This is a genomic window from Pseudomonas silensiensis (assembly GCF_050434865.1).
GTDB lineage: Bacteria > Pseudomonadota > Gammaproteobacteria > Pseudomonadales > Pseudomonadaceae > Aquipseudomonas > Aquipseudomonas fluorescens_W.
The window spans coordinates 115,343-280,881 of record NZ_JBNDJH010000008.1; the positions used below are offsets into that span (position 1 = coordinate 115,343).

The 165,539-nt window shown below is 60.0% G+C and carries 133 protein-coding genes and 6 pseudogenes (1 of these 139 cut by a window edge); 74 read left to right on the top strand and 65 right to left on the bottom strand.

The window, feature by feature from the left end; translation table 11 throughout:
- The 5 genes and pseudogenes from arnT (QF010_RS13940) to QF010_RS13960 all read left to right on the top strand — a co-directional run.
- Nucleotides 1–1,637, top strand: the 3' portion of a protein-coding gene (gene arnT, locus QF010_RS13940; RefSeq protein WP_429533325.1) for a lipid IV(A) 4-amino-4-deoxy-L-arabinosyltransferase. It extends 85 nt beyond the left edge of the window; the window shows 1,637 of its 1,722 coding nt (coding positions 86–1,722); its start codon lies off the left edge, out of view; the stop codon is at nt 1,635–1,637.
- A 64-nt stretch (nt 1,638–1,701) separates the two neighbouring features.
- Nucleotides 1,702–2,057 (top strand): annotated as a pseudogene (locus QF010_RS13945) (ABC transporter ATP-binding protein); the annotation flags it as partial.
- A gap of 196 nt (nt 2,058–2,253) precedes the next feature.
- Nucleotides 2,254–3,267 (top strand): iron ABC transporter substrate-binding protein, encoded by a 1,014-nt coding sequence (locus QF010_RS13950; RefSeq protein WP_429533326.1) that lies wholly within the window; start codon nt 2,254–2,256, stop codon nt 3,265–3,267.
- Nucleotides 3,268–3,270: 3 nt separating this feature from the next.
- The gene (locus QF010_RS13955) at nt 3,271–4,869 is read left to right on the top strand and encodes an ABC transporter permease (RefSeq protein WP_033054801.1); all 1,599 of its coding nucleotides are present in this window, start codon (nt 3,271–3,273) and stop codon (nt 4,867–4,869) included.
- On the top strand, nt 4,866–5,936 hold the full coding sequence (locus tag QF010_RS13960) for an ABC transporter ATP-binding protein (RefSeq protein WP_429510020.1): 1,071 nt from the start codon (nt 4,866–4,868) through the stop codon (nt 5,934–5,936). Before QF010_RS13955 ends, QF010_RS13960 begins: the two co-directional genes overlap by 4 nt.
- Nucleotides 5,937–5,946: 10 nt before the next feature.
- Here the strand turns inward: QF010_RS13960 and QF010_RS13965 are convergent, their stop codons facing one another.
- Nucleotides 5,947–6,885 (bottom strand): site-specific integrase, encoded by a 939-nt coding sequence (locus QF010_RS13965; RefSeq protein ID WP_429510022.1) that lies wholly within the window; start codon nt 6,883–6,885, stop codon nt 5,947–5,949.
- Between the two features lie 389 nt (nt 6,886–7,274).
- On the opposite strand from QF010_RS13965, the gene arnB reads away from it, so the two are divergent.
- From arnB to QF010_RS14010, 9 genes are read left to right on the top strand one after another with little or no spacing between them, the layout of a single operon-like run.
- Nucleotides 7,275–8,423: a UDP-4-amino-4-deoxy-L-arabinose aminotransferase gene (gene arnB, locus QF010_RS13970; RefSeq protein ID WP_429510023.1), complete on the top strand. Its 1,149-nt coding sequence runs from the start codon at nt 7,275–7,277 to the stop codon at nt 8,421–8,423.
- Nucleotides 8,420–9,439: an undecaprenyl-phosphate 4-deoxy-4-formamido-L-arabinose transferase gene (gene arnC / locus QF010_RS13975; RefSeq protein WP_033054797.1), complete on the top strand. Its 1,020-nt coding sequence runs from the start codon at nt 8,420–8,422 to the stop codon at nt 9,437–9,439. The genes arnB and arnC overlap by 4 nt, the downstream gene beginning before the upstream one ends.
- Nucleotides 9,436–11,427 (top strand): bifunctional UDP-4-amino-4-deoxy-L-arabinose formyltransferase/UDP-glucuronic acid oxidase ArnA, encoded by a 1,992-nt coding sequence (gene arnA / locus QF010_RS13980; RefSeq protein ID WP_033054796.1) that lies wholly within the window; start codon nt 9,436–9,438, stop codon nt 11,425–11,427. The genes arnC and arnA overlap by 4 nt, the downstream gene beginning before the upstream one ends.
- Nucleotides 11,427–12,311, top strand: coding sequence for a 4-deoxy-4-formamido-L-arabinose-phosphoundecaprenol deformylase (arnD, locus tag QF010_RS13985; protein WP_033054794.1), 885 nt, complete (start codon nt 11,427–11,429; stop codon nt 12,309–12,311). The genes arnA and arnD overlap by 1 nt, the downstream gene beginning before the upstream one ends.
- Nucleotides 12,308–13,957: a lipid IV(A) 4-amino-4-deoxy-L-arabinosyltransferase gene (gene arnT / locus QF010_RS13990; protein WP_033054792.1), complete on the top strand. Its 1,650-nt coding sequence runs from the start codon at nt 12,308–12,310 to the stop codon at nt 13,955–13,957. The genes arnD and arnT (QF010_RS13990) overlap by 4 nt, the downstream gene beginning before the upstream one ends.
- A complete protein-coding gene (arnE, locus tag QF010_RS13995) occupies nt 13,954–14,298 on the top strand; it encodes a 4-amino-4-deoxy-L-arabinose-phosphoundecaprenol flippase subunit ArnE (protein WP_033054791.1) in 345 nt (114 codons plus the stop codon). Before arnT (QF010_RS13990) ends, arnE begins: the two co-directional genes overlap by 4 nt.
- Nucleotides 14,295–14,696: a 4-amino-4-deoxy-L-arabinose-phosphoundecaprenol flippase subunit ArnF gene (gene arnF, locus QF010_RS14000; RefSeq protein WP_033054790.1), complete on the top strand. Its 402-nt coding sequence runs from the start codon at nt 14,295–14,297 to the stop codon at nt 14,694–14,696. Before arnE ends, arnF begins: the two co-directional genes overlap by 4 nt.
- Nucleotides 14,693–16,072, top strand: coding sequence for a UDP-glucose dehydrogenase family protein (locus QF010_RS14005; RefSeq protein WP_429510030.1), 1,380 nt, complete (start codon nt 14,693–14,695; stop codon nt 16,070–16,072). Before arnF ends, QF010_RS14005 begins: the two co-directional genes overlap by 4 nt.
- The gene (locus QF010_RS14010; RefSeq protein ID WP_429533327.1) at nt 16,069–17,667 is read left to right on the top strand and encodes an ArnT family glycosyltransferase; all 1,599 of its coding nucleotides are present in this window, start codon (nt 16,069–16,071) and stop codon (nt 17,665–17,667) included. Before QF010_RS14005 ends, QF010_RS14010 begins: the two co-directional genes overlap by 4 nt.
- Nucleotides 17,668–17,710: 43 nt before the next feature.
- Here the strand turns inward: QF010_RS14010 and QF010_RS14015 are convergent, their stop codons facing one another.
- A complete protein-coding gene (locus tag QF010_RS14015; RefSeq protein WP_429533328.1) occupies nt 17,711–18,676 on the bottom strand; it encodes a LysR family transcriptional regulator in 966 nt (321 codons plus the stop codon).
- A gap of 307 nt (nt 18,677–18,983) precedes the next feature.
- Between QF010_RS14015 and argH the strand changes: the two genes are divergently transcribed.
- The 9 genes from argH (at nt 18,984) to QF010_RS14060 (ending at nt 28,646) form a co-directional block, all read left to right on the top strand.
- A complete protein-coding gene (gene argH / locus QF010_RS14020) occupies nt 18,984–20,411 on the top strand; it encodes an argininosuccinate lyase (protein WP_046053547.1) in 1,428 nt (475 codons plus the stop codon).
- Between the two features lie 149 nt (nt 20,412–20,560).
- Nucleotides 20,561–21,439, top strand: a complete 879-nt coding sequence (locus tag QF010_RS14025) for an amino acid ABC transporter permease (protein ID WP_429533329.1) — start codon at nt 20,561–20,563, stop codon at nt 21,437–21,439.
- Between the two features lie 10 nt (nt 21,440–21,449).
- The gene (locus tag QF010_RS14030) at nt 21,450–22,214 is read left to right on the top strand and encodes an amino acid ABC transporter ATP-binding protein (RefSeq protein ID WP_033054778.1); all 765 of its coding nucleotides are present in this window, start codon (nt 21,450–21,452) and stop codon (nt 22,212–22,214) included.
- A 38-nt stretch (nt 22,215–22,252) separates the two neighbouring features.
- The gene (locus QF010_RS14035; protein WP_429533330.1) at nt 22,253–23,077 is read left to right on the top strand and encodes an ABC transporter substrate-binding protein; all 825 of its coding nucleotides are present in this window, start codon (nt 22,253–22,255) and stop codon (nt 23,075–23,077) included.
- Nucleotides 23,078–23,300: 223 nt separating this feature from the next.
- The gene (locus tag QF010_RS14040; protein WP_033054774.1) at nt 23,301–24,149 is read left to right on the top strand and encodes a polysaccharide deacetylase family protein; all 849 of its coding nucleotides are present in this window, start codon (nt 23,301–23,303) and stop codon (nt 24,147–24,149) included.
- Nucleotides 24,142–25,029: a polysaccharide deacetylase family protein gene (locus QF010_RS14045; RefSeq protein ID WP_429533331.1), complete on the top strand. Its 888-nt coding sequence runs from the start codon at nt 24,142–24,144 to the stop codon at nt 25,027–25,029. The genes QF010_RS14040 and QF010_RS14045 overlap by 8 nt, the downstream gene beginning before the upstream one ends.
- A complete protein-coding gene (locus tag QF010_RS14050) occupies nt 25,026–26,390 on the top strand; it encodes an MmgE/PrpD family protein (protein ID WP_429533332.1) in 1,365 nt (454 codons plus the stop codon). Before QF010_RS14045 ends, QF010_RS14050 begins: the two co-directional genes overlap by 4 nt.
- Before the next feature lie 210 nt (nt 26,391–26,600).
- Nucleotides 26,601–27,779 carry an MFS transporter gene (locus QF010_RS14055; protein WP_429533333.1) on the top strand — a complete coding sequence of 393 codons (1,179 nt, stop codon included), beginning with the start codon at nt 26,601–26,603 and terminating at the stop codon, nt 27,777–27,779.
- 159 nt (nt 27,780–27,938) lie between these two features.
- Nucleotides 27,939–28,646, top strand: coding sequence for an HPP family protein (locus QF010_RS14060; RefSeq protein WP_429533334.1), 708 nt, complete (start codon nt 27,939–27,941; stop codon nt 28,644–28,646).
- Between the two features lie 82 nt (nt 28,647–28,728).
- Here QF010_RS14060 and astA read toward each other — a convergent pair whose 3' ends face one another.
- The 7 genes from astA to QF010_RS14095 form a co-directional block, all read right to left on the bottom strand.
- On the bottom strand, nt 28,729–29,763 hold the full coding sequence (astA, locus tag QF010_RS14065) for an arginine N-succinyltransferase (protein WP_429533335.1): 1,035 nt from the start codon (nt 29,761–29,763) through the stop codon (nt 28,729–28,731).
- A complete protein-coding gene (gene ctlX / locus QF010_RS14070) occupies nt 29,760–30,698 on the bottom strand; it encodes a citrulline utilization hydrolase CtlX (RefSeq protein WP_429533336.1) in 939 nt (312 codons plus the stop codon). The genes astA and ctlX overlap by 4 nt, the downstream gene beginning before the upstream one ends.
- A 183-nt stretch (nt 30,699–30,881) precedes the next feature.
- Nucleotides 30,882–31,361, bottom strand: coding sequence for an Lrp/AsnC family transcriptional regulator (locus QF010_RS14075; protein WP_007974731.1), 480 nt, complete (start codon nt 31,359–31,361; stop codon nt 30,882–30,884).
- Nucleotides 31,362–31,373: 12 nt separating this feature from the next.
- Nucleotides 31,374–32,135 (bottom strand): ABC transporter ATP-binding protein, encoded by a 762-nt coding sequence (locus QF010_RS14080; protein WP_008155281.1) that lies wholly within the window; start codon nt 32,133–32,135, stop codon nt 31,374–31,376.
- 56 nt (nt 32,136–32,191) lie between these two features.
- Nucleotides 32,192–32,902 (bottom strand): ABC transporter permease, encoded by a 711-nt coding sequence (locus tag QF010_RS14085; RefSeq protein WP_008155279.1) that lies wholly within the window; start codon nt 32,900–32,902, stop codon nt 32,192–32,194.
- Complete coding sequence (locus QF010_RS14090; RefSeq protein ID WP_033054762.1) at nt 32,899–33,624, bottom strand: ABC transporter permease; 726 nt, start codon at nt 33,622–33,624, stop codon at nt 32,899–32,901. Before QF010_RS14090 ends, QF010_RS14085 begins: the two co-directional genes overlap by 4 nt.
- A 76-nt stretch (nt 33,625–33,700) precedes the next feature.
- The gene (locus QF010_RS14095; RefSeq protein WP_429533337.1) at nt 33,701–34,480 is read right to left on the bottom strand and encodes a transporter substrate-binding domain-containing protein; all 780 of its coding nucleotides are present in this window, start codon (nt 34,478–34,480) and stop codon (nt 33,701–33,703) included.
- Between the two features lie 448 nt (nt 34,481–34,928).
- Between QF010_RS14095 and QF010_RS14100 the strand changes: the two genes are divergently transcribed.
- Nucleotides 34,929–36,035, top strand: coding sequence for an enoyl-CoA hydratase/isomerase family protein (locus QF010_RS14100; protein ID WP_429533338.1), 1,107 nt, complete (start codon nt 34,929–34,931; stop codon nt 36,033–36,035).
- 3 nt (nt 36,036–36,038) lie between these two features.
- A complete protein-coding gene (locus QF010_RS14105) occupies nt 36,039–37,190 on the top strand; it encodes an acyl-CoA dehydrogenase family protein (protein WP_429510056.1) in 1,152 nt (383 codons plus the stop codon).
- A gap of 232 nt (nt 37,191–37,422) precedes the next feature.
- Here QF010_RS14105 and QF010_RS14110 read toward each other — a convergent pair whose 3' ends face one another.
- The 7 genes from QF010_RS14110 to pssA all read right to left on the bottom strand — a co-directional run bounded on the left by QF010_RS14110 (nt 37,423) and on the right by pssA (nt 45,859).
- Nucleotides 37,423–38,196 (bottom strand): enoyl-CoA hydratase, encoded by a 774-nt coding sequence (locus QF010_RS14110; protein WP_033054754.1) that lies wholly within the window; start codon nt 38,194–38,196, stop codon nt 37,423–37,425.
- A 13-nt stretch (nt 38,197–38,209) separates the two neighbouring features.
- Nucleotides 38,210–39,337: an acyl-CoA dehydrogenase gene (locus QF010_RS14115; protein ID WP_429533339.1), complete on the bottom strand. Its 1,128-nt coding sequence runs from the start codon at nt 39,335–39,337 to the stop codon at nt 38,210–38,212.
- A gap of 144 nt (nt 39,338–39,481) precedes the next feature.
- Nucleotides 39,482–40,675 carry an acetyl-CoA C-acyltransferase gene (locus QF010_RS14120; RefSeq protein ID WP_033054750.1) on the bottom strand — a complete coding sequence of 398 codons (1,194 nt, stop codon included), beginning with the start codon at nt 40,673–40,675 and terminating at the stop codon, nt 39,482–39,484.
- Between the two features lie 12 nt (nt 40,676–40,687).
- On the bottom strand, nt 40,688–41,449 hold the full coding sequence (locus QF010_RS14125; protein WP_033054749.1) for an SDR family NAD(P)-dependent oxidoreductase: 762 nt from the start codon (nt 41,447–41,449) through the stop codon (nt 40,688–40,690).
- Between the two features lie 16 nt (nt 41,450–41,465).
- Nucleotides 41,466–43,130 (bottom strand): AMP-binding protein, encoded by a 1,665-nt coding sequence (locus QF010_RS14130; RefSeq protein WP_429533340.1) that lies wholly within the window; start codon nt 43,128–43,130, stop codon nt 41,466–41,468.
- A gap of 265 nt (nt 43,131–43,395) precedes the next feature.
- Nucleotides 43,396–44,412, bottom strand: coding sequence for an AraC family transcriptional regulator (locus tag QF010_RS14135; protein WP_429533341.1), 1,017 nt, complete (start codon nt 44,410–44,412; stop codon nt 43,396–43,398).
- A gap of 103 nt (nt 44,413–44,515) precedes the next feature.
- On the bottom strand, nt 44,516–45,859 hold the full coding sequence (gene pssA, locus QF010_RS14140; RefSeq protein ID WP_429533342.1) for a CDP-diacylglycerol--serine O-phosphatidyltransferase: 1,344 nt from the start codon (nt 45,857–45,859) through the stop codon (nt 44,516–44,518).
- A gap of 172 nt (nt 45,860–46,031) precedes the next feature.
- Here pssA and QF010_RS14145 point away from each other — a divergent pair, with 172 nt between their 5' ends.
- Together QF010_RS14145 and QF010_RS14150 are read left to right on the top strand one after the other, a co-directional pair.
- Nucleotides 46,032–46,595 (top strand): TetR/AcrR family transcriptional regulator, encoded by a 564-nt coding sequence (locus QF010_RS14145; protein ID WP_008152706.1) that lies wholly within the window; start codon nt 46,032–46,034, stop codon nt 46,593–46,595.
- A gap of 56 nt (nt 46,596–46,651) precedes the next feature.
- Entirely contained in the window at nt 46,652–47,128 is a 477-nt protein-coding gene (locus QF010_RS14150) for a nuclear transport factor 2 family protein (RefSeq protein WP_008152708.1), read from the top strand.
- Between the two features lie 119 nt (nt 47,129–47,247).
- Here QF010_RS14150 and sfnG read toward each other — a convergent pair whose 3' ends face one another.
- On the bottom strand, nt 47,248–48,348 hold the full coding sequence (sfnG, locus tag QF010_RS14155) for a dimethylsulfone monooxygenase SfnG (RefSeq protein ID WP_429533343.1): 1,101 nt from the start codon (nt 48,346–48,348) through the stop codon (nt 47,248–47,250).
- A 341-nt stretch (nt 48,349–48,689) separates the two neighbouring features.
- On the opposite strand from sfnG, the gene QF010_RS14160 reads away from it, so the two are divergent.
- The gene (locus QF010_RS14160) at nt 48,690–49,928 is read left to right on the top strand and encodes an acyl-CoA dehydrogenase family protein (protein ID WP_429533344.1); all 1,239 of its coding nucleotides are present in this window, start codon (nt 48,690–48,692) and stop codon (nt 49,926–49,928) included.
- Nucleotides 49,929–50,109: 181 nt separating this feature from the next.
- Nucleotides 50,110–50,889 carry a TSUP family transporter gene (locus tag QF010_RS14165; RefSeq protein ID WP_033054740.1) on the top strand — a complete coding sequence of 260 codons (780 nt, stop codon included), beginning with the start codon at nt 50,110–50,112 and terminating at the stop codon, nt 50,887–50,889.
- Here the strand turns inward: QF010_RS14165 and nudC are convergent.
- Together nudC and QF010_RS14175 are read right to left on the bottom strand one after the other, a co-directional pair.
- Nucleotides 50,857–51,687, bottom strand: a complete 831-nt coding sequence (gene nudC, locus QF010_RS14170; protein ID WP_429510071.1) for an NAD(+) diphosphatase — start codon at nt 51,685–51,687, stop codon at nt 50,857–50,859. The genes QF010_RS14165 and nudC overlap by 33 nt on opposite strands.
- A gap of 6 nt (nt 51,688–51,693) precedes the next feature.
- Nucleotides 51,694–52,506 carry a crotonase/enoyl-CoA hydratase family protein gene (locus tag QF010_RS14175; RefSeq protein ID WP_033054737.1) on the bottom strand — a complete coding sequence of 271 codons (813 nt, stop codon included), beginning with the start codon at nt 52,504–52,506 and terminating at the stop codon, nt 51,694–51,696.
- A 562-nt stretch (nt 52,507–53,068) separates the two neighbouring features.
- Here QF010_RS14175 and glgA point away from each other — a divergent pair.
- The 9 genes from glgA to QF010_RS14220 all read left to right on the top strand — a co-directional run bounded on the left by glgA (nt 53,069) and on the right by QF010_RS14220 (nt 67,404).
- Nucleotides 53,069–54,655: a glycogen synthase GlgA gene (glgA, locus tag QF010_RS14180; protein WP_429533345.1), complete on the top strand. Its 1,587-nt coding sequence runs from the start codon at nt 53,069–53,071 to the stop codon at nt 54,653–54,655.
- Between the two features lie 13 nt (nt 54,656–54,668).
- Nucleotides 54,669–56,468 carry a malto-oligosyltrehalose trehalohydrolase gene (gene treZ, locus QF010_RS14185; protein ID WP_429533346.1) on the top strand — a complete coding sequence of 600 codons (1,800 nt, stop codon included), beginning with the start codon at nt 54,669–54,671 and terminating at the stop codon, nt 56,466–56,468.
- Nucleotides 56,465–58,543 (top strand): 4-alpha-glucanotransferase, encoded by a 2,079-nt coding sequence (gene malQ / locus QF010_RS14190; RefSeq protein ID WP_429533347.1) that lies wholly within the window; start codon nt 56,465–56,467, stop codon nt 58,541–58,543. The genes treZ and malQ overlap by 4 nt, the downstream gene beginning before the upstream one ends.
- Entirely contained in the window at nt 58,540–61,326 is a 2,787-nt protein-coding gene (locus tag QF010_RS14195; RefSeq protein WP_429533348.1) for a malto-oligosyltrehalose synthase, read from the top strand. The genes malQ and QF010_RS14195 overlap by 4 nt, the downstream gene beginning before the upstream one ends.
- 21 nt (nt 61,327–61,347) lie before the next feature.
- Nucleotides 61,348–61,665, top strand: coding sequence for a DUF2934 domain-containing protein (locus tag QF010_RS14200; RefSeq protein WP_429533349.1), 318 nt, complete (start codon nt 61,348–61,350; stop codon nt 61,663–61,665).
- A gap of 115 nt (nt 61,666–61,780) precedes the next feature.
- Nucleotides 61,781–63,940, top strand: a complete 2,160-nt coding sequence (gene glgX / locus QF010_RS14205; RefSeq protein ID WP_033054728.1) for a glycogen debranching protein GlgX — start codon at nt 61,781–61,783, stop codon at nt 63,938–63,940.
- Between the two features lie 149 nt (nt 63,941–64,089).
- Nucleotides 64,090–64,848 (top strand): PIG-L deacetylase family protein, encoded by a 759-nt coding sequence (locus QF010_RS14210; RefSeq protein ID WP_033054725.1) that lies wholly within the window; start codon nt 64,090–64,092, stop codon nt 64,846–64,848.
- Nucleotides 64,849–65,098: 250 nt separating this feature from the next.
- Nucleotides 65,099–65,899 carry an endonuclease/exonuclease/phosphatase family protein gene (locus QF010_RS14215; RefSeq protein WP_033054724.1) on the top strand — a complete coding sequence of 267 codons (801 nt, stop codon included), beginning with the start codon at nt 65,099–65,101 and terminating at the stop codon, nt 65,897–65,899.
- A 431-nt stretch (nt 65,900–66,330) separates the two neighbouring features.
- The gene (locus QF010_RS14220; RefSeq protein WP_033054722.1) at nt 66,331–67,404 is read left to right on the top strand and encodes an autotransporter domain-containing protein; all 1,074 of its coding nucleotides are present in this window, start codon (nt 66,331–66,333) and stop codon (nt 67,402–67,404) included.
- A gap of 64 nt (nt 67,405–67,468) precedes the next feature.
- Here QF010_RS14220 and glgB read toward each other — a convergent pair whose 3' ends face one another.
- The 3 genes from glgB to QF010_RS14235 all read right to left on the bottom strand — a co-directional run bounded on the left by glgB (nt 67,469) and on the right by QF010_RS14235 (nt 75,275).
- Nucleotides 67,469–69,700, bottom strand: a complete 2,232-nt coding sequence (gene glgB, locus QF010_RS14225) for a 1,4-alpha-glucan branching protein GlgB (RefSeq protein WP_429533350.1) — start codon at nt 69,698–69,700, stop codon at nt 67,469–67,471.
- A 2-nt stretch (nt 69,701–69,702) separates the two neighbouring features.
- Nucleotides 69,703–73,044, bottom strand: a complete 3,342-nt coding sequence (gene treS, locus QF010_RS14230; RefSeq protein ID WP_033054720.1) for a maltose alpha-D-glucosyltransferase — start codon at nt 73,042–73,044, stop codon at nt 69,703–69,705.
- Nucleotides 73,045–73,277: 233 nt separating this feature from the next.
- Nucleotides 73,278–75,275 carry an alpha-1,4-glucan--maltose-1-phosphate maltosyltransferase gene (locus QF010_RS14235; RefSeq protein ID WP_429533351.1) on the bottom strand — a complete coding sequence of 666 codons (1,998 nt, stop codon included), beginning with the start codon at nt 75,273–75,275 and terminating at the stop codon, nt 73,278–73,280.
- A gap of 230 nt (nt 75,276–75,505) precedes the next feature.
- Here QF010_RS14235 and QF010_RS14240 point away from each other — a divergent pair, with 230 nt between their 5' ends.
- Nucleotides 75,506–75,715, top strand: coding sequence for a hypothetical protein (locus QF010_RS14240; RefSeq protein WP_429533352.1), 210 nt, complete (start codon nt 75,506–75,508; stop codon nt 75,713–75,715).
- On the opposite strand, the pseudogene QF010_RS14245 reads toward QF010_RS14240, so the two are convergent.
- Nucleotides 75,666–75,782 (bottom strand): annotated as a pseudogene (locus QF010_RS14245) (MgtC/SapB family protein); the annotation flags it as partial. The gene QF010_RS14240 and the pseudogene QF010_RS14245 sit on opposite strands and share 50 nt — an antisense overlap.
- 77 nt (nt 75,783–75,859) lie before the next feature.
- Between QF010_RS14245 and QF010_RS14250 the strand changes: the two are divergent.
- The 3 genes from QF010_RS14250 to mapR all read left to right on the top strand — a co-directional run bounded on the left by QF010_RS14250 (nt 75,860) and on the right by mapR (nt 79,298).
- Nucleotides 75,860–76,093, top strand: coding sequence for a DUF3203 family protein (locus QF010_RS14250; protein ID WP_429533353.1), 234 nt, complete (start codon nt 75,860–75,862; stop codon nt 76,091–76,093).
- A 195-nt stretch (nt 76,094–76,288) separates the two neighbouring features.
- Entirely contained in the window at nt 76,289–77,719 is a 1,431-nt protein-coding gene (gene ccoG, locus QF010_RS14255) for a cytochrome c oxidase accessory protein CcoG (protein WP_429533354.1), read from the top strand.
- Nucleotides 77,720–77,888: 169 nt separating this feature from the next.
- The gene (gene mapR / locus QF010_RS14260) at nt 77,889–79,298 is read left to right on the top strand and encodes a GntR family transcriptional regulator MpaR (RefSeq protein ID WP_429510083.1); all 1,410 of its coding nucleotides are present in this window, start codon (nt 77,889–77,891) and stop codon (nt 79,296–79,298) included.
- Between the two features lie 20 nt (nt 79,299–79,318).
- On the opposite strand, the gene QF010_RS14265 is transcribed toward mapR, so the two are convergent.
- The 8 genes and pseudogenes from QF010_RS14265 to QF010_RS14300 all read right to left on the bottom strand — a co-directional run.
- Nucleotides 79,319–80,065, bottom strand: a complete 747-nt coding sequence (locus tag QF010_RS14265) for an SDR family oxidoreductase (RefSeq protein ID WP_033054710.1) — start codon at nt 80,063–80,065, stop codon at nt 79,319–79,321.
- A 93-nt stretch (nt 80,066–80,158) separates the two neighbouring features.
- Complete coding sequence (locus QF010_RS14270) at nt 80,159–82,240, bottom strand: putative bifunctional diguanylate cyclase/phosphodiesterase (RefSeq protein ID WP_033054708.1); 2,082 nt, start codon at nt 82,238–82,240, stop codon at nt 80,159–80,161.
- A 194-nt stretch (nt 82,241–82,434) separates the two neighbouring features.
- On the bottom strand, nt 82,435–83,916 hold the full coding sequence (locus tag QF010_RS14275; RefSeq protein ID WP_033054707.1) for an efflux transporter outer membrane subunit: 1,482 nt from the start codon (nt 83,914–83,916) through the stop codon (nt 82,435–82,437).
- Nucleotides 83,913–87,020 (bottom strand): efflux RND transporter permease subunit, encoded by a 3,108-nt coding sequence (locus QF010_RS14280; RefSeq protein ID WP_429533355.1) that lies wholly within the window; start codon nt 87,018–87,020, stop codon nt 83,913–83,915. Before QF010_RS14280 ends, QF010_RS14275 begins: the two co-directional genes overlap by 4 nt.
- A complete protein-coding gene (locus tag QF010_RS14285) occupies nt 87,017–90,121 on the bottom strand; it encodes an MdtB/MuxB family multidrug efflux RND transporter permease subunit (protein ID WP_429533356.1) in 3,105 nt (1,034 codons plus the stop codon). Before QF010_RS14285 ends, QF010_RS14280 begins: the two co-directional genes overlap by 4 nt.
- Nucleotides 90,118–91,434, bottom strand: coding sequence for an MdtA/MuxA family multidrug efflux RND transporter periplasmic adaptor subunit (locus tag QF010_RS14290; protein ID WP_429533357.1), 1,317 nt, complete (start codon nt 91,432–91,434; stop codon nt 90,118–90,120). Before QF010_RS14290 ends, QF010_RS14285 begins: the two co-directional genes overlap by 4 nt.
- Nucleotides 91,435–91,612: 178 nt before the next feature.
- Nucleotides 91,613–92,113 carry a thiol peroxidase gene (gene tpx, locus QF010_RS14295; RefSeq protein WP_008150862.1) on the bottom strand — a complete coding sequence of 167 codons (501 nt, stop codon included), beginning with the start codon at nt 92,111–92,113 and terminating at the stop codon, nt 91,613–91,615.
- A gap of 141 nt (nt 92,114–92,254) precedes the next feature.
- Nucleotides 92,255–92,326 (bottom strand): annotated as a pseudogene (locus QF010_RS14300) (polyketide cyclase); the annotation flags it as partial.
- 68 nt (nt 92,327–92,394) lie between these two features.
- Between QF010_RS14300 and QF010_RS14305 the strand changes: the two are divergent.
- From QF010_RS14305 to QF010_RS14325, 5 genes and pseudogenes are all read left to right on the top strand, one after another.
- Entirely contained in the window at nt 92,395–92,820 is a 426-nt protein-coding gene (locus QF010_RS14305; protein ID WP_033054702.1) for a YciI family protein, read from the top strand.
- Nucleotides 92,821–93,061: 241 nt separating this feature from the next.
- Nucleotides 93,062–93,403, top strand: a pseudogene (locus QF010_RS14310) (hypothetical protein); the annotation flags it as partial.
- Between the two features lie 10 nt (nt 93,404–93,413).
- A pseudogene (locus tag QF010_RS14315) lies at nt 93,414–93,770 on the top strand (DUF1254 domain-containing protein); the annotation flags it as partial.
- A 13-nt stretch (nt 93,771–93,783) separates the two neighbouring features.
- Nucleotides 93,784–93,996, top strand: a pseudogene (locus tag QF010_RS14320) (hypothetical protein); the annotation flags it as partial.
- 117 nt (nt 93,997–94,113) lie between these two features.
- A complete protein-coding gene (locus QF010_RS14325) occupies nt 94,114–96,465 on the top strand; it encodes a tetratricopeptide repeat protein (protein WP_429533358.1) in 2,352 nt (783 codons plus the stop codon).
- A gap of 229 nt (nt 96,466–96,694) precedes the next feature.
- Here the strand turns inward: QF010_RS14325 and QF010_RS14330 are convergent, their stop codons facing one another.
- A complete protein-coding gene (locus QF010_RS14330) occupies nt 96,695–97,663 on the bottom strand; it encodes a hypothetical protein (protein WP_429533359.1) in 969 nt (322 codons plus the stop codon).
- A gap of 263 nt (nt 97,664–97,926) precedes the next feature.
- Here QF010_RS14330 and QF010_RS14335 point away from each other — a divergent pair, with 263 nt between their 5' ends.
- A complete protein-coding gene (locus tag QF010_RS14335) occupies nt 97,927–98,427 on the top strand; it encodes a hypothetical protein (protein ID WP_033054696.1) in 501 nt (166 codons plus the stop codon).
- A 48-nt stretch (nt 98,428–98,475) separates the two neighbouring features.
- Here the strand turns inward: QF010_RS14335 and QF010_RS14340 are convergent, their stop codons facing one another.
- A complete protein-coding gene (locus QF010_RS14340) occupies nt 98,476–98,958 on the bottom strand; it encodes a DUF934 domain-containing protein (protein ID WP_429533360.1) in 483 nt (160 codons plus the stop codon).
- Nucleotides 98,955–100,628, bottom strand: a complete 1,674-nt coding sequence (locus QF010_RS14345; RefSeq protein ID WP_429533361.1) for a nitrite/sulfite reductase — start codon at nt 100,626–100,628, stop codon at nt 98,955–98,957. The genes QF010_RS14340 and QF010_RS14345 overlap by 4 nt, the downstream gene beginning before the upstream one ends.
- Before the next feature lie 420 nt (nt 100,629–101,048).
- Here QF010_RS14345 and ccoN point away from each other — a divergent pair, with 420 nt between their 5' ends.
- Both ccoN and QF010_RS14355 read left to right on the top strand, forming a co-directional pair.
- The gene (ccoN, locus tag QF010_RS14350; protein WP_033055198.1) at nt 101,049–102,476 is read left to right on the top strand and encodes a cytochrome-c oxidase, cbb3-type subunit I; all 1,428 of its coding nucleotides are present in this window, start codon (nt 101,049–101,051) and stop codon (nt 102,474–102,476) included.
- 15 nt (nt 102,477–102,491) lie between these two features.
- Nucleotides 102,492–102,713, top strand: a complete 222-nt coding sequence (locus QF010_RS14355; RefSeq protein WP_429533362.1) for a cbb3-type cytochrome c oxidase subunit 3 — start codon at nt 102,492–102,494, stop codon at nt 102,711–102,713.
- A 130-nt stretch (nt 102,714–102,843) separates the two neighbouring features.
- On the opposite strand, the gene QF010_RS14360 is transcribed toward QF010_RS14355, so the two are convergent.
- Together QF010_RS14360 and QF010_RS14365 are read right to left on the bottom strand one after the other, a co-directional pair.
- On the bottom strand, nt 102,844–103,338 hold the full coding sequence (locus QF010_RS14360; protein ID WP_033054692.1) for a hypothetical protein: 495 nt from the start codon (nt 103,336–103,338) through the stop codon (nt 102,844–102,846).
- Between the two features lie 69 nt (nt 103,339–103,407).
- Nucleotides 103,408–104,184 carry a helix-turn-helix domain-containing protein gene (locus QF010_RS14365; protein ID WP_429533363.1) on the bottom strand — a complete coding sequence of 259 codons (777 nt, stop codon included), beginning with the start codon at nt 104,182–104,184 and terminating at the stop codon, nt 103,408–103,410.
- Between the two features lie 95 nt (nt 104,185–104,279).
- Between QF010_RS14365 and QF010_RS14370 the strand changes: the two genes are divergently transcribed.
- Nucleotides 104,280–104,972: an aspartate/glutamate racemase family protein gene (locus tag QF010_RS14370; protein WP_429533364.1), complete on the top strand. Its 693-nt coding sequence runs from the start codon at nt 104,280–104,282 to the stop codon at nt 104,970–104,972.
- 1 nt (nt 104,973) lies between these two features.
- Here the strand turns inward: QF010_RS14370 and QF010_RS14375 are convergent, their stop codons facing one another.
- From QF010_RS14375 to QF010_RS14385, 3 genes are all read right to left on the bottom strand, one after another.
- On the bottom strand, nt 104,974–105,495 hold the full coding sequence (locus QF010_RS14375) for a GNAT family N-acetyltransferase (protein ID WP_033054686.1): 522 nt from the start codon (nt 105,493–105,495) through the stop codon (nt 104,974–104,976).
- 37 nt (nt 105,496–105,532) lie between these two features.
- Entirely contained in the window at nt 105,533–106,525 is a 993-nt protein-coding gene (locus QF010_RS14380) for a LysR family transcriptional regulator (protein ID WP_429533365.1), read from the bottom strand.
- Nucleotides 106,526–106,612: 87 nt separating this feature from the next.
- Nucleotides 106,613–107,053: a carboxymuconolactone decarboxylase family protein gene (locus QF010_RS14385; protein WP_429510106.1), complete on the bottom strand. Its 441-nt coding sequence runs from the start codon at nt 107,051–107,053 to the stop codon at nt 106,613–106,615.
- A gap of 207 nt (nt 107,054–107,260) precedes the next feature.
- Between QF010_RS14385 and pdxR the strand changes: the two genes are divergently transcribed.
- The 5 genes from pdxR (at nt 107,261) to QF010_RS14410 (ending at nt 111,407) form a co-directional block, all read left to right on the top strand.
- Entirely contained in the window at nt 107,261–108,694 is a 1,434-nt protein-coding gene (gene pdxR / locus QF010_RS14390) for a MocR-like pyridoxine biosynthesis transcription factor PdxR (RefSeq protein ID WP_429510108.1), read from the top strand.
- Nucleotides 108,695–108,817: 123 nt separating this feature from the next.
- Nucleotides 108,818–109,111 (top strand): putative quinol monooxygenase, encoded by a 294-nt coding sequence (locus QF010_RS14395; RefSeq protein WP_008150809.1) that lies wholly within the window; start codon nt 108,818–108,820, stop codon nt 109,109–109,111.
- 190 nt (nt 109,112–109,301) lie between these two features.
- A complete protein-coding gene (locus QF010_RS14400; RefSeq protein ID WP_429510110.1) occupies nt 109,302–109,712 on the top strand; it encodes a cupin domain-containing protein in 411 nt (136 codons plus the stop codon).
- Between the two features lie 228 nt (nt 109,713–109,940).
- The gene (locus QF010_RS14405; RefSeq protein WP_429533366.1) at nt 109,941–110,651 is read left to right on the top strand and encodes an ATPase; all 711 of its coding nucleotides are present in this window, start codon (nt 109,941–109,943) and stop codon (nt 110,649–110,651) included.
- Nucleotides 110,652–110,957: 306 nt separating this feature from the next.
- Nucleotides 110,958–111,407, top strand: coding sequence for a hypothetical protein (locus QF010_RS14410; protein ID WP_429533367.1), 450 nt, complete (start codon nt 110,958–110,960; stop codon nt 111,405–111,407).
- Between the two features lie 69 nt (nt 111,408–111,476).
- Here the strand turns inward: QF010_RS14410 and QF010_RS14415 are convergent, their stop codons facing one another.
- A complete protein-coding gene (locus QF010_RS14415) occupies nt 111,477–116,384 on the bottom strand; it encodes an NAD-glutamate dehydrogenase (RefSeq protein ID WP_033054676.1) in 4,908 nt (1,635 codons plus the stop codon).
- A gap of 503 nt (nt 116,385–116,887) precedes the next feature.
- On the opposite strand from QF010_RS14415, the gene QF010_RS14420 reads away from it, so the two are divergent.
- The 10 genes from QF010_RS14420 to QF010_RS14465 all read left to right on the top strand — a co-directional run bounded on the left by QF010_RS14420 (nt 116,888) and on the right by QF010_RS14465 (nt 130,102).
- Nucleotides 116,888–117,241, top strand: a complete 354-nt coding sequence (locus tag QF010_RS14420; protein WP_033054675.1) for a hypothetical protein — start codon at nt 116,888–116,890, stop codon at nt 117,239–117,241.
- Between the two features lie 292 nt (nt 117,242–117,533).
- Nucleotides 117,534–118,493 (top strand): AAA family ATPase, encoded by a 960-nt coding sequence (locus QF010_RS14425; protein WP_008150800.1) that lies wholly within the window; start codon nt 117,534–117,536, stop codon nt 118,491–118,493.
- A 5-nt stretch (nt 118,494–118,498) separates the two neighbouring features.
- Nucleotides 118,499–119,443, top strand: a complete 945-nt coding sequence (locus QF010_RS14430) for a DUF58 domain-containing protein (protein WP_033054674.1) — start codon at nt 118,499–118,501, stop codon at nt 119,441–119,443.
- Nucleotides 119,440–119,934: a DUF4381 domain-containing protein gene (locus tag QF010_RS14435; RefSeq protein ID WP_033054673.1), complete on the top strand. Its 495-nt coding sequence runs from the start codon at nt 119,440–119,442 to the stop codon at nt 119,932–119,934. The genes QF010_RS14430 and QF010_RS14435 overlap by 4 nt, the downstream gene beginning before the upstream one ends.
- The gene (locus tag QF010_RS14440; protein WP_033054670.1) at nt 119,927–121,003 is read left to right on the top strand and encodes a vWA domain-containing protein; all 1,077 of its coding nucleotides are present in this window, start codon (nt 119,927–119,929) and stop codon (nt 121,001–121,003) included. The genes QF010_RS14435 and QF010_RS14440 overlap by 8 nt, the downstream gene beginning before the upstream one ends.
- Nucleotides 121,000–122,739 carry a tetratricopeptide repeat protein gene (locus QF010_RS14445; protein ID WP_429533368.1) on the top strand — a complete coding sequence of 580 codons (1,740 nt, stop codon included), beginning with the start codon at nt 121,000–121,002 and terminating at the stop codon, nt 122,737–122,739. Before QF010_RS14440 ends, QF010_RS14445 begins: the two co-directional genes overlap by 4 nt.
- The gene (locus QF010_RS14450; RefSeq protein ID WP_429533369.1) at nt 122,736–124,376 is read left to right on the top strand and encodes a BatD family protein; all 1,641 of its coding nucleotides are present in this window, start codon (nt 122,736–122,738) and stop codon (nt 124,374–124,376) included. The genes QF010_RS14445 and QF010_RS14450 overlap by 4 nt, the downstream gene beginning before the upstream one ends.
- A gap of 238 nt (nt 124,377–124,614) precedes the next feature.
- Nucleotides 124,615–125,859, top strand: coding sequence for an exonuclease SbcCD subunit D C-terminal domain-containing protein (locus tag QF010_RS14455; protein ID WP_429533370.1), 1,245 nt, complete (start codon nt 124,615–124,617; stop codon nt 125,857–125,859).
- Nucleotides 125,856–129,497, top strand: a complete 3,642-nt coding sequence (locus QF010_RS14460; protein WP_429533371.1) for an AAA family ATPase — start codon at nt 125,856–125,858, stop codon at nt 129,495–129,497. The genes QF010_RS14455 and QF010_RS14460 overlap by 4 nt, the downstream gene beginning before the upstream one ends.
- Nucleotides 129,494–130,102 (top strand): glutathione S-transferase, encoded by a 609-nt coding sequence (locus QF010_RS14465; RefSeq protein WP_429533372.1) that lies wholly within the window; start codon nt 129,494–129,496, stop codon nt 130,100–130,102. Before QF010_RS14460 ends, QF010_RS14465 begins: the two co-directional genes overlap by 4 nt.
- A 161-nt stretch (nt 130,103–130,263) precedes the next feature.
- Here QF010_RS14465 and QF010_RS14470 read toward each other — a convergent pair whose 3' ends face one another.
- The 9 genes from QF010_RS14470 to QF010_RS14510 form a co-directional block, all read right to left on the bottom strand.
- Nucleotides 130,264–130,521 (bottom strand): hypothetical protein, encoded by a 258-nt coding sequence (locus tag QF010_RS14470; RefSeq protein ID WP_429533373.1) that lies wholly within the window; start codon nt 130,519–130,521, stop codon nt 130,264–130,266.
- A complete protein-coding gene (locus tag QF010_RS14475; RefSeq protein WP_429533374.1) occupies nt 130,518–130,730 on the bottom strand; it encodes a hypothetical protein in 213 nt (70 codons plus the stop codon). Before QF010_RS14475 ends, QF010_RS14470 begins: the two co-directional genes overlap by 4 nt.
- A gap of 115 nt (nt 130,731–130,845) precedes the next feature.
- Nucleotides 130,846–130,971, bottom strand: a complete 126-nt coding sequence (locus QF010_RS14480) for a hypothetical protein (protein WP_429533375.1) — start codon at nt 130,969–130,971, stop codon at nt 130,846–130,848.
- A 208-nt stretch (nt 130,972–131,179) separates the two neighbouring features.
- Nucleotides 131,180–131,359 (bottom strand): hypothetical protein, encoded by a 180-nt coding sequence (locus QF010_RS14485; protein WP_033054657.1) that lies wholly within the window; start codon nt 131,357–131,359, stop codon nt 131,180–131,182.
- Between the two features lie 155 nt (nt 131,360–131,514).
- Nucleotides 131,515–132,684, bottom strand: a complete 1,170-nt coding sequence (locus QF010_RS14490) for a lactonase family protein (protein ID WP_429533387.1) — start codon at nt 132,682–132,684, stop codon at nt 131,515–131,517.
- Nucleotides 132,677–132,973, bottom strand: coding sequence for a DUF5629 family protein (locus QF010_RS14495; RefSeq protein ID WP_033054654.1), 297 nt, complete (start codon nt 132,971–132,973; stop codon nt 132,677–132,679). The genes QF010_RS14490 and QF010_RS14495 overlap by 8 nt, the downstream gene beginning before the upstream one ends.
- A gap of 86 nt (nt 132,974–133,059) precedes the next feature.
- Entirely contained in the window at nt 133,060–134,640 is a 1,581-nt protein-coding gene (locus QF010_RS14500; protein ID WP_429533376.1) for an aldehyde dehydrogenase (NADP(+)), read from the bottom strand.
- A 10-nt stretch (nt 134,641–134,650) separates the two neighbouring features.
- Nucleotides 134,651–135,643: an AraD1 family protein gene (araD1, locus tag QF010_RS14505; RefSeq protein ID WP_429510125.1), complete on the bottom strand. Its 993-nt coding sequence runs from the start codon at nt 135,641–135,643 to the stop codon at nt 134,651–134,653.
- Nucleotides 135,644–135,788: 145 nt separating this feature from the next.
- Entirely contained in the window at nt 135,789–137,111 is a 1,323-nt protein-coding gene (locus QF010_RS14510; protein ID WP_033054649.1) for an MFS transporter, read from the bottom strand.
- Nucleotides 137,112–137,304: 193 nt separating this feature from the next.
- On the opposite strand from QF010_RS14510, the gene QF010_RS14515 reads away from it, so the two are divergent.
- Entirely contained in the window at nt 137,305–139,041 is a 1,737-nt protein-coding gene (locus tag QF010_RS14515; protein ID WP_033054648.1) for an IlvD/Edd family dehydratase, read from the top strand.
- Nucleotides 139,042–139,165: 124 nt separating this feature from the next.
- A complete protein-coding gene (locus QF010_RS14520) occupies nt 139,166–139,885 on the top strand; it encodes a FadR/GntR family transcriptional regulator (RefSeq protein ID WP_033054647.1) in 720 nt (239 codons plus the stop codon).
- A 194-nt stretch (nt 139,886–140,079) separates the two neighbouring features.
- On the opposite strand, the gene QF010_RS14525 is transcribed toward QF010_RS14520, so the two are convergent.
- The 8 genes from QF010_RS14525 to QF010_RS14560 form a co-directional block, all read right to left on the bottom strand.
- Nucleotides 140,080–142,464 carry an efflux RND transporter permease subunit gene (locus tag QF010_RS14525; RefSeq protein ID WP_033054645.1) on the bottom strand — a complete coding sequence of 795 codons (2,385 nt, stop codon included), beginning with the start codon at nt 142,462–142,464 and terminating at the stop codon, nt 140,080–140,082.
- Nucleotides 142,465–142,492: 28 nt separating this feature from the next.
- Nucleotides 142,493–143,566 carry a WD40/YVTN/BNR-like repeat-containing protein gene (locus QF010_RS14530; RefSeq protein WP_429533377.1) on the bottom strand — a complete coding sequence of 358 codons (1,074 nt, stop codon included), beginning with the start codon at nt 143,564–143,566 and terminating at the stop codon, nt 142,493–142,495.
- A 1,156-nt stretch (nt 143,567–144,722) separates the two neighbouring features.
- Nucleotides 144,723–147,380, bottom strand: coding sequence for an aminopeptidase N (pepN, locus tag QF010_RS14535; RefSeq protein ID WP_429533378.1), 2,658 nt, complete (start codon nt 147,378–147,380; stop codon nt 144,723–144,725).
- Between the two features lie 10 nt (nt 147,381–147,390).
- Nucleotides 147,391–148,221, bottom strand: a complete 831-nt coding sequence (locus QF010_RS14540; RefSeq protein ID WP_429533379.1) for a DUF2797 domain-containing protein — start codon at nt 148,219–148,221, stop codon at nt 147,391–147,393.
- Nucleotides 148,218–148,478: a YeaC family protein gene (locus QF010_RS14545; protein ID WP_008152127.1), complete on the bottom strand. Its 261-nt coding sequence runs from the start codon at nt 148,476–148,478 to the stop codon at nt 148,218–148,220. Before QF010_RS14545 ends, QF010_RS14540 begins: the two co-directional genes overlap by 4 nt.
- A gap of 33 nt (nt 148,479–148,511) precedes the next feature.
- Entirely contained in the window at nt 148,512–149,381 is an 870-nt protein-coding gene (locus tag QF010_RS14550) for a rhomboid family intramembrane serine protease (protein WP_033054638.1), read from the bottom strand.
- Nucleotides 149,378–150,352 carry a metallophosphoesterase gene (locus tag QF010_RS14555; RefSeq protein WP_429513060.1) on the bottom strand — a complete coding sequence of 325 codons (975 nt, stop codon included), beginning with the start codon at nt 150,350–150,352 and terminating at the stop codon, nt 149,378–149,380. Before QF010_RS14555 ends, QF010_RS14550 begins: the two co-directional genes overlap by 4 nt.
- Complete coding sequence (locus QF010_RS14560; protein ID WP_007906781.1) at nt 150,349–151,239, bottom strand: NAD(+) kinase; 891 nt, start codon at nt 151,237–151,239, stop codon at nt 150,349–150,351. The genes QF010_RS14555 and QF010_RS14560 overlap by 4 nt, the downstream gene beginning before the upstream one ends.
- A 107-nt stretch (nt 151,240–151,346) precedes the next feature.
- Between QF010_RS14560 and QF010_RS14565 the strand changes: the two genes are divergently transcribed.
- Nucleotides 151,347–152,297 (top strand): DUF1853 family protein, encoded by a 951-nt coding sequence (locus tag QF010_RS14565; RefSeq protein ID WP_429533380.1) that lies wholly within the window; start codon nt 151,347–151,349, stop codon nt 152,295–152,297.
- A gap of 26 nt (nt 152,298–152,323) precedes the next feature.
- Here QF010_RS14565 and QF010_RS14570 read toward each other — a convergent pair whose 3' ends face one another.
- Entirely contained in the window at nt 152,324–153,607 is a 1,284-nt protein-coding gene (locus QF010_RS14570; RefSeq protein WP_429533381.1) for an arsenic transporter, read from the bottom strand.
- A 296-nt stretch (nt 153,608–153,903) separates the two neighbouring features.
- Nucleotides 153,904–155,007 (bottom strand): DUF2855 family protein, encoded by a 1,104-nt coding sequence (locus tag QF010_RS14575; RefSeq protein ID WP_429510133.1) that lies wholly within the window; start codon nt 155,005–155,007, stop codon nt 153,904–153,906.
- Between the two features lie 55 nt (nt 155,008–155,062).
- On the opposite strand from QF010_RS14575, the gene QF010_RS14580 reads away from it, so the two are divergent.
- Nucleotides 155,063–155,716, top strand: a complete 654-nt coding sequence (locus QF010_RS14580) for a TetR/AcrR family transcriptional regulator (RefSeq protein ID WP_033054633.1) — start codon at nt 155,063–155,065, stop codon at nt 155,714–155,716.
- A 7-nt stretch (nt 155,717–155,723) separates the two neighbouring features.
- Here the strand turns inward: QF010_RS14580 and QF010_RS14585 are convergent, their stop codons facing one another.
- Nucleotides 155,724–156,284: an NADPH-dependent FMN reductase gene (locus QF010_RS14585; protein WP_033054631.1), complete on the bottom strand. Its 561-nt coding sequence runs from the start codon at nt 156,282–156,284 to the stop codon at nt 155,724–155,726.
- 176 nt (nt 156,285–156,460) lie between these two features.
- Between QF010_RS14585 and QF010_RS14590 the strand changes: the two genes are divergently transcribed.
- A complete protein-coding gene (locus tag QF010_RS14590) occupies nt 156,461–156,721 on the top strand; it encodes a hypothetical protein (RefSeq protein ID WP_033054629.1) in 261 nt (86 codons plus the stop codon).
- Between the two features lie 88 nt (nt 156,722–156,809).
- Nucleotides 156,810–157,703: a LysR family transcriptional regulator gene (locus QF010_RS14595; RefSeq protein WP_033054627.1), complete on the top strand. Its 894-nt coding sequence runs from the start codon at nt 156,810–156,812 to the stop codon at nt 157,701–157,703.
- Here QF010_RS14595 and QF010_RS14600 read toward each other — a convergent pair.
- From QF010_RS14600 to QF010_RS14620, 5 genes are all read right to left on the bottom strand, one after another.
- Nucleotides 157,669–158,283, bottom strand: coding sequence for a GNAT family N-acetyltransferase (locus tag QF010_RS14600; protein ID WP_429510134.1), 615 nt, complete (start codon nt 158,281–158,283; stop codon nt 157,669–157,671). The two genes, QF010_RS14595 and QF010_RS14600, sit on opposite strands and share 35 nt — an antisense overlap.
- Nucleotides 158,284–158,297: 14 nt before the next feature.
- On the bottom strand, nt 158,298–160,553 hold the full coding sequence (locus tag QF010_RS14605; RefSeq protein ID WP_429510135.1) for an Orn/Lys/Arg family decarboxylase: 2,256 nt from the start codon (nt 160,551–160,553) through the stop codon (nt 158,298–158,300).
- A 296-nt stretch (nt 160,554–160,849) separates the two neighbouring features.
- Nucleotides 160,850–161,608: a DNA polymerase III subunit epsilon gene (dnaQ, locus tag QF010_RS14610; RefSeq protein WP_033054619.1), complete on the bottom strand. Its 759-nt coding sequence runs from the start codon at nt 161,606–161,608 to the stop codon at nt 160,850–160,852.
- Nucleotides 161,609–161,730: 122 nt separating this feature from the next.
- Nucleotides 161,731–162,183: a ribonuclease HI gene (gene rnhA, locus QF010_RS14615; RefSeq protein ID WP_008152099.1), complete on the bottom strand. Its 453-nt coding sequence runs from the start codon at nt 162,181–162,183 to the stop codon at nt 161,731–161,733.
- Nucleotides 162,184–162,275: 92 nt separating this feature from the next.
- Nucleotides 162,276–163,034: a methyltransferase domain-containing protein gene (locus tag QF010_RS14620; protein WP_008152097.1), complete on the bottom strand. Its 759-nt coding sequence runs from the start codon at nt 163,032–163,034 to the stop codon at nt 162,276–162,278.
- A gap of 65 nt (nt 163,035–163,099) precedes the next feature.
- Here QF010_RS14620 and gloB point away from each other — a divergent pair, with 65 nt between their 5' ends.
- Nucleotides 163,100–163,867, top strand: coding sequence for a hydroxyacylglutathione hydrolase (gene gloB / locus QF010_RS14625; protein ID WP_429533382.1), 768 nt, complete (start codon nt 163,100–163,102; stop codon nt 163,865–163,867).
- A gap of 99 nt (nt 163,868–163,966) precedes the next feature.
- Nucleotides 163,967–165,421, top strand: a complete 1,455-nt coding sequence (locus tag QF010_RS14630; protein ID WP_033054614.1) for a transglycosylase SLT domain-containing protein — start codon at nt 163,967–163,969, stop codon at nt 165,419–165,421.
- The last annotated feature ends 118 nt before the right edge of the window (nt 165,422–165,539 follow it).

The window sequence follows — 165,539 nt, forward strand, 5'->3', positions numbered from 1 at the left end:
CCCTACCTGCGTTGCTGCTGGCGTTTTTGGTGTTTTATCTCTTGCCCCTGATGTCCCATGGACTGTGGACGCCAGACGAAACCCGTTATGGCCAGATCAGCCAGGAAATGCTGCTGAGCGGGAACTGGACCTCCCCGCATTTCATGGGCATTCGCTACTTCGAGAAGCCGATCGCCGGGTACTGGATGATCGCCATCGCGCAGGCCATCTTTGGCGACAACCTGTTCGGGGTACGTATCGTCTCGGCACTGAGCACAGGACTGAGTGTCTGGCTGGCTTACCTGATGGCCAGCCGCTTATGGGGCGAGCGGCGCAAAAGCGTTGCCTGCGCAATGCTGTACATGAGTTTCGGGCTGATCGCCGGTCAGGCCGGATATGCCAACCTCGATCCGCAATTCACGTTGTGGGCCAACCTGAGCCTGGTCTCGCTGTGGTTCGCCATTGATAGCCGTTCTTTAAGTCGTCGCCTCGGCGCCTGGGCGCTGTTGGGCGTTGCCTGTGGAATGGGTTTCATGACCAAGGGTTTTCTGGCGTGGCTACTCCCTGTGTTGATCGCCCTGCCCTACATGCTCTGGCAACGACGCATGGGAGAGCTGTTGCGCTACGGGCCGTTGGCGGTGCTTGTCGCCGTGGTGGTTTGCCTGCCGTGGGCGCTCGCAATCCACCATCAGGAACCGGATTTCTGGCGGTTTTTCTTCTGGAACGAACACGTTCGCCGCTTCGCTGCCGAGAATGCTCAACACGCCCGTCCATGGTGGTTCTACCTGCCACTGCTGGTCGTGTCGAGCTTGCCATGGGCTGCGTTATTGCCCACGACATTCGTCCAGGCCTGGCAGCAAAAACGCCAGCCAGCGATCGCTTTCCTGTTGCTCTGGCTACTGTTGCCACTGGGGTTCTTCAGCCTGAGCAGCGGCAAGCTGCCGACCTATATCATGCCGTGCCTGTTACCCCTGGCGTTGCTGATGGGCCATGCTTTGACCGAGTTGCTGAACAACGCGCGCGGCCGAGCGATTCGTATCAACGGAATGATCAATGTCGTCATTGCTACCACAGCCCTGATCGTCCTGCTCTATCTGCAGACCACCAAAGAGATCTACGAAAACACTGAAATGTTCAGCCTGTCGCTGGTGTTTTTCGTGCTGATTGGCTGGATCATCGCTAACGCGTTGCAAGTCTTGCGTCCATTGATGTTCTGGGCCATGCCGGCCCTGGGCATCTGGCTGCTGGTCGCATTGCTGCCGGCGGCGATGCCCGGCCAGATCGTCGATAACAAGATGCCCGATCAGTTCATTGCCGAGCATCTGGATGCCTTGAGTCAGACCACCTCATTGCTGAGCAATGATTTGGGGGCGGCAGCGGCGTTGTCTTGGCGATTGAAGCAGCCGCAGATCGCTCTTTACAACACCATCGGCGAGCTGAAGTACGGTCTCGAAGATCCCTCCATGGCCTCAAGAATCGTCACGATGAAAAATATTGGGCCATGGATGACCGAGGCTCGCAAAAAAGGCGCGGTCGGTGTGGTGATGCGGGTCAACAGTGTCCAGGAAGTGCAAGAAGTCGAGTTGTTGCCCATCGATGGCAAGCGTTATCAGCGCGGAAATCTGGAGATTCTGATTTTCCCGCGAAGCCAGCCCTGACAAGACCGGAAAAAAAAGAGAGGCCCCTGGGGCCTCTCGATTCATTCGGGTTTAAGAAACTGTCAGTGCGTGCCTGACTGTTTACGAGTCAGAGTTGCTGGCACGCAAACAACTGACGCCAGGCTGGGTCGTCCATGACGATGAGTTGCAGCGGGTGGACCAGTTTCTCGGCGCCCTGGGGATCACTGAACTATTCTTTCGCAACCTTGGGGAACGGTGTTCATCGCAATCCATGACCTGAATCAGGCGCTGCGCTTTGCCGATCAGGTAATAGTGATCGCCAATGGCACCAGCCAGGGCAGCGGTCCGAGCGATCAAGTGATTACGGTGAAGATGCTGCGCGATGTCTACGAGGTTGAAGCAAGGATCGAGCAATGCAGCCGTGGACAGCGCCACATTCTGATCGAAGACATCGTTTGATACCCGATCCACCGCGCAATGGGCTGAGGTGCTGCTAATCTGAATGAAAATGACATGTATTAACGGTTTCTTTAACGTTTTTTTCTCATGTTGTTCTCTACATTCGCTGCAACTCAAAACATGCCAATGATTCGCATTGTTCTGCCAGCGAGTCTGCATGCATGACTTCTAAAAAAGACCAGGAGCTGCCCACAGAATGAATGCCCGTATCCCTTCTTTCCTGAAAAAAGCATTGCTGGCCACCGCGCTGCTGAGCGTCGGCCACGTGTATGCGGCGGATGCCGATGGCATCGTAGTCTACAACGCCCAGCACGAAAGCCTGACCAAATCCTGGATCGAGGGTTTTACCAAGGAAACCGGCATCAAAGTCACGGTGCGCAATGGTGACGACACCGAGATGGGCAATCAGATCGTACAGGAAGGCGCCGCCTCCCCGGCCGACGTGTTCCTGACCGAAAACTCCCCGGCCATGGTGCTGGTCGACAACGCGGGGCTGTTTGCGCCGGTTGCGCCGGCCACCCTGGAACAGGTCGGCAATGCTTACCGCCCGGCCCATGGCAAATGGGTGGGGATCGCCGCGCGCTCCACGGTGTTTGTCTATAACCCGAGCAAACTGCTCGAAGCCGAGCTGCCCAAGTCGCTGATGGACCTCGCTGGCCCGAACTGGAAAGGTCGCTGGGGCGCTTCACCGGCCGGTGCCGACTTCCAGGCCATCGTCGCCGCCGTGCTGGAACTCAAGGGTGAAGCCGCCACGCTGGAATGGCTCAAAGGATTGAAGGCCAATGCCACGATCTATCGCGGCAACAGTGCGGTACTGAAAGCGGTCAACGCCGGGCAGGTCGACAGCGGCGTGATCTACCACTATTACAGCTTCGGCGACCAGGCCAAGACTGGCGAAAACAGCAAGAACACCGCCCTGCACTACTTCAAGCACAAGGATCCGGGCGCGTTTGTCAGCGTCTCCGGCGGCGGCGTGCTAGCGTCCAGCAAACACAAGGAACAAGCCCAGGCGTTCCTCAAATGGGTTACCGGCAAAGATGGCCAGGCCATCCTCAAAACCGGCAAATCGTTTGAATACGCGGTGGGCAAGAACGCTGAATCCAACCCAAAACTGGTGCCTTTGCAGCAACTCGACGCGCCGACAGTCGATGCTTCAAAACTCGACAGTAAAAAAGCCGTTGAGCTGATGACTCAGGCAGGACTGCTCTAATTGATGCCTGAAACCTTGCCCGCGGGTGTCGCCGAGGCGATACCCGCGAATTTGCGACGACGAACCCGCGGCCTCTTCGCGGGGCGCGGTGGCGCGTGGGTGATCGGCTTGTCGGTGCTGGTTTCGCTGCTGTCGCTGCTGCCGATTGCCTTCGTCATCGGCGTATCGTTTCAGACAGGCTGGGCGACCCTTGTACCGCTGGTATTCCGGCCGCGGGTCGCTGAACTGTTGATCAACACTGTTTTACTGGTGGTGATCACGATTCCATTGTGCGTCACGTTAGGTCTGTCTCTGGCCTGGCTGACAGAGCGCACCAACCTGCCGGGGCGGCGCTGGTGGTCGTTATTGGCGACCGCGCCGCTGGCGGTGCCGGCGTTCGTGCACAGCTATGCGTGGGTCAGTCTGGTCCCGCCGATTCATGGGCTGTTTGCCGGGGTTCTGGTTTCGGTCATCGCCTACTTCCCGTTCCTGTACCTACCGATTGCAGCGACCCTGCGCAGGCTCGATCCGGCCATCGAAGACGTTGCCGAATCCCTGGGGCTGAAGCCTTGGGCGATATTTTTCCGCGTGGTGCTGCCGCAATTGCGCCTGGCCATCTGCGGCGGCGCTTTGCTGGTGGGCCTGCACTTGCTGGCCGAATATGGCCTGTACGCGATGATCCGTTTCGACACCTTCACCACGGCCATCTTCGATCAGTTCAAATCCACCTTTAACGGCCCCGCCGCGCACATGCTGGCCAGCGTGCTCGCCCTGTGTTGCCTGGTGATGCTGACCACAGAATCGGCCGCTCGCGGTACGGCGCGTTACGCCCGGGTCGGGTCGGGAAGTGCTCGCGAACAGCGAGTGGTGCGTCTGAAATCTGGAACCACCCTCCTCGCCCTGATCGTACAGATCGCGACCTGCGCGCTGACGCTGGGCGTGCCACTGGTGACTTTAGGCAGCTGGCTGATAGCCGGCGGTCTGCAGGTCTGGCAGATGGACGAACTTCTGCCGGCGCTGGAACAGACGCTGCTGCTCGGCGTCGCGGGTGCAGCCCTCACCACGTGCGCCGCCATCCCGATTGCCTGGCTGTCGATTCGTTCTCCGGGTCGGTTGCAACGTGTCCTGGAAAGCTGCAACTACATCACCAGTTCGTTGCCCGGGATCGTCGTGGCCCTGGCGTTGGTGACCGTCACCATCCATTTCGCCCGGCCGATTTACCAGACGACCATCACGGTGCTACTGGCATACCTGCTGATGTTTTTGCCCCGCGCCCTGGTGAGTTTGCGCGCCGGGATCGCCCAGGCGCCGGTGGAACTGGAAAACATGGCCCGCAGCCTCGGCCGCTCCCCCGCCCGGGCATTGTGGCTGATCACCCTGCGCCTGGCCGCGCCCGGCGCTGCCGCTGGCGCCGCGCTGGTGTTTCTGGCGATCACCAATGAGTTGACCGCTACCCTGCTGCTCGCCCCCAACGGCACGCGCACCCTGGCCACCGGGTTCTGGGCCATGACCAGCGAAATCGATTACGCTGCGGCTGCGCCCTATGCCCTGCTGATGATTTTGCTGTCGCTTCCCTTGACCGGACTTCTTTATCACCAATCCAAACGAACGGCTGGCCGATGAACGCTCTTGAACTCCATTCCATTTCCAAGTCCTACGGCTCCTATCAAGCGCTGGAGAGCATCAACCTGTCGGTGCCAACGGGCAGCCGAACGGTTATCGTCGGCCCGTCCGGCTCAGGAAAAACCACGTTGTTGCGGATGATCGCCGGCTTCGAATTCCCGGATACGGGCCGTCTCTCACTCAATGGCCAAACGCTCGTCGACGACACCCACGAAGTCCCGGCGCATCAGCGTTTGATTGGTTATGTTCCCCAGGACGGCGCCCTGTTCCCGCACATGACCGTGGCCGCAAACATCGGTTTCGGGCTTTCGATCAAGGGCGGTGCAAAACAGGAGCGCGTCGCAGAGTTGATGGACAGCGTGGCGCTGGATGCAAACATGGCCAACCGTTGGCCCCATGAACTCTCCGGCGGCCAGCAACAACGCGTGGCACTGGCGCGGGCATTGGCGCAGCAACCGCGCTTGATGTTGCTGGATGAGCCGTTTTCGGCCCTCGACACCGGACTTCGGGGCGCCATGCGCAAAATGGTCGCACGGCTACTGACAGACGCCGGCGTGACCACCATTCTGGTCACCCATGACCAGAGTGAAGCGTTGTCGTTTGCCGATCAGCTGGCGGTGATGCGCGACGGTCGGCTGGTGCAGTCGGGCCATCCGCTGGACCTTTACCGCTACCCCGAGGATGAACAAACCGCGCTGTTTCTGGGGGATGCCGTGGTCATGCCCGCCAGAATCGAGGCCGGCTGGGCCCATTGCGATCTCGGTCGGATACCGGTGAACAACCACCGGAACAACAAATCGGCGCAGATCATGCTGCGTCCCGAACAACTGCAACTCGTCAGCATCCAGCCCAACCCAACCGAGGCTGCTGGGTGTCGCGCCGTTGTGACCGAGCGGGATTTCAGCGGCAATACCTGCACGTTGACGGTGGAATTGGAGACGTTGGCTTCCGGGCAACAACCTGGACGATCATTGATGGTGCGCAGTTCGGGCCTGTATGCGCCACCCGCCGGCAGTGAGGTTCACGTCTCGACGATCGGCCATGCCCACGTACTGAGCGAATCCTGAACCCCGCCCATCAAAGATCGAACCGGTCCACGGCTCGACGCCGTTCGTTGTCATCGCGCACATCGTAGTTGGCCGTGGTCTGGATGTTGCTGTGATGGGCGAGTTTCTGGGCGATCGACAAGTCGTACTCCTCAATTACTCGGGTAATGAACGAACGTCGAAAATCATGCGGCATGATTTTCACCCCGACCTGCGCGCCGCGCTGTCGGGCGATGTAATAAATCGCATGTTTGGTGATGCGCTCGCGGGTGATGTGACTGCCGCGGCGGATGCGATTGAACAGGAACGAATCGTCCACTTCACCTTCCTTCAGTAGCGAGCGCCGCAGTTCCAGCCAGTCGTTGAGTTTGGCGAACGCCCAGGCCGGTGCGTACTTGATCAATTGCTTGTTGCCCTTGGCGGTCACACGCAGGCTGCGCTCGGCAAAATCGACCTGGCTCAGGTCCAGGTTTACCGATTCCGATTTGCGCATGCCCGAGCCATACAAAATCCCGATGATCGCCGCATCCCTCAACCCTTGTGGCCGTGGATCGGCAGCGCAGACCGCCATCAATTCCTGGATCAGCGTGCGCCTGAGGTTGCGCCCCTGGGACAACCGCGTGCCGGCAATCCCTTTCACCGAACGCATTTTCAGCAAGTGCTCCTGACTGATCAGGCTCATGCGCCATGCCTCGTTCATCACCCCGCGCACCGCGTTGACATACAGCGAAGAGGTGTTCGGCGCGTAGCCGTCGGTGCGCAAAGTGGCCACCAGCGCGATGACATCTTCCGGTTGCAGGTTGTGCCAGGGAATCTCCTCGACGTTCATGTCTTCGAAGCCCAACCGGTCAGCGGCATCCTGCAACACATAACGCATGGTCAGTTGGCTGGAGGGCGCCAGACGCGCCAGATACAGGGTCAGCGGATTGGTCTTTGAGGGAATTGGGTCGGTAGCGGGTAAGTCAATCAAACGAAACGGCCTTCAGTGGAAACAGTTCATTAAACAACTAAGGATTGAAACATCCTTCATGTAAAGCAGGACACTTCTGTAGGACCTTCTACTAGAAAACTCGATGAACGGCTGAAGGCTGAACAGTGGCTGTATGACCTCCAGATAAACGATTCGCCGACCGGTTTTTCATGTCCCTTTCACAAATTCAGGAATAACCTCATTGAGTCCGGCCTGTCTCTTTGCGAGGGACCAACCTGCCGACCATGGCAGAAAATGTCAACCTATCTAAATCGTCAGGTATTTCAAGTAACTTGTTGATGCAGCTTTTGTTTTAGCGTCTACACTTGCACTGGATCCAAAATTTTTTTAGCCTCACAGGCTATTCACTCTTTAGCCCCGAGGTGCCCATGAGTCAGGCTTTTCTCCCCTTCTCCCGCCCCAGTATCGGCGATGAAGAAATTGCCGCCGTAGAGCAAGTACTGCGCTCCGGCTGGATCACTACCGGGCCGAAAAATCAGGAGCTGGAAGAGCAATTCGCCAACTACGTGGGGTGTCGTCATGCCGTGGCACTGTCCTCGGCCACCGGCGGGATGCACATCACGTTACTGGCATTGGGCATTGGTCCGGGCGATGAAGTCATTACACCGTCGCAGACTTGGGTCTCCACCGCGAACATGATCTGCCTGTTGGGCGCGACCCCGGTGTTCGTCGACGTTGATCGCGACACGCTGATGAGTGACCTGGCCAGCATCGAAGCCGCGATCACGCCGCGCACCAAAGCCATTATCCCGGTGCACTACGCCGGTGCCGCGTTCGATCTCGATCCGCTTTATGCGTTGGCCGACAAACATGGCATCCCCGTCATCGAAGATGCCGCTCACGCCGCAGGCACCTTCTACAAAGGGCGGCATGTTGGCGCGAAAGGCACGGCGATCTTCTCGTTCCACGCGATCAAGAACATGACCTGCGCCGAAGGTGCCATGTTCGTCAGCGATGACGAAGCCCTGGCCAGTCGCGTGCGCATGCTCAAGTTTCACGGCCTTGGGGTCGACGCGTATGACCGCCTGACCCATGGCCGCAAACCCCAGGCTCAGGTCATGGAGCCCGGTTTCAAGTACAACCTTGCCGACATCAACGCCGCCATCGCTTTGGTGCAGCTGAAGCGACTGGACGAAATCAACGCCAAACGCACGGAGCTGGCCGGCGCTTATTTACAGAGACTGGAAGGTTTGCCGGTGCAACCCCTGGCCCTGCCAGCCTATGCGCAACAGCACGCCTGGCACCTGTTCATCCTGCGCATCGACACCGAGCGCTGCGGGCTGGACCGTGAAGCGTTCATGAAGGCTCTGCAGGAACAGAACATCGGCACCGGCATTCACTTCATCGCCACTCACCTGCACACCTACTACCGCCAGCGCTTCCCCAACATCTATCTGCCTAATACCGAATGGAACTCGGCACGGCTGTGCTCGATTCCGTTGTTCCCCGACATGACCCTCGATGACGTCGATCGTGTGGTCGGTGCCATTGAAAACAGTGTGGAAAGAAGCCTGTGAAACCTTACCCGATCCGCTGCGTGTCGATCGTCATCCCGGTCTACAACGAGCAAGACAGCCTGCCCGAGTTGCTCCGGCGTACCGAAGCGGCGTGTCAGCAATTGCACCATGACTACGAGATTGTGTTGGTCGATGACGGCAGCCGCGATGACTCGGCGCAAATATTGGAACAGGCCGCATCGCTCAAAGGCAGCCCGTTCGTAGCGGTTATTCTCAACCGCAACTACGGCCAGCATGCGGCAATCATGGCCGGTTTCGAGCAGTGCAAGGGCGATGTGGTCATCACCCTCGACGCCGACCTGCAAAACCCGCCCGAAGAGATCCCGCGGTTGGTGGCTCAGGCCGAGCTGGGTTATGACGTGGTCGCCACCGTGCGCAGCAATCGTCAGGACTCGGCGCTGCGCCGCTGGCCATCGAAGCTGATCAACCTGGCGGTGCAGCGCTCCACCGGTGTCGCCATGACCGACTACGGCTGCATGCTCCGCGCTTACCGGCGAACCATCGTCGACGCCATGCTCGCCTGCCGCGAACGCAGCACCTTCATCCCGATCCTCGCCAACAGCTTCGCCCGGCACACCACGGAAATCCTCGTGACCCACGCCGAGCGCGAACACGGCGAATCCAAGTACAGCCCCATGCGCCTGGTCAACCTGATGTTCGACCTGATCACCTGCATGACCACCACCCCCCTGCGTTTGTTGAGCATTGTCGGCTTCGGCATGGCAGCGCTCGGCGTGCTGTTTGCCACGACGTTGATCGTGTTGCGCCTGGCCTTCGGCGCCCATTGGGCCGGCGACGGGACGTTCGTGCTGTTCGCCGTGCTGTTCATCTTCACCGGCGGCCAATTCATCGGCATGGGCCTGTTGGGTGAGTACCTGGGTCGCATGTACGGCGACGTCCGCGCCCGCCCCCGGTTCTTTATCGAAAAAGTCCTGCGTAACCAACCCGCTGCCCCGGCTCCCGTTGTCACCGTTGACGGTCTCACCTCCATTTCTACAGATCAGGTTCACTCATGAGTGCAAAAGCTGTTGTCTTCGCCTATCACGATATTGGCTGTGCTGGCATCGAATCCCTGCTCAGCTCGGGCTTTGAAATTGCCGCCGTGTTCACCCACGCCGATGATCCGAAGGAAAACGCGTTTTACGGCTCCGTTGCACAACTGTGCGCACGCAAGGGCATCCCGGTGCACGCCCCGGAAGATGCCAACCACCCGCTATGGATCGAGCGCATCGCCAAGCTCAACCCGGATTACCTGTTCTCGTTCTACTACCGCAACCTGTTAAGCGAGCCGCTGCTGGCCACGGCCAGCAAAGGTGCCTTCAACCTGCACGGCTCGTTGTTGCCGCGCTACCGTGGTCGTGCGCCGGCCAACTGGGTACTGGTCAACGGTGAAACCGAAACCGGCGTGACCCTGCACCGCATGGTCAAACGGGCCGATGCCGGCGCCATCCTCGCCCAGAAAACGGTGGCGATTGAGCGAAACGACACGGCGCTGAGCCTGCACGGCAAATTGCGTCTGGCCGCTACTGACCTGCTACGCGACACCTTGCCAGCGTTGCTCGCCGGCAAAGTCAGTGAAACGGCGCAGGACGAATCCCAAGCCACAGTGTTTGGTCGTCGCACACCGGCCGATGGCAAACTGGTTTGGCAAAAACCGGCGGAAGAACTGTTCAACCTGGTTCGCGCCGTCACCCAGCCTTATCCGGGCGCCTTCTGCGCCGTGGGCGAGCACAAGCTGATTGTCTGGAGCGCAGAAGTCGCCAAGGGCAATGAAGGTCAAGCGCCTGGTCGCGTCATCAGCGTCGACCCGCTGCGCATCGCCTGCGGCGAAGACTCCCTGGTGATCACCGCCGGCCAGCGTAACGACAACGGCCTGTACCTCAGCGGCCCACAACTGGCCAACGAACTGGGTCTGGTGGACGGTTCCGTGCTGCGCGGTGCCGAATCCGGTCGTGCTCCGCGTCGCACCCGCGTGCTGATCCTCGGCGTCAATGGCTTCATCGGTAATCACCTGTCCGAGCGTCTGCTGCGCGACGACCGATACGAGGTCTATGGCCTGGACATCGGCTCGGACGCCATCGAGCGTCTGCGCAGCCATCCGAACTTCCACTTTGTCGAAGGTGATATCAGCATCCACTCCGAGTGGATCGAATACCACATCAAGAAGTGCGACGTGATCCTGCCATTGGTGGCGATCGCCACGCCGATCGAGTACACCCGCAACCCGCTGCGCGTGTTCGAACTGGACTTCGAAGAGAACCTGAAACTGGTTCGCTACTGCGTCAAATACAACAAACGCGTGATCTTCCCGTCGACCTCCGAAGTGTATGGCATGTGCCAGGACCAAAACTTCGACGAAGACACTTCCAACCTCATCGTCGGTCCGATCAACAAACAGCGCTGGATCTACTCGATCTCCAAGCAACTGCTCGACCGGGTGATCTGGGCCTATGGCCAGAAAGGCCTGAACTTCACGCTGTTCCGTCCTTTCAACTGGATGGGCCCACGCCTCGATCGCCTTGACTCGGCACGTATCGGCAGTTCCCGCGCGATCACTCAACTGATCCTGAACCTGGTGGAAGGCACGCCGATTCGCCTGTTCGATGGCGGTGAGCAAAAACGCTGCTTCACCGACATTGCCGACGGCGTGGAAGCGCTGGCGCGGATCATCGACAACGACAACGACGCCTGCAACGGCCAGATCATCAACATCGGCAACCCGGACAACGAGGCCAGCATTCGCCAGTTGGGCGAGGAGCTGTTGCGTCAGTTCGAAGCGCACCCTTTGCGCAACAACTTCCCGCCGTTCGCCGGGTTCCGCGACGTCGAAAGCAAAGCGTTCTACGGCACCGGCTATCAGGACGTGTCGCACCGCAAACCAAGCATCGCCAACGCCAAGCGCCTGCTGGACTGGACGCCGACCGTGGAGATGAGTGAAACCATCGGCAATACGCTGGACTTCTTCTTGCGCGAGGCCATGCTCGAAATCGCGGACAAGCGCTAATGCGGGCAGGTCTGCGGATTGATGTCGACACTTACCGCGGCACCCGTGAAGGGGTGCCGCGGCTGCTGGAAATCCTCGATGAAGCGCAGGTCAAGGCGACGTTTTTTTTCAGCGTCGGGCCGGACAACATGGGGCGCCACTTGTGGCGCCTGATCCGTCCGCAATTCCTCTGGAAAATGCTCCGCTCCAACGCCGCGGGCCTCTACGGCTGGGACATCTTGCTGGCCGGCACCGCGTGGCCCGGCAAACCGATCGGCCGTGATCTTGGGCATTTGATGCGTCAAACCGCGGCAGCCGGGCATGAAGTCGGCCTGCACGCCTGGGATCATCACGGCTGGCAGGCCAATGCCGGGCGCTGGAGCGACACGCAACTGGTGGAGCAGATACGTCAAGGCGTGGATGAACTCAGCGACATCCTCGGGCAACACATCTGGTGTTCGGCCTCCGCAGGTTGGCGGGCGGACGAGCGTGTGATCGAGGCCAAGCAAGGTTTCAACTTTCGCTACAACAGCGACTGTCGCGGCCAGAGCCTGTTCCAGCCGAGATTGGCCGATGGTGGTTTGGGTGCGCCGCAGATTCCGGTGGACCTGCCGACGTTCGATGAGGTGGTCGGCCCCACCGTGGCGGCCAAGGACTTCAACGCTTTCATTCTTGATCGCTTCACCCCCGAAAAACTCAACGTCTACACGATTCACGCCGAAGTAGAAGGGATTCTGATGGCCCACGATTTTCGTCAACTGCTGGCCGATGCGCGCCAGCGAGACATCCATTTTCAACCCTTGGGCGATCTGCTGCCCGAGGCTCCCGAAACCTTGCCGGTCGGCCGGGTACTGCGCGGCTCCCTCGAAGGACGCGAAGGCTGGTTGGGAGTGCAAGGCGTATGAGCAAGCGCTGGGCATTACCGTTGTTGCTGGCCATCTTCGCTCTGGCGTACCTGCTGCCGCTGGGCAGCCATGGCTTATGGATTCCCGACGAAACCCGCTACGCCCAGATCAGCCAGGACATGCTCCTGAGCGGCAATTGGGTGTCGCCGCATTTCATGAGCCTGCGCTATTTCGAAAAACCGGTGGCCGGTTACTGGATGATCGCCGCCAGCCAAGCGTTGTTTGGCGACAACCTGTTCGGCGTGCGGTTTGCCTCCGCATTGAGCACCGGGTTGAGTGTGTTGCTGTGTTACCTGATCGCTCGCCGGATGTGGAACGAACCGCGCAAAAGCTTTGCCTGCGCGCTGCTCTACATGAGTCTCACCGTCATCGCTGGCGCCGCGGGCTACGCCAACCTCGATCCGCAATTCACCTTCTGGGTCAATTTGAGTCTGGTGGCCTTGTGGTTTGCCCTCGACAGCGTCAGCCGAGGCCAGCGCCTGATCGGTTGGGCGGTGTTGGGCCTGGCCTGCGGCATGGGGTTCATGACCAAGGGTTTTCTTGCCTGGCTGCTGCCGGTGCTGATCGCCCTGCCCTGGATGATCTGGCAAAAACGCTGGCGTGAACTGCTGATCTACGGCCCGCTGGCAATTGTCGTGGCCGTCGCCGTCAGCCTGCCATGGGCCTTGGCCGTGCACGCACAGGAACCCGATTACTGGCGGTTCTTCTTTTGGCATGAACACATTCGCCGTTTCGCCGGCGACGACGCGCAGCATGACGCACCGTGGTGGTTTTATTTGCCGTTGCTGGTCGCCTTCAGTCTGCCGTGGGTGGCGTTGCTGCCGTCGGCACTGAAACAGGCGTGGGGCACACGACGCCAGGCCAACATCGCTTTCCTGCTGCTGTGGCTGCTGATGCCGCTGATTTTTTTCAGCCTGAGCAAAGGTAAGCTGCCGAGCTACATCCTGCCGTGCCTGTTGCCTTTGGCGTTGTTGCTGGGGCACGCACTGGTGGACCGCTTGAAACTTGAGCAAGGCCGGGTACTGGGCATCAATGGTCTGCTGAACCTGCTGCTGGGCCTGACAATCCTGGTGGCCCTGGTCTACCTGCAACTGAAAAAACCGCTCTACAACCATGAACTGCACAACCTGGTGCTGGTGTTCATCGGCCTGACCGGCTGGATCATGGCCAACCTGCTGCAAGCCTTCAGACCGTTGCAATGCTGGGCGGCCCCGGCCTTCGGCAGTCTGTTGCTGATCGCCCTGTTGCCGGCCGGGCTGCCCGAGTCGGTGGTCGCCAACAAGATGCCCGATCAATTCATCCTCGAGCATGCCCAGGAACTCGGCCAGACCGACCAGTTGCTGAGCAACGACCTCGGCGCCGCCGGGGCGTTGGCCTGGCGTCTGAAACGCCCGGACGTGGCGTTGTACAACACGATAGGCGAATTGAAATATGGCCTCGCCTATCCTGACGGCGCACAGCAGAAAGTCCATCCGAACCAGGTTCAGGCATGGATGCGTAACGCCCGCCAGAGTGGCTCGGTCGGCGTGGTCATGCGCGTCAAAGGTGACGAGGAATTGCGCGAAATCGAACGACTGCCCAAGGATGGCAAGCGCTATGAACAAGGCAACATTGTGATTCTGATTTTTCCTCAGGAGGCGTCATGAGCTTGTTACTGCTCTTGGCCGCCTGCCTGCTGACCTGCCTGGGCCAGATCGCCCAGAAATACGCCGTTGAAAGCTGGCGCGGCCAGTTGTCGGGCTGGAGCGAGAAACTGCGTTCGCCGTGGTTATGGCTGGCGCTTGCCTCTCTGGGATTGGGCTTGCTGGTGTGGCTGCTGGTGTTGCAACGCCTCGAAGTCGGCATTGCCTACCCGATGCTGAGCCTCAATTTCGTGCTGATCACCCTGGTCGCCCGCTTCGTTTTCCACGAAACCATCGACCGTCGCCACTGGTTGGGTGTCGCGCTGGTGATCGGTGGCGTGGTGCTGCTGGGGCAACACACATGAACCTGCGTCGCGGAATCACCTTCGCGTTGGGCAGCGTGTTGCTGGTCAGTGCCGCGCAACTGGGCATGCGCTGGAGCATGAGTCGCCTGCCATCGCCCGAGCACTGGTTCACCACCAGCATCGATCTGTCGGCGGTTGCCGTGGTGCTGGTCGCGATTCTGGCCTACGCCCTGTCGATGCTTTGCTGGCTCGCCGCCCTGCGGGATTTACCGCTGGGCCGGGCCTATTCGCTGCTGAGCATCAGCTACGCGCTGGTGTACCTGCTGGCCGCCAGCCTGCCGTTGTTCAACGAAGCATTCAGCCTTTCCAAAAGCCTCGGAGTGGCCCTGGTCATCCTTGGCGTCATTACCATCAACTCTCGGCCTGCTCGCTCGCGCGAACTCAGGAGTGCCCCATGAAAATCAGTGTATTTGGTAGCGGTTATGTTGGTCTGGTGCAAGCCGCCGTCCTGGCAGAAGTTGGCCACGACGTGGTCTGCATGGACATTGACGAGAAGAAAATCGAACTGTTGCGGCAAGGCCACGTGAGCATTTTCGAACCGGGGCTGGCCAGCCTGGTGCGCGAAGGCATCGACGCCAAACGTCTACAGTTCACCACCGACGAAAAACTCGCGGTTCAGCATGGTCAGGTGTTGTTTATCGCGGTCGGCACACCGTCCCGGGACGACGGTTCCGCGGATCTGAGTTACGTGCTGTCGGTGGGAGAAGCCGTGGCGCGTCATCGTGAACAACCGGTGATTCTGGTGGAGAAATCCACGGTGCCGGTGGGCACGGGTGACACCTTGCGCGCGCATATCGACAAGTGCCTGATCAAGGTCGGCCGCTTGCTGCAGTTCGATATCGTCTCCAACCCGGAATTTTTGAAAGAAGGCTCGGCCGTGGCCGATTGCCGGCGCCCGGACCGGATCATCATCGGCTGCGAACGCGATGAGGTACGTGACGTGATGCGTGACCTCTACGCGCCCTTCAACCGCAACCATGACCGAGTCATGTTCATGGACCTGCGTAGCGCCGAGCTGACCAAGTACGCCGCCAACTGCATGCTGGCGACCAAGATCAGCTTCATCAACCAGATCGCCGAACTGGCCGAACACCTCGGTGCCGACATCGAATCGGTGCGCCTGGGCATCGGCGCCGATTCGCGCATTGGTTACCACTTCATCTACCCCGGCTGTGGTTATGGCGGCTCGTGCTTTCCCAAGGACATGCGCGCGCTGATCCACAGCGCCGAAGAAGCGCATTGCTCCAGCGATCTGCTGCAAGCGGTGGAAGCGATCAATCAGCGTCAGAAGCACAAGCTGTTCGAACGCATCAACGCGTTCTACAAGGGCGATTTGCGCGGCAGGACCTTTGCCGTGTGGGGCCTGGCGTTCAAACCCAACACCGACGACATGCGCGATGCACCGAGCCGGGTGCTGCTGGAATCGCTGTGGGCCGCCGGGGCCAACGTCCGCGCGTTCGACCCGGAAGCCATGCAGGAAACCCAGCAACTGTATCCCGATGAACCCAAGTTGATGCTCATGGGCACACCGGAATCGGTATTGTCCGGCGCTGACGCGTTGATCATCTGCACCGAATGGCAGCAGTTCAAGGCCCCGGATTTCAGCCTGATCCAGCAGCGGCTCAACGCACCGGTGATCTTCGACGGACGCAACCTCTACGACGCCGATCGCCTGACTCGCTCCGGCTTCAAGTACTTCCCGATGGGCCGCGGTGAATCGCGCAATCTGCCGATTCCTTATCAGCAGTGGCCCGCTGCTTCGGTCACCGCTTGATTGCGACATCACCCGGTATCCGCCGACAGTCGCTGGGGTTAGGGCTGTTGGCGCTGCTGCTGTTCAGCGCCGGGGTATATCAGCAGGCAGTGATCGGCTTCGATTCGCGCTTTGTACTGTTCGCTGAGGAAATGCTGCGCCACGGGCCGAGCTTTTTTCCGACCACCTATGGCCAGCCGTATGCGGATTATTCTGCGCTGACGACACTGTTCATCTGGCTGCTGTCGCTGCCGTTCGGGCAGGTCAACAGTTTGGCTGCCTGGTTGCCGAGCGCCATTGCCGGGGCGGTAATCGTCACGTTGATGTACCGGCTGCTGGCGCGCTATTCCCAGCGCTGGGCGTTGCTGAGCATCGCCCTGATGATGCTGACCAACACCTTTGTTACTGAAACCCGTGCCGTGTCCCTGGATTTGATGCTCGCGGCGGTGGCTTTTTCGGTGTTCTACCTGGGTTATGCCGCCGATCATTTCGCCGCAAAGCGTCGGTGGTGGTTGATTTTTGTATTGTTACTGCTGGGTTTCGGGGTTCGCGGGCCGATCGGGTTGGTGATTCCAACGGGCATGCTGTGCAGCTATTTCTTGCTCAATCGACAATGGCAGCATTTTTTTGGTTTTGGCCTGATTGCGGCGGTGCTGCTGGCCGTGTGCGTTGGCGTGCTGCTGTGGCTGGCGGAAACCGTCGGCGGCCCGGACTTCATGCACGACGTGGTGCGCATGCAGTTCATGGGGCGCATGGACGGTAGCGAAGGTGTCAGCGGTTCGCTGTATTACTTCACCGGCTCAGTGGGCAACTATGCGCTCGCGTATCCGTTGGCATTGCTGGCACTGGCCGCCGTCTGGCTGACAACGCCTCGGCAGGCCGGTCCCGCGTTACACCTATTGCAGTACTGCACGGCGGCCGCCTTGATCGTGATGGTCGGGCTCTCGATCCCCCAGGCCAAAAAGGCCCGGTACCTGCTGCCGATGTTGCCCATGGCGGCGATCATTGCGGCGTATCCGTTTCAGGTGATGCAGGGTCGGGTATTCGAGTGGTTGCGAGGGTTGATGCAAGGGGTGTGGTTGTTGATCCCGGCTCTATTGGTCGTTGGATTGATGGTCGCTCACCGACGTTTTCCCGAGCAAATGCCGGCGCTGACTGCAATTTTGATCATGCTTGGCGTGCTGCAAGTCATCGCGCTGGCGGTGCTTTTTCGGCCCGACTGGCGGGCTCAGACACTGGCCTTTTGCGCAGTCCTGGCGCTGTGGTCGGTCTACATTCTGGTATTCGAACCGGTTGAACGCCGACTCTACGACACCCGGACTTTCAGCCGCGCGGCATTCGCACTGGTCCAGAAAGACCCGGCGCCTCTGGTGCTGCACGTCATGGGAAAAGACGCCAAGGCGATCAAGTTCATGGTCAACATCGAGCAGGACTTACAGCCGGTTTTCACCGAATCGACCCAAGAACTGGAAAGTCTCGCGGCGCCCACCTGGCTGATGATGGACCAGAACGATTACAAGGCGTTGCAAGGCACTCGCATGGGTAACTTGCAACCGGTGTTGAGCGGGCGTTTCGACAAGAACGATTTCGTGTTGCTGCATAACCAACAACCGTAGGTGTTGCCGGCAAAAAGTTACTGTTACCTGAGCACGCTTATCATCAAGCCGGCGCCTTCAAATCAACCCCCAACGCCTGGGCAAACGCTTTGACCAGCGGACTGCGCACAGTGTTGTGGCGCAGGATCAGATTGAACGGCGTGACGATGTTGATGAGGTCCGGACGCACCGCGCGGAACTGCCCCTGCGCCACCATCGAGGCGGCGTAATGCTGGGGAAGAAAACCCACGAAACGCCCGGTCTTGATCAACAATGCCACCGCTTCGACCTGGCTGGCCGAGGCGGAAAAGCTGTCGTAATGGGCAAAGTTCAGTTTGTCGCGATGGATCGCATAGCGGTGGTTGATGCACTCGTAATCCTTGAGCACATGACTACCGATTTCTGCGTCCGGCACCGAGAACAATGGATGGCCGACCGCGCAATAAACTTCGGAGCGTTCTTCATAAAGTGCGTAGTAATCAAACTCTTCGCGTTTTTGATAAACCGGCACAATCCCTGCTACTAACCGCCCCTCTACCACGCCTCTTTCCACCTCATCCAACTGAGAGGCTTGAAGTTGGAACCTTACTTTCGGCGATGCCTCATTAATTATTCTAAGCGCAGCAACTAACGGCGAATTAACGTCGGAAATCGTATTGTCAATAACCCCCACGCCAAGGTCACCGATCAGTTCGTTTTGCGCTGAACTAAGGCGATCACGAAAGTTGTCGACCGAGGCAAATAAATCAATGGACGCCTGATACACCAGGCGGCCCTCTTCGGTCAGGTGAAACCCCTCGCGACCTCGGGTGCACAGGCGCATGCCGATGCGGATCTCCAGGTCGGAGATCTGTTTGCTGATGGCTGCCAGTCCCACATTCAGCTCGTTCTGGGCGGCACTGAAGCCGCCGGCCTCGACCACAGCCTTGAACACTTTGAGCAGTTTGAAGTCCAGACCGCTGAGGGTCAGCGGTGCCCGATGGCCCGTTTTCAGCGGCGGGTTTCCTGAATTGGAAAGTGGGGTTTCCATAATGCCTATTTACCTCTGGCGCCCTATTCAACAACCTGTGTCCAACAACAAAAATAGTGCTGGTAAATAATAATGACCACAGAAAACCAGGCTTGGCAACCGCTAATAAATCCCGCACATCAGTGCCAACTCACTGATTTCGAACTATTAAAAGCTGACACTACGATCAGCTCTCGTAACGATGCAACTGCGCTTTTCCCCTGCCCTTGAATAATGTTTAGGCCTCACCACGCCCCATTGATTTGCGGCGAGTGTTTCAGGCCCGGCACACCGATTTCAGTTCGCTTTACCGACGAGGAAAACAACAATGTCTCAAACCACCGACCGTCTCTGGGGTGCTCGCTTCAAAAGCGGCCCATCCGAAGCCCTGGCGGCCTTGTCCCGTTGCCCCGAGCGCTACTTTCGCCTCACCCCGTACGACCTCGCCGGCTCCAAGGCGCATGCCCGTGAACTGCAACGCGCCGGGCTGCTGAGCGAACAAGAAACCCAGACCATGCTCGACGCCTTGGAGCGCATCGGTGATGACTTCCGCGCTGGCAGCATCGCACCGACCCTGGACGACGAAGACGTCCATACCTTCATCGAACGCCTGCTGACCGAACGCCTCGGCGCCCTCGGTGGCAAGCTGCGCGCCGGTCGTTCACGCAACGACCAGACCGCCAACGACCTGCGCCTGTTCCTGCGAGATCACGTCCGCACCCTGGCCGTTGAAGTCCTGGCCCTGCAACAAGCACTGGTGGATCAGGCTGAACAACACATCGAAAGCATCTGCCCGGGGTTCACTCACCTGCAGCAAGCCCAGCCGATCGTTTTCGCTCACCACTTGCTGGCCCACGCCCAATCCATGCTGCGTGACGTGCAACGCCTGGTGGATTGGGACGTACGCACTTCGCTGTCGCCACTCGGCGCGGCGGCCATGGCCGGTTCCGCCATCGCTCGCCTGCCTCAGCAATCAGCCAAGGAAATGGGTTACAGCGGCGTGTGTGAGAACTCCATCGACGCCGTGGCCAGCCGCGATCACGTTGCTGAGTTCCTGTTTATCGCCAGCATGCTCGGGATCAATATTTCCCGCCTCGCCGAAGAGTTCTGCCTGTGGTCGTCGCGCCAATTTCGCTGGGTCGCCCTGGACGATGCCTACGCCACCGGCAGCTCGATCATGCCGCAGAAGAAAAACCCGGACATCGCTGAACTGGCCCGCGGCAAGGCGGGTCGCCTGATCGGCAACCTGACCGGCCTGCTCTCCACCCTCAAATCCTTGCCGCTGTCGTACAACCGCGACTTGAGCGAAGACAAAAACGGCGTGCTCGACAGTGTCGACACCCTGTTGTTGGTGCTACCCGCCATGGCCGGGATGGTCGCAACCATGAAGGTCAACGTCGAAGAGCTGCGTCGCCAAGCGCCACTGGGTTTCACCCTCGCCACCGAAGTCGCCGACTGGCTGGCCATGCGCGGCGTGCCGTTCAAGGAAGCCCACGAAATCACCGGTGCGCTGGTCCAGGCCTGTGAGAAACACGACATCGAATTGTGGGAAGCCTCCCCGGCGTTGTTGGCCGAGATTGATCCACGGTTGACTGCTGAAGTGCGCGAGAGCCTGACCCTCGAAGCCGCCATCGCCGCCCGCAGTGGCTGGGGCGGCACCGCGCCGCAACAGGTGCGCGAGCAGATCGGCCGGTTGAAAACGGCGCTCGCCGCGCAGCAAGAGTGGACCGAGAACTATCACGGCTTCCGACTCTAAAGCAGCACACAAAACCTGTAGGAGCGAGCCTGCTCGCGATAGCGGTGGGTCAGTCAACATCGATGTTGATGTAATACCGCCATCGCGAGCAGGCTCACTCCTACAGGGATTGTGGTTGGCCTGAATTACCAAGTGTACGGAGAAGCAACATGAGCCAGACTCAGGCAGAACGACTCCAGGCGGAGCGCAAACTGGCGGAAAACCAGTTCGATATCACCCAGTACCACCATGTGCCACGGCGTTATTACGGGCGGATTTTCTTCGCCACCGTCATCGTCATTGCGATTCTCGGGCTGGTGCGGGCCTTCGCCGAAGGCAAGATCGAGTGGTCTTACATCGGCCAGTTCCTCACGTCCCAGGCGATCATGTGGGGTTTGCTCAACACCATCATCATGGCAGTGCTGGCCATGGCGCTGGGCATTGTCTTCGGGGTGATCACCGCGATCATGCGCATGTCGGCCAACCCGATCCTGCGCTACGTGGCAGTGACCTACACCTGGCTGTTTCGCGGTACGCCACTGATCCTGCAACTGCTGTTGTGGTTCAACCTGGCGCTGATCTTCCCCACCATCGGCATCCCCGGCCTGTTCGAAATGGACACCGTGAGCCTGATGACGCCGTTCGTGGCGGCCCTCCTCGGCTTGAGCATCAACCAGGGCGCCTACACCGCCGAAGTGGTGCGTGCCGGCCTGCTGTCGGTGGACACCGGTCAGTACGAAGCCGCCAAGTCGATCGGCATGCCGCGCCTGCAAGCGCTGCGCCGGATCATCCTGCCGCAAGCCATGCGGGTCATCATTCCGCCGGTCGGTAACGAGTTCATCGGCATGGTGAAGATGACCTCGCTGGCGAGCGTCATCCAGTACTCGGAACTGCTCTACAACGCCCAGAACATCTACTACGCCAACGCCCGGGTCATGGAGCTGCTGATCGTCGCCGGTATCTGGTACCTGGCCACCGTCACCGTCCTGTCCTTCGGTCAAAGCCGTCTGGAGCGTCGTTTCGCTCGCGGCGCCGGCAAGCGTTCTTGAGGAGTTCAACATGAGAAGCATCGTCAAGGCCGTGAGCCTGAACAAGTACTACGACCATTTCCACGCGCTCAAGGACATCAACATCGAAGTCGAGCAAGGCGAAGTGCTGTGCATCATCGGCCCGTCCGGCTCCGGCAAAAGCACCTTGCTGCGCTGCATCAACCAGCTGGAAAAAATCGACAAGGGCGGCCTGTGGGTCGACGGCGAACTGGTGGGTTACCGGATCGTCGGCAACAAACTGCACGAACTCAATGAGTCGCAGATCGCCCGTCAACGCTTGTCCACCGGCATGGTGTTCCAGCGTTTCAACCTGTTCCCGCACATGACCGTACTGCAAAACATCATCGAAGGGCCGTGCCAGGTGCTCAAGCGTTCGCCCAAAGAGGCGCACGAAGAAGCCGTGGAATTGCTCGCTCGCGTCGGCCTGGCCGACAAGCGCAACAGCTACCCGATCGAACTCTCTGGTGGTCAGCAACAACGCGTCGCCATTGCCCGTGCACTGGCCATGCGGCCCAAGCTGATGCTGTTCGATGAACCTACTTCGGCACTCGACCCGGAACTGGTCGGTGAGGTGCTGTCGGTGATGCGCGACCTCGCGCAAACCGGCATGACCATGATCGTCGTCACCCATGAACTGGGCTTCGCTCGCGAAGTCTCCAACCGCATGGTGTTCATGGACGGCGGGCAGATCGTGGAGGCTGGAAGCCCCGAAGAAATACTAATAAGTCCGCAAAACCCGCGCACCCAAAGCTTCATTTCTGCCGTTCGAACCTAAGCGCCGGCTGGCGTAACAACACTCATAAGAGAACGACCATGAAGAACATAGTTATCCCCGCAGTACTCGCAAGCGTTATGGCTTCCGGCTTCGCCTTCGCCGCCGAACTGCCGGCCAGCATCAAGGCAAAAGGTGAGGTCGTGGTAGCGATCATGCCGAACTACCCGCCGATGGATTTCAAGGACCCGGCCACCAACACCCTCACCGGCCTCGATTACGACCTGGGCAACGCCCTCGCCGAACGTCTGGGCGTGAAGATCAAATGGCAGGAAACCGGCTTCGAGCAAATGATCAATGCGCTGACCACCGACCGCGTGGACATGGTGATGTCGGGCATGACCGACACCGCCGAACGCCAGGCCAGCGTGACCTTCGTCGACTACTTCACCAGCGGTCCGCAGTTCTACACCTTGCAGAAGAACAAGGATTTCAACGAGATCAACGACCTGTGCGGCAAGAAAGTCGGCACCAGCCGTCGTACGACCTTCCCGGCGGAAATTGCTGAATACAGCAAAACCAACTGCGAAGCCGCCGGCAAACCGGCCATCGTGGTGATCGGCACCGAAGGTTCGGCCGATGCCCGTGCACAACTGCGCCAGAGCCGGATTGATGCCGCGATGCAAGGCAGCGAAACCCTGCCGTACCTCAAGACTCAGGAAAAGGACATGTACAAAACCGTGGGCCTGCCGATCTCCAAGCAGTTCACCGGCCTTGGCGTGAGCAAGAAAAAGCCTGAGTTGAGTGAAGCGGTGAAGGTGGCGATGCAGAGCATGGTGGATGACGGCACGTATCAGACCATCCTGAAAAAATGGGATCTGGAGCTGGGTGCGATCAAGACTGTGACCATTAACGCTGGGAAGTAATCTGGTTCGAAATCGACCCCTCACCCCAACCCTCTCCCCAAAGGGGCGAGGGAGCTGACCGAGGTGATCTTTCGAAATTCTGCGACCTGCATTACCGAGTCGAGCTCAGGTTCTGAAAACCCTGGAGATCGGCCCCCTTTCCCCCTCTCCCCTCTGGGGAGAGGGTTGGGGTGAGGGGTCGATTTTGACCGCACCAAAGATCAACAACCAGAGCGCCACACCCATGTCCTCCTCGCCCCAACCCACCTGGCCCGACCAGCACAAAGCCTGCCTCGCCCTGGCCTTCGACCTCGACGGCCCGACCGGCGATGCCATGCTCAACGGCTCGATCTGGCGCAAGCCCGAGTACTTCGGTTTCGGTGGTTACGGCCCTTACCGGGCGTTGCCACGCATCCTCGATGTGCTCGACGAGTACCACATCCCGACGACGTTCTTCGTCCCGGCCTGGGTCGTGGAGAACTGGCCGAAACAGTGCCAGGCGATTGTCGAGCGCGGGCATGAAGTGGCCTACCACGGCTACAAACACGAATCCTTTTACGCCCTGACGCTGGACCAGCAAAAGGACGTGATGAACAAATCCCGCGAGGTGTTCTGGAAGCACCTGAACATCCGCGCCGAAGGTTTCCGCACCCCGTCCGGCGACTGGCGCGCCGAAACCCCGGCGATGCTGGTGGAAGCCGGCGTGACTTACTCCAGCAGCATGCGCGGTGATGACCGGCCGTACCTGGTGAAAGTGCCGGGCCACGACACCCCGCTGGTGGAGATCCCCGGCCGCTGGGAAATGGACGACTACGCCTCCCTCGCCTACACCCGCGCGCCGGACTTTCCTTCCGGGCTGGACCGCACCGCCAGCTACGCGCTGACCCTCGATAACTGGTGCCGCGAGTACGACGGCGCCATGAACGAAGGGCTGTGCCTGACCACCCTGTTCCACCCCAAGATCACCGGCAAACCGGGACGCATCCTGCTGCTGGAAAAACTCTTCGAACACATGCGCCAGCGCGATGACGTGTGGTTCGCCACCTGCCGCGATGTCGCCCAGTGGTGGCTGAAGGAGCATCACCATGGCTGATTCCACTGTCTGGCCAAAAGGCTACCGCTGCGCCGTGGTACTGACCGTCGATTACAACGACATCCACGGCATTCTCACCCAGGCCCCAGAAGTCGCCGGGCGCGACAAGACGCTGTCGGTCTGGCGCTATGGCACTCAACGCGGCGTCGACCGGTTGCTCGGCTTGTTCGATGAACTGGGGGTTTCCAGCAGCTGGTTTATTCCCGGTATTGTCGCTGAGGAAAACCCCGAGCATATTCGGGCAATCCTGGCCGGTGGGCATGAGATCGCCTGCGCCGGGTATCGCCATCAGAACTACGACACCCTGAGTCTCAACGAGCAAAGCGCCGAGATTGCCAAAGGCTGTGAGGCATTGACCGCGCTGACGGGTCAGCGTCCAACAGGCTTTCGCATCCCGGCCGGCAACGGTGCGCCGGGCTTCATCGAGGCATTGAAGGATCACGGCATGCGCTGGTCCTCGTCATGGCGCGGCGATGATTTGCCATTCGCTCATCCGACGGCGCCCGACGTCATCGAGTTGCCGTTGCACTACGAACTGGAAGACGAACCCTACTTCGCCTTCAACCTGAGCCCGGCCGTGCCGCCGGCGCAATCGCGGATCGCCTCTTACAGCCACACCTTGGGCAACCTGCAAATGGACTTCGCCGGGTTTCACCGGTTTGGGTTGTGTTATGTGCTGCGGCTGCATCCGGAAATCATTGCGACACCTGGGCGAATTGGCGTACTGCGCGAGTTGCTTGAGGGGATTCAACAGCACGATGACGTGTGGATTGCCACGGGCGCCGACGTCGCTCAATGGTGGGCCGGATCGGCGCTGCCGGTGACCGAGGATCATCCGGCCTCGGTGTATGAGCGCCATTATCGGGATTACCTCCTATGACCGAGCGGATGCAGCGATTGGCGCAGTTCTGCGTCGACACCCGATTCGAAGACTTGCCGCCCGCACTGGTGGCCCAAGCCAAGCGGCACATACTCGACACCTTCGGCGCGACGCTGGCCGGGGCTGGTAGCGATGTCGCCAAGCAGGCACGTCAGGTGTTCGACGGTGAAACCGGGAACACGCTGATCTGGGGCACCGATCAGCGCACCGGCGCAGCTCAGGCTGCGATGCTCAACGGTGTCGCCGCCCATGCCCTGGAACTGGACGACACCGGTGGCTGCGACCATTCCGGCGCGGTGGTACTGCCGGCAGTCATGGCGGCGGTGTCGATGTCTGGCAAACCGGTGAATGGCCGGGAGTTGATCACGGCCGTGGTGATCGGCTACGAAATCGGCCGCCGGGTACTCGAAGCCTGCGGCAGCTATTCGGCCCACAACGGCGCCGGCTGGCATTCCACTGCCACCTGCGGCGTGTTCGGCGCGGCGGCGGCCAGTGCGCGAATTCTCGGACTGGATACCACACAAACCGTCTCGGCGCTGGGCATTGCCGGCAGTTTCAGTGGGGGGTTGTGGGCATTCATCCACGACGGTTCGCAAAGCAAGAAACTTCACAGCGGTCGTGCCGCCGAGGGTGGATTGCTGGCGGCACGATTTGCCCAACGAGGCATCACCGGGCCGACGAAGTTGTTCGACGATGTCTGGGGTGGGTTTCTGAAGACCCTGGCCGGAGAGAGCTCACAACCTGACGCGCTGGATGCCGATCTGGGCGTCGTATGGAAACTCGCTCGCTGCTCGATCAAACCTTATGCGGCGTGCCGAGGAACCCATTCGGCAATCGATGCGCTGGGCCTGTTGCTGGATCAACTGCAGGTCAGCGTGGATCAGGTCGAGGATGTCCGGGTGTCGTTGTGTGGGTTTCTTCAGGACATGTGCGGCGGACGCGACGTCAGCACGCTGGCGGCGGCGCAGATGAGCCTGCCGTATGCCCTTGCGGCCCGGCTGGTGCAGGGTCATTGCCGGTTGGAGGCGTATGACGATCAACAACGGGGCGATCCACGGATTGCTCACTGGATGTCGCGTATCCGTCTTGAAGTGGACCCGCAACTGTCAGAGGATGGCGAGCCCGTCGTCAGCGTGCGGACCGTGGACGGTCGGCAGGCGAGCCTGTGTGTTGAAGTGCCGTTGGGTGCGCCGGGCAATCCGTTGAGTGATGCGGCGCTGGAAGAGAAGTTTTTCAGTCTGGCGGTGCGGGTGATGCCGCGGGAGCAAGCGGTAGAACTGCTTGAGCAGTTGTGGCGGGTTGAAGAGTTGGAATCTGTCGAGGCTCTGGGTGCATGGCTTGGGGGTTTGGGTGGTCGTTAAAACCACCCCTCACCCCAACCCTCTCCCCACGGGGGAGAGGGGGAAAGGGAGCAGATTTTCATGCCTTTCAAAATCTGAGTTCGACTCGATGTTGCAGGTCGCAATATGTCGACCAAACACCTCGGTCAGTCCCCTCGCCCTTCTGGGGAGAGGGTTAGGGTGAGGGGTGGATCCCAAGCCAAACACCAAAATAAGGACATCCGCACCACCGTGGCCACTTACTCACTCGTTATCCGCCGGTTGATGATCGTTTCGCTGACCATCGTCGTCAGCCGCGCCATCACCAGCCCGCTGCTGACGTTGTTCCTGAGCAACAAACTCGGCCTCAACCAACAGGACGTTGGCTTGCTGCTGGGCATCGCGGTGTTCATCGCCACCCTGCTCGCGCTCTACGGCGGTTACATCATCGACCGCCTCGAGAAGCGCCGGCTGCTGATCCTGGCGATGCTCTCCAGCGCCATCGGCTTCGTGCTGCTGACCTTCGCCGACAACCTCTACCTGACCACCGCCACCTTGGTGATCACCGAAACCGCCTCGGCGCTGTTCCTGATCGGCTCGAAGGCGATCCTCAGTGAAAACCTGCCCATGGGCCAACGCGCCAAGGCGTTTTCCCTGCGCTACACCTTGACCAACATCGGCTACGCCACCGGCCCGATGTTGGGCGTGGTGATTGCCGGCGTGTATCCGATTGCACCGTTCCTGATCGCCGGCGGCATCGCGTTCTTCAGTATTTTCCTGATGATCGGGATACCCAAGGACGCGGCCCAGACACCCGCAATTGGCCAGCCCGCGAGTTTTCTCAAGACACTGGTCACCCTGAAAAACGACCGCACGCTGATCATGTTCACCTGCGGCTGCCTGCTCAGCACCGTGGTCCACGGCCGTTTCACCCTGTACCTGTCGCAATACCTGCTGGTGACCCACGACTCCAAACGGGCACTGGAAACCATGGCCGCCCTGCTCGCCTGCAACGCGATCAGCGTGATCCTGCTGCAATACCAGATCGGCCGCTTCCTCAAGCGCGAACAATTGCGTTACTGGATCGCGGGCGGTACCACCTTGTTCATCGTCGGGTTGATCGGCTTCAGCCTGGCTGACAGCCTTTTGAGCTGGTGCGTGGCAATGTTCATCTTCACCCTTGGTGAAATGATCATTTACCCCGCCGAATTCCTCTTCGTCGACACCCTGGCCCCGGAAGAATTGCGCGGCAGCTATTACGGTGCGCAAAACCTTGCGGCCCTCGGCGGAGCCCTGAGCCCGGTGATTTGCGGCTACCTGCTGATTCACACCCCGGCGCCAACGATGTTTTATGCCCTGAGCGCGCTGACCGCCATGGGCGGTTTTCTGTGTTTCATGAGCGGTCGCCGGGTGGCCTTACAGCAAAATTAATGCACTCAAACTGCATTAATATGAATTTGTCAGCATCAGGAATGAACGGCACACTGTGCTCGTTCCTCCCCCAATAGTTGGAACAACTTCAAGGGCTTTCTGGGTATCCCAGCTAAGCCTTTTTTTTGCCTCGGTTTTTTTCAACGGATCGTCTGCCTCATGTTCGCTCGCTGGTTTCCTGCCGCCATCAACACCCGCCCCTCCGAATGGAGCCGCGCTGCCATCGGCATGTCCCTGGGCACGATGTTCAGCGTCTGGCTGTGCAGCCAGGTCTTCGGCATGCAAGTGGCGCAGCACTTGATCGGTCCGTTGGGTGCATCGGCCGTGTTGCTGTTCGCGGTGTCTTCCGGCGCCCTCGCCCAGCCCTGGTCGATTCTTGGCGGCTACCTCAGCGCCGGGGTGGTTTCGCTGCTGGTCGCTCACGTGCTGGGACGAACCCTTGGCAGTGCCTGTCTGGCTGCCGGCATGGCGCTGATTCTGATGTGCTGGCTGCGTTGCCTGCACCCACCGGCCGGGGCCTTGGCGCTGCTGTTGGTGTTGGCGGACCCGGCGACCATTGCCCTGGACTGGAAAGCCCTCGGCCCGGTGATGCTCAGCGGATCGACCATGCTGCTCAGCGCCCTGGCCTACAACAACCTGACGCGCATTCGTTACCCAAAACGCGCCAGCGAACCGGTGTCCAGGGTCCCGGCCGACCGACCGCCCACCGACAGCCAGGCGATCACCGCCCAGGACCTGAAACTGGCCTTGGCGGAGATGGAAGCGTTCTTCGACGTCACCCCCGAAGACCTAGAACAATTGATCCATGCCAGTGAATTGCATGCCAGACGGCGCAGTATTGGTGAAGTCCTTCGAGGCAGAACCTGACAGCACCACGGTCCTTGTAGCCCCTGTGGCGAGGGGATAAATCCCCTCGCCACAGGGCAACTGTTACGGACCGCAGGATTGATCAGGCTGCTGACAATTGTCGTGCAGGCACCGCCAGACTCACCGCACGCACCGATGAACCGGCACTCAACCCCAAACTCTTTGCAGTCTGCGCATCAACAATCAACGTCCCGGCAGCCACCCGCGCCGGTGCTGCGGTAATCCGGCACTCGGCAAACTGGCGGTTGTGAATCAGGTAAGTCGCCGCCTGCTCACCCGGTGTGCCGATACTCAGTTGCAGCACCTGGCTGTCACGCACCGCACGAATATCCCCGGTGGCGCATTCGATCAGCGGGCCGCCGTCGAAGATGTCGATGTAGTCGCGGTGCTCGAATCCTTCAGCCTTGAGCATGCCCAGCGCCGGTTCGGTGTTGGGGTGGACGCGACCGATGACGGTTCTTGCTGCTTCCGGCAACAAGCAAGTCGGCAGCGGAAACTTGGGCATCAGCTCGGCGATGAAGGTCTTGTTACCCAGCCCGGTCAGGTAGTCGGCATCGGCAAAGTCCATCTTGAAAAAGTGCCGCCCCAGGCCTTCCCAGAACGGTGAAACGCCCTCTGCGTCCGAATAGCCGCGCATCTCGGCGATGACTTTCTCCCCAAAGTGCTGACGAAATTCCGCCAGAAACAGGAACCGCGCCTTGGACAGCAAGCGCCCGTTCAGACCGCTGCGGTGATCGGCATGCAGAAACAGTGAACACAGCTCTGAATGACCGGTCATGTCGTTACCGAGGAACAACGTCGGCAACTGCTGATTGATCCCGAGGTTTTTCGAGGCCGCGACAAACAGGCCCAGTCGATAGTTGTACCAGGGCTCTCGCAGGCCGACGGCACCGGCCAGCGCGCAAATGCCGATGGCTTCATGCTGGTCATTCTCGAGCACGAACAGGTAATCGGCATCGGCGCGCTCGGCCTCGCCGGCGAAGGTTTTCGCCGCCCATTCCAGACGCTGACGCAGACGTCCCGCGTCGGCCGGCAAGGTGGTCAAACCGGTTCCGGCGCTATGGGCCAGGGCTAACAGTGCCGGCAGATCTGCCGGTGTGGCTGGACGAACGATCATCGCACTTGCTCCTGGGTAACCTGATGTCTGGACAGAAAAACCTCGGCCAACATGCAGCGCGCGCTGCCGCCGCCGATGCGCTCGATGGTGTCGATATTGACGGGGAGTGGCGTGGTGTGGGCTTCGATCAACCGACGTTGCGCGGCATCCAGCGATTGCCAGGCCGTGCGCGACATCACCAGCAAAGGTTCGCCCGCGGCGTTGTGGACCTCCAGCATGTTGCCGGCGAAGGATTCCAGCTGCTCCCAGCTCAGGGCGATGACCTGCTTGCCGCTGTCTTCCAGTCGCGAACGCAGGGCCAGGCGTTCGGCCGGCTGCGTGACCGACGCCAGGCAAGCCACGGCCAGGCGCGTGCCGACACTCATCATCACGTTGGTGTGGTAAATCGCGACGCCCTGGCGGTCCACTGCATTGAAGGCGCACAGCTCGTAACCCAAATGATTGACCACTTGGTCCAGCGCACGAGCATGGGTGCGGGTGGAGTAGCCGGCGTAGCAAATCCGCTGCTGACGATCCAGCACCATGCTGCCGGTGCCTTCGAGGAACACTTCCTGCTGTTCGAGGCTGGAAAGGTCCAGCAACTGCTCGACCCGGTACTCGTCCCGCAGCCAGTCGAGCACGCCTTTGTCCCGCTCCAGACGCCGGTTGTGACCCTGCATCGGGTACAGCACCAATGTGCCGTCGGGATGGCTGCTCCACCAATTGTTGGGGAAGATCGAATCCGGGGTATGCGGCGCTTCGCGGTCGTTGTGCACGATGACTTCGACGCCATGGTGACGCAGTGCAGCAACATAGCCATCGAACTCTTGCAGGGCCTTTTGCTGAACGTCTTCGCTGACGTCGGCCGGCTGCTGGAAACGGTTGTTCGCCGCCGTGTCCTGATTGAAGGAGAAACGTGTCGGGCGAATCATCAAAACAGTATTGGTGGTTTGCATGGGCACAGATTCAATGACGGTTGAGAGGTACTCATTGTCTGTTTCGCAGGCTGGAAAACCCGGTTGATAAGTGGCTGCGGCGTGCTGGAAACGGCTGAAAAACGTGTGTAACCCAGCCGATTCGGCGGCGGCCAGACAAAAAAAATCGCAGCCCGAAGCTGCGATTTTTTTGATCTGCCAAACCTATTCCATCGTGGTCTTGACCATCGCCAGTTCCGGATGGCTGACCAACTTGTCGATGTGCAGATCCGGATCATCGAACCAGACTTCGGTCAGCACCCGATAGTGCTCCATGTCCCGGCAACGCATGCGCAAGCTGTAGTCGAACGCACCGCTGATCAACCGACATTCCAGCACCTGCGGGCAGGCGCGGACCTTGGCTTCGAACGCCTTTTGCGCCGCACGCCCACTCTGGTTGGACAACGCCACCAGCACCAGCAACGACAAGCCTGGCGTCAGTTTCTTTTCATCGAGAATCGCGCCATACCCACGAATGACCCCGAGCTGTTCGAGTTTGCGCACCCGTTCCAGGCACGGCCTGGGCGTGAGGTGCACGCGCTCGGAAAGCTTTTGATAAGTGATGCGCCCTTCGTGGCGCAGCACTTCGATGATTGCCTGATCGATACGATCAAGCACGATCGACAGATCGCGGATATCCGCCATGTACGTCTTGCCTCACTTCAAACGACCCGATAGAAATTGCTGCAAACGTTCACTTTTTGGCTGGTCGAGGATCGTAGCGTCACCCTGCTCCTCGACCTTTCCCTGATGCAAGAACAACACCTGGCTGGAAACCTGCCGGGCAAACCCCATCTCGTGGGTCACCATCAACATGGTACGGCCTTCTTCGGCCAACGCCTGAATTACCTTAAGCACCTCACCCACCAATTCCGGATCGAGTGCCGACGTCGGCTCGTCGAACAACAGAATCTCCGGTTCCACCGCCAGGGCACGCGCGATTGCCACCCGCTGTTGCTGCCCACCGGACAGAAACGCCGGGTATTGATCGGCCACTCGTTGCGGCAGACCGACCTTGTCCAGATAGGCCCGCGCACTTTCTTCCGCAGCCTTGCGGCTGATCCCCAGCACCCGACACGGCGCCAGTACGATGTTCTCCAGCACCGTCAGATGGCTCCACAAATTGAAATGCTGGAACACCATCGCCAGGCGCGTGCGCAAGCGCTGCAATTGCGCCGGATGAGCAACGCGCATGCCACCGGCACCCGGGCGCGTGATGACGCGCTCGCCGTCCAGTTCAATGGCACCTTCGTCCGCGCGTTCCAGAAAGTTGATGCAGCGCAGCATCGTGCTTTTGCCCGAACCGCTGGCGCCGATCATGCTCACCACATCGCCTGCCCGTGCGTTCAACGAGACGCCCTTGAGCACTTCGTTGTCACCAAAACGTTTATACAGATTTTCAACCGTGAGTTTGTACATGTCAGCACTCCTGGAGCGGCGCGCCAAGCGGCACCGCTCTGGATAGAAAATGGGATTCAGTGAGTCGGGCCGAGAAAGCTCAGCCAGCGCTTCTCTGCCAGGCGGAAGGCTCCGACCAGGCCGAACGACAGCGCGAGGTACAGCAGGCCGGCAATGCCGAAGGCCTGGAAGGTCATGAAGGTCGCGGCGTTGGCGTCCCGGGCGATTTTGAGAATGTCCGGAATGGTGGCGGTGAACGCCACTGAAGTCGCGTGCAACATCAGGATCACTTCGTTGCTGTAATACGGCAGTGCCCGGCGCAATGCCGAAGGCAGAATCAGCCGCAGGTACAGGCGCCAGCCACTCAAGCCATACGCATGGGCGGCCTCGATTTCACCGTAGGGAATGCTGCGAATCGCCCCGGCGAAGATTTCCACGGTATAGGCGCAGGTGTTGAGCGTGAACGCGAGCAAGGTGCAATTCATCGCATCGCGGAAAAATGCTTCGAGCAGCGGTTGCGAGCGCACCACCGCAATGCCGTAGATCCCGCTGTAGCAAATCAGCAACTGGATATACAGCGGCGTACCGCGAAACACATAGGTGAACAGCTGAACCGGCCAACGCAGCAGGCCCCAGCGTGAAGTGCGCATGATCGCCAATGGCAACGACAGGAAGAACCCCATCACAATGCTCGCCACCAGCAGCCACAACGTCATGGCCAACCCGGTGAGGCTGTAGCCGTCGCTGAACAGAAAGGGTTTCCAGTATTCGGCAATTAACTCGATCATCGTGCCATCCCCCGCACACCCTGGTTATAGCGCCGTTCCAGCACGCGCAAAACGTAGTTGGAAGCGCTGGTGATCAGCAAATACAGCGCCGCTGCCAGCAGCAGGAAATCGAGCATGTTGAACGTGCTTTTGCCGGCTTCCTGCGCGACTTTGACCAGGTCCGACAAACCGATGATCGACACCAGCGCCGTGGCCTTGAGCAGTACCAGCCAGTTATTGCCGAGGCTTGGCAAGGCGAAACGCATCATTTGCGGGAACACCACGAAGCGAAATCGCTGCCAGCGGTTCAGGCCAAAGCACGCGGCGGCTTCCTGCTGGCCGCGCGGCACACTCAGAATCGCCCCGCGAAAGGTCTCGGTGAAATACGCGCCGTAGATAAACCCAAGGGTGATGACGCCGGCCACGAACGGGTCGATTTCCATGTAGGGCCAGTCCATGGCCTCGGTCAGGCTACTCAGCCAGCCTTGCAGGCTGTAGAAAATCAGCAGCATCAGCACCAGGTCTGGCACGCCGCGAATCAGCGTCGTGTAGAAGGTCGCCGGCAGGTTCAACAGCTTCAGCGGCGACAGTTTCGCTGCCGCGCCGAGCAGGCCCAGCGCCATGCTCACCAGCAGCGAGAGCGCTGACAATTTCAGAGTGACCCAGGTGCCGTGCAGCAACAAAGGGCCATAGCCTTGCAGGGCCGAGAGATCGACCCCGATCAGATTCAGGAAGGAGTTCACGTCAGTCACCTGTCTTGAGGCGCCCGCGCTCAAGCGCTGCGCCTGCTACCAGGACGCAGCCTTCGGGGCGCGAGGATCAGTAGTTGTAAAGGTCCAGATCGCCGAAGTGTTTCTGCTGGATCTGCGCGTAGATACCCTTGTCGTGCAGGGCCTTGATGGCAGCATTGAGCATGCCTTTGAGTTCTTCGTTGTCCTTGCGCACGCCGATGGCGATGTCGGACGGCACTAACGGGTCGCTGATGCCTTCACTGTTCTTGAAGTCTGCGCCTTGAGGGGAAGTCAAAAAGCTCATTTGCGCCTGCATCTTGTCCTGGATCGAGGCGTCGAGACGGCCAAATACCAGGTCGGCGTAGACCTGATCCTGATTCTGATACGCACGCAGTTTCACGCCGCCGGGTGCCAGTTTGGCCTTGGCGTAGGTTTCCTGGATCGTGCCCTGCATGTAACCGATGGTCTTGCCCTGAAGCGACTCAGCGGTGGGCAACAGACCGGAATCCTTGCGAGTAACGATGGCGGTTGGCCCGGCATACAGGCGATCAGTGAAGTCGATCTGCTTTTTACGCGCATCAGTCACCGTCATCGACGATTCGATGGCATCGAACTTACCTGCCTTGAGCGCCGGAATCAGCCCGTCGAAGTCATTGCTGACCCACACGCATTTCAACTTCAATTCGGCGCAGATCGCGTTGCCCAAATCCACGCCAAAGCCCTGCACGCCGCCATCGGCGGTGGTGGACTCAAAAGGCGGGTAGCTCGGGTTGACGCCGAATCGCAGCTCTTTCCATTCCTTGGCGCTGGCGCCAGTGGAGCAGCACAGTAATGCGAGTACCGACAAGCTCAGCCATCTAGTCTTCATCTTCTTGAATCCCGATTTGTTTGGAGTTATCGCGGCCAGGCTAACCAGGCCACCTTTATGGGCAGGAACAGAGAGTCGATGCGGCTAACACCGCAACAGCGTTCTTATTGTTTTGCACGGTGGGCCGCACTCAGCGGCACCCGGCCTGAAACCCTCGGCACAGACGGCTTCAAACCCGAAGCAAGAATGCCAACAGATGAGCGGGTGCAGGTGTCGTACGGGCCGGTGTAGACACCCGGATTGCGCTGATAAGGCTGTTTTGACAGCCGAATCTGTCGTGAGCCCGGCCCACGGCCGTTTTCGCAAAGGAATTCTTCGTTGGCATTGCAAAAATGCAGACGAGACCTGCACATATCCCGGTTGTACATCACAAATTTGCACTGTTACGATCCAGCATCGCTCGCGCGCGAGCTTCTCTATAAAGAACAATAAAAGCAGGGAGTTAGTGATGACTGCTCAGGTTTCTTCTCCGCGGACCTCGTCCATGGATGCCATGCAAAACGAAGTGCTGGCCGAGGTTCGCAACCACATCGGTCACCTGACCCTCAACCGCCCCGCCGGCCTCAACGCCATTACCCTGGACATGGTGCGCAACCTGCAGCGCCAGCTCGACACCTGGTCACAGGACCCGCATGTACACGCAGTGGTATTGCGCGGTGCTGGCGAGAAGGCGTTCTGTGCCGGCGGCGATATTCGCTCGCTGTACGACAGCTTCAAAAACGGCGACACGCTGCACGAAGATTTCTTCGTCGAGGAATACGCCCTCGACCTCGCGATTCACCATTACCGCAAACCGGTGCTCGCCTTGATGGACGGTTTTGTCCTGGGCGGCGGCATGGGCCTGGTACAAGGCGCCGACTTGCGGGTGGTCACCGAGAAAAGCCGTCTGGCGATGCCGGAAGTGGCGATCGGTTATTTCCCGGATGTCGGTGGCAGCCATTTCCTGCCGCGCGTTCCCGGTGAACTGGGGATTTACCTAGGCGTCAGCGGTGTGCAGATCCGCGCGGCCGATGCGCTCTATTGCGGCCTGGCCGACTGGTACCTGGAAAGCGACAAGCTGGGCACCCTCGACGAGCAACTCGACCAGCTCGAATGGCACGAAACGCCGTTGAAGGACCTTCAAGGTCTGCTGGCGAAACTCGCCGTGCAACAACTGCCCGCGCCACCTTTGGCGGCGTTGCGCCCGGCCATCGATCACTTCTTCGCCCTGCCCGATGTGCCGAGTATTGTTGAGCAACTGCGTGAAGTAACGGTCGCCGACAGCCACGAGTGGGCCACGACCACCGCCGACCTGCTGGAAAGCCGTTCACCGCTGGCCATGGGCGTGACCCTGGAAATGCTCCGTCGCGGCCGGCACTTGAGTCTGGAAGACTGCTTCGCCCTTGAGCTGCACCTGGACCGCCAGTGGTTCGAGCGCGGCGACCTGATCGAAGGCGTGCGCGCCTTGCTGATCGACAAAGACAAGAAGCCGCGCTGGAACCCGCCGACCTTGCAGGCGCTGGACGCCGAACACGTCGCGAGTTTCTTCACCGGTTTTGACCAAAGCGGGAGCTGAGCCATGCACGATATCGAATTGAGCGAAGAGCAAGTCATGATCCGCGACATGGCCCGGGACTTTGCCCGCGGCGAAATCGCACCCCACGCCCAAGCCTGGGAAAAGGCCGGCTGGATTGATGACGGTCTGGTGGCGAAGATGGGCGAACTGGGTCTGCTGGGCATGGTGGTGCCCGAGGAATGGGGCGGCACCTATGTCGACTACGTGGCTTACGCCTTGGCCGTGGAGGAGATTTCCGCCGGCGACGGCGCCACTGGCGCACTGATGAGCATTCACAACTCCGTGGGCTGCGGTCCGGTCCTCAACTACGGCACTGAAGAACAGAAACAGACCTGGCTGCCGGATCTGGCCAGCGGTCAGGCCATCGGCTGCTTCTGCCTGACCGAACCCCAGGCCGGTTCCGAAGCCCACAACCTGCGTACCCGCGCCGAACTGCGCGACGGCCAGTGGGTGATCAACGGCGCCAAGCAATTCGTCAGCAACGGCAAACGGGCGAAACTGGCCATCGTGTTTGCGGTGACCGATCCGGACCTGGGCAAGCGCGGCCTCTCGGCGTTCCTGGTGCCGACCGATACCGCGGGTTTCATCGTTGATCGCACCGAACACAAGATGGGCATTCGCGCGTCCGATACCTGCGCGGTGACCCTGAGCAACTGCACGATCCCCGAAGCCAACCTGTTGGGTGAGCGCGGCAAAGGTTTGGCGATTGCCCTGTCGAACCTTGAAGGCGGCCGCATCGGCATCGCGGCGCAGGCGCTGGGCATTGCCCGCGCGGCGTTTGAAGCAGCGCTGGCCTATTCGCGGGATCGGGTGCAGTTCGACAAACCGATCATCGAGCACCAGAGCATCGCCAACATGCTGGCCGACATGCACACCCGGTTGAATGCTGCACGACTGTTGATCCTGCATGCTGCGCGGTTGCGCAGTGCCGGCAAGCCATGTCTGTCGGAGGCTTCACAGGCGAAATTGTTTGCATCCGAGATGGCCGAGAAAGTGTGTTCGTCGGCGATGCAGATTCATGGCGGGTATGGGTATCTAGAGGACTACCCGGTGGAGCGTTACTACCGGGATGCGCGGATTACGCAGATTTATGAAGGGTCGAGCGAGATACAGCGGATGGTGATTGCTCGGGAGCTTAAGAACTATTTGGTGTGATGGCTGGAATTGGGGGTGGCCTTGAAATCCACCCCTCACCCTAACCCTCCCGAAACGTCGGACCGCCCCAGAGGGTAGAGGGGACTGACCGAGGTGTTTTTCGAGTTACATCGACCTGAAAATTCCGAGTCGAACTCAGGTTTGAAGAGCATGAAGATCGGCTCCCTTTCCCCCTCTCCCCACTGGGGAGAGGGCTGGGGTGAGGGGTAGATTTCAAGGCCACCCCGCAATATCACTTACCCTTGAACTCCGCCTCACGCTTACCAATAAACGCCGCCATCCCTTCCTTCTGATCCTGCGTCGCAAACGCCGCATGGAACACCCGACGCTCAAAGCGCACACCTTCCGACAGGCTCACTTCAAACGCGCGGTTGACGCTTTCCTTGACCATCATCGCAATCGGCAGCGACTTCTTGGCAATCAGCGCCGCGACTTTCAACGCTTCTTCCAGCAACTCATCAGCCGGAACAATCCGCGCGACAATCCCGCAACGCTCTGCTTCCACCGCATCGATCAAGCGCCCGCTGAGGCACATTTCCATGGCCTTGGCCTTGCCCACCGCGCGGGTCAGGCGCTGGGTGCCGCCCATGCCCGGCAGTACGCCGAGGTTGATTTCCGGCTGACCGAACCTGGCGTTGTCGCCGGCCAGGATGAAGTCGCACATCAGCGCCAGTTCACAACCACCGCCCAAGGCGAAACCGTTGACGGCGGCAATGATCGGCTTGCGGCGGTTAGCCACGCGATCGCTGTCGCTGAACAGGTCGTCGAGGTAGATCTGCGGGTAGGTCAGCTCGGCCATTTCCTTGATGTCGGCGCCGGCGGCGAAGGCTTTTTTCGAGCCGGTCAGCACGATGCAGCCGATGTTCGAATCGGCTTCCAGGCCATCGAGGGCGTGGTTCAGTTCGCTGACAATTTGCGCGTTCAACGCATTCAGCGCTTGCGGACGGTTCAGGGTAATCAGGCCGACGCGACCATGGGTTTCCAACAAAATCGTTTCGTAGCTCACAGATAACTCCTTCTCAAAGATTGCGCGAAATAACCATGCGCTGAATATCGCTGGTGCCTTCGTAGATCTGGCAGACACGCACGTCGCGGTAGATCCGCTCCAGCGGGAAATCGTTCAAGTAACCGTAACCGCCAAGGGTTTGCAACGCCGAGGAACAGACTTTCTCGGCCATTTCCGAGGCGAACAGCTTGGCCATGGACGCTTCGACCAAGGCCGGTTTGCCGCTGTCACGCAGCGCCGCCGCGTAATGCACCATCTGCCGGGCGACGGCGATTTGGGTTGCCATGTCCGCCAGGCGGAACGCGACCGCTTGATGCTCGATGATCGGTTTGCCAAAGCTTTCACGCTCGCGAGCGTAATCGCGGGCCGCTTCGAACGCAGCGCGGGCCATGCCCACTGATTGCGAAGCGATGCCGACACGGCCGCCTTCGAGGTTGGCCAAGGCGATTCGATAACCTTCGCCCTCCTCGCCCAACCGGTTGGCCAACGGCACCTTCACGTCCTCAAACAGAATCTGGCAGGTGTCGGAGGCGTGCTGGCCGAGCTTGTCTTCGACCCGTGCGACTTTGTAGCCCGGCGAATCGGTCGGCACGATCAGCGCCGTGATGCCACGCTTGCCGGCACTCGGATCAGTCACGGCGAACACGATCACCACCCCGGCGTTCTGCCCGGAGGTGATGAACTGTTTGCAGCCGTTCAACACGTAGTGATCGCCTTCCAGACGGGCACGGGTTTTCAGGCCGCTAGCGTCAGAGCCGGCCTGCGGTTCGGTGAGGGCAAAAGCCCCCAGCATCGAGCCGCTGGCCAACGGTTTGAGGAAGCGTTCTTTCTGGTCGTCGTTGCCGTACTTGAGAATCGGCACGCAACCCACCGAGTTGTGCACGCTCATGATGGTCGAGCAGGCGCCGTCGCCGGCCGCGATTTCTTCCAGGGCCATGGCGTAGGCCAGGTATCCGGTGTCGCAACCGCCCCACTCTTCTGGCACCAACATGCCGAAGAAACCCAGTTCCGCCATCTCGCCGATGGCTTCCTTGGGGAAGCGATGCTCGCGGTCCCACTCGGCGGCGAACGGTTTCAGCCGTTCCTGGGCAAACTGCCGGGCCGCGTCGCTGATCTGAAGTTGTTCGTCATTGGGGATCATGGTGAATCCTTTGTTTGGTTCGAACGCAAAACCTGTAGGAGTGAGCCTGCTCGCGATGGCGGTGTATCAGCTCACATAAATGTTGAAAGTGAGTCCGCCATCGCCGGCAAGCCGGTCTCACTCCTACATGGGGCAGCGTCAGTCTTAGTACAGGCATTCCACGGCCATGGCCGTGGCTTCGCCGCCGCCGATGCAGATCGCTGCAACGCCGCGTTTCAGGCCTTTCTGGCGCAGGGCCGAGAGCAAGGTCACGAGGATCCGCGCGCCAGACGCACCGATCGGATGGCCGAGGGCGCAAGCGCCGCCGTGAACGTTGATCTTCTCGTGGGGGATTTCCAGTTTGCTCATGGTGACCAGGCTGACCACGGCGAAGGCTTCGTTGACTTCGACCAAGTCGACTTCGTCCAGCGACCAGCCGGTTTTCTTCATCAGCTTCTCGATCGCGCCCACCGGTGCCACCGGGAACAGGCCCGGAGTGTCGGCAAACGCCGCGTGACCGTGAATCACTGCCAGTGGTTTCAGGCCGCGCTTTTCAGCGTCGGAACGGCGCATCAACACCAGTGCAGCGGCGCCATCGGAGATCGAGCTGGAGTTCGCCGCCGTCACTGTGCCGCCGTCGCGGAACGCCGGTTTCAAGGAAGCGATCTTGTCCAGTTTGGCTTTCGGTGGCTGTTCGTCGTTGCTGATCAGCACCTGCTCTTTACCGACAGTCACGGTGAGCGGCACGATCTCGTCTTTGAAGCTGCCGTCCTTGATCGCCTGCTGCGCGCGGGTGGTCGAGGCAATGGCAAACGCGTCCTGGGCTTCACGGGTGAAACCGTTGGTTTCGGCGCAATCCTCGGCGAAGGTGCCCATCAGGCGGCCTTTGTCGTAAGCGTCTTCCAGACCGTCGAGGAACATGTGGTCGAGTACGCGACCGTGGCCCATGCGATAACCGCTGCGGGCGCGGTCCAGCAGATACGGGGCGTTGGACATGCTTTCCATACCGCCAGCGACAATCACGTCGGCGCTGCCGGCCACCAGCATGTCGTGGGCTAGAATGGCCGCTTCCATGCCCGAACCGCACATCTTGTTCAGGGTGGTGCAACGGGTCGATTTATCCAGCCCTGCGCCCAATGCGGCTTGACGTGCAGGGGCCTGGCCGAGGCCAGCGGACAGGACGCAACCGAACAGCACTTCTTCAACCGAGTCTGGCGCCACGCCGGCGCGCTCGACGGCAGCGCGAATCGCCGCAGCACCGAGTTGCGGTGCCGTCAGGCTTTTCAATTCGCCCTGAAAACCACCCATCGGGGTGCGGACGGCGCTGACGATAACAATGGGATCGTTGGAAATAGTCATGACAAATCCTCCTTATTTGGCGGCCATGCGCAAGGCACCGTCGAGACGGATCACCTCGCCATTGAGCATGCTGTTTTCAATGATATGCCTGACCAGCCCGGCATACTCGCCTGGTTTGCCCAGACGCGGCGGAAACGGCACGCCAGCCGCCAGGGACGCGCGGACTTCCGGGGTCATGCCGGCCATCATCGGGGTTTCGAAAATGCCCGGGGCGATGGTCATCACGCGGATGCCGAAGCGCGCCAGTTCACGGGCGGCGGGCAAGGTCAGGCTGACGATTGCGCCTTTGGAGGCGGCATACGCGGCCTGACCGATCTGGCCGTCATAGGCTGCGGCCGAGGCGGTGTTGATGATCACGCCGCGCTCGCCGTCAGCATCTGCTTCGGTTTCGGCAATCGCCGCAGCGGCCAGGCGCAGCATGTTGAAACTGCCGATCAGGTTGACGTTGATCACCTGGCTGAAATTGGCCAACACGTGCGGGCCGTTCTTGCCGAGGATCTTCTCGCCACGCACGATGCCGGCGCAGTTGACCAGACCATTCAAGCCTCCGAAAGCTTTGACCGTCGCCTGCACAGCAGCTTCGGCCGCAGCTTCGTTGCTGATATCCGCTACCACGCTTTGCGCGCCAAGACGTTCAGCCTGGGCCGCAACGGCTTCGGCGTTCATGTCCACCAGCATCACTTTGGCGCCGGCCGCGACCAGCATTTCAGCGGTGGCCGCACCGAGACCCGACGCACCGCCGGTGACGAGAAAAACCTTATTTTCGATCTGCATCATGGTTTCCTTGGATTCAAGCTGAAACGTTCTTCGCGGCGGCCTCTTGAGCCTTGGCGATTTCCTGGTTGCGCAAGATAAAGCGCTGCAATTTGCCGCTAGGGGTTTTCGGCAACTCGCTGACAAATTCGATTTCACGGGGATAGGAATGCGCGGCCAGTCGTTTACGCACGTGTTGGCGCAGTTCTTCGGCCAGCTCCGGCGTTGCGCGGTATTGCTCGCAAATCACCACGAAGGCTTTCACCAGTTCGGTGCGCTCCGGGTCGGGCTTGCCGACAACGGCGGCTTCAATCACGGCCGGGTGTTCGATCAACGCGCTTTCCACGTCGAACGGACCGACGCGATAACCGGAGGTGGTGATCACGTCGTCGCTGCGACCGACGAAGCTGATGCTGCCGTCCGGGTTCCACTCGACGGTGTCGCCGCTCAGGTAATAGTTGCCGACGAAGGCCTTGGTCGGTGCACCTTCGTAACCGGCGAACCAGCACATCGGCGATTGGGTGCGGTCGATGGCCAGAATGCCCGGCTGACCGACGCCGAGTTCTTTGTATTCGTCATCCAGCACCACGATGCGGTGGCCCGGCGAGGCGAATCCGGCGGCGCCCATGTGGATCGGATGCTCCAGGCCATGGTGATTGCACAGCACCATGCCGAGTTCGGTCTGGCCGTAATGGTCGTGAATCACCACGCCGAGGTTGTCGGCGAACCAGCGAATCACTTCCGGGTTCAGCGGCTCGCCGGCGCTGCTGACGATGCGCAGTTTGCCCTTGATCGAGCGGGCAAACTCGTTGCCACCCGCGATCAACAGGCGATAGGCCGTCGGCGAACCAGTGAGGTTGGTGATCCCGTATTTGTTGATCACACGACAGGTGCTTTCGAGGGAGAACGGGCCATCGTAAAAGGTGATCGGATGCCCCAGGGCCATGGGCCCGGTGACGCCGAAATAGATGCCGTAGGCCCAACCCGGATCGGCGAGATTCCAGAAGGCGTCTTCAGGACGCAAATCCACGGCGTCACGGGTGTAGCCCTGGAAGGCGACGATGGCCTTGAGCGGAACGGACAGCGCTTTCGACGGACCGGTGGTGCCCGAGGTGAACATCAGCAAGAACGGGTCTTCACCCGTCAGCAGGACCGGTTCGCACACAGGAGAATAATTGGCCAGTTCGGCCCAGAAGCTGTAATCGCCGCGGACGATGCCTTGGCCTTTCGGGCCGGCAACGGTGACGATGGTCGGGCAGTCGGCGACTTCAGAGAGTTTGGAGCGGTTGCCGGCGTCGGTGACCACCACTTTGGCGCCCGAGGAGCTGAGGCGGTGTTCGATGGCTTTCGGGCCGAATGCCGTGAACAGCGGCTGGTAGACCGCGCCGATGCGCCAGGTGGCGAATACGGTGATCAATAATTCGATGTTACGTGGCAGGAGACCGGCCACCTTGTCGCCTTTTTTCACGCCTTGGGCCAGGAGGAAGTTGGCTAAACGCGCGGCTTTGTCCTGCAAGTCGCTGAAGGTGTAGGTCGCGCTGGCGCCATCGCGGCCTTCCCAGAACAGCGCGATGCGCCCCGGCAAGGCATGGCGATCGCAACACTCGACACAGGCGTTGAGGGCGGTCAAATCGCCCGCGAGCGCCGCGTCGACGGTGTGCTGGTAATTGAACTGTGATGTAGCAGACAAATAAGCGCGCATTGCCAGAATCCCTTTGTATTTTTATTAGGCCGGGGGAACCTTGATTTACAGGGAAATACTCGCTCTGTGCGGGGCGCGGGACAATGGTCAAAGCTATCAAGTTGCGTGACTGGTTTGGCCAAGATTTGAGAGATGCGTCGTCAGGACGGACGCCTTCGCGGGCAAGCCTCGCTCCTACAGGTACCGGATCGCCAAGCTCACCATCGAGCCTGTAGGAGCGAGGCTTGCCCGCGAAGGCGCCAGACGGCTCAACACAAGTTCCGGATCAGCTGGCTTCGTTGAGGATCAGGCTGCGGTAATGCCCCGGATTTGACCCGGACCACTTGCGAAACGCCTTGTAGAACGAGCTGGTATCGGCAAACCCCAGCCGCGCGGCGATCTCGGCGAAGCTGATGGCGGGCTCGGCCAGCCAGACAATCGCCAGTTCCTTGCGCACGCTGTCCTTGAGCCCTTGGTAAGTCTGGCCTTCTTCGGCCAGGCGCCGACGCAGGGTGGAAGCCGACATGCACAGCTGTTGCGCCAGGGGTTCGGTTTCCGGCCAGTGTTCGGCGGGCAGTTGCCGCAAATCGTGTTTGATCCGACTGGCCAGGCTCTCCGGGTCGCGGTACTTGACCAGAATATTGGCCGGCGCATGGGCGAGGAAACGCTTGAGTTCTTCCGGGCTGCGCTTGATCGGCAAGTCCAGGCACTCGGCGGAGAAAATCATCCGCGTGCGGGGCCGGTCGAAACGCAGGTTCTCGGAGAACATCACCTGGTAGTCATCGCAGAAGTCCGGTGTCGGGCAGCGCAACTCGATGGCCAGGATCGGAATCCGCCGCCCCGCCAGCCAGCAGGCGACGCCGTGAACGATCATCCAGTAAGTGAAATACGTGAAGGCGCGACGCGGGTCCTGGTCGTCTTCGAGCAGGACGATTTCCGCCAGGCTTTGCTGACGAACCAATTGCGCGGGCAGGTGTTCGAGCATCAACGACAGAAAGCTCAAGCCCGTGGTCAGGCCAGCAGCCAGGCTCGGCTGGACCATGGAGCAGCGACAGAGAAACGCCAGGCTGCCGGATTTGAGTTTGCGCGGGTCCATGCCAAAAAACTCATCGTCTCCACGTCGCGCCAGTAAACGCCACAGACGCGCATAAGCCGTGGCCGGGACGCGTGCATCGCTGCTGTCGAGCAGTGCCGGATCGATGCCGACCTTGTTCAACACCTGATCGGTGGTCGCTCCGGGGGCGCAGCTTTGCAGCAGTGCTTCACGCACCAATTGAATGGAGATGGTGTCTTTTTCCGACATTGACCGAACTAAGCCCTGTTCTTGTTTGAAGTGGGGGGCATATTAGCTCGTTAAGATCAAAAGATCGTCCGAACCGCGTTCGGACGATCTTTTGCTTTAAGCGTTACAGAATCCGATAGAGCAACCGCTCGATCCGCACCCGACTCACGCGCTTGAGAAACTTGGCCACCGCCGCCGGGTATTCCAGCAGCGTTTCCAGTTCCTGATATCGCTCAATGCGGCGGGTGTTTTCGAAAATCTCCGCCAGCTCTTTACGACGCGGCTCCAGCAGTTCGCCTTTCGGATCATCGATCAGCAAGGCGTTTTCCAGGTCGAGTCGGAATGCCCGCGGGTTGAGGTTGTTGCCGGTCAGCAAGGTGTAGCGCTGATCGATCCACATGCCCTTGAGGTGGTAGGTGTTGTCGCCGTCACGCCACAGATGCAGGTTCAACTGGCCGCTGTCGACGCTGCGATGATGACGCTTGGCGAAACGCCGCAGGCTGATCTCGTAAAGATAAGGCAGCGCCGAAATCACCTTGAACGGCTCGCTCGGCGGGATGTAGAAGTCGTTGGCCGTCTTGTCGCCGACGATGATGTCGATCTTCACGCCCCGCGCCAGTGCCCGGTTGATTTCCCGGGTCACGGGCAGCGGCAGGTTGAAGTACGGTGTGCAGATGGTCAGTTGATGCTGAGCGCTGGCGATCAATTCGCAAATCACTCGGCTCAACGGGTTGTTCTTGCCGACACCGAGCAATGGGCTGACCGACAAACCAGCCTTTTCCGTAGTGCCTGTCGTGGTGTCGTACGCCGCGTGCTTGAGGCGGCTGCGCAAGTCGCCGATGTCGTTGCGCAGGCTGCGGGTGGTCGGCAGGTTCGGCAAATCGAGACGATGCACCGCTTTGGAAGCGATCAGACCGTGCTGGACCAAGTGCTGCATGGAATCGGCCAGGGCGCTGTTGTGCAGCAGGTGATAACGGTCGTAGCGGTATTTGTCGAATTTGTGCAGATAGACGTTGTTCAGACTCGCGCCGCTGTAGATCACACAGTCATCGATCACGAAGCCTTTCAAATGCAGCACGCCGAACAGCTCTCGGGTCTGCACGGGAACGCCATACACCGGCACTTCACTGGCATGAGTGCGGGTGGTTTCCTGATACCAGGCCGAGTTGCCCGGCTGCTTTCCGGCGCCGATCAAGCCGCGCTGAGCGCGCAGCCAGTCAACGACCACCACCACGTCCAGTTCCGGACGCGCCAGTTTGGCCGCGTGCAAGGCATCAAGAATTTCCTGGCCGGCTTCATCCTGTTGCAGATAAAGCGCGACGATATAAATGCGCCGGGTGGCGCTGGCGATCTTTTCCAGCAGGCACCGACGAAACTCGGCAGCGCCGGAAAGGATGGTGACGGCATCGGCGGTCAGCGGAAAACTGCGCAGTTTGGGCAGCAGAGAGCGTTTGAAAAGCGACGGCATAGGGCTCGCAAAAAGGTCGAATCCGGAGAACCCGAGAGCTTACACCATGGATTGCCTTGGGTCTTGTGAGTGTCTGTAAAGGCCCCTTCGCGAGCCTGCTCGCGAAGGCGATTTTTCAGACGATAAAAATATCTTCTTGACCAAGGAGAACGATCGTTCTACTGTTTGCCACATGAACGAAATAACCAGCAACGACACACGCGACATCATTCTGGATGTCACCGAAAAGTTGATCTACAAAAGTGGCATCGCTGCCACCGGGATGGATCTTCTGGTGAAAACCGCCGGCGTCTCCAGAAAGAGTATTTACCGTTACTTCGCCAACAAGGAGGAGCTCACCGTCGCGGCCCTGCAACGCCGTGATGTGCGCTGGATGCATTGGTATCGAAGCGAAGTCGACCAGGCTGAAACACCGGCCGACCGGTTGCTCAACCTGTTTACCGTGCTCAAGGCCTGGTTCGCCTCCGAAGGCTTCCGTGGCTGTGCATTCATCAATACCAGCGGCGAAACCGGCGACCCGCAAGACCCGGTTCGCCTGGTTGCCAAAGACCATAAACAAAAGCTGCTCGACTACGTGCGCGAGCTCTGCACCGAACATGGCGCCACAGACCCGGAGACGCTGGCCAAACAGCTGCTGATCCTGATCGACGGTGCCATTACCGTGGCGCTTGTCATGGGTGATCACAGTGCCGCCGATAATGCGCAATGCATGGCGCGAAAGTTATTGGACCTGTAACACTTTTACCAAGCCCGACAACTTGCTAGAACTTTACTTTGTTAGGGAGACTATTAATGTCTAATGCCGAAGTTCGTCCGCCATTGCCGCCATTCACCCGTGAATCGGCCATTGAAAAAGTACGCCTGGCCGAAGACGGCTGGAACTCCCGCGACCCGGAACGCGTGTCGCTGGCCTACACCCTGGACACCAAATGGCGTAACCGCGCCGAGTTCGCCTACAACCGCGAAGAAGCCAAAGGTTTCCTGACGCGCAAATGGGCCAAGGAACTGGATTACCGCCTGATCAAAGAACTCTGGGCCTTTACCGGCAACCGCATCGCCGTGCGTTATGCCTACGAATGGCACGACGACTCGGGCAACTGGTTCCGCTCGTACGGCAACGAAAACTGGGAGTTCGATGAGAACGGTTTGATGGCCAATCGGTTTGCCTGCATCAACGACATGCCGATCAAGGAAAGCGACCGCAAGTTCCACTGGCCGCTGGGTCGTCGTCCTGACGATCATCCAGGTCTGTCCGACCTGGGCCTATAACTTCACATAGACCCAATGTGGAGCGAGCCTGCTCGCGAAGGCGGTGCGTCAGTCAACATCAATGTTGAATCTGATTGCCCCTTCGCGAGCAAGCTCGCTCCCACAGGGTTTTGTGGTGGTCAGGCGACCGCAGTTTGCGGTTTCACCTGCGCTTTAGCTTCCAGCTCCCTCACCAACGGCAATACCCGCTGACCGAAATACTCCACCTCCTCCTGAAAGTGCAGAAACCCCGCCAACACCAGATCCACGCCCACCGCTTTCAACGCGACGATCCGCTCGGCAATCTGCTGCGGCGTACCGATCAGGTTGGTCTTGAAACCGTCGTTGTACTGCACCAGATCCTCGAACGTCGACTTGGCCCAGTTGCCCTCGCCCTCAGGTGACGCCCTGCCCGCCTGCTTCGCCGCATCGCCAAACGCATTCACCGCCTCCGGGTCCGCCTGATCGATGATTTGTGCAAGCACGGCTCGCGCTTCTTCTTCGGTGTCGCGGGCAATGACAAACGCGTTCACGCCGACTTTCACCGAATGATTGTTGGCCGCCGCCTTGGCGCGGATGTCATCGACCTGGGCCTTGATGCCTTCCGGGGTGTTGCCGTTGGTGAAGTACCAGTCCGAAACCCGTGCCGCCATGTCCCGAGCCGCGCGGGAACTGCCACCCTGGAAGATTTCCGGCTGCCCCAGCGGTTTGGGTTTGAGGCTGTAGTTGTCGAAACGGTAGAAGTCGCCGCGAAAGGTAAAGTTGTCCTGGCTCCAGATGCCCTTCAGCGAGCGGATGAATTCTTCGGAGCGGCGATAGCGCTCGTCGTGTTCCAGCCAGTGTTCGCCAATCGCCTGGAACTCACCCTTGAACCAGCCACTGACGATGTTCACCGCCACCCGTCCGTTAGTCAGCTGGTCGATGGTTGCCAATTGCTTGGCTGCCAGCGCCGGTTGCCAAGGGCCGGGCAGGATCGCGGCGATCACTTTCAGTTTAGTGGTGGCGGCCAGCAGCGCGTGGCTGAAGGCGACCGATTCGTGCTGGTACTCGGCGCCGTAACCGGCGGTGAAACGGATTTGCGTCAGGGCGTATTCAAACCCCGCCTCTTCGGCCAGTTGCGCCAGTTTGCGGTTGTAGTCGATGCCCCAGTGGGTACGTTGCTCGATCTTGCTGACCACCAGCCCGCCGCTGACGTTCGGCACCCAGTAGGCAAATTTGACGGCTTGCTGACTCATTGACATGTCCTCGGGACTTTAGGGATGTCCTGGGGTAAGAGCAGCAACCGTGCCAGCGCCAATCTTGAGATGAGCCGAATACTGTGGCGAGGGAGCTTGCTCCCGCTGGGCTGCGTAGCGGCCCCAAGTTTTTGTGAGCGCTGCGCACTCAAGCGGGAGCAAGCTCCCTCGCCACAGAGTGGGTGTATCAGAGGCAATTTGCTGATGCACTGTTGGTACAGCAACAATTCACTGCGTGCCGACATCCAGTTCCTCCCGTAAATCCTGGCCCGCGAGCTTCGGCATGGACCATGCAATTGCCCCTGACAGACGCAACACTTTCTACTGCCGATCCAAGGAGCCGTCCCATGACCGAACACCAGGTAATCAATCCGCTGTCCACTGGCACTGACTATGAAGCGCTGGCCGCAAGGTTCCGGCCGATCTTCCAACGCATCGCCGCCGGTGCCGTTGAGCGCGAGCAGTCCCGCAGCCTTCCCTACGAACCGATTCAGTGGCTCAAGGACGCCGGTTTCGGCGCCGTACGGATTCCGGTTGAATACGGCGGTGGCGGCGCCTCCCTGCCACAACTGTTTGAGCTGCTGATCGAATTGGCCGAAGCCGATTCCAACGTGCCTCAGGCCTTGCGCGGGCACTTCGCCTTTGCCGAGGATCGCTTGAACTCGGCGCCCGGGCCGGCGCGGGATCTGTGGTTCAAGCGCTTCGTCGACGGTGACATCGCCGGCAATGCCTGGACCGAAATCGGCAGCGTGGCGATTGGCGATGTCATCACCAAAGTCTCACCTCACGGTGACCAATGGCGGCTCAACGGCGAGAAGTTCTACAGCACCGGCAGCCTGTTTTCCGACTGGATCGACGTGTACGCGCAACGCAGCGACACCGGCGGCGATGTGATTGCCGCGGTCCGCACTCGCCAACCCGGCATCGTGCAGAGCGACGACTGGGACGGCTTTGGCCAGCGCACCACCGGCAGTGGCACCTCACGGTTTATCGATGCTGACGTGGAGGCCGAAAACATCATCGACTTCGCCACCCGCTTCAAATACCAGACTGCGTTTTATCAGTTGGTGCTGCTGGCGACACTGGCCGGGATCGGTCGTGCGGCGTTGCGCGATGTGGCTCACCAGGTGCGTGAACGCAAACGCATCTACAGCCATGGCAATGCGCAACATGTCAGCCAGGATTCGCAGGTGCAGCAAGTGGTCGGTGAGATTGCGGCGCTGGTGTATGCGGCCGAGGCCAGCGCCTTGAGGGCTGCACAACCGGCGCAACGGGCTTATCTCGCGCGATTCTCAGGTGATGACGCCTTGGAACAAGAAGCGAATGTCGCGGCGGAAATCGAATCGGCCAAGGCTCAGGTGGTGGTGTCGGAGCTGATCCAGCGAGCAACCACAAAGCTGTTCAATGCGCTGGGGGCTTCGGATACTCGGGTGGGTAAATCGCTCGACCGGCACTGGCGCAATGCGAGGACGGTGTCGTCGCACAATCCGGTGATCTACAAGGCACGGATTGTCGGGGATTGGGTGATCAACGGGACCGAGCCGCCGTTTGTGTGGCAGATCGGGAATGGGCCACAGTCCGACTGATGTAGCGTCTGCAAGTCTGTCTTCGCGGGCAAGCCTCGCTCCTACGGGATTTGTGTCGACCTGTAGGAGCGAGGCTTGCCCGCGAAGGCGCCAGAGCGGTCGCCGCAGTAGTTGGATATAGGTAAGATATCGGCCCTTCCCCGCAGCCCTGTCCTGCGCCCCCGCCGAATAAGCCGATTCCATGCCTTTCGAACTCAGTGTTGACCTCACCACCCTGGCCATTCTGGCCCTCGTCGCTTTCATTGCCGGTTTCATCGACGCCATTGCCGGCGGCGGCGGTCTGTTGACCACCCCGGCGCTGCTGACCGCAGGCCTGCCACCACACTTGGTGCTGGGCACCAACAAACTCAGTTCGACGTTCGGCTCGGCCACGGCCAGTTTCACCTTCTACCGGCGCAAGCTGTTCCATCCAAAACAGTGGATGCACGCCATTGTCGGCACGCTGGTGGGCGCGCTGACCGGGGCTGTGGTCGCTCACTACCTGCCGGCGGAATGGCTGAACAAGATGCTCCCGGTGATCGTTTTCGGCTGCGGCGTCTATCTGTTGTTTGGCGGCACGCCGAAAGCGCCGCTGGACAGCGACGCACCGATCAAGAAGAAGTGGCAATCAACCCAAGGCTTCGGCCTCGGGTTTTACGACGGCGTGGCCGGTCCCGGCACGGGTGCGTTCTGGACCGTCAGCACGATGCTGATGTACCCCATCGACCTGGTGAAGGCCAGCGGCGTGGCGCGCAGCATGAACTTCGTCAGCAACATTGCGGCACTGTCGGTGTTCGTGTTTTCCGGGCAGGTGGACTGGATCATCGGCCTGAGCATGGGCCTGTCGGTGATGATCGGGGCGTTCTTCGGGGCTCGCACCGCCATCAGCGGCGGTGCGAAGTTCATTCGCCCGGTGTTCATCACCGTGGTGCTGGGCTTGACCGTGCGGTTAGCCTGGCAACACTGGTTCAGCGTGGCCTAAGCGCCGCGCCACATAGACGTCGATCAGGTAACGGGCAATCGAGCGTGACGCCGGCAACGGCGGCAGCTCATGAACGTTGAACCACTGGGCGTCTTCGATCTCGTCTTCCTGACACACGATCTCGCCGCCGGCGTATTCGGCATGGAAACCCAGCATCATCGAATGCGGGAACGGCCAGCATTGGCTGCCCATGTACTGGATGTTCTTGACCTCGATCTGCACTTCTTCACGGACTTCACGAATCAGGCAGTCTTCGGCCGACTCGCCCGGTTCGGCAAACCCCGCCAACGTGCTGTAGACCCCGGCGACAAAGCGTGGCGAACGCGCCAGCAGAACCTCATCGCCCCGGGTCACCAGCACGATCATGCTCGGCGAAATGCGCGGGTAGCTGCGTAAATCGCACGGTTCGCAATACATCGCCCGTTCCCGGATCACCTGGGTCATCGCCTGCCCGCAGTTACCGCAAAAGCGGTGTTCGCGGGCCCAGGTGCCGATTTGCGCGGCATAACCGAGCACCTTGTAGAGCGTATGGTCGCCTTCGAGCATGAACGCCCGCAGGCCTTTCCAGTTGCAGCCCGGCACATCACTGTGACTGCGCAGCTCCAGTAAATAGACCGGTTCGCCGTCCAGGTGACCGATGCCATGTTCGGCGAGGATCGACAGGTCCTGGCGCTTGAGCCATTCGCGCGGGAACAGCGCGCCATTGTCATCGAACAGAAAGCCCTCGGGGCTGCGCGCCACGGCCCAGCCGCCGGGTTGGTCGGTGTCCAGTACTGCAGTGGTCCAGCGTGAAGTCATTTTTAATCAGTCCAGAAATTCGGGTTTCTGTTTGCTCATATGGGCGGCCATGGCCACGCGCAGATCGGTGGATTGCAGCATGGCGGCGTTCCAGGTGGCGACGTATTCGAGGCCGTCATCGATGCGATGGTCGCGCATGTAGCTGATCATCTCTTTGGTGCCGGTGATCGCAATCGGCGACTTGCCGGCGATCTCGCGGGCAATCCCCATGACACCGTCGAGCAGGCTGGCGGTGTCGCTGTAGACGCGATTGACCAAGCCCATGCCACGCGCTTCTTCGGCACCGAACGTGCGACCAGTGTAAGCCAGTTCACGCAGCATGCCGTCACCGATGATCCGCGGCAAGCGTTGCAAAGTGCCAACGTCGGCGGCCATGCCGATGTCGATTTCCTTGATCGAGAATTGCGCGTCTTCAGCGGCGTAACGCATGTCGCAAGCCGAAATCAAATCAATCGCGCCGCCCAGGCAATAACCCTGAACCGCCGCCAGCACCGGCTTGCGGCAATTGTCGACGGCATTGAAAGACGCTTGCAAGGCGAGAATCTTGCGGCGCAGCAGGCGCGCGTTGCGCCCCACGTCCTTGCCCAGTTCATTGGCCACGCCGGCCAGCATCATCAAGTCGATGCCGGAAGAAAAATGCTTGCCCGCACCACTGAGCACCACCACCCGGACTTCGTCGGTGTCGTCGATCCACTGGAAAATCTCGATGATCTCACTCCAGAACGCGGCGTTCATCGAGTTGATCTTTTCCGGCCGGTTGATCTGCACATGGGCGATTTTATCGGCCAGTTCGACGGTGAACGCAGTGTACTGAGACATGGCAGTGATCCTTTTACCGGGCAGAAAATGAAGCCCGGACTATAACAAGGCATCAAGGCGCACCGTAAGGCAGCGGTTCGGCCAAAGACGGGACTGACTGTCGCGCACCACAACGGTGCATAAGCCTTGCCGCGCTTCGCACATTCATGTGACATCTCGACTTTTTTTTGAGGCAAAACGCTAAAAAAACATGCCCTTCGTCGGTGCGTTTATCCCTCCAAGCGGTACGTCCGTACCTCTTTAAACCGATTGTCGAACAATTTTGCCATATGGTCTCCCCCGCTCTAAGTTCTGGCCTAGACTCAGTTCCGCGAGGCAAAACCGGTCGGTCATAAAGTGGAAAGAAAGTCGAAACTTTTGCCGGTCGTGACGGGTCAGCTTAAAAGGAGGGGCGTTGCGACTGGTGCAATCCTTGCAACGATCACTACAGCCATTCTGCTTCATCGTATTGGCAGCGCTTGCTCACCGATGCGTAGCGCGTTTGCGCCCGGCCACAGGAATTGGCCACGAAACACCGTTTGTGCCAGACCTAAGAATTAGATCAACAACACGGGAGATTTATATGATCAGTGCGGCTTTAGATATTCAGGGAGAACGTGCTCATCAGCAGGTCGGCGAAACGAGCGCCGTGAGCGTTCCAAGTCACCAATCGATCAGCGTCCCAGGCACCAAGACGCTGACACCGGTGGCCAGTCAGAATCCCAACAAGAAGAAAGTGCTGTTCGTCACCTCGGAGATCGCCGATCTGGTGAAAACCGGTGGTCTGGGCGACGTTTCCGCAGCGCTGCCGCGAGCCATGGCTCACTTGCACGATGTGCGAGTGTTGATCCCCGGTTACCCGCAAGTGCTGCACAGCGAAAACCCGATTCATATCATTGGTGAGCTCGGCGGTCACGCCGCGTTGCCCCCCTGCAAGATCGGGCGCATGGACATGCCTGACGGTCTGGTCATTTACGTGTTGATCTGCCCCGAGCTCTATGAGCGCGAGGGTTCGCCTTACGGTGCCAACAACGGCCGCGACTGGCCGGATAACCACATCCGCTTTGCCCGCCTGGGCCTGGCAGCCGCCGACATCGCCGCCAACCTTGCACAAATTCACTGGTGCCCGGACCTGGTGCACGCCCATGACTGGCCTGCCGGTCTGGCACCCGCTTACATGCACTGGCGTGGACAGCGTACCCCGACGCTGTTCACCATTCATAACCTCGCCTACCAGGGCGTGACCAGTCTTGGGTCGTGCCCGGAACTGGGTATTCCCACGCATGCCTTGCAACAGGAAGGCATGGAGTTCTACGGCAAGATGTCGTTCCTCAAGGCCGGCATGGCTTATTCGAGCCACATCACCACCGTCAGCGCCACCTATGCCCAGGAAATCACCACCCCGGCCTTCGGCTGCGGTCTCGACGGTTTTCTTGCCGCCAAGACCCAGCAAGGTCTGCTCAGTGGTATTCCCAATGGCATCGATGAAAGCTGGGACGCCGCCACCGACCCGCACCTGTTCTGCCCCTTCAAAATTGGCGATTGGGAAGGCAAAGCGGTCAACGCCGCCCACGTGCGTGAGCTGTTCGGCCTGGACGACAGCGAAGGTCCGCTGTTCGCCGTGGTTTCGCGACTGGTCTATCAGAAAGGCCTGGACCTGACCGAGGCCGTCTCCGAGTACATCGTCAACTCTGGCGGGCAGATCGCGATCATCGGTCGTGGCGAGCCGGAAGAAGAACAAGCCATGCGTGAACTGGCCGTGCGCTTCCCAGGCCAGATCGGCGTGCGCATCGGTTTCAACGAAACCGACGCCCGTCGCATGTTCGCCGGCAGTGATTTCCTGCTGATGCCTTCGCGTTACGAACCTTGCGGGCTGAGCCAGATGTACGCCCAGCGCTTCGGTTCGTTGCCGGTGGCACGCAACACCGGGGGTTTGGCCGACACCATTGAAAACGGCGTGACCGGTTTCCTGTTCGACGAATCCACGGCTGAAAGTTACGAGGAAGCCCTGAGCCGGGCTTTCAAGGTTTTTGCCTTCCCCGATCTGCTCAACGCCATGCGTTGCCGTGCCATGGCCGCGCCTTTCAACTGGTGCAAGGCGGTCGAACCGTACGCCGAACTCTACGAAAAACTGGTGGCCAAAGCGCTGGGTAAATCGGGCAAACATTAAGAGGTTTTCATAGATGCCGTTACGGACCCTTGAGACCTGGCCCCACGGCGCAATCATGCTGGACGCAGAACACACGCGTTTTGCCTTGTGGGCGCCAGATGCGTTTTACGTCAGTGTCGAACTGGAAGATGGACAGTCCTTGCCACTCCTGCCCCAGGCAGATGGCTGGTTCGTGATCAACACCCGCTGCCCCGCTGGCACGCGTTATCGCTACAACATCGACGGCGAGCTGGAGGTGCCCGACCCGGCCTCCCGCGCGCAGGCCGGTGATATCGACCGCCACAGCGTGGTGGTCGACCCACTTGCGTATCAATGGCGACACAGCACCTGGTTCGGACGGCCGTGGAATGAGGCGGTGATCTACGAATTGCACGTCGGTGCGCTCGGCGGCTTCAGCGAAGTCGAGCAGCACCTGGCGCGCCTCGTGGAGCTGGGCATCAGTGCGATCGAATTGATGCCGCTGGCGCAGTTCCCCGGTGATCGCAATTGGGGCTACGACGGGGTTCTGCCCTACGCGCCCCAAGCGTCCTACGGCACTCCCGAACAACTCAAACACCTGATCGACACCGCCCACGGCCATGGCCTGGCGGTGATTCTCGACGTGGTCTACAACCACTTCGGCCCGGACGGCAATTACCTGCATCGCTACGCCAAGGCCTTCTTCCGCGAAGACAAGCACACCCCGTGGGGTGCGGCCATCGACTTCCGGCGGCGCGAGGTGCGGGACTTCTTCATCGACAATGCGCTGATGTGGTTGCTGGAGTACCGCTTCGATGGCTTGCGCCTGGACGCGGTGCACGCCATCGAAGACCCTGACTTTCTTCAGGAACTGGCAAAAAAGGTTCGCCAGCAAATCGACCCGGCGCGTCATGTCTGGCTGACGGTAGAGAACGAACACAACCAGGCCAGTCTGCTGGAACAAGGCTTCGACGCGCAGTGGAACGACGACGGCCACAATGCCTTGCACGTGCTGCTGACCGGCGAAACCGACGCCTATTACGCCGACTATGCGCAAAACCCCACCGAGCAACTGGCGCGCTGCCTGAGCCAGGGCTTTGTGTTTCAGGGCCACGTGACCCGTCACGGTACAACCCGTGGCGAGCCCAGCGGTCACTTGCCGCCCAGTGCTTTCGTGCTGTTTTTGCAAAACCACGACCAGATCGGCAACCGCGCCTTGGGCGAACGATTGCATCAACTGGCCCACCCCGATGCGCTCAAGGCAGCCACCGCATTACTGCTGTTGTCACCGATGATCCCGCTGATGTTCATGGGCGACGAGTTCGCCGCCGAGCAACCGTTCCTGTTCTTCACCAGCCATCACGGTGAACTCGCGGAACTGGTCCGCGAGGGACGACGTAACGAGTTTGCAGCGTTCAGCGCGTTTGCTGATCCGCACACACGCGAGCGAATTCCCGACCCCAACGCGCGCCAGACCTTTGAGGCTTCACGCCCCGAGCTGAGATCAACCCCACAGTCCGCCATGCATGATCTGTATCGCCAACTGTTGCAGATCCGCCATCAGCAGATCATTCCCCGTCTGCCCGGTGCTCAAGCATTGGGTGCCGAGGTGCTGGCCACAGGCGCGGTAACGGCGCGCTGGCGACTGGGCGATGGCAGTCAGCTGCGCATTGACCTGAACCTCAGCGACACGCCAGTGGTCCACTCCCCACAGGCCGACGCTTCGTTGTTGTTGTTCGAATACCCGCCACAGTCAGCCGGTCTGTTGGATAAGGGCACACTTGCCCCGCATTGCGCGCTAGTCAGCCTCACGGCCGCAGCCCCTTTGCTACCCCCGGATGGAGAGCGCCAATGAGCGATACGCAACTGGAAATACTGGCCAGCCGAGCTGGCCTGGCTGTCGACTGGATCGACGCTAACGGCCGTCCACAGAAAGTCGCTCCATCAGTGTTACGCAACGTCCTCATCGGACTCGGCCACCCGGCCGGCACCGCCCAGGAAATTGATGCCAGCCTGCTGGAACTGCAACAGGTGCAACAGACCCGACACCTGCCGCCGCTGCTGACCGCAGACTTCGGTGTCGGCCTGAGCCTGGCGCATTACTTTGAGCCCGAAACACCGTGCGAGGTCCACCTTGAAGATGGCTCGCGACTTCATTTAAAACTGGATGCCCAGGCGATCCTGCCCGGCCTGATCCCGGTCGGTTATCAACACGTCAGCATCGACGGGCAGGCATTTACCTTGGCCGTTGCACCGACACGCTGCTACAGCGTCGGCGATGCCGTCGACAGTCCGATCCCCCGCACCTGGGGCCTGAGCGTGCAGCTGTACTCGCTGCGTCGTCCGGGCGATGGCGGTTTCGGCGATACCCAGGCACTCGAAGACCTGGCCCGGGTGGCCGGCGAACGTGGCGCCGAAGCGTTGGCGATCAGTCCGCTGCATGCGATGTTCGGCAGCGACACCGAGCGTTACAGCCCGTATTCGCCGTCCAGCCGCTTGTTTCTCAACAGTCTGTACGCCGCACCGGGCGCGATCCTGGGTGATCGAGCATTACGGACCGCGATTGATGCCACCGGCCTGGCGGCAGAACTCAAGCACCTTGAAGCCTTGCCGTTGGTTGATTGGCCGGTAGCGGCCGAAGCCAAACATCGCCTGTTGCAGGCGTTGTACGAAGGCTTTGTCCAGGGCGAACACCCGTTGCATGCCGACTTCAGCAGCTTCCGCCACGCCGCTGGCGAAGCCCTGGAAAACCACTGCCGCTTTGAAGCCATTCAAGAGTCCCGCGCCGCCAAGGGTGAAAGTCTCGACTGGCGGCACTGGCCCGAGCAATGGCAAAACCCGCGCAGCGCGGCACTGGCCGAATTTGCCGAAGAAAACGCCGGACGCATCGGCTTCTTTGCCTTCTGCCAATGGCTGATCACCCGCTGCCTGGAACGCGCACAAACCGCCGCCCGCAGCGCCGGCATGAGCATTGGCCTGATCGCCGATCTCGCCGTGGGTGCCGATGGCGGTGGCAGTCAGGCCTGGAGTCGTCAGGACGAATTACTCGCCTCGCTGACCGTGGGTGCACCACCCGACATCCTTAACCGCACTGGTCAGGGCTGGGGGATTTCCGCGTTCTCGCCCGAAGGTCTGGTACGCAATGGCTTTCGTGCCTTCATCGAAATGCTCCGCGCCAATTTTGCCCACGCCGGTGGCCTGCGCATCGATCACGTCATGGGCCTGCAACGGTTGTGGGTGATCCCCAATGGCGCGTCACCCGCCGACGGCGCTTACCTCTATTATCCGGTGGACGACCTGCTGCGCTTGCTGACCCTCGAGTCCCATCGGCATCAGGCCATCGTCCTCGGTGAAGACCTCGGCACCGTGGCTGACGGTCTGCGAGAAAAGCTCATCGCCCGCTCGATCCTCGGCATGCGTGTGCTGCTGTTCGAACAGGACAACACGCACTTCAAACCGATTCTCGACTGGCCGGACAATGCCCTCGCGACCACCAGTACCCATGACCTGCCAACGCTCAATGGTTGGTGGCATGGCCACGATATCGACTGGAATGCCCGACTGGGCCTGGTCGACGCTCCGGGTGAAATCGAATGGCGTCACCACCGTGAACGCGAGCGTGAAGGCCTGCGCCGGGTGTTGAGCGAGGACCCGCAGAACTTTCGCGAAGAGTCCCATGAAACCGATCAGGTACTCGACGCCGCCATACGCTTCCTCGGCCATACCCGTGCGCCGCTGGTGTTGCTGCCGCTGGAAGATGCCCTGGGCATCGAGCAGCAGGCCAACTTGCCCGGCACCACCGACACGCACCCCAACTGGTCCCGACGCTTGCCCGGCGACAGTGAAGCCTTGCTCGATGACCCGGACGCCGCCCGACGCCTGGAACTGCTCGCCTGTGCGCGACTTCAGGCGGCCGAGCGTGACCAATGAAGCAAACGCTTATCCAACCGCTGCGGGCGACCCTGCGGCTGCAGTTTCATAAAGACTTCACGCTGGACGATGCGGTGCCTCTGGTGCCGTACTTCGCCAGCCTCGGCATCAGCCATGTCTATGCGTCACCCCTGCTGAGTGCCCGCGCCGGTTCCATGCATGGCTACGACGTCGTGGACCCGAGCACGGTCAACCCGGAGCTGGGCGGCGAAGCGGCGCTACGGCGTTTGGTCAGTGCATTGCGCAAGCAGCACATGGGACTGATCCTCGACATCGTCTCCAACCACATGGCCGTCGGCGGTGGCGATAACCCCTGGTGGCAGGACTTGCTGGAATGGGGACGCCTGAGCCCTTACGGCGAGTTCTTCGACATCCAGTGGCATTCGCCCGACCCGTTGATGGAAGGCCAGTTGCTGCTGCCCTTCCTTGGCAGCGACTACGGCATCGCCTTGCAGGACGGCACCCTGCCCCTGCGCTTCGATGCGCAAAAGGGCGCGTTTTATGTCGAGCACTATGAGCATCACTTCCCGATCTGCCCGACCCATTACGGCGAACTGCTCAGAACCGATGACCCGCTGAGCGCCGAATCGCTCAAGTCGTTGGCAGACCGCTTCAGCACCTTGAGCTACCAGAGCGACGCCCACAGTCTCGCGATGCCGCTGAAAGCAGAGCTGCGTGAACTGGCCAATGATCCGGCGATTCTGCAGGCCATCCAGCAAAACCTCAGCGCTTACGACTCGCTCACCGCCGAAGGTTTCCAGCGCCTGCACCAGTTGCTTGAACACCAAAGCTATCGCCTGGCCAGTTGGCGCACCGCGGCAGATGACATCAACTGGCGGCGTTTTTTCGATGTCAACGAACTGGGCGGCCTGCGGGTCGAACGCCCGGCCGTGTTCGAAGCCACCCACGCGAAAATCTTCGAGCTGGTGGCCGAAGGCCTGGTTGACGGTCTGCGCATCGACCACATCGACGGTCTCGCTGACCCTCGGGGCTACTGCCGCAAATTGCGGCGGCGAGTCGACAGCCTGTCACCGGATCGGCACCTGCCGATCTACGTCGAGAAGATCCTCGGCGAAGGTGAAACCCTGCACCGTGACTGGTCGGTGGATGGCACCACCGGTTACGAGTTCATGAATCAGCTGTCGCTGCTGCAACACGCTCCGGAAGGCGCCGACACCTTGGGCGAACTGTGGAATCGTTACAGCGAACGGCCCGCTGATTTCCGTCAGGAAGCGCAACTGGCCCGCCAGCAGATCCTCAACGGCTCCCTCGCCGGGGACTTCGAAAGCGTTGCCCAGGCCCTGTTGCAAGTGGCCCGGGATGACCTGATGACTCGCGATCTGACCCTCGGTGCGATTCGTCGCGCGTTGCAGGAACTGATCGTGCATTTCCCGGTGTACCGCACCTACATCAGCCCCCGCGGGCGTTCGGCTGAAGACGATGTGTTTTTCCAGCAAGCCATGGACGGTGCCAGGCAAACCCTCGGTGAGGCCGACTGGCCGGTGCTTGATTGCCTGGCCAACTGGCTGGGGGGTGAATCATGGCGCAAACGCCCATTGGGCCGGCCGCGCAAGATGCTCAAGCATGCCTGTGTGCGTTTTCAGCAACTGACGTCGCCAGCGGCGGCGAAGGCTGTCGAGGACACCGCGTTCTATCGCTCAGCGACGTTGTTGTCGCGCAATGACGTGGGCTTCAGCACCGAGCAGTTCAGCGCGCCGGTGGCCGATTTCCATGCGGCTTGCGTCAACCGTCTCGACGAGTTCCCCGATAATTTGCTGGCCACCGCGACCCACGACCACAAACGCGGCGAAGACACCCGCGCACGCCTGGCGGTGCTGAGCGAACGCAGTGCCTGGTACGCCGAGCAAGTCCCGCTCTGGCAGGCCCTCGCCCGCCCCCTGCGCGACGACGACCAGATGCCGACTGCGGGCGATGAGTTGATCCTCTATCAAGCACTCCTCGGCAGCTGGCCGCTCGATTTACGCAGTGACGATCAGACAGCCTTGGAAAACTACACTCAACGTGTATGGCAGTGGCAACAGAAAGCCTTGCGCGAAGCCAAGTTGCAAAGCAGCTGGAGCGCGCCGAACGAGGCTTACGAACAAGCCGTTCAGCAATTCCTGCAGCGTCTGCTTCTGAGCCCCGAAGGTGAACCGCTACGTGCGGCCCTCGGCAACGCAGCCAACAGCATCGCCGTCCCCGGCGCCCTCAATGGGTTGGCGCAAACCTTGCTGCGCATGACCGTGCCGGGGGTGCCGGACCTTTATCAGGGCAACGAGTACTGGGACTTCTCGCTGGTCGATCCAGACAACCGCCGGCCGGTGGATTACGCCAGCCGTCAGCAGTCAATGCAAACGCCATTACAACTGCCAAAATTGTTGGCTGACTGGCGCGACGGGCGCATTAAACAAGCGCTGATCGCACAGGTGTTGAACCTGCGGCTCGAGCACACCGAGCTGTTTCGGCGAGGGACGTATCAAGCCCTTGAAGTCGTCGGCAGCCAGGCTCACCGAGTGCTGGCATTTGCTCGCTCGCTGGAAGGAAAACGCGCCATCGTGATCGTACCGATACGCTGCGCCGAACTGCTGAAAAACAGTGCCGAACCCCGGATTGACGCGCCGCTGTGGGGCGATACACGGATCAAATTACCGTTCACCGCCCCTGATGAACATTTGAAGGGACTTTTTTCAAGCACCACAGTCACACACCAAAGGGAGCTGAACATCAGCGACGCGTTAGTGGATTTCCCGATCAATCTTTTTATCCAAACTACCCATACTTGAGTTCAGTTCAGGAGCATTGCGATGAGCACCAACGATAAACGTATCCGCGAATTCGCCTATCAAATCTGGGAATCGGAAGGAAAACCCGAGGGCCAGGACGCTCGCCATTGGGAGATGGCCCGCAAACTGGCTGAAGCCGAAGCCCTGGCACCGAGCAAGTCGCCAAAAGCGCCTGGCAGCAAAACCGCCAGCACCAAGGCCCCTGCCAGCAAAGCCAATGGCAAGGCTGCCGAGCCAAAAGCCAAAGCCAAGCCCGCCGCTGCCTCCAAGGTCATCCCGCCGGGCGAAAAAGCCAACGAGAAAAAGCCTCGGGCAGCGCGTAAACCGCCCGCTGTCTGACGCCTTTCACCTTTGTCCTGATTGACCTCGTGGCGGGTTTTCTCGCCACCGAGGGCTCGCTCGCCCTCAAAAAAAACCAGAGCCAAGAATTGTCCCCCTTTTTGCAGGAGCACCTATGACCAGTCCGAAGAAAGCCGCGCCAGAACCTCAAGCCGAGGCCTCGCGAATCCGTGAAGGCTTGCCCTTCCCGCTGGGCGCGACCTGGGATGGCCTGGGGGTCAACTTTGCCTTGTTTTCCGCCAATGCCACCAAGGTCGAGCTGTGCATCTTCGATGATGCCGGCGAGGTCGAACTGGAACGCATCGAACTGCCGGAATACACCGACGAGATCTACCACGGCTACCTGCCCGACGCGCATCCGGGGATGATCTACGGCTACCGTGTCTACGGCCCGTACGACCCGGCGAACGGTCATCGCTTCAACCACAACAAACTGCTGATCGACCCCTACGCCAAACAACTGGTCGGCCAGTTGAAATGGTCCGAAGCCCTGTTCGGCTACACCATCGGCCACCCCGACGCCGACCTCAGTTTTGATGAGCGCGACAGTGCGCCGTTCGTGCCCAAGTGCAAGGTGATCGACCCGGCCCATACCTGGGGCAATGATCAACGGGTCAGCATCCCGTGGGACAAGACGATCATTTATGAAACCCACCTGCGCGGCATCAGCATGCGTCACCCCTCCGTCCCCGAGAACGTGCGCGGCACCTGCGCCGGGTTGATGGTCGATGATGTGCTGGAACACATCCGCAAGCTCGGCGTGTCGACGGTTGAATTGCTGCCGATTCATGCCTTCGTCAACGACCAGCACCTGTTGCACAAGGGCATGACCAATTACTGGGGCTACAACAGCATCGCGTTCTTCGCCCCCGACCCGCGTTACCTGGCCAGCGGCAAAATCGCCGAGTTCAAGGAGATGGTCGCGCACCTGCACGAAGCCAATCTTGAAGTGATCCTCGACGTGGTCTACAACCACACCGCCGAGGGCAACGAACAAGGCCCGACCCTGTCCATGCGTGGCATCGACAACGCCTCCTATTACCGCTTGATGCCCGACGACAAGCGCTACTACATCAACGATTCCGGTACCGGCAACACCCTCGACCTGAGTCACCCGTGCGTGCTGCAAATGGTCACTGACTCCCTGCGCTACTGGGCTTCGGAAATGCACGTGGACGGTTTCCGCTTCGACCTGGCGACCATTCTCGGGCGCTACCACGATGGCTTCGACGAACGTCACAGCTTCCTGGTGGCCTGCCGTCAGGACCCGGTGCTGCGCCAGGTGAAGATGATTGCAGAAGCCTGGGATTGCGGCCCCGGTGGCTATCAGGTCGGTAACTTTCCGCCAGGCTGGGTCGAGTGGAATGACAAATTCCGCGACACCGTGCGTGCGTTCTGGAAAGGCGACGACGGCCAACTGGCGGACTTCGCCAGTCGCATGACAGCCTCCGGCGAGATGTTCAATCAGCGTGGTCGGCGGCCATACGCCTCGGTGAACTTCGTCACCGCCCACGACGGTTTCACCCTCAACGACCTGGTGTCGTACAACGACAAGCACAACGAAGCCAACGACGAGAACAATCAGGACGGCAGCAACAATAACCTGTCCTGGAACCACGGCGTCGAAGGCCCGACCGACGATCCCGAAATCAATGAGCTGCGCCAGCGGCAGATGCGCAATTTCTTTGCCACGCTGCTGCTGTCCCAAGGCACGCCGATGCTGGTGGCCGGCGACGAATTCGCCCGCACCCAGGAAGGCAACAACAACGCCTATTGCCAGGACAGCGAGATCGGTTGGGTCAATTGGGACCTGGGCGAAGACGGCAAGGCCCTGCTCAAGTTTGTTAAACGCCTGATCAAGTTGCGCCTGACCTACCCGATCCTGCGTCGCGGCCGGTTCCTGGTGGGCAATTACAACGAGGACATCGGCGTCAAGGACGTCACCTGGCTCGCGCCGGATGGCAGCGAAATGTCCACCGAACAATGGGAAGAAGGCCATGGCCGCTGTCTCGGCATGCTGATGGATGGCCGTGCCCAGGAAACCGGTATCCGCCGCAAGGGCGGTGACGCGACCCTGTTGCTGGTGGTCAACGCGCACCACGACATCGTCAACTTCACCTTGCCGGAAGTGCCTGACGGCTATCACTGGACGTGCATGATCGACACCAATCAACCGTCGATTCGCGGGCAGGAACGCTTCGAGTTCGGGCACGAATATTCCGTCACCGGTCGTTCGCTGCTGCTGTTCGAATTGCAGCATGAGGAAGAAGAGTGAAGTGGGCCTTCAGGGCGTAGCCCGGATAAAAAAACGTATTGAATGGAGCATCGAGGCGACGAATAGCGTGACATGAGCAATACTCTGCTCGCGGCAATCCAGGGTTTGGAGCGCCGCACATTGCTATCAACGAGAACAAGGACGTAGCCATGAAATCGGTTTCCATCAGTGAAAGCAGCCCTCCAGTACAAATCTGGAACAGCGCCCCGCAACTGGACAACATCCCTGTCATCAGCACTCAGACCCTGGTCCCCGCCGGCGCACGCGCGGTAGTGATTGCCCCACACCCTGGCGATGAAGTCGTGACCTGCGGCGGCCTGCTGCAGTTGCTCAGCGCCCTGGGTCATCCCCTGCAATTGATCTCGATTACCGACGGCAGCGCCAGCCATCCAGGCTCGCAACAGTGGTCGGAGAAGCGCTTGAGCGTTTTCCGCCCCCAGGAAAGCCTCGAAGCCTTGCGCCGGCTCGGGCTGCCGATGCACAGCCTGAAATGGATTCGTGGCGGCTTCACCGACAACGCCCTGGCGGAACGGGAATTTCAGATGAGTCAATTCATTGCCCGTTATCTACGCCCCGGGGATGTGGTGTTTAGCACCTGGCGCGAGGATGGCATTGTCGACCATGACGCCGTCGGCCGGGCTAGCGCCAAGGCAGCAGCAATGGTCGGTGCGGAATTCAACGAAGTACCGGTCTGGGCCTGGCACTGGCCGACGCGTGCTCGAGGGCTCATCCCGTGGCATCGCGCACGCAAGGTGCGCCTGGACACCTGGACCGTCGCGCGCAAAAGCCACGCTACCCACGCCTATGCCAGCCAGCTCGACGGCGAACCGGCCATCGGCCTCGCCCCGCTGCTGCCCCCGGTGCTTCTTGAGCGGATACGGTTGCCCTACGAAATTGTCTTCGTCTGACGTAGCAGCCTGTAGCAGCTGTCGAGCCTGCGAGGCTGCGTTCGGCTGCGCAGCAGTCGTAAGACCCGGCAATGCGGTGTGTCAGGCAAACTGCATGTTCTGGATGACGACTGCTGCGCAGCCGAACGCAGCCTCGCAGGCTCGGCAGCTGCTACATTCTGGTGTGAAGGCTACTAGCGACGAATCACTCTGAACTGCCCGCCGCTGCATCAGTCGCATACATAACCAGCCCTGATTCAGAGGAGTGAACGTGACCAGTGATTCCAAGTGGCAGGCCGTCGACTCATCTCCATTGAATACGCCCCCGGCGATTCATCGACTGAGAGTGCTGACAGTCAATACCCACAAGGGTTTTACCGCACTCAACCGACGTTTCATTCTCCCGGAACTGCGTGAAGCGGTACGCAGTACGTCGGCGGACCTGGTGTTCCTGCAGGAAGTCGTCGGTGAACACGACCGCCATTCCTCTCGCTACAACGATTGGCCGCAGACCTCACAATATGAGTTCCTGGCCGACAGCATGTGGAGCGACTTCGCCTACGGTCGTAACGCGGTCTACCCCAACGGTCACCACGGCAACGCCCTGTTATCCAAATACCCGATCCGCGAACACCGCAACCTCGACGTCTCGATCACCGGCCCCGAACGCCGCGGCCTGCTGCATTGCGTGCTGGATGTGCCGGGGCACACTGAAGTCCATGCGATCTGCGTGCACTTGAGTCTGTTGGAAAGCCATCGCCAGTTGCAGCTCCAGCTCCTGTGCCAACTGCTCGAATCCTTGCCCGACGATGCGCCGGTGATTATCGCCGGCGACTTCAACGACTGGCAGCTGCAAGGCAACACCGCCCTCGCCCGACGCGACTACCTGCATGAAGCCTTCGAGCGCCACCACGGCCGACCGGCCAAAACCTATCCGGCGCGCTTCCCGCTGCTGCGTCTGGATCGAATTTATCTGCGCAATGCCAGCAGTCATGAGCCACGAATACTGGGGCACAAGCCCTGGACGCATTTGTCGGATCACTTGCCGTTGGCGGTAGAAGTGCATCTGTAGCGGTTCAACCACGAACCGAAACGAATGTTCGGTTTCAGCCTCATTATTGACAGTAATAAACAGCGAGAATCAGTCAGCAAATTAGCTGGACAAAGGCCGCTCGAAGACCGGCTGTCGGCTGGTGAGCGGCTCTGATTCGCGGGTTTCGCGATGATTTTTCGTACAAACAAGAACTTAGATAAACGCCAAAAAACAATTAGTTGCATAGGCCAAATTAGCCATACCGCTCATCGTTCATTTTCTTGACGCAGTGGCATCGCTCTTCTTAGCTTCACGTTACTACCCCCGGAAATATCACCCGGGGCACCCCCCCAGACTCCCGCGAAATCGGGCGGCCAGAGGCTTGCCCCACTACATTCGGTCGCCCCTCATTCAGGGTAGGAGAGAGACGCCAGAGCGAGATACGGCATGCGATTGCAAGGTAGACCGCCATGAAAACTTCATTCACCCAACAAGAGATCAAAGTTACTTTTTGCGCTGTCTCGAGTTCACTCCTTCTGTGCTCGTCCATGGATGTACAGGCAAGGCCTGCAGAAGATGAAACCACGCCTTGGTACCGTCAGGATGTTCCGGTCATGACCTTGCCAGCCGTCACTTTCACCACCCCCTACCCCGGCCGCTTCAACGCCGCCTCCGATACACGAACTTCGCACCTGATCATCGAAGACGCTGCGCCTTCGGCCTGGGATCAGGTGTATGGAGAGGCCTCGCGGCAGGCGCAAACCGATGTTCTGGCTCAGGGGTTTGCTATCCCTGGCAGTAGCGAATTCAAAGGTCCGGCGATCCTGACTCTGCAAAGCGGTAGCGGTAATACCCAGCGGGTCGGACTGGTTGGCGGCACCACTCAGTTACAAGGCAACAGCAACGGGCTGCTGACCGGTCGCGCCTTTGCTGACCCCGGCAACGACACCCTCAACCTCGAAGGCCAGAGCCTCGGCGCCTACTGGAGCCTGACCGGGCCCCAAGGCTGGCACGTGGATTTGACGGCCAGCGGCGGCCGGGTCAACGGCTATAGCCTCAATGACCAGGGCGCCCGGCAAGCGACTGAGGGCAGCGCGGTGACGCTGTCGGTAGAAGGTGGTTTCCCCATCGGTCTTAGCGATCACTGGGTAGTGGAACCCCAGGCACAGTTAATCAATCAACGCATTACCCTGGACACCCCGTATGCCGGGTCAGGCAATGCCTCGTCCAGCGATCTGACGTCCTGGAGCGGCCGGGTCGGTGCACGGTTGAAAGGTAGTTACGACATCAACGGCCTGGGGGTCGAACCCTATGTGCGAACCAACTTGTGGCACACGGTGTACACCAGCGATACCGTGAACCTCGATCAGGTCGAGAAGATCAGCAGCAGCCGCTATTCATCGACCGTCGAAGTGGGTTTGGGCCTGGTGGCCAGAGTGACACCCGCCGTGAGTCTCTACGTCAGCGCCGACTACAGCAGTAGTGTGGATGACAATGATTTGAACGGGCTGATTGGGAGTTTGGGTGTGCGGATGCGGTGGTAGAAATATCAAGAGACCTGATCGTTCCCACGCTCCGCGCGTGGGAACGATCAGTATCAGAAGAAGCCTAGCCCTCCGGACGCAGCATCAACACCGCCAACGGCGGCAGGTTCAATACCAACGAGAGGGGCTGGCCATGGCTCGGCTCCTCCTCGGTAAACGCCCCGCCGCTGTTGCCATAGTTAGAACCGGCGTAAGTGGCCGCATCGCTGTTGATCACCTCGGTCCAGCGCCCGGCAAACGGTACGCCGATGCGATAACCCTCACGCGGCACCGGCGTAAAGTTAGCCACCACCAACACCGGCCGCCCATCCCTGCTCCAGCGCATGAAGGCGTAGACGCTGTTGATTGCATCATCACCGATCAGCCACTGGAAGCCTTGCGGCGCGTCGTCCTGATCATGCAGCGCCGGCTCTTCGCGATACAGCCGATTGAGATCGCCGACGAGTTTCTGCACACCTTTGTGTTCCGAGTACTGCAGCAAGTACCAGTCAAGTTGCTGATCGTGGTTCCACTCACGCCACTGACCAAACTCGCAACCCATGAACAACAGCTTCTTGCCCGGATGCGCCCACATGAAACTGAGGTAGGCGCGCAGGTTGGCGAATTTCTGCCAGCGATCGCCGGGCATCTTGTCGATCAGCGAGTGCTTGCCGTGTACCACCTCGTCGTGGGAGATCGGCAGGATAAAGCGCTCGGACCAGGCATACACCAGACCGAAACTCAGCTCGTTGTGGTGATGGGCGCGGTACACCGGGTCCTGCTGGATGTAGTGCAGCGAATCGTGCATCCAGCCCATGTTCCACTTGTAGTCGAAACCCAGTCCGCCCTGTTGCGTGCCCTGGCTGACACCCGGCCATGCGGTGGACTCTTCGGCAATCACCAGCGCGCCGGGGGCTTCAAGGTTTACCACGTCATTGAGATGGCGCAGGAAGTCGATGGCTTCGAGGTTTTCCCGACCGCCGTGGCGGTTTGGCACCCATTCGCCGGCCTTGCGCGAGTAATCGCGATACAGCATCGAAGCCACGGCATCGACCCGCAGGCCGTCGACGTGGAAATGTTTGAGCCAGTGCAGCGCCGAGGCCAGCATGTAGCCGTGCACTTCGGTGCGGCCCAGGTTGTAGATCAGCGTGTCCCAGTCCTGATGGAAGCCTTCCTGCGGGTTGCCGTATTCATACAGCGCGGTGCCGTCGAACTGCGCCAGGCCGTGGGTATCGGTCGGAAAATGCGCCGGCACCCAGTCGAGGATCACGCCGATGTCGGCCTGGTGGCAGGCATTGACGAACGCGGCGAAGTCATCCGGCGACCCGTAACGGGCGCTCGGGGCAAATTGCGACAGCAGCTGATAGCCCCAGGACCCGCCGAACGGGTGTTCCATGATCGGCATCAGCTCGATGTGGGTAAACCCCAGATCCTTCACGTAAGGAATCAGCCGCTCGCCCAACTCATGCCAGGTGTACTGGCGGGCGACCTCGCCCAGATCATCCAGCTCACATTGCCACGAGCCAGCATGCAATTCGTAGATCGACAGCGGCGCACTCGGGCGATGACGGTCGCCCCGGGATTGCATCCACTCCTGATCCTGCCAATCGATGCTCAGCGGCGAAGCGACTTTTGACGCGGTGTCCGGCGGCAGCGAGGTGGCCAGCGCCATCGGGTCGGCCTTGAGCGGCAGAATGCCGTGGGTGCCGAGGATTTCGTATTTGTACGTTTCCCCCGCTTGCATGCGCGGGACGAAAATTTCCCATACACCGGTCGGATGACGCAGGCGCATCGGGTGCCGGCGACCGTCCCAGTTGTTGAAGTCACCGACCACCGAGACCCTTTTGGCGTTCGGTGCCCACACGGCGAAACGCACGCCATCGACACCGTCGACCGTTTTCAGCTGCGCGCCCAGGCACGCGCTGAGATCGCGGTGATTGCCTTCGGCGAACAGGTACAAGTCCATCTCGCCGAGCAACGGGCCAAAGCTATAAGGGTCCTCGGAAACCTGTTCGCCGCCGGCCCAGCGGGTTCGCAGCAGATACGGCTGCGCCCGTTCGAAGTGCCCGACGAACAGACCCGGTGTCTGGGTAGACTCAAGGTTGCCGAGTTCTTCCCCGGAGTCCTTGGCCAATACCTGCACGCTCAAGGCGTCCGGTAAATAGGCCCGAATGAATTGCCCACCATGACCATCGCCGTGGGGGCCAAGAATTGCAAAGGGGTCGTGATGTTCGGCGCGAACCAATGCGTCGATGTCCCGCGATCTGGGCAGCAACGCTTCTTTAGCGTGACCCTGTTCCTTGTTCGAGAAACTCATGACTACTCTCCACCAAGATCGGAAAAGGGTTTAAGCCCACTCAATAACCCATACAATCCGTGCAACGGCACGGGCAACCATGTGGGGCGATTTTCTGCCTCATAGGCCACTTCATACGCTGCCTTCTCCAGGCTGAACAACGCCAATGCGGCGTCCTCGCCTTCCGGATCTTGCCATGCATGAGCAAGACTAGCTGCCGCCAGCCGATAAGCGTCGACAAATGCTTGTCTTGCTTCATTTAAATAGCGATCAGCGACACGCTGACGAGCGGCTTGGGCATCGGCCGTGTTGTCGACGTTGTGCACGTTGATCGCCATCGCCGCAGCATAGTCAAAGGAGCGCAATACGCCACTGACATCTTTGTACGGGCTGTGTTTGCCCCGTCGCTCAGGCAGCGGCCGCGCTGGCTCGCCTTCGAAGTCGATCAGGTAGGCGTCGCCCTTGATCACCAGCACCTGGCCCAGGTGCAAGTCGCCGTGGACGCGAATGCGCAGACCACCGACGGTTTTTTTGCCCAGCTCCTGAACATGACTGAGGATGGCTTTTTTGTTGTCCAGTAAACGAGTGACCAAGGCTTTGTCTGCCGGGTTCAATTCGCCTTGATGCTGTTTGAGCAACTTCAGCGCGTGCTCCAGTTGCGCCGACACGTCCTTGGTGCAGGCCAGGACATCTTTCTGGCTGGTGACCTTCGGGGTGAAGTCCGGGTTGTCGCTGGGCGCCGCCAGCACTTGGTGCATTTCACCGAGACGCTGACCGAGCATGCTGGCGAAGTCTTTTAGTTCACCCAAGGCGTTGTAGTGTTGCTCCTGCTCGGACATGGCGTCTGCCAGCTCGTCGCGCAGCGCCCGTTCGAGGTTGTTCTGGGTCCATTCCCAGGCGTCGCCCTGATTGCTCAAATAGCCTTGCGCAATCATCAGCAGATTGTCCTCACCCGCCGGATCGCGGCGAACCACCGAACCCAGCAGCGGCGAGATATTGCGGAAACCGGCGTGAGTCAGGAACGCGCTCATTTCCAGTTCCGGGTGCACGCCAGTCGCGACCTTGCGGATCAGTTTCAGCACCAGGCTGTTGCCGATCACCACCGAACTGTTGGACTGTTCGGCGGACAGGTAACGCACTTCCGATTCCCCGGTCAGACCGAGTTTCGCCAGTTCCCACGTCGGCTCAAAGCAGATATCGCCCGCACTGGAGGGCAGTACGGTATTACTTTGCATGCCCTGCAATACCGCATGCACAAAGGTGTCGAGACTGAAGGCATCAGTGATCAAGCCGACCTGACGCACGCGCCGGACCCGGGACAAGGCCAGTTGCTGAGGCAGCGCAGCACCCACCTGATCTTCGGAGATAAAACCGAACGGCAACTGATAGCGGCTGGTCTGGCCGCCACTGGTGACGTCGATTTCACTCAACAACACGGGGTGCAGCGGATCGCCGAAGCGCACGCCGTAAGCGATGTTGACCTGCTCGATGGCCGCGTCCTTGCCGGCAAACCAGCGGCGATTCTGCAACCAGTTCGGCAAGATGCCCTGCTCCAGCGTGTCGCGGGACGGTGCTTCGAGCAGTTCTTCCATGCGTTTCTTCAACACCAGCGTGGTGAAGTCCGGCAGGCTTTGCGCCGGTTCCACGTGCCAGCTCGGCATCTGGTTTTCCGCCGCCAATGCGAACCAATAGAAACCGTAAGGCGCCAGGGTCAACAGGAAATTCAACTGACCGATCGGCGGGAAGGCGTTACCGCCGAGCATCTCCACCGGCACCATGCCGACGTAGGCCGACAGGTCCAGCTCCGCCGCTTGCGCGCTACGGGACACGTTGGCCACGCACAAAATGATTTCGTGCTTGCCGTCCGGTCCGGTGAATTCCCGGGTGTAGGCCAGGATCCGGCGGTTGCTCGGCGAGAGCATTTTCAGGGTGCCACGACCGAAGGCCTTGGACTGCTTGCGCACGGCGAGCATGCGCCGGGTCCAGTTCAGCAACGAATGCGGGTCGCCGGCCTGGGTTTCGACGTTGACCGACAGGTAACCGTATTGCGGGTCCATGATCGGTGGCAGCACCAGGCTGGCCGGATCGGCGCGGGAGAAACCGCCGTTACGGTCAATCGACCACTGCATTGGCGTGCGCACACCGTCACGGTCGCCAAGGTAGATGTTGTCACCCATGCCGATTTCATCGCCGTAATACAGGGTCGGCGTACCGGGCATCGACAGCAGCAAACTGTTCAGCAACTCCACACGACGACGGTCGCGCTCCATCAACGGCGCCAAGCGGCGGCGAATGCCCAGGTTGATCCGCGCCCGACGGTCGGCCGCGTAGTAATTCCACAGGTAATCGCGTTCCTTGTCGGTGACCATTTCCAGGGTCAGCTCATCGTGGTTGCGCAGGAAAATCGCCCACTGACAGTTAGCCGGGATCTCCGGGGTCTGACGCAGAATGTCGGTGATCGGGAAACGGTCTTCCTGGGCCAGCGCCATGTACATGCGCGGCATCAGCGGGAAGTGGAACGCCATGTGGCATTCGTCGCCGTTCAGGCCTTTGGCATCGGTGTCGCCGAAGTACAGTTGCGTGTCTTCCGGCCATTGGTTGGCCTCGGCCAGCAGCATGCGGTCCGGGTAATTGGCGTCGATTTCGGCACGGATCTGCTTGAGGACGTCGTGGGTCTCGGGCAGGTTTTCGTTGTTGGTGCCGTCGCGCTCGATCAGGTACGGAATCGCGTCCAGACGCAGACCGTCGATGCCCATGTCCAGCCAGTAGCGCATCACCGACAGCACGGCTTTCATGACTTGCGGGTTATCGAAGTTCAGGTCTGGCTGGTGGGAATAAAAACGGTGCCAGAAGTACTGACCGGCGACCGGATCCCAGGTCCAGTTGGACTTTTCGGTGTCGAGAAAGATGATGCGGGTGCCGTCGTACTTTTGATCGTCATCGGACCAGACGTAGAAATCCCGTGCCGCCGAGCCTTTTTTGGCCTTGCGCGCGCGCTGGAACCAGGCGTGCTGGTCCGAGGTGTGGTTGATGACCAGTTCGGTAATCACCCGCAGGCCACGTTCGTGGGCTTCTGCGATGAACCGCTTGGCGTCGGCCATGGTGCCGTAGTCGGGATGCACCCCACGGTATTCGGCAATGTCGTAGCCGTCATCGCGCCGTGGCGAGGGATAGAACGGCAGCAACCAAATGGTGTTGACACCCAGGTCGGCAATGTAATCGAGTTTGGCGATAAGACCGGGAAAGTCGCCGATCCCGTCGTTGTTGGAGTCGAAAAAAGACTTAACGTGAACCTGGTAGATCACCGCATCCTTGTACCAGAGCGGGTCCTTGATAAAGGTGGCAGCCTTGGGTTTCTTCGCCATTTGTAACTCCTGTTGAATTCGATATTGCCACTGGGCCCACCACTCATTTTGGTGAGGCGGCCTCTGTGGCGAGGGGATTCATCCCCGTTCGGCTGCGAAGTAGTCGTATACGTTTGATCTGGTTAACGCGGTGTTTGGGCTGATTGGGGGGCCGCTTCGCAGCCCAACGGGGATGAATCCCCTCGCCACAGAAGCCCTCTCACCACAGAAGCTCCCTCGCCACGAGAGCAGTCTCAGGAAATGCTGATTCGCCAGATCCCGAACGGTTGATGCGTCGGGTCTATCCGCATGAATTGGTACTTGCCGTGCCAGGTCCAGCGATGACCGCTCATCAAGTCTTCGCCCTGGGTGCTGGCGTCGTCGGGCAAGCCCATTTCCCACAGCGGCAATTCGAAGTTCGCTTCCTGGACGTTATGCGGATCAAGGCTGACAGCCACCAGAATGAAATTGCTGCCATCCGCGCTGCGTTTGCCGAAATACAGAATGTTGTCGTTCCAGGCGTTGTAGACCTTCAGGCCCAAGTGCGTGTGCAGCGCCGGGTTCTGCCGGCGGATGCGGTTGAGCTGGGCGATCTCGGCAATGATGTTGCCCGGCGCGTTGAAGTCCCGTGGGCGGATCTCGTACTTCTCGGAATTGAGGTACTCCTCCTTGCCCGGCACCGGTGCCGCTTCACACAGTTCGAAGCCTGAATACATGCCCCACAGACCGGAGCCCATGGTGGCCAGCGCCGCGCGGATCAGAAATCCGGCACGCCCCGACTCATGCAAAAACGCCGGGTTGATGTCCGGTGTGTTGACGAAGAAGTTCGGCCGGAAGCATTCGCGCCACGGTGACTCATTGAGTTCGGTGAAATAGGTGGCCAGCTCGGACTTGTTGTTACGCCAGGTGAAGTAGGTGTAGCTCTGGGAGTAACCGACCTTGCCCAACCGCGCCATCATTGCCGGGGTGGTGAAGGCTTCGGCGAGGAAGATCACCTCGGGGTACAGCGCTCGCACATCAGCGATCAGCCATTGCCAGAACGGCAGCGGTTTGGTGTGAGGGTTGTCGACGCGAAACAGCTTCACGCCCTCCTCGACCCAACCCACCACGATGTCGCGCAACTCGACCCACAGACTCGGAATCGCATCGGTGGCATAGAAATCGACGTTGACGATGTCCTGGTATTTTTTCGGCGGATTCTCGGCGTATTTGATCGTGCCGTCCGGCCGCCAGTTGAACCAGCCCGGATGCTGCTGCAGCCATGGGTGATCCTGGGAACACTGAATCGCGAAGTCGAGGGCGATTTCCAGCCCATGGTCCGCGGCTGCCGCGACAAGCCGACGGAAGTCCTCGCGGGTACCCAGTTCGGCGTGAATGGCTTCGTGCCCGCCCTCTTCGCTGCCGATGGCATACGGACTGCCCGGATCGTCCGGCCCGGCGGTCAGGGAATTGTTCGGGCCTTTGCGGTAACTGCGGCCGATCGGGTGGATCGGCGGGAAGTACAGCACATCGAAGCCCATGTCCTGAATCATCGGCAGCCGCGAATGCACATCGTTGAAGGTGCCATGACGGGCCGGATCGTCAGTGATCGAACGGGGAAACAATTCATACCAACTGGCGAACTGCGCCAGGTCTCGTTCGACGTCGAGCGGGTACTCAGGGCTGATGCTCAAATAGGCACGATGATTGGCCTGCGCCATCAGCTCGGCGCTACGTTGGTGCAGAAACAGCTCGACCTGCTCGATTTCGAGCAGACCCGACAATTCATGGTGCAACGCCGCCAGTTGTTCACTCAGCGGCCCTTCGGTACGTTCGGCGGCTTGCTGGACCAGCGTTCGCCCCTCCTGCAACTCCAGGCTGATCGGCACCCTGGCGGCATGTTTTTTCTCCAGCTCATAACAGAAGCTGGCGAACTGATCGATCCAGGCTTCGATGCAAAACACATAACGGCCCTGGCGCGCGACCTGGAACTGGCCCTGCCAACCGTTATTGCCCAGGTCGGCCATGACCTCGCTTTGCCAGGTCTCGTCACCGTCGGCGTGCCAGCGCACTCGCACGGCCAACTTGTCGTGACCATCGGCAAACACTTTGCTGGTCACCACCACGTCCTGACCCACCACGGCTTTGACGGCGAACTGCCCGCCATCAAGGGTCGGCATGGTGTCTTCGATGGCGATGCGCGGCAGCAGTAAAGCCTGCGACAGCGGCATATGAGGGTTGTAGTTGAGCTCTGTCGGTTTTTCAGCAGTCATCGAGCATCTCTCCTTTACGCCCCATGGACGCTCTTGTGTCTGTGGCTTGTAACAAGATAGCCATCCCGCAGGATCGTCCGCCCCGGAATGAACTCACTTAGGTTCCGAGCGACAGGCACCGGTAAAAGTTCACGAGGATTTGCCTGGGCCTTCGGTGGAATCAATTCCTTTACACAGTGGTCAACACACTTAAGCACGACTTACGCCATGTGCCACTGGAGGCTACATTCATGAGCATTCCGATCCCTGCCGAAACGCCTGATCCAAACATCGACAGCCCGACCATTCCGTCGACCGAGCCTGAACCTGTGCCTGAGCAAGACCCGCCCGGTACTGCCCCGCCTCCTCGGGAAGAGCCACCGAGCACCATGCCGCTGGTGGTTGTCACACCTACGGGGAATCGCGTTCCAGCATTTTTACGATCTTCGGCATCACGCTGAAGATAGCCAACGCCAGCAGCGTGCTAAGCACCGCCGCCTCTCGCCCCAACCCGGCGGCCGCGTCGACCATTAATCGGTTGCACAGAACGATGATCCTCGGCTGTGTCCTAACACTTAAGAACCCGCAGAAAAAAGGACACTTTCATGACTGTGCGCATCGAAAACCAGACCTGCTTCTTCATTACCGAGAACGGCGAAGAAATTCGTTTGTGTCCCGACGTCACCATCATTACCGACTCGGAAAAAGCCATGTCGGCGGTGGAGCTCAACGGCCAGCGCTTCTACATTACCGAAGCAGAAGCCGACGCATTGACCGTAGCAGGCGCAGTCGACGGGCGTAAGCATTTGAAGGCCACCGACAGTGATTCGGTGATTTGACTGACCCGGATCAACAACCCCCGCAGACGCTTGATATAGGCACCTGCGTCCCGTTGCAGCGGGTGCATCAACTTGTCGCAGGAAGCGGTTCAACGTCCATCTGATCCGCTTTTTATTGCAATAGGTGAGTCTGTTATGCAAACAGATCGCCGCTCATAGTGCTCATGCCTGATGGAGGCTGATGAGCGAAAGACCATGAGCGATAGAATCCCCGTCCGAATTGTTGAAAGTGCCCCGCTGGTGCAAAGCTACGAGCCTTCGCGTCCAAAGATGAAGGCCAAGTCCAGCGACAACCTGATCCACACCCGCAGCTTCACCGGTCTGTTCCGCACCCTGCGCATCAGCGGCGCGGGGTTTCTGTTTTTGCTGTTTTTCGGCACCGTGTGGTTGAACTGGGGCGGCCGCCAAGCGGTGCTCTGGGACCTTTCCGAAAGCAAATTCCACGTCTTCGGCGCCACCTTCTGGCCGCAAGATTTCATCCTGCTGTCGGCGCTGCTGATCATTGCCGCGTTCGGACTGTTTGCGATCACCGTGTTCGCCGGGCGAGTCTGGTGCGGTTACACCTGCCCACAGAGCTCCTGGACCTGGATCTTCATGTGGTGCGAGAAGATCACCGAAGGCGAACGCAACCAGCGGATCAAGCTGCAAGCCGCACCCTGGGGCCTGAACAAACTGATCCGCCGTTCGGCCAAGCACACCTTGTGGCTGGCCATCAGCCTGTTGACCGGCCTGACCTTTGTCGGCTATTTCACCCCGATCCGGCCGCTGGCCGAAGAACTGCTGACCTTGCAGATGGGCGGCGTCAGCCTGTTCTGGGTGCTGTTTTTTACCGGCGCGACCTACATCAACGCCGGTTGGCTGCGTGAAGCGGTGTGCATGCACATGTGTCCGTATGCGCGGTTCCAGAGCGTGATGTTCGACAAAGACACCCTGACCATTTCCTACGACGTGGCCCGTGGCGAAAACCGTGGCCCGCGCAAACGTGACGTGGCACCGGCTGAAGTCGGCCTCGGTGATTGCATCGACTGCCAGGTGTGCGTGCAGGTCTGCCCGACTGGCATCGACATCCGTGACGGCTTGCAGATGGAATGCATCGGTTGCGCCGCGTGTATCGACGCCTGTGATTCGATCATGGACAAAATGGGCTATGCCCGCGGGCTGATCAGCTACACCTCGGAGCATCAATTGCAGGGTGGCAAGACTCATTTGTTGCGGCCGCGTTTGATCGGCTACACCGCCGTCCTGCTGGTGATGATCGGTGCGCTTGCCCTGGCGCTGGTGGAGCGGCCGATGGTCTCGCTGGACGTGAGCAAGGACCGTGGTTTGTTCCGTGAGAACAGTCAGGGGCAGATCGAAAACATCTACAGCCTGAAAGTCATCAACAAGACCCAGCAACGTCAGGCTTACCGTCTGACCCTGGTCGATGGCGACGGCTTCCTGCTGCAAGGCAAGACCGAACTGAGCCTGGCACCGGGCGAGATTGTGGATGTGCCGGTGTCGGTGGCAATGACCACGGAACGGCCGAGCAGCAGTTCGCAGACGATCAGCTTCAAGATTGTCGACAGCGATGAGCCAGAGATTTATAGCGTGGCGAAGAGCCGGTTTGTTGCGCCGATGAATCGGTGAGCCTTTAAGATGCAATCCTCTGTCAGATGCAGTCCTCTGTGGCGAGGGAGCTTGCTCCCGCTCGGCTGCGTAGCAGTCGTAAATTCTGGGGGCGCTTCGCACCCCAGCGGGAGCAAGCTCCCTCGCCACAACAGCGCACCAACTGAATAACTTCAAACCAGGCCCTCCGATGAAACGCTACGAAAAATTCGCCGACGACATCGCTGAACTGATCCGCTCCGGTGTCCTCGGCCCCGGCCAGCGCGTGCCGTCGGTGCGCTACGCCAGCCAGACCTACGGGGTCAGCCCGTCCACGGTGTTCCAGGCCTACTACCTGCTCGAACGCCGCGGCCTGATCCGCGCTCGCCCGCGTTCCGGCTACTTCGTCAACGCACACGCACCGAGCCCGTTCTCAGAGCCGGTGATCAGCAGTCAGGTCAACGAGTCCACCGAAGTCGACGTCAGCGAACTGGTGTTCTCGGTCCTGGACTCGATCAAGGACCCGAACACCGTGCCCTTCGGCTCGGCCTTCCCCAGCCCGACGCTGTTCCCGTTGCAGCGCCTGTCCCGCTCCCTGGCCAGCGCCGCCCGCGAGATGGACCCGCGCATGGTCGTCACCGACATGTCGCCGGGCAACCCGCAACTGCGTCGACAAATCGCCCTGCGCTACATGGTCGGCGGTCTGATGCTGCCCATGGAGGAACTGCTGATCACCAACGGCGCGCTGGAAGCGCTGAACCTGTGCCTGCAAGCGGTCACCGAGCCTGGCGATCTGGTGGCCATCGAAGCCCCGGCGTTCTACGCGTGCCTGCAAATCCTCGAGCGGCTGAAGCTCAAAGCCGTGGAAATCCCAGTGCATCCTCGCGACGGCATCGACCTTGGGGTACTCGCGCAAACCCTGGCACGGCACCCGATCAAGGCTGTCTGGTGCATGACCAGTTTCCAGAACCCGATGGGCGCGACGATGCCCGAGGCGAAGAAACAGGAACTGGTTGAGCTATTGCGCAGCCATCAGGTGCCGTTGATCGAGGACGATGTCTACGCCGAGCTGTATTACGGCCAGCAGGCGCCGAAACCGGCCAAGTCTTTTGATACCGAAGGGCTGGTGATGCATTGCGGCTCGTTCGCCAAAAGCCTGGCCCCCGGCTACCGCATCGGTTGGGTCGCCGCCGGGCGCTATGCACAGAAGATCGAACGGCTGAAACTCATGACCTCGCTGTGCGCGTCGATGCCGGCCCAGGCCGCCATTGCCGATTACCTGCAACACGGTGGCTACGACCGGCACTTGCGAAAACTGCGCTACGCCCTGGAAGAACAGCAAAGCGCCATGCTCGCCGCTATCGCGCGCTACTTCCCGGCGCAAACCCGCGTGAGTCAACCGGCCGGCGGTTACTTCCTGTGGCTGGAATTGCCAGCGCAGATGGATTCGCTGAAGTTGTTTCAGATGGCGTTGGCACAAGGGATCAGCATTGCGCCCGGGCCGATTTTTTCACCGACCCAGCGCTTCAGGAATTGTATCCGGCTGAATTACGGCAGCCCTTGGGATGAAACTGCCGAGAAAGCGATGGAGACGTTGGGCCGGATTGTGCGGTCGTTCTAACCACACCTACCCGATCAAGGTTAGCGTCCGCCGCCGAGATCAACGAATGTCCCGGTCGCATAGGAAGCCTTGTCCGACAGCAACCACACAATCGCCTCAGCCACTTCTTCCGGACGCCCGCCCCGAGCCATCGGAATCGCCGACTCCAGCTTGCTGACCCGATCCGGGTCGCCGCTCAATGCGTGGAAATCGGTAAAGATGTAACCAGGGCGCACCGCGTTGACGCGAATGCCTTCGCCGGCCACTTCTTTGGACAGACCGATGGTGAACGTATCCAGCGCACCTTTGGAGGCGGCGTAATCGACGTATTCATTTGGCGCGCCCAGGCGTGAGGCGACCGAGGACACGTTAACGATGCTGCCACCCTGCCCGCCATGCTTGGGCGACATGCGCAGGATCGCGTGTTTGGCGCAGAGGATCGGCGCCAGGACGTTGGTTCTGAGAATTTTGAGAATACGGAATTCCGACATTTCATCGATCCGCGACTTCTGCCCGACGGTGCCGGCGTTGTTCACCAGTGCAGTGACCCGGCCCAACTCCGTATCCACGCGGTGGAACAGCGCGATCACTTCATCTTCGATGCTGACGTCAGCGCGCACCGCGATGGCTTGGGCGCCGAGGGCGCGGACTTGTTCCAGCACAGTTTGCGCAGCGGATTCGTCGGCCTGGTAGTTGATGCAGATCCGATAGCCTTGTTCGGCGGCCAACAGGGCTGTCGCGGCGCCGATACCGCGGCTGCCGCCAGTGATAACGATGACTTTGTCCATGCGAAATGTCCCCCATTCCAAGCGTTAGCGGTCGGGGCCAAGAATAACCGTCATCGCTGGCTTTTGCATGGGCTCACATCAATCACATTGCTCTCAACTCAGCGCCAATTGCTCTGCACGCAGAATATCGACCATGAAGCGTTCGGCCGGCAGCGGGTGCCCGAGCAGATAACCCTGCAGCGAATCACAACCGAGTTGCGTCAGGAAGTCTTGCTGCGAGTCGGTCTCCACCCCTTCGGCGACGATCCGCAACCCTAGCGCCTGACCGAGAGCGACGATGGCGGAAACAATGGCGGCGTCATCGCTGTCACGCTCCAGGTCGCGGACAAAACCCCGGTCGATCTTCAGTTCGTTGGCCGGCAGGCGCTTGAGGTACATCAAGCTCGAATAGCCGGTGCCAAAGTCGTCGATCGACAGGTCGACCCCCATGGTCGACAGCTCCTGCAGCACCGTCATGCTCGCATCGGCATCGCTCATGGCGGTGGTTTCCGTGATCTCGAGGGTCAGGCTGTTGGCCGGCAAATGGTGAGTGGCCAAGGCTTTGGCAACGCTCTGGACCAGGCCCGCGTGGCAGAACTGCAAGGCTGAAAGGTTCACCGCGATGCGCCATTCGGTGTACCCGAGAACGTACCACTCGCGCATCTGACGGCAGGCTTCGTTGAGCACCCACTCGCCAATCGGAATGATCAGGCCGGTCTTTTCCGCCAGTTCGATGAACTTGTCCGGCAACAGCATGCCCTGGGTCGGATGCTCCCAGCGCAACAACGCCTCGGCACCGACCGGCCGGCCATTGTTGGCGTCGAATTTGGGTTGGTAATAGAGACTGAATTGCTGCTGATCTATGGCGATACGCAAGTCCTGCAGCAATTGCAGCTGTTTGCGCGCGTTGCTGTTCATCGAGGCATCGAAGAAGCTGTAGCCGTTTTTCCCGGCGCCCTTGGCGTGGTACATCGCCGCGTCAGCGTTCATCAGCAATTCCTCGGCGGTTTCACCGTTGCCCGGATAAATCGCAATGCCGACGCTGGCGGAAATCTGCAAGTCATGTTCGCCGACCCGGAACGAACGCCCGATCAGCCCGACCTGACGGGCCGCCAGGTTCAATGCGTCATTCTGCTCGCCGAGTTGCACCAGCAATACGAACTCATCTCCGCCGATCCGCGCCAGGGTGTCCTGGCTGCGCAAATCTTCGCGCAGGCGCAAGCCGACCTCACGCAACAACAGATCGCCCATATGGTGCCCAAAGGCATCGTTGACCGGTTTGAAACCGTCCAGATCGATGAACATCAACGCAAAACAACCGCTTTGCTCGCGCACCATGGACATCGCCTGATCGATGCGGTCAGCCAGCAACACGCGATTCGGCAGGCCGGTCAGGGTGTCATGCAGGGCCAGTTGCGTCAGTTCGCGGTTGGCCTCGGTCAATGAGTGGGCAAGGCTTGCGGTGCGGGCCTCGAGGCGCGCATCGAGGATCGAGGTCAACAGGGCCAGGCTCAACACGGCCAGGGTGGTGATCAACACCAGATTGTCCAGGCCCTTGCCGTTCAGGCCGCTGACGGCCGCGCCACAGAAACTGCCATCCGGGAAGCGCGCTGCCGCCATGCCGGTGTAGTGCATGCCGACGATCGCGAACCCCATGATCACCGCCGCACCGCCACGGATCAGGCCGACATAAGGTGTGTGCTGGCGCAGGCGGAAAGCGATCCACAACGCGGCGCCCGAGGCGACTACGGCGATCAGCAGCGAGGCGCCGAACAGCGTCGGATCGTAATCGATACCCGGCTGCATACGCATGGCGGCCATGCCGGTGTAGTGCATGGCACTGATCCCGGAACCCATGACCAGCGCGCCGAACGCCAATTGCCAGGCTGGCAATCGTGGCTGGCTGACGAGCCACAGGGCAAAGCCGCAGGACAGGATGCCAATCAGCAGAGACAGCAGCGTGATGCCGACGTCGTAACCGAGGTCGATGGGCAAGTTGAACGCGAGCATGCCGATGAAATGCATCGACCACACGCCAACCCCCATGGCAAAGGCGCCGCCCGCCGTCCATAGATGTACGGCCCGGCCCTTGGCCGTGGAGATGCGTTCGGTCAGGTCGAGCGCGGTATAGGAGGCGAGAATCGCCACAAAAAGCGAGATGACAACCAGCGTGGGGGAATAGCTACCGATAAGCATGAGACTACTCGCGACAGCCCCTCCGTACTGCTTCCATTCTCGGGGGGCAAATCGGGCGATTGTACTGATTGCGCAAAAGAACGCACTGACAAAATAAGCAAATGGCCATCAAGCCGATGAAACGCTTGTTTGACACTTAGCGACGACCGCGTCCTCTGGTAGCAGCTGTCGAGTTGCCGTCAGAGAATGGGCGCCTACTCTTTTTCGCTCACTTGCAACGCCCCATCCCAGCCACCGCCCAATGCCGCGATCAACTGCACACTGGCAATCAACCGGCTCTGCAACAGGCTCAGCACGCTGCGTTCATTGTTCAACGCGGTGGCCTGAACGACCACCACGCCCAGGTAAGCGATCACACCGGCCTTGTACTGATTCTGGGTCAGGCGCAAGGACTCTCGCGCCGCGTCCAGTGCTTCCTGGCGCACGCCCGCTTCGTCTTCCAGGACCTTGAGCTGCACCAGGTAGTTTTCCACCTCACGGAAGCCATCGAGCACGGTCTGGCGGTACTTGGCCACGGTCTCGTCGTAGGCCGCTTCGCTGCGGTCGACTTCCGCGGAGCGCTGACCGCCGTCGAACAGGGTCATGGCCAATTGCGGCCCGACCGACCAGAAGCGGTTCGGCACGCTGAACCAGTTGGAAGAGGTACTGCTGCTGTAACCACCGTTCAGACTCAGGGTGAAATCCGGGTAATAGGCCGCCTTGGCCACACCGATGTTGGCATTGGCCGCCATCACCGAGCGTTCGGCGGAGGCGATGTCCGGGCGGCGCTCGAGCAATTGCGAAGGCAGGCTCAGCGGTATCTCGGGCAACGCAGGAATGTCTTGGGTTTCAGCCAGGCTGAACTCGGCCGGCGCTAGCCCGATCAGTACGGCAATGGCGTTCTCGAATTGAGCACGCTGCCAGATCAAATCAACCCTGTCAGCCTGGGTGGTTTTGAGCTGAGTCTGGGCCTGCGCCACCGCATCCTTGCCGGAGACACCGGCGCGGTACTGGTTTTCAGTCATTGTCAGCGAGCGCTGATAGGCCTCGACCGTCGCCTCCAGCAGACGCTTCTGCTCGTCGATCACCCGCAGTTGCAGATAGTTCTGCACCAGTTCCGACTGCTGACTCAAGCGCATCGCCGCCAGATCGGCAAAACTCGCCTCGGCATTGGCGGTGTCGGCTTCAAGGCCTCGGCGCAGCTTGCCCCAAACGTCAGCCTCCCAACTGACGCCGGCCTGTGCGGTGTAAGTGTCACGAATCCCGCTGGAAGAACTGGTCAGGCTCGAACTGCTGCTGCCGGTGCCCTGGCTGGAGCGGTTTTTCCCGACGGTCAGGTCCACAGTCGGGAAAAACGCGCCACGGGCACTGCGTACCAAGGCCTGGGCCTGACGGTACTGGGCTTCGGACTGCGCGACGGTCTGGTTGGAACTGTTGAGTTTTTCAACCAGGCCATTGAGCTGCTGATCGCCATACAACTCCCACCAGGCGCCACGGGCCAGGGAATCACTGGGATTGGCCTGACGCCAGCCGGCCGCTTCCTTGTATTGCGCCGGCGCAGCCGCTTGCGGGCGCTGGTAATCCGGGCCGATGGCGCAGGCGCTGAGCATCGCCACGCACAGCGCCAGGCTCAACAAACGCGAGCCTCGGGCCGTTACCAGCGGTGCAGCCAGAGTGATAAGCGAACGGTCAGTCATAGCGGAGTTTCCAGAGCAGCATCGGTACGCACCCCACGCCAGTGGTTGAAGCGATGGCGCAGTTTGTCGAGATAGAGGTAAACCACCGGGGTGGTGTAAAGGGTCAGCACCTGGCTGAAGATCAGCCCGCCAATGATGGTCAGGCCCAACGGCTGACGCATTTCCGCACCTTCGGCGCGGCTCAGCAGCAACGGTAACGCGCCGAGGATCGCCGCCAGGGTGGTCATCAGTATCGGCCGCAGACGTTGCAGGCAGGCGCTGCGAATCGACTCCAGCGGCGCCATGCCTTGATGTCGCTCCAGCTGCAAAGCCAGGTCGATCATCAAAATGGCGTTTTTCTTCACCACGCCGATCAGCAGGAACAGCCCAAGCAGCGAGATCAGGCTGAACTCACCGCCCAGCGCATAGATCGACAGCAACGCGCCAACCCCGGCCGACGGCAAGGTCGAGAGAATGGTCAGCGGATGAATGTAGCTTTCATAGAGCACACCAAGCACCAGATACACCGCCACCAGCGCGCCGAGAATCATCCAGGGCTGGCTCTTCTGGGTCGCGGCGAAGGCGTCGGCAGTGCCGGCCATTTTCACGATCACGTCTTCCGGCATACCCAGTTTGGCGATGGCCCGCTCGATGGCCGCCGTGCCCTGCTCCACCGTCACGCCCTCGGCCATGTCAAAGGAAATGCTCTCGGAGGCGAACTGGCCTTCATGGCTGACGCGGTCGTCTTCCAGGCTGTTTTCGTAATGCGCGATGGTCGAGAGCGGAATCCGCGCACCGTCAGCGGTGATCACCTGAACCTGTTTGAGGGTGATCGGGTCCTGGGCATATTTCGGATTGACCTCCATGACCACCTGATACTGGTTAAGGCTGTCGTAAATCGTCGAAATCTGCCGCTGGCTGTAGGCGTTGTTCAGCACCGCGGTGACCATGTCCATGTCGACGCCCAGGCGTTTGGCCTGATCACGGTCGACGATCAGGGTCACCTGTTGGGCGCCGCGCCCTTCACGGGCATCAATCGCCGTCAGCTCCGGCAACGCCTTGAGCGCAACCACCACTTTCGGATACCACTCGCGCAACTCGCCAAGGTCGGCGCTTTGCAGGATGTAGGAATACTGCGACGAGGTCTGTTCACGACCGCCACCAAACTGCAGGTCCTGATCGGCCATCAGCATCAACTGCGCACCGGCGACCTTGGGCATTTCCTTGCGCAGGCGTTCAATGACCTTTTGCGCAGAAATGTTACGTTCCTTGATCGGCTTCAGCCGCACCAGCATGAAGGCATTGTTGGTGCCGTTGGTGCCGCCGATGAAGCCGGCGACGCTTTGCACCGCATCATCCTTGAGCACGGCACGGCGGAAGGTTTCCATTTTCGGCTGCATTACACTGAATGACAGCCCGTCGTCGCCGCGCACGAAACCGATCAGCTGGCCGGTATCCTGCTGAGGCATAAATGTTTTAGGAACAACAACATACAGTGCAATGTTAACGCCGACTGTCACGAGCAGACTGAGCAAGGTCAACCGACGGTGGCGCAACACCCAGTCCAGACTGGTCGCGTATTTGCCGACCATCCACTCGTTGGCGTGCTGACTCCAGCGCTGCAAACGGTTTTCCTCACCCGGCGTATGCGGCTTGAGCCAGCGGGCGCAGAGCATCGGTGTCAGTGTCAGCGAGACCACCAGCGACACCACGATGGACGCCGCCAACGTGATGGAAAACTCGCGAAACAGGCTTTCGACGATCCCGCCCATGAACAGGATCGACAGGAACACTGCCACCAGCGAGACGTTCATCGACAGCAAGGTGAAACCGACTTCCTGCGCCCCGAGGTAAGCGGCCTTCATCGGCGGTACGCCTTTGTCGATGTGCCGGGAAATGTTCTCCAGCACCACAATGGCGTCGTCCACCACCAGTCCAGTGGCCAGAATCAGCGCCATCAGCGACAGATTGTTCAGGGAGAATCCGTAGAGGTACATCACCGCAAAGGTGCCGACCAGCGACACGGGCACCGCTAGAGTCGGAATCAACGAGGCGCGGAAGTTACCGAGGAACAGGAACACCACCAGAATCACCAGCGTCACGGCAATCAGCAGGGTCATTTCCGCTTCGTGCAAGGTCGCCTTGATCACCGGCGACCGGTCCATCGCCACGTTCAGCTTGACGCTGGCCGGCAACACAGCCTGCAACGCCGGTAGCTGAGCCTTGATTTCGTTGACCGTCTCGATGATGTTGGCGCCGGCCTGACGGTTGATCACCAACAGTACCGCCGCGTCGTTGTTGAAAAAACCGCTGTTGTAGCGGTCTTCGACGCCGTCGCTGACCTTGGCCACGTCCTTCAGGCGCAGGGCCGCGCCGTCCGCGTAGTGAATGATCAGCGACTCGTAATCCTTGGCTTTCTCGAGTTGATCGTTGGCTTGAACCTGCCACAACCGCTGGCTGTCTTCGACCGAGCCCTTGGGCCTGCGCACGTTGGCATTGGCGATGGTGTTGCGCACGTCGTCCAGCGCCACGCCGTACTGGTTGAGCGCCTGCGGTTCGAGTTCGATGCGCACCGCCGGCAAGGAACTGCCGCCGATCTGCACTTCGCCGACACCCTGCACCTGAGACACGCTCTGGGACAGAATCGTCGAGGCCAAATCGTAGAGCTGACCTTTTTCCAGTACGTCGGAGGTCAGCGACAACACCATGACCGGCGCCTGGGACGGGTTGACCTTCTTGTAGGTCGGCATGCTGCGCATCCCGCTCGGCAGCAAATTGCGCGAGGCGTTGATTGCCGCCTGCACTTCCCGCGCCGCGCCGTTGATGTCGCGGTCCAGGTCGAACTGCAAAATCACCCGGGTCGAGCCCTGGCTGGAGCGGCTGCTCATGGTGTTGACCCCGGCGATAGCGCCGAAGGAACGCTCAAGCGGCGTGGCCACGGTCGAGGCCATGACCTCAGGGCTTGCACCGGGCAGACTCGCCTGGACCACGATCACCGGGAAGTCCATCTGCGGTAACGGCGCCACCGGCAACAGGCCGAAGCTCACGCCGCCCAGCAGCAGGATCGCCAGGCTCAGCAACATCGTCGCGACCGGGCGCTTGATGAAAGGTCCGGACAGGTTCATGGCTGTTCTGCCGCTTCCACGGCTTCAGGCTTGCGACCCCAGCGCCGACCGAGGCGGTCGAAATACAGGTAGATGACCGGAGTGGTAAACAGCGTCAGCACCTGACTCACCAACAAGCCACCCACCATCACCAGACCCAACGGTTGACGCAGTTCCGCGCCGGAACCGGTCGCCAGCATCAGTGGCACCGCGCCGAACAACGCAGCCAGTGTGGTCATCAAAATCGGCCGGAAACGCAGCAGCGCCGCCTGATAGATTGCCGTTTCCGGGTCCATGCCCTGATTACGTTCAGCGTCGAGGGCGAAGTCAATCATCATGATCGCGTTCTTTTTCACGATACCGATCAACAAAATGATGCCGATGATCGCGATCATGCCCAGGTCATTGCCGCTCAGCAGCAACGCCAGCAAGGCACCCACTGCCGCGGAGGGCAAGGTCGAGAGAATGGTGATCGGATGGATGTAACTCTCATAGAGCACACCAAGCACGATGTACATGGTCACCACCGCCGCCAGAATCAGCAGCAAGGTGCTCGACAGCGACGCCTGGAATGCCTCGGCCGCGCCCTGGAACTGGGTTTGCACGCCAATCGGCATGCCGATGTCCTTCTGCACCTGGTCAATGATCTGCACCGCATGCCCCAACGCCACGCCGGGCGCGAGGTTGAAGGACATCATCACTGCCGGGAACTGACCGATGTGGGTGATCGCCAGTTGTGCCTGACGCTCCTCCATGTGCGCCAGACTGGACAGGCGCACTTGCCCGCCGTCAGTGGTTTTCACGTGAATCTGGTTCAGCGCATCCGGGCCGATCCTCTCGCCCGACTGCGATTGCAGCACCACGCGGTATTGGCTGGCCTGGGTGTAGATGGTGGAAATCTGCCGCTGACCGAAGGCGTCGTACAGCGCATCGGTGATGTTCGACACCGACACGCCGACCCGCGACGCCGCATCGCGGTCAATCACCAGATAGACCTGCAAGCCCTTGTCCTGCAAATCGCTGGCGACGTCGGTAAGCTCCGGCCGTTGGGCCAGTGCCTCCACCAGACGACCGCTCCACAGGCTGAGCAGCTCCGAGTCCGGCGACGACATGCTGAACTGGTATTGAGTCCGGCTGACGCGGTCTTCGATGGTCAGGTCCTGCACCGGCTGCATGAACAGGCGGATGCCGGGGAGCTTGTCCAGTTCCGGTTGCAGGCGTGCAATCACCTCGGTGGCGCTCAGGTCGCGATTGCTGTGGGATTTGAGGTTGATCAGCAGACGACCGCTGTTCAGCGTTGAGTTGTCACCGTCGACCCCAATGTAGGACGACAAGCTTTCCACCGCCGGATCCGCCAGGATCACTTTGGCCAGTTCCTGCTGACGCTCGCTCATGGCCGCAAAGGAAATCGACTGCGGCGCCTCGGAAATACCCTGGATTACGCCGGTGTCCTGCACCGGGAAGAAGCCCTTGGGCACCACCATGTAAAGGAATACGGTCAACGCCAGTGTGCCGATGGCCACCATCAGGGTCAGCGGTTGATGCTTGAGAACCCACTTTAACTTGCGCCCGTAAGCCGCGATCATCCAATCAATTGTGGCGCCGCTGGCCCGGTAGAAACGGCCCTGTTCTTCTTCCTTGGGTTCACGCTTGAGCAACCGCGCGCACATCATCGGCGTCAGGGTCAGGGACACCACCAGAGAGATCAGGATCGCCACTGCCAGGGTGATGGCAAATTCGCGGAACAACCGCCCTACCACGTCGGCCATGAACAACAGCGGAATCAATACTGCGATCAGCGACAGGGTCAGGGAGATCAGCGTGAAGCCGATCTGTTTGGCGCCCTTGAGCGCCGCATTCAGGGGGCTGTCGCCCTCTTCGATAAATCGGGAAATGTTTTCCAGCATCACGATCGCATCGTCCACCACGAAACCGGTGGCGATGGTCAGTGCCATCAGGGTCAGGTTGTTGACCGAGAAACCCGCGAGGTACATCACGCCGAAGGTGCCGATCAGCGACAGTGGCACGGCCACTGACGGAATGATTGTGGCGCTGGCCCGACGCAGGAACAGGAAGGTCACCATCACGACCAGCGCAATGGCGATCAACAATTCGTGCTGCACATCGGTGACCGAGGCGCGGATAGTCTGGGTGCGGTCAGTCAGCACGGTGACTTCGAGACCGGCCGGCAGGTTGTCGGTGATGCTCGGCAGCAGGGCTTTGATCCGGTCAACCACTTCGATGACGTTGGCGCCAGGTTGACGCTGGATGTTCAGCAGCACGGCCTGGTTTTCGTTGGCCCACGCCGCCAGACGTTCGTTTTCCGCACCATCGACAATCTCCGCCACGTCCTTGAGCCGCAACGGCGCGCCGTTGGCGTAGGCGAGAATCAGGTTGGCGTAGTCCTTGGGCGAGGTCAGTTGATCGTTTGCATCGAGCATCGACACCCGGGTCGGGCCGTCGAAGTTGCCCTTGGGCTGGTTGACGTTGGACGCGCCGATCAAGGTGCGAACATCAGACAGGTTCAAGCCATTGGCGGCCAGCGCCTCGGGATTGACCTTGATCCGCACGGCCTGACGCTGGCCGCCGGCAATGCTGACCATGCCGACGCCGCTGATCTGGGCAATTTTCTGCGCCATGCGCGTGTCGACCAAGTCATTGAGCTTGGGCAGCAACATGGTCTTGGAGGTGATGGCCAGCGTCAGAACCGGCGTGTCCGCCGGGTTGACCTTGTTGTACACCGGCGGCGCCGGCAGGTCCTTGGGCAGCAAATTGGTCGCAGCGTTGATCGCCGCCTGCACCTGCTGCTCGGCGACGTCCATGTTGATGTCGAGGCTGAAACGCAGGGTCAGCACCGAAGCGCCGCCGGAACTGGTCGAGGCCATCTGGGTCAGGCCGGGCATCTGCCCGAATTGACGCTCAAGGGGCGCGGTCACGGCGCTGGTCATGACATCCGGGCTGGCGCCGGGATACAGCGTCATGACACGGATGGTCGGGTAATCGACCTGAGGCAATGCCGACACCGGCAACAGCCGATAGGCGATCACACCGGCCAGGATAATGGCCAGCATGCTCAGGGTCGTGGCGACCGGGCGAAGGATGAACAGCCGCGAGAGGTTCATGCGCCACCCTTTTTCGCCTTGTCGGTGGTCGTCGCGTCAGGCGTCGTGGCGGCCGATTTGCCTTGCAGGTGCCCGGCCGGGGTGGCTGGCACGTCCTTGGTGTCGTTGACCACTTCGACTTCGCTGCCTTCCTTCAAGCGGTCGGTGCCTTCAAGGACCACGCGATCCCCAGGGGCCAGGCCTTCGGTAACCACGGTGTTTTCACCGTCACTGGCGCCGACTTTCAACTGACGAATCGCGACTTTCTTGTCGCCGTCCAGGGCGTAGACAAACGTACCATTGGTGCCGAACTGAATCGCTGCCGAAGGTGCGAGCACCACGTCTTTGAGGGTGTCGGCCAGCAGGTGGACGTTGACGAACTGATTCGGGAACAGCGCCTGATCGCGGTTCTCGTAACGAGCCTTGAATTTCAGGGTCCCGGTGGTGACGTCGATCTGGTTGTCCAGGCTCTGCAACACGCCGGTGGCCTGCAACTTGGTGTCGCCACGGTCCCAGGCTTCGGCGGGCAGTTTGGCGCCGGTGCGATAACGGGCCAGCACGGTGTCCAGGCTGTTTTCCGGCAAGGTGAAGGCAACGCTGATCGGTTGGGTCTGGGTGATGATCACCAGCGCGGTGGTGTCGTTGGCTGCCACCAGGTTGCCGACGTCCAGCTGACGCAAGCCCACACGCCCGGCAATCGGGGCGCGGATCTTGGTGAATTCCAGATTGAGCTTGGCGTCGTTGACCGCCGCCTGATTGGTTTTGACCGTGCCCTGATACTGGCCCACCAGCGCTTCGGCCGTGTCCAGGGTCTGCTTGGCGATACTGTCTTCGCGATACAGGCCGCGATAGCGTTCTACATCAACTTGAGCGTTTTTCAGTTGTGCCTGGTTCTGCAGCAACGTGCCTTCGGCCTGAAGCAAGGCATTCTGGTAAGGACGCGGGTCAATTTCAGCCAGCAGATCGCCTGCCTTGACCATCTGCCCTTCTTCGAAGGAGATCTTCATCAGCTCACCACCGACGCGGCTGCGCACATTGATGGTGTTCAACGCCGTCACGGTGCCCAGCGCCTTGTAGTACAGCGGGAAGTCGCCTTTGACCGCTGGCGCTACACGCACTGGAACAGGCCCCGTCGCCCCGCCGAAACCCGGACGCATGCCTCCCGACCTGCCGGTATGCCCGGCAACGGCTTTTTGCCCTGCGCCCTCTTTTTGGGCAGTGTCGGCGGGCCAGAATTTCCAGCACAGGCCAGCGATGACCAACAGGACAAGCAGGCCAAACAGCCAGCGACGGGGACTACGGGAAACGGAGGATTGCATGGAATGATCAACCATTGGGCGCGTGGGCTTCTTCTACAGGAGGCTGAACGATAAGCACTGGCGGGCATTAAGCAAAGCGGCTTTACCGGCAATTTACCTTCGGCTTACGTAACAGGAGATTTATCTAAGACACTGAAGCACAAATGAAAACGGCCTGGACAGGGCCAGGCCGTTAACAATTGTAAAACTACTTTTACTTCAGAACGGCGAGTGCTGCTTCGTAGTTCGGTTCTTCAGCGATTTCCTTGACCAGTTCGCTGTGCAGAACGTTGTCGTTTTCGTCCAGAACCACGACGGCACGGGCGGTCAGGCCTTTGAGCGGGCCGTCAGCGATGGCAACACCGTAGTTCTCGATGAACTCGGCACCGCGCAGGGTCGACAGGTTTTGTACGTTTTCCAGGCCTTCGGCGCCGCAGAAGCGGGCTTGAGCGAACGGCAGGTCAGCGGAGATGCACAGCACGACAGTGTTGGCGACATCACTGGCCTGGGCGTTGAACTTGCGAACCGAAGTGGCGCAGGTCGGGGTATCAACGCTTGGGAAGATGTTCAGCACTTTGCGCTTGCCGGCGAAGCTCGCCAGGGTCACGTCGGACAGATTGCCGGCAACCAGGGAAAAGGCTGGCGCCTTGGAACCGGCTTGTGGCAGTTGGCCGTTGACTTGAACCGGGGAGCCTTTAAGAGTGACTTGAGCCATGAACGGAGTCCTTCTGAACGTTGTTGTAGAGAATTTGAAGAGGCCGAAGTTAACCACGAAATGGCTCTACGACCTATGCCCAGATACAAATTGTGATGTCTCGTCGCACACATTGGATACAACCGGAATCCCGCAGGAGCGAGAGATGCGGTCGGTGTACAGCGTACCGCCCTCACCGGCCGCCACCCGGTGTTCATGACGAAAGGCAGCCAGCGTTGTCGATTCAAGCGACGGCCATTCGACTAGGCTGTGAGTCACTCACATCCAGCGGAGATAAGACCATGCGATTCATGATCATTGTGAAAGCCAGCCAGGATTCCGAGGCTGGTGTGATGCCCAGCGAGGAACTGATGACCGCAATGGGCAACTACAACGAGGAACTGGTCAAAGCCGGCATCCTCATCGAGTGCGATGGCCTGCAACCCAGCAGCAAAGGCGCCCGCGTACGTTTCTCGGGTGAAAAGCGCACGGTGATCGACGGCCCGTTCGCCGAAACCAAGGAGCTGATCGCCGGCTATTGGCTATGGAACGTGAAGTCGAAACAGGAAGCAATCGAGTGGGTCAAGCGCTGCCCCAACCCGATGCCAGGCACCGACGCCGAGATTGAGATTCGCCAGGTGTTCGAGGCTGAAGATTTCGGAGACGAGTTCACACCGCAATTGCGGGAGCAGGAAGAGCGGGTGCGTGAGCAGATGAAGAAGCACTGAATAACGGATCATTGTGGCGAAAGGGCTTGCCCTCTCGCCACATCTAGCCGTCCATCTATTTCAACCCTCTGTTTCGTATTAACTTTTTAGTACACATAAATCCCCACAAACGTGTACAAAAAACCAAAGAGTCCCCCGCTTCGACTGGCGAACCCCGAGTTAGCTGCTAGTTTCAACAGACGTGTCCTACAGGCTTGATAGGAAAGAGATTTCGCAGTAACGGCCGAGAAGTGCCGAGTCGTCCAATGAGCCACGAAGGAACGGGGGATACAGCACCGGTGTAGGTGATCTGAACATTTTCGACATCTTCTTGCTCAAGACTGACGGTGTGCAGCTGGGCATCGGTCCGCAGATCACTGCACCCACCGCCGATCAGGACGAACTGGGCACCGGCACCTGGACGTTCGACCTGAAAAACGACACCCACTACATCCCCATCGGGTTCGGTGGCGGCAAGGTCTGGAAATCCGGTTCCAATATCCTCAATGCATTCGTCGAACCTCAGTGGACCGTGGAACGCAAAGGCGATGGCCTGCCGCAGTTCACGCTGTTCGCCGGGATCAATGTCACGTTTGGCAAATAAGGACTTTCTTATGCACGGTGCAATTCGCGCAGCCGGTTTCAGTTTGATGACCATGTTCGTCAGTTGCGGTGTCGGCGCCCAGGATCCGGATACGCGGATCGGCAAGATCGCGATGGAAGGCGAACTGCCGGCCCATGAGTCCATAGCCAAACTCTACGCCGAGCTGGATTTCCAGCAGGCGACCCAGAGTTATCTGTGGGCGTTGCCGCTGGTGTCCTACGCGCAATGGCAGGCAGAGTTTCGCGACAAACTCGGCGCCCGCAGCGGCGACCTGATGGTGCTCAACAGTTACGAAGACAAACTGGGCGTGATCACCGCCAACGCCACCACGCCGTACATCCTTGGCTTCGTCGACTTGAATGAAACCGACCGCAAGGTGCGCCTTGCTGGACCTGCGCATAGCGCCACCGCTGGTGAATGCCGATGCGGGCTTCAACGAACGGATGAACGCACACGAGCAACGCCTGATGCAGTTTTATCGGGCGAGTCTGCATGCTTATGACGGTGACCGCGACGCGTGGGCCAGGGAGATTCGCGAGGTGATGCGCGGGGATGGGGGGAATCCGTATTTCCGGTGGTTTGTCGGGGAGTGATACAGCGCCTGCGCAGTGGATCACAACCTCATTTGACAGACGCCGGCCTTCCGGCAAAGCTGCGTCGAGCTTGAATGCGCGCCTGACGGCAAACGCACCCGGACTATGGAAGTCGCAATGCCGAAACATAAAAATAAAGCGGTACAGACACCCCCTGATTCGCCACCGACCTTGATCAGCCGTTACCTGTTTCCCGTCACCCTCGGCGTCTTGCTATCGGCCGTCGCGGGCATCGGCTGGTTTCTGTTCAGCAGCACACCGGCCCCCATGACGTATGCGCCTGTCAGTACACCGGTCGCTCAGCCGGTCAAACCGCAACCGGTTGCCGTGGTGCCGGCAACGATGGTTGATGAGCAACAATGCCAGGGCTGCCACAGTGAGCAGGTCAAGGACTGGCAAGGCTCCCATCACCAATTGGCGATGCAGGAGGCCAATGCCGAGACGATGTTGGGCGACTTCAAAAACGTCACCTTCAAAGCGGAAAACGAAACCACCCGTTTCTCGCGCAAGGGCGACGAATTCTGGGTCAACACCCCCGGCATTGATGGCAAGAATACCGACTTCAAGGTCGCCTACACCTTCGGCATCGCGCCGTTGCAGCAATACCTGATCGAGGTCGGCGAAGGTCGGTTGCAAGCCCTCGGCGTGGCCTGGGATACCGAGAAGCACCGCTGGTTTCACCTCTATCCGGGCCAGGGTGTGAACTTCAAAGACCCGTTGCACTGGAGCAAGCCGAGCCAGAACGCCAACTTCATGTGCGTCGAGTGCCACACCACCGGTTACAAGCGCAATTTCGATACCGCGAAAAACACCTTCGACAGTCACTGGAACAGCCTCGGTGTCGGCTGTCAGGCGTGCCACGGCCCGGCCTCCAATCACCTGGCATGGACGGCAAAAAAAGGTGACCTGGTCCATGCCGGTTTTGCCGTCGACCTGAAGGACAAGAACGCCACCGTCGAAATCGAAACCTGTGCCCGCTGCCACTCGCGCCGCGCGCCATTGGGCGACGGCTTCACCGCCGGCAAGCGCCTGATGGATGACTACCTGCCGAGCCCCCTGACCCGCGAGTTGTACGCGCTGGACGGCAAGATCAAGGGTGAAGTGTTCGAACACGGCTCCTTCGCCCAGAGCAAAATGTTCGACAAGGGCGTGCGCTGCAGCAACTGCCACAACCCGCACAGCACCGAGCTGAAGGCACCGGGCAACGGTGTCTGCCTGCAATGCCACAACACCGCCGGCAAGACGTCAATGGACGGCGTCGACGGCAAAGGGCTGCAAGCGAAGAACTACGATTCCATCGAACACACGCGCCACACCATGGGCCAGCCGGGTTCGCAGTGCGTGGATTGCCACATGCCCGGCAAGCTCTACATGGGCAATGACTTCAGGCATGACCACAGTTTCAGCATCCCCAACCCTGAGCGGGCGAAACAACTCGGCACGCCGGATGCTTGCCTGACCTGTCACCAGGGCAAGGCGGGCGACAAGGTCACCGAGCAATTCAAGCTCTGGAACACTACCACCGCGCAGGCACCGCGTTACGACGAAAGCCTGTGGCTGATTCGCAACGGTCAGCCCGGCGCGGCACAAGCCTTGTACGAGCAGCTTCAACTTAGCCATTTGCCAGCGATTCAGCGCGCGACCCTGCTGGCCGAGTTGCCGCTGTACCCAAGCGAACAAGCTTTAAAACTCGCCACCCAGGACTTGAACAACCCGGCCCCGCAAGTGCGTGAAAGCGCCGTCCGGGCGATCAGCGCGTTCCTGCCGCCACCGGAGCGCGCGTCGCTGCTGACGACGTTGCTGGGTGACCCAGTGAAGGCTGTGCGGATTGCTGCGGCCCGGGATCTGCTGAGCGTGGCCCGTAATGGATTGGGCAGCGCCCAGGACAACTGGAACACGGCCATCGCCGAATACGAGGACGTCCAGAAGAACCTGGACGAACGCGCCGAAGCCAACCTCAACCTGGCCATGCTCTATCAAGCCAGCGGTCGTAGCGGCGAAGTCGAAGCGCTGCTGCGCACCGCCCTCAAACGCGATCCGGATTTCTACCCGGCGCTGGTGACACTGGTGCAGTGGCTGGAGGCGAACGGACGCAGTCAGGAAGCTCAGACGCTGCTGGCCCAGAGCCTGAAAGAACATCCGGATGCCGCCCTGCTGCAACACACTCAAGGCCTGTCGCTGGTGCGCGCGGGCAAATCAGCCCAGGCCATGCCGGCCCTGCGCAAGGCCGCGCAACTGGAGCCTCAGAATGCCCAGTACGGTTACGTGTTGGCGGTGGCGTTGCACGACAGCGGCAAGGTCGATGAGGCCTGCCAAGAGCTGGAGCGGCTGTTAAAAGTGCAGCCGGCCAATCGCAATGCCCGGTTGTCGTTGATCCAGTACTACCTGGACAACGGGCAGGAGCCGAAGGCGCAGGTGCTGTTGCAGGGCTGGAAGAAAATGAACAGGGGGGATCCGGCGTTGAAGTAATTGATGGTGTGCATCCTTGAAATCCACCCCTCACCCCCCGCCCTCTCCCCATGGGGGCGAGGGGAAAGGGAGCCGATCTTCAAGCCTTTCAAAACCTGAGGTCGACTCGAAATTTCAGGTCGATGTAACTCTAAAAAACACCTCGGTCAGTCCCCTCTACCCCCTGGGGCGGTCCGACGTTTCGGGAGGGTTAGGGTGAGGGGGTGGATCTAAATGACACCCCTCATCTTCACCATGACGACCCGCTCTTCAACGCCAACGCCCGCCGACTGTTCGCCCGCATCGCCTTGATCAGCGACACCGTCCCCACCAGCAAAATCGCCGCGCCAAACAGGAAGTCGATGTTGTACAGCTGAAAGTCCTGCAACGGCCCCACCAGCAATATCCGGATCGCCCCGATACTCACCAGCGTGGCGAGAAAATCGATGCCCGGCTCGTCGCGATAAAACACGTGCATCAGCGGCAGGCAAATCACCAGCAGCAACAGCAAGACGATCACCTTGAATGAGCCTTTGCGCTCGACGCTGAACGCGCATTCATGGGAGGTGAAGGGTTTGTAGTCTTCCTCGCGCACCAACGCGTTTTTCTCATTGATGTACTCGGCCCGGTTGTACTTCTGAATGGGCGTAAAGGTGTTCGACATCTCCATCACCGTGGTGATGTGGCGAAAGCGCAGGTCGATGCGCTCATTGCCCTTGAGGTAATACAGCACCGGTTTGTAGCCATAGCGGTAGGTGTCGAAGGGGAACTCGGTGGCGCGCCCCTGCACGCCAATCGGTCGCGGCTCGAGCTCCGCGTAGGCACTTTTGTTGTCAGAAGCGAGGTTACGGCTCAGGGGTTTGATCCTGACCTGTTCGAGGAAAATCGGCGTGGCGCCGTAGGACCATTGCAGCGGTTCCAGGCGCAGGCGCAGCTCGTTTCGGCCCAGGTCGTAGCGGTTGAAAGTGCGCTCGGAAACAATCACCGCGCCGCTGAGCATGAACTCGCCACGCAGGTTGTTGGTGATGCGCAGGGTCAGCTGATCCTTGCCCAGCGACAGCACATCAGCGGCCGGTGGCGTGCCGCACCAGGCGTAACTGTCGAACGCGCCACCCAACTGACCGCCGCGGTTCTCCTGGAACACATAAAAGTAACCGCCCCACAGGGTCAACATCAGCAGAAACGCGGTTAACCCTAAAATCTTCTTGCCCACACTCAAACCAGACTCCTTTCGGTACGACTTCCTTGTGAGGTGCGGACTCTACCAAAGTGCCATCATCGACCCAAGTACAAATGCCTTGCACCTCCACACAACATTTCCCAAGGCGTGCGGCTAAACCGAATTAATTTAAATTCCGAATGATGGCTCACTGCTATTAGTGCTAGAGTCCGCGCCGGGCAGTCAGCCCCCAATAGTCACATCGAGGCCACATGAAGCGTACCTCGGCCAATGACGGCAAATCCCGGTCTCAAGGATCATCAATGAAAGCTCTCCGCACGCTGTTCACCGTTACCGCCCTGACCGCCACACTGCTGACTTCGGGCTGTGCAAGCATCGTTGGTGACAGCAAATACCCAGTGAACGTTTCGAGCACTCCAAGCGGTGCCGACTTCACCATCAAGAACAAGGACGGAGTTGTCGTTCATAACGGTTCCACACCCAATACCGTTACCCTGCCTTCAGGTCGTGGCTACTTCAAAGGTGAGGCCTACACCATCACCTTCAAGAAAGCAGGTTATGCCGACACCAGCGCTACGCTGGAAACCAGCATGAGTGGCTGGTACTGGGGCAATCTGTTGTTCGGTGGGTTGATTGGCATGCTCGTTGTCGATCCACTCACGGGCGCGATGTACAAACTTCCCGCCGACGCTGCGGGCAATTTCGGCAGCCCACTGCCTGGTGAAGCGCCAAAGAGCCTGACACTGCTCGAAATTGATCAGCTTTCTCCAAGCGATCGAGCTGCTCTGGTCCGTATCAACTGACAGCGCTCGGCGCATCCTGCTCTACAGGATGCGCCATCCTCACCGGGGTTACTCCCGTCGCCTGAACAACGGTCGCGGCTCAATCACCGAACGCCCATACAAAACACTCATCCCGGCCAGCCCCTTGAGCGCATCTTCGGCGGACTTGTCTTCGCGCACCGCGAAGCTGTCGAACCCGCATTGACGCATGTGGCTGAGTTGATCGCGCAGGACGTCGCCGACAGCACGCAACTCGCCCGTCCAGCCCAATCGAGTGCGCAGCAAGTACGCCTGGCTGTAACCGCGACCGTCACGGAAACTCGGAAAATCGAGGGCAATCAGCGGCAGGTGTGAAAGCCACGGCTTGAGGCTTTCCACTTCATCGTCCGGCCCCAACCACACGCCCTTTTGCGGTGGACCTTCAAGCCAGCGGGCCAACGGCAGAATCACTGCACCCGTCGGCCATTCATCGTTGACGTCCCTGACCAGGGTCCATGGATCATCAGTGACAATCCGCGCCACACCCTCCTCCAGCCGCAGCACATTGTTCATGCCGACACCTCCAGCAGCTTCGAATAGACCTGCTCTTTGAAGGGTTCCAGACCGATACGCTGCAAGGTGTCGACGAACACCTCCTCGCTCTCGCGGTAATTGACGAACGTGGCGATGATCTGCTCGATCACCCCGGGCACTTCGGCGGCGCTGAAGGACGGGCCGATGACTTTGCCCAATGCGCTGCTCTTGCCCTGAGCCCCGCCGAGGGTGATCTGGTACCACTCGCTGCCGTTCTTATCGACCCCAAGAATGCCGATGTTGCCGATGTGGTGGTGGCCGCAGGCGTTCATGCAGCCGGAGATGTTCAGGCTGATGTCGCCCAGGTCATGCAGATAGTCGAGGTCTTCGAAGCGTGCCTGAATGGCTTGTGCGATGGGGATCGACTTGGCATTGGCCAGCGCGCAGAAGTCGCCACCGGGGCAGGCGATGATGTCGGTCAGCAAACCGATGTTGGCGCAACCCAGGCCCTGTTTGCAGGCCAGGCACCAGAGCGTGTAGAGATCAGCCTTCGGCACGTCGGGCAACACAATGTTCTGTTCATGGGCGATGCGAATTTCGCCAAAACCGAACTGCTCGGACCAGTCGGCCACGGCCTCCATTTGCTCGGCCGTGACATCACCCGGCGGTGAGACGATGCCCGGTTTGGTCGACAGCACCACGCTGGCGTAGCCCGGCACTTTGTGCGGCTGGACGTTGCGCGACACCCAACGGGCGAAGGCCGGGTTTTCGGACAGGCGCGTGCCGAAGTCGAGGTTGGTGTCCGCCAGAGCGCGGTAATCCGGCGGCACAAAGGCACTGGCCACGCGCTCATATTCGACGTCAGTCAACTGCGCCGGGCCGTCCTTGAGGTACTGCCACTCCTCCTCCACTTCCCGGGCAAAGGCTTCGATGCCCAGCGCCTTGACCAGAATCTTGATCCGCGCCTTGTATTTGTTGTCGCGCCGACCGTGGCGGTTGTAGACCCGCAGCACCGCTTCGACGTAGGACAGCAAATGCTGCCACGGCAACCCTTCGCGAATCTGCAACCCGAGGATTGGCGTGCGCCCCAACCCGCCGCCGACGATGACCCGCAGCAACATCTGTCCGTCGGTGCCCGGGTAAAGATAGAGGCCGATGTCATGCATCATGATCGCTGCCCGGTCCTGTTCCGCTGAGCAGATGGCGATCTTGAACTTGCGCGGCAGGAACAGGAATTCCGGGTTGATGGTCGACCATTGGCGCAAGATTTCCGCCAGCGGCCGCGGGTCGATCATTTCATCCGCCGCCACCCCGGCAAAAGCTTCGGTAGTGATGTTGCGCACGCAGTTGCCGGAGGTCTGGATCGCGTGCATTTCCACTTGTGCCAGGCGTTCGAGGATGTCCGGCACCTGAGCCAGTTCGATCCAGTTGAACTGCATGTTCTGCCGGGTGGTGAAGTGGCCGTAGCCGCGATCGTAATCCCGGGCGATGCTCGCCAGCGTGCGCATTTGCGGCGCGCTTAACGTGCCGTAAGGAATCGCCACGCGCAGCATGTAGGCGTGTTTTTGCATGTACAGGCCGTTTTGCAAACGCAGCGGCAGGAATTCTTCTTCGCTCAACTCATCCGCCATGAAGCGTTCGACCTGATCGCGAAACTGCGCGACCCGCTCAAAGACCAGGGCCCGGTCATAGTCATCGTACTGATACATGTGGCTACCTCATCAGGATTGATCGCACGCTCTGCCCTGTAGCAGCTGTCGAGCACCGCGAGGCTGCGTTCGGACGTAGCAGTCGTAAACCCTGTGCACACGGTTCACCTGACAGACCGAGTCGCTTGGTTTGACGACTGCTTCGCAGCCGAACGCAGCCTCGCGGTGCTCGACAGCTGCTACAGGGTTTGGCAGTGCTTGTGGTAGCGACTATGGACCTGCGGCGCAGCGCGTTACAGATTCACCTGAACGCTAAAAAACCGTATCAGGTTGTGGCAAACGGCCGCAGAGTTACCTCAAATCTGATCCGCATAAACTCGGTTTTTCTGAGTCTGTTTTGTTTCCGGTGGGGTTTCTACAGTGGGCGACATGCCAGTCCGGGTGGCCTGGCAAGACTTTGCAACCGTGGAAGCATTGACCATGAGCACAGCAACAATCGGACAGGCCTATAACTACAAGGTCGTCCGCCAATTCGTCGTGGCAACCGTGGTTTGGGGTGTCGTGGGGATGGCGATGGGGGTGTGGATCGCCTCGCAACTGGTGTGGCCGCAGATGAACCTCGACCTGCCATGGACCACCTTCGGCCGCTTGCGCCCGCTGCACACCAGCCTGGTGATTTTCGGCTTTGCCGGCAGCGCGCAATTTGCCGCCAGTTACTACGCGGTGCAGCGTACCTGCCAGGTGCGGCTGTTTTCGGACAAGCTCGCGGCATTCACCTTTTGGGGCTGGCAGTCGGTGATCGTGGTGATGCTGATCAGCCTGCCGCTGGGCTACACCACCACCAAGGAATACGCCGAGATCGAATTCTCCGGCGCGGTATGGATGACCGTGGTCTGGGTCGCCTACGCCATCGTGTTTTTCACCACCGTGGTGCAGCGCAAGACCAAGCACATCTACGTCGGCAACTGGTTCTTCGGCGCGTTCATCGTGGTCATCGCGATGCTGCACGTGGTCAATCACCTGGCGATTCCTGTGGACTGGTTCAAGTCCTATCCGGTGTATTCCGGGGCGACCGACGCCATGGTGCAGTGGTGGTATGGGCACAACGCGGTGGGTTTCTTCCTGACCACCGGGTTCCTCGGGATGATGTATTACTTCGTGCCGAAACAGGTCGGAAGGCCGGTGTATTCCTATCGGTTGTCGATCGTGCACTTCTGGGCGCTGATCACCCTGTACATCTGGGCCGGCCCGCACCACTTGCATTACACCGCGCTACCGGACTGGGCGCAGTCGCTCGGCATGGCCATGTCGCTGATCCTGCTGGCACCGAGCTGGGGCGGGATGATCAACGGGATGATGACGCTGTCGGGGGCCTGGCATAAATTGCGCAGCGACCCGATCCTGCGCTTTTTGGTGTTGTCCCTGGCCTTCTACGGCATGTCGACCTTCGAAGGGCCGATGATGGCCATCAAGACGGTCAACGCCCTCTCCCACTACACCGACTGGACCATCGGCCACGTGCACGCCGGCGCTCTGGGCTGGGTGGCAATGATCACCTTCGGCTCGCTGTACCACATGATCCCGAAAGTCTTCGGCCGCGAGCAGATGTACAGCACACCACTGATCAACCTGCACTTCTGGCTGGCGACCATCGGCACCGTGCTGTACATCGCCTCGATGTGGGTCAACGGCATCACCCAGGGCCTGATGTGGCGCGCGATCAACGATGACGGCACGCTGACCTACTCGTTCGTCGAAGCCTTGCAGGCCAGCCATCCGGGATTTGTAGTGCGCTTTGTCGGTGGGGTGTTCTTCCTTAGCGGCATGTTGCTGATGGCTTACAACGTCTGGCGCACGGTGCGGGTTTCGGACGTCGAAATGGCCGAACGCGACGCGCAGATTGCCTGAGGCAAGGGGGCTGAGATGATTGAGGTCGTGCTGAATGTGTTGGGTGTGCTGGCGCTTTGGCTGGCGGTTGAATACTGCCTGAAACACCAGACGGCGGAGAGCCTGGATGAAGCCAGTTTGATTCCGTTTGCCGATGACCCGGAGGTGGCGCGGCGGGTGGAATTGGCGACGGGCAAGACCGTGAAAGCCGTTGCGCCTGAAGAAGCGAAACCGGGTTGGGGCAACCTGGAAATCTGATACACCACTAAACCACTGTGGGAGTGAGCCTGCTCGCGATGGCGGTGTATCAGTCGACGTCAATGTTGACTGATACACCGCCATCGCGAGCAGGCTCACTCCCACAGGGTTGTGTGTCAGGTCAGGGGGATCAGCTACGCTCGCGGGGAATCAGGCTCTGCAACTGCTGCGCCAAAAAGTTCGCATCGAACGCAAAGGTATCCGGGTCTTTCAAGCCGTTGGTCTTGCGCCATTGCCAGCTACTGGACGGCGGCAGGCACACCAGCGAAATGCTGCCATAGCGCGCGGCCGTCAGGCCCATCACGGCCAGTGAAATCTGACCACCGGCACCCATCACATCCGGCACAAACTCCACCGGTTTACCGGCAATCACAATCGTCAGTTTCTCGGTCTTGAAGGTCGACGTTTCGACCGGAACGCTCGGCCCCGAGGCGACATACGCCTCGCGACTCACCTCCAGCAGATTCGGCGCCTGGACCGGTTCCAGCCATTGCTGGATCTGATCGAACAGCTCACCAATGCGCGTCGCCCACACGGCCGATTGCGACTCGAACAGTTGTTTCTTGTGCGCTTCGCTTTCTGCGTAATGGCGAAGCATCTCACCCAGTTGCTGTACGTCGTCCATTGCGGTGTTCCTTTGTTGAAGCGGTGCTGCGGACTTTGAGCATGGCAGATGCAAGCGGCCAGCGTACGACTAAAAGCGTGAACGGTATTGGCTGGGGGTCATGGCCAGGTATTTGCGAAAGGCACTGCCCATGTGGGACTGATGGGCGAAGCCGGCGTCCAGGGCGATGTCGGCCAGGGACAGGTCGGTGTGTTCAATCATCCGGCGTGCCGCCTGAAGCCGCACTTCAACGAGATAAGCGTGGGGTGTCAGGCCGATGGCCCGGGTGAAGTCGCGCAGAAAGCGCAGCTCGTTTTGCCCGTAGGTGGCGGCCAATTGTTCAAGGGTCAGGGGTTCGTGGAACTGCTCGGCGATCTGATCAAGCACTTGGGTGAAAACCCTGGGCGTGACACGTTGCGCGGTACTGGCCTTCGGGTTCATCAAACCAACGAACTCCACCGCCCTTTGCTCAAGCGCCAGCCTGTCCGGTTGCGGAGCGAGCAACAGACGCCGCAGTTCCCGGCCCAGCATCAGCGCGCGGCGATTACCTGAAGACTGCACACGGTGGTCAACCGCGGGTAAATGCTGATCGGCCAGCGGCTGGTTCAGACGCATCAGCAGGTATTCGCCACCGCTGGCCGATTCGGAAAACACTTCCACGCCGACCGGGGTGTAAGCCAGCACGCCAGGCAACGTATCGAAATCCACCCGGTGATCCGAATCGATGGCGTGCACGCCTTGTTGACGTTCCAGTGTTACCCCAAGGGTTTGCCACTGCACTGGGTCACGCGCGCTGTAAGCCGCCCGAGGCAAAAGCTGTAAGCAGAGTCTGCCGCCCAACAGCTCCTGGCTCAGTACCGTTGGCATGTGAAATTTCCTGATAGATCGCGATGAAGAGCCACGGGTACTCTCAAATAAGGGCATGCTCAAAAACAAAGGGTTGCCATCAACAGGAGCACGACATGCGCACCATCGGCCTTATCGGCGGTATGAGCTGGGAGTCCAGCGCCGAATATTACCGTCTCATCAATCAGCAGGTACGCGACCGGCTCGGGCCGTTGCGTTCGGCGAAAATGCTAATGTACAGCGTCGACTTTGGCCCTGTCGAACAGGCCCAGCATGCCGGGCGCTGGGACGATGCCGCGGCGATTCTGGTGGACGCGGCGCAACGGTTGCAGGCGGGTGGTGCCGATTGCGTGGTGCTGTGCACCAACACCATGCACAAAGTGGCCAGGCAGATTCAGGCAGCAATCGACATTCCATTCCTGCACATCGCCGACCCTGTCGGTCAGGCTGCCGTCGAGGCTGGCGCGCTGAAGATTGGATTGCTCGGCACAGCGTTCACCATGGAGCAGGACTTCCTCAAGGAACGCCTGATTTCGATGGGGCTGACCGTACTGGTGCCGGAGGCCGATGAACGTCAGGCCGTCCACCGGATCATCTATGACGAGTTGTGTGTCGGGGTGATCCGCGAGGCGTCACGCAAGGTCTATCAGCAGGTCATCGAATCGCTGACCCGACGCGGCGCCCAGGCCATCATCCTCGGTTGTACGGAAATCGGCTTGCTGATCAAACCCGAGCACAGCGCCCTGCCCTTGCTCGACACCACCGAACTGCATGCTCAAGCGGCGGTGGCGTTCGCCTTGGGCGAGTGACTCAACCGGCCTTGGGTGTGCGACGCAGACGCGCCATGCTCAAGGCATCCACCAGCGCGCCGTCACGCACGGCGTAGTCGCGAAACAGCCCTTCGGTGTCGAAGCCGAATTTGCGGTAGAGCCCGATGGCGGCTTCGTTGTCGGCGTAGACCGAAAGCTCGACCCGTTGCAGATTCATCCAGTTGTCGGCGACGTCCAGCGCCGCCGCCAACAGCTTCGAGCCGACGCCCTTGCCCTGCCAGGCCACCGCGACGCCCATGCCAAGATTGCCGGCATGGCTGCGGCGGATCCGTGAAAACTGTTCGAGGCCAATATTGCCGATGACCGTCCCTTGATGCAGCGCTACCAGCTGCACCACGCGCTCGTTGTCGGGCGCCAGGCGCTTGCGCCAGACTTCCGCGGACTGAAATGGCATTTGCAGCACCTGACGGGTAATGGCCGGGTCGTTGTAGAGCGCGGTAATGCCGTCGATGTGGGATTCGTTGAAACGTTCGAGGGAAATGACAGCGTCAGTGGCGGGCATGGGTGATTCATCCTTGAGACAGACATGGCCGCCCACTCTATACCGCCGCAGGTTGTTCGAACCACTCCCGTCGCTCTTCGAAGGTGTTCTGAATCAACTCGACGATCATCTGCACTTGCGCTGCCCCCTCGGACTCGGCATTGACCGCCATCCACACCTGACGCTGCATCGGTTGACCGAACAGCCCCGGCAATTCAATCAGGCCGCGGTCGAAGCGGCTGATGTAGCCGGGCAGCAGGCCAATGCAGGCGCTGCAACGGATCATCTCCAGCATCAGCTGATAGGAATGCAACTGCACCACCCCAGCCAGACGCTGGTCCACTAGGGTATTCCATGGCCGAAAACAGTCGACCTGACGGTCATGCTGCCATTGCACCAGCAGGAAATCCGCCAGGTCATCGAGGTTGTCAGGGCGGGATGCGACCCGTGAATAACGTTTGGCGATGTGGGGCAGGTAGTCGAGCCGTGCCAGACACCGGGGCTCGCTGACAGCAAAACTCGGGCCCGGCAGCAGTGAGTCGGTGCCGGCCAGCCACAGCACCACATCGGCACTGACCGCTTGCAGGGAGAGTTCGCTGTCCAGGGTGATGATGTCCAGGCGCACGCTGGCGTTGCGCCGCAACAGAGCCACCAGATCGCGACCGAGAATGTCATGCAGGATCGATTCGGCGACGGCCAGGCGAATCAACGGTTGTTCGATCACCGGCAAGTCGCGCTCGTGGGCCAGGGCAATCAACTGCGATTGCAGCTGCAATCCGTCACGACTGAGGGCCACACCATTCTCTGAGTGGCTGAACAGCGAACACTGCAGGTGCGCTTCAAGTTGCGCCAATTGTTTGCGCAGTTGGGTGGCCTTGATATTGAGACTGCGGGCTGCCTGCATGAAACAGCCGCAACGGGCACTCACCCGAAAAGACTGCGCCAACACCGGATCGATCCCTGCCGCCAGTGTGCGCCAGGGTGAAGTTTTTTCTACGGGTGAGCGGTACTTGGCAACTTGCTGATGACCTGTGGTTTCCATGAATGGCATCGCTGACTCCCTGTCGATCTGTCCTTGAAAGCTTCATCCTGCGCAGGGTTTATGAACCTGATGTGACGCTCAGGGCAGAAAATCGATTCAGCCTCCGGGGGTTTGCCGGAAGCTCACCGCCAGGCGATTCCAGCTGTTGATCGTGGTGACGGCGATGGTCAGGTCGACCATCTCGCCTTCGCTGAACTGCTCCCGCGCCTGCGCGTAGACCTCGTCTGGCACATGGCTCTCAGAGAGCAAGGTGACGGCTTCGGTCCAGGCCAGCGCCGCACGTTCTCGCGGGTTGAAGAAGCCGCTGTCGCGCCAGACCACGATCGAATACAACCGACGGTCAGTCTCGCCCAGGCGCCGGGCATCCACCGAGTGCATGTCGGTGCAGAAGGCGCAGCCATTGAGTTGCGAGGCACGGATCTTGATCAAGTGCAGCAAGGCCGGCTCGATGCTGAGGTTGCTGGTCAAGGCCTCCATGGCAATCATCGCTTTCATCGCTTTGGGCGATGCGCTGTAGTAGTCCAGTCGGGGGTTCATGGAGTGACCTCGTGGATCGAATGTGTGCCCCCCAAGGTAGGCGTTGATACGCAGGCGTTACAGGTCCAATTCTACGAAATACCCGTGGACCACTCAGGCACCAGACCAATTGGAGGTTTTTCGCCCACGCAACTTTTGCGCAGGCGCTCATGCGGGTAATCTGGCCCGACGCACACGCGCTTCAATCGCCCCAGGAGCTTCGCCGGTATGGAACTTCACGTTGTCATCAACGGCCGCAAGGACCTGGCAGGCCAGTTGTATAACCAACTGCGCAGCGCCATCGAATCCGGCCGCCTGGCAGCCGGGACACAGCTACCGCCCAGTCGTTTACTCGCTGAACAATTGGGCATTTCCCGCAAAACCATTTCCGACACCTACACGCAACTGACCTACGAGAACTTCCTCACCGGGGTCATCGGCAAAGGCACCTACGTCAACGCCCGACCGGCGAAAGTTACCCGTAAACAGAGCCATTCGGAGTTGGCCAGTGCCGAGGTCATCGAGTCCTGGCGCAACCTGCCGGTATTTCTGCGCCATCCGACGCTGGAAGGCTCGTTACGCTACGACTTCATCGGCGGCGCCACCAGCAAGGGCCAGTTTCCCCAGGATGACTGGCGGCGCTGCACCGCTCATGCCTTGCGCCAGATCTCCGCTTCCAAGGGTTTCTACAGTCTGCCCGAAGGCCTGCCGGCGCTGCGCAATGCGATCGCACGGCACATCGCGTTTTCCCGCGGGGTCAATTGCCAGGACGAAGACGTGGTGGTGTGCAACGGCGCGCAACAGGCACTGGACCTGATCTCCCGGGTGCTTACGCGTCCCGGCAGCCTTGTCGCCATGGAAGACCCCGGCTATCCGCCCGCACGCCTGTTGTTCGGCACCCACGGCGCGACGGTAATCGGCGTCCCGGTGGATGCCGAAGGCATTCAGGTGGACAAAATCCCCCTTGGCACCCGGCTGATTTACGTCACGCCGTCCCACCAGTTCCCGCTCGGCATGCCGATGAGCCAGGCGCGCCGGGTGGCGCTGCTGGAGCGGGCCCATGAGTTGGGCGCGATCATCATCGAGGACGATTACGACAGCGAATTCCGCTACGAAGGCCGGCCTACCGACTCGCTGCAAAGCATGGATGAACGCGGCATCGTCGCCTACGTCGGGACCTTTTCGAAGACCCTGCTGCCCGAGTTGCGCCTGGGTTATGCGATTCTGCCGCCAGCGATTCTCGACGCGGTCATTCGCGCCAAGCAGCTCACCGACCTGCACACCTCAACCCTGCCTCAATGGGCGCTGGCCAAGTTCATCGCCGAAGGTTGCCTGCTCAAGCACATCCGGCGCTGCCATACGATCTACGCCGGGCGCCGCGAACGGATCCTCGCGCGCATGGCTGGCGATCTTTCACCGTGGCTCGAGGCGGTCCCGACCACCGCCGGGTTCCACATGGTGGTTATGTGCAAAGTGTCTATCGATATTCCATTGGTGATTGAGCTGGCAAAAAAAGTCGAAGTCGGGGTGTATCCCATCGACAGCTTTTTCTATCAGCAAGCGCCGCAGTCCGGGCTTTTCCTGGGTTTTGGCGCCATCGAAACCCTGGACATCGACATCGCCCTGGACCGCCTGCGGGACATCTTGCAGCAGGTCGCCTGACAGATTGGTCTGCGTTTTTATCCCGCGATTGGCTATTGGTGGTCCGGGGATGCAGGCCTATCCTGCATAAGCGTTATCCCTCAATGAGCAGGATTCGTCCGGCCTGATTCAGGAGTGTGAGCAATGTCCAACGAAGTGATCAATACCGTTAAGGTGCAGGCCGCCGCCGGCCGCTCGGACGAACTGGGCAAGCAACTGCAAAAAATTGTCGACACCCTGCGCGAACTACCGGGCTGCGACTCCTATATGGTCGACCGCTGCCCCGAGGACGACAACCGCTGGACTGTCAGCGCCCGCTGGCAATCGGAAGCGGCCATGCAAATGCATTTCAACTGCCCTGAAGTACAAGGCTTTATCGGCCTGATCGACAGCCGTCTGGCCAACAGCGTCGACTTCAACAGCTTTCCTATCGTTTAAAAATTAGGTCGCCGTCTTCGGCCACTCCTACAGGGCAATGGGTACCTCTGCAGGAGTGGCTGGAGGCGGCGATCTTGTTTTTTCAACGCGCATGATTGGTCCCCTCGCCTTCACGAAAATTGGCTGTTTGATTGGCCTGGGCCGAGACTTACTGTGGTCCCTGACAACTAACCACAGCAGGTGATAACCCATGAACGCCTTCCGCTACTGCGCTGCGCCCCTCGCCGCCCTGGCCCTGACCGTTTCCGCCGCGGCATTCGCCCACGACCCTTCGGAAAAAGTCACGGTGTTGCAGGACCAGATGCTGACAAACGTGCCGGGTAAAAAAGCGCTGATGATCGAAGTCGATTACAAACCCGGCCAATCGTCCATCGCCCACAAGCACGAGGGCACGGCCATGGCTTACGTCCTTTCGGGAGCAATCACTTCCCAGGTCAAAGGTGAAAAGGCGATCACTTACAAGGCCGGTGAATACTGGTACGAACCGGCCGGGTCGGAGCATTTGGTCTCGAAAAATGCCAGTACCACCAAACCTGCCAAACTGTTGGTGTTTATGGTGTTAGCGCCAGAAGAAAAAGTATTGATCCCTTTGGAAAACTGATAGCTGTCGCGCCAGCCATAAATAAACAGGCTCGAATTAAGCATTCGGGCCTTTTTATTTCCCGGCGTCATTAACCGGCGCCTTTTAAACCAAACAAAACTAGTGACCACCTGACAAGTGCGGTGATTGGCTATTTCTTTGGGCAACGACAGGTTTAGTCTGGAATTTCCGCCGACTGTGTCCGGCCTATTAACTTTCCGACTCAAGTTGTTTCACGGGAGAAACACCATGAAACTTGCACTTGTCAGTACCTTGACGATAACGGCTCTTTTAACAGGTTGTTCAATACCCACTGCACCGAAGGCTGTTTCTTCGCTCGACGGTATTTTCACCGAGCCGGTGGGCCGCAGCAGTGCCACGCATGTCACCAATGGCAGCAACGTGTCTCTGGGCATCGTCTACAGCCGCAACACTCAAACCAACCGCGCCTACCTTCAGGACTACCAGGCCAACGCCGGCACCGGCTTCGGCCAGAGCCTGCTGGTGCAGTCGATTCACGACGCCTACGTCGCCACCTCCAAACCGGACATGGCGGTGGACTGGGTCAAAGCGTCCTTGCAACGTCAGTTTGGCTCGGTGACGGTGTACCCGGACATGCAAAGTCTCAGGGCCGCTAAACCGGACGTGGTCGCCATTGTCGACACGCGCAGTCAATTGATGACATCGCGCAGTTCGGATATCAGCGCGAATGTCAGCGCAGCATTCTACGATACTAACTTTAACTACATCGGCACTGCGCAAGGGCATGACGCTAAAGAACTGAGCCCGGTATGGGCGGACTATAAACGCAGCGAAGAGATAGTTGCCGATATTAACGAACAGCAGAATGTGCAAGTCAGGGCTTTGCAGAAGTTTGACCAGTCGCTCAGTAATTTATTGACCAGGCCGACAGATAAAGTGTCGATGGTCGATAACACAACAGGTCGGAAGTTGTATTGAAGCTAATGCCCTCATCGCGAGCAGGCTCGCTCCCACATTTGAAATGCATTCCAATGTGGAACGAGCCTGCTCGCGTTGAGGCCAGAACTGACAACACAAAACCCTCAGATAAAAAAGCCCCGCCTCTCTCGAGACGGTTTTTTATCATTCACCGCTGATGAACTCTTAACGACTCGGGCCATAGGACTTTTTCAGCACGTTTTGGTGGCGGAGTCCACTGTCAAATCTGACAGTAGACAGCGCCAAACTATCTACCTCTTAATTAACCGGCCGAGCAAGTCTATTTTCATCGAGAAGGGATTAAACATGATTACTAAAATCGAGTCAGCTCAACGCACCGAAGGTACGTTTTCTATCAAGTCAGGTGAACTCAGCTTACTGCCCGACTATGTTTACCTGCAGCACGTCAAAGCCGGCTTTGGCATTGGATGCAGACGATCCAACGAAAATCGGGATTTTTGGTTTGGCATTTCCTTGTCTACCGATCTCCCGTCAGGAAACCATACTTACAAAATCAGTGATCTGAAACTGAAATATGTATTCGTCGAAAATTTCTACTTCGAAGAGGACTCGAACCAGATTGTTTACAATGCGATCGATGGAGAAGTCACGTTCACCTACAATCAACAGCTAGAAACTGCGGTCGGATCATATTGGTTCACAGTCAAAAACAACAGCACCGAAGTCAATGAGCCGCCCTTTAAAATCAGCGGCAAATTCGATTTAAAGGGCAACAATGATGGATCCTTGCCATAAAACCCTTTCCATAAGATTAAAAAAAAGCCCCGCCTCTTTCGAGACGGGGCTTTTTCATTCAGCGCCTGATCAGGCAGCCGGCTCCAACTCAGCGCTGGCAGTAACAGCGGCAGCGACAGGCACTACCGCTTGACCGCTCAACGCCAGATCCAGCAACTCACGGTTGGCTACCGCATACATGGCGTAATCAGTGCCGCTGGCGGCACGGATTTCTACCAGCATGGCGCGCCAGCGTTCGATCATGCCTTCGTGCTCTTCCATCCACAGCTCCAGACGGGTTTCCACGTCTTGAGTGCCGTCGCCCTGTTGCAGGACGGAGATGGTGATCGCACGTTGTTGCCAGTCGACGTCATCGCGGAACGCTTCACGGGCCAGGGCCTGCCAGTTGTTTTCAACCGGCAGAGCGCTGATCTGTTGCAGGTACCAGGTGATGTCCAGCGCGCTGCCCACGGCGAAGTAAGCCTTCGCCACGTCGGCTGCGTTCTGACCGGTCACGTCGGACGCTTCGATGATCGGCAGCAAGGTGTACAGGTGAGTGGTGCCTGCAACCATGCGTGCCAGCAACTCAGGAACGCCAGCCGCGACGTAGGCCTGATAACGGGTCTGCCAGCCTTCGCGGGTCGGGCCTTCCAGCAGTTCGTCGAGCTTGAGGCCCAGCGCTGCCAGATGTGGACCGAAGTGCGCGACGTCACGGGCAGCATTCTGCTCGTTGCGACGGCTGCGCAAGAACCAGCGCGTAGCGCGACGGCCTAGACGCATCAACTCGTCCATCAGTTCCAGTTGCACGTCAGCGGAAACCTGGTAGTCCAGGGCTTCGATCTGACGGAACCAGTGTGGGAGATGGAAGATGTCACGCACGATCACATAAGCACCGGCCACGTTCGCCGGGCTCATGCCGGTCGACTCTTTGAGTCGTTGAACGAAGGTGATACCCATGTGGTTGACCAGATCGTTAGCGATCTGGGTGCTGACGATTTCACGCTTCAGACGGTGACGGCGCATGGCGTCGGAGAACTTGCTCACCAGGGTCGGCGGGAAAGCGGTTTCCATGTCGCGCGTCAGGTAATCGTCGTCCGGTACCTGAGAATTGAGCAGCGCTTCCTTGAGGTCGATCTTGCTGTAGGAGATCAGCACCGACAGCTCGGCACGGGTCAGGCCATGGCCTTCCGCGAGGCGCTCGTTGATTGCCTCTTCAGCCGGCAGGAACTCGATGGCGCGATCCAGCTTGCCGCGGCCTTCCAGATCGTTCATCAGACGCTTGTATTCGGCGATCCGCACGAAGGCACGGCGCGCTGCCAGGGACAGGGCCTGAGTCTGCTTGTAGTTGTTGCCGAGCACCAGGTTGCCGACTTCGTCGGTCATGCTCGCCAGCAACTGGTTACGTTGCTTGTCGGTCATGTCACCGGCGTGAACCACTTCGTTCAGCAGGATCTTGATGTTTACTTCGTGGTCGGAGCAGTCCACACCACCGGCGTTGTCGATGAAGTCGGTGTTGGAACCGCCGCCATTGAGGCCGAATTCGACACGACCCAGTTGGGTCATACCGAGGTTACCGCCCTCGCCCACGACTTTGCAGCGCAGTTCGTTGCCGTTCACGCGCAGTGCATCGTTGGCCTTGTCGCCGACATCGGCGTGGCTTTCGCTGCTGGCTTTGACGTACGTACCGATACCGCCGTTCCACAACAGATCCACCGGTGCCTTGAGCAAGGCATTCAGCAGTTCGGTCGGGGTCAGCTTGTCAGCCTGAATGTCGAAGCGCTCTTTCATCTGCGGGGAAATCGCGATGCTTTTCGCGCTACGGGAGAAGATCCCGCCGCCTTCGGACATGATGCTGGTGTCGTAATCCGACCAGGCCGAACGCGGCAGGTCGAACAGGCGCTGACGCTCGGCGAAGCTGTTGGCTGGCTCCGGGTTCGGGTCGATGAAGATGTGCAGGTGGTTGAACGCTGCGACCAGTTGCAGCTTGTCGGACATCAACAAGCCGTTACCGAACACGTCACCGGCCATGTCGCCGACGCCGACCACCGTGATGTTGTCTTCCTGAACATTAATGCCGCGTTCGCGGAAGTGACGTTGTACGCCAACCCACGCGCCCTTGGCGGTGATGCCCATTTTCTTGTGGTCGTAACCGGCCGAGCCGCCCGATGCGAACGCATCGCCGAGCCAGAAGCCGTAGTCGATGGCGATACCGTTGGCGATGTCGGAGAAGGTTGCAGTGCCCTTGTCCGCTGCCACTACCAGGTACGGGTCATCGTCGTCATGACGCACGACGTTGGCCGGCGGTACCAGCGCGCCGTCTTTCAGGTTGTCGGTGATGTCCAACAGGCCCGAGATGAAGATGCGGTAGCAGGCGATGCCCTCGGCCGCGATCTCGTCACGGCTGCCGCCCAGTGGCAAGCGACGCGGCAAGAAGCCGCCCTTGGCGCCCACCGGGACGATGACCGAGTTCTTCACTTGCTGGGCTTTTACCAGGCCCAAGACTTCGGTGCGGTAGTCTTCTTCACGATCAGACCAGCGCAGACCACCTCGAGCAACGTTGCCGAAGCGCAGGTGCACGCCTTCGACGCGTGGCGAGTAAACGAAGATTTCGAACTTCGGTACTGGCTTCGGCAGCTCTGGAATCTGGTGCGGGTTGAACTTGAAGCTGAAGTAGGACTTGTTCTGACCGTGCGCGTCGGTCTGGTAGAAGTTGGTCCGCAGGGTGGCCTTGATCAGGTCCAGGTAGCGACGCAGGATACGGTCTTCGTTCAACACCTGGACGTCGTCCAGTGCGCTCAGAATCGCGTGTTCCAGACGTTGCTGCTTGTCTTCCAGATCGTCAGTACCGAGCTTGCGGGCCAGGTAGAAACGGGTTTTGAACAACCGGGTCAACTCGCGAGCGATGTCGGTGTGGTTGTTCAGGGTGCTGGCGATGTAACCCAGGTCGAAGCCCAGGCGGATCTGCTTCATGTAACGGGCGTAGGCACGCAGCAGCGCGACATCGCGCCATGGCAGGCCGGCGGTCAGCACCAGGCGGTTGAACGCATCGTTCTCGGCATCGCCGCGCACGATGTGGACGAACGCGTCCTGCAAGGTGTCGTTGAGTTGCTGGATGTCGAGTTCCAGGCCTTCAGCGGCGGTGAACGCGAAATCGTGAATCCAGAACTCGCGGCCACTGTTGTGACGCAGGCGATACGGGAATTCACCCAACACGCGCAGGCCGAGGTTTTCCAGGATCGGCAACACGTCGGACAGTGCCAGCGGGGTATCGGCGTGATACAGCTTGCAGTGCAGCTCGCGCTGACCGGAGACCTGACCCAGTGGCTGATAGAAGCTCATCACCAGCGGATTGGATTCTTTCAGGCTCAGCAGGTGCTGCATGTCGACCACAGCCGAATGCGCGGCGAAACGCTCGCGGTAACCGGCCGGGAAGCCTTTCGGGAAGTCGGCCAACACGTTGGTGCCGTGGGCTTCGCCGAAGGTTTCGACGGTCAGGGCCGAGTAGTCGTCCTGCCAGCTGCGGCAAGCCTGGATCACTTCGTTTTCCAGCTGCTGCGGGTCGATGTCCAGACGGTTTTTCGGATCGACACGCAGAATCAGCTGCACGCGGGCCAGCACGGACTCGGAGAAGAAGGTCCAGAACTCGCAGTCCGAGGCTTTCAGGCGATCCATCAGCACTTGCTGGATCTTCTGGCGCACTTCGGTGGAGTAGATGTCACGCGGCACGTAGGCCAGGCAGTAGCAGAAGCGGCCGTACGGGTCTTTGCGCAGGAACACGCGAATCTTGTTGCGTTCCTGGATCTGCACGATCGACATCACGGTGGCAAACAGCTCGTCGACCGGGGTCTGGAACAGGTCGTCGCGCGGCAGCACTTCAACCACCTGGGCCAGTTCCTTGCCCAAGTGAGCCTTGGCCTGGAAGCCGGAACGGCGTTCGATTTCTTCGACCTTGCGGCGGATGTACGGGATGACCCGCACGCTCTCGCCATACACCGAGGAGGTGTACAGGCCCATGAAACGGCATTCCTTGATGACGTTGCCGTCGGCGTCGATTTCACGGATCGACACGTAATCCGGGTAAGCCGGACGGTGTACACGGCTTGGGTGCGCAGCCTTGGCGAACGACAGCAGGGTCGGTTCGCGCAGGTAGTTCACGGCGTAGTCTTCGATGCGCAGGTCATCGTAGGTCAGGCCGGTGCGCAGCAATTTGGTCAGGCCGAGGAAGGAATCCTGGTCGTAGACGATGTGGCCGCCATCGGTTTCATCGCGAACCACGAATTCTTCATAGCCCAGGAAGGTGAAGTGGTTGCCCACGAGCCATTCCAGGAAGCTTTTGATTTCGGCTTTTTCTTGCGGATCAACCTTGAACTGGCTGTTGTCCAGGCCGGTGAGGATCTCCTGGACCTTGGCTTTCATCGGTTCGAAATCGGCGACCGCAACGCGGACTTCACCGAGAACCTGTTCCAGTTCCTTGCTCAGGACATTCAGTTCGGCCGGGTTGGCGCAACGGTCGATTTCCAGGTACATCAACGACTCTTGCAGCACGTCGTCGCCCTGGGTGCCTTTCGGCAGGATTTCCAGCAGCTCGCCCTTGCTGCCGCGACGTACGCTCAGCACAGTGGTTTGCAGGGTATGGATGCTGTAGCCGCGACGGTTCAGCTCGGTGCGTACCGAGTCCACCAGAAATGGCAGGTCGTGGTGCAGCACTTCGACCGCGGTGTGGGTCGACTGCCAGCCGTGGCGTTCGTAATCGGGGTTGTAGACGCGCACTTGCGGTTGCGCGTGATCGAAGCGCTCAAGCAGGCGCCACGCAGAAAGGGTGCAGCCGGCGAGGTCGGACAACCGACGCTGGGTCAGCTCGTCCAGGGAAATGATGCCGAAAAATTGTTCCGCGAACAGCGCCACTTGTGGCAGTGCCTGTTCACTGATGTGCTGGGCCAGTGCCGCTTGCAGTTGGTGCTGGAAGTCGGCTTTGCTGGCTGCGGTGAAGAACGCCATCTGTGGTACTCCGCTTGGGCTTGTTATTGATGGAAGCGTCGCGTGCAAACCCCTTTCGGGGCAATCCGTCACCCTGTTCCTGATTCTCGGGCAGAGGAAACAGGATGACAGGTGGGTGAAGCTGGACGAGACACTCAGGTCACATTCACCTTCCATGAATGGGCATCTGCAAAAACGACTGGGCAAGGTGCAGCGCAATGCCTTTACAGGTGCTCATCCGTTGCGCAGCTTAACCAGTGCGGCAAGCCCCGTGCTTGCAGCGCTGCGACATATTCGGTCATCGGTACGCAGCTTGCGCCTTGTGCATCGAACAACACTAGCAGCCGCACGGTAAAACGGGGGGTTTAAGCCCGGTTTTGCGCCACATCCGTACCAAAAATGACCAGCAACACCCCAGATGTTCACGACACATTCTCTGACAACCAGACGAGCAGAAATTCCCGTCTGCTGGCAGAATTGCCCTTTGTTTGTCTTCACAATGCTCGTCGAGCCAGGAATTCCCCATGCAAATGACCACCGCCCTCTTGATCGTCAACCCGTGCGACGACGAAGAAGACAACATGGCCATGCTCTGCTGCCACAGCGATCAGGGCGATATGTTCCTGATGACCCGTTACCCGGACGAGGACGCACTGGACATCAGCCTCGGCGACGAGCCTTCGACGCTGGATGGCGTAAAAGTCACCCTCAGCCCTACCCGCCTGCTGATCGAAATCGCCGCCGCTGACGCCGATGCGCTCAATGGTGATGATTCGCTGGAAATCATTCACAGCACTGATGCGGCGGATTTGGCCGAAGTGGAAGAAACGCTGCAGAACATTCTCAAGGGGACTGGCACCTATATCAGCGAGCTTTGATGGTGTCTGGGCGGGCCCCATCGCGGGCAAGCCCGCTCCCACAGGGTTCAGCTGCGTTGCGCAGATCGCAAGCCCACCTTCAATACTGTGGGAGCGGGCTTGCCCGCGATGGCGTCCGTAAGAACACCGCAAACTATCTCTTCCCTACAAATTCCAAACAATTTTCCCAACCATTTCCCGCACTTTGCACAAAATGCCGTTAGTCGCCGCCCCCCGCGATAGATTAAAGTAACGCCCCCAGCCCTGGCGTTATACGAACGTCTTCGGTCACCCTTTCCAGGAACAGTCATCGATGGAACATCGTGAAGCGCTGCTAGCGCTGCGAACCTTTCTTTCAACGCAGATTCTCGGCCAGGAAAAACTCATCGAGCGCTTGCTCATCGCCTTGCTTGCCGACGGCCACATGCTGGTCGAGGGCGCTCCGGGCCTGGCCAAGACCAAGGCCATCAAAGAACTTGCCGAAGGCATCGAAGCCCAGTTCCATCGCATCCAGTTCACCCCCGACCTGCTGCCCGCCGACATCACCGGTACGGAAATCTATCGCCCGGAAACCGGCAGCTTCGTGTTCCAGCAAGGTCCGATCTTCCACAATCTGGTGCTGGCGGACGAAATCAACCGCGCCCCGGCCAAGGTTCAGTCAGCCCTGCTCGAAGCCATGGGCGAACGCCAGGTCAGCGTCGGGCGCAGCACGTATGAGCTTTCGCCGCTGTTTTTGGTGATGGCCACGCAAAACCCGATCGAGCAGGAAGGCACCTATCCACTGCCTGAAGCGCAGCTCGACCGCTTCCTGATGCACGTGAAAATTGGCTTCCCGGACGCCGCCGTCGAACGTCGGATCCTGCAACAGGCCCGTGGCGAAGCGCTGAACGGCGAAACCAAGCCCGAGCGCCGGGTCAGCCAGCAGGCGATCTTCGCCGCGCGCAAGGAAATCCTCGGTTTGTACATGGCCGACGCGGTGGAGGAATACCTGGTGCAACTGGTCATGGCCACACGCACCCCGGCCAAGTTCGACCCGGAGATGGCCGAGTGGATCGCCTATGGCGCCAGCCCGCGCGGCTCGATTGCCCTCGACCGCTGCGCCCGGGCCCACGCCTGGCTGGCCGGTCGCGACTTCGTCAGCCCGGAAGACATTCAAGCGGTGCTGTTCGACGTACTGCGCCACCGCATCATTCTTTCCTTTGAAGCCGAAGCCGCGGGCATCGACCAGGACCGGGTGGTCCAGCGGATTCTCGACGTCGTAGCCGTCGCTTGACCCCGATGAACGCCCTCCTGCCGCCCGAGCCGGGCATCCGTGTCAGCCTCGCCGAGCTGATCGAGATGCGCCATCGCGTGCGTGAAGTGCAACTGTTTTCCACACCGAGCCAGCGCAGCCCGCTGATCGGCTTGCACCACTCCAAACTGCGCGGACGCGGGGTGGACTTCGATCAGGTGCGGGTCTATCAGGCCGGCGATGACGTGCGAAGCATTGACTGGCGGGTTACCGCACGGACCCAGGAACCCCACACCAAGCTGTTCCATGAAGAGCGCGAGCGGCCGATTTTCATCATGGTCGAGCAAAGTCGCCGACTGTTTTTCGGCTCGGGGCTGATGTTCAAATCAGTGCTCGCCGCCCAGGCTGCGAGCCTCATCGGCTGGGCCGCACTGGGTCATAACGATCGGGTTGGCGGACTGGTGTTCGGCAACAACGAACACTATGAAATCAAGCCACGACGCAGCAAACAGAGCCTGCTGCAATTGCTCAACCGTCTGGTGCGGGTCAATCAGTCGCTGCACACGGAAAACGAGCCGGACCGGGACGCCTTCAACATTGCCCTGCGCCGCGCGCGGGAAGTCCTGCGTCCCGGCAGCCTGGTGATCATCATCTGCGACGAACGCACCTTGTCCGATGGCGCCGAGCAACAGCTGAGCCTGTTGTCACGGCATTGCGATCTGTTGCTGCTGCCAGTGTCCGATCCACTGGATCACGCCCTGCCCGCCGCCGGGCTTTTGCGCTTCGCCGAACGCGGTGCGCAACTGGAACTCGACACCCTGAATTTCGAGCTGCGCCAGACCTATCGCGCCCAGGCCGAAGCGCGCATCGCTCGTTGGGAATTGCTCGCGCAGAAGCTGCGGGTATTGCTGATGCCCCTGAGCACCCAGAGCGAGATGGTCGAGCAACTGCGCGAGTACCTGAACCCACAGAAACCGGGGAAAGGCCGATGAGCAGCCTCGATCAACTGCAACCGCTGATCTCCCCGCCACCGATCGAATTCTGGCCACCGGCACCGGGCTGGTGGTTGTTGCTGTTGTTACTGCCGCTCATCGGTTTCGGTCTGTGGAAGGCAAGGCACTTCTTTGCGAACAAACGCCCGATCGTGCGCGCCGAACAACCGCTGGACCCGGTGCGCCTCGCCGCGCTGGCAGAACTGGCGCGGATGCCCAAACCCTACGACGGCGCGCCGGCCGGTGCCTGGTTGCAGCAACTCAACGGTTTGCTCAAACGCCTGTGCCGCAACCATTACCCCTACAGCCAGAGCCATACCCTCAATGGGCGCAAATGGCTGGCATTCCTCGACAATCGTTGCCCGGCCGCCGGCCTGACCCGCTGGATGGTGCTGGTCGAAGGCGCCTACAAACCCGAATGCAAACTCGACGACAAGGCCATCGCCGGCCTGACGCAAGCGGTCGACACCTGGATTCGTAAACATGTTTGAGTTCGCCTGGCCGTGGATCTTTGCCCTGCTGCCGCTGCCCTGGCTGATGCGCATCGTGCTGCCTGTCGCCGACAGTGGCGAACCGGCACTCAAAGTCAGCTTCCTCGGCGACCTCGAAGGCCTGGTCCGCCGCCGCGCCCGGGCCAACCTGCCGGCCTGGCGCCAACAGGCACCGTTCATTCTGCTGTGGCTGTTGTTACTGATCGCCGCAGCGCGCCCGCAATGGCTCGGCGAACCGCTGCCCATCGCCGCCAGCGGTCGCGATCTGTTGGTAGCGGTCGACGTGTCCGGCTCGATGGATTTCCCCGACATGCAATGGCAGGGCGAAGACGTCAGTCGACTCACACTGGTTCAGCACTTGCTCGGCGACTTCCTTGAAAGTCGCGACGGCGATCGCGTCGGCCTGATCCTGTTCGGCAGCCAGGCGTATCTGCAAGCACCGCTGACGTTCGACCGGCACACCGTGCGCGTGTGGCTGGACGAAGCGCGGATCGGCATCGCCGGCAAGAACACCGCCATCGGCGATGCCATTGGCCTGGCCCTCAAACGCCTGCGCCAACGCCCGGCACAAAGTCGCGTACTGATTCTGGTCACCGACGGCGCCAACAACGGCGGCCAAATCGACCCGCTCACGGCTGCGCGGCTGGCGGCGAGCGAAGGCGTGAAAATCTACCCGATCGGTATCGGCGCCGATCCGGAGCAAAGCGGCACGGTGGGTTTCCTGGGGGTCAACCCGAGCCTCGACCTTGATGAGCCCTCCTTGATGGCGATCGCCGAAGCCACGGGCGGCCAGTATTTTCGCGCCCACGATGACAAGGAACTGCAAGCGATCAAGGACACCCTCGACCAACTGGAACCGGTGACCCAGCAACCGACCCAGGCTCGCCCGGCGCAGGCGTTGTACCACTGGCCTTTGGCGCTGGCGTTGCTGCTGAGCATGCTGTTGGTGGTTCGCGAGCGCTGGCCGGATAACCCGTTGCGGCGACTGTTCACCAAGGACCTTCTGCAAACGCAATTGCCCGACTGGCGCCAGCGGCTTAACCGCCTGCGTCTGCGGAGGCGCCGATGAGTGCACTCTGGCCGTACTTGTTCCGCCCCTGGTGGTTGCTGTTGTTGCCATTGCTGGGCTGGTTGCTCTGGCAACTCTGGCATCGGCAGAAACGCGCCGGGCGCTGGCAGATGATTCTGCCACCGGCCTTCCATGCGGCGTTGCTCAGTGGTGGCAACGGTCGCGACAGCAAATTGCCGTGGGTCATCCTGGGATGTGCCTGGGTGCTGACCGTTCTGGCGCTGCTCGGGCCGAGCTGGGAACGTGTCGAGCAACCCAGTCAGAAACCCGCCGACCCGCTGGTCGTGGTCCTCGAGCTGACCCCGGAAATGCTCGCCACCGACGTACCACCCAACCGGCTGGAACAGTCCCGGCGCAAGCTGTTCGACCTGCTGGAGAACCGCAGCGATGCCCAGACCGCAATTGTCGTCTACGCCGGCAGCGCTCACACGCTGGTGCCGCTGTCGGATGACCTGTCGACCAGCCGTAATTTGCTGGATGCCCTCAAACCTTCGCTGATGCCCCTGGCGGGACATCGCGCCGACCTGGCGGTGACCAAGGCCCTTGCCCTGCTGGCTCAGAGCGCCCTCGGTGACGGGCGGATCCTGCTGATCGGTTCGACCTTGACCGAACTGGAACGCCAGGGGATTCAGCAGGCGCTGGACGGCAAGTCGACACAATTTCTGATGCTCGGTATCGGCACTGCCGAAGGCGCGCCGATTACCCAGGAGGACGGCAGTTTTCTGAAGGACGACCAAGGCGCGATTCTGGTGCCGCATCTGGACGAGCCAAGCCTGAAAGCCTTTGCCAACGACCTCAACGGAAGCTATCGCCACGCGCGCCTGGACGATGCCGATTTGCGCGCACTCGGCTTGTTCGAGGAGCCACGCACGCTGCGCAACAACGGCCAGACCCTGCGCCTCGATACGTGGGCCGATCAGGGTTATTGGCTGTTGTTGCCGTTGCTGCTGCTCGCAGCGTGCGCCGGTCGTCGCGGCTGGTTGTTCTGCTTGCCACTGCTCTTGCTGCTGCCACAACCGAGTTATGCCTTCGACTTCAACGATTTGTGGCTGCGCCCCGACCAACAGGGTCTGGTCTTGCTGAAGCAGAAACGCCCGGCCGAGGCTGCGCAGCATTTCGAAGATCGACAATGGCAAGGCGTGGCGCTCTACGAGGCCGGCGACTACAGCGGCGCCGCCCAGCGGTTCGCCGAAGGCAGCGACGCCCACGCCCACTACAATCGTGGCAACGCCCTGGCCAAAAGCGGTGAGCTGGAAGCCGCGCTGGATGCCTATGAACAGGCGCTGGAGCGTCAACCGGATTTACGCCCGGCCCTGACCAACAAGGCGCTGGTGGAAAGTCTGCTCAAGCAGAAAAACACTCCACCGCCCGTTGCTCCAGACAAAAACGCCGAAAACCAGGCCGAGCCCCACACACAAGAACCGCCGCCGGGCGCGGCCACGCAACCGTCGGAGAATGGCGAACCGAAAACCGACGGCCAACAAACCACGACGGACTCCGACCAACAGAGCAAAACGCCGTCGAAACCCGGCACCAATGAAGTCCCTGGCAGCGAGCTGGGGAATGAAGACAGCACCCGACCACCGATGCGTCCGGCCAGCGACAGCATCGATGGTGAACAGCGCCAGGCGCTGGAGCAATGGCTGCGCAAGATCCCGGATGACCCGGGAGAATTGCTCAGACGCAAATTCTGGTACGAACAGCAACAACATCAGGATCAGGGAAAAACTCGATGACCCGCTTCACCACTTTCTTGCTCGCACTGCTGCTCTGGACTGCTCAGGCCCAGGCTGCGGGGCTGGTCGCCAGTGTGGATCGCAGTCGCCTGAACAGCGGCGAAACGATTGAACTGACCCTGGAATCCAACGACGTGACGCAGTTCGGCAAGCCTGATCTGGCACCGCTGGAGCCGCTGTTCGAAGTACGCGGCACCCGTCAGGTCAACCAGTTGACCACCCTGAATGGCGACAACCGTGCGACCACCCGCTGGATCATCACCCTGCTGCCTCGGCAGAACGGCAGCGTGGTAATTCCGCCACTGCAACTGGGTGACGTACAGAGCCAGCCAATCACCGTGCAAGTGGTCGAGACCGAAACCCAGGACAGCCCGGACAAACGGGCCCCGGTGTTCATCGACGCCAGCCTCGATCAAAACAGCGTGTACGTGCAAGCCCAGGCGATCCTGACCTTGCGCATCTACCATTCGGTGTCGCTGTACGACGACAGCAGCCTGCCCCCTTTGCAAATTCCCGATGTGCGCATCGAGCAACTGGGCGAAGCGCGCACCTACGAGAAAGACATCAATGGCCTGCGCCACGGCGTGATCGAGATGCGCTACGCGATCTACCCGCAACACAGCGGTGAGTTGGTCATTCCGCCGCAAATATTCAATGCCGCACTCGTGGACGCGCAACCCGCGAAGGACGCCGCCGCGCAGGCACCGAAATCCGGCAAATTGATGCGGGTCAGCTCCGCCGAGATTCTGCTGACGGTCAAGGCCAAACCCGTCACCTACCCTGCCGACATACCATGGCTGCCGGCCCGTAGCCTCAGCCTGAGCGAAAGCTGGAACCCGGAACCGGACCATGCGCTAGTGGGTGATTCGTTGACCCGCAGCCTGACGGTGAAGGCTGAAGGCCTGGACAGTTCGCAATTGCCGCCGCTGCCCGCTACCGACGTCAACGGTTTGCGGCGCTACCCGGATCAACCGGTGCTGGGCAACCAGAACAGCGAGCGCGGGCTGATCGGCAGTCGCGAAGACCGCGAAGCCCTGGTGCCGACACGTAGCGGCGCAATCGAGTTGCCAGCGGTTGAAGTGATCTGGTGGAACACCTTCGAGGACCACCTCGACCACAGCAGCCTGCCGGCCCGAACCCTGCCAGTGGCGAACAATCCGAGCCTGATGGTCGACACCCCGGCCGGCACACCTCAAGCCTTTTCCGCGGCCGACAACGAAGCCCTCTGGTGGTGGAAACTCAGCACCCTGATCCTGGCCTGCACCACCCTGCTGGGCTTCGGTCTCTGGTGGCGCGCCCGCTGGCAACCGGCGATCCTGCGCGCCGCGCAGACCGGCCCGAGCCCGCGCACCGTGCTCGACGATCTCAAGCGCGCCTGTCAGGCCAACGACTCCCACGCCACCCGCCAGGCCCTCGACGCCTGGGCCCGGCAACAACCGGAAACCCTGGCCGATATGGCGGCGCGTTTTGTGCCGTTGTCCGACGCCCTCGACGGCTTGAACGGCGCGCTCTACAGCGAAACCGGCCAGCATTGGCAAGGTGAAGACTTATGGCGGGCGATCAAGGCGATTCCGATTGCCGAGCGGGTTCAGGATCCGGTGGGCGACAGTGGCCTGCCGCCGCTGTACCCGAAATAACACTAAACCCTGTGGCGAGGGAGCTTGCTCCCGCTGGGGTGCGAAGCAGCCCCCTACGATATTTCTGACGCACCGAGTCGCCAGGATTTACGACTGCTGCGCAGCCGAGCGGGAGCAAGCTCCCTCGCCACAAGATCACATCCATCGCACGATCAGGCGTGTTTGCCAGTAAACTCCCTCCCCTTTAGCCGCCATCATTTTCCTCGCGGCCATCACCTTATTTCCTACGGAGTTCACCTTGCGTCTGTTTCACACCTCCGACTGGCACCTCGGGCAGAACCTGCACGGCCAGGAACGCGATTTCGAACACGCCTGCTTTCTCGAATGGCTGCTGCGCCAGCTAAAGCTGGACCAGCCAGACGTGCTTCTGATCGCCGGCGATATCTTCGACACGGTCAACCCGCCGGTCAAAGCCCAGGAACGTCTCTACGATTTCATCGTCAGTGCCCATGAACAACAGCCGAAGCTGACCATTGTGATGATCGCCGGCAACCACGATTCCGGTTCGCGCATTGAACTGCCCGCACCGCTGATGCGGCGTTTGCGCACCCACGCGTTGGGCCGTGTGCTGTGGCTGGATGATGGTCAACTCGACGCCGAGCGCTTGTTGCTGCCATTGCCGGATGCCAAGGGCAAAACCGTCGCCTGGTGCCTGGCGCTGCCGTTCTTGCGACCCGCCGAAGTGACCGGCGCGCACCTGGGCGACAACTACCTGCGCGGTATCGGCCAGGTTCACGAGTGGCTGATCGAAGCGGCCAATGCCAAGCGCAAGCCAGGTCAGGCGCTGATCGCCATCAGCCACGCGCACATGGCCGGCGGTTCGGTGTCGGAAGACTCCGAGCGCAGCCTGATCATCGGTAACGCCGAAGCGCTGCCCGCCAGCCTGTTCGGGCCGAGCATCAGTTACGTCGCCCTCGGCCACTTGCACAAGCCGCAGAAGGTCAATGGTGAAGAGCGCATCCGCTACTGCGGCTCGCCGATTCCGTTGTCGTTCTCCGAGATCGGCTATCAGCACCAGATTCTCGACATCCAACTGAAAGGCGAAACCCTGGTCAGCGTCGAACCCAAACTGATCCCCCGGGCGGTGAATCTGCAACGCATCGGTCCCGCGCCACTGGCGGACATCCTGCTGCAACTGGCCGACTTGCCGAACATCGACCTGCTGGCCGATATCCAGCACCAGCCATGGCTGGAAGTTCGGGTGCGTCTTGATGAGCCGCAACCCGACTTGCGTTATCAAGTAGAAACCGCCCTGCAAGGCAAAGCCGTGCGTCTGGTGCGGATCGCCGCTGAATACGCCGGCAACGGCAGCCGCGATGGCGTCGATGACGGCACGACCTTGATCGAACTCGACCAGCTCTCGCCTCAAGAACTGTTCAGCCGCGCCTGGCAGGACAACTACGGCAGCGAGGTCGACGAGCAAACCCTCAAGGACTTCGCCGAGCTGTTGCAAGACGTGCAGATGGAGAGCGAACAACCATGAAGATCCTCGCGATCCGCCTGAAAAACCTCGCCTCACTGGCCGGGCCTTTTGAAATCGACTTTACCGCTGAGCCGTTGGCCAGCGCCGGTCTGTTCGCGATCACCGGGCCGACCGGCGCCGGTAAAAGCACCTTGCTCGACGCCTTGTGCCTGGCGCTGTTCGGTGCTGTGCCTCGGCTGAGCAATGCCCAGGTGTCTGCCAAAGCGCCAGACGCCGACGGCGAGATCAGCACTGGCGACCCGCGCACGCTGCTGCGTCGCGGTACTGGTGAAGGTTATGCCGAAGTAGATTTCGTTGGCATCGATGGCCGTCGCTACCGCGCTCGCTGGGAAGCCAATCGCGCCCGCGAGAAGGCCGGCGGCAAGCTGCAAGCCAGCCGCCAGAGTTTGCGCGACATCGATCTGGATCAACTGCTGGCCAGTCAGAAAGTCGAATTCAAGACCCAGCTCGAATCCGTACTGGGCTTGAACTTTGAGCAATTCACTCGCGCGGTGCTGCTGGCTCAGAGCGAATTCAGTGCGTTCCTCAAGGCTAACGACAACGAACGTAGCGAACTGCTGGAAAAACTCACCGACACCGCGCTGTATACGCGCCTCGGTCGCCGGGCGTTCGACAAAACCAAAGAGGCTCGCGAAGCCCACAAGTTGCTGCAGGATCAGGCCACTGGTGTGACGCCGTTGTCGCCAGAAGCACGGGCAGAACTCGACGAACGCTTCAGCGAGGCTCAGCAACATCTCAAGACCCAGCAAGCGCAACTCAAGCAATTGGAACTGCAACACACCTGGCTCAAGGAATTGCGCCAGTTGCAGGACGAGCAGCAGAGCGCCACCGAACAGCTGCAATCGGCCCAGCAGCGCTGGGAAGGTCTGGCCGGCGAACGCTTGAAGCTGACTCGCCTGGAGCAACTGGCCCCGCAACGGCACCAGTTCGCCCGCAAGACCGAACTCACTGCCCGGCTCACACCGCTGGCCGCACAGATTCAGCAGCACACCCAACAGCAAACCGAACTGAATGAGCGCCAGGCGCAACTTGAACACAGCCTGAGCGCCGCGCAGACCGCACTGGTCGAAGCCCAAAGCCAACACACCACCAGCGCACCACTGCTGCGTCAGGCGTTTGAAGAGCAAAGCACCCTCGCCCGTCTGGTCAAGGATGCCGGCCTCAGCGCCGACCTCAAGCAGCAGGCGGAACTGGCCTGCACTCAGGGCCAGAACACGATTCAAGGCTTGCTGGACCAACAGAAACAGGTCGCCGAACGTTTGCAGCGGATTGCCGGGGAGCTTGAACAAAGCACCCCTCTGGCGCCTTTGAGCGATGCCTGGAACGCCTACCGTGATCGCCTGCAACAGCTGATGCTGATCGGCAATCGCCTGAACAAGGGCCAGCTTGAACTGGCCGCCCTGGAACAGAGCGCCGCTCGCGCTGCCGAGGACCTGTCCACTCAGCGCCAGAGCCTTGAAGTGCTGTACAAGGAGGCCGGCGCCGAACCGGAAGCGGTGGCCGAGCAGATTCAGATTCTCGGTAGCCTGCTACAAGACAACCGCAAGCAGCAGCGGGCCTTTGAAGAGTTGACGCGCCTGTGGGCCAGCCAGCAGGAGTTGGACAAGCGCGCGTCCGAGCTCCAGCAACGTCAGCTGACCGCTCAGCAAGAACGAGAACGTCTGACCCAGGACGGGGTGAAAGCCAAGAACGAATTGGTCGTTGCCGAACAGACCCTGACCGTCACCCGCGAACTGCTGGAACGCCAGCGTCTGGCCCGCAGCGCCAGCGTCGAAGAACTGCGCGAGCAGTTGCAGGACGATCAGCCGTGCCCGGTCTGTGGCAGCCCCGACCATCCCTATCATCAACCCGAAGCCCTGCTGCAAAGCCTCGGTCGACATGATGAAAGCGAACAGGCCAACGCCCAGAAAGCCGTCGACCTGCTGAAAGAAACGCTCACTGACCTGCGCGCTGAAGTGGGCGGCGTGATTGCGCAGCAAAAGGAGTTGCTGCAACAGCAAGAACACCTCGCGACCCAGCAGCAGAGCCTGACGCCTAGCCTTGAGGCACATCCGTTATCTGCGCAACTGCTCACGCAGGATGCGGCTAAACGCGATGCCTGGCTGGTGCAGCAAAACAACCAGTTGAACCAAAGCATCACTCAGGATGAACAACGGCAGACCGCCCTGCTCACCCTGCAACAGGACGCCGCACGCCTTCAACAGCAACTGCGTAGCGCTGAAACGGCGAGCCAGCAAGCTGCCCAACACCTGGCCAACCAGCAACGTGAGTTGAACAGCGATCGCCAGCGACTTGACGAGGAGTTGACGGCGTTCAGCACCCTGCTCCCGGCCGATACGCTGCAAGCCTTGCGCAACGAACCGGCTGCGACTTTCATGCAATTGGACCGGCAGATCAGTCAGCGCCTGGAACAACTCGATCAGCAACGCGATGAACTCAGCGAACAGCAACAGCGGCAGCAGACGCTGGAAAAAGAACAGGACCGCCAACTTACTCGCCTCCAGCAGTTGGAAACGGCCCGCCAGCAGTTCACCGCCCTCGCCGACCAACAACAGGCCTGCCAGCAAAAACTCACACAATTGCTCGGCAAACACGCCAGCGCCGAGCAGTGGCAGCAGCAACTGGATCAAGCCGTCGAACAGGCACGCAATGCTGAGGCGACGGCCAATCAGGAACTGCAAACGGTGCGTACGCGGCTGGTGCAACTGGGCGCCGAACTCAAGGCCCAGCAGGAACGCTCGCAGGCACTGGAAACCGAAGATCGCGAGTTGAGCGGCAAGATTGCCGACTGGCGCGCCTTGCATCCGGAGCTGGATGACGGTGGTCTGGAAGATCTGCTGAGTATCGACGACCAGCAGGTCAGCGAACTGCGTCAGCAATTGCAGCAAAGCGAAAAAGCCATCGAACAGACTAAGGTTCTGCTACAGGAACGCGATCAGCGTCTGCTCAATCATCAAGCACAGCACAACGGCAATCTCGACGCCGAACAGCTGGCGACAGCGCTTGCCGAATTGCAAAACCTGTTCACCGCCAGCGAACACCGCTGCGCCGAACTGCGTGCCGAACAGGCCGAGGATCAGCGCCGGCAAAACGCCAATCAGGCCCTCGCGCAGCAGATCGCCGACGCCTACACCGAATACCAGCGCTGGGCACGTTTGAATGCACTGATCGGTTCGGCCACGGGCGACACTTTCCGTAAGATCGCCCAGGCCTACAACCTCGACCTGCTGGTGCATCACGCCAACGTTCAGTTGCGGCAACTGGTGCGACGCTATCGCCTCAAACGTGGCGGCAGCATGCTCGGGTTGTTGGTGATGGACACCGAAATGGGAGATGAACTGCGTTCGGTGCATTCGTTGTCCGGCGGCGAGACGTTCCTGGTGTCACTGGCCCTGGCGCTCGGTTTGGCGTCCATGGCATCGAGCACGCTGAAGATCGAATCATTGTTCATCGACGAAGGCTTCGGCAGCCTTGATCCGGAATCCCTGCAACTGGCCATGGACGCGCTCGACGGTTTGCAAGCCCAGGGACGTAAAGTCGCGGTGATCTCGCACGTGCAGGAAATGCATGAACGGATTCCGGTGCAGATTCAGGTCCGCCGTCAGGGCAACGGCCTGAGTACGCTGGAGGTGAAATGAATACGCTGTATTCCTTCCGCCGCTGCCCCTACGCGATGCGGGCGCGCATGGCCCTGCGCTACTCCGGCGTTGCGGTGAATATTGTCGAGGTCAGCCTGAAGGCCAAACCTGCCGAAATGCTGGCGCTGTCGAGCAAAGGCACGGTGCCGGTGCTGAGCGTCGACGGTCAGGTGATCGATGAAAGTCTGGCGATCATGCACTGGGCCCTGGCGCAAAGCGATCCGCAGGATTGGTTGCTCAAGGATGATCCTGTCGGGCAGCAACTCATCGCCGCGCTGATCGAAGAAAACGATCAGGTGTTCAAGATGCACCTGAATCGCTACAAGTACGCCGAGCGATACCCCGAACAGCCAATGGCGTTTTATCGCGTCGAGGGCGAGGTGTTTTTGCGCAGGCTTGATGAGTTGCTGGAGGGACGCGACTACTTGCTGGCCGAGCATCCGAGTCTGGCGGATGTGGCACTGATGCCGTTCGTACGGCAGTTCGCCCATGTGGATCGCGAGTGGTTCGGGCAGACGCCCTATCTGCGTTTGCAGGCCTGGTTGCAGCAGTTTCTGGAGTCGGATTTGTTTATTGGTGTGATGCAAAAACAAGAAAATACATAAATAAATTGTGGCGAGGGAGCTTGCTCCCGTTCGGCTGCGAAGCAGTCGTGAATCGGCGGATAGAGTATTCCTGAAGAGCCAAGGTTGCAGGTTTTGGGGCCGCTTCGCAGCCCAGCGGGAGCAAGCTCCCTCGCCACAATGGACCTCATCGCTGCCGGCATTTACGCCAACACTTCACACATCTGCAACGCCGAGCAATCTACGTGGAACGGCCCGAAGAAATCGTCCTGACGTTCGATCGGCGGATTGCCGGCCAGCAGCTCCAGGGCCTTCGCGGTTTCAATGTTGCGAGCAAGGTTGTGATTGGCTTCGATAGTCCGTGCCACCGACCCCGCCGAGCCCTGTCCGATCCCCAACAAGGAAGATCCATTGGTCATGAACGCCAGGAAGGCGATGACCCAAAGTCTGTGCCCTTTCATTCCCCGGCGACTCCCGAGAGTTCAGCTTGATCGACCATCGCGGTTTGCGAACGGTGTTCAAACTGGATGCCGGGATGAGCGACTTGAATCGGCGCTTCAAGCGGTTGACGCGATTGTGGCGAGAGGCTGACAACCAGCACCAGGACCACGTAAAGAGCGATAGCCAGGTAGGCGCCGTGTTTGGCAGAAGTGATGATTGCGCTGGCCATGATGTTCTCCGCAGGCATGTTTCGATGCCCACAGATTCGATCAAAAAAGCGGTGATAACCACTCAGGGTTATCCATAGTAACCATCAGCTTCGTTAATCATTAAGCCAAACTATCTCAGTCTTCAATAAAACTCATCAAGCGCTCGCGGGCCGCATCCGGCTCTGCTGGAACGGGCTGGGCGGCCGAAAGAATGGGGGTGGAATAGAGAAACAGAAGAACCACGGCCAGACGCATTGCCATGCTGTCGATCCTTATCAGGAGAAGGAGTCAAAAAATCAGCGTCAAATTTAAACTTGTGGCCATGTGATATCAAGCAATACCTTGATAGCAATATGATGCTGTCGTAAACGCGTTATGCAGGAGCGACATCACTCAGGTTTCTCGGAGCTTTTCAGCTCGATCGGCGCAAGTGACTTCGCTCCTGCATAAAGGGTGCAGGGGTCAAATTTCAAGCTTGGGTTTTGTGATCCAGAGCCGCGTAAAAGTTGGCGCTCTGTTGCAGGTATTTCTGGGTGTAGCTTTGGGCGTGGGATTTTTTGTCGCTGATTTCAATGTTGGCGCTGGCTGGCAACGCAACGGTGGCAGAGATAGCGGAAGCGGCGATTACAGAGAAGAGATTGAAGTTCATGGCGGTGTTCCTCGGATTCAGTTGGCTTGCATGCCCGGTGGGGCCGTGAAACAAACTTAACCGTCGAGGTTGGCGCCTTGAAATCTTTTGTAGCATTAGCAGATATCAGCGTCATTAATAGAAGGATGCAGGCCCCATCAACCGGGGCCTGCGGCCTATTGACGCACCATGAACTTGAGATCGCTCGGGGCATCCATCGGCAGTTTTTGCACGGTTTTACCCAGCAGGCCTGTCTTTGAATCGCGCTCGACGACGACAATCTGGTTACTTTTCTGGTTCGCGATCAACAAGAACTTGCCACTCGGGTCGAGGCTGAACTCACGCGGGTGATCACCTTCAACAGAACGGCGCTGCAGTTCCTTGAGGTGCCCGGTCGCAGAATCGATGGCGAACACCAACAGCTGATTGGCGGTGCCACGGTTGCTGACGTAGAGGAACTTGCCATCGCGCGACGCGTGAAGCGCAGCGGCTGCCTTGTCCGAAACGGGCTGACCCGTCGCCAACTCGATCATTTGCGTTTGCTTGAGTTGGCCGTCCTTGTAATCGAACACCGCAACCTGCGCACTCATTTCCATGGTCAGCCACGCGTGCTTGCCATCGGCGCTGAACAGCAGATGACGCGGCCCGCTACCGGGTGGCAACTGGACGGACGCCGGAGTCGCGGCGGTCAAGGGCAGTTCCGGGTTAGCCTTGGGGTCGAAGCGGTAGGCAAAGATCTTGTCGGCGCCCAGGTCATTGGAGAACACGTACTTGCCGTCCGGCGACGCAACCGTGGAATGCACGTGCGCCGACATCTGCCGCTCGGGATTGACCCGGCTTGATGGATGGCTGCTCATCTGCACTACGGATTTCAGCTTGCCGTCGGCGTCCACCGGCAATACAGCCAGCGTGCCGCCCGGATCTTCAGCCACCGAATAGTTGCTGACAAACAGGTGACTGGCTTCAATGCTGAGACCCGAGTGCGTCGGTTCGTTGCCCAGGCTCTGCACCTGATTGATCAGGCTCAGCGCATGGGTTTCGGGATCGATCGCATAACTGCTGACGCGCCCTACCGGATCAGTCTGTCCCGGGCCGTTTTCGTTGACCACGAACAGGTGACGCTGATCCTTGGACAGGGTCAGCCAGGACGGGTTTTCACTCTTGACCACTTGCAGCGGTTTGGCATCGATCTGCCCGGTGGCGCTGTCGAAGTTCAGGCGATAAATCCCCTGGCTCTGACCGGCTGTGTAGGAACCGACCAGCAACTGATAGTCGTCGGCCGACGCAACCTGAAAGCCCATTGCGCCGACGCTGCCGGCCATCAGCAGTGGCCAGAGCTTACGCATCCTCATTCACTTCTTCCTCGTCGTCATCACCGCGGAACGCGGTCATGCACACCAACCGGTGCTCGCCGGAACTGCCGGTGATCAGCCAGCTTTGCAAGTCTGGATCGAAGGTCGCGGCCTCGACTTCGGCCGGGGTGAACTCCCAGTGCTTGGACACACGACCGTCCAGGCATTCGATGTGCAGGTTATCGTCTTCATCGAGGGAAAATTCGAAAGCGTGCAGCCCATCGATTTCCACCATATCGCAGTGTTCGAGGGTGGCGAGCAAGGTGTCGGTTGCGGCAGTCATGGCAGTCAATCTTTGAATGGGAAAGACGCAATGATAGCTCATCCCCCTATGATCGTTCCCACGCAGAGCGTGAGAACGATCATCCGTTAGAGGGCTTCGCGCGAAGGTTGGCCATCCACCAACCGTTGAATACGCAGCGGATTGCCATTCTTCAAGGCTTCCGGCAGCAGGCTGTCGGGGTAGTTCTGGAAGCACACCGGGCGCAGGAAACGGTCGATGGCCAAGGTGCCCACCGACGTACCACGCGCATCGGATGTTGCCGGATACGGCCCGCCGTGGACCATCGAATCGCAGACTTCCACGCCAGTCGGATAGCCGTTGAGCAGGATCCGTCCGACCTTCTGTTCCAGCAACGGCGTCAGCTCAGCGAACTGCTCGAAGTCTGCCGGCTCGCCAATGATCGTCGCCGTCAGCTGTCCGTGAAGACCGTTCAGCGCGACGCTGAGCTGCGCCTGATCGGCCACTTCGACAAACACCGTGGTGGGGCCGAACACTTCTTCCTGCAGCACTTCATCGCCCTTGATCAACAGGCTGACATCCGCTTTGAACAACTGCGGTTGCGCCTGATTGCCTTGTTGCGAGCTACCGGCCAGATGCTCGATACCGGGATGCGCGAGGAGTTTTTGCAGACCTTTGCCATAGCTGCCCAAGGTTCCGGCATTGAGCATGGTTTGCGCTGGCTGATCGCCGATCAGGCTCGCCACCTGTTGCACGAACGCACTGAATTGCGGCGAACGAATACCGATCACCAAACCGGGATTGGTGCAGAACTGACCACAGCCCTGGACCACCGAAGCGGTGAGGTCGCGGGCGACCGATTCGGCGCGGGCTTGCAGTGCCTGCGGCAACACGATCACCGGGTTGATGCTCGACATCTCGGCAAACACCGGGATCGGTTGTGGACGCGCGGCCGCCATGTCGCACAACGCACGACCACCTTTCAACGAACCGGTAAAGCCAACCGCCTGAATCGCCGGATGCTTGACCAACGCTTCGCCGACGCCACCGCCGTAGATCATGTTGAACACGCCGGCCGGCATGCCGGTTTTTTCTGCGGCGCGAATGATCGCGTCGGCCACCCGTTCGGCGGTGGCCATGTGGCCGCTGTGGGCCTTGAACACCACCGGGCAACCGGCGGCCAACGCCGACGCGGTGTCGCCGCCGGCCGTGGAGAACGCCAACGGAAAGTTACTCGCGCCAAACACGGCCACCGGCCCGAGGCCGATGCGGTACTGACGCAAGTCCGGACGTGGCAACGGTTGGCGCTCGGGCAATGCCCGATCGATCCGCGCACCGTAGAAATCACCGCGACGCAGCACCTTGGCGAACAGGCGCATCTGACCGCTGGTGCGACCGCGCTCGCCTTGAATCCGTGCGGCGGGCAGCGCGGTTTCGCGGCAGACCAGCGCAACAAAGTCATCGCCCAGCGCGTCCAGTTCATCGGCAATCGCATCGAGAAATTGCGCCCGACGTTCGGCGCTCAGGCTGCGATAGGTCGGGTACGCCGCGGCGGCAGCCTTGGCGGCGGCATCGACTTCTTCCGGGGTCGCCTGGAAGAAATCGTACGGCAACGCTTCGCCCGTGCTGGCGTCGACGCTCTGTAGTTTGAGCGGGCCGGCCGCATTACGCCGGCCGCCGATGTAGTTGTGACCAAGAATCTGGGTCATGCGTATCTCCTTAAAGGGTGCCAACGGTGCCGGGCTCGAACGCTGCTGCAACCGGTGCAATCCCGTTGATCAACGGTGCACCGAACTCGGCCTGACTGATCTCGAACACGTCACCCGGCCGGGTGCGAATGCCGTCGGCAAAGGACAGGGTCGCGGTGCCGAAGAAGTGAATGTGCACATCGCCCGGACGGAGGAACTGGCTGTACTTGAAATGGTGGTACTCGAGGTTTTCCAGGCTGTGGCACATGTTGGCCTCGCCACTGAGAAACTCGTTCTGCCACAGCACTTCACCGTTGCGCAGGATGCGGCTGGTGCCTGCCAGGTGCTCCGGCAATTCGCCGACCCGAAGTTCCGGGCCATAGCTGCAACTGCGCAGTTTGGAGTGCGCCAGGTACAGGTAATTCTTGCGTTCCATCACATGGTCAGAAAACTCGTTGCCTACGGCGAAACCGAGTCGATACGGTTTGCCGTCGTGGCCGATGACGTAGAGACCGCTGAGCTCCGGCTCCTCCCCCGCGTCTTCGGCGAACGGTGGCAGCGGGAACGGTTGGCCCGGACGCACGACGATGCTGCCGTCGCCCTTGTAGAACCATTCCGGTTGTACACCGGCCTGCCCGGCCACCGGTTTACCGCCCTCCACTCCCCATTTGAAAATGCGCATGGTGTCGGTCATCGCGGCTTCGTCGCCGGCTTGCTGATGCATCTTGTCCCGCGCCGACGCACTGCCCAAATGGGTCAGGCCCGTACCGCTGACCAGCATGTGCGCGGGATCCGGGTGATCCAGCGGCGGCAATATACGCAACGCGGCCAACAGTTCTGCATAGTCATGGCTGATGCCCAGGCCCAGGTTTTTCACCTGTTGCTCAAGATTGACGCCCGCCTCGATCGCGGCCAACGCCAGGTCGCGAACCGTGCGCGCGTCCTGCACTTCGCGCACCAGACTGTCTTCGACCACGCCCACCCGGCGCTCGCCGTTACTCAATTCGAACTGAACTAAACGCATGATTTTCTCCTTTGTTATTCAGAACACCGCAGATCCCTGTAGGAGTGAGCCTGCTCGCGATAGCGGTCTAACCTTCAACATCTATGTCGAATGACACTCCGTCATCGCGAGCAGGCTCACTCCTACAGGGGGCGGTGTCAGTCATTCAGGTGCGGGTAGCGCCACGGGCGCTGGCAGCGAACTGGTCGGCCGGCAGTACGTGCTTGCGTTCCAGCAGGCGATAGACCACACCGGTCAACACCAGACCGAACACCATCACGCCAGACAAGAAGTACAGGCCCGAAGCCAGGTTGCCGGTGTATTCCTTCAGTGCGCCGATCACGAACGGGCCGATGTAGCCGCCGAGGTTGCCCACCGAGTTGATCAAGGCGATCCCTGCCGCCGCACTGGCGCCGGCAAAGAAGCGGCCTGGCAAGGTCCAGAACACCGCGGTGCAGGAAAACAGCGCAAAGGCCACCAGGCACAACGCCGCCAGTTGCAGCACCGGCACGGTCAACCAGGCACTGAGAAACAGGCCGATGGCGCCCAACACGTAAAGCACCGCCAAGTGGCCGTAGCGATCATTCAAGCGGTCGGAACTGCGCGGAATGATCAGCAACCCGATGATCCCGAAGATGTACGGCACCGACGACACAAAACCGGTCACCAGATCCGTGCCACCGAACTGTTTGATCAAGGTCGGCAACCACAAGCCCAGGCCGTAGATGCTCAGGGTCACCGGCAGATAGAACAGCGCCAGCAGCAACACGCGTTTGTCCTTGAGGGCGTGCAACGGATTGCCGTGGCGGGTCTGGCCGTACTCCTCAAGATCCTTTTTCAGTTCGCCGGTCAGCCAGTCTTTTTCGGCCTGGTCCATCCACTTCACTTGTTTCGGACCATCCGGCAGCCAACGCAGCACTGGCCAGGTCAACAGGATCGCCGGAGTGCCGATGACGATGAACAGCCACTGCCAGCCATGCAGGCCAAGAACGCCGTCCATGCCGAGCAGACCGCCGGACACCGGGCCGGTGATCAACATGGCGATGGGTTGGGAAAGGATGAATAGTCCAAGGATCTTGCCGCGATGGCGCACCGGGAACCACTGGGTGATGTAGTAGAGAACGCCCGGGAAGAACCCGGCTTCCGCCGCGCCGAGCAGAAAGCGCATCACATAGAAACTGTGCGGTCCCTGGACGAAGGCCATGCCGATGGTGATGGCGCCCCAGGTGACCATGATCCGCGCGAACCAGCGCCGCGCGCCAAAGCGTTCGAGCATCAGGTTGCTGGGAATTTCCAGCAAGAAATAGCCAATGAAAAACAGCCCGGCACCCAACCCGTAAGCCGCGTCACCGATACCGAGGTCGGCGCCCATGTGCAACTTGGCGAAACCTACGGCGGAGCGATCCACATAGGCGATCAGGTACAGCAGGATCAGGAAGGGAATCAGTTTCAGCGTGATGCGACGAATAAGCCGCAGTTCCTGGCTCATGAGATCGGTCTCCGATTGTTGTTGTTATAGAACCTCGGGGGACGCCTCTCGCGGAAAACCGCCAGGGCCATCCCTCCGTTGAAACGGACTATATAGTAATACTATTTACGCAACAACACTTCCAAACGGCCGAAATTGCGCTTATGTTACGCCTCAGCTCTAACTATATAGTCATACAATAAGAGAACCGATTATGTCTGATAAGAAACCCACCCTGCGCTCCGCCCAATGGTTTGGCACTGCCGACAAAAACGGCTTCATGTACCGCAGCTGGATGAAGAATCAGGGCATCGCCGACCACCAGTTCCATGGCAAGCCGATCATCGGCATCTGCAACACCTGGTCGGAACTGACCCCGTGCAACGCGCATTTCCGCCAGATCGCGGAGCACGTCAAACGCGGGGTGATCGAGGCTGGGGGTTTTCCCGTGGAATTCCCGGTGTTCTCCAACGGCGAGTCGAACCTGCGTCCAACCGCCATGCTCACCCGCAACCTGGCGAGCATGGACGTCGAAGAAGCGATTCGCGGCAACCCGATTGACGGGGTTGTGCTGCTGACCGGTTGCGACAAAACCACCCCGGCATTGTTGATGGGCGCGGCCAGTTGTGACGTACCGGCCATCGTCGTCACCGGCGGGCCGATGCTCAACGGCAAGCACAAAGGTCAGGACATTGGCTCGGGCACCGTGGTCTGGCAGCTCAGTGAACAGGTAAAAGCCGGCACGATTACCATCGATGATTTCCTTGCGGCCGAGGGTGGCATGTCCCGCTCGGCGGGTACGTGCAACACCATGGGCACCGCGTCGACCATGGCCTGCATGGCTGAAGCACTGGGCACTTCCCTGCCCCACAACGCGGCGATTCCAGCGGTCGATGCGCGTCGTTATGTGCTGGCGCACATGTCCGGCATGCGTGCAGTGGAGATGGTTCGCGAAGATTTGAAACTGTCGAAAATCCTCACCAAAGAAGCCTTCGAAAACGCCATTCGCGTGAACGCCGCCATCGGTGGCTCGACCAACGCCGTGATCCATTTGAAAGCCATCGCCGGGCGCATCGGTGTGGAACTGGATCTGGATGACTGGACCCGTATGGGTCGCGGCATGCCGACCATCGTCGACCTGCAACCGTCCGGGCGCTTCCTGATGGAAGAGTTCTACTACGCCGGCGGCCTGCCAGCGGTGCTGCGTCGTCTGGGTGAAGCCAACCTGATTCCGCATCCGAATGCACTGACCGTCAACGGCAAAACCCTCGGCGAGAACACCAAGGACGCGCCGATTTATGGCCAGGATGAAGTAATCCGCACCCTCGACAACCCGATCCGCGCCGACGGCGGCATCTGTGTGTTGCGCGGCAACCTCGCACCACTCGGCGCAGTGCTCAAGCCTTCCGCCGCCAGCGCCGAACTGATGCAACACCGCGGGCGTGCGGTGGTGTTCGAGAACTTCGACATGTACAAGGCACGGATCAACGATCCGGAACTGGACGTGGACGCCAACTCGATTCTGGTGATGAAAAACTGCGGGCCGAAGGGTTATCCGGGCATGGCCGAAGTCGGCAACATGGGTTTGCCGGCCAAGTTGCTGGCCCAGGGTGTGACGGACATGGTGCGCATTTCCGATGCGCGCATGAGCGGCACGGCGTACGGCACTGTCGTTCTGCACGTGGCGCCGGAAGCGGCCGCCGGCGGACCTTTGGCGACGGTGAAGGAAGGCGACTGGATCGAACTCGACTGCGCCAACGGTCGTCTGCACCTGGACATTCCCGACGCCGAACTGGCGGCGCGCATGGCCGACCTGCAACCGCCGCAGCAACTGATCGTGGGCGGTTATCGTCAGCTGTACATCGACCATGTGCTGCAGGCGGATCAGGGCTGCGATTTCGACTTCCTGGTGGGTTGCCGTGGCTCCGAAGTTCCCCGCCACTCCCACTGATCCCCCTTGTAGGAGTGAGCCTGCTCCGGGCTCACTCCCACATTGGTTCTTCATCTGATTCAGGACCGGGTCCACGCCTGTTATCATGCGCAGCACCCCATCGCCCAGGATCACGCCGTTCCCCATGGATTACCGCAAACCCTCCGACCGCAAAAGCATGCATTCGCGCATCGTCCAGGAACTGGGCATGCAGATCGTTTCCGGACGCTTCAAGCCGTGTGACAAACTGCCCGCCGAAGCCCTGTTGTGCGAGGAGTACGCGGTCAGCCGTCCAGTCCTGCGCGAAGCCACCCGGGTGTTGGTCGCCAAGGGTCTGGTGTATTCCCGTCCGCGAGTGGGCACGGTGGTCAAGCAGCGCAAGGAATGGCACATGCTCGATCCGGATGTGCTGCACTGGCTGATGCAAAGCAGCCCGCAAAATGAATTCTTCGACCTGCTGACCAGCGTGCGCAGCATCATCGAACCCGCAGCGGCTGCCCTCGCCGCGCAGTTCGCCACGGAGGCTGACATCGCCTCTATCGGTGAAGCCTACCAACGCATGGAAGCGGCGCCGACGCCGGAAGCGCTGCTGCAACCGGACCTGGATTTCCATAGCCGGATTGCCGATGCGACCCATAACGACTTGCTGGCCAACCTGTGCAACATGCTGTCGGTGGCGATTGCCGAAGCCTTGAAGCATTCGAACCAGCGGCCGAATCTGCATGAACTGGCATTGCCCCGGCACAAGGCGATTCTGACGGCGATCGAGAACCGGGATGCGCTGGGTGCGCGGCATGCGACGCTGGTGCAACTGGATGATGCGCGTAGTGCGTTGAATGCGGTGTTGGGTACCGATCCTTCCTGACACAACACAATCCCATAGCTACAAAAATCCCCTGTAGGAGTGAGCCTGCTCGCGATGACGGAGTGTCATTCGACATAGATGTTGAATGTTAGACCGCTATCGCGAGCAGGCTCACTCCTACAGGGGGGTAGTGTGGAATTCGGGATGTAAAAAAGCCGCAACCAAGGTTGCGGCTTTTCTATTTCAGCCTGGGATCAGTGGGCAAACAACGAATTGCCCTTCTGCCCCGCCAGTTTCTCCGGTTTGATCAGGAACCGTGCCAGCGCTGGCAGCAGCCACAGTGCGCCGAACATGTTCCAGAGCAGCATGAAGGTCAGCATCAGGCCCATGTCGGCCTGGAACTTGATGGCCGAGAAGATCCAGGTGCACACGCCGATCGCCAGGCACAGACCGGTGAACAGCACGGCTTTACCGGTGGACTTCAGCGTCTGGTAGTACGCCTCTTGCAACGGCAGACCGGCACGCAGGAAGCTTTCCAGACGGCTGTAGATGTAGATGCCGTAATCCACGCCGATCCCCACCCCGAGCGCCACAACCGGTAGGGTCGCGACTTTCACGCCAATGCCCATGAAGGCCATCAGGGCGTTGCCGAGTACCGAAGTCAGTACCAGCGGCAGTACGATGCACAACGTCGCGGCCCAGGAGCGGAAGGTGATCATGCACATGGTCGCCACGCAGATGTACACCAGGACCAGGATGGTCAGCTCGGATTCCTTGATCACCTCGTTGGTGGCAGCCTCGATCCCGGCGTTACCGGCGGCGAGGATGAATTCCAGGCCTTCCTTGTTGTTCTCCTTGGCGAAGTCCTGCACCGCATGCACGGCGCGATCCAGGGTTGCGGCCTTGTGATCGTTGAGGAACACCAGCACCGGCGCCAGGGAGCAACTGTTGTTGTACAGACCATCAGCCCGAGCGATCGAGTTGTTCAGCACGTCCGGGTTACGCGACAGGGTTTCCCATTTCAGGTTGCCTTCGTTCATGCCCTTGATCATCTGCTTGGACACGGTCACCAGCGAGATCGCCGACTGCACGCCCTCGGTGTTCTGCATCTTCCACATCAGCTCGTCGATCGGCGCCATGGCTTCGTAGCGCGAGCAGCCTTCGGACTTGGTCTTGACCATCACCACCAACACGTCGGAACTGGTGGAGTAATTGCTGATGATGAAGTTGTTGTCCTTGTTGTAGCGCGAGTCTGGACGCAGTTCTGGAGCACCCTGGTCGAGGTCACCGATTTTCAGGTTCTGGCTGTACCAGAGGCCGCCGCTGAAGGCCAACAAGGCCAGGACGATCGACACCGGCGCCACTTTCGGGCTGGCAAAGTTTGACAGCAGACGCCAGAACGGGTGTTCGCGGTGCGCGTCTTTCTTACTGCGATCGACGGCGCGTTTGCTGATACCGACGTAGGAAATCGCCACTGGCAGCAGGATCAGGTTGGTGAACACGATCACCGCCACGCCGATAGACGCGCCGATGGCCAGTTCACGAATCACGCCGATGTCGATGATCAGCAGCGTGATGAAACCCACCGCATCCGCGAGGATCGCGATCATCCCCGGCAGGAACAGCTGACGGAACGTGCGCCGCGCCGCAGTCAAGGCGTTGTCCGCCTCGCTGGACTGCAAGGCAATCCCGTTGATCTTCTGCACACCGTGGGAAATACCAATGGCGAAGATCAGGAACGGCACCAGCATCGAATACGGATCGAGCCCGAAGCCGAAGAAGTGCATCAAGCCGAGCTGCCAGACCACCGCCACCAGCGTCGTACTCAACACCGCCACGGTGCTACGCATGCAGTTGGTGAACCAGTACAGCAGGATCAACGTGATGATGAAGGCAACGCCGAAGAACATCACCACCATGACCAGCCCATCGATCAGGTCGCCGACTTTCTTGGCGAAACCGACGATGTGGATCTGCACGTTGGGGTTCTGGGCTTCGAATTTGTTGCGGATCTTGTCTTCGAGCTCGTGAGAGAACTTGCGGTAATCCAGCGCCAGCAACTTGCCCTGGTCCTGCGGGTCCGGGTAGGACTCCAGCAGTGGGATATCGACAATGCTCGACTTGAAGTCGTTGGCCACCAGACGCCCGACCTGACCGGACTTGAGCACGTTGTTGCGCAACAGATCGAGGCTTTGCTGGGAACCGTTGTAGCTCTGCGGAATCACTTCACCACCGGCGAAGCCCTCCTCCGTCACTTCGGTCCAGCGTACGCTCGGGCTCCACAGCGACTTGAGGCCGGAACGGTCAACACCGGAGATGTAGAACACCTCGTCGTTGATCTGACGCAGGGTCTCCATGTACTCCTTGGAGAAGATGTCGCCATCAGTGGCTTCCACCGAGATGCGCACCGTGTTGCCCAGGTTCGCCAGATCGTTGCGATGCTCCATCATCTTTTGAATGAATGGATGCTCGAGCGGGATCATTTTTTCGAAACTGGTGGACGGCCGGATCAGCGTCGCCTGCCAGAACAGGAAAATACTGACCAGCAGGCAGATGACGATCACTGCCGGGCGGTTGTTGAAAATCAGGCGCTCGAGAAACGTCGCCTTGTCATGATGATGAGTGCTCAAGGATGTCATAGACCCGCCTTCTTATTATTTGCCCGGCTCATTTGGACGACCCATTTTTTCCATTCTCTGCGCCGGCGCCGGTTGGCGAAGTGACACGAACGCCACCCTGTCCTGCCAGAATCAGATTGCCGTTGCCCGCTGCGGTGACTGCCGAAACGGAAATGCGATCCGGACGGTTGAACACGCTGAAGGTTTCGCCGTTGTCGTTGCTGCGGATCACCGAGCCACCGTTACCGACGATCACGATGGAACCGTCGTCGAGCAGCGTCGCGCCGGACAGACCGAATTCCAGCGCACCGCGAGCGGCCTTGAGTTCAACCGGATCCCAGGTCGTGCCGAAATCGGTGGAGCGAAACAGATTGCCTCGCAGCCCGTAGGCCAGCAGCGTATTGGCTTGAGCGGTGCCGATCACGCCGAACAGCGAGCCTTGGTAGGGACCTTCAAGCTTTTCCCAGGTCTGGCCCTCGTCGGCAGAGCGGAACATGCTGCCCTGCTCGCCGACGATGAACAGCCCGGCATCCTTGACCGCGGCAATGCCGTTGAGGTGGTACTGGTCTTCGTTGTCGAGGCGATCGCTGACATCTTCCCAGTGCTTGCCGCCGTCGGTGGTGGCGATCAACGCACCGTAGGCGCCCACGGCAAAGCCGCTGTTGACGTCCTGGAACCAGACGTCGAGCAGCGGCGATTCGCGTTTCAGGTCTTCGAATTGCTTGGTCCAGGTGACGCCGCCGTCCTCGCTCGCGAGGATCTGCGCATCATGGCCGACGGCCCAACCGTGTTTGTCGTCGACGAAATACACCGACGTCAGCATTTGCCGCGTCGGTACCTTGGCTTGGGTCCAGGTCGCGCCCTGGTCATCGGAATACAAAATGTGCCCGCGATCCCCGACTGCCACCAGGCGTTTGCCGGCGTGCACGACGTCGAGCATCAGGCTCTTGCTGGCTTTGGCAGATTCAACGGAATAAACAATGTCGGATGTTGGCGCCGCTGCGGCCAGCGCAGGTGCCGACAGCGCGGCACAGCCCAACAGCGAGAGCGCTGTAGCCAGCAACGCGAATTTGCGTAGTGCCGGCGGGCGGCAGATACCCACACCCATGACAGGCTCACTCATAGACCTTCCCCCATTATTATTGTTAGGTCGTTCAACCTTTCTGGGCGCCATAAGGGATGCTCTTTGCGAATGCCTTTTCTGGAGCATAGTCCTGAAATGCGCAATCTAGAGCCCCCTTCGGAAGCTGGCTTATCCTATCGGGGTTTGGAAAGGTCTGACAATCGACGCCACGTTATGTTTTGTTAACCTGGGGGGGTATGGGGGTTGGGTGAATGTTTGGGTATCAGGTGGGGTGATTGGGGTTTGGGGTTTGGGGTTTGGGGTTTGGGGTTTCGGGGTTTCGGGGTTTCGGGGTTTCGGGGTTTCGGGGTTTCGGGGTTTCGGGGTTTCGGGGTTTCGGGGTTTCGGGGTTTCGGGGTTTGGTGTACATATCCATTTCTGCGGTAACGGCTACTTATGGTTTCGCTCTTACAGCGAGTCACTTTTCCAGACGCCGAAAAGTAACCAAAAGGCTTCGCCCCGGCGTACGGCGCCTCGCTAAAGCTCCGCGTTCCCTCGCTCCGGTATCCATCAGGGGGCATCGCCTACGGTCTGCTTCGCGACGACCTCCTCTCGATGTGTGCGGCTCCGCCGCACGGCGCTGCGCGCCTAACCCCCTGATGAACACCTACGCTCGGCCTGCCGAAGGGGCGAGAGATCAAAAGCAGAATCAAGATCTAAAGCCACAGCCACAGCCACAGCCACAGCCACAGCCACAGCCACAGCCAGATCAAAAGATCGCAGCCTCGTTTCACTCGACAGCTCCTACAGGGGATGGGTGTACACCCGCTTCTCACCACTCAACAGGCCGAGCGTTAGCTCGCCTGCAGCTCTTGATCTTGATCCACCCGCCCCGTCGGGAGGCTGAGTGGAGGTGTGCATCCGGGGAGTGGCGCGCAGCGCCGTTCGACGCAGTCGAACACGCTGCATGTAGGTCGTCGCGAAGCAGACCGGAGGGCAGTGTCCCCGGATGGATACCGGAACGAAGGAACGCCGAGCCTAAGCGAGGGGCCGGACGCTTGGGGCGAGCGTTTTTTTGCTTACTTTTTTTAGGCGTTTGTAAAAAAAGTGAGTCGCCGTAAGGGCGAAACCCTAAGTCGCCGTTACCGCAGCAACGGATATGTACTCAGTCAACAACAGCATGGTCGGCCCGAAGGCCGCCATAGCAAACCCAAACTCAGGCCAGGCTTTTGCTGACCACCTCAAACACATCACTCGACAACTGACCCGAAGCGCGAATCCGCTCCAGCTCACCTTTCATCAACGCCTGACGCGCGTCGTCGTATTTGCGCCAGCGAGTCAGCGGCGCCAACTGCCGAGAAGCAATCTGCGGGTTAAACCCGTTCAACTCGATCACCAGATCCGCGAGGAACCGATAACCCGAACCATCCGCCGCATGGAAGTTGATCAGGTTCTGCCCGGCAAACGCCCCCACCAGCGCCCGCACCTTGTTTGGGTTCTTGATGTTGAATGCCGGATGCTGCATCAACGCCTTGACCCGCTCCAGACCACCGGGCAACACGCTGCCGGCCTGGACGCTGAACCACTGATCCATGACCAGCGGATTGTCCTTGAAGTGCTCGGCAAAACTGGCCAGTGCCTTGGCTTTCTCGTCTTCGAACGACGAATTGACCAGCACCGCCAACGCCGTCAAACGCTCGGTCATGTTGTCGCTGGTCTCGAACTGCTCAAGCGTCGCCGCCAACACTTCCGGTTTACCGCTGAGCATCAGGTACGACAGCGCAATGTTCTGCAATGCGCGACGAGCGAAGTGCTCGGCCTCGGCTACATACGGGGTTTTCTTCGAGAGATCGCGATTGGCCTGATAACGCAGCCACAACGCCTCGAACAAACCTTCTGCCAATTGTTTACGAGCAAACTCGCGAGCGATGTGAATGGCGTCAACGTCAGCCACTTCGCTGATCTCGGTCAGATACGCCTCGCCCGGCAGCGAAAGCATTTCCGCGACCATCGCCTGATCCAGCGTCTCGTCCGACAGCACGGTGCGCAAAGCAGAAACCAGACGCTGATCCAGCACCAGCTTCTCGCCCTTTTGCTGCTGAGCAATCAGCTCTTGCAGCACCTGAACCGACAATTGCTGACCCGCATCCCAGCGGTTGAAACCGTCGCTGTCGTGCTGCATCAGGAACATCAGCTGATCGCGGTTGTACGGGAAGCTCAGTTTCACCGGCGCCGAGAAGCCACGCAGCAACGAAGGCAATGGCTGTTCCGCGATGTCGATGAAAGTAAATGTCTGCTCGGCTTCAGTCACCGAAATGACCCGTGAGGTGCCCTGAGCGCTGGCTTCACCGGAAAGACGCAACGCAATGGCCGCGCCTTTGGAGTCCAGCAGGCCCAATTCGACCGGGATCACGAACGGCAACTTCTCAACCTTGTCCGGGGTTGCCGGGCAGCTTTGACGGAACGTCAGGCTGTAGGTTTTCGCCGCCGCGTCGTAGGACTCGCTGACCGCCAAACGCGGTGTGCCGGCCTGGCTGTACCAGCGCTTGAACTGGGTCAGGTCGACGCCGTTGGCGTCTTCCATGGCCTTGATGAAGTCGTCGCACGTCACGGCCTGGCCGTCATGGCGTTCGAAGTACAGGTCGCTGCCTTTGCGGAAGCCTTCGGCCCCAAGCAAGGTATGGATCATGCCGACCACTTCCGAACCCTTTTCGTACACGGTCAGGGTGTAGAAGTTGGAAATCTCGATGAAGCTGTCCGGGCGCACGGCGTGAGCCATGGGGCCGGCGTCTTCGGCGAACTGGTGGGTGCGCAGGTACGCCACGTCCTGGATGCGCTTGACCGTGGCCGAGTTCATGTCGGCGGAGAAGCCCGAATCGCGGAACACGGTGAAGCCTTCCTTCAGCGACAACTGGAACCAGTCGCGGCAGGTCACGCGGTTGCCCGACCAGTTGTGGAAGTATTCGTGGGCAACAATCGCCTCGACCCGCTGGTGCGCGGCGTCGGTGGCCGTTTCGGCGCGGGCCAGCACGGCGCTGGAGTTGAAGATGTTGAGGCCCTTGTTCTCCATGGCGCCCATGTTGAAGTCGTTGACCGCGACGATCATGAAAATGTCCAGGTCGTACTCACGACCGTAGACCTCTTCGTCCCAGCGCATCGACTTCTTCAGGCTGTTCATGGCGTGCTGGCACTTGTCGATGTTTTCCGGCTCGACATAAATGCGCAGCGCCACAGCGCGATCGGTCATGGTGGTGAAGGTGTCTTCGACGCACCACAAATCACCGGCCACCAACGCAAACAGGTAGGCCGGTTTCTTGAACGGATCTTCCCAGGTCGCCCAGTGCCGGCCGTCTTCGCCAGGACCTGAGGCAATCGGGTTGCCGTTCGACAGCAGCACCGGATAGCTGTGCTGCTCGGCAACCACCGTGGTAGTGAACGTACTCATCACGTCCGGACGGTCGAGGTAATAGGTGATCTTGCGGAAGCCTTCGGCCTCGCACTGGGTGCAGAACATCGCGCCGGATTTGTACAGGCCTTCCAGCGCGGTGTTGGTTTCAGGGTGAATGCGCACGCTGGTGTCGACCGTAAAGCGTTCGCTCAAGGGTTGCAGCGTCAGATGGTTTTCGGTCAACACGTAGTCGTCGGCGCCGAGTTCGCGGTCGGCGAGGTTCACCGTCAACAACTCAAGCTGCTGACCATCCAGCACCAGCGGCGGCAGGCCCGGGCCACGTTCAGGATTGCGGCGCATCACCAGTTGCGCATGGACCAGGCTGTGGTCCTCGTACAACTCGAAGGTCAGGTGCGTCTCGTCGATCAGGTACTCGGGCGCCTGATAGTCCTTCAGGTAGATCATCTTCGGTTGTTCGGTGCGCATGCTGGAGTCCTTACTGATGCACGGCGAGCTGATAGGCCGTGTATTTACGAATATTGATCACGCCAGTGTCGAAGATCAGGTATTGGCCTTTGATCCCTAGCAGCGTGCCTTCGGCAATCGGATTCTTGTCCAGGTTGAAGCTGACAATTTTCGCCGGGTATTGCTCGATCGGATAGCGGATTTCGAGCGTTTCTACATCGGCAATAGTCTGGATCGCCTGTAGGCCGAATCGTTCCTGTAAACCTTGCAAACCTTCGGCGCAGCTGTCGAACAGCTGATCACGAACCTGCGCCAGGTCGACCGACACCGCATCGCCCTTGAGTAAAGCACGCCAGTTGGTCTTGTCCGCGACCTGACTGCGGAACAGGTCTTCGACGAAGCCCGACTGCTGACGGGTCGAGACACGCATGATTGGCAAGGCCTGACGGGCGCCCTGATCGATCCAACGGGTCGGCAGCTGGGTGGCGCGGGTAATCCCGACCTTCACCCCCGAAGAGTTGGACAGATACACAATGTGATCCGTCATGCAGAACTTCTCGCCCCACTCCGGCTCACGGCAGGTGCCAGCGTCATAGTGGCAACGCTCCGGGCTCATGATGCAGATATCGCATTGGGCCAGTTTGGTCATGCACGGGTAGCAGTAACCCTGGCTGAAACTGGTTTTGGTCTTGCGCCCGCAATGGGAGCAATGAATCGCCCCCAGGTATTCCAGGCGCACCGTGGTCCCGATCAAAGGATTGACCGGCACCTCGACGTCGTCCAGACGAAACGCGTACTGCACGTTCGGCCCGTCAAGGCGCGCCGACATTTTGCTGATTGCACCGCGGCCAATCTCGATCAATGGACGGCATCCGATTTGAACAGGATATTCGGCACTTCGATCGACTTGGAGCCGCACTCCTGCACGCCCATGTAACCGGTGCGCTGGTCTTCGGGAAGGTTCTGGATTTCCCAGGCGATCATCGCTTGCAGCGACAGTTCGCGTTGTTCGGCGGTGAGTTTGCCACCGTCGGACCATTTGCCGATTTCCACCGCCAGTTTCAGGCTCTGGTAGATATCAGGGGTGATGTTGTTGATCATTTCGTTAAAAGAGGACATCAAGGGCTCCGCGCTCTTTATTGACATAACTATTTAGGCGGCCAGTTTACGGCGGTTGTACAAACCACCCAACAAGCCGGTCAAGCATCCGACGAGCAACCCGCCGACGTGGGCCGCATTGGCAATTTCACCGAAGCCGATCATCGAGACCAGCCCGGACAGACACAGCAGCAGCCACACCAACATCATCACCAGCACGCCGCGCGGCAGGCGATAAGCACGGTTCGGCGACAATATCTGGAAAATCCAGCAATGCCCGAGCAGGCCGTAGAGCACGCCGGACAGCCCGCCGAACAGGGTCGGACCACTGAAATAATACTGGGCGTAGTTCGAGACCAGGCCGAACAGCAACGTCAGGCCGATCAGGTTGATGCTGCCCTGGCGCGACTCGATACGTCGGCCCAGCTCCCAGTACCACATGCCGTTCATGGCCAGGTGCAGGATGCCGAAGTGGATCAGCATCGGCGTCACCAGACGCCACCATTGCCCCGCCGCCAGGCTGTCGGCCAAGGGCACGAAGTGGATGTACTCGCCGACAACGCGGAAATCAAGGAAGGTCAGCCAGCGCATCGTGTCGAGGTTTTCGCCCAGCAGCGTCACCGCGCCGACAAGCAGGCTCAGCAGCAACACGAATGCTGTCGCCTTGGCGTGGCGCAGTTGCTCGACGAACCCGGGACGATTGATGGTTTGCGCCACCGGAATGTCCAGCTGTTGATCGGGATCACCGGCCGGGAAGCGCTCATACAACACACGCACGTCTTCGCTGATGTTGGCCGGCACCCACAGCACCTGCTCGCCTGCCTCTTCGCTGACCCGATGCGGCACCTGCATGCGCTGCAACAGTTTGACGAACCCGCTCAAGTCCACCGCCAGCGGCAGCCGTAAAACGGCAACGGCACTCATCGCAGCACCTCCGGCCGCTCGACATCGACCCAGACAAATTTATGCGGGTCGAGGCGGGTTTCCTGGTCCAGGCGGTAGGCGACCAGTTTGCCGTAGAGCACCGCGCTGTAATCCAGGCAGGCCAGGTTCGGCCGGATCGGCGCCGGCTTGCCGCTGCGCCAGTAATGGCCCACGAACAACAATGGCTCATCGACGCCATAGCGCAGCAAGGTGTTTTTTTCAGTGGACGACAGCGGCGTCCGGGCCACGGGTTCGGGCAAGGCGTCGGGCTGGAACACGATGTCTCCGTAAGTTTGCGGGTCGTCTTCCCAGAACTTGGTGCGGAAGAACGAACGCGTCAGGCCATCGCCACTGGTCATGGTCAACCCATGAGGCAAGCGCATGTCAGTGCCACGCAGCAGGCGGTCGAACACGGTGCAGGCGAAACTGCCCGGTACGGCCGAGGCCTGGAGGAAATGTTCATCGACGCAACCATTGGGGAATAGCGCGCGCAGCGGTTCGATCAGCCCCGCGTCCCAGCAGGCATGCACCACCCGGAATCGCCCGGCATCGACGAACAATGGCATCTCATAGAACCATTGCAGGAAATCATGCCAGTCAGCCGGATGGTCTTCGAACTGGGTGAGGGTTTCGCTCAGCAAACGGGCATGGCGCGGGGTGTGCTCACGCACGAACTGCTTGCCGCTGCCCGGGGGTGCCGGCGTGCTCCAGCCGAGGGCGTTGAATTCATGGTTACCCATGATGCACAGCGCCTGGCCGGCTTCGACCATGTCGTGAACGATGTGCAGCGCTTCGCGAATCCGCGGGCCGCGGTCGATGATGTCGCCGACGAACACCGCCATGCGCGACGGATGCCGCCAGACACCACCGTGTTTTTGGTAACCGAGCCGGTCGAGCAAGTGCTCAAGGGTCAGAGCGCAACCGTGCACGTCACCGATCAGGTCGTAGCTACGCGCGGGATCGAGCATCAGTCGCCTCCACCACCCAACTTGCTGCCCCAGCCGAGTTTGGTCCGGCAGACTTCATAGTAGTTGTGATCGAGCGGGTGAATCAGCCGCAGCTTCTGGGCCTTCTTGCTGATGGTGATGGTGTCACCCGGTGCGCAGGTGAAATGGTTCTGCCCATCACAGGAGACTTGCGGGTAAATCTGCATATCTTTGGACACGACGATTTTCAGCTCACTGTTGCCATCGACCACAATCGGCCTGCCCGACAAGGTATGGGGGTACATCGGCACAATCACAATAGCGTCGAGCTTGGGATGCATGATCGGCCCGCCCGCCGACAGCGCGTAGGCCGTCGAACCGGTCGGCGTGGCGACGATCAGGCCGTCGGCCTTCTGGCTGCAGACAAACTGGCCGTCGATGTACAACTCGAACTCGATCATCCGCGTCGACTTGCCGGGGTGCAGCACCACGTCGTTCAGCGCGTCGCCCTGGCCGATGGCCTCGGCGTGACGGCGGACTTCGGCTTGCAACAGGAAGCGGTTTTCCACCAGATAGTGGCCGTCGAGCACTTCGGCGACTTTGACTTCCAGCTCATCGGGGCGAATATCGGTCAGGAAGCCCAGGCTGCCACGGTTGATGCCGAGCACCGGAATATTGTGTCGGGCCAGCGCGCGGGCGGCGCCCAACAGACTGCCGTCACCACCGACCACAATCACCATGTCACATACTTCACCGAGCATCTTGCGCGACGAGGTTTGCAGGCCATGACCGGGCAGGACTTCGGCGATGGTGTCTTCGAGGATCACGTGCAGGTGACGATCGAGCAGAAACCGTTTCAGTCGGCGGACGGTATCCAGCACCTGAGAACTGCCCAGGCGACCGATGATGCCGATATTACGAAATTGCTCCATGAGGTTCCTGCGCGACGGTGAAAAACACGATTATGGGCGAAAGCGCAGGATAGACAAAATCCTTTCAGCCACAACGGTGTACTCACGATTGAGGCTATGCTCGCAAGATGATCTTATTTCCCGATTTGCTGCAGTTACCCCACCAGTTGCGCCACCCCGAAGTGCGCGACCTGGCCTGGGTCATCCTCGCGCCGCCGATGCTGGGCGTCACGACGTGGCCGCAGCGTCATCCGCTGACCGGCAGTGACTGGGTACAAGCGCCGGAGCGGCTGGAACAGTGGCTGCGGCAACTGGATCGAGACAGTTATGACTTGCTGCACTGGCTGGCGCAGGCCCGAACCCGGCGACTGGGCTTGTACTACGAACGCCTCTGGCAATACGCCGTGCGGCACGCACCGGGTATCGACCTGATTGCCGCCAACATGCCGATCCGCCGCGAAGGTCACACGCTGGGTGAGCTGGACATGCTGCTGCGCGATCGTGACGGCGTGCATCATCTGGAATTGGCGATCAAACTTTACCTCGGCCCGCAAAATGGCGACGGACACGACACGGCGCAGTGGCTCGGCCCCGGCTGCCACGATCGACTGGACCGCAAACTGGCCCATCTGACTCAGCATCAATTACCGATTTCGGCGCGCCCGGAGAGCCGCGAAGTATTGGCCGCGCTGGATATCCAGCAGTTCAGTGCGCATTTGTGGCTGGGCGGCTATTTGCTGTACCCGTGGCCGGGACCGGCCGAGCCACCGAGTGGCGCACATCCCCTGCATTTACGCGGTAGCTGGCTGCATCAGAAGGACTGGGCAGACTTTGTCGTGCAGCGCCCGTTCGGTCGCTGGCAACCCCTGCCCCGCCATGCCTGGCTGGCACCGGCCTACTATCCGGTGGAGCAGACCTGGAGCACTGAACAGCTGAATGCCTGGCTCAGCGACCTGGAGCCACTGGCCCCGGCGCGGTTGCTGGTGCGACTCACAGAAAACGCCCAGGGCGATTGGGAAGAAGCCGAGCGGCTGTTTCTGGTGGCGGATCTTTGGCCTAACGTTCCTGGCAGTGGCTGAGTTTTTAGCGTCTGGGCCGATGCGATTTAGATAGACAACCGCACAGCCAGCGCCGCCAACGTCACCAACAACACCGGCACCGTCAGCACAATCCCGACCTTGAAGTAATACCCCCAACCGATCCGAATGCTCTTGCGCTCCAGCACATGCAACCACAGCAACGTCGCCAGGCTGCCGATCGGTGTAATCTTCGGCCCCAGGTCACTGCCGATGACGTTGGCGTAGATCATCGCCTCCTTCACCACCCCGGTCGCCTGGCTGGCATCGATCGACAGCAAACCGATCAGCACCGTCGGCAAATTATTCATTGCCGACGACAGCAGCGCCGTCAGCACGCCCGTGCCCATGGCCGCGCCCCACACGCCGTAACCGGCAAAACCATCCAGCCATCCGGCCAGATACCCCGTGAGTCCGGCGTTGCGCAGGCCATACACCACCAGGTACATGCCCAGCGAGAAAATCACGATGTGCCACGGCGCTTCTTTGATGACTTTGCGCGTGGAAATCTTGTGACCACGGGCCGCGATGGCCAGCAGCAACACCGCGCACACCGCAGAGATGGCACTGATCGGAATCCCCAGAGGCTCGAGCGCGAAGCAGCCGAGCAGCAGAATCACCAACACGGCCCAACCGGCATAAAACGTGGCGTGGTCGTGGATCGCTGAAGCCGGATGCTCCAGTTGTTCGGGGTCGTAATCCTTGGGAATGGAACGACGGAAAAACCACATCAGCATCGCCAGGGTTGCCGCGACACTCACCAGGTTGACCGGGATCATCACCGCCGCGTAACGGTTGAAACTGATGTGGAAGAAGTCCGCGGAAACGATGTTCACCAGGTTCGACACCACCAACGGCAGACTCGCCGTATCAGCGATGAAACCGGCGCCCATGACGAACGCCAGGGTCGCCGCCGGGGAAAAGCGCAACGCCAGCAGCATGGAAATCACGATGGGCGTGAGAATCAGCGCTGCCCCGTCGTTGGCGAACAACGCCGACACCAACGCACCGAGCAACACCATGTAAGCAAATAGCTTGCGTCCGCTGCCCCGCCCCCAGCGGGCCACATGCAACGCTGCCCAGGCGAAGAATCCCGCCTCGTCCAACAGCAGACTGATGACAATCAGCGCGACAAAGGTCCCGGTGGCGTTCCAGATAATCTGCCACACCAGCGGGATGTCGCTCAGGTGCACGACCCCGAAAATCAGCGCAAGCACCGCGCCGAATACTGCGCTCCAGCCAACGCCAAGGCCTTTTGGCTGCCAGATCACCAAGGTGATGGTCAGCAGGAAAATCAACGATGCGATCAGCATGCAGTACAGCCTTGTCGAAAAAACAAACCGCGATTCAGCCGCAATGCACGAGCGGAGTAAAGCCCAAACTTGCTTTCCTATCCCTAAACACACCAAGGTCGATGTAGCAGCTGCCGAGCCTGCGAGGCTGCGTTCGGCGACGCAGTCGTCGTAAACCCTGCGAACGCGGTATTCCTGGGACACCGCAGTGCCTGATTTCACGACGACTGCGTCGCCGAACGCAGCCTCGCAGGCTCGACAGCTGCTACGACGGAGCGGTGTGTCATAGCCGGATCACACGGCCCTCGATCGGGACGCTATAGCCTGATCACATGCCCTTCGATCGGTGCGATCTGGCCGTGAAACAGCCGGGAAATCACACTCTGCGCGGCTTCATAGCCTTTGCTCTCGACCACTTCCAGCAATGGTTTGTCAGCCGTAGTCAACTGCCGGTAGAAACGCTGCAAGCCCTCACCAATATGCTGACTGACCCCTTCCGGGCCCCACTCGGCATTGCGCTTGCGGATCTGGATCGGCGCAAAAAAGAACACCGGTTGCGGCCCTTCAATGGCCGTCAATCTAGCCTCATCGGTGCTTTGCGCAGAACCGGCGAAGCAGCTGTAAACCAACTGCCCGGCAAAATGCTGGTGGACCTGATCCCGTAAATCCAGGTCGCCGGAAAAATCTACATACAACGTAGGACGGTCATTGGCCAGGCTCGCCAGTTCTGCATAGGCCACCGTTCGCTCGTAACAACCGAGTTTCTCGACAAACGCCTTGTTGCCGGTCGAGGTCAGCGCCACTCGCTCCAGTCCCGGGTGATTGTCCAGGCAGACCGCCGTGCCATAGGCGGTTTTGCTCGAAGCGCTGGAGATCACCAGTCGAGTTGCGCCGAAGAACTGTTGATCCTGCAGGAAATCCGCGAGCATCGACGAGGTCAGGAACAACGGTTTCAGCAATATCTGCAGGTTTTCGGTTTCAGGGCTGTAGTACGAATCCCAACTGCAACGGGTGTATTGGTTGTACGCCGACGTCAGCGCCTGCCGATGCTCGGCGGCGTCATAGAAACCACGCTCGGTGACCCGTTCCGGGCGCATCCACAGATGGCTGGCAATCGGAAAATACCCGTAGAAACGCTCCCCGACCTCGATGCCGGCCACATCAGACGCCACGACATCGGCAAAACCCCACGCCGGGACGTGCCCCCATTCCGCTAACCCTGTAGGAAAGAATTCCCAGTAGTTCATCGAGTTGCCATAGGCCGCGTAGGTAATGTTGTTGGTGGTCAACGCGCACCGGTCGATCTTGACAATCACCTCGCCGGCGGCCGGAATCAGGCTACGTTGCTCCTGCTCGATTCGACTTTGGTCAAGGGCGTTTTTGCGGGTAATCAGCCGTGTTACCGTGCTTGAACTTTGCATCTTTCAGACTCCTGCTGCGCGTGAGTGGCGGGTCGCACCAGAGTAGTGGCAGCCGATGAAGAGCGGGTTCGGAAATTCCAGGGGCAGCACCTCCACGCTCAATCCCCGCGCCAAGCCGTTGAAACGGCCGAGCCAGGCCCGGGCGATTTTCACCGTAGAGGCAATTTACGAAGCGTTTGTTCGGATTTGGCAACGCGACGGCTGGTCGGGGTTGACCACGCGCGCGGTGGCCCTGGAAGCAGGCGTCGCCATTGGCACGTTGTACGACTATTTCCCGAGCAAGGAAGCCTTGCTGTCAGGTTACGTCCGACATTGCCTGGAGCATCTGTTGCAGCAGGTGGATGAACAGGTCGTACAGCCCACGGATCTGGATTGGCAGACCCGGACCCAGCGTCTGATACGCCTGACCTGTGACCCGGTCGAGACCAGGCAACCGTTGTTCGACTATGAACTGATGACCCTCGAACACCAGATCGCCGAACCCAAACATCATCGGCGAGTGTTCCAGGAGCTGTCGCAGAAGTGGCGCGAAGCCTTCGCAGCCTGTACCGATTTGCCCGTATGCCCTTCAGAAACAACCATTGATGCCTGGCTAATCACGGCGTGGGGCGGTCGCCGGTATTGCGTCACCGCACAACCTGCGGCGGCGCAAACCGCCGCATGGCTGCTGGAGATCGAATCGATGATCTGTGGCCGGCTCCGTGGCTAAGTGAGCGTCATTGCTTTTTATGCTGCTCGACCCACTGCCCATAAGCATTGATGAATTTTTGCAAAAACGGTTTGAGCGACTCGGACAGGTTACCCGCCTCGTCGAACGCGGAACCGGCGCCGCTCAGATAGGCTTCCGGTTGCTGCATGCACGGCACATCCAGAAACACCATCGACTGACGCAGGTGATGGTTGGCGCCAAAACCACCGATAGCGCCCGGCGAAGCACTGATCACCGCTCCGGGCTTGCCGCTCCAGGCACTCTTGCCGTAGGGACGCGAACCCACATCGATCGCGTTCTTCATTGGCGCAGGCACCGAACGGTTGTATTCGGGGGTGACGAACAGCACCGCGTCGGATGAGCTCACTTGTTGCCGGAAAGTGCTGTAGGCTGCCGGCGGTGAATCACCATCGATGTCCTCGTTGTAGAGCGGCAGATCGCCGATTTCGACGATAACCAGTTTGAGATTGGCAGGCGCCAGTTCGGCCAGGGCCAGCGCCACCTTGCGATTGATCGATTCCTTTCTCAAGCTGCCGACCAGTACAGCGATCGTATAGACGTTGCTCATGGAAGATTCTCGACTGTCCGATGGAAAGAGCTTGTAGTTATAGATGACGATTCAACCCGTGGGCGACTGAAAATCGCCGCCCCTGACTATTTTTTTCCTGTAGGAAAACTTACCTCGCCCAACCACGGTCTACTGAGCCGCAAATTGAGTGATTTATCCCCAGAGGTTCTAAGCAGATGGCAGCAGTACTCGTCGGTCAGTTCCATGCAAGAGACGCGGAAGGCCGCGTTTATTCCGTGCATGAGTTCCAGGAATCCACCCCGTCGGCAGACGGCCTCACTGGCTCGGTGCCTGTCACCACTTATAAGCTGGCCATTGGCGATCGCGTTAAAAAGCTCGATGACAACCAGTTTTTGCTGGTGCAATCAGACGTCACTATCGTGCGCGAGCCCGACACCTATGTCGGCAGCCGGCCGGAACCCACGATCGCCTCATAACTCCGTGTTATGAGCAGAAGTCATATGCGCGCACTTGAGTTAGGATTCAGCCACTGACTCCCTCACCTGCTGAACATGGACTTCACGCATGCGTTTACGTCATATCGAAGTGATCCAGGCGCTCTTGCAGACCGGTCACCTGGGCACCGCGGCCGAATGGCTGCAGTTGCCTGTGGCCGAAGTCGAAGGGATTCTGCGCGAAGCCGAGGATCAGTTGGGTTTCATGCTGTTTTCCAGCGTGCGTGGACGCTTGCAGGCTACGCGCGAGGCGCGGGAGTTACAGGCCCAGATCGCCCACGTCTATGAAGCGCTCGAGCCGGTCCAGCGCCTGGCCAACAGCCTCAAGCAATATCAGGCTCCGCCCTTGCGGATCGTCTGCACGCCGCCCCTCGCACAGCAGTTATTGCCACAGAGCATTGCCGCCCTGCGCCGACGCCTTCCTGATGCCCCTTGTACCCTTCTGAGTCAACCGACTCGCGAGATCGTCAGAAACCTGCTGCTGCGCGAAAGCGATCTGGGCCTGAGCCTGCATGACCCCGATCACGCCGACATTCATTGCCAGGTGATCGCCCAAGGCAAACTTCAGCTGCTCGCGCCCCACGGCTGGTTGCAACCCAAACAAAAGTACATCTCGCTGCAGGACCTGGCCGGCCAATCGATGGTTGGCCTGGAAGGTCATGATCCGCTGAGCCCGGCGCTGGAAAACAAGCTGCATGCCCTGCGCCCTGCCCCGGTCATTCAGACCCGGGTACAGACTCACCAGATGATGCGCAGCATGGTCGAGGCCGGTGAAGGCCTGGCCATCGTGGACCCTTTCACCGCCCTCGGGGCCAAATCGGCTGGACTGGATGCCTGCCCGCTGGCGCCGGCCGTGCCGATCAGCCTTTATGCCTTGACCCTCAACAACGGCGAGCCATCAGCGGCGATTCAGGCACTGCTGGGCATCATCACGGAACAAGCCGTGGCGATGCTGGCGAACTAAGCGGCGCTTCCAGCGGGTTATCGAACAATCGATACCAGAACAGCGCCACTTCGGCGGTGTTCGGATCGATCCCGCGATAACGCAGATGATCGATTCCGCCCAGGACGTAACCGCGGCGCTCATAGAGCCGGCAGGCCCCCAGGTTGTTGTTCTGGGTTTCGAGCATGATGCCCGGCAGTTTCTTTTTTCGACTCCAGAACTGCGCCACATCCAGCAACGCCTTGGCCACGCCATGACGGCGCGCCGGCGCATGCACCGCCAACTCGTCGATATGGGCGAAGCCGTTCCAGTTGGTGCTGACCACCAGGTGACCCACCGGCTCATCATCGAGATAAGCCATGAAAATCGCGCTGTCAGCGGCATCGCGGAAACTGCTGAATTCTTCGGGATCAATGCCGTAGCACTTGCGATAGGGCGTGATCGGCGTCACCAGCCACTGCTCCACCGGTTTACCGATTTCGGCTGCGCCGTAGGCCACGACTTCAAAACTGAAGTCACTGCCCCAGATGTAGGCTGCAAAACCATCATCGGCAACGCGTACCGACAGCCCTGGGAATTTCGGATTCATGATCGGTTGCATACTCGGAAAGGTCCTCATTCCTTGATGCAATCAACGGTGTAATGCCGTCCATTGCCCTCGTCTTCGTGTTGCAATCCGTGCACATCAGCGACAAACCCCGGGAAGCTGCTATCGAACGTGCGCGCAAATGCCAGGTAATCGATGATCGAGCGCGTCGACTCGGTAAAGCGCTCGCCGGGCATGATCAACGGAATCCCCGGCGGGTACGGCACCAGCATCACCGCGGCGATCCGCCCATCCAGAGCATCGATCGACACGGCTTCAACTTCGCCACGCACCAATTGATCATAGGCGTCAGACGGCTTAATGGCGATTTCCGGCAGCACCGTGTACATGCGCTTGAGGTGTTTGGCCGTGGCATTGCTGCGGTAGCAGGCGTGCAATTGATCGCACAGATCGCGCAAACCCATGCCCTGATAGCGCGCGACATTCTCTTGCGCCACGCACGGCAGGCAGGTCGCGAGGCTGACATTGGCATCGTAGCTGCGCTTGAACTCCAGCAACTCGGTCAGCAACGTGCTCCATTTGCCCTTGGTGATGCCCATGGAGAACAGCACCAGGAACGAATACAGCCCGGTCTTTTCAACGACCAACCCACGTTCCCAAAGGAATTTGCTGACCACCGCCGCCGGAATCCCGCGCTCGCTGAGGGCGCCGCCTGCTGTCAGGCCAGGCATCACCAACGTGACTTTGATCGGATCAAGCAACACGTAGTCGTCGGTCACGCCGCCAAAGCCGTGCCAGTCAGCGTCGGGCTGCAGCAGCCAGTCATCGGTGATCACCCGATTGATGCCCTCCACCGACGGCGGCTGCCAGATGGAAAACCACCAATCGTCAGCAGCGATGTGCTGGCGCAAATTGGCCAGCGCCCGGCGAAAACTCAGCGCCTCGTCAAACATTTCCTGCAACAGCGATCGTCCGGCCGGGCCTTCCATCATGGCCGACGCCACATCCAGCGAAGCGATGATGCTGTACTGCGGCGAGGTAGAGATGTGCATCATGAACGCTTCATTGAAGCGATCCCGATCCAGCTGCCGCGCGCCGCCGTCCTGCACGTGAATCATCGACGCCTGGCTGAACGCCGCCAGCAGTTTGTGGGTGGAATGGGTGGTGAACACCAGCGGGCCGTCTTCACTGCGGGACGTGCCCATGCCGAAACGTCCGGCGAAGAACTCGTGAAACGCCGCGTAGGCGTACCAGGCCTCATCGAAGTGCAAGACCTCGACGCTGTTGCCCAGTTGCTGCTTGATCAGCTCAGCGTTGTAGCAGAGGCCGTCGTACGTCGAATTGGTCACCACCGCCAACTTGACCTTGGGCGCCCGGCCTTTGGTCAGCGGGCTGGCGTCGATCTTGGCCTGAATCGATTCGCGGCTGAATTCGCTCAACGGAATCGGGCCGATGATCCCCAGCTCATTGCGCTCCGGGCACAGGTACAGCGGAATGGCGCCGGTCATGATGATCGAGTGCAATATCGACTTGTGGCAGTTGCGATCCACCAACACCAAATCATCGCGAGCGACCATCGAATGCCAGACGATTTTGTTGGCGGTTGAGGTGCCATTGATCACGAAGAAGGTGTGATCGGCGCCGAAATTGCGCGCAGCACGGGCCTCGGCTTCTGCCAGCGGACCGGTGTGATCGAGCAAAGAGCCGAGTTCCGGCACCGACACCGACAAATCGGAACGCAGGGTATTTTCCCCGAAGAACTGGTGAAACGCCTGACCCACCGGGCTCTTGTGGTACGCCACGCCGCCGCCATGGCCGGGTGTGTGCCAGGAATAATTGGAGTCGGCCGTGTGCTGCACCAGCGCTTTGAAAAACGGCGGCAGCAGACCATCCAGATACTTGCGAGCCGCTCGGGCGACCTGCCTGGCCAGAAAAGGCACGGTGTCTTCGAACAGATAAAGAATCCCGCGCAGCTGATTGAGTTCAGCCATGGCGTCGGCCGGAGCATTCTCCAGGGTCACCTGCTCACCCAGCGCGAAGATCGGCAAGTCGGGCGCACGCACCCGTGCCAGGCCAATCAGCTCGGCCATGTTGTGCAATAGATGAGAGTGAGTGCTGGCGTCTTCGGCCGCAATCAACATGCAGGAAAGACCGTGATGGGTCGAGGCAACCAGACGCCCTTCGGTGTAATCCACCGCCGAGACAATGCTGAAGCCTTCCTGCTCCAGCTCCCGGGCGATGCCACGCACGCGGTCACCGGCGACGGTGTCGGCCTTGATGTCGCGATGGACGATCAGGACCGGGAATTTCAAATCTTTATACATGGGGCTCAGTGTCCTGAGGCGGCAGACCGTGGTCCGCCAATCACCTCAGGGTAGAGGGTTCGAGCGCATGTGGCGAGTGCGGCGCCCCGAAGGAGGTCATCGCGCGCACCATCGTGTAGCGAGGAATCCAAAGTCGAGATGAGTACTTGTGGCGAGGGAGCTTGCTCCCGCTCGGCTGCGCAGCAGTCGCAAATCCTGAAAATCTGGTGTTACTGGAAGAATGCAAAGGGTCGCTACGCAACCCAGCGGGAGCAAGCTCCCTCGCCACAACAGCCCTTTCACTTAAGGCAGATTTATCAGGCTTGAGCCTTGGCCTCGGCCAGTTGCTGCCAGAGCGATGGGGCGCCGGCGGATTTGGCGATGGTTTCCAGGCGTGCCACGTGTTGGGCCAGGTCATCTTCGCTGGCACGGATAATCCGCGTCGGCTGACGATCGGCCGGCAGACGGCGGATCTCGGTGGCGGAATTGTCCGCGCCTTCCCCGGACCCGTTGCCATCGGAGGCATTGCCGGCAAGGGACAGGCTGGTCTGGCCGCCCGTCATGGTCAGGTAAACGTCGGCGAGGATCTCGGAGTCGAGCAAGGCGCCGTGCAGTTCACGACCGGAGTTGTCGACGCCATAACGTTTGCACAAGGCGTCGAGGCTGTTGCGCTGCCCCGGGTGACGTTCCCGGGCCATCATCAGGGTGTCGAGAATCGAGCAATGTTGCGTGATGTCCGCACGATCGTGCTGGCCCATCAGGGCGAATTCGTTGTTGATGAAGCCAACGTCGAACGCCGCGTTATGGATGATCAGCTGCGCACCCTTGATGAATTCAAAGAACTCATCGGCCACTTCCGTGAAGCGCGGCTTGCCGACCAAAAATTCGTTGGTGATGCCGTGGACGCCAATCGCGCCTTCATCACTCTCGCGGTCCGGTTGCAGGTAAACGTGAAAATGCCGGCCCGTCAGGCGCCGACCGATCAACTCGACACAACCGATTTCGATAATCCGGTGGCCGTCGGTCACCGGCATGCCGGTGGTTTCGGTATCGAGTACAACGGATCTGGTGGCCATCAGTGCTCAGCTCTCAACGGGTCATTCGTGCAAAAGCGGCGATGTTAACACGCTCGCCGGGGTCTTTCAGGTGCCGGCGCTGATCGCTCCCACGCTCTGAGTGGGAACGATCAGTCTGAGGCTTAGGCTTGTTTGTAACCGCGCACTTCGTCTACGCCACGGTTGGCCAATTGGTCGGCGCGTTCGTTGCCATGGTGACCGATGTGCCCGCGCACCCATTTCCAGGTAACGTTGTGGCGATTGACCTGTTCATCCAGCAACTTCCACAGATCAGCGTTTTTCACCGGTTCTTTCGCGGCGGTTTTCCAGCCGCGCTTCTTCCAGTTGTCCATCCACTCGTTGATGCCTTTCATCACGTACTGCGAGTCGGTGACCAGCAGCACGTCGCAAGAGCGCTTGAGTTCTTCAAGGCCGCGGATCGCGCCCATCAGCTCCATGCGGTTGTTGGTGGTGTTGGCTTCGCCGCCCCACAGTTCTTTTTCAATGCCTTTGCACACCAGCAAAGCGCCCCAGCCGCCTGGGCCAGGATTGCCTTTACAGGCGCCGTCGGTGAAGAGTTCTACGCTATCGCTCATGCCAATCTATCCAGAAAATGCGGTGGCTCGCCGATCGGTGATCGACGATGCCCGAGGCCGGGGCAAACCCGGCCGGGAAAATAAAAAGTGTATTACGGATCGATGCGGCGACGATTGACCTTGGCCATCGGCAATGGAATCAGCTTGCCCATCGGTTCGCGCCGCTCCTGACGGACGGGCCGCAGGCCCACCACGATCTTGCGCGCAACCAATAAATAGAAGCCGCCACCCGACAGTTGCCAGTCACCGGCCTTGCGCTCCCAACCGGCCAGACGAGCCTGCCAGGCGGGTGATGCAAGCGGCGGACGATAGCACCCGAAGCGGCGTTTCTCCAGCGCGAAACCCAGCAGGTTCAACCAGTCACCGACTCGCGACGGGGAGATGCAGCGAGCCTTGCGCAAGGCGTCGTGAGCAAAAACGTGACGCAAGCCCCAGGTGCTCCAGGGGTTGATCCCGACGATCAGCAGATGCCCGCCGGGCCGCACACTGCTTGCCGCTTCGCGCAGCAGGCCGTGGGGCGACAGGCAGAAATCCAGCCCATGCTGCAACACCACCACATCGGCGGCATGCTCGCTCAAAGGCCACGCCTGCTCTTCGCAGACGATCTCGACACCCGGCAATGGCGCGCCGAGCCGCACATTGCGCTGGACTTGCGGCGCCGACGGCGGCGTTTGGGCCGACGGACCGTAATGCACCAGGTAGCCACCGAAGAACCGTCCCAACTCGTCTTCGAGCATGCGACGTTCTTCGTCCAGCAGAAATTGCCCGATGGGGCCGGACAGCCATTCACGGGCCGCGCTGATCAATGTCAGCCATTCAGGATCAGCCTGAGCGAACGCTTTATCGGTCATTGCATTCTCCAACGCGCCAGGAAGTTCTAAGATGCGCCATTGTTTTCCGCTTGGCGAATCCGACGATGATACAGATCAGTGCCCTGCCCGCCTTCACCGACAACTACATCTGGTTGTTACAAGACCACCGCACCCAGCGCTGTGCAGTGGTCGACCCGGGCGATGCCGCGCCAGTGCAGGCCTGGCTCGCCGCGCATCCGGGTTGGGTGTTGAGTGATATTTTGATCACTCACCATCATCATGACCACGTCGGCGGCGTCGAGCAGCTGAAAAAAGCGACAGACGCGACAGTCTACGGTCCAGCCAGCGAAACCATCCCGCTCCGAGACGTTGCCCTTAAGGACAACGACCGCGTCAGCGTGCTGGGCTGGGACTTCGATGTCTTTGCCGTCCCCGGCCATACCTTGGGGCATATCGCCTATTACCATCATGGTTTGCTGTTCTGCGGTGACACCCTGTTCGCTGCCGGTTGCGGACGCTTGTTCGAAGGCACGCCGGAGCAAATGCATACCTCACTGACGCGCCTTGCCGCGCTGCCTGAAGATACGCTGGTCCACTGCACTCACGAATACACTTTGAGCAATCTGAAGTTTGCCGCAGCGGTCGAACCAGGCAATCCGGACACCGCCGCACGTCTGGAAAAAGTCACCGCACAACGTGAAGCCGGAATCATGACGCTGCCCTCTACTCTGGCGCTTGAAAAGCTGACAAACCCGTTTTTACGTGTCGACGAAACATCCGTTAAAGAAAAAGTGGACGAACGGAATGGAACCCAAAACCGGGCTCCGAGTGCGGTCTTTGCTGCTCTTCGTGCTTGGAAAGATAAGTTCTAAGTAGCCATCATGTTGGTACAAAAGTTCTGAATGGTTGACCGCAGGGGGTACGCTTTCTAGAATCGCCCGACATTTTTGCCCGGAACTTACTTCCAGCCAATGTCGTCATCTATTCGTAAAGCCATCAATTCAGACGCATTGACCCGCTTGGCTCAAGCCATTGCGGTGGCTGTGTCCGCCACTTTGGCGGGCTGTTCCAGCCATGTGCCGCAGACCGACGCGACACACACTCCGAACATCGCCGCTCGAGCCAAGCAGAAACCCATCTGGCTCAGCGAAAAACCGACTCCACAAATTCCACAAGACGTCTGGGAGCGCATGCGCCAGGGCTTCCAGCTGCAAGACAACGTGGGCGTCAACCCGCGCATCGAGCAACAGCGCCTGTGGTTCGCCAGCAACCCGTCCTTCCTCGAAAACGCCGGCGAACGCGGCAGCCTCTACATTCACTACATCGTCGAACGCCTTGAAGAACGCAACATGCCGCTGGAACTGGCGCTGCTGCCGGTGATTGAAAGCGCCTACAACCCCATGGCCTATTCCCGGTCCGACGCGGTGGGTCTTTGGCAATTCATCCCTTCCACCGGGCGTTACTTCAACCTGCGTCAAACCCGTTTCTATGATGGCCGTCGCGATATCACCGCATCGACCACCGCAGCCATGGATTACCTGACCCGCCTGCACGACATGTTCAACGGCGACTGGCTGCTGGCCCTGGCGGCGTACAACGCCGGCGAAGGCACGGTCAGCCGGGCCATCGAGCGCAACGAAAAACTCGGTTTGCCGACCGATTACTGGAACCTGCCGCTGCCGGCAGAAACCCAGGCCTACGTGCCAAAGCTGCTGGCCCTGTCGCAAGTGGTGCTGGCACCTGAAGCCTACGGCGTGAACCTGAACCCGATCGCCAACGAACCGTACTTCCAGGTCGTCGAAATCAATCAGCGCATGGACCTGTCCAAGGTCGCCGCGGTGGCTAACATCGACGAAGACGAACTGTTCCAGCTCAACCCGGCCTTCAAGCAGCGCACCACCATCGATGGCCCCCAGCATTTGCTGGTGCCAACGTCCAAGGCGCAACTGCTGACGGCCAGCCTGTCGACCATGCGTCCTGAAGAGTTGATCAGCAAAAAATCGTTCAAGCCGGTCTTCGAAGGCGCCGACGACTCCGAAATCGCCAGCCTCAAACGCGCCTATCGCGTAAAACGTGGCGACAACCTGGTAGCCATCGCCAAGGCCAACAAGGTTGACGTCAAGGACCTGCAGCGCTGGAACAAGATGAGTGGCAAGGACCTCAAGGTGGGTCAGACCCTGGTAATGCAGGACACCACCAAGCGCAGCGGCGGCCGTGTCAACACGGTCGTGGCGGCGAACAGCAAAACCAACAGCAAAGCAGTCAAGGAAAAGCCGCAGACCCAATACAAGGTCCAGCAAGGCGATTCGCTGTATATGGTTGCCAAACGTTTCAACGTTGAAATGCAACACCTCAAGCGCTGGAACCCGCGTGTTGGCCAGGCGCTGAAGCCTGGGCAGATGCTGACGGTGGCTTCGCCACGCTAAAACGGGCCCCTGATTAAGGGGCTTTTTTTTGGTTCTTCACGGAATCCCGGGAAACACAGAAACAAGAACGCCGATTTGATTGATGATGTTCGTGCGAGCAAACACATCTAACAAACCG

Coding starts and splice junctions, on each gene's coding strand:
- QF010_RS13950 (WP_429533326.1), top strand. CDS start 2,254: ATGAATGCCCGTATCCCTTCTTTCCTGAAAAAAGCATTGCTGGCCACC.
- QF010_RS13955 (WP_033054801.1), top strand. CDS start 3,271: ATGCCTGAAACCTTGCCCGCGGGTGTCGCCGAGGCGATACCCGCGAAT.
- QF010_RS13960 (WP_429510020.1), top strand. CDS start 4,866: ATGAACGCTCTTGAACTCCATTCCATTTCCAAGTCCTACGGCTCCTAT.
- arnB (WP_429510023.1), top strand. CDS start 7,275: ATGAGTCAGGCTTTTCTCCCCTTCTCCCGCCCCAGTATCGGCGATGAA.
- arnA (WP_033054796.1), top strand. CDS start 9,436: ATGAGTGCAAAAGCTGTTGTCTTCGCCTATCACGATATTGGCTGTGCT.
- arnD (WP_033054794.1), top strand. CDS start 11,427: ATGCGGGCAGGTCTGCGGATTGATGTCGACACTTACCGCGGCACCCGT.
- arnT (WP_033054792.1), top strand. CDS start 12,308: ATGAGCAAGCGCTGGGCATTACCGTTGTTGCTGGCCATCTTCGCTCTG.
- arnE (WP_033054791.1), top strand. CDS start 13,954: ATGAGCTTGTTACTGCTCTTGGCCGCCTGCCTGCTGACCTGCCTGGGC.
- arnF (WP_033054790.1), top strand. CDS start 14,295: ATGAACCTGCGTCGCGGAATCACCTTCGCGTTGGGCAGCGTGTTGCTG.
- QF010_RS14005 (WP_429510030.1), top strand. CDS start 14,693: ATGAAAATCAGTGTATTTGGTAGCGGTTATGTTGGTCTGGTGCAAGCC.
- QF010_RS14015 (WP_429533328.1), bottom strand. CDS start 18,676: ATGGAAACCCCACTTTCCAATTCAGGAAACCCGCCGCTGAAAACGGGC.
- argH (WP_046053547.1), top strand. CDS start 18,984: ATGTCTCAAACCACCGACCGTCTCTGGGGTGCTCGCTTCAAAAGCGGC.
- QF010_RS14025 (WP_429533329.1), top strand. CDS start 20,561: ATGAGCCAGACTCAGGCAGAACGACTCCAGGCGGAGCGCAAACTGGCG.
- QF010_RS14030 (WP_033054778.1), top strand. CDS start 21,450: ATGAGAAGCATCGTCAAGGCCGTGAGCCTGAACAAGTACTACGACCAT.
- QF010_RS14035 (WP_429533330.1), top strand. CDS start 22,253: ATGAAGAACATAGTTATCCCCGCAGTACTCGCAAGCGTTATGGCTTCC.
- QF010_RS14040 (WP_033054774.1), top strand. CDS start 23,301: ATGTCCTCCTCGCCCCAACCCACCTGGCCCGACCAGCACAAAGCCTGC.
- QF010_RS14045 (WP_429533331.1), top strand. CDS start 24,142: ATGGCTGATTCCACTGTCTGGCCAAAAGGCTACCGCTGCGCCGTGGTA.
- QF010_RS14050 (WP_429533332.1), top strand. CDS start 25,026: ATGACCGAGCGGATGCAGCGATTGGCGCAGTTCTGCGTCGACACCCGA.
- QF010_RS14060 (WP_429533334.1), top strand. CDS start 27,939: ATGTTCGCTCGCTGGTTTCCTGCCGCCATCAACACCCGCCCCTCCGAA.
- astA (WP_429533335.1), bottom strand. CDS start 29,763: ATGATCGTTCGTCCAGCCACACCGGCAGATCTGCCGGCACTGTTAGCC.
- ctlX (WP_429533336.1), bottom strand. CDS start 30,698: ATGCAAACCACCAATACTGTTTTGATGATTCGCCCGACACGTTTCTCC.
- QF010_RS14075 (WP_007974731.1), bottom strand. CDS start 31,361: ATGGCGGATATCCGCGATCTGTCGATCGTGCTTGATCGTATCGATCAG.
- QF010_RS14080 (WP_008155281.1), bottom strand. CDS start 32,135: ATGTACAAACTCACGGTTGAAAATCTGTATAAACGTTTTGGTGACAAC.
- QF010_RS14085 (WP_008155279.1), bottom strand. CDS start 32,902: ATGATCGAGTTAATTGCCGAATACTGGAAACCCTTTCTGTTCAGCGAC.
- QF010_RS14095 (WP_429533337.1), bottom strand. CDS start 34,480: ATGAAGACTAGATGGCTGAGCTTGTCGGTACTCGCATTACTGTGCTGC.
- QF010_RS14100 (WP_429533338.1), top strand. CDS start 34,929: ATGACTGCTCAGGTTTCTTCTCCGCGGACCTCGTCCATGGATGCCATG.
- QF010_RS14105 (WP_429510056.1), top strand. CDS start 36,039: ATGCACGATATCGAATTGAGCGAAGAGCAAGTCATGATCCGCGACATG.
- QF010_RS14115 (WP_429533339.1), bottom strand. CDS start 39,337: ATGATCCCCAATGACGAACAACTTCAGATCAGCGACGCGGCCCGGCAG.
- QF010_RS14120 (WP_033054750.1), bottom strand. CDS start 40,675: ATGACTATTTCCAACGATCCCATTGTTATCGTCAGCGCCGTCCGCACC.
- QF010_RS14125 (WP_033054749.1), bottom strand. CDS start 41,449: ATGCAGATCGAAAATAAGGTTTTTCTCGTCACCGGCGGTGCGTCGGGT.
- QF010_RS14130 (WP_429533340.1), bottom strand. CDS start 43,130: ATGCGCGCTTATTTGTCTGCTACATCACAGTTCAATTACCAGCACACC.
- QF010_RS14135 (WP_429533341.1), bottom strand. CDS start 44,412: ATGTCGGAAAAAGACACCATCTCCATTCAATTGGTGCGTGAAGCACTG.
- pssA (WP_429533342.1), bottom strand. CDS start 45,859: ATGCCGTCGCTTTTCAAACGCTCTCTGCTGCCCAAACTGCGCAGTTTT.
- QF010_RS14145 (WP_008152706.1), top strand. CDS start 46,032: ATGAACGAAATAACCAGCAACGACACACGCGACATCATTCTGGATGTC.
- QF010_RS14150 (WP_008152708.1), top strand. CDS start 46,652: ATGTCTAATGCCGAAGTTCGTCCGCCATTGCCGCCATTCACCCGTGAA.
- sfnG (WP_429533343.1), bottom strand. CDS start 48,348: ATGTCAATGAGTCAGCAAGCCGTCAAATTTGCCTACTGGGTGCCGAAC.
- QF010_RS14160 (WP_429533344.1), top strand. CDS start 48,690: ATGACCGAACACCAGGTAATCAATCCGCTGTCCACTGGCACTGACTAT.
- QF010_RS14165 (WP_033054740.1), top strand. CDS start 50,110: ATGCCTTTCGAACTCAGTGTTGACCTCACCACCCTGGCCATTCTGGCC.
- nudC (WP_429510071.1), bottom strand. CDS start 51,687: ATGACTTCACGCTGGACCACTGCAGTACTGGACACCGACCAACCCGGC.
- QF010_RS14175 (WP_033054737.1), bottom strand. CDS start 52,506: ATGTCTCAGTACACTGCGTTCACCGTCGAACTGGCCGATAAAATCGCC.
- glgA (WP_429533345.1), top strand. CDS start 53,069: ATGATCAGTGCGGCTTTAGATATTCAGGGAGAACGTGCTCATCAGCAG.
- treZ (WP_429533346.1), top strand. CDS start 54,669: ATGCCGTTACGGACCCTTGAGACCTGGCCCCACGGCGCAATCATGCTG.
- malQ (WP_429533347.1), top strand. CDS start 56,465: ATGAGCGATACGCAACTGGAAATACTGGCCAGCCGAGCTGGCCTGGCT.
- QF010_RS14195 (WP_429533348.1), top strand. CDS start 58,540: ATGAAGCAAACGCTTATCCAACCGCTGCGGGCGACCCTGCGGCTGCAG.
- QF010_RS14200 (WP_429533349.1), top strand. CDS start 61,348: ATGAGCACCAACGATAAACGTATCCGCGAATTCGCCTATCAAATCTGG.
- glgX (WP_033054728.1), top strand. CDS start 61,781: ATGACCAGTCCGAAGAAAGCCGCGCCAGAACCTCAAGCCGAGGCCTCG.
- QF010_RS14210 (WP_033054725.1), top strand. CDS start 64,090: ATGAAATCGGTTTCCATCAGTGAAAGCAGCCCTCCAGTACAAATCTGG.
- QF010_RS14220 (WP_033054722.1), top strand. CDS start 66,331: ATGAAAACTTCATTCACCCAACAAGAGATCAAAGTTACTTTTTGCGCT.
- glgB (WP_429533350.1), bottom strand. CDS start 69,700: ATGAGTTTCTCGAACAAGGAACAGGGTCACGCTAAAGAAGCGTTGCTG.
- treS (WP_033054720.1), bottom strand. CDS start 73,044: ATGGCGAAGAAACCCAAGGCTGCCACCTTTATCAAGGACCCGCTCTGG.
- QF010_RS14235 (WP_429533351.1), bottom strand. CDS start 75,275: ATGACTGCTGAAAAACCGACAGAGCTCAACTACAACCCTCATATGCCG.
- QF010_RS14240 (WP_429533352.1), top strand. CDS start 75,506: ATGAGCATTCCGATCCCTGCCGAAACGCCTGATCCAAACATCGACAGC.
- QF010_RS14250 (WP_429533353.1), top strand. CDS start 75,860: ATGACTGTGCGCATCGAAAACCAGACCTGCTTCTTCATTACCGAGAAC.
- ccoG (WP_429533354.1), top strand. CDS start 76,289: ATGAGCGATAGAATCCCCGTCCGAATTGTTGAAAGTGCCCCGCTGGTG.
- mapR (WP_429510083.1), top strand. CDS start 77,889: ATGAAACGCTACGAAAAATTCGCCGACGACATCGCTGAACTGATCCGC.
- QF010_RS14265 (WP_033054710.1), bottom strand. CDS start 80,065: ATGGACAAAGTCATCGTTATCACTGGCGGCAGCCGCGGTATCGGCGCC.
- QF010_RS14270 (WP_033054708.1), bottom strand. CDS start 82,240: ATGCTTATCGGTAGCTATTCCCCCACGCTGGTTGTCATCTCGCTTTTT.
- QF010_RS14275 (WP_033054707.1), bottom strand. CDS start 83,916: ATGACTGACCGTTCGCTTATCACTCTGGCTGCACCGCTGGTAACGGCC.
- QF010_RS14280 (WP_429533355.1), bottom strand. CDS start 87,020: ATGAACCTGTCCGGACCTTTCATCAAGCGCCCGGTCGCGACGATGTTG.
- QF010_RS14285 (WP_429533356.1), bottom strand. CDS start 90,121: ATGAACCTCTCGCGGCTGTTCATCCTTCGCCCGGTCGCCACGACCCTG.
- QF010_RS14290 (WP_429533357.1), bottom strand. CDS start 91,434: ATGGTTGATCATTCCATGCAATCCTCCGTTTCCCGTAGTCCCCGTCGC.
- tpx (WP_008150862.1), bottom strand. CDS start 92,113: ATGGCTCAAGTCACTCTTAAAGGCTCCCCGGTTCAAGTCAACGGCCAA.
- QF010_RS14305 (WP_033054702.1), top strand. CDS start 92,395: ATGCGATTCATGATCATTGTGAAAGCCAGCCAGGATTCCGAGGCTGGT.
- QF010_RS14325 (WP_429533358.1), top strand. CDS start 94,114: ATGCCGAAACATAAAAATAAAGCGGTACAGACACCCCCTGATTCGCCA.
- QF010_RS14335 (WP_033054696.1), top strand. CDS start 97,927: ATGAAAGCTCTCCGCACGCTGTTCACCGTTACCGCCCTGACCGCCACA.
- QF010_RS14340 (WP_429533360.1), bottom strand. CDS start 98,958: ATGAACAATGTGCTGCGGCTGGAGGAGGGTGTGGCGCGGATTGTCACT.
- QF010_RS14345 (WP_429533361.1), bottom strand. CDS start 100,628: ATGTATCAGTACGATGACTATGACCGGGCCCTGGTCTTTGAGCGGGTC.
- ccoN (WP_033055198.1), top strand. CDS start 101,049: ATGAGCACAGCAACAATCGGACAGGCCTATAACTACAAGGTCGTCCGC.
- QF010_RS14355 (WP_429533362.1), top strand. CDS start 102,492: ATGATTGAGGTCGTGCTGAATGTGTTGGGTGTGCTGGCGCTTTGGCTG.
- QF010_RS14360 (WP_033054692.1), bottom strand. CDS start 103,338: ATGGACGACGTACAGCAACTGGGTGAGATGCTTCGCCATTACGCAGAA.
- QF010_RS14365 (WP_429533363.1), bottom strand. CDS start 104,184: ATGCCAACGGTACTGAGCCAGGAGCTGTTGGGCGGCAGACTCTGCTTA.
- QF010_RS14370 (WP_429533364.1), top strand. CDS start 104,280: ATGCGCACCATCGGCCTTATCGGCGGTATGAGCTGGGAGTCCAGCGCC.
- QF010_RS14375 (WP_033054686.1), bottom strand. CDS start 105,495: ATGCCCGCCACTGACGCTGTCATTTCCCTCGAACGTTTCAACGAATCC.
- QF010_RS14380 (WP_429533365.1), bottom strand. CDS start 106,525: ATGCCATTCATGGAAACCACAGGTCATCAGCAAGTTGCCAAGTACCGC.
- QF010_RS14385 (WP_429510106.1), bottom strand. CDS start 107,053: ATGAACCCCCGACTGGACTACTACAGCGCATCGCCCAAAGCGATGAAA.
- pdxR (WP_429510108.1), top strand. CDS start 107,261: ATGGAACTTCACGTTGTCATCAACGGCCGCAAGGACCTGGCAGGCCAG.
- QF010_RS14395 (WP_008150809.1), top strand. CDS start 108,818: ATGTCCAACGAAGTGATCAATACCGTTAAGGTGCAGGCCGCCGCCGGC.
- QF010_RS14400 (WP_429510110.1), top strand. CDS start 109,302: ATGAACGCCTTCCGCTACTGCGCTGCGCCCCTCGCCGCCCTGGCCCTG.
- QF010_RS14405 (WP_429533366.1), top strand. CDS start 109,941: ATGAAACTTGCACTTGTCAGTACCTTGACGATAACGGCTCTTTTAACA.
- QF010_RS14410 (WP_429533367.1), top strand. CDS start 110,958: ATGATTACTAAAATCGAGTCAGCTCAACGCACCGAAGGTACGTTTTCT.
- QF010_RS14415 (WP_033054676.1), bottom strand. CDS start 116,384: ATGGCGTTCTTCACCGCAGCCAGCAAAGCCGACTTCCAGCACCAACTG.
- QF010_RS14420 (WP_033054675.1), top strand. CDS start 116,888: ATGCAAATGACCACCGCCCTCTTGATCGTCAACCCGTGCGACGACGAA.
- QF010_RS14425 (WP_008150800.1), top strand. CDS start 117,534: ATGGAACATCGTGAAGCGCTGCTAGCGCTGCGAACCTTTCTTTCAACG.
- QF010_RS14430 (WP_033054674.1), top strand. CDS start 118,499: ATGAACGCCCTCCTGCCGCCCGAGCCGGGCATCCGTGTCAGCCTCGCC.
- QF010_RS14435 (WP_033054673.1), top strand. CDS start 119,440: ATGAGCAGCCTCGATCAACTGCAACCGCTGATCTCCCCGCCACCGATC.
- QF010_RS14440 (WP_033054670.1), top strand. CDS start 119,927: ATGTTTGAGTTCGCCTGGCCGTGGATCTTTGCCCTGCTGCCGCTGCCC.
- QF010_RS14445 (WP_429533368.1), top strand. CDS start 121,000: ATGAGTGCACTCTGGCCGTACTTGTTCCGCCCCTGGTGGTTGCTGTTG.
- QF010_RS14450 (WP_429533369.1), top strand. CDS start 122,736: ATGACCCGCTTCACCACTTTCTTGCTCGCACTGCTGCTCTGGACTGCT.
- QF010_RS14460 (WP_429533371.1), top strand. CDS start 125,856: ATGAAGATCCTCGCGATCCGCCTGAAAAACCTCGCCTCACTGGCCGGG.
- QF010_RS14465 (WP_429533372.1), top strand. CDS start 129,494: ATGAATACGCTGTATTCCTTCCGCCGCTGCCCCTACGCGATGCGGGCG.
- QF010_RS14470 (WP_429533373.1), bottom strand. CDS start 130,521: ATGAAAGGGCACAGACTTTGGGTCATCGCCTTCCTGGCGTTCATGACC.
- QF010_RS14475 (WP_429533374.1), bottom strand. CDS start 130,730: ATGGCCAGCGCAATCATCACTTCTGCCAAACACGGCGCCTACCTGGCT.
- QF010_RS14480 (WP_429533375.1), bottom strand. CDS start 130,971: ATGGCAATGCGTCTGGCCGTGGTTCTTCTGTTTCTCTATTCCACCCCC.
- QF010_RS14485 (WP_033054657.1), bottom strand. CDS start 131,359: ATGAACTTCAATCTCTTCTCTGTAATCGCCGCTTCCGCTATCTCTGCC.
- QF010_RS14490 (WP_429533387.1), bottom strand. CDS start 132,684: ATGCGTAAGCTCTGGCCACTGCTGATGGCCGGCAGCGTCGGCGCAATG.
- QF010_RS14495 (WP_033054654.1), bottom strand. CDS start 132,973: ATGACTGCCGCAACCGACACCTTGCTCGCCACCCTCGAACACTGCGAT.
- QF010_RS14500 (WP_429533376.1), bottom strand. CDS start 134,640: ATGACCCAGATTCTTGGTCACAACTACATCGGCGGCCGGCGTAATGCG.
- araD1 (WP_429510125.1), bottom strand. CDS start 135,643: ATGCGTTTAGTTCAGTTCGAATTGAGTAACGGCGAGCGCCGGGTGGGC.
- QF010_RS14510 (WP_033054649.1), bottom strand. CDS start 137,111: ATGAGCCAGGAACTGCGGCTTATTCGTCGCATCACGCTGAAACTGATT.
- QF010_RS14515 (WP_033054648.1), top strand. CDS start 137,305: ATGTCTGATAAGAAACCCACCCTGCGCTCCGCCCAATGGTTTGGCACT.
- QF010_RS14520 (WP_033054647.1), top strand. CDS start 139,166: ATGGATTACCGCAAACCCTCCGACCGCAAAAGCATGCATTCGCGCATC.
- QF010_RS14525 (WP_033054645.1), bottom strand. CDS start 142,464: ATGACATCCTTGAGCACTCATCATCATGACAAGGCGACGTTTCTCGAG.
- QF010_RS14530 (WP_429533377.1), bottom strand. CDS start 143,566: ATGAGTGAGCCTGTCATGGGTGTGGGTATCTGCCGCCCGCCGGCACTA.
- pepN (WP_429533378.1), bottom strand. CDS start 147,380: ATGCGCACCGAACAACCGAAGATGATCTACCTGAAGGACTATCAGGCG.
- QF010_RS14545 (WP_008152127.1), bottom strand. CDS start 148,478: ATGTCCTCTTTTAACGAAATGATCAACAACATCACCCCTGATATCTAC.
- QF010_RS14550 (WP_033054638.1), bottom strand. CDS start 149,381: ATGAGTGCCGTTGCCGTTTTACGGCTGCCGCTGGCGGTGGACTTGAGC.
- QF010_RS14560 (WP_007906781.1), bottom strand. CDS start 151,239: ATGGAGCAATTTCGTAATATCGGCATCATCGGTCGCCTGGGCAGTTCT.
- QF010_RS14565 (WP_429533380.1), top strand. CDS start 151,347: ATGATCTTATTTCCCGATTTGCTGCAGTTACCCCACCAGTTGCGCCAC.
- QF010_RS14570 (WP_429533381.1), bottom strand. CDS start 153,607: ATGCTGATCGCATCGTTGATTTTCCTGCTGACCATCACCTTGGTGATC.
- QF010_RS14575 (WP_429510133.1), bottom strand. CDS start 155,007: ATGCAAAGTTCAAGCACGGTAACACGGCTGATTACCCGCAAAAACGCC.
- QF010_RS14580 (WP_033054633.1), top strand. CDS start 155,063: ATGAAGAGCGGGTTCGGAAATTCCAGGGGCAGCACCTCCACGCTCAAT.
- QF010_RS14585 (WP_033054631.1), bottom strand. CDS start 156,284: ATGAGCAACGTCTATACGATCGCTGTACTGGTCGGCAGCTTGAGAAAG.
- QF010_RS14590 (WP_033054629.1), top strand. CDS start 156,461: ATGGCAGCAGTACTCGTCGGTCAGTTCCATGCAAGAGACGCGGAAGGC.
- QF010_RS14595 (WP_033054627.1), top strand. CDS start 156,810: ATGCGTTTACGTCATATCGAAGTGATCCAGGCGCTCTTGCAGACCGGT.
- QF010_RS14600 (WP_429510134.1), bottom strand. CDS start 158,283: ATGCAACCGATCATGAATCCGAAATTCCCAGGGCTGTCGGTACGCGTT.
- QF010_RS14605 (WP_429510135.1), bottom strand. CDS start 160,553: ATGTATAAAGATTTGAAATTCCCGGTCCTGATCGTCCATCGCGACATC.
- dnaQ (WP_033054619.1), bottom strand. CDS start 161,608: ATGGCCACCAGATCCGTTGTACTCGATACCGAAACCACCGGCATGCCG.
- rnhA (WP_008152099.1), bottom strand. CDS start 162,183: ATGAGCGATAGCGTAGAACTCTTCACCGACGGCGCCTGTAAAGGCAAT.
- QF010_RS14620 (WP_008152097.1), bottom strand. CDS start 163,034: ATGACCGATAAAGCGTTCGCTCAGGCTGATCCTGAATGGCTGACATTG.
- gloB (WP_429533382.1), top strand. CDS start 163,100: ATGATACAGATCAGTGCCCTGCCCGCCTTCACCGACAACTACATCTGG.
- QF010_RS14630 (WP_033054614.1), top strand. CDS start 163,967: ATGTCGTCATCTATTCGTAAAGCCATCAATTCAGACGCATTGACCCGC.